At 65.5% G+C, this 223,385-nt stretch carries 228 protein-coding genes, 2 tRNA genes and 2 riboswitches (2 of these 232 only partly in view); of the genes, 116 read left to right on the top strand and 114 right to left on the bottom strand.

Features of this window, described 5'->3' with window-relative positions:
• Nucleotides 1-789 carry the 5' portion of a DODA-type extradiol aromatic ring-opening family dioxygenase gene (locus EAE28_RS07450; RefSeq protein WP_127105194.1) on the bottom strand. The gene continues 6 nt to the left of window position 1, outside the view, so only the first 789 of its 795 coding nucleotides appear in the window; the start codon lies at nt 787-789; the stop codon falls past the left edge of the window.
• 390 nt (nt 790-1,179) lie between these two features.
• Between EAE28_RS07450 and EAE28_RS07445 the strand changes: the two genes are divergently transcribed.
• Nucleotides 1,180-2,157 carry an MrcB family domain-containing protein gene (locus tag EAE28_RS07445; RefSeq protein WP_127105193.1) on the top strand — a complete coding sequence of 326 codons (978 nt, stop codon included), beginning with the start codon at nt 1,180-1,182 and terminating at the stop codon, nt 2,155-2,157.
• Nucleotides 2,158-2,293: 136 nt separating this feature from the next.
• Here EAE28_RS07445 and EAE28_RS07440 read toward each other — a convergent pair whose 3' ends face one another.
• A complete protein-coding gene (locus EAE28_RS07440) occupies nt 2,294-3,415 on the bottom strand; it encodes a cobalamin-independent methionine synthase II family protein (protein WP_127105192.1) in 1,122 nt (373 codons plus the stop codon).
• 323 nt (nt 3,416-3,738) lie between these two features.
• Nucleotides 3,739-4,425, bottom strand: coding sequence for a helix-turn-helix transcriptional regulator (locus EAE28_RS07435; protein WP_127105191.1), 687 nt, complete (start codon nt 4,423-4,425; stop codon nt 3,739-3,741).
• 97 nt (nt 4,426-4,522) lie between these two features.
• Here EAE28_RS07435 and EAE28_RS07430 point away from each other — a divergent pair, with 97 nt between their 5' ends.
• Both EAE28_RS07430 and EAE28_RS07425 read left to right on the top strand, forming a co-directional pair.
• On the top strand, nt 4,523-4,942 hold the full coding sequence (locus EAE28_RS07430; RefSeq protein WP_164736570.1) for a DUF1761 domain-containing protein: 420 nt from the start codon (nt 4,523-4,525) through the stop codon (nt 4,940-4,942).
• 9 nt (nt 4,943-4,951) lie between these two features.
• A complete protein-coding gene (locus tag EAE28_RS07425; protein WP_220443901.1) occupies nt 4,952-5,521 on the top strand; it encodes a YdeI/OmpD-associated family protein in 570 nt (189 codons plus the stop codon).
• A 94-nt stretch (nt 5,522-5,615) separates the two neighbouring features.
• Here EAE28_RS07425 and EAE28_RS07420 read toward each other — a convergent pair whose 3' ends face one another.
• Complete coding sequence (locus EAE28_RS07420; protein WP_127105189.1) at nt 5,616-6,446, bottom strand: GNAT family N-acetyltransferase; 831 nt, start codon at nt 6,444-6,446, stop codon at nt 5,616-5,618.
• A gap of 182 nt (nt 6,447-6,628) precedes the next feature.
• Between EAE28_RS07420 and EAE28_RS07415 the strand changes: the two genes are divergently transcribed.
• The 4 genes from EAE28_RS07415 (at nt 6,629) to EAE28_RS07400 (ending at nt 12,108) form a co-directional block, all read left to right on the top strand.
• The gene (locus EAE28_RS07415) at nt 6,629-7,594 is read left to right on the top strand and encodes an AraC family transcriptional regulator (RefSeq protein ID WP_164736569.1); all 966 of its coding nucleotides are present in this window, start codon (nt 6,629-6,631) and stop codon (nt 7,592-7,594) included.
• Between the two features lie 245 nt (nt 7,595-7,839).
• A complete protein-coding gene (locus tag EAE28_RS07410; RefSeq protein WP_127105187.1) occupies nt 7,840-8,946 on the top strand; it encodes a hypothetical protein in 1,107 nt (368 codons plus the stop codon).
• Nucleotides 8,943-11,348 (top strand): vWA domain-containing protein, encoded by a 2,406-nt coding sequence (locus tag EAE28_RS07405; protein WP_127105186.1) that lies wholly within the window; start codon nt 8,943-8,945, stop codon nt 11,346-11,348. Before EAE28_RS07410 ends, EAE28_RS07405 begins: the two co-directional genes overlap by 4 nt.
• 4 nt (nt 11,349-11,352) lie before the next feature.
• Nucleotides 11,353-12,108: a hypothetical protein gene (locus EAE28_RS07400; protein WP_127105185.1), complete on the top strand. Its 756-nt coding sequence runs from the start codon at nt 11,353-11,355 to the stop codon at nt 12,106-12,108.
• Nucleotides 12,109-12,194: 86 nt separating this feature from the next.
• On the opposite strand, the gene clpB is transcribed toward EAE28_RS07400, so the two are convergent.
• Entirely contained in the window at nt 12,195-14,810 is a 2,616-nt protein-coding gene (clpB, locus tag EAE28_RS07395; RefSeq protein ID WP_127105184.1) for an ATP-dependent chaperone ClpB, read from the bottom strand.
• 174 nt (nt 14,811-14,984) lie between these two features.
• Here clpB and EAE28_RS07390 point away from each other — a divergent pair, with 174 nt between their 5' ends.
• The 10 genes from EAE28_RS07390 (at nt 14,985) to EAE28_RS07345 (ending at nt 23,689) form a co-directional block, all read left to right on the top strand.
• Nucleotides 14,985-15,272, top strand: coding sequence for a hypothetical protein (locus EAE28_RS07390; RefSeq protein ID WP_127105183.1), 288 nt, complete (start codon nt 14,985-14,987; stop codon nt 15,270-15,272).
• Nucleotides 15,273-15,348: 76 nt separating this feature from the next.
• Nucleotides 15,349-15,906 carry a NifU family protein gene (locus EAE28_RS07385; protein WP_127105182.1) on the top strand — a complete coding sequence of 186 codons (558 nt, stop codon included), beginning with the start codon at nt 15,349-15,351 and terminating at the stop codon, nt 15,904-15,906.
• Complete coding sequence (gene tsaB / locus EAE28_RS07380; protein ID WP_127105181.1) at nt 15,896-16,474, top strand: tRNA (adenosine(37)-N6)-threonylcarbamoyltransferase complex dimerization subunit type 1 TsaB; 579 nt, start codon at nt 15,896-15,898, stop codon at nt 16,472-16,474. Before EAE28_RS07385 ends, tsaB begins: the two co-directional genes overlap by 11 nt.
• A gap of 90 nt (nt 16,475-16,564) precedes the next feature.
• Nucleotides 16,565-17,056 (top strand): GNAT family N-acetyltransferase, encoded by a 492-nt coding sequence (locus tag EAE28_RS07375; RefSeq protein ID WP_342773081.1) that lies wholly within the window; start codon nt 16,565-16,567, stop codon nt 17,054-17,056.
• A 174-nt stretch (nt 17,057-17,230) separates the two neighbouring features.
• Nucleotides 17,231-18,226 carry a BMP family lipoprotein gene (locus EAE28_RS07370; RefSeq protein ID WP_127105338.1) on the top strand — a complete coding sequence of 332 codons (996 nt, stop codon included), beginning with the start codon at nt 17,231-17,233 and terminating at the stop codon, nt 18,224-18,226.
• Between the two features lie 12 nt (nt 18,227-18,238).
• The gene (locus EAE28_RS07365; protein WP_127105180.1) at nt 18,239-19,819 is read left to right on the top strand and encodes an ABC transporter ATP-binding protein; all 1,581 of its coding nucleotides are present in this window, start codon (nt 18,239-18,241) and stop codon (nt 19,817-19,819) included.
• The gene (locus EAE28_RS07360; RefSeq protein WP_246022302.1) at nt 19,816-20,913 is read left to right on the top strand and encodes an ABC transporter permease; all 1,098 of its coding nucleotides are present in this window, start codon (nt 19,816-19,818) and stop codon (nt 20,911-20,913) included. Before EAE28_RS07365 ends, EAE28_RS07360 begins: the two co-directional genes overlap by 4 nt.
• Before the next feature lies 1 nt (nt 20,914).
• The gene (locus EAE28_RS07355; RefSeq protein ID WP_127105179.1) at nt 20,915-21,880 is read left to right on the top strand and encodes an ABC transporter permease; all 966 of its coding nucleotides are present in this window, start codon (nt 20,915-20,917) and stop codon (nt 21,878-21,880) included.
• 100 nt (nt 21,881-21,980) lie between these two features.
• Entirely contained in the window at nt 21,981-22,901 is a 921-nt protein-coding gene (locus EAE28_RS07350) for a sulfite exporter TauE/SafE family protein (protein ID WP_127105178.1), read from the top strand.
• Nucleotides 22,901-23,689 carry a TIGR02186 family protein gene (locus EAE28_RS07345; RefSeq protein WP_127105177.1) on the top strand — a complete coding sequence of 263 codons (789 nt, stop codon included), beginning with the start codon at nt 22,901-22,903 and terminating at the stop codon, nt 23,687-23,689. Before EAE28_RS07350 ends, EAE28_RS07345 begins: the two co-directional genes overlap by 1 nt.
• A 22-nt stretch (nt 23,690-23,711) precedes the next feature.
• Here the strand turns inward: EAE28_RS07345 and EAE28_RS07340 are convergent, their stop codons facing one another.
• The 4 genes from EAE28_RS07340 to thpR all read right to left on the bottom strand — a co-directional run bounded on the left by EAE28_RS07340 (nt 23,712) and on the right by thpR (nt 25,488).
• Nucleotides 23,712-23,855, bottom strand: a complete 144-nt coding sequence (locus EAE28_RS07340; RefSeq protein ID WP_127105176.1) for an entericidin A/B family lipoprotein — start codon at nt 23,853-23,855, stop codon at nt 23,712-23,714.
• A gap of 62 nt (nt 23,856-23,917) precedes the next feature.
• Nucleotides 23,918-24,652: an SDR family oxidoreductase gene (locus EAE28_RS07335; RefSeq protein ID WP_127105175.1), complete on the bottom strand. Its 735-nt coding sequence runs from the start codon at nt 24,650-24,652 to the stop codon at nt 23,918-23,920.
• Entirely contained in the window at nt 24,652-24,888 is a 237-nt protein-coding gene (locus EAE28_RS07330; RefSeq protein ID WP_127105174.1) for an Lrp/AsnC family transcriptional regulator, read from the bottom strand. The genes EAE28_RS07335 and EAE28_RS07330 overlap by 1 nt, the downstream gene beginning before the upstream one ends.
• 57 nt (nt 24,889-24,945) lie before the next feature.
• Nucleotides 24,946-25,488 carry an RNA 2',3'-cyclic phosphodiesterase gene (gene thpR / locus EAE28_RS07325; protein ID WP_127105173.1) on the bottom strand — a complete coding sequence of 181 codons (543 nt, stop codon included), beginning with the start codon at nt 25,486-25,488 and terminating at the stop codon, nt 24,946-24,948.
• Between the two features lie 110 nt (nt 25,489-25,598).
• On the opposite strand from thpR, the gene EAE28_RS07320 reads away from it, so the two are divergent.
• Nucleotides 25,599-25,952, top strand: coding sequence for a DUF6455 family protein (locus tag EAE28_RS07320; protein WP_127105172.1), 354 nt, complete (start codon nt 25,599-25,601; stop codon nt 25,950-25,952).
• A gap of 57 nt (nt 25,953-26,009) precedes the next feature.
• Here the strand turns inward: EAE28_RS07320 and EAE28_RS07315 are convergent, their stop codons facing one another.
• The 6 genes from EAE28_RS07315 to ccmI form a co-directional block, all read right to left on the bottom strand.
• Entirely contained in the window at nt 26,010-27,635 is a 1,626-nt protein-coding gene (locus tag EAE28_RS07315) for a BCCT family transporter (protein ID WP_127105171.1), read from the bottom strand.
• A 33-nt stretch (nt 27,636-27,668) separates the two neighbouring features.
• Nucleotides 27,669-28,082 carry a universal stress protein gene (locus EAE28_RS07310; RefSeq protein ID WP_127105170.1) on the bottom strand — a complete coding sequence of 138 codons (414 nt, stop codon included), beginning with the start codon at nt 28,080-28,082 and terminating at the stop codon, nt 27,669-27,671.
• A gap of 158 nt (nt 28,083-28,240) precedes the next feature.
• Nucleotides 28,241-29,776, bottom strand: a complete 1,536-nt coding sequence (locus EAE28_RS07305; RefSeq protein WP_127105169.1) for an ATP-dependent DNA helicase — start codon at nt 29,774-29,776, stop codon at nt 28,241-28,243.
• 311 nt (nt 29,777-30,087) lie between these two features.
• On the bottom strand, nt 30,088-30,333 hold the full coding sequence (locus tag EAE28_RS07300) for a DUF1289 domain-containing protein (protein ID WP_127105168.1): 246 nt from the start codon (nt 30,331-30,333) through the stop codon (nt 30,088-30,090).
• A 58-nt stretch (nt 30,334-30,391) separates the two neighbouring features.
• Nucleotides 30,392-30,865 carry a Holliday junction resolvase RuvX gene (ruvX, locus tag EAE28_RS07295; protein WP_127105167.1) on the bottom strand — a complete coding sequence of 158 codons (474 nt, stop codon included), beginning with the start codon at nt 30,863-30,865 and terminating at the stop codon, nt 30,392-30,394.
• On the bottom strand, nt 30,862-32,106 hold the full coding sequence (ccmI, locus tag EAE28_RS07290; RefSeq protein ID WP_127105166.1) for a c-type cytochrome biogenesis protein CcmI: 1,245 nt from the start codon (nt 32,104-32,106) through the stop codon (nt 30,862-30,864). Before ccmI ends, ruvX begins: the two co-directional genes overlap by 4 nt.
• Nucleotides 32,107-32,340: 234 nt before the next feature.
• On the opposite strand from ccmI, the gene EAE28_RS07285 reads away from it, so the two are divergent.
• The 9 genes from EAE28_RS07285 to EAE28_RS24335 all read left to right on the top strand — a co-directional run bounded on the left by EAE28_RS07285 (nt 32,341) and on the right by EAE28_RS24335 (nt 41,155).
• The gene (locus EAE28_RS07285; RefSeq protein ID WP_127105165.1) at nt 32,341-33,588 is read left to right on the top strand and encodes a sarcosine oxidase subunit beta family protein; all 1,248 of its coding nucleotides are present in this window, start codon (nt 32,341-32,343) and stop codon (nt 33,586-33,588) included.
• 84 nt (nt 33,589-33,672) lie between these two features.
• A complete protein-coding gene (locus EAE28_RS07280) occupies nt 33,673-34,182 on the top strand; it encodes a hypothetical protein (RefSeq protein ID WP_127105164.1) in 510 nt (169 codons plus the stop codon).
• A 73-nt stretch (nt 34,183-34,255) separates the two neighbouring features.
• Nucleotides 34,256-34,681 carry a hypothetical protein gene (locus tag EAE28_RS07275; protein WP_127105163.1) on the top strand — a complete coding sequence of 142 codons (426 nt, stop codon included), beginning with the start codon at nt 34,256-34,258 and terminating at the stop codon, nt 34,679-34,681.
• A gap of 171 nt (nt 34,682-34,852) precedes the next feature.
• On the top strand, nt 34,853-35,056 hold the full coding sequence (locus EAE28_RS07270; RefSeq protein ID WP_127105162.1) for a hypothetical protein: 204 nt from the start codon (nt 34,853-34,855) through the stop codon (nt 35,054-35,056).
• A 384-nt stretch (nt 35,057-35,440) separates the two neighbouring features.
• Nucleotides 35,441-35,761, top strand: a complete 321-nt coding sequence (locus tag EAE28_RS07265; RefSeq protein WP_127105161.1) for a sarcosine oxidase subunit delta — start codon at nt 35,441-35,443, stop codon at nt 35,759-35,761.
• Entirely contained in the window at nt 35,761-38,730 is a 2,970-nt protein-coding gene (locus tag EAE28_RS07260; protein ID WP_127105160.1) for a sarcosine oxidase subunit alpha family protein, read from the top strand. Before EAE28_RS07265 ends, EAE28_RS07260 begins: the two co-directional genes overlap by 1 nt.
• Entirely contained in the window at nt 38,723-39,280 is a 558-nt protein-coding gene (locus EAE28_RS07255; protein WP_127105159.1) for a sarcosine oxidase subunit gamma, read from the top strand. Before EAE28_RS07260 ends, EAE28_RS07255 begins: the two co-directional genes overlap by 8 nt.
• Before the next feature lie 207 nt (nt 39,281-39,487).
• Complete coding sequence (locus tag EAE28_RS07250) at nt 39,488-40,159, top strand: SDR family NAD(P)-dependent oxidoreductase (RefSeq protein WP_127105158.1); 672 nt, start codon at nt 39,488-39,490, stop codon at nt 40,157-40,159.
• A 138-nt stretch (nt 40,160-40,297) separates the two neighbouring features.
• Nucleotides 40,298-41,155: a LysR family transcriptional regulator gene (locus EAE28_RS24335; RefSeq protein ID WP_127105157.1), complete on the top strand. Its 858-nt coding sequence runs from the start codon at nt 40,298-40,300 to the stop codon at nt 41,153-41,155.
• On the opposite strand, the gene EAE28_RS07240 is transcribed toward EAE28_RS24335, so the two are convergent.
• The 13 genes from EAE28_RS07240 to rpmH all read right to left on the bottom strand — a co-directional run bounded on the left by EAE28_RS07240 (nt 41,114) and on the right by rpmH (nt 51,698).
• On the bottom strand, nt 41,114-41,938 hold the full coding sequence (locus EAE28_RS07240) for an alpha/beta hydrolase family protein (RefSeq protein WP_127105156.1): 825 nt from the start codon (nt 41,936-41,938) through the stop codon (nt 41,114-41,116). The two genes, EAE28_RS24335 and EAE28_RS07240, sit on opposite strands and share 42 nt — an antisense overlap.
• Before the next feature lie 13 nt (nt 41,939-41,951).
• Nucleotides 41,952-42,458 (bottom strand): SixA phosphatase family protein, encoded by a 507-nt coding sequence (locus tag EAE28_RS07235; protein ID WP_127105155.1) that lies wholly within the window; start codon nt 42,456-42,458, stop codon nt 41,952-41,954.
• Nucleotides 42,455-43,105: a ferredoxin gene (locus tag EAE28_RS07230; protein ID WP_127105154.1), complete on the bottom strand. Its 651-nt coding sequence runs from the start codon at nt 43,103-43,105 to the stop codon at nt 42,455-42,457. The genes EAE28_RS07235 and EAE28_RS07230 overlap by 4 nt, the downstream gene beginning before the upstream one ends.
• Complete coding sequence (argB, locus tag EAE28_RS07225) at nt 43,089-43,973, bottom strand: acetylglutamate kinase (RefSeq protein WP_127105153.1); 885 nt, start codon at nt 43,971-43,973, stop codon at nt 43,089-43,091. The genes EAE28_RS07230 and argB overlap by 17 nt, the downstream gene beginning before the upstream one ends.
• A 20-nt stretch (nt 43,974-43,993) precedes the next feature.
• Nucleotides 43,994-44,647 (bottom strand): ribosome biogenesis GTP-binding protein YihA/YsxC, encoded by a 654-nt coding sequence (yihA, locus tag EAE28_RS07220; RefSeq protein ID WP_127105152.1) that lies wholly within the window; start codon nt 44,645-44,647, stop codon nt 43,994-43,996.
• Nucleotides 44,644-45,405, bottom strand: coding sequence for an MOSC domain-containing protein (locus EAE28_RS07215; RefSeq protein WP_246022301.1), 762 nt, complete (start codon nt 45,403-45,405; stop codon nt 44,644-44,646). Before EAE28_RS07215 ends, yihA begins: the two co-directional genes overlap by 4 nt.
• Nucleotides 45,402-47,195, bottom strand: a complete 1,794-nt coding sequence (yidC, locus tag EAE28_RS07210; RefSeq protein ID WP_127105151.1) for a membrane protein insertase YidC — start codon at nt 47,193-47,195, stop codon at nt 45,402-45,404. The genes EAE28_RS07215 and yidC overlap by 4 nt, the downstream gene beginning before the upstream one ends.
• A 261-nt stretch (nt 47,196-47,456) precedes the next feature.
• A complete protein-coding gene (locus EAE28_RS07205; protein WP_127105150.1) occupies nt 47,457-49,061 on the bottom strand; it encodes a GGDEF domain-containing phosphodiesterase in 1,605 nt (534 codons plus the stop codon).
• A 78-nt stretch (nt 49,062-49,139) separates the two neighbouring features.
• The gene (ttcA, locus tag EAE28_RS07200) at nt 49,140-50,012 is read right to left on the bottom strand and encodes a tRNA 2-thiocytidine(32) synthetase TtcA (RefSeq protein WP_127105149.1); all 873 of its coding nucleotides are present in this window, start codon (nt 50,010-50,012) and stop codon (nt 49,140-49,142) included.
• A 62-nt stretch (nt 50,013-50,074) separates the two neighbouring features.
• Nucleotides 50,075-50,326, bottom strand: coding sequence for a membrane protein insertion efficiency factor YidD (gene yidD / locus EAE28_RS07195; protein ID WP_220443910.1), 252 nt, complete (start codon nt 50,324-50,326; stop codon nt 50,075-50,077).
• A gap of 77 nt (nt 50,327-50,403) precedes the next feature.
• On the bottom strand, nt 50,404-50,886 hold the full coding sequence (locus EAE28_RS07190) for a 2-thiouracil desulfurase family protein (RefSeq protein WP_127105147.1): 483 nt from the start codon (nt 50,884-50,886) through the stop codon (nt 50,404-50,406).
• Between the two features lie 245 nt (nt 50,887-51,131).
• Nucleotides 51,132-51,539 carry a ribonuclease P protein component gene (gene rnpA, locus EAE28_RS07185; RefSeq protein WP_127105146.1) on the bottom strand — a complete coding sequence of 136 codons (408 nt, stop codon included), beginning with the start codon at nt 51,537-51,539 and terminating at the stop codon, nt 51,132-51,134.
• 24 nt (nt 51,540-51,563) lie between these two features.
• Entirely contained in the window at nt 51,564-51,698 is a 135-nt protein-coding gene (gene rpmH / locus EAE28_RS07180; protein WP_127105145.1) for a 50S ribosomal protein L34, read from the bottom strand.
• Between the two features lie 370 nt (nt 51,699-52,068).
• Here rpmH and EAE28_RS07175 point away from each other — a divergent pair, with 370 nt between their 5' ends.
• The 5 genes from EAE28_RS07175 (at nt 52,069) to EAE28_RS07155 (ending at nt 56,884) form a co-directional block, all read left to right on the top strand.
• Complete coding sequence (locus EAE28_RS07175; RefSeq protein WP_127105144.1) at nt 52,069-52,770, top strand: TVP38/TMEM64 family protein; 702 nt, start codon at nt 52,069-52,071, stop codon at nt 52,768-52,770.
• 1 nt (nt 52,771) lies between these two features.
• Entirely contained in the window at nt 52,772-54,187 is a 1,416-nt protein-coding gene (locus EAE28_RS07170) for a dihydrolipoyl dehydrogenase family protein (RefSeq protein ID WP_127105143.1), read from the top strand.
• Between the two features lie 24 nt (nt 54,188-54,211).
• On the top strand, nt 54,212-55,600 hold the full coding sequence (locus tag EAE28_RS07165; RefSeq protein WP_127105142.1) for a sensor histidine kinase: 1,389 nt from the start codon (nt 54,212-54,214) through the stop codon (nt 55,598-55,600).
• A 74-nt stretch (nt 55,601-55,674) separates the two neighbouring features.
• Nucleotides 55,675-55,751, top strand: a tRNA-Arg gene (locus EAE28_RS07160).
• A 647-nt stretch (nt 55,752-56,398) separates the two neighbouring features.
• The gene (locus EAE28_RS07155; protein ID WP_127105141.1) at nt 56,399-56,884 is read left to right on the top strand and encodes a hypothetical protein; all 486 of its coding nucleotides are present in this window, start codon (nt 56,399-56,401) and stop codon (nt 56,882-56,884) included.
• Between the two features lie 483 nt (nt 56,885-57,367).
• Here EAE28_RS07155 and EAE28_RS07150 read toward each other — a convergent pair whose 3' ends face one another.
• The 5 genes from EAE28_RS07150 to EAE28_RS07130 all read right to left on the bottom strand — a co-directional run bounded on the left by EAE28_RS07150 (nt 57,368) and on the right by EAE28_RS07130 (nt 62,515).
• A complete protein-coding gene (locus EAE28_RS07150; protein WP_127105140.1) occupies nt 57,368-58,120 on the bottom strand; it encodes a hypothetical protein in 753 nt (250 codons plus the stop codon).
• 26 nt (nt 58,121-58,146) lie between these two features.
• Entirely contained in the window at nt 58,147-60,336 is a 2,190-nt protein-coding gene (locus tag EAE28_RS07145) for a polysaccharide biosynthesis tyrosine autokinase (protein WP_127105139.1), read from the bottom strand.
• Between the two features lie 93 nt (nt 60,337-60,429).
• Nucleotides 60,430-60,915 (bottom strand): low molecular weight protein-tyrosine-phosphatase, encoded by a 486-nt coding sequence (locus EAE28_RS07140; RefSeq protein WP_127105138.1) that lies wholly within the window; start codon nt 60,913-60,915, stop codon nt 60,430-60,432.
• Nucleotides 60,916-60,928: 13 nt separating this feature from the next.
• The gene (locus tag EAE28_RS07135; RefSeq protein ID WP_246022300.1) at nt 60,929-62,035 is read right to left on the bottom strand and encodes a polysaccharide biosynthesis/export family protein; all 1,107 of its coding nucleotides are present in this window, start codon (nt 62,033-62,035) and stop codon (nt 60,929-60,931) included.
• Nucleotides 62,036-62,125: 90 nt separating this feature from the next.
• Nucleotides 62,126-62,515, bottom strand: a complete 390-nt coding sequence (locus tag EAE28_RS07130; protein ID WP_127105137.1) for a hypothetical protein — start codon at nt 62,513-62,515, stop codon at nt 62,126-62,128.
• An 807-nt stretch (nt 62,516-63,322) separates the two neighbouring features.
• Here EAE28_RS07130 and EAE28_RS07125 point away from each other — a divergent pair.
• The gene (locus EAE28_RS07125; RefSeq protein WP_164736567.1) at nt 63,323-64,210 is read left to right on the top strand and encodes an MraY family glycosyltransferase; all 888 of its coding nucleotides are present in this window, start codon (nt 63,323-63,325) and stop codon (nt 64,208-64,210) included.
• A 36-nt stretch (nt 64,211-64,246) separates the two neighbouring features.
• Nucleotides 64,247-64,798 (top strand): transcription termination/antitermination protein NusG, encoded by a 552-nt coding sequence (nusG, locus tag EAE28_RS07120; RefSeq protein WP_127105135.1) that lies wholly within the window; start codon nt 64,247-64,249, stop codon nt 64,796-64,798.
• 7 nt (nt 64,799-64,805) lie between these two features.
• Here the strand turns inward: nusG and EAE28_RS07115 are convergent, their stop codons facing one another.
• From EAE28_RS07115 to EAE28_RS07095, 5 genes are all read right to left on the bottom strand, one after another.
• Nucleotides 64,806-65,813, bottom strand: a complete 1,008-nt coding sequence (locus EAE28_RS07115) for a class I SAM-dependent methyltransferase (RefSeq protein WP_127105134.1) — start codon at nt 65,811-65,813, stop codon at nt 64,806-64,808.
• A 129-nt stretch (nt 65,814-65,942) separates the two neighbouring features.
• Nucleotides 65,943-66,128 (bottom strand): hypothetical protein, encoded by a 186-nt coding sequence (locus tag EAE28_RS07110; RefSeq protein WP_127105133.1) that lies wholly within the window; start codon nt 66,126-66,128, stop codon nt 65,943-65,945.
• A gap of 4 nt (nt 66,129-66,132) precedes the next feature.
• Entirely contained in the window at nt 66,133-66,837 is a 705-nt protein-coding gene (locus tag EAE28_RS07105) for a hypothetical protein (protein ID WP_127105132.1), read from the bottom strand.
• A gap of 286 nt (nt 66,838-67,123) precedes the next feature.
• Nucleotides 67,124-67,867, bottom strand: coding sequence for a glycosyltransferase family 2 protein (locus tag EAE28_RS07100; RefSeq protein WP_127105131.1), 744 nt, complete (start codon nt 67,865-67,867; stop codon nt 67,124-67,126).
• Between the two features lie 265 nt (nt 67,868-68,132).
• Entirely contained in the window at nt 68,133-68,888 is a 756-nt protein-coding gene (locus EAE28_RS07095) for an IclR family transcriptional regulator (RefSeq protein WP_127105130.1), read from the bottom strand.
• Nucleotides 68,889-69,177: 289 nt separating this feature from the next.
• On the opposite strand from EAE28_RS07095, the gene EAE28_RS07090 reads away from it, so the two are divergent.
• Nucleotides 69,178-69,900 (top strand): acetyltransferase domain-containing protein, encoded by a 723-nt coding sequence (locus EAE28_RS07090; RefSeq protein WP_127105129.1) that lies wholly within the window; start codon nt 69,178-69,180, stop codon nt 69,898-69,900.
• Here EAE28_RS07090 and modC read toward each other — a convergent pair.
• The 4 genes from modC to EAE28_RS07070 form a co-directional block, all read right to left on the bottom strand.
• Complete coding sequence (modC, locus tag EAE28_RS07085; RefSeq protein WP_127105128.1) at nt 69,880-70,980, bottom strand: molybdenum ABC transporter ATP-binding protein; 1,101 nt, start codon at nt 70,978-70,980, stop codon at nt 69,880-69,882. The two genes, EAE28_RS07090 and modC, sit on opposite strands and share 21 nt — an antisense overlap.
• A complete protein-coding gene (modB, locus tag EAE28_RS07080; protein ID WP_127105127.1) occupies nt 70,977-71,669 on the bottom strand; it encodes a molybdate ABC transporter permease subunit in 693 nt (230 codons plus the stop codon). Before modB ends, modC begins: the two co-directional genes overlap by 4 nt.
• Nucleotides 71,670-72,413 carry a molybdate ABC transporter substrate-binding protein gene (gene modA / locus EAE28_RS07075; RefSeq protein WP_127105126.1) on the bottom strand — a complete coding sequence of 248 codons (744 nt, stop codon included), beginning with the start codon at nt 72,411-72,413 and terminating at the stop codon, nt 71,670-71,672.
• Between the two features lie 64 nt (nt 72,414-72,477).
• Nucleotides 72,478-72,849, bottom strand: coding sequence for a winged helix-turn-helix domain-containing protein (locus EAE28_RS07070; protein WP_246022299.1), 372 nt, complete (start codon nt 72,847-72,849; stop codon nt 72,478-72,480).
• Nucleotides 72,850-73,050: 201 nt separating this feature from the next.
• Between EAE28_RS07070 and EAE28_RS07065 the strand changes: the two genes are divergently transcribed.
• The 18 genes from EAE28_RS07065 to EAE28_RS06980 all read left to right on the top strand — a co-directional run bounded on the left by EAE28_RS07065 (nt 73,051) and on the right by EAE28_RS06980 (nt 94,391).
• Nucleotides 73,051-73,635, top strand: a complete 585-nt coding sequence (locus EAE28_RS07065; protein ID WP_127105125.1) for an ANTAR domain-containing response regulator — start codon at nt 73,051-73,053, stop codon at nt 73,633-73,635.
• On the top strand, nt 73,632-74,804 hold the full coding sequence (locus tag EAE28_RS07060) for an ABC transporter substrate-binding protein (protein WP_127105124.1): 1,173 nt from the start codon (nt 73,632-73,634) through the stop codon (nt 74,802-74,804). The genes EAE28_RS07065 and EAE28_RS07060 overlap by 4 nt, the downstream gene beginning before the upstream one ends.
• Before the next feature lie 282 nt (nt 74,805-75,086).
• Complete coding sequence (locus EAE28_RS07055) at nt 75,087-76,442, top strand: CmpA/NrtA family ABC transporter substrate-binding protein (RefSeq protein WP_127105123.1); 1,356 nt, start codon at nt 75,087-75,089, stop codon at nt 76,440-76,442.
• 91 nt (nt 76,443-76,533) lie between these two features.
• Nucleotides 76,534-77,610, top strand: a complete 1,077-nt coding sequence (locus EAE28_RS07050) for an ABC transporter permease (protein WP_127105122.1) — start codon at nt 76,534-76,536, stop codon at nt 77,608-77,610.
• A 5-nt stretch (nt 77,611-77,615) separates the two neighbouring features.
• Nucleotides 77,616-79,322, top strand: coding sequence for an ABC transporter ATP-binding protein (locus tag EAE28_RS07045; protein ID WP_127105121.1), 1,707 nt, complete (start codon nt 77,616-77,618; stop codon nt 79,320-79,322).
• Nucleotides 79,322-80,254, top strand: a complete 933-nt coding sequence (locus EAE28_RS07040; protein WP_127105120.1) for a GAF domain-containing protein — start codon at nt 79,322-79,324, stop codon at nt 80,252-80,254. Before EAE28_RS07045 ends, EAE28_RS07040 begins: the two co-directional genes overlap by 1 nt.
• Nucleotides 80,255-80,263: 9 nt before the next feature.
• Nucleotides 80,264-82,693, top strand: a complete 2,430-nt coding sequence (nirB, locus tag EAE28_RS07035; RefSeq protein ID WP_127105119.1) for a nitrite reductase large subunit NirB — start codon at nt 80,264-80,266, stop codon at nt 82,691-82,693.
• 23 nt (nt 82,694-82,716) lie between these two features.
• Nucleotides 82,717-83,055 carry a nitrite reductase small subunit NirD gene (gene nirD, locus EAE28_RS07030; RefSeq protein WP_127105118.1) on the top strand — a complete coding sequence of 113 codons (339 nt, stop codon included), beginning with the start codon at nt 82,717-82,719 and terminating at the stop codon, nt 83,053-83,055.
• 3 nt (nt 83,056-83,058) lie between these two features.
• Nucleotides 83,059-85,704 (top strand): nitrate reductase, encoded by a 2,646-nt coding sequence (locus EAE28_RS07025; RefSeq protein ID WP_127105117.1) that lies wholly within the window; start codon nt 83,059-83,061, stop codon nt 85,702-85,704.
• The gene (locus EAE28_RS07020) at nt 85,701-86,678 is read left to right on the top strand and encodes a glycosyl transferase family protein (RefSeq protein ID WP_127105116.1); all 978 of its coding nucleotides are present in this window, start codon (nt 85,701-85,703) and stop codon (nt 86,676-86,678) included. Before EAE28_RS07025 ends, EAE28_RS07020 begins: the two co-directional genes overlap by 4 nt.
• A gap of 14 nt (nt 86,679-86,692) precedes the next feature.
• Nucleotides 86,693-88,084 (top strand): siroheme synthase CysG, encoded by a 1,392-nt coding sequence (gene cysG, locus EAE28_RS07015; RefSeq protein ID WP_127105115.1) that lies wholly within the window; start codon nt 86,693-86,695, stop codon nt 88,082-88,084.
• Between the two features lie 46 nt (nt 88,085-88,130).
• Entirely contained in the window at nt 88,131-90,245 is a 2,115-nt protein-coding gene (locus EAE28_RS07010; protein WP_164736566.1) for an efflux RND transporter permease subunit, read from the top strand.
• Entirely contained in the window at nt 90,242-90,694 is a 453-nt protein-coding gene (locus EAE28_RS07005; protein WP_127105113.1) for a hypothetical protein, read from the top strand. Before EAE28_RS07010 ends, EAE28_RS07005 begins: the two co-directional genes overlap by 4 nt.
• 118 nt (nt 90,695-90,812) lie before the next feature.
• A complete protein-coding gene (gene rnd, locus EAE28_RS07000; RefSeq protein ID WP_127105112.1) occupies nt 90,813-91,970 on the top strand; it encodes a ribonuclease D in 1,158 nt (385 codons plus the stop codon).
• Between the two features lie 81 nt (nt 91,971-92,051).
• The gene (locus tag EAE28_RS06995) at nt 92,052-93,011 is read left to right on the top strand and encodes an acetyl-CoA carboxylase carboxyltransferase subunit alpha (RefSeq protein WP_127105111.1); all 960 of its coding nucleotides are present in this window, start codon (nt 92,052-92,054) and stop codon (nt 93,009-93,011) included.
• Entirely contained in the window at nt 93,011-93,334 is a 324-nt protein-coding gene (locus EAE28_RS06990) for a DMT family transporter (RefSeq protein WP_127105110.1), read from the top strand. Before EAE28_RS06995 ends, EAE28_RS06990 begins: the two co-directional genes overlap by 1 nt.
• On the top strand, nt 93,331-93,816 hold the full coding sequence (locus tag EAE28_RS06985; RefSeq protein ID WP_220443900.1) for a GNAT family N-acetyltransferase: 486 nt from the start codon (nt 93,331-93,333) through the stop codon (nt 93,814-93,816). Before EAE28_RS06990 ends, EAE28_RS06985 begins: the two co-directional genes overlap by 4 nt.
• Before the next feature lie 68 nt (nt 93,817-93,884).
• Nucleotides 93,885-94,391 (top strand): anthrone oxygenase family protein, encoded by a 507-nt coding sequence (locus EAE28_RS06980; RefSeq protein WP_127105109.1) that lies wholly within the window; start codon nt 93,885-93,887, stop codon nt 94,389-94,391.
• A 1-nt stretch (nt 94,392) separates the two neighbouring features.
• Here the strand turns inward: EAE28_RS06980 and EAE28_RS06975 are convergent, their stop codons facing one another.
• From EAE28_RS06975 to EAE28_RS06950, 6 genes are all read right to left on the bottom strand, one after another.
• Nucleotides 94,393-94,995, bottom strand: coding sequence for a pyridoxamine 5'-phosphate oxidase family protein (locus EAE28_RS06975; RefSeq protein ID WP_127105108.1), 603 nt, complete (start codon nt 94,993-94,995; stop codon nt 94,393-94,395).
• 33 nt (nt 94,996-95,028) lie between these two features.
• Entirely contained in the window at nt 95,029-95,460 is a 432-nt protein-coding gene (locus EAE28_RS06970) for a c-type cytochrome (protein ID WP_127105107.1), read from the bottom strand.
• Between the two features lie 65 nt (nt 95,461-95,525).
• Nucleotides 95,526-95,861 carry a TfoX/Sxy family protein gene (locus tag EAE28_RS06965; RefSeq protein ID WP_127105106.1) on the bottom strand — a complete coding sequence of 112 codons (336 nt, stop codon included), beginning with the start codon at nt 95,859-95,861 and terminating at the stop codon, nt 95,526-95,528.
• A 1-nt stretch (nt 95,862) separates the two neighbouring features.
• Nucleotides 95,863-96,600, bottom strand: a complete 738-nt coding sequence (locus EAE28_RS06960; RefSeq protein ID WP_127105105.1) for a lysophospholipid acyltransferase family protein — start codon at nt 96,598-96,600, stop codon at nt 95,863-95,865.
• Nucleotides 96,600-97,505, bottom strand: a complete 906-nt coding sequence (locus EAE28_RS06955) for a cell division protein FtsX (protein ID WP_127105104.1) — start codon at nt 97,503-97,505, stop codon at nt 96,600-96,602. The genes EAE28_RS06960 and EAE28_RS06955 overlap by 1 nt, the downstream gene beginning before the upstream one ends.
• Nucleotides 97,502-98,173 (bottom strand): cell division ATP-binding protein FtsE, encoded by a 672-nt coding sequence (locus EAE28_RS06950; RefSeq protein WP_127105103.1) that lies wholly within the window; start codon nt 98,171-98,173, stop codon nt 97,502-97,504. Before EAE28_RS06950 ends, EAE28_RS06955 begins: the two co-directional genes overlap by 4 nt.
• 133 nt (nt 98,174-98,306) lie before the next feature.
• Here EAE28_RS06950 and EAE28_RS06945 point away from each other — a divergent pair, with 133 nt between their 5' ends.
• Nucleotides 98,307-99,068, top strand: coding sequence for a zinc-ribbon domain-containing protein (locus EAE28_RS06945; protein ID WP_127105102.1), 762 nt, complete (start codon nt 98,307-98,309; stop codon nt 99,066-99,068).
• On the opposite strand, the gene EAE28_RS06940 is transcribed toward EAE28_RS06945, so the two are convergent.
• Nucleotides 99,065-99,442 carry a diacylglycerol kinase gene (locus EAE28_RS06940; protein WP_246022298.1) on the bottom strand — a complete coding sequence of 126 codons (378 nt, stop codon included), beginning with the start codon at nt 99,440-99,442 and terminating at the stop codon, nt 99,065-99,067. The genes EAE28_RS06945 and EAE28_RS06940 overlap by 4 nt on opposite strands.
• A gap of 59 nt (nt 99,443-99,501) precedes the next feature.
• Nucleotides 99,502-99,750, bottom strand: a complete 249-nt coding sequence (locus EAE28_RS06935; protein WP_127105101.1) for an accessory factor UbiK family protein — start codon at nt 99,748-99,750, stop codon at nt 99,502-99,504.
• Between the two features lie 112 nt (nt 99,751-99,862).
• Here EAE28_RS06935 and lgt point away from each other — a divergent pair, with 112 nt between their 5' ends.
• From lgt to EAE28_RS24330, 4 genes are all read left to right on the top strand, one after another.
• The gene (gene lgt, locus EAE28_RS06930; protein ID WP_127105100.1) at nt 99,863-100,753 is read left to right on the top strand and encodes a prolipoprotein diacylglyceryl transferase; all 891 of its coding nucleotides are present in this window, start codon (nt 99,863-99,865) and stop codon (nt 100,751-100,753) included.
• A complete protein-coding gene (locus EAE28_RS06925) occupies nt 100,750-101,835 on the top strand; it encodes a class I SAM-dependent methyltransferase (RefSeq protein ID WP_127105099.1) in 1,086 nt (361 codons plus the stop codon). Before lgt ends, EAE28_RS06925 begins: the two co-directional genes overlap by 4 nt.
• Nucleotides 101,832-102,584: a peptidoglycan editing factor PgeF gene (gene pgeF / locus EAE28_RS06920; RefSeq protein ID WP_127105098.1), complete on the top strand. Its 753-nt coding sequence runs from the start codon at nt 101,832-101,834 to the stop codon at nt 102,582-102,584. The genes EAE28_RS06925 and pgeF overlap by 4 nt, the downstream gene beginning before the upstream one ends.
• 114 nt (nt 102,585-102,698) lie before the next feature.
• Entirely contained in the window at nt 102,699-102,821 is a 123-nt protein-coding gene (locus tag EAE28_RS24330; protein WP_281279584.1) for a hypothetical protein, read from the top strand.
• Nucleotides 102,822-102,827: 6 nt separating this feature from the next.
• Here EAE28_RS24330 and recR read toward each other — a convergent pair whose 3' ends face one another.
• From recR to EAE28_RS06885, 7 genes are all read right to left on the bottom strand, one after another.
• Nucleotides 102,828-103,427 (bottom strand): recombination mediator RecR, encoded by a 600-nt coding sequence (gene recR / locus EAE28_RS06915; RefSeq protein ID WP_127105097.1) that lies wholly within the window; start codon nt 103,425-103,427, stop codon nt 102,828-102,830.
• The gene (locus EAE28_RS06910; protein WP_127105096.1) at nt 103,428-103,784 is read right to left on the bottom strand and encodes a YbaB/EbfC family nucleoid-associated protein; all 357 of its coding nucleotides are present in this window, start codon (nt 103,782-103,784) and stop codon (nt 103,428-103,430) included.
• Nucleotides 103,785-103,851: 67 nt separating this feature from the next.
• On the bottom strand, nt 103,852-105,579 hold the full coding sequence (locus tag EAE28_RS06905) for a DNA polymerase III subunit gamma/tau (RefSeq protein ID WP_246022297.1): 1,728 nt from the start codon (nt 105,577-105,579) through the stop codon (nt 103,852-103,854).
• Between the two features lie 126 nt (nt 105,580-105,705).
• Entirely contained in the window at nt 105,706-106,698 is a 993-nt protein-coding gene (locus EAE28_RS06900; protein ID WP_127105094.1) for an NAD(P)H-quinone oxidoreductase, read from the bottom strand.
• 101 nt (nt 106,699-106,799) lie between these two features.
• On the bottom strand, nt 106,800-107,657 hold the full coding sequence (locus EAE28_RS06895; RefSeq protein ID WP_127105093.1) for a branched-chain amino acid aminotransferase: 858 nt from the start codon (nt 107,655-107,657) through the stop codon (nt 106,800-106,802).
• Between the two features lie 95 nt (nt 107,658-107,752).
• Entirely contained in the window at nt 107,753-108,421 is a 669-nt protein-coding gene (locus tag EAE28_RS06890; RefSeq protein WP_127105092.1) for a COQ9 family protein, read from the bottom strand.
• 75 nt (nt 108,422-108,496) lie between these two features.
• Nucleotides 108,497-109,543, bottom strand: coding sequence for a saccharopine dehydrogenase family protein (locus EAE28_RS06885; RefSeq protein ID WP_127105091.1), 1,047 nt, complete (start codon nt 109,541-109,543; stop codon nt 108,497-108,499).
• A 291-nt stretch (nt 109,544-109,834) separates the two neighbouring features.
• Here EAE28_RS06885 and rpsU point away from each other — a divergent pair, with 291 nt between their 5' ends.
• Together rpsU and EAE28_RS06875 are read left to right on the top strand one after the other, a co-directional pair.
• The gene (gene rpsU, locus EAE28_RS06880; RefSeq protein WP_068305413.1) at nt 109,835-110,041 is read left to right on the top strand and encodes a 30S ribosomal protein S21; all 207 of its coding nucleotides are present in this window, start codon (nt 109,835-109,837) and stop codon (nt 110,039-110,041) included.
• 121 nt (nt 110,042-110,162) lie between these two features.
• Nucleotides 110,163-111,404 carry a glycosyltransferase family 4 protein gene (locus tag EAE28_RS06875; protein WP_127105090.1) on the top strand — a complete coding sequence of 414 codons (1,242 nt, stop codon included), beginning with the start codon at nt 110,163-110,165 and terminating at the stop codon, nt 111,402-111,404.
• Here the strand turns inward: EAE28_RS06875 and EAE28_RS06870 are convergent.
• The 3 genes from EAE28_RS06870 to EAE28_RS06860 form a co-directional block, all read right to left on the bottom strand.
• Nucleotides 111,383-112,051: an aquaporin gene (locus EAE28_RS06870; RefSeq protein WP_127105089.1), complete on the bottom strand. Its 669-nt coding sequence runs from the start codon at nt 112,049-112,051 to the stop codon at nt 111,383-111,385. The genes EAE28_RS06875 and EAE28_RS06870 overlap by 22 nt on opposite strands.
• Nucleotides 112,048-112,524, bottom strand: a complete 477-nt coding sequence (locus EAE28_RS06865) for an arsenate reductase ArsC (protein ID WP_127105088.1) — start codon at nt 112,522-112,524, stop codon at nt 112,048-112,050. The genes EAE28_RS06870 and EAE28_RS06865 overlap by 4 nt, the downstream gene beginning before the upstream one ends.
• Before the next feature lie 65 nt (nt 112,525-112,589).
• Entirely contained in the window at nt 112,590-113,048 is a 459-nt protein-coding gene (locus EAE28_RS06860) for an Lrp/AsnC family transcriptional regulator (protein ID WP_127105087.1), read from the bottom strand.
• A 136-nt stretch (nt 113,049-113,184) separates the two neighbouring features.
• On the opposite strand from EAE28_RS06860, the gene ald reads away from it, so the two are divergent.
• A complete protein-coding gene (ald, locus tag EAE28_RS06855; RefSeq protein ID WP_127105086.1) occupies nt 113,185-114,303 on the top strand; it encodes an alanine dehydrogenase in 1,119 nt (372 codons plus the stop codon).
• Between the two features lie 129 nt (nt 114,304-114,432).
• On the opposite strand, the gene EAE28_RS06850 is transcribed toward ald, so the two are convergent.
• Entirely contained in the window at nt 114,433-115,380 is a 948-nt protein-coding gene (locus EAE28_RS06850) for an L-threonylcarbamoyladenylate synthase (RefSeq protein ID WP_127105085.1), read from the bottom strand.
• Nucleotides 115,381-115,521: 141 nt separating this feature from the next.
• Between EAE28_RS06850 and EAE28_RS06845 the strand changes: the two genes are divergently transcribed.
• Complete coding sequence (locus EAE28_RS06845) at nt 115,522-117,231, top strand: acyl-CoA dehydrogenase (RefSeq protein ID WP_127105084.1); 1,710 nt, start codon at nt 115,522-115,524, stop codon at nt 117,229-117,231.
• Nucleotides 117,228-118,292, top strand: coding sequence for an MBL fold metallo-hydrolase (locus tag EAE28_RS06840; RefSeq protein ID WP_127105083.1), 1,065 nt, complete (start codon nt 117,228-117,230; stop codon nt 118,290-118,292). Before EAE28_RS06845 ends, EAE28_RS06840 begins: the two co-directional genes overlap by 4 nt.
• Here EAE28_RS06840 and EAE28_RS06835 read toward each other — a convergent pair.
• A complete protein-coding gene (locus EAE28_RS06835; protein WP_127105082.1) occupies nt 118,289-118,951 on the bottom strand; it encodes a TetR/AcrR family transcriptional regulator in 663 nt (220 codons plus the stop codon). The genes EAE28_RS06840 and EAE28_RS06835 overlap by 4 nt on opposite strands.
• Before the next feature lie 104 nt (nt 118,952-119,055).
• On the opposite strand from EAE28_RS06835, the gene EAE28_RS06830 reads away from it, so the two are divergent.
• The 3 genes from EAE28_RS06830 (at nt 119,056) to EAE28_RS06820 (ending at nt 121,023) form a co-directional block, all read left to right on the top strand.
• Complete coding sequence (locus EAE28_RS06830) at nt 119,056-120,033, top strand: oxidoreductase (RefSeq protein WP_127105081.1); 978 nt, start codon at nt 119,056-119,058, stop codon at nt 120,031-120,033.
• A gap of 170 nt (nt 120,034-120,203) precedes the next feature.
• On the top strand, nt 120,204-120,335 hold the full coding sequence (locus EAE28_RS06825) for an aa3-type cytochrome c oxidase subunit IV (RefSeq protein ID WP_127105080.1): 132 nt from the start codon (nt 120,204-120,206) through the stop codon (nt 120,333-120,335).
• A 91-nt stretch (nt 120,336-120,426) separates the two neighbouring features.
• Nucleotides 120,427-121,023 (top strand): hypothetical protein, encoded by a 597-nt coding sequence (locus EAE28_RS06820; protein ID WP_127105079.1) that lies wholly within the window; start codon nt 120,427-120,429, stop codon nt 121,021-121,023.
• Between the two features lie 35 nt (nt 121,024-121,058).
• Here EAE28_RS06820 and EAE28_RS06815 read toward each other — a convergent pair whose 3' ends face one another.
• From EAE28_RS06815 to EAE28_RS06795, 5 genes are all read right to left on the bottom strand, one after another.
• Nucleotides 121,059-121,388: an AzlD domain-containing protein gene (locus EAE28_RS06815; protein WP_425466762.1), complete on the bottom strand. Its 330-nt coding sequence runs from the start codon at nt 121,386-121,388 to the stop codon at nt 121,059-121,061.
• Nucleotides 121,385-122,113 carry an AzlC family ABC transporter permease gene (locus EAE28_RS06810; RefSeq protein ID WP_127105077.1) on the bottom strand — a complete coding sequence of 243 codons (729 nt, stop codon included), beginning with the start codon at nt 122,111-122,113 and terminating at the stop codon, nt 121,385-121,387. Before EAE28_RS06810 ends, EAE28_RS06815 begins: the two co-directional genes overlap by 4 nt.
• 4 nt (nt 122,114-122,117) lie before the next feature.
• On the bottom strand, nt 122,118-123,101 hold the full coding sequence (locus tag EAE28_RS06805; protein ID WP_127105076.1) for a hypothetical protein: 984 nt from the start codon (nt 123,099-123,101) through the stop codon (nt 122,118-122,120).
• 11 nt (nt 123,102-123,112) lie between these two features.
• The gene (greA, locus tag EAE28_RS06800) at nt 123,113-123,583 is read right to left on the bottom strand and encodes a transcription elongation factor GreA (RefSeq protein ID WP_127105075.1); all 471 of its coding nucleotides are present in this window, start codon (nt 123,581-123,583) and stop codon (nt 123,113-123,115) included.
• A gap of 143 nt (nt 123,584-123,726) precedes the next feature.
• Nucleotides 123,727-124,110 (bottom strand): VOC family protein, encoded by a 384-nt coding sequence (locus tag EAE28_RS06795; protein ID WP_127105074.1) that lies wholly within the window; start codon nt 124,108-124,110, stop codon nt 123,727-123,729.
• A gap of 84 nt (nt 124,111-124,194) precedes the next feature.
• Here EAE28_RS06795 and soxR point away from each other — a divergent pair, with 84 nt between their 5' ends.
• From soxR to EAE28_RS06775, 4 genes are all read left to right on the top strand, one after another.
• Nucleotides 124,195-124,668 (top strand): redox-sensitive transcriptional activator SoxR, encoded by a 474-nt coding sequence (soxR, locus tag EAE28_RS06790; protein WP_127105073.1) that lies wholly within the window; start codon nt 124,195-124,197, stop codon nt 124,666-124,668.
• Nucleotides 124,669-124,755: 87 nt separating this feature from the next.
• Nucleotides 124,756-126,399 carry an electron transfer flavoprotein-ubiquinone oxidoreductase gene (locus EAE28_RS06785; RefSeq protein WP_127105072.1) on the top strand — a complete coding sequence of 548 codons (1,644 nt, stop codon included), beginning with the start codon at nt 124,756-124,758 and terminating at the stop codon, nt 126,397-126,399.
• 120 nt (nt 126,400-126,519) lie between these two features.
• A complete protein-coding gene (locus EAE28_RS06780; protein WP_127105071.1) occupies nt 126,520-128,238 on the top strand; it encodes a tetratricopeptide repeat protein in 1,719 nt (572 codons plus the stop codon).
• Entirely contained in the window at nt 128,238-129,083 is an 846-nt protein-coding gene (locus EAE28_RS06775) for a 4-(cytidine 5'-diphospho)-2-C-methyl-D-erythritol kinase (RefSeq protein ID WP_127105070.1), read from the top strand. Before EAE28_RS06780 ends, EAE28_RS06775 begins: the two co-directional genes overlap by 1 nt.
• Before the next feature lie 4 nt (nt 129,084-129,087).
• On the opposite strand, the gene EAE28_RS06770 is transcribed toward EAE28_RS06775, so the two are convergent.
• Nucleotides 129,088-130,083 (bottom strand): polyprenyl synthetase family protein, encoded by a 996-nt coding sequence (locus EAE28_RS06770; protein WP_127105069.1) that lies wholly within the window; start codon nt 130,081-130,083, stop codon nt 129,088-129,090.
• 53 nt (nt 130,084-130,136) lie between these two features.
• On the opposite strand from EAE28_RS06770, the gene EAE28_RS06765 reads away from it, so the two are divergent.
• The 3 genes from EAE28_RS06765 to EAE28_RS06755 all read left to right on the top strand — a co-directional run bounded on the left by EAE28_RS06765 (nt 130,137) and on the right by EAE28_RS06755 (nt 131,373).
• On the top strand, nt 130,137-130,340 hold the full coding sequence (locus EAE28_RS06765) for a putative signal transducing protein (RefSeq protein WP_127105068.1): 204 nt from the start codon (nt 130,137-130,139) through the stop codon (nt 130,338-130,340).
• Nucleotides 130,333-131,079, top strand: a complete 747-nt coding sequence (locus EAE28_RS06760; RefSeq protein WP_127105067.1) for a tRNA1(Val) (adenine(37)-N6)-methyltransferase — start codon at nt 130,333-130,335, stop codon at nt 131,077-131,079. The genes EAE28_RS06765 and EAE28_RS06760 overlap by 8 nt, the downstream gene beginning before the upstream one ends.
• Before the next feature lie 126 nt (nt 131,080-131,205).
• Nucleotides 131,206-131,373, top strand: a complete 168-nt coding sequence (locus EAE28_RS06755) for a YdcH family protein (RefSeq protein ID WP_127105066.1) — start codon at nt 131,206-131,208, stop codon at nt 131,371-131,373.
• Here EAE28_RS06755 and yddG read toward each other — a convergent pair.
• The 4 genes from yddG to EAE28_RS06735 all read right to left on the bottom strand — a co-directional run bounded on the left by yddG (nt 131,351) and on the right by EAE28_RS06735 (nt 135,395).
• Nucleotides 131,351-132,229, bottom strand: a complete 879-nt coding sequence (yddG, locus tag EAE28_RS06750) for an aromatic amino acid exporter YddG (protein WP_127105065.1) — start codon at nt 132,227-132,229, stop codon at nt 131,351-131,353. The two genes, EAE28_RS06755 and yddG, sit on opposite strands and share 23 nt — an antisense overlap.
• 171 nt (nt 132,230-132,400) lie before the next feature.
• Nucleotides 132,401-133,123 carry an acetoacetyl-CoA reductase gene (gene phbB, locus EAE28_RS06745; RefSeq protein WP_127105064.1) on the bottom strand — a complete coding sequence of 241 codons (723 nt, stop codon included), beginning with the start codon at nt 133,121-133,123 and terminating at the stop codon, nt 132,401-132,403.
• A gap of 106 nt (nt 133,124-133,229) precedes the next feature.
• Nucleotides 133,230-134,402: an acetyl-CoA C-acetyltransferase gene (locus tag EAE28_RS06740; protein WP_127105063.1), complete on the bottom strand. Its 1,173-nt coding sequence runs from the start codon at nt 134,400-134,402 to the stop codon at nt 133,230-133,232.
• A 159-nt stretch (nt 134,403-134,561) separates the two neighbouring features.
• Entirely contained in the window at nt 134,562-135,395 is an 834-nt protein-coding gene (locus EAE28_RS06735; protein ID WP_127105062.1) for an EAL domain-containing protein, read from the bottom strand.
• A 141-nt stretch (nt 135,396-135,536) separates the two neighbouring features.
• Between EAE28_RS06735 and argH the strand changes: the two genes are divergently transcribed.
• The 5 genes from argH to EAE28_RS06715 all read left to right on the top strand — a co-directional run bounded on the left by argH (nt 135,537) and on the right by EAE28_RS06715 (nt 141,242).
• Nucleotides 135,537-136,925 (top strand): argininosuccinate lyase, encoded by a 1,389-nt coding sequence (gene argH / locus EAE28_RS06730; RefSeq protein ID WP_164736565.1) that lies wholly within the window; start codon nt 135,537-135,539, stop codon nt 136,923-136,925.
• Nucleotides 136,922-137,044, top strand: a complete 123-nt coding sequence (locus tag EAE28_RS24325) for a hypothetical protein (RefSeq protein ID WP_281279580.1) — start codon at nt 136,922-136,924, stop codon at nt 137,042-137,044. The genes argH and EAE28_RS24325 overlap by 4 nt, the downstream gene beginning before the upstream one ends.
• Nucleotides 137,041-137,352, top strand: coding sequence for a DUF2834 domain-containing protein (locus EAE28_RS06725; protein ID WP_127105060.1), 312 nt, complete (start codon nt 137,041-137,043; stop codon nt 137,350-137,352). Before EAE28_RS24325 ends, EAE28_RS06725 begins: the two co-directional genes overlap by 4 nt.
• A 107-nt stretch (nt 137,353-137,459) precedes the next feature.
• A complete protein-coding gene (gene lysA, locus EAE28_RS06720; RefSeq protein ID WP_127105059.1) occupies nt 137,460-138,725 on the top strand; it encodes a diaminopimelate decarboxylase in 1,266 nt (421 codons plus the stop codon).
• 9 nt (nt 138,726-138,734) lie between these two features.
• The gene (locus tag EAE28_RS06715; protein ID WP_127105058.1) at nt 138,735-141,242 is read left to right on the top strand and encodes a DUF4175 domain-containing protein; all 2,508 of its coding nucleotides are present in this window, start codon (nt 138,735-138,737) and stop codon (nt 141,240-141,242) included.
• 131 nt (nt 141,243-141,373) lie between these two features.
• Here the strand turns inward: EAE28_RS06715 and EAE28_RS06710 are convergent, their stop codons facing one another.
• Nucleotides 141,374-141,823 (bottom strand): NUDIX domain-containing protein, encoded by a 450-nt coding sequence (locus EAE28_RS06710; protein ID WP_127105057.1) that lies wholly within the window; start codon nt 141,821-141,823, stop codon nt 141,374-141,376.
• A 95-nt stretch (nt 141,824-141,918) separates the two neighbouring features.
• Between EAE28_RS06710 and EAE28_RS06705 the strand changes: the two genes are divergently transcribed.
• Nucleotides 141,919-142,638 (top strand): alpha/beta fold hydrolase, encoded by a 720-nt coding sequence (locus EAE28_RS06705; RefSeq protein WP_246022296.1) that lies wholly within the window; start codon nt 141,919-141,921, stop codon nt 142,636-142,638.
• 4 nt (nt 142,639-142,642) lie between these two features.
• Here the strand turns inward: EAE28_RS06705 and EAE28_RS06700 are convergent, their stop codons facing one another.
• Both EAE28_RS06700 and EAE28_RS06695 read right to left on the bottom strand, forming a co-directional pair.
• Nucleotides 142,643-143,320, bottom strand: a complete 678-nt coding sequence (locus EAE28_RS06700; protein WP_127105055.1) for a nitroreductase — start codon at nt 143,318-143,320, stop codon at nt 142,643-142,645.
• Between the two features lie 15 nt (nt 143,321-143,335).
• Nucleotides 143,336-144,070 carry a glycosyltransferase family 25 protein gene (locus EAE28_RS06695; protein ID WP_127105054.1) on the bottom strand — a complete coding sequence of 245 codons (735 nt, stop codon included), beginning with the start codon at nt 144,068-144,070 and terminating at the stop codon, nt 143,336-143,338.
• A gap of 136 nt (nt 144,071-144,206) precedes the next feature.
• Between EAE28_RS06695 and EAE28_RS06690 the strand changes: the two genes are divergently transcribed.
• Nucleotides 144,207-144,554: a RidA family protein gene (locus EAE28_RS06690; RefSeq protein ID WP_127105053.1), complete on the top strand. Its 348-nt coding sequence runs from the start codon at nt 144,207-144,209 to the stop codon at nt 144,552-144,554.
• A 9-nt stretch (nt 144,555-144,563) separates the two neighbouring features.
• Here the strand turns inward: EAE28_RS06690 and EAE28_RS06685 are convergent, their stop codons facing one another.
• On the bottom strand, nt 144,564-145,088 hold the full coding sequence (locus tag EAE28_RS06685; RefSeq protein ID WP_127105052.1) for a GNAT family N-acetyltransferase: 525 nt from the start codon (nt 145,086-145,088) through the stop codon (nt 144,564-144,566).
• A gap of 96 nt (nt 145,089-145,184) precedes the next feature.
• On the opposite strand from EAE28_RS06685, the gene EAE28_RS06680 reads away from it, so the two are divergent.
• Nucleotides 145,185-145,700, top strand: coding sequence for a cytochrome b (locus EAE28_RS06680; RefSeq protein WP_164736564.1), 516 nt, complete (start codon nt 145,185-145,187; stop codon nt 145,698-145,700).
• Between the two features lie 38 nt (nt 145,701-145,738).
• Here EAE28_RS06680 and EAE28_RS06675 read toward each other — a convergent pair whose 3' ends face one another.
• On the bottom strand, nt 145,739-146,122 hold the full coding sequence (locus EAE28_RS06675) for a lysozyme inhibitor LprI family protein (protein WP_246022295.1): 384 nt from the start codon (nt 146,120-146,122) through the stop codon (nt 145,739-145,741).
• A 367-nt stretch (nt 146,123-146,489) separates the two neighbouring features.
• On the opposite strand from EAE28_RS06675, the gene EAE28_RS06670 reads away from it, so the two are divergent.
• Nucleotides 146,490-147,092, top strand: coding sequence for an inner membrane-spanning protein YciB (locus EAE28_RS06670; RefSeq protein WP_127105050.1), 603 nt, complete (start codon nt 146,490-146,492; stop codon nt 147,090-147,092).
• A gap of 10 nt (nt 147,093-147,102) precedes the next feature.
• Here EAE28_RS06670 and EAE28_RS06665 read toward each other — a convergent pair whose 3' ends face one another.
• Nucleotides 147,103-147,540: a hypothetical protein gene (locus EAE28_RS06665; RefSeq protein WP_127105049.1), complete on the bottom strand. Its 438-nt coding sequence runs from the start codon at nt 147,538-147,540 to the stop codon at nt 147,103-147,105.
• A gap of 180 nt (nt 147,541-147,720) precedes the next feature.
• Nucleotides 147,721-147,797, top strand: a riboswitch (SAM riboswitch).
• A 61-nt stretch (nt 147,798-147,858) separates the two neighbouring features.
• Between EAE28_RS06665 and metZ the strand changes: the two genes are divergently transcribed.
• The 5 genes from metZ to EAE28_RS06640 all read left to right on the top strand — a co-directional run bounded on the left by metZ (nt 147,859) and on the right by EAE28_RS06640 (nt 153,335).
• Complete coding sequence (gene metZ, locus EAE28_RS06660) at nt 147,859-149,058, top strand: O-succinylhomoserine sulfhydrylase (RefSeq protein WP_127105048.1); 1,200 nt, start codon at nt 147,859-147,861, stop codon at nt 149,056-149,058.
• A 101-nt stretch (nt 149,059-149,159) separates the two neighbouring features.
• Nucleotides 149,160-150,263, top strand: a complete 1,104-nt coding sequence (folE2, locus tag EAE28_RS06655; protein WP_127105047.1) for a GTP cyclohydrolase FolE2 — start codon at nt 149,160-149,162, stop codon at nt 150,261-150,263.
• Between the two features lie 84 nt (nt 150,264-150,347).
• Complete coding sequence (locus EAE28_RS06650; protein WP_127105046.1) at nt 150,348-151,307, top strand: 1-phosphofructokinase family hexose kinase; 960 nt, start codon at nt 150,348-150,350, stop codon at nt 151,305-151,307.
• A gap of 31 nt (nt 151,308-151,338) precedes the next feature.
• Nucleotides 151,339-152,787 carry a TrkH family potassium uptake protein gene (locus EAE28_RS06645; RefSeq protein ID WP_127105045.1) on the top strand — a complete coding sequence of 483 codons (1,449 nt, stop codon included), beginning with the start codon at nt 151,339-151,341 and terminating at the stop codon, nt 152,785-152,787.
• A gap of 71 nt (nt 152,788-152,858) precedes the next feature.
• Entirely contained in the window at nt 152,859-153,335 is a 477-nt protein-coding gene (locus tag EAE28_RS06640; protein ID WP_127105044.1) for a DUF1203 domain-containing protein, read from the top strand.
• A 287-nt stretch (nt 153,336-153,622) separates the two neighbouring features.
• Here EAE28_RS06640 and EAE28_RS06635 read toward each other — a convergent pair whose 3' ends face one another.
• Complete coding sequence (locus tag EAE28_RS06635) at nt 153,623-155,470, bottom strand: serine protease (protein WP_127105043.1); 1,848 nt, start codon at nt 155,468-155,470, stop codon at nt 153,623-153,625.
• A 222-nt stretch (nt 155,471-155,692) separates the two neighbouring features.
• On the opposite strand from EAE28_RS06635, the gene EAE28_RS06630 reads away from it, so the two are divergent.
• The 3 genes from EAE28_RS06630 to glyS are packed head-to-tail and all read left to right on the top strand — an operon-like array spanning nt 155,693 to nt 159,411.
• Nucleotides 155,693-156,634: a glycine--tRNA ligase subunit alpha gene (locus tag EAE28_RS06630; protein ID WP_127105042.1), complete on the top strand. Its 942-nt coding sequence runs from the start codon at nt 155,693-155,695 to the stop codon at nt 156,632-156,634.
• Nucleotides 156,631-157,134: a DUF6446 family protein gene (locus EAE28_RS06625; RefSeq protein WP_246022294.1), complete on the top strand. Its 504-nt coding sequence runs from the start codon at nt 156,631-156,633 to the stop codon at nt 157,132-157,134. Before EAE28_RS06630 ends, EAE28_RS06625 begins: the two co-directional genes overlap by 4 nt.
• A gap of 3 nt (nt 157,135-157,137) precedes the next feature.
• Entirely contained in the window at nt 157,138-159,411 is a 2,274-nt protein-coding gene (gene glyS / locus EAE28_RS06620) for a glycine--tRNA ligase subunit beta (protein WP_127105040.1), read from the top strand.
• A 147-nt stretch (nt 159,412-159,558) separates the two neighbouring features.
• Here glyS and EAE28_RS06615 read toward each other — a convergent pair whose 3' ends face one another.
• Nucleotides 159,559-160,338 (bottom strand): SDR family NAD(P)-dependent oxidoreductase, encoded by a 780-nt coding sequence (locus EAE28_RS06615; protein ID WP_127105039.1) that lies wholly within the window; start codon nt 160,336-160,338, stop codon nt 159,559-159,561.
• A gap of 96 nt (nt 160,339-160,434) precedes the next feature.
• A complete protein-coding gene (locus EAE28_RS06610) occupies nt 160,435-161,703 on the bottom strand; it encodes an acyl-CoA dehydrogenase family protein (protein ID WP_127105038.1) in 1,269 nt (422 codons plus the stop codon).
• Nucleotides 161,704-161,829: 126 nt separating this feature from the next.
• Between EAE28_RS06610 and EAE28_RS06605 the strand changes: the two genes are divergently transcribed.
• The gene (locus EAE28_RS06605) at nt 161,830-162,831 is read left to right on the top strand and encodes a phosphotransferase (protein WP_127105037.1); all 1,002 of its coding nucleotides are present in this window, start codon (nt 161,830-161,832) and stop codon (nt 162,829-162,831) included.
• Nucleotides 162,828-163,466, top strand: coding sequence for a GntR family transcriptional regulator (locus tag EAE28_RS06600; protein ID WP_127105036.1), 639 nt, complete (start codon nt 162,828-162,830; stop codon nt 163,464-163,466). The genes EAE28_RS06605 and EAE28_RS06600 overlap by 4 nt, the downstream gene beginning before the upstream one ends.
• Before the next feature lie 118 nt (nt 163,467-163,584).
• Here the strand turns inward: EAE28_RS06600 and cynS are convergent, their stop codons facing one another.
• The 9 genes from cynS to tldD all read right to left on the bottom strand — a co-directional run bounded on the left by cynS (nt 163,585) and on the right by tldD (nt 173,657).
• Nucleotides 163,585-164,028 (bottom strand): cyanase, encoded by a 444-nt coding sequence (gene cynS / locus EAE28_RS06595; protein WP_127105035.1) that lies wholly within the window; start codon nt 164,026-164,028, stop codon nt 163,585-163,587.
• A gap of 12 nt (nt 164,029-164,040) precedes the next feature.
• Nucleotides 164,041-165,774, bottom strand: a complete 1,734-nt coding sequence (locus EAE28_RS06590; RefSeq protein WP_127105034.1) for a bifunctional protein-serine/threonine kinase/phosphatase — start codon at nt 165,772-165,774, stop codon at nt 164,041-164,043.
• A gap of 56 nt (nt 165,775-165,830) precedes the next feature.
• Nucleotides 165,831-166,667: a formate/nitrite transporter family protein gene (locus EAE28_RS06585; protein ID WP_127105033.1), complete on the bottom strand. Its 837-nt coding sequence runs from the start codon at nt 166,665-166,667 to the stop codon at nt 165,831-165,833.
• A 489-nt stretch (nt 166,668-167,156) separates the two neighbouring features.
• The gene (locus EAE28_RS06580) at nt 167,157-167,609 is read right to left on the bottom strand and encodes an RrF2 family transcriptional regulator (RefSeq protein ID WP_127105032.1); all 453 of its coding nucleotides are present in this window, start codon (nt 167,607-167,609) and stop codon (nt 167,157-167,159) included.
• 81 nt (nt 167,610-167,690) lie between these two features.
• A complete protein-coding gene (locus tag EAE28_RS06575; protein ID WP_127105031.1) occupies nt 167,691-169,064 on the bottom strand; it encodes an NAD(P)/FAD-dependent oxidoreductase in 1,374 nt (457 codons plus the stop codon).
• On the bottom strand, nt 169,061-170,146 hold the full coding sequence (locus EAE28_RS06570; protein WP_127105030.1) for a CaiB/BaiF CoA transferase family protein: 1,086 nt from the start codon (nt 170,144-170,146) through the stop codon (nt 169,061-169,063). The genes EAE28_RS06575 and EAE28_RS06570 overlap by 4 nt, the downstream gene beginning before the upstream one ends.
• On the bottom strand, nt 170,146-170,904 hold the full coding sequence (locus EAE28_RS06565) for a glycerophosphodiester phosphodiesterase family protein (protein WP_127105029.1): 759 nt from the start codon (nt 170,902-170,904) through the stop codon (nt 170,146-170,148). Before EAE28_RS06565 ends, EAE28_RS06570 begins: the two co-directional genes overlap by 1 nt.
• Nucleotides 170,905-170,908: 4 nt before the next feature.
• The gene (locus tag EAE28_RS06560) at nt 170,909-172,132 is read right to left on the bottom strand and encodes a glycosyltransferase family 87 protein (protein ID WP_127105028.1); all 1,224 of its coding nucleotides are present in this window, start codon (nt 172,130-172,132) and stop codon (nt 170,909-170,911) included.
• Between the two features lie 82 nt (nt 172,133-172,214).
• A complete protein-coding gene (gene tldD, locus EAE28_RS06555) occupies nt 172,215-173,657 on the bottom strand; it encodes a metalloprotease TldD (RefSeq protein ID WP_127105027.1) in 1,443 nt (480 codons plus the stop codon).
• Between the two features lie 215 nt (nt 173,658-173,872).
• Between tldD and coxB the strand changes: the two genes are divergently transcribed.
• From coxB to EAE28_RS06500, 11 genes are all read left to right on the top strand, one after another.
• A complete protein-coding gene (gene coxB, locus EAE28_RS06550; protein WP_425466761.1) occupies nt 173,873-174,757 on the top strand; it encodes a cytochrome c oxidase subunit II in 885 nt (294 codons plus the stop codon).
• Between the two features lie 66 nt (nt 174,758-174,823).
• Nucleotides 174,824-175,795 (top strand): heme o synthase, encoded by a 972-nt coding sequence (cyoE, locus tag EAE28_RS06545; protein WP_127105026.1) that lies wholly within the window; start codon nt 174,824-174,826, stop codon nt 175,793-175,795.
• On the top strand, nt 175,786-175,989 hold the full coding sequence (locus EAE28_RS06540) for a hypothetical protein (protein WP_127105025.1): 204 nt from the start codon (nt 175,786-175,788) through the stop codon (nt 175,987-175,989). The genes cyoE and EAE28_RS06540 overlap by 10 nt, the downstream gene beginning before the upstream one ends.
• Complete coding sequence (locus EAE28_RS06535; RefSeq protein WP_127105024.1) at nt 175,986-176,558, top strand: cytochrome c oxidase assembly protein; 573 nt, start codon at nt 175,986-175,988, stop codon at nt 176,556-176,558. Before EAE28_RS06540 ends, EAE28_RS06535 begins: the two co-directional genes overlap by 4 nt.
• A gap of 78 nt (nt 176,559-176,636) precedes the next feature.
• Nucleotides 176,637-177,440, top strand: coding sequence for a cytochrome c oxidase subunit 3 (locus EAE28_RS06530; RefSeq protein ID WP_127105023.1), 804 nt, complete (start codon nt 176,637-176,639; stop codon nt 177,438-177,440).
• Between the two features lie 71 nt (nt 177,441-177,511).
• Entirely contained in the window at nt 177,512-178,192 is a 681-nt protein-coding gene (locus EAE28_RS06525) for an SURF1 family protein (RefSeq protein WP_127105022.1), read from the top strand.
• Between the two features lie 10 nt (nt 178,193-178,202).
• Nucleotides 178,203-179,618, top strand: a complete 1,416-nt coding sequence (gene thrC, locus EAE28_RS06520) for a threonine synthase (RefSeq protein WP_127105021.1) — start codon at nt 178,203-178,205, stop codon at nt 179,616-179,618.
• Nucleotides 179,618-180,877, top strand: coding sequence for a M16 family metallopeptidase (locus EAE28_RS06515; RefSeq protein ID WP_425466760.1), 1,260 nt, complete (start codon nt 179,618-179,620; stop codon nt 180,875-180,877). Before thrC ends, EAE28_RS06515 begins: the two co-directional genes overlap by 1 nt.
• On the top strand, nt 180,877-181,473 hold the full coding sequence (locus tag EAE28_RS06510; RefSeq protein ID WP_425466759.1) for a GNAT family N-acetyltransferase: 597 nt from the start codon (nt 180,877-180,879) through the stop codon (nt 181,471-181,473). Before EAE28_RS06515 ends, EAE28_RS06510 begins: the two co-directional genes overlap by 1 nt.
• Nucleotides 181,463-181,996 carry a DUF1697 domain-containing protein gene (locus EAE28_RS06505; RefSeq protein ID WP_220443899.1) on the top strand — a complete coding sequence of 178 codons (534 nt, stop codon included), beginning with the start codon at nt 181,463-181,465 and terminating at the stop codon, nt 181,994-181,996. The genes EAE28_RS06510 and EAE28_RS06505 overlap by 11 nt, the downstream gene beginning before the upstream one ends.
• A 2-nt stretch (nt 181,997-181,998) precedes the next feature.
• Nucleotides 181,999-183,411 (top strand): FAD-binding oxidoreductase, encoded by a 1,413-nt coding sequence (locus EAE28_RS06500; RefSeq protein WP_127105018.1) that lies wholly within the window; start codon nt 181,999-182,001, stop codon nt 183,409-183,411.
• Between the two features lie 122 nt (nt 183,412-183,533).
• On the opposite strand, the gene EAE28_RS06495 is transcribed toward EAE28_RS06500, so the two are convergent.
• Complete coding sequence (locus EAE28_RS06495) at nt 183,534-184,142, bottom strand: flavin reductase family protein (protein ID WP_127105017.1); 609 nt, start codon at nt 184,140-184,142, stop codon at nt 183,534-183,536.
• Between the two features lie 137 nt (nt 184,143-184,279).
• On the opposite strand from EAE28_RS06495, the gene EAE28_RS06490 reads away from it, so the two are divergent.
• Entirely contained in the window at nt 184,280-184,792 is a 513-nt protein-coding gene (locus EAE28_RS06490) for a GNAT family N-acetyltransferase (protein WP_127105016.1), read from the top strand.
• On the opposite strand, the gene ptsP is transcribed toward EAE28_RS06490, so the two are convergent.
• The 4 genes from ptsP to EAE28_RS06470 all read right to left on the bottom strand — a co-directional run bounded on the left by ptsP (nt 184,765) and on the right by EAE28_RS06470 (nt 189,276).
• Nucleotides 184,765-187,014: a phosphoenolpyruvate--protein phosphotransferase gene (ptsP, locus tag EAE28_RS06485; protein ID WP_127105015.1), complete on the bottom strand. Its 2,250-nt coding sequence runs from the start codon at nt 187,012-187,014 to the stop codon at nt 184,765-184,767. The genes EAE28_RS06490 and ptsP overlap by 28 nt on opposite strands.
• Nucleotides 187,015-187,176: 162 nt before the next feature.
• Nucleotides 187,177-188,439, bottom strand: a complete 1,263-nt coding sequence (locus EAE28_RS06480; protein WP_127105014.1) for an aspartate kinase — start codon at nt 188,437-188,439, stop codon at nt 187,177-187,179.
• A 92-nt stretch (nt 188,440-188,531) separates the two neighbouring features.
• Nucleotides 188,532-188,726, bottom strand: coding sequence for a hypothetical protein (locus EAE28_RS06475; protein ID WP_164736563.1), 195 nt, complete (start codon nt 188,724-188,726; stop codon nt 188,532-188,534).
• A gap of 124 nt (nt 188,727-188,850) precedes the next feature.
• Complete coding sequence (locus tag EAE28_RS06470; protein ID WP_127105012.1) at nt 188,851-189,276, bottom strand: DUF1178 family protein; 426 nt, start codon at nt 189,274-189,276, stop codon at nt 188,851-188,853.
• 142 nt (nt 189,277-189,418) lie between these two features.
• Between EAE28_RS06470 and EAE28_RS06465 the strand changes: the two genes are divergently transcribed.
• Complete coding sequence (locus EAE28_RS06465; RefSeq protein WP_127105011.1) at nt 189,419-190,420, top strand: LLM class flavin-dependent oxidoreductase; 1,002 nt, start codon at nt 189,419-189,421, stop codon at nt 190,418-190,420.
• Here EAE28_RS06465 and EAE28_RS06460 read toward each other — a convergent pair.
• Complete coding sequence (locus tag EAE28_RS06460) at nt 190,417-191,316, bottom strand: EamA family transporter (protein ID WP_127105010.1); 900 nt, start codon at nt 191,314-191,316, stop codon at nt 190,417-190,419. The two genes, EAE28_RS06465 and EAE28_RS06460, sit on opposite strands and share 4 nt — an antisense overlap.
• Before the next feature lie 106 nt (nt 191,317-191,422).
• On the opposite strand from EAE28_RS06460, the gene EAE28_RS06455 reads away from it, so the two are divergent.
• Nucleotides 191,423-191,905 (top strand): MgtC/SapB family protein, encoded by a 483-nt coding sequence (locus EAE28_RS06455; protein WP_127105009.1) that lies wholly within the window; start codon nt 191,423-191,425, stop codon nt 191,903-191,905.
• Nucleotides 191,906-191,910: 5 nt separating this feature from the next.
• On the opposite strand, the gene ftsY is transcribed toward EAE28_RS06455, so the two are convergent.
• Nucleotides 191,911-192,933 (bottom strand): signal recognition particle-docking protein FtsY, encoded by a 1,023-nt coding sequence (gene ftsY, locus EAE28_RS06450; RefSeq protein ID WP_127105008.1) that lies wholly within the window; start codon nt 192,931-192,933, stop codon nt 191,911-191,913.
• 116 nt (nt 192,934-193,049) lie between these two features.
• On the opposite strand from ftsY, the gene EAE28_RS06445 reads away from it, so the two are divergent.
• Complete coding sequence (locus EAE28_RS06445) at nt 193,050-194,057, top strand: alkane 1-monooxygenase (protein ID WP_127105007.1); 1,008 nt, start codon at nt 193,050-193,052, stop codon at nt 194,055-194,057.
• 66 nt (nt 194,058-194,123) lie between these two features.
• A complete protein-coding gene (locus tag EAE28_RS06440; RefSeq protein WP_246022293.1) occupies nt 194,124-194,573 on the top strand; it encodes a hypothetical protein in 450 nt (149 codons plus the stop codon).
• A gap of 90 nt (nt 194,574-194,663) precedes the next feature.
• Here EAE28_RS06440 and doeB read toward each other — a convergent pair whose 3' ends face one another.
• Nucleotides 194,664-195,656 (bottom strand): N(2)-acetyl-L-2,4-diaminobutanoate deacetylase DoeB, encoded by a 993-nt coding sequence (doeB, locus tag EAE28_RS06435; RefSeq protein ID WP_127105006.1) that lies wholly within the window; start codon nt 195,654-195,656, stop codon nt 194,664-194,666.
• A gap of 108 nt (nt 195,657-195,764) precedes the next feature.
• Between doeB and EAE28_RS06430 the strand changes: the two genes are divergently transcribed.
• Nucleotides 195,765-197,135, top strand: a complete 1,371-nt coding sequence (locus tag EAE28_RS06430) for an aminotransferase (protein ID WP_127105005.1) — start codon at nt 195,765-195,767, stop codon at nt 197,133-197,135.
• Between the two features lie 118 nt (nt 197,136-197,253).
• On the opposite strand, the gene EAE28_RS06425 is transcribed toward EAE28_RS06430, so the two are convergent.
• From EAE28_RS06425 to gcvT, 5 genes are all read right to left on the bottom strand, one after another.
• Nucleotides 197,254-200,181 (bottom strand): valine--tRNA ligase, encoded by a 2,928-nt coding sequence (locus EAE28_RS06425; protein ID WP_127105004.1) that lies wholly within the window; start codon nt 200,179-200,181, stop codon nt 197,254-197,256.
• A gap of 288 nt (nt 200,182-200,469) precedes the next feature.
• Nucleotides 200,470-203,310: an aminomethyl-transferring glycine dehydrogenase gene (gene gcvP, locus EAE28_RS06420; RefSeq protein ID WP_127105003.1), complete on the bottom strand. Its 2,841-nt coding sequence runs from the start codon at nt 203,308-203,310 to the stop codon at nt 200,470-200,472.
• 20 nt (nt 203,311-203,330) lie between these two features.
• Complete coding sequence (locus EAE28_RS06415; RefSeq protein ID WP_127105002.1) at nt 203,331-203,690, bottom strand: VOC family protein; 360 nt, start codon at nt 203,688-203,690, stop codon at nt 203,331-203,333.
• A gap of 1 nt (nt 203,691) precedes the next feature.
• Nucleotides 203,692-204,051, bottom strand: a complete 360-nt coding sequence (gene gcvH / locus EAE28_RS06410; protein WP_127105001.1) for a glycine cleavage system protein GcvH — start codon at nt 204,049-204,051, stop codon at nt 203,692-203,694.
• Between the two features lie 10 nt (nt 204,052-204,061).
• A complete protein-coding gene (gene gcvT, locus EAE28_RS06405) occupies nt 204,062-205,150 on the bottom strand; it encodes a glycine cleavage system aminomethyltransferase GcvT (protein ID WP_127105000.1) in 1,089 nt (362 codons plus the stop codon).
• Between the two features lie 146 nt (nt 205,151-205,296).
• Nucleotides 205,297-205,394, bottom strand: a riboswitch (glycine riboswitch).
• Nucleotides 205,395-205,502: 108 nt separating this feature from the next.
• On the opposite strand from gcvT, the gene EAE28_RS06400 reads away from it, so the two are divergent.
• Nucleotides 205,503-206,063 (top strand): gamma-glutamylcyclotransferase, encoded by a 561-nt coding sequence (locus EAE28_RS06400; protein WP_127104999.1) that lies wholly within the window; start codon nt 205,503-205,505, stop codon nt 206,061-206,063.
• Nucleotides 206,063-206,857, top strand: a complete 795-nt coding sequence (locus tag EAE28_RS06395; protein ID WP_127104998.1) for an endonuclease/exonuclease/phosphatase family protein — start codon at nt 206,063-206,065, stop codon at nt 206,855-206,857. Before EAE28_RS06400 ends, EAE28_RS06395 begins: the two co-directional genes overlap by 1 nt.
• 62 nt (nt 206,858-206,919) lie before the next feature.
• Here EAE28_RS06395 and EAE28_RS06390 read toward each other — a convergent pair whose 3' ends face one another.
• Nucleotides 206,920-208,407 (bottom strand): Do family serine endopeptidase, encoded by a 1,488-nt coding sequence (locus EAE28_RS06390; RefSeq protein ID WP_127104997.1) that lies wholly within the window; start codon nt 208,405-208,407, stop codon nt 206,920-206,922.
• Between the two features lie 282 nt (nt 208,408-208,689).
• Between EAE28_RS06390 and EAE28_RS06385 the strand changes: the two genes are divergently transcribed.
• The 3 genes from EAE28_RS06385 to EAE28_RS06375 all read left to right on the top strand — a co-directional run bounded on the left by EAE28_RS06385 (nt 208,690) and on the right by EAE28_RS06375 (nt 210,711).
• Nucleotides 208,690-209,556 (top strand): hypothetical protein, encoded by an 867-nt coding sequence (locus EAE28_RS06385; RefSeq protein ID WP_127104996.1) that lies wholly within the window; start codon nt 208,690-208,692, stop codon nt 209,554-209,556.
• The gene (locus EAE28_RS06380; RefSeq protein ID WP_127104995.1) at nt 209,553-210,392 is read left to right on the top strand and encodes a hypothetical protein; all 840 of its coding nucleotides are present in this window, start codon (nt 209,553-209,555) and stop codon (nt 210,390-210,392) included. The genes EAE28_RS06385 and EAE28_RS06380 overlap by 4 nt, the downstream gene beginning before the upstream one ends.
• A 229-nt stretch (nt 210,393-210,621) precedes the next feature.
• Nucleotides 210,622-210,711: transfer RNA gene (locus tag EAE28_RS06375), tRNA-Ser, on the top strand.
• 139 nt (nt 210,712-210,850) lie between these two features.
• Here the strand turns inward: EAE28_RS06375 and EAE28_RS23695 are convergent.
• From EAE28_RS23695 to EAE28_RS06335, 8 genes are all read right to left on the bottom strand, one after another.
• The gene (locus EAE28_RS23695) at nt 210,851-211,258 is read right to left on the bottom strand and encodes a hypothetical protein (RefSeq protein WP_164736562.1); all 408 of its coding nucleotides are present in this window, start codon (nt 211,256-211,258) and stop codon (nt 210,851-210,853) included.
• Nucleotides 211,259-211,374: 116 nt separating this feature from the next.
• Complete coding sequence (locus tag EAE28_RS06365; protein ID WP_127104993.1) at nt 211,375-212,502, bottom strand: M24 family metallopeptidase; 1,128 nt, start codon at nt 212,500-212,502, stop codon at nt 211,375-211,377.
• A complete protein-coding gene (locus EAE28_RS06360) occupies nt 212,492-213,730 on the bottom strand; it encodes a M20 family metallopeptidase (protein WP_127104992.1) in 1,239 nt (412 codons plus the stop codon). The genes EAE28_RS06365 and EAE28_RS06360 overlap by 11 nt, the downstream gene beginning before the upstream one ends.
• Before the next feature lie 18 nt (nt 213,731-213,748).
• Nucleotides 213,749-215,377 carry a dipeptide ABC transporter ATP-binding protein gene (locus tag EAE28_RS06355; protein WP_127104991.1) on the bottom strand — a complete coding sequence of 543 codons (1,629 nt, stop codon included), beginning with the start codon at nt 215,375-215,377 and terminating at the stop codon, nt 213,749-213,751.
• 10 nt (nt 215,378-215,387) lie between these two features.
• Nucleotides 215,388-216,212 (bottom strand): ABC transporter permease, encoded by an 825-nt coding sequence (locus tag EAE28_RS06350; RefSeq protein ID WP_127104990.1) that lies wholly within the window; start codon nt 216,210-216,212, stop codon nt 215,388-215,390.
• Nucleotides 216,205-217,152, bottom strand: a complete 948-nt coding sequence (locus EAE28_RS06345; protein WP_127104989.1) for an ABC transporter permease — start codon at nt 217,150-217,152, stop codon at nt 216,205-216,207. Before EAE28_RS06345 ends, EAE28_RS06350 begins: the two co-directional genes overlap by 8 nt.
• Before the next feature lie 56 nt (nt 217,153-217,208).
• Entirely contained in the window at nt 217,209-218,765 is a 1,557-nt protein-coding gene (locus EAE28_RS06340) for an ABC transporter substrate-binding protein (protein ID WP_127104988.1), read from the bottom strand.
• 21 nt (nt 218,766-218,786) lie between these two features.
• Nucleotides 218,787-220,076 carry a M20 family metallopeptidase gene (locus EAE28_RS06335; protein ID WP_220443898.1) on the bottom strand — a complete coding sequence of 430 codons (1,290 nt, stop codon included), beginning with the start codon at nt 220,074-220,076 and terminating at the stop codon, nt 218,787-218,789.
• A 128-nt stretch (nt 220,077-220,204) separates the two neighbouring features.
• Here EAE28_RS06335 and EAE28_RS06330 point away from each other — a divergent pair, with 128 nt between their 5' ends.
• Nucleotides 220,205-220,957 carry a UTRA domain-containing protein gene (locus EAE28_RS06330; protein ID WP_127104987.1) on the top strand — a complete coding sequence of 251 codons (753 nt, stop codon included), beginning with the start codon at nt 220,205-220,207 and terminating at the stop codon, nt 220,955-220,957.
• Nucleotides 220,958-221,509: 552 nt separating this feature from the next.
• Here EAE28_RS06330 and EAE28_RS06325 read toward each other — a convergent pair.
• Nucleotides 221,510-222,679 (bottom strand): MFS transporter, encoded by a 1,170-nt coding sequence (locus EAE28_RS06325; protein ID WP_127104986.1) that lies wholly within the window; start codon nt 222,677-222,679, stop codon nt 221,510-221,512.
• Nucleotides 222,680-222,772: 93 nt separating this feature from the next.
• Here EAE28_RS06325 and EAE28_RS06320 point away from each other — a divergent pair, with 93 nt between their 5' ends.
• On the top strand, nt 222,773-223,213 hold the full coding sequence (locus tag EAE28_RS06320; protein ID WP_127104985.1) for a MarR family winged helix-turn-helix transcriptional regulator: 441 nt from the start codon (nt 222,773-222,775) through the stop codon (nt 223,211-223,213).
• A 151-nt stretch (nt 223,214-223,364) separates the two neighbouring features.
• Here the strand turns inward: EAE28_RS06320 and EAE28_RS06315 are convergent, their stop codons facing one another.
• Nucleotides 223,365-223,385, bottom strand: partial view of a type 2 periplasmic-binding domain-containing protein gene (locus tag EAE28_RS06315; RefSeq protein WP_127104984.1) — the 3' portion only. Its footprint extends 348 nt past the window's final position; only the last 21 of its 369 coding nucleotides appear in the window; its start codon lies off the right edge, out of view — the gene reads right to left on this strand; its stop codon occupies nt 223,365-223,367.

Below are 223,385 nucleotides of genomic sequence, written 5' to 3'. Positions count from 1 at the left end.
GAACTGATAGCTCGACGCGGTGACGCCGCCCATCAGGCCGACGTCATGGTAGATCCGCGTCGCGGCCTCCCCCTCAGCCGCGCCGAGTGCCGCGAAGATCGGGATGAAGTGATCCTCATCCTTGTGGCAGACGCGGGCATAGGGCGCGCTTTCCCAGTCGAGCAGGCTTTGCGTGCGGGCCTCGGGCGCTTCTTGCAGGGTCTCGCCCAGCCAGGCATCGAACGCTTCGGACGGCACCTTCGCCCCCGGCCCGAAAAGCCGCAGGTTGTGATAGCTCAGCCCCGAGCCGACGATCATCACCCCCTCATCGCGCAAGGGCGCCAAGGCGCGGCCCATCGCGAGGTGTTCGGCGGGCGAGTAGTTCTTGTTCAGCGAGATCTGGTAGACCGGCACATTCGCCTCGGGGAACATGATGTAGAGCGGCGCGAAGGTGCCGTGATCATAGCCCTGCGTGGTGTCCAGATGGGTCGGCAGACCGGCGGCTGCCAGCAGATCGCGGGTCCGCGCGGCCAGATCGGGCGCGCCGGGGGCGGGGTAGGTGATCTCGTAGGTTTCCTTGGGGAAGCCGTAGTAATCATAGACCATCGGCGGGTTCGGGTTGGCCATCACGGCGAAATCGTCGCCCTCCCAGTGGCCCGAGATCGACAGGACCGCCTTGGGGAGTTCCGGCAGATCGGCGACCATCTTCTTGAGCGAGGCCTCCAGATTGACGAACTGCGCGCGCATCTGCGGGATCCACGGCCAAGGTCCGCCGCCGTGCGAGATGAAATAGGTGGGAAGACGGGTCATGTCGGGGCCTCCTTGAGGGAACTGACCCTTGATATGGCGGACCGGGGCCCCGCTGAGAAGCCACATCGGCGCACAGGGAGTGTGCGGTTGGGGACTGTCCCACGATGGGACATTTGGGTGGGGTGAGGGATTACAGGGGGTTAGGGGGAGGGGTTAGGGTTTTGGTAAGGGGATTTCCCGGACTTGATTAGAGACGAAGTGTTTCGCAAAAAGGACGACCCCGCAAACCAGTAGATTTCGTCACTTGCTATCGGCAGTTATACTTCTGAAACCAATCGCTTCCGCGATCAAGGGCCTTTGAGCTGCACATTTTTCACGTGAAGCCCATTAGAAGCTTGCGCTACGGAAGAAGCCTCGTACAGTCGAAAGTATAGTTAACAGAGGTGATTTATGCTTGCCGCACACCTTTCTCGCCTCGCAAAAGAATATGCCTATGAACGCGCAAAGCCTTTCAACGGCTCGAATTTTGGTGAATTTGTTAGGCGTGATATCGCGGTAGAGGCAAAGAAAACTCTGACGCTTTGGCCTTTCGACCTAAAGGTAAAAGCCAGCGTGGGACAAGGGCTATGGGCATCCGTGCCGTGGCTTGCATTTTTCGACCCCCTGGTCACTGAAACTGCAACGAAGGGTTTCTACGTCGTCTACTTGATCAATCCAGACGCGCAAACCATTACATTGTCGATGAACCAGGGGACTACTGCAATTTACAATGACTTCGGGCAATCTAGGGGTCGAGATGTTCTCAAAAGAAGGGCTCGCGATATGGCAGATCGCGTTCCAGATTTCGCAAAGAATTTTTCTGAAGAATCGATTGATCTTGGTTCGGAGGCCGGGCTCCCAGCCGGGTACGAGGCCGGGCACTCCTTTGGCAAAGTTTACAAATATGGTGAACTTACCGATGAAACGCTAGCTGCGGACTTGTATCAGATGCTGCTTGCATATGAAGCGCTTGTAAATCGTGGCGGCACAACACCTAGTGAAGTGATGCAAGAAGAGGCGAGTGGGAAAGACATCGAGGAGACTCGCCGTTACATTCTCTCGCGTCGTATTGAACGCTCGCCAAAGGTTCGGAAAGATGTCCTCAAAGCGAAGCTGCCGATTTGTGAGAGTTGCGGCCTCGATCCTAAGCGCGACTATGGTTTCAATGGTCCTTCCCATGAGGCGCCGCTAGACGTACATCACGCCGCCCCATTGTACGGATTGGCAGAGGGCGAAACACGCCGTTACAAAATCCCTGATGATTTCATGGTTCTGTGCCCCACTTGCCATCGCATGATTCACAAGCTTGGCGATCCATCTAATCTAACGAAGCTGAAGCAGACCTTGCGTTTCAAAATTGCACGCGAACTGACGTACTTCATTCCTTGAAGGTTGACCGCCTGCGCACGATCAACATAGCTGAAACTCTTCATCAAAGAACTTCGCAGCGATCTATTGTATGCGAAGCACCCGCTGTCGGAATGAAGCTACGGGCGGCGTGAATTGTCCCCGCCGCCCCAAAGAGTTAAACCGACGCCAGATCCGCCCCGATCCGCAGGTTCCTGAGCTTTTTCCACGTCACCTCGGGGTCGATCTTGCCATAGCCTGCAAAGGTGCCGAAGCCGCAGTCGGTGCTGGCGATGACGCGGTCCTGACCGACGATGTCGATAAAGCGTTGCAGGCGTTGGGCGATCAGGCGGGGGTGTTCGACGTAGTTGGAGCAGGTGTCGATCACGCCCGGCGCGAGGATCTTGTCGGCGGGAATGTCGGCGTCGCGCCAGACGGTCCATTCGTGCTCGTGGCAGGGGTTGGCGCTCTCGAACAGCACGGTGTTCGGGCGGGCCGAGAGGACCACGTCGATCACTGCCTCAAGCGGGATGTCGTGGTCATGCGGCCCCTCGTAGTTGCCCCAGCACAGGTGCATGCGCATGCGGTCGGCGGGCAGGCCCTCGGTCGCGGCGTTCAGGGCTTCGACATTGGCGGCGGCGATCTTGACGAACTCGTCCTGCGACAGGTCCTGATAGCCGGTATGGGCGGACATGGCGAGGTCGGGGCAGTCGAACTGGATGTCCAGCCCGGCGTCGAGGATGGCCTCATATTCGGGCCGCATCGCGGTGACGAGGGCGTCGAGATAGGCCTCATGGCTGGGGTAGTAGCGGTTCACCTGAAAGGCGGTGATCAGGCCCGGCGAGGCCGCGTTCATGAAGGCGCGGGTGCCCGAGCCGTCAGCGGCCAGCGCGGTCTTGAAGCGGCGGATGTCGTCGAGGGCGGGTTGCAGGTTGACCAGCTTGACCTCACCGATGCACGAAGCACGGGTGAATTCCTGACTGCCCATGATGGCGCTGAGCTTCTTGGCGAGCGCGGGGTGGGCGGCCATGTCCTTGGCCGGTTTGCGGTCGATATGGCCGCCAAAACCGCTCAGGCGTTCCTGCATGTAGGTGGAATAGCCGACCTTGCCCAGCTCACCATCCGATATGATCGAGACCCCGGCGTCGCGCTGGTGTTTGATCGCGTCGGCGATGGCGGCTTCAACAGCGGCTTCAAAGGCGGCGGGATCGTAGGCGTCGCCCTTGTCCTTGGCGATCAGCAGGGCCGAGAGGGCATCGCCGCGGGGCAGGCTGCCGACATGGGTGGTTTCGATGGTCATGAGGGGGTTCCGGTTGGGTCAAGGGGATGCGTTGGGCGCATTTGATCACCGGGGGGGCGGAAAAACAACTGGGGATTGGTCAGCGCGGGGCGTGTCCCCTGATGGGACACAGGGCCGGGGTAAGCGATTCCAGCGGCTTAGGGGGAGGGGTTAAGGATTTGGTAAGGGGTTGGCGGGGCGAGGGCAAAGCGAGGCGAGCGTGTCAGGATGGGGAGCCGGCACTGATACTGTGCGCCCGCGATGGGCCGCAAGGAGCGCTGGCAAGACACCCGGACAGACAGGGGCCGCACGGAACGCTTCGCGGGCAGCCGCTGACGCGGGTCTTAGCTGCCCGCCGCCCGCCATGCCATCCACCGCTTGTGCAGCTCGCCTTTGCGCAGGCCGTTGGATTCGTCCAGCACTGTGCCCGAAACCAGCCTGTCCGTCAGGAAATAACGGAAATCGTTGCGCAATTCGCACCACGCCACGATCACCCTGCTTGCCTCGCCGTAGCCAAGGACGACCGGCCAGACCGTGCGCTCGGTCTCGCGACCCTCAGCCGACCGGTAGCGCAGATGCAGTTTTCGCCCGTCACGGATCGCCTGACGCAACACCGCAGGGTCGATCGGCTCAACCGGTTGTGCGCGTGGCGGTGGGGTGCCCACCGTCGGCTCGACGATAAAGGGGCGCAGGGTTTCGGGAACCACCATCGTGATCTTGGAGATGAGATCCCGTGCGGCCCTCGCCAGTGTTGGATCGCCTCTGCCGGCCACCCATTGCGCGCCAAGCACGACCGCTTCGATTTCGTCCGGTGTCAGCATCAGGGGGGGCATGTCGTAATCGGCATCGAGCAAGAACCCGTATCCCGCTTCGCCAACGATGGGCACACGCTGGCCGACAAGAACCGCAATGTCCCGGTAGACGGTGCGGCGCGACACTTCGAGTTCCTCGGCCATACGCGCGGCGGTGACCGGCTGGGTCGAGCGGCGCAGGATCTGGATGATCTGAAAGAGGCGGTCGGCGGGGCGCATGGCTGATGACTCCTGTTGCCATGATGCTGGCAACAGGCCTGTGTCACAAGCGGCTGACCGCAGCAATCGCTGCGGACCAACTACAAAGGAAGACACCATGATCTCGACCGCCATCGCAGCCATCAACCTCTGGGGGGTTCTGGCCGCTGCAGCCTTTGCCTTTGTTTTTGGTGGCGTCTACTTCGGGGTGCTGACGCCGAAACACTACGCGGTCGCGATGGGGCGCGCGGGCGAGCCCGCTGCAAGCCTCTCGCCCTTGTTCATCGTCGGGCCGTTTGTGTGCAATGTCGTGATGATCATCGCGACGGCCATTCTGTTGCAGGCGACGGGCATCGAGGCGATTGCCCAGGCGGTCGCTCTGGGGCTCTTGATCGCAATCGGCTTTCTGCTGCCGATGTGCATGATGATCGCGATCAACCCGAACTTTCCCAAGCCGTTCTATTACACGGCGTTGAACGCGCCCTATTTGCTGGTGAGCGGGGTGATGTACGCGGTCATCCTGACGCTGATGGCGTGACGCAGGGTGGTGGAAATTACGTCAGAACCCCGTGCCTTTGCGTCGGCGGCAGAGCTGGACATCTGGTTGGCACAGCACCACGGCACGGCGGCGGAACTCTGGGTTCGCCTTTGGAAGAAAACCAGCGGCATCCACGGGATTACGCGCGAGGCGTGCATCGTCAATGCCCTTGCGTGGGGATGGATCGACGGGATCGGCAAATCCTTTGATGACCAGTCCTACGTCGTCCGGCTGACCCCGAGGCGGCCCAGATCGGACTGGTCGCAGCGAAATTGCCTCTTTGCCGAGCGCCTGATCAGTGAGGGCCACATGCGTCCGCCCGGGCAGGCGCAGGTGGATGCTGCGCGGGCCGACGGCCGGTGGGCGCGTGCCTATGCCGGATCGGCGTCCATGGAGATGCCTGCAGATTTTACCGCAGCACTGGCGGCAAATCCGGCGGCAGCTGAAAGCTTTGGCCCCTTGAGCAGGGCGCGGATGTTCGCAATTTACCTCAGGCTTCAGCGGATCAAACGCCCAGAGAACAGGGCGCGTGCCATCCGGCAGATCATCGCGGATCTGGCGGATCGGCAGGGGGCGTAAGGCACCATGACCGGGGCGCTGGCGACTGCTGTGCGGGACAGCGCATCCCGCCGCCCGTGGCGGGTTTTTGCCTTCCACATCACAGCGCGTCGGATCAGCCTAGCTCCATGGTCGCTATCGCCTGAAACCGGGCCGGATCGGTCGCTGGCAGAGCGCCGCTGAACATTCTGGCGGTTTCAAACGTCGCTTCGAAGCCGAGCGACGTGAGCATCGTTGCAAGGGGTGCGTCGGGGTTCAGGACATCGACAAAGCACGGCTCATCGGCGGTGGCGAAGGGATTGGCGGCCAGGAGCGCGCGCGCGTCGGTGGCGGAGCGTGCGTAAACCGGACCGATCTTGCTGCCCAGCCGGCAGCGGCGGAAGGTGGCGAACCCGGCGATCTCGGCGCCATCCCGCAACACCTGCGTTTGCCGCGTCGGTGACGGGCCAAACCAGCCTGTGGCAAACGCGGTGCGGGTTATGCCGCATGCCAGCGTGTCAAAGGCTACCAAGGCGTCGAGATCGTCCGGTGACGCCGGGTGGATGCGGGGGTCTGCGATCGGGGTTATGTGGCCCTCGTAACGGATGGTGGCGCCCGTTTTGACAAAGCCCGACCGGGCGTAGTTATCCTGCTGGTCCGGCACCCCGTCCAATCCGATACTGCGGGTTCCCGCATGGGCGATACCGGCGCGCCAAACCTCGATCCCATGTCCCCGGCCCCGGAACGCAGGTTTACAAAGATAGAGGCCAAGGAAGGCAAAACCGGGATCGTGATTGACGACCGAGATCGCAGCGACGGGTTCACCGGCGATTTCCTTGATCAGAAAACCCGTCGGATCGGCTGCATGGAACGCCTTCGCGTCGTCCAGTCCGGGGTTCCAGCCCTCATCAGCGGCCCAGGTCAACACAAGGTCCAGATCCTCAGGGGTCATCGCACGGATGGTCATACGAAGAGAGCGTCCTTCACGTTAGCCTTGCCGCGGGGCCCATGACCTCACGGATCGTGGATGCGGTTGGAGTTTTTGAAGATGACGGAGATGCCGGAAAAATTCAATGCCGGTGGCGGCCACGCACTCGCCTTCAGGTTTTGCTGGACAGCGGCTGTTCGCGCAGCCTAATTTTAATCGCGATGCCTCTATTTTCCATCGCAACTTCAGAGCTGGATACACGGTCCCGTGTCGCGGGTTTTCAGGACACGGTGGCCGAGCTGTGCCGTCTCGAATTCACGCCTGACAGTCTTGAAGGGTTTCGATCCGCAACGGCGATCGGCGTCTTGCCTGAGGTGATGCTGGGCTGGGGTCGGCATTCGACTTGCCGGGCTGTTCGCACGGTCGAACTGGCGGCGTCGGGGTCGGACAATGTCATGGTCCACTTCCCCCGCAGCGGTGCGTTCCGCATGCAACAGACCGGCGGCGCAGAGGTGATCTGCGGGCCGGGGCAGATCTATATCGACCCGAACGAAACCGCCGGAGTTTCGCGCTTTCTGGTGGACAGGACGGATGTCTTCTACATCTCGCTGCCGCGCCCTTTGGTGACAGGGCTGCGGGGGATCAACGATCATCTGAGAACCCGCCTTGATCTCACCCCGCAATGGCGGCTGCTTCAACGCTATGGCGAGGCACTGTTTGAAGAGTTGCCAGAGCTGACCCCCGATCAGCTGGCGCAGTCGTCAGCGCATCTGCACGATCTGGCGCTTTCAGCGTTCAGCGCGCGCGATCCGGGGCCCTTGCCCGGAACGATGGCCGCGCGGTTGCGGATGATCAAGGACGATATCGCGGGCCTCTTGCACCACCCTGACCTGTCTCCGGGGCTTGTCGCTGCGCGGCACGGGATCTCGACGCGCTATCTGCGGATGATGTTCGCCGAGGAAAAGTCGAGCTTCCGCGCTCATGTTCTGGAAGAACGGTTGCGTCGGGCTCACGGTGCGCTCTCGGCCTGCGAATCCGCCGGGCAGGCGATTTCCGATATCGCTGGCGCTGCCGGGTTTTCCGACCTGTCGTGGTTCAACCATTGCTATCGGCGCCGTTTCAACCAAACCCCGCGCGAGACCCGCGCCGAAGCGGGTCTGGCCGCGCGGTACCGCCACACGGCCTGACCTGGCCGCGGGCTGTTCACAACTGCGACAGAACCGGCGCGTTGTCGGCGGGTGTTTCCGCCCGACCCTGTTTCCTGCCGTCCAGCCCAAGACGTGCGTCCCTTCGCCCGCTAGCGTTCCGGTTGCACGACAAGGGTCTGGGGTATGTGGTTTTTCTCGATGTTTCCGGCGATTGCATGGTCGCCGGGGCGCGCCATCACTGGCGCAGATGGAAGCGTGGCGCTGTCTAATGGGTGGGACGTGGCATGACTGGCCCTGCGGCTGCGCAGCCACCACGGGGCACGCTGCTCGGTCTGCTCTCCCTGCTTGGCGGGCCGCATCAGCGGGGCCGTCAGTTCGGCTCGCTCGGCCGTCCACGGCAGCCCGGGCCGGTGCTGCCAGAGGGACAGCTGGCGGGGTTGCAGGCGCGCCTTGGCCCTGTGCTGGCCCGTCTCGACGCGGAACGGCAGTCGTGGGTCCGACAGACCGAGCGCGAGTTGCGGCTTGCTGCCGGGGGTGCGGCGCTTGGCGGTCTGGGGCTTGGCTGGAGCATGGGCGGGCTGGTTACGGGCGTGGCGCTGATGCTGGGCGGGGCGGGCTTTGCGCTTTTGCTTCTGATGGGCCGGGCGCAGGGTACGACGCGCGAGGCGGCCAAACAGGCCATCGCCGAGGCACTGGCACCCGAGCTGATCGGTCTATCCCCAGTGCCACCGGGCGCGCGGGCGCAACGGTTCACACCCGAACGGCTGGCGGGGTGGGGGCTGTCCCGCCCTGTCCATACCGTCACGGTGGACGAGTGCCTGACCGGCGAGCGGGGCGGGTTCAAGGTCTCAATCGCGCGGGTCGGGATGTTTTTCGGCAACGAAAACAACCGCACGGCCGAGGTGGGCGGCGGTGCCTGCTTCGTCGTGGCCGAGGTGACAACACCCGGCGCGGCCGAGGGTGACGCGACCGTTGTCGTCCCGCAGGACGCGGCGCTGGCGTTTCGCACTGCCCCTTCCGCCGGTCGCCCGCCCGCTGCGACGACGGGCGATGCGGATTTTGACGCGCGCTACCGGGTCCATGGCGATCCTTCGCTGCTTGGCCCCGAAGCCCGCAAAGCCTTTGCGGCGCTTGAGGCCGTGACCCGCGCCGATCCGACCTGCACCCGTGACGTCACCCCCGGCACAGGCCTGCGCCCCTTTGTGATCCTGCGGCCCGGTCCGGTCACCGTGCTGACACCGCTTGCGCTTTTCGACGGCGCGTTCGAGCCGCCGCCCTTCTTGGTCGCGCTCGACGCCGCTTCCCTTACCCCACGCTTCGCCTCGGACCTGTTGATCCTGAACGATCATCTGGCCGCCGCGATGACCTTGACGAAAGGACTTTTCCGATGATCCGAGCCTCTCGACTTCTGGCCGGGCTTTGCTTTGCCACGGTCCTGTCCACCCCGGCCATCGCCGAACGGGTTTCGGTTCTGGTCTTCGACGCTTCGGGTTCGATGTGGAACCGGGTCGAGGGCGACCAGAGCCGGGTCGAAGTCGCCCGCGACGTCATCAGCGACTATTTCGCCAGCCGGGACGCGGCGGTGCCGTTGTCGGTCACCGCGTATGGCCATAACCGGCGCGGCGATTGTCGCGATATCGAGATCGTGGCCCCGATGGGGCAGGGGACACCGGCCGATCTGGAACGCCGCCTGCGCGGGTTGATGCCACGGGGCATGACACCGCTGACCGACAGTCTGGCGCTGGCGCGCGACCAGATCCCACCGACGGCCGAGGCGGCGGATATCATCCTTGTCACCGACGGGTTGGAAACCTGCGAGGGTGATCCTTGCGCTCTGGCCGCGACGCTGGCCGCCGAGGGGATCGACATCCGCGCGCATGTGGTGGGTTTCGGCCTGAGCCGGGTGGAGCTTGAGGGACTGTCGTGCATCACCGAGCAAACCGGCGGACTGATGTTCGACACCAATTCCGGCGCGGAACTGGCCGAGGCCTTGCGGCAGGTAAGCACGGCTGAGCCCATCCCCGCGCCGGAACCGGAACCCACACCCACACCCGAAGCGGCTTTCGACATCGGCGACCGGGCCGAGGCGGGGTTCGCCTATGTGATCCGCTGGAATGGCGAGGCGACCAACGTCGATTACATGGGCTTCGTGCCGCAAGGCGAGAGCCGCGCCTCGGCGGGCCCGGCCTATGGCACGATCGGCGGCACCTCGCGCCAGCCGCACAACCCGGTCCGTTGCACAGCGCCTTTGGAGCCCGGGTTTTACGACCTGATCCTGCGCACGGCGCGCGACGGGGTCATCGCGCGGCAGGCCATTGAGGTTGTGGCACCTCATATGGGGTTCGAGGCCGTGGGCTCGGTCGAGCCGGGAAGCCGCGTGCGCTTTGCGTTCCGGGGGCCTGAGCGTATCGAGGAACGCATCGTCATCGCCCGGCCCGGCGACCCGCTGGACGCGCAGATCGGCGATTGGGACTATGCGTTGCACAAGAACGGCGTGATCACCCTGACCGTGCCGCAAGAGCCCGGCGCCTATGAGATCCGCTATCTGGCGCGGGGGCGGTCCGAGATCCTGTTTGCGCGCGGGTTCGGCGTGGGCGTGCCTTACGCGGATGACGACCTGACGACCGCCGCAGGGCTCGCTGCCTCGGCGGCGGCGGCCACGCAGGGCGATGCGTCTCAGGATGACATCGGCGCGGTGTCTGCGACCTTCCGCCTGCCAGACGGAGTGCCCGACAGCGCCGTGTCGTGGGACGGGATCCCGCTTGACCCGGACATGGCGCCCGAGGCCTGGGCACCGGAGGAGACCGGGCGCGCCGTTTCGGGCCTGTTCGAGCCGGGCCGCTGGCGCATCACCGCCCGCGCGCCGGGAGAGGTGGTCTATTCGGCCGACGTGGCGATCTTTCCCGGCCAGCCCAATGACATCACGCTGTCCGTGGTGGAGGACGTGCTGGAGGGTGCTCTTGCCGGTGGCTGGACGGTCTGGGCGATTCCACCGCGCGCCGTCGATGATCAGCCGATGACCATGGCGCGGATCATGTTGCGGCTTACCGACGAGCGGCAGGACTACACCGGCCAGATAAAACCCGGCACCGGAATGGGGCCGGACGCGGTGCCGGGCGACCTGCTTTCGGTCGTGATCGAGGGCGACACCCTGTCCATCGCGTTCGCGCAGCCCCGCATCGCGCGTGAGCCTCTGCGCCTTGCGCTCTCGCCTCAGGGTGCGGGGTTCGTGGGTACCCTTTTTGCCGGAGCTGAGCGCCTGCCGGTGGCTTTCTGGCCCGAGGCAGTGGCGCAAGACCTGCCGCTCTGGCGCGGTGCGGCCTTCGGGCCTGATCGGCCTGCGGCACAAGACCCGTCCGACGGGGCCGAGAGTGCCTTTCGCTGCACCGAGGTCCGCTGCGCCGTGACGCTCGACGGGCTGTCGGCGACGCTGGAGCAGGGCTGGTCGATGACACCGCCCGCCTGGGTCAGCGCGACAGCCGGGGCGCATCCGCTTTCAGCGCCCCGGGTCGATTTCTACGGACCGGGCGGGGCAAGTCTGCATCTCAACCCGCATCAATGGCTGGTCAGCAACGGCCCTTGCATCGAGACGGCGGCGGGGCTTCTCTGCCGCTTCCACGACAGCCCCACCGCTGCCGCCGAACCGCTGGCGCAATCGCTTGCCCTTGTGTCGCGCAAGGCGGGCCGTGCGCCTGCGGCAGCGCAGCCGGGACTTGTCCCGGTTCCGCTGCCTGAGGGGCTTGATGCCGATGCGCTCTTTGACCTTCTCCTTCCCGGCCTGACCACGGAGTGATGCCATGACGACCGCTTTTCTTTCCCCTGTCCTGACAGCGCTTGCCGGTCTCTCGCTGATGGCGCTGCCCGGGGTCGCGCAGGATCTGCCCCGGCTCTCGAACGGTGTGACACGGGTCGATGCGGCGGGCCTGATCGTCGCGACCTGCCGGACGGGCGAGGGCTGCCACTGCTACCAGTCCAACCATTCCCTCGCGACGCTGCAGACGCAGACCACGATCGCGCCGCCCGAGGGTCTGGTGAACCCGATCCTTGTGCGAGCCGGAGACGGGGTCTTTTGGAGCGGCGAGAGTGGCCACGCCATCGACCTTGTCTATGGCGGCGACGGGCTTTGCGATCCGCAGGTGTTTCCGGCCGAGGAAACCGGGCTGCCCCGCAACGGCCCGTGGACGATGACGATCACCGGCAACAGCCTGTCCGGCTGTCCGGCGCAGGTAGCCTCGGCCATTTCGGGCGCGGTCGATCTGGGCGGCAGCGAGCGGCGCAGCATCGTCTGGCCGCGCCCGTTCTCGATGGCACCGCTGACCGCCGACAACCCGGCGGCTGGCCCGTGGATCGATCAGGGCGGTGGCGTGTGGCACAATGAGGTGTTCAGCGTGAACGGCGCACTGGGCCGCAATGCTCAAGTGTCGATGACGGCGCGCATTGTCAGTCCGGTCGAGATCGCGCTGACGCAGGTCTTCTCGATGGACGTGCTGGCGATCCTCACCGGCGAGGCCTGCCGCTCGACGACCCAAGCGCGGCTGCGGTTCAGCGGCTGAACTCGCGAGCTGCAGTTTCCGCTTTCCACCCGGCCTTTCCCTATGGCGGATAGAAGAAAGGCGCCGGTTTCCCGGCGCCTTTGGGGTTAGTGGACCACTTTGCCACGCGGCTGGTCGTCATCGTCGGTATGGGTGTGCCCCGCGATGATCAGTCCCTCAGGCCCGGCGGAAACCGGCACCGTCGAGCCGTCGAGCACATCGCCCGACAGCAGCATCTGCGCCAGCGGGTCTTGCAGGTAGCGCTGGATCACCCGCTTGAGCGGACGCGCGCCATAGACCGGGTCGTAGCCCTTGTCGGCCAGCCAGACCCGCGCCGCGTCGTCCAGATCCAGCGCGATCTTGCGCGATTCCAGCCGCTTGAGCAGGCGCTTCATCTGGATCTTGACGATCCCGTCCATATCCACCCGCTTGAGCCGGTCGAAGATGATCGTCTCATCCAGACGGTTCAGGAACTCGGGCCGGAAATGGGCGCGGACGGCCTCCATCACATGCGCCTTGGCTTCGTTCACGTCGGTGCCGTCGGGCAGGTGGCTGAGCGCCTGCGACCCCAAGTTCGAGGTCAGGATGATCAGCGTCTGCTTGAAGTCCACCGTGCGCCCGTGGCTGTCAGTCAGGATGCCGTCATCGAGCACCTGCAACAGTACGTTGAACACGTCGGGGTGGGCTTTTTCCACCTCGTCAAACAGCACCACCTGATAGGGCCGGCGGCGGACGGCTTCGGTCAGCACGCCGCCCTCATCATAGCCGACATAGCCCGGAGGCGCGCCGATCAGCCGGGCGACCGAGTGTTTCTCCATGAACTCGGACATATCGATGCGCACCATGGCGCTGTCGTCGTCAAAGAGGAACTCGGCCACGGCCTTGGTCAGCTCGGTCTTGCCCACGCCGGTTGGCCCCAGGAACAGGAAGCTGCCCAGCGGACGGTTCTCATCATTCAGACCCGCGCGCGCCCGACGCACCGCGTTGGCGACGGCGTGGACGGCGTGGTTCTGGCCGATGACCCGCTTGTGCAGACCCTCTTCCATGCGCAGAAGCTTGTCGCGCTCGCCCTCCAGCATCCGCGTGGTGGGGATGCCGGTCCAGCGCTCGACCACCTCGGCGATCTGCTCGGGGCGCACGGCGTCGCCGACCATCTTCTCGGTCTCGCGCGCTTCGGCCTCGGCCAGCGCGCGCTCCAGCTCGGGGATGCGGCCGTATTGCAGCTCACCGGCCTTGGCGAAGTCGCCGACCCGCTTGGCGGTGTCCAGATCGATGCGGGCTTTCTCAAGCTGCTCCTTGAGACCGCGCGCCGCTTCCAGCATGTCGCGCTCGGCCTGCCATTGGCCGGTCATCTCGGACGATTGCTGCTGCAGCTCGGACAGCTCGACTTCGATCTTGGACAGACGGTCGCGGCTGGCCGCGTCGTCTTCCTTGCGCAGGGCTTCGACCTCGATCTGCTTTTGCAGGATGTCGCGGTCCAGCGCGTCCAGCTCTTCGGGCTTGCTGTCGATCTGCATGCGCAGCCGCGAGGCCGCCTCGTCGATCAGGTCGATCGCCTTGTCGGGGAGGAAACGGTCGGTGATGTAGCGATGCGAGAGCGTCGCCGCCGCCACCAGCGCCGAATCGGCGATGCGCACGCCGTGGTGCAGCTCGTACTTTTCCTTGATGCCGCGCAGTATCGACACGGTATCCTCGACCGTCGGTTCTTCAACCACGATGGGCTGGAACCGGCGGGCCAGAGCCGCGTCCTTTTCGACGTATTTGCGGTATTCATCCAGCGTGGTGGCACCGATGCAATGCAGCTCGCCGCGCGCCAGCGCCGGTTTGATCAGGTTGGCGGCATCCATCGCGCCTTCGGATTTGCCCGCGCCGACCAGCGTGTGCATCTCGTCGATGAACAGGATGATCTCGCCCGCCGCGGCGGTGATCTCGCCAAGCACGCCTTTGAGACGTTCCTCGAACTCGCCGCGGTATTTCGCCCCGGCGATCAGCGCTCCCATGTCCAGCGCCATCAGCGTCTTGTCGCGCAGGGATTCGGGCACATCGCCGTTGATGATGCGCAGCGCCATGCCCTCGGCAATCGCGGTCTTACCCACGCCGGGTTCCCCGATCAGCACCGGGTTGTTCTTGGTCCGGCGGCTGAGCACCTGCATGGCGCGGCGGATTTCCTCGTCGCGGCCGATGATCGGGTCGATCTTGCCATCGCGGGCGGCTTGGGTCAGATCGCGGGCGTATTTCTTCAGCGATTCATAGGTATCCTCGGCGCTGGCGGAATCCGCCGTGCGGCCTTTGCGGATATCGTTGATCGCGCCGTTCAGCGCCTGCGCGGTCACGCCGCCTGCGTCCAGCGCCTCTTTGGCGGCGGATTTCACCATCGACAGCGCCATCAGCACACGTTCGACGGGCACAAAGCTGTCCCCGGCTTTCTGCGCCAGTTTCTCGGCCTCATCCAGCACGCGGACCAGCGCAGAATCGGTATAAACCTGCCCCGCATCGCCCGAGACCTTGGCGTGTTTGCCCACCGCCAGATCGACGGCCTGAATGACCTGTTCGGGCTTGCCGCCCGCGTGGCGGATCAGGTTGGCGGCCATGCCCTGATCGTCATCCATCAGGGCCTTGAGCAGGTGTTCCGGGGTCAGCCGCTGGTGCTGCTCGCGCGCGGCAATCGTGTTGGCGGCCTGCAGGAACCCGCGGGCGCGCTCTGTGAACTTTTCAAGGTTCATCGCATTCTTCCTTTCAAGCGCCCGACTGGCGCGGCACGCCCGACCATCGGCGCGTGCCCCTCGCGGGCCTTGATCCTTATGTGGGGGGCGAAATCCCCCTGATCAAGAGAGCTGTTAACCTGACAGAAACCTCTGGCGCGCAGGATCTGGAAAAAGCCATGCGGGAGAACCACCATGCTAAACCGCGCTCTGCGATTGCCAACGCGGGCGTTTGTTCAGGTCCGCTCGCCCCGCGGGGCGTTCGACGCGACACTCGGGAACCTGACCGAGGCAGGCGCGCGTCTGGTCGGGATACCCGAGCGAACGATCATTGTCGGCGACTGGATCGGCATTCACTGTGTCGGGCAAAATTATTCGGCTGAAGTGCGCTGGCATTTCGATGATACCTGCGGGCTGATGTTCGAAGAGCCGCTCAGCGAGTATCAGATCATGACCATTCTGGGCTCTCGCATGGCGCTGTGACGGCGTGCCGCCCCCGGCTTCCTTGACTTGACCCCCCGGCAGTCTCATATCCGGGGTCAAACCGGAGGCCTGTGCCATGTTCATCCAAACCGAATCCACCCCGAACCCCGCCACGCTGAAATTCCTGCCGGGGCAGGACGTCCTCGGCCAGGGAACGGCCGATTTCCCCGAGGCTGCCGCCGCCAGCGCCTCGCCGCTGGCCCGCGCGATCTTCGCCGCACCCGGCGTGACCGGCGTGTTCCTCGGGGCTGACTTCATCACCGTCACCAAGGCCGAGGCCAACGACTGGTCGCACGTCAAGCCCGCCATCCTTGGCGCGATCCTTGAGCATTTCCAGTCCGGCCGCCCCGCGATCGAGGGTGAGGCCGAAGCGGCTCATGCCGTGCAGGAAGGCCCCGACGGCGAGATCGTCGACCAGATCAAGGAACTGCTCGACACCCGCGTGCGTCCTGCCGTGGCGCAGGACGGCGGCGACATCACCTTCCACGGTTTCGACCGGGGCGTGGTCTATCTGCACATGAAGGGCGCCTGCGCGGGCTGCCCGTCGTCGACGATGACGCTGAAAATGGGCATCGAGAACCTGCTGCGCCACTATATCCCCGAAGTGACCGAGGTCCGGCAGGTTGCCGTCTGATACCGTCCTTGGTTTCGACAGCTCGGGCGGCTGGATCGCCGCGGCCCTGATCCGCGGCGATACCGTGCTGGCCGAGTGTTTCACGCCGCTGCCCAAAGGGCAGGGCGAGGCGCTGATGCCCGCGCTTACCGCCCTTCTGGCCGAGGCGGGCCTCGACTGGTCCGACCTCGCCGCGATTGGTGCGGGCATCGGGCCGGGCAATTTCACCGGCATCCGCATCACCACCGCCGCTGCGCGCGGGCTGGCGCTGGGGCTGGGCGTCCCGGCCATTGGCGTGAACCGGTTCGAGGCGCTCGCGCTCGATGGCCCCGACCTCCCCACCGTAGTCCCCGCCCTGCGCGGCCAGGTCTGGGTCCAGACCCAAGGCCAGCCCCCGGTCCTGACCGACACGCCTCCGGCCACAGGCATCGGCGACGGCCTGACGCCGCCCGTCCATCCCCTCGCCGTCGCCATCGCCCGCCTCGCCGATGCGCGCCGCCACAGCCCGCAGCCGCGCCCCGCACCGCTCTACCTGCGCGACGCCGACGCGGCCCCGCCGTCCGAGCAACCGCCCGCCCTCATCGGCTAAGCCTATCATCTGTCCCTAAATATCCTGGGGGGTGAATTTGGCGAAGCCAAAGAGGGGGGCGACGCCCCCCTTGCCCGGTCGCCCGAAGCCATGACGCTGAAAGCGTCAGGGGCCGAGGGCGAAACCCTTCCCCCGCAGCCCCCGACGCGCTATCCCCGCCGCATGACTCCTGACGCGCTTGCCACTCTGCACGGCCTCTGTTTCACCGCGCCCCCGCCGTGGAGCGTGCGCAGTTTTGCCAATCTGCTCGACAGTCCCTTCACCTTCCTGACCCACGCGGCGCAGGGGCGCGCCTTTGCGCTGGGCCGGGTCATCGCCGGCGAGGCCGAGCTGCTCACCCTCGCCACCGATCCGGATGCGCGCCGACAGGGCCTTGCGCGCGCGCAGCTGGCCGCGTTTGACGCCGGCGCAAAGGCGCGCGGGGCCGGGACCGCGTTTCTTGAGGTCGCCGAGGACAACATCGCCGCCCGCGCGCTGTATGAGGGGGCAGGATGGGTGCAGACCGGGCGCAGACCGGCGTATTACGTCGCTGTCGACGGGCGCAGTGTCGCCGCATTGATCCTTTGCAAGTCGCTCGCCTGACAATTAACCTTGCTGCTGCCAGACGATTCCCCTGACTTGTCCGTTTGGTAAAATTTGCTTGACGGCTCATGCGCGCATGGACCTAGATTACCTATGAACCGAAAGTTCGGATCAGCCGCAAAAGAAGACGCGCTCTGGCGGCCCATGACGACCCAACTGGGAGAAAAAACCAACATGAAACTGACCCGCACCCTCTTCGGCGCGACCGCTGTTCTGGCTCTGATGTCCGGCGCTGCGCTTGCCGATCCGGCCCTGATCTACGATCTTGGCGGTAAGTTCGACAAATCCTTTAACGAGATGGCCTATACAGGCGCGATGCGTTGGGCTGAGGAAACCGGTGGCGAATACCGCGACATCGAATTGCAGTCAGAAACCCAACGTGAGCAGGCCATTCGCCGCTTCGCCGAGGCCGGCTACAACCCGGTCGTGATGACGGGGTTCTCGATGGCGACGCCACTGGAAGTCGTTGCAGCCGACTATCCCGATACCACGTTCGTCATCATTGACGGCGTCGTCGATCTGCCCAACGTCCGCTCGGTACTCTTCGCCGAACACGAAGGGTCGTATTTGGTGGGTATGGCCGCCGCTATGGCGAGCGAAACGAACACCGTCAGTTTTGTCGGTGGTATGGACGTTCCGCTGATCCGGGCATTCGCTTGTGGTTATGCGCAGGGCGCGCAAGCTGCAAATCCAGACGTGAACGTTATCGTTAACTACACCGGCAGCACGCCTGCTGCCTGGAATGACCCTGTTCGCGGAAGCGAAATCACCGCTGCGCAGATCAGCCAGGGGTCGGATGTGGTCTTCGCCGCCGCTGGCGGTACGGGTGTCGGCGTTCTCCAGCGCGCATTGGATGACGGTATTTTGTCGATCGGCGTCGATTCTAACCAGAACTATCTGCACCCTGGCCACGTGTTGACTTCGATGATGAAGCGTGTGGACAACGCCGTTTTTGACGCGTTTTCGGCAGGGCCCGACATGGAAACCGGCGTGCAGATCATGAACCTCGCGTCCGGCGGTGTGGGTTGGGCGGTCGACGAGAACAACGAAGCGCTGATCACCGACGAGATGCGCACTGCCATCGGTGCTGCCGAGACCGCAATTGCGGCAGGCGATCTGGAGGTGCACGATTATCGCACCGACAGCACCTGCCCGATCTCGGTCGAGTAAGGCACGCGCGAGATGATCGCTGACGTGACCGGGGGGGCGGCGGCAGACGCCGCCCCCGCCATCGAGCTTCGCGGGATATCGAAGGCATTCGGCCCGGTCCAGGCGAACAAGGACATCAACATCCGGGTGCGCAAGGGCACCATTCACGGGATCATCGGCGAAAACGGCGCGGGGAAATCCACGCTGATGTCGATCCTGTACGGGTTTTACCGGTCGGATTCAGGCGAGGTTCTGATCGACGGCAAGCCCACGCAGATCACCGATTCACTGGCCGCGATCCGCGCCGGGATCGGCATGGTCTTTCAGCATTTCAAGCTGGTCGAGAATTTTACGGTTCTGGAGAACGTCATTCTGGGGGCCGAGGGCGGCGCGTTGCTGCAGCCCTCGAAGGCGCGGGCGCGCAAGTTGCTCACGCAGCTGGCCGATGACTATGAACTGAGCGTCGATCCCGATGCCGTGGTCGAAGACCTGAACGTCGGTCACCAGCAGAGGGTCGAGATCCTCAAGGCGTTGTACCGTCAGGCCAATATCCTCATTCTGGACGAGCCGACCGGGGTTCTGACCCCGGCCGAGGCCGACCATCTGTTCCGCATCCTGCGCGGGCTCAAAGAGCAGGGCAAGACGATCATCCTGATCACCCACAAGCTGCGCGAGATCATGGAGGTGACCGATGAGGTCAGCGTCATGCGGCGCGGCGAGATGGTGGCGACGGTGAACACGGCGGACACCAACCCGTCCGAACTGGCCGAGCTGATGGTCGGCCGCAAGGTGCTGCTGGACGTGCAAAAGACCCCGGCGCAGCCCGGTGAGGTCGTGGTGTCGGTGCGCAATCTGCAGGTCATCGACCGTCACGGTGTCGAGCGTCTGCGCGGCATTGATCTGGACGTTCGCGCCGGGGAAATTCTGGGCATCGCGGGCGTGGCGGGCAACGGCCAGTCGCAGCTGCTTGAGGTGCTGGCGGGCATGATGCCGGGCACCGGCACGATGACCATGAACGGCAAGGACATGGATCTGAGCCTGCGGCGCGACAACGCGCGCACGCGGCGCGAGGACAGCATTGCGCATGTGCATGAGGATCGCCACCGCTGCGGGCTTATCCTGGACTTCATGGCGTGGGAAAACGTGGCTTTCGGCTATCACGACCGGCCCGAGTACCAGAAGAACGCGCTGCTGATGGATAACGCCGCGATCCTTGAGGATGCCAAGGGCAAGATCGAGCGGTTCGACGTACGCCCGCCCAACCCGATGCTGACCGCCGAGAGCTTCTCGGGCGGGAACCAGCAGAAGATCGTTCTGGCCCGCGAGATCGAGCGCAACCCCGATCTGCTGCTGGTCGGCCAGCCAACACGCGGCGTGGACATCGGCGCGATCGAGTTCATCCACAAGCGGTTGATCGAACTGCGCGATCAAGGCAAGGCGATCCTGCTGGTCTCGGTCGAGCTGGACGAGATCCTGTCGCTGTCGGACCGCATCGTCGTGATGTTTGACGGCAAGATCATGGGCGAGCGCGATCCCGAACAGACCAACGCGCAAGAACTGGGTCTGCTGATGGCCGGTGTGGTCGGAGACTCGGTCACGGGGGATGCCGCATGAGCAGCCGAAACATGCCGAAATGGGCCGATGTCCTGCTGGTCCCGCTGTTCTCGCTGGTGATCGCCTTCGCGATCTCGGCGCTGGTCATTCTGGCGATTGGCGAAGACCCGATCAGGGCGATGGAGCTGATGGTCACCGGCTCGCTGGGGTCGACCTATGGCTGGGGCTATACGCTCTACTACACCACCAACTTCCTGCTGACCGGTCTTGCCGTGTCGATCGCGTTTCAGGCCAAGCTGTTCAATATCGGCGGCGAAGGTCAGGCGCTGATCGGCGGTCTGGGTGTTGCGCTGGTCTGTCTGTTCGTGCCCTGGCCGAACTGGTGGACGGCGATGATCGGGGCGATCCTTGCCTCGGCGGTGTTTGGCGCGCTGTGGGCGGCGATCCCGGCTTATTTGCAGGCCAGACGCGGCAGCCATATCGTCATCACCACGATCATGTTCAACTTCATCGCCGCCTCGGTGCTGAACTACATGCTCAGCCATGTGCTGCGCCCGCCCGCGTCGATGGACCCGGCGACCGCGCGCTTTGCCTCCGAGCTGCGCCTGCCGCGTCTGGCCGATGTGCTTGAACCCTTCGGCATCGCATTTTCGCGGTCAGGTCCGGCCAACGTGATGCTGTTCGTGGCGCTGGCGTTTTGTGTGCTGGCCTATGTGATGATGTCGCGCACCAAGCTGGGGTTCGAGATCCGTGCCTTTGGTCAGTCCGAACCTGCCGCGCATTATGCCGGGATCAGCGCCTTCAGGATCATCATGATCGCGATGCTCATCTCGGGCGCGCTGTCGGGGGTGATGGCGGTCAACTCGGTGATGGGCGGGCCGCAACGGCTGGTGATGAACGCGGTCGAAGGGGCGGGCTTTATCGGCATCGCCGTGGCGCTGATGGGGCGCTCGCATCCCATCGGCATCATCGCCCCGGCGCTGCTGTTCGGCTTCCTGTTTCAGGGCGGCTCGGAACTGGCGATCGAAACCACGATCCCGCGCGAGATGATCGTGATCATTCAGGCACTGGTGATCATGTTCACGGGCGCCTTGGACAATCTGGTCAGGCAGCCGCTTGAAGCGATGTTTGCCCTGGGCCGGAGGAAGAGCTGACATGGATCTTGCAACCATCGTCCAGATTCTGGAATCCACCCTGCGGCTGGCCACGCCCTTGCTGTTCACCTGCCTTGCCGGGCTGTTTTCCGAGCGCGCGGGCATTTTCGACATCGGGCTTGAGGGCAAGCTGCTGGTCGCTGCGTTCTTTTCGGCGGCCTTTGCGTTCTACACCGGTTCGGCATGGCTGGGTTTGCTGGCGGGCATCGCGGCCTCAGTCGTGTTTGCGCTGATCCATGGCTTTGCCTCGATCACCTTCCGGGGCAATCAGCTGATCTCGGGTGTGGCGATCAACTTTCTGGCGGCAGGCATGACGGTGGTCGTGGCGCAGAGCCTGTTCCATCAGGGCGGGCGCACGCCGCCCCTGTCGGGCAATGCCCGGTTCGAGCGGATCGACCTGCCCTTCGCTGATGCGCTGCGCGATGTGCCGGTGATCGGGCCGCTGTACAGCAACGTGCTGTCAGGCAATTCGGTGCTGGTCTATCTGGGCCTGCTGGCCGTGCCGCTGACGTGGTGGGTGCTGTATCGCACGCGCTTTGGCCTGCGGTTGCGTGCCGTGGGTGAGAACCCGGCGGCGGTGGACACGGCGGGCGTGTCGGTGGTGCGGATGCGCTATTACGCGGTGATCATCGCGGGCGTGCTGTGTGGCATTGGCGGGGCGTATCTGTCGACCTCGCTGGCGGCGGGTTTCGTCAAGGATATGTCGGCGGGGCGTGGCTATATCGCGCTGGCCGCGCTGATCTTCGCCAAGTGGCGCCCGTGGCAGAGTCTGGTTGCGGTGCTGCTGTTTGGCATGCTCGAAGCCATCGCCAACCGCTGGCCGAATCTGGATCTGGGCCTGATCACCCTGCCCAACCAGTTCATGGCGGCGCTGCCCTATATCCTGACCGTGGTCATTCTGGCCGGGTTCGTCGGCAAGGCCATTCCGCCGCGCGCGGGCGGCGAGCCTTACGTGAAAGAGCGCTGAAAACAGCCCCGGCCTGCCGTTTTTGGCCGGGGCGTTTCACCGGGCGAAATATTGTCTCAAAGCCCCTGTAAAACGCAGGGGCTTTGTCCTATTCAGACTCATGTTGGTCTATCTTCCCATTGCCGAGATCTCGACGAATCTGTTCACCCTGCTGGGGGTTGGAGCAGGGGTCGGCATGTTGTCGGGCATGTTCGGGGTCGGTGGCGGGTTTCTGATCACGCCCTTGCTGTTCTTCATCGGCATTCCACCCGCTGTGGCCGTGGCGACCGGGGCGAATCAGGTGGTGGCCTCGTCCATCTCGGGCGTGCTGGCGCATCTGCGGCGCAAGACGGTCGATCTGAAGATGGGCACGGTGCTGCTCATCGGCGGCCTCATTGGCTCGTCCATCGGGATCGTGGTGTTCCGCTGGCTGAGCGCGCTGGGGCAGATCGATCTGGCCGTACAGTTGTCGTATGTGCTGTTTCTGGGCGTGGTCGGCACGCTGATGCTGCAGGAAAGCCTGCGCGCGTGGTATCGCACCAAGAAGACCGGCAGCGGGCGGCGCAAGGCGCACAAGCACACCTGGGTGCATTCGCTGCCGTTCAAGATGAAATTCCGCGTGTCGGGCCTGTATATCAGCGTGATCCCGCCCTTGCTGGTCGGCGCGTCGGTGGGCGTTTTGTCGGCTGTGATGGGCGTTGGTGGCGGGTTCATCATGGTGCCCGCGATGATCTACCTGCTGGGCATGCCCACCAAGGTGGTTGTCGGCACCTCGCTGTTCCAGATCATTTTCACCACGGCCTATACCACCGTGATGCATGCGGTGACCGGGCATTCGGTCGACATCATGCTGGCCTTCTTCCTGATTCTGGGCGGCGTGATCGGTGCGCAGTTCGGCACGCAGATCGGCCTGCGGCTGAAGGCCGAGCAGTTGCGCATTCTGCTGGCGCTGCTGGTCATGGCGGTCTGTATCAAGGTCGGTCTGGATCTGTTGATCCAACCCGACGAGCTGTATTCCATCCGCATCGCGGGGGGGCCGTGATGCGGGGGCTGCTGTTGATCGCACTGATCCTGCTGTCGCTGCCTGCGCGCGCCAGTGAGATCGTCGGCGCGCTGAGCCAGAACCGCGTGTCGTTGACGGCGAATTTCTCGGGGTCCGAGATCCTGATCTTTGGTGCGATTCGCCGGACGGCCGACGAGGTCACGATTCAGGAGGCCGACGAGGCTGCCGGGTCCGAGGATTTCGACGTCATCGTGGTGATCGAGGGCCCGCGTCAAGCGGTCGAAGTCTGGCGCAAAGAGCGCCGGGCGGGGATATGGATGAACGTGGATTCGGTCGGCATGGCGTCGGTGCCGTCATTCTACGCCGTGGCGAGCACGCAGCCGCTCAACCAGATCCTGTCGCCCGAGGCGGACGAGGCATTCCGCATCTCGGCGCGTCAGGCCATACGGGCGGAACAGGTCGGTGACGGCTCACCCGAGACGCTGCTGTTCGCCGAGGCGCTGATGCGCATCCGCGAGCGGTCGGCACAATATTTGTCGTTGGAACGGTTCGTTCACATCGACCGCGACATCCTGTTTCGGACCAATGTCCGGCTTCCGTCGAATCTGACCGAGGGTGCTTACACGACGCGGATGTATCTGGTGCAGGACGGGCAGGTGGTCAGCCAGTTCCGCACGGCGATCTTTGTGCGCAAGGACGGGATCGAGCGGTGGCTGCACGAACTGGCGTATGACCAGCCTTTTGTGTACGGCCTGCTCGCTCTCGTCATTGCGCTGATTGCAGGATGGGGGGCGTCAGCGCTGTTCCGGATTATCCGACAGCAGTGACGCTTTAGAGCTGAGCCTGGGCTTACAGCTGGGCCTGGGTCTGGCGGGCTTCCTGGCTCACCGTTTGACCGGCGCTTTGCAGGTCGCGGCCTGCACCTTCGACGGTTTCACAGGCGCTCAGGGTCAGAACGGCAGCAATCAGGCTCAGAATGGCAAAGGGTTTCATCGCGGTCTTCTCCGGGTAGTGGACGTTTCGGAGACAACGCACACCCCCGGGGACTGGTTCCGTCACCCGCGCCCGATAAAGGGCATATTTGTTGCCATCACCGTCAGGAACGGCACATTCGTGCCCGCCGGCTGCGTGGCCATATAGAGCACCGCCTGCGCGACCTCGCCCACGTCCATCATCGGCTCGGCCTTGATCGCGCCATCGGCCTGCGGCACGCCCTTTGAGATGCTGGCGGCCAGATCGGTGCGGGCATTGCCGATGTCGATCTGCCCGGCGGCGATGTCGAAGGGGCGGCCATCCAGTGCCAGCGTCTTGGTCAGCCCGGTGACGGCGTGTTTGGTGGCGGTATAGGCCACCGAGCCGGGGCGCGGTGCATGGGCCGAGATCGAGCCGTTGTTGATGATGCGCCCGCCCTGCGGATCTTGCGCGCGCATCTGTCGGAATGCGGCGCGGGCGCACAGGAACATGCCGGTCAGGTTCACATCGACCATGCCGCGCCAGTCGGCGACCGACATCTCGTCGATCAGCTGGCCGGGCAGCATCTTGCCTGCGTTGTTGAACAGCGCGTCGATGCGGCCAAAGCGGGCCGCGATGGCCGCAAAGGCTGCGTCTACCTGCGCCTCATCGGTCACGTCGCAGGGCAGGGCCAGCGCGTAGGGGTCTTCGCCCGCCACCTCGGCCAGTTTGTCGGCGTTGCGGGCGAGCAGGGCGACCTGCCAGCCTTGGTTAAGGAAGCGCTCGGCGGTGGCGCGGCCGATCCCGGCGCTGGCCCCGGTGATGACGATGACCGGCATCAGAACGCCTTGTAGGTCATGGTGGTCAGTGTGCGCGAGATGCCCGGCACGTCGAACAGCTGTTCGCTGAGGTAGTGGCCGACGTCCTCGCCTTCAGGGATATAGACCTTGGCCATCAGATCCCAGTCGCCCGAAGTCGAGAACAGCTCGGACACGATTTCGCGGTCATAGATGGCGCTGGCGACCTCGTAGGTTTTGCCGGGGATGCAGCGGAACTGGACAAAGACGCATTGCATGCGGGAAGCCTCCTGAATTTGGCTCAGGTTACGGCAGCGCGCGCGGCGGGTGCAAGGTCAGAAGCGGAACGGATAGCGGGCGAGCGGGTCATAGACCGGCCCGTCCGCGCGCAGGGTCGAGCGCATGAGGACCAGCTCGGGCGGGGTCCAGGGCGGGCTGGTGAGGGGCCCCAGCTTGCCGATGGCGCTGGCCAGCGTGTCGGGCTGCATCTCACCCTTGCGGAAGCGGGCAAGGGTGATGTGGGGCACGAATTTGCGCGCCTTGACCGTGATTCCGATGCGCCGCGCCGTCTGCGCCAGCTTGGCCTGCAGGGCGGAGAGCGCGGGGTCAGGGGCAACGCGGGCATAGAGCGCGTCGGGGTCATTGCCGCCGAAGGTTCCCAGCCCGTCGATGCGCAGCGAAGGGGCGGTCAGGGTCAGGCCCTCGATGGCGTAATGAAGCTCTTCCAGCAGCGGCTCGGGCTGGCTGTCCAGAAACACCAGCGTCAGGTGGAAGTTTTCCTCGGGCACCGGGCGCGACAGGGGCAGGCGGTGCTGGGCCACACTCAGCGTGTGGACCAGTGTTTCGGGGACAGGCAGGGCAAGAAAGGCGCGGATCATGGCGTCGGCGTAGCCGCCCGCTTGCGCCAGATCAAGGAAAACGGGCGGGAAGGGCAGCAGATTGGTGCAGAAGCAGGGAAGGGAATCAACGCGTGACCGGAGGATTGACCATGAAGGACCGCTTCCTGAAGATGTTTCGCCGCAGCCGCGATCTGAACACCATTGCCGAGATGAGCGACGCCGATCTGGCCGACATGGGCGTCAGCCGCGCGCAGGCGCTGGCTTTGGCCACGGTCGAGGATTCGGTGCCTGTGCGTCTGGCCGAGATGGCGCGTTCGCAGCACGTACCGGATGCCGTGCTGGCGCGCGACCGCGACAGCTGGCACGAGTTGGTGCACCGCTGCGCCGAGTGTCATGACGTGCCCGCCTGCGAGCGGTATCTGGCGCGCGATGAGGGGATGGATGCCGAGGCCGTGGCCTTTTGCCCCAACATGGCGATGTTCAACGCGCTGGCAGCGCGCTGAGCGCAGCAAAAAGGGCGACGCAGTGCGCCGCCCTTTTCCATTTCCTTGCGTGTCGCGTCAGTCGCGCGGCTCGTCCATCAGCCCGCGCACCAGCGCGTAACAGGCCAGCAGCAGCACGATGGCAAACGGGAAGCCCGTCGAGACCGCCATGGCCTGCAACGCCCCCAGCCCGCCGCCGATCAGCAGCGCGATGGCCACCAACCCTTCGAACGAGGCCCAGAAGACCCGCTGCGCCACCGGCGCATCGACCTTGCCGCCTGCGGTGATCGTGTCGATCACCAGCGAGCCCGAGTCCGACGAGGTGACGAAGAACACGATCACCAGGATGATCGACAGAAGCGAAGCGATCCAGGTGAAGGGCAGTTGGGTCAGCATCTCGAACAGTTTCAGCTCAAGCGACGCGTCCTGTGCGCCGGTGAACCCGTTGACCACCAGCTGATCCAGCGCGGTGCCGCCCAGAATGGTCATCCACAGGATCGACACAGCCGTCGGGATCAGCAGCACGCAGGTGATGAATTCCCGCACGGTACGGCCCCGGCTGACGCGGGCGATGAACATGCCGACGAACGGTGACCAGCTGATCCACCACGCCCAGTAGAACGCGGTCCAGCCTTGCGAGAAGTTGGCATCTTCGCGGCCAAACGGGTTGGACAGCGGGATCAGCTCGGTCGCATAGGCGCTGACGTTGTGGAACAGGTCGGCAAACAGCGTCGTGGTCGGTCCGGCGATGATGATGAACAGCACCAGCAATGCGGCCAGCCCGAGGTTGATCTCGGACAGGATCTTGACCCCGCCGTCGAGTCCCCGGAGCACCGAAATCAGCGCAGCGCCGGTGATCAAAGCGATCAGGATGATCTGCGCGGTCACGCCGATCTCGATACCGAACAGATAGTTCAGTCCGGCATTCGCCTGCTGCGCGCCGATGCCCAGCGAGGTGGCAAGGCCGAACAGCGTGGCAAACACAGCCAGAATGTCGATGACATGGCCCGGCCAGCCCCAGATGCGCTCGCCGAAGATCGGGTAGAACATCGAGCGGACGGTCAGCGGCAGGCCCTTGTTATAGGCAAAAAGAGCCAGCGACAGACCGACGATGGCATAGATCGCCCAAGGGTGCAGACCCCAGTGGAAGATCGTCGCGGCCATGCCCAGTGCTTGCGCAGCTGCGGCGTCGCCCTCGGCCCCGCCCAGCGGTGCCCAGTCGGTGCGCATCCCGTTTTCAAGCGTGACGCCCCCGAACGAGGTGGAGTAGTGGGTGATCGGTTCGCTGACGCCATAGAACATCAGGCCGATGCCCATGCCGGCGGCAAACAGCATCGAGAACCAGCCAGCATAGCCGTAGTCCGGCGTCGCATCGCGCCCGCCGATCCGAACACGGCCCAGCGGGCTGATGATCAGGCCCAGACAGACCAGCACAAAGACGTTGCCGGCCAGCAGGAAGAACCAGTCAAAGTTGCTGGTCAGGAAGTCACGCAGCCCGGTGAAAACCGGACCGATGGTGTTCTGAAAGGCCATGGTGACGATGACAAAGGCCACCACGCTCAGCCCGGAAATGGCGAAGACTGGGTTGTGGATGTCCAGCCCGAACAGCTGGACATTGTTCTGGCCGATCTCGAAATCGGTGTCGATGATATCTGACGGGCCTTCCGGTGCGCGGATGGCCTCGCCGTCTGTGGATTCCGTCATACGGTTTCCTCCTGTGTGTGAGGGGATCGGCGCTTAACGCACCACAAAGACCGAAACTTTAGCATGAGCCGCAAGTCCGCCCCCGTGCGAACCCCAGAAATAATCGGCAAATCCGGGTTTGTGCGATGCCATGACCACCAGATCGGCCCCGGTGTCGTCGATCGCCTTCAAGAGCAGCTTGTCGATGTCGAGGCTGGGATCATGCGCAGTGTAACTGCGCGCCGTGGCTTTCGCGCCGCCCGCGTCCTGCCGTGCCTTGGCGAAGGCGTCGAGCTTTTGCGCGAACTCGGTCGGGTTGTGGGCGATGGCGGTAGGGGTTTCGGCGGTAACCGAGACATAGACGATCTCGGCCCCATGCAGTTTGGCGAGATCCTCACTGATCTGAAGCGCCGTGGAGAGGTGCTCGAGATGCGTCAGATCCACGGGGACCATGAGTTTTGAAAACATACGTTCCCTCCTTTCTGCCGTTTGGGCTTGAAACCGGGTCGATTGCCCGGATGAAAGTAAGGGTTAACAGGTCGTTAAACGACATCGAAGGCCAAAAGCGACATGTTTGCCCCAAAAAGATGCAAAGCGCCTGTCGGTTCGCCCACGCGGCTGTGAGTTTATTCCTCTTGAATCGCCAGTGTGAGCGGTGCCGGGGCCCCGCCCAGATCGTCGATTCTCAGCGGTCCGGTCGGCCGTGCCAGCCGGTTGCGCACCACCCAGTGCAGGCGGTGCTCGGCCCGGGTGATGGCAACATAGGCAAGGCGTTTCCATAAGGGCAGCCCGGCCTCGGTGCGTCCGGCGCGCGCGGCGGCATAGAGGTCGGGTGCGAAGACCTGCACCTCGGGCCACTGGCTGCCCTGCGCTTTGTGGATGGTGACAGCAGCACCGTGCAGGAAGGCCGCGCCCATATGGGCGGCGAAGGGGATGAAGGGCTCTTCCTCGCCCTCGCGCTCGATCTTGACGATCGAGGCCGCCGAGACCTGCGGCTCTTCCGCGCCCATGACATGCAGGCGCGAGAAGCCGGGGCGTTTGCCCGGTCCCAGATAAATGCACTGCGCGCCTTTGATCAGGCCGCGCGCCTCCAGATCGACGCGCTTCTTGCGGTGCTTGAGCGGCAGTTCCAGCCCGTCGCAGATGAGCGGCTCGCCGGGCAGCAATTCGGTTTCCGGCGCACCATGGGCGGCGCGAAAGGCGTGGATCAGGCGGATGCGCGTGGCGTTGCGCCAGACCAGCACGGGCGAGCGCGCCATCAGGTCGCTCTGCACCCGCTGCGCCCAGACCACGCGGTCATCCTTGCGCGCGGCGGCCTCGATCTGCGCCTCGAAGGTTTCAAACGTCAGGTCGGGATCGGCCAGCGAGTGCGCCAGGTCCAGGATCGGGTTGTCCTGACTCTGGCGGTGAATGCGGTGCAGTTCCAGCTTTTGCGGCGCGGGGAGGGTGTCGAACACCATCTCGCCGGACTGGCCGACAGGGGCCAGCTGGGCCGGGTCGCCGAACAGGATCAGGGTCTGGAACAGCTCGTGCAGGTCGGTGAATTGCCGGGCGTCGAGCATCGAGCTTTCGTCAATGAACCCGATGTCCAGAGGATCATCGCGCCGCTTCCAACCCTTGATGAAATCGCTGCCCCTCAGGCCCGCAGCCGCGAGCGCGCCTGGAATGGATTTAACCGTCTCATAGAACGCCTGCGCCCGGTCGAGCGCGGTATCGCCCAGATCGGGCATCTCGGGGCGCGGGCCGTTGCCGGCCAGCCACTCGGCGATCTTTTCGTATTCGGGGTCATAGACCGGGGTATAGAGAATGCGGTGAATGGTTGTCGCGGGCACGCCACGGTTGCGCAGCACCGAGGCGGCCTTGTTGGTCGGTGCCAGGATCGCCAGCGTCCGCCGCTCCTTGCGCCGCCGGCCTTCATAGTCGCCGCTGACGGTTTCCACCCCGGCGGCGATCAGGGCCTTGGTCAGTTCGGACAGCAGCATCGTCTTGCCGGACCCGGCCTTGCCCAGCACGGCCATGACGGTGTTGTCACTGTCCAGATCGGGGGCCGAGATATCCTCGTCGAGAATATCGATCCCGGCCTTGGCGAGCACCTCGGCCATGCGGTCCCAGGCGGCGGCCTGGTCATCGGAAAACGTCACGGGAAGGGGCGCGGCTGTCATGGTGCCACCCTAGGCCAAGGGGCGGGGAGAGGGAAGCGGGGGCGAGCGGCGCTCGGGCCCATCGAGGGCCCTCGCGCCGCGCGGGTTGCCACCCGCACCCGCTTCAAGGGGGACGCACGCGCCCCCGTGAAAATCCCCCCGTGGATATTTGAAGACAGAAAATGAAACAGGGCTAACGAACCCTTATCATCTGTCCTTAAATATCCTGGGGGGTGAATTGGCCGTCAGGCCAAGAGGGGGGCAAGGCCCCCCTGCCCGGTCGCCCGAGGGCGCGGCGGCGACAGCCGACAGGGGCCGAGGGCGAAACCCGCTCAGGCCTCGTTAAGCCGTGCTTCGCGGCCGCCGCGGCGTTTTTTCAGCAAGGTGGCGCGGTCGGGCAGGGCGGCGGTGACGCTTTGGCGCGCCTCGGCGCTCATGGTGGACCATTCGGCGATCTCGTCCAGCGTGCGGTAGCAGCCAGCGCAGATCCCGACCCGGGGGTGGATCACGCAAAGCTTCACGCAGGGGCTGTCGAGTTCGGTGCGCATCCAGATCGTATCGGTGGAGAGTTTGTTCATCGTGATTTTCCAGTGCCGTGCGGCCAAGATACCCCCGGTTCCTGTCGTTTCCAGCCTGTCAGCGACGCATCACGGCGATTCTGTCCAGCACGCCCTGCAGGATGAACCCGGCTGCGACGTGGTCGATCACCTGTGCGCGTTTCGCGCGCGAGGTGTCAAAGGCCAGCAGCGCGCGTTCGGCGGCGACGGTCGACAGGCGCTCGTCCCAGAAGCCGATGGGCAGATCGGTCAGCCGTTCCAGATTGCGCGCAAAGGCGCGGGTGGATTGGCAGCGCGGGCCTTCCGAGCCGTCCATGTTCAGCGGCAGGCCCAGAATGAACCCGGCCAGAGCCTTGGACTTGGCGATGTCCAGCAGGCGGGCGGCGTCCAGCGTGAATTTCGACCGTTTCACCGTTTCCAGTGGCGTGGCGACCGAGCGGCGCAGGTCTGACACGGCTACGCCGATGGTCTTTTCCCCAAGGTCCAGCCCGGCCAGAGCGCCCTGCGCGGGAATCGCGGCGAAGAAGGCGTCGGGATCGGCAAAGACACTCATTCGCCGAACCCCGCGCTGCGGGCGGCGGCGTCGATCTGTGCCAGCCCGTCGGGTTGGTCGGCAAACACCAGCCGTGCTTCGGCCCAGATCGCGCGGGCGCGCTCTTGTTGGCCCAGCACCCCCAGCGCGCCGATCAGCCGCGCCCATTCCTCGGCTGTGCCGCCCTGATTGGCCAGTCGAGAGGCCAGACCGTCAACCATGCCGCCGATCATCTGCTGGCGGTCCTCGTCCGACATGTCCGCTGCTGCCTGCATATCCTCGGCCGAGGGCCCGCGCCCGCCCGTGGTCAGCGGCGGCAGGGTGTAGCGGACACCGGCGATCTGCGAGAGTTCCTCGATGGTGCCGCGGATCGCGGGCACCCAGGGGTCGGTCGGCTGGCTGTCTTCGAGCAACCCGCGCCACAGGCGGAAGGTCAGGTCGGGCCGCCCGGTCTGGGCGAACATCAGCCCGAGGTAATAGCGCGCCGTGCCATTGCGCGCGTCGCGTTGCAGGATGCGGTCGAGCACAACTTCGGCCTGCGCCGAGACCAGCCCGCCGGTGGCCAGCACCATGCTTTCGCCCAGAGCTACCAGATCTTCGACCGGCGCCTCCTCGCCTTCAAGCTCGATCAGGCGTGCCCAGGCGGTGGCCGAGGCGGCGTTGTTGCCGATGTTGCCCTCGTTCACCGCCAGCAGGCGCAGCCCGCGGGGATCATCGGGGCGTTGTTCAATTGCCGTGCGCAGTTGCGCCATCAGGTCGAGGTATTGCTGTTCGACCTCGGGCGCAGGCGGGCGCGTCGGGTCGGCCTGCCACGCGGCCTCCATGGCTTCCTGACTGAGGCGCGCTTCGCGCAGGTCGTTGGCGGCGGCATAACGGGCGCTCATCGGCATGTCGCCATAGAGCGGCGTGCCTTCGCTGAAATAGAGCGCGAAGGCCCCCAGCGGCACGGCGAGCACCAGAACCAGCGCCACCCATTTGGCGCCGCCGGGCGATTCGCGCAGCTCGCTGCTGCCGCGACGGTCGGCATCCAGCAACCGGCGCGCGGTTTCGGCCCGCAGGCGCGCGGCCTCGTCATCGGGGATCACGCCGCGCGCGCTGTCGCGTTCGATTTCCTTGAGCTGGTCGGCATAGATGCGCATCTCGCGCTTCTGGCCCGAGTCTGCCCCCTGCACCCGTGCGCCGTGGCGCAGGCCGAGCACCACCAGAGCCGCCACAAGCACACAAAGGGCCAGGGCCGGGCCAAAGAACCACCAGATCGCCATGCAAACTCCTGTTTCGCGCCCCCTCACATAGCCGGTTGGCGCTCAATAAAAAAGCCAAACCGCCCTCACCTTGCCGCGACAAAGGGCGCGTCGGGGGCTGGCGGGGTGCGACCAGTCGGCGCAGGATTGGGGGCATGTCGGTTTTGTCCGCATTGTGCCGCTTGCAGCCAAGGGTTTGATCGCCTGCGGCCCCATCACCGCACAAAACCGCGGCCCAACGCAGGGAGTGCGCCCATGACTCGGTATTCGGTCTTTGCCATCGCGCGTGAGGCGATGCGCCAGCACAGCGGCTGGACCCGCGCCTGGGCCTCGCCCGAGCCCAAACCGCATTACGATGTGATCATCGTCGGTGCGGGCGGGCATGGCCTGGCCACCGCCTATTACCTGGGCAAGAATTTCGGCATCACCAATGTCGCGATTATCGAAAAGGGCTGGCTGGGGGGCGGCAACACGGGCCGCAACACCACGATCATCCGGTCGAACTATCTGCAGGACCCCTCGGCGGCGATCTATGAAAAGGCGCGCAGCCTTTATGAGGGGCTGAGCCAGGATCTGAACTACAACGTCATGTTCAGCCCGCGCGGCGTGATGATGCTGGCGCAGACCGAGCATGAGATCCGCGGCTACAAGCGCACCGAGATGGCCAACAAGCTGCAAGGCGTGGAAACCCGCTGGATCGGTCCGGCCGAGGTCAAGCGGCTGGTGCCGATCATGAACATCGACGGCCCGCGCTATCCGGTGCTGGGCGCGCTGTGGCAGTCGCGCGGCGGCACCGCGCGGCACGACGCCGTGGCCTGGGGTTATGCGCGGGCGTGCTCGGACATGGGCATGCATGTCATCCAGAACTGCGAAGTGACAGGTATTGAAAGCGTCGGCGGCAAGGTGTCCGCCGTGCAGACCACCAAAGGCACCATCGGCTGCGGCAAGCTGGGGCTGGTTGTGGCCGGGCATTCGGGTCATCTGGCCAACATGGCCGGGTTCCGGTTGCCGATCGAATCGGTGGCCTTGCAGGCGATGGTCAGCGAGCCGATCAAGCCCTGCATGGATGTGGTCGTGATGGCCAACACGGTGCACGGCTACATGAGCCAGTCGGACAAGGGCGAGATGGTGATCGGCGGCGGCGCGGATCATTTTAACAACTACACCCAGCGCGGCTCGTGGCAGCATATCGAGGAAACCGTACGCGCGCTGATCGAGACCTTCCCGATGCTGTCTCGCCTCAAGATGCTGCGGCAATGGGGCGGGATCGTCGACATGACCGGCGACCGCTCGCCGATCATCTCGAAAACCCCCTTGGGCAACACGTTCATCAACTGCGGCTGGGGCACCGGCGGGTTCAAGGCGATCCCCGGCTCGGGCTGGGCCATGGCCGAGATGATTGCCAAGGGCGAGCCGGGGCCGCTGGCCGCCGAATTCTCGATGTACCGGTTCCGCGAAGGCAAGTTCATCGACGAGAGCGTCGCGGCGGGGGTCGCGCACTGATGCACATCGCCCGGGTCCAGAGTGAACCGGACGCGCGTTTGGCGCGACTGACGGGTCAGTGCCAGTCAGTCCCGGAGATCCCTCATGGCCGCGAAAGAAACCCTCAAACCGACCACGGCGCTGCGCGCGGTGGCCGTCACATTGTTGCTGGCAGCGGGCTATGGCGCGTGTTCGGCGCTGGTGCCGCTGATCAAGCTGGATGTGATCATGCTGGCCCTCGCCGTGCTGGCGCCGGTTGCGCTGCACATGGGATTGATGCGCGGGCTGATGCCCAATCTGCTGGTCGGGATGCTGAGCGGCGTGCTGGCCGTGGTGGCGATGTGGGCGGTGTGGTTCGGGTTCGAGCATGGCTGGACCCCACTGTGGCAGACGGTGCAGCAAGGCCCCAAGGCGATCACCACCACGCTGCGGCATCTGGCGGCGACCACCTCGGTCAGCGTGACGATGAGCGGTTCGACCACGACGCACGGGCCCGACACGATGCGGCTGCTCTGGGCGCTGGAAACCGCGCTGATCGGCGGCGCACCGGTGCTGGGCGCGCTGCTGTCGCCGATTGGTCAGGCGCGCATTGCCCGGCGGGTTCCCGCCACCTGAGGGCGAGCATTTGGAACCGCGCACCCCTCGCGGTCGTTTTTTCCCCAAGCTCACAGCACTTGGAGAAAATCAAATGGCTTACACGACCAACGGACCCGCGCCTTACCCCCAGAACACCGGTCAGGCCGCACAGCCGGTCGATCCCCGTCTGGCCCAGCCTGCCTATCAGCCGCCGCAGTACCGCGAAAAGCGTGACGGGGTCGGCATGTTCGGCATCGGCATGGTTGTTGCCGCGCTGGCGCTCATCGTCGGCGCTGTTGTCTGGGGTGCGGCTGAGAACGACGCGGCCCCGGGTACGGCTGGTGGCAACACGACGGTCAACATCGTCCCTGAACCTGCCCCGGCCCCTGCGCCGCCCGCTGACACGGTCGAGCGCACCGCTCCTGTCGAGCCCGCGCCCGCTGTCCCCGAAGCCCAGCCAGCACCGGCTGAGCCCGCTCCGGCTGGCACCAACCTTGGCCCGATTGACCCCGCGCCGGCGCCCGCTCCGGCCAACTGACACCTGTCCCCTGACCGGGCGCCTGCGCGCGCCCGGTTGCTCCCGCCTCCCCCGGGCGGGCCGGATCGTCGGGTCGGCTATGCCGCTCCCGACGCTTCGCGTCGCGGGGAACCCAAAGGCCATGACGCGCGTTCTTCTGGCAACACGTCTTTGCACAGGAATGCACTCATCATGGCTCAGAATTCCAACACCCCGTCCAATGGCAACAGCACCGCTATTGCTCTCATCGTCGGCGCGCTCGTCGCGCTGGTCGCGGTGCTGGGCTGGTATGTTCTTGCGCGTCCCAGCGACGACGTCACGATCACCATCGACGGTGGCGGCTCGGCCCTCGAAGACGCTGCCGGTGCGGTCGAAAACGCCGTCAACGGCAACTAACGCCCTTTCCCATCCCCCCTACGACCAAGCCGGTCGCAGCGCTGCTGCGGCTGGTGTTTTGCCTGCTTGCGGTCCGTCGGTGCCGCGCGCGGGGGCAGCGATGACGGCAGCTTGTCGGCACCCAACACGGCAGCCCCGGCTGACGTGGCCCCCGCTGTCGTCCCGCAACAAGGTGATGCGGCTCCGGCACCGCTGGTCCCGGCCGAATGACCTGACGGGCGGCGTGCTCTCGGACCTCGGGTGCGGTCACGCATCCGGGGTCGCTCTGCCCTCAGCCGCCGCTGCCCTTTCGTCCTTATCCACCGTCCCCCTGACCGACCCGGCTGGTCGCGGCTTTGCCGTGGCCAGCCCCTTTGCATGCCGCGCATGTGCTACGGAGGCTTCATGCTTTTGCTGACCTGTCCCTGCTGCGGTGTTACCGCCGAGGAAACCGAATTCGCCAATGGCGGCGAAGCGCATCTCAAGCGGTTTGGTCCGGGTTCGGATGATGCCGACTATGAGGCCTATATGTTCGCCCGCAAGAACCCGCGCGGCGTCCATTTCGAGCGCTGGCGCCACATCTACGGCTGCGGCAAGTGGTTCTTGATGGCGCGTTGCACGATGACGCTGGAGGTGTTCGGGACATACCGCGCGCAAACCAGCGAACCACCCGCCGAAATTGTTGCCAAGATCAAGGCCCGCCGGCCTGAATGGGAGGGCTTCTGATGAGCCATCGTCTGGGAACCGGGGGCCGGTTGATCGACCGCACCCGTCCGATGGAATTCACCTTCAACGGCAAGGCGATGCGCGGCTATGGCGGCGACACGCTGGCCTCGGCGATGCTGGGGGCCGGACAGGTGCTGGCCGGGCGCTCGTTCAAATACCACCGCCCGCGCGGGGTTGTGGCCTCGGGCGCTGAGGAACCCAACGCGCTGGTGGGCTTGGGCGAGGGGCAGCGGTTCGAGCCGAACCAGCGCACCACCACGACCGAGCTGTTCTCGGGGCTCAAGGCCACCAGCCAGAACCACTGGCCCAGCCTTGAGTTCGACGTGGGCGCGGTCAATTCGAAACTGTGGCGCTTCTTCCCGGCGGGGTTCTATTACAAGACCTTCATCGCGCCGCGCCCGTTCTGGAAGCACGTTTACGAGCCGATCATCCGCCGTTCCGCCGGTCTGGGCAAAGCCCCGGCCGCCGAGAGCCGCGATGCGGATCGGTACGAGCAGATCTACGCGTTCTGCGATGTGCTGGTGATCGGCGGCGGTATTGCCGGTCTGGCGGCGGCGAAAGCCGCGGCTGACAAGGGCCAGCGGGTTGTGCTGGTCGAACAGACGGTGGCGTTCGGTGGCCGGGCTGTGGTCGACGGCGCGGTGATCGACGGGCAAAGCGCCGAGGCCTGGGTCGCGGCGCAACTCGCGGCGCTGCATGGCATGGACAATGTGACGGTGCTGAGCCGCACGATGGCTTCGGGCGTGTACGATCATGGCTATGTGCTGGCCTACCAGCGCGTCGCCGATCACGAACCGGGCGCGGACAAGCCGCGCCACCGGCTGTGGCGCGTCCGCGCGGGGCATGTGGTCACCGCGACGGGGGCGATCGAGCGCCCGCTCAGCTTTGCGGGCAACGATCTGCCGGGCGTGATGCTGGCGGCGGCGGTGCGCGACTACGTGGTCAACTGGGCGGTCAGCCCGGGCAAGCGCGTGGCCGTGGTCACCAACAATGATGACGCCTACCGCACGGCGCTGGCGCTGCACGCGGCGGGTGTAGCCGTCGCGGCGGTGATTGACGCGCGGGCCGAGGCGACGGGCGAACTGCCCGCCAAGGCGCGCGCGGCGGGCATCCGGGTGCTGGAAGACACGGCGATCCGGCATGTCGAGGGCGGCAAAGCCGTCACCGGCGTCGCGCTCTGCCGCTTCGACAGCGACGGCGGCGCGGTGTTCGAGACGCTCGCCTGCGATGCCGTGGCCATGTCGGGCGGCTGGTCGCCGGTGGTGCACCTGTGGTCGCATTGCGGTGGCAAACTGACCTGGGATGAGAGCGGCGCCTTCTTCCGCCCCGATCCTGCGCGCCCGCCGCTGGGCCAGGACGGGCAGGGCTTTGTCACCGCCGTCGGCACCGCCAATGGCGTGCTGGATACGGCAGGCGTGCTGGCCGACGCAGGCAGTAGCGCCGTGGTTGAGGTCGAGGCTGAGGCCCCGATGAAACCCGTCTGGATGATGCCCGCGCAGGCCGATTACCTGCTGCGCGCAAAGATGTGGCTGGACCCGCAGAACGACGTGAAGGTCTCGGACGTGCAGCTGGCGGCGAAGGAGGGCTATGCCTCGGTCGAGCATACCAAGCGCTATACCACGCTGGGCATGGCGACCGATCAGGGAAAGCTGAGCAACATCAACGGTCTGGCGATCCTGTCGGACGCGCTGGGCCAGCCGATCCCGCAGACCGGGACGACGACCTTCCGCCCGCCCTATACGCCCATCTCGCTGGGGGTGATCGCGGGTGAGGCGCGCGGCGGCATCTTCCAGCCCTTGCGCAAGACCGCGATGCACGACTGGCACGAGGCCAAGGGCGCGCATTGGGAGCCGGTCGGCCACTGGCGCCGCCCCTATTGCTATCCGCAGGGCAATGAGAGCCACAAGGACGCGGTGGCACGAGAGATCAATCAGGTGCGCGGCTCGGTCGGGTTGCTGGATGCCTCGACGCTGGGCAAGCTGCTGGTCAAGGGACCGGATGCGGGCCGCTTCGTCGACATGCTCTACACCAACCTGATGAGCACCCTGCCGGTCGGCAAATGCCGCTATGGGCTGATGTGCAACGAGAACGGTTTCCTGTCGGACGACGGTGTGGTCGCGCGTCTGAGCGAGGACAGCTTCCTGTGCCACACGACCTCGGGCGGGGCGGACCGCATCCTTGCGTGGATGGAGGACTGGCTGCAATGCGAATGGTGGGACTGGAAAGTCCATGTGATCAACCTGACCGAACAATTCGCGCAGATCGCCGTGGTCGGCCCGAACGCCCGCAAGGTGCTAGAAAAGCTGGGCGGCATGGATGTGAGCCGCGAGGCGCTGCCGTTCATGGAATGGCGCGAGGGCGCGTTGGGCGGGGTGCAGGCGCGGGTGTTCCGCATCTCGTTCTCGGGCGAGCTGAGCTATGAGATCGCCGTGCCGGCCTCGCAGGGGCAGGCGTTCTGGGAGCAGTTGTTGGCCGCCGGGGCCGAGTTCGGCGTCGCGCCCTATGGAACCGAGGCGCTGCACGTGCTGCGCGCCGAGAAGGGCTTCATCATGATCGGCGACGAGACCGACGGCACGGTGATCCCGCAGGATCTGGGGCTGAGCTGGGCGATCTCGAAGAAAAAGGCCGACTTCCTGGGCAAGCGCGGGATGGAGCGCACGGCGATGGTCTCGGCGGATCGCTGGAAGCTGGTCGGGCTGGAAACGCTCGACGGCTCGGTGCTGCCCGATGGGGCGCTGGCGCCGCTGCCGGGCAAGACGCCGAATGGCCAGCAGGCGACGCAGGGGCGCGTGACCTCGACGTATCACTCGCCGACGCTGGGCAAGGGGATTGCCATGGGTCTGGTGCATCGCGGGCCCGAGCGGATGGGCGAGGTGATCGCCTTCCAGTCGGCCAGCGGTGGTGAGGTCTCGGCGCGGATCGTCGATCCGTGCTTCTATGACAAGGCCGGGGAGAAGCAGGATGTCTGAGGTGGTGAGCGCATTGGCCGGGGCGCGGGCTTCCGGCATGGTCGAGCTGGCGGATGCCGGGGCGACCGGGATGATCACGCTGCGCGGCGACCACGCGCTGCTGGGCGCGGCTGTGCAGGCGGTGTTGGGGCTGGCGATGCCCGAGGTGCGGCGCGTGGTGGCGGGCGAGGGGGCGCAGGTGCTCTGGATGTCGCCGGATGAGCTGCTGGTGATCACGGGCTATGACGTGGCACCGGGGCTAGCGGCTGATTTGCAGTCGGCGCTGGGCGATGCTTTCGCGACGGTCGCCGTAGTCTCGGACGCCCGCGCGTTGATCAGGCTCAGCGGCGCACAGGCGCGCGATGTGCTGGCCAAGCTGTGCCCGGTCGATTTCGCCGACTTTCCGGTCGGCGCGCTGCGCCGCACCCGCGCGGCGCAGGTCGCGGCTGCGGTCTGGCGCACATCGGACAGCGACTGGTCGCTGATCTGCTTCCGCTCGGTGGCGGGCTATGTCTGGGAGGCGCTGGTCACGGTGGCGCAGCCGGGTGGCGAGGTGGCGCTTTACCGCTGAGTTGCACGGGTTGAGGTGTCGGCAAGGGGGGCTTTCTGCCCCCCTCTTTGCTGCGCAAATTCACCCCCCGAGGATATTTGAAGACAGAAAATGCGCGGCAAGGTTTTGTTAACCGTGTCTTCTGTCGACTTCGGATGCTTGCGCGCGTCTGCCGGGTGCAGTGGGTGGGGGTTTCCTTGACCTGCGTTGCCGTTTACCTCGTGCCCTATGACACGCCCTTTACACCCCACCGCCCTCGTCACCGGCGCCAATCGCGGCATCGGTAAAGCCATTGCTGCCGGGCTCAAGGCCCGGGGTTGCCTTGTCACGCTAGGCGCGCGGGATGCTGCCGCGGGGCGGGCTGAGGCGGCGGCGATGGGGGTCGGTTTTGCGCGGATCGATTTGCAGGAGCCCGAGAGTTATTTCGAGGCGGTCACCCAGGCTGGCGGTTTCGATATTCTGGTTAACAACGCCGGGGTTCTCAAGGATGTGTCGTTGCTCGACCGCGGGTCGGATTTCGATGTGGCGATGGAGGTGATGGTGCACGCGCCGCTGGATCTGATCCGGCTGAACACCCCGCATTGGCGGGCCAGCGGGTGGGGGCGGATCGTCAATCTATCGTCGGGGTGGGGGTCGCATGCCGAAGGGCTTCAGGGGCCGGGCGCTTACGGTGTCGCGAAGGCGGCGTTGAATGCGCTGACGCGGGCCTTGGTCCGCGATCTGCCGCCGGGCGTTAAGGTTAATGCGTGCGATCCGGGGTGGGTTGCCACGCGGATGGGCGGTGCTGATGCGCCCTTGAGTGCCGAGGAGGGGGCCGATACCCCGCTTTGGCTGGCGCTTTTGCCCGAGTATGGCCCGACCGGCGGGTTTTACCGCAAACGGCAGCCAGCTGCCTGGTAGCGTCTCCGTCTCTTTCCTGAACGTCTTCCGATCCCGCGCCCGCAAGCGCGGGATTTTTCTTTGTGGGGGCAGATTTTCTTCTTGCTAGATTTAGTAAAATTAGGGTAAGAAAAATTGAGGCAAGAAAATATCAAGCAAATGGCCGCCCAGCCCCCAAGACCGAAATTGCCGCCGCTAACCGCGTTGCGTGCGTTCGAGGCCGCGGGACGGCTGGGCGGTTTTGCTCCCGCCGCCCAGGAATTGGGCGTGACGCCGGGAGCCGTGACCGCTCATCTCAAAAATCTGGAAACCACGCTGGGGGTGACGCTGTTCGAGCGTCTGCATCGGGGTGTTTCGCTGACCAGTGTGGGCGCGCGGGTCTTGCCGGATTTCACCCGCGCCTTTGCCGCGCTGGATGCCGCCGTGCACCGGCTTGAAGATGAGGCAGCGCCCGGGCTGGTGCGCATCGCCACCACAGCGGATCTGGCGCAGCTGTGGTTGTCGCCGCGCCTGCCTGCGTTGCGGGCCGAAGGGTTGCAGGTGGTGCCGCTGCCGATGGACTCGCCCGAGGCCGCGCGGGGGTTGGCGGAGCTGGCGCTCTATCCGCAGGTCGGCGGTGCGATCCCTGCGCCGCTGATCGCAGTGGCGGCGCCCGGGTTTACCGGTGGGCTGGAGCCGGCGACGGCGCTGGTGCTTGCCGGGCCGCTGGGTGACTGGGGGCGTTGGGCGGATGCGGCGGGGCGCGCGGGGTTTGTGCCGCGCGGGCCGGTGCATGGCTCGGCCGCGCTGGCGCTGGAGGAGGCGGCGAATGGGGCGGGGGTGCTGGTCATTGCGCGACCTCTGGCCGAGGCCGCCTTGCGCGCCGGGCGGGTGGTGCAGCTGTGGGGGATCGAGGCGGAGAGCGGTCTGGGACTGGCGCTCTGGCCGTTGCGCGCGGTTGCGCCGGGGTCGGCGACCGAGCGGGTGATGGCGGCGCTAGGCGATCAGCGCGGGCCAGATGGCGGCGTTGCGGGGTGAGAACACCCGGACGTGGCCGAGGCTTTCAAGCCCGGCATCAGTGGACCTGAGCAAGCGGTGCTCCACCTGCGCGCGAGGGAACCACGCGGCCATTTTTGCGACGCAGGGCGGCGGCATCATGATGTCGTCGGCCATGGCGACTAGGGTCATCGGCCCGCTGTAGCCCGGTTGCGCCAACCCGCCCAAGGCCGGATCGGCGGGCAGGCTGCCCCGGCTCAGCAGCCAGCGCCGCCATTGCCGGAAGACGCCCTTGGGCAGGCTCTGCCCCAGTCCGAAGCGCGCAGCGGGGAAGTGGTCGCGCCGCAGGCACGACAGCGGCCCCGCGACGTACCACAGCAGGGTGGCATAGGCGCGGAAGGGCCAGGGATGGGCGCTCAGGTGGCCGTGACCCGCCGCGACGGTGATCACCCGGTCCACGCAGTCCATGCCGGGCTGGAACCCCGCTGACATGCCGCCCAGCGAATGCCCGATCATCCAGAGCGGCAGCGCGGGGAACCGCGCGCGCAGCCAGTCGCGGGCGGCCGTGGCGTCGTCGATGGCCCAGTCGGTCATCGTGGCGCGCGAGCCGCCGGGCTGACCCGAGGCACCGAAGTCGCGATAGTCCCAGCAGAGCACGGCGGCCTGACGCTCGACCGCCAGCCATTGCGCGAAAGGGTAATAGAACTTGGCAGGGACGCCGGTGGCCGCATTGATCACCACCGCCATTTGCGGCTGTGGGACGCTGATCAGCGTCCCACGCAGGGCAGGGGTCAGCGCGACCGGCGCGGCTGTGACGTCGTTCATGGGGCCGGGTGCCTCAGGCAACGATCTCGCGCGGGACGATGAAGTCACGGGTTGCGCCAAGGCCGTAGGCCAGTTGCGCCCAGTCGTCGATCTCGAAGCTGGCGACGAGGGTGGCGCCGGTGGGGAAATGGCGGAATTCGGGCGACATCGGCGGCTGGGCGACGATGCGGGTGGCGAATTCGGCAATACCGGGGTTGTGGCCAATGACCATCACCGTGTCGCTTTGCGCGTGGCGCAGCACGGCCATCATCACGTCAGGCCCGGCGTTGTAGAGCGAGGGCTTGAGCGAGAGGGTCGGCGAGCCGGGCAGCGCGGGCGCAATGCCGGACCAGGTCTTGCGGGTGCGCAGCGCGTCCGAGCACAGCACCTCATCGGGGACATACCCGCGCGAAGCCAGCCAGGTCCCCAGATCCGCAGCCGCGGCCTTGCCACGCTCATTGAGCGGGCGGTCGTGGTCAGACATGGTGGGATCGTCCCAGCTGGACTTGGCGTGGCGCGTCAGAATCAGGCGCTTGGTCATACGTGGAACTGGCTCATGTGATACTGGGATTGGGACTGCATTCTTGCATGGCTTTGTGACGCGGGGCAAGCGCGCCTTGCGCGGCAGCCGTTGCTAAGACACTCGCCTCCGGCGGGCGTGTCGAGATAGGCGTGACATGCAGCGGTGTCGTAGCCGTCCCTGCCCAGCGCGTTGACGGGGCAGGCGGTGCGGCAGGGTTGGGCCGTGCAGGTGTCGCAGGGGTTCGGGGTGGCGGGCAGGGACAGCGGGAAGGGCAGGGCCAGCGCGCCGCGAAACGACACCCACAGGCCCGCGTCGGCGTGGACCAACATGCCGACCGGGCTTTGCCACAGCGCGCCCGAGTCGCGCGCCCAACGCAGGAAGGGCGGATAGGGCGGGCCGTCCGAGGGGAACAGGGCCGCGCCGCCGAATCGCCCGGCCAGCGCGGTCAGCGTGCGGTGGGACCAGCGGTCGACGGGATCGGGCGTGCCGTCTTGCCATTCGGGCGAGGCTTGCAGCCGGTCCCACCAGACCGCGCCGCCTTGCGGGCCGATCAGGACCAGCGCGCAGGCGTCGGGCGGGCAAAAGCCGGGGTCGGGCCGGGTCACGGCGAGCGCGACCAGGCCCTGAGCGTCGAGCGCGCTTAGAAGCTCACTCTTCGTGTCCACGGGGGGTCACGCGCGGTGTGGTCGAGCGGATGATCGACCCGGCACCATGCTCGGTGAACAGCTCCAGCAGGCAGGCGTTGGGCACACGGCCGTCCAGAATGACCACCGCCCGAACGCCCGCTTCCAGCGCGTCCAGCGCGGTTTCGGTCTTGGGGATCATGCCCCCGGCGATGCTGCCATCGGCAATCATCGCGCGGACCTGATCGGGGTGGATCTCGGTCAACACGTTGCCGTCGGCGTCCTTGACGCCGGACACATCGGTCAGGAGCAGCAGGCGATCGGCCTTGAGCGCCCCGGCAATCGCCCCGGCTGCGGTGTCGCCGTTGACGTTGAAGGTTTCGTTCGCGCTCATCCCCGTGGCGACGGGGGCGACGACAGGGATGATCCCGGCGTTGAACAGATCGCGCAGCACCTGCACGTTCATCTCGACGGGGCGTCCGACAAAGCCCAGTTCGGGGTCGTCGGCAACGCAGACCATCAGGTCGTCATCCTTGCCCGACAGACCCACCGCGCGGCCGCCCTCATCCATGATCGCCTGCACGATGCGTTTGTTGACCAGACCGGTCAGCACCATTTCGACCACCTCAACCGTGGCCTTGTCGGTCACGCGCTTGCCGCGCACGAATTCCGACTTGATGCCCAGACGGCCCAGCAGGTCGTTGATCATCGGCCCGCCGCCATGCACGACGACCGGGTTCAGACCGACCTGACGCATGAGCACGATGTCACGGGCGAATTCCGCCATGGCGTCTTCGTCGCCCATCGCGTTGCCGCCAAATTTGACGACCACGACGGCACCCGAAAAGCGCTGAAGATAGGGCAGGGCCTCGGACAGGGTCCGGGCGATGGCTTTCCAGTCGCGATTCATGTTCTGATTTCTCATGGACATTACTGCATGGTGGCGATGAGCGCGCGAAGCGTTTCAACACCCTCACCTTTTTCCGACGAGGTGACAAGCAGCTCGGGAAACGCCGCCGGGTGTTTGGCCAGCGCTGCGCGGACCTGTGCCAGCGTCTGTTCCTGCTGCGCCACGCCGATCTTGTCGGCCTTGGTCAGCACCACCTGAAACGGCACGGCGGATTTGTTCAAAAGGTCGAGGATTTCCTCATCCACCTTCTTCACCCCGTGGCGCATGTCGATCAGCACAAAGGCCCGGCGCAGGGTCGAGCGGCCCGCCAGATAGCTTTTGAGCAGCGCCTGCCATTGGCGCACCACGGCGACGGGGGCTTCGGCAAAGCCGTAGCCCGGCAAGTCGACCAGATAGAGCTTTTCGCCCACATCGAAGAAGTTGATTTCCTGCGTGCGGCCCGGCGTGTTGGATGTCCGCGCCAGCGATTTGCGCCCGGTCAGGGCGTTGATCAGGCTGGACTTGCCGACGTTCGAGCGCCCGGCAAAGCAAATCTCCAGACGGTCGGCAGGGGGCAGCCCCTCCATCGACACGACGCCTTTGACGAAATCCACCGGCCCGGCAAACAGCTTGCGGCCGATTTCGGCGGTTTCCGCGCTCGGGGTTTCGGTCAGGGGAAACGGGAGGGAGGTCATGCGTGAAGCTCCATCTGATCGCCAAGCGTCACAGTGCCCGAGGCAACGACGCTGGCATAAACGCCAAGATCCTGATGGCCCCAGCCAGCGCGCAGCGCGGCGAGCGTGTCGCCGTCGGCTTCGCCGGTTTCAGGGTCATAGGTGGTGGCAACGCAACGCGTAATGCGCTCTTCGACGCGCAGGCGCGCGCTGCCAAGGGTGAATTCGCGGCCGATCAGGTCGAACTCCTGCCAGGCGGGCATCTCGTCCAGCCACAGGTTGCCGCGGAAGCGGTGGATCGACAGATCCTGCCCCATGCTCTCGCCCAGTGCCTTGAGCGAGGCGAGGTTCAGCACCGCGAGCCACGGATCGGGCACATCGGTCATCGTGCCGCCGTCCTGCCGCGCGACCAGCCGGTCGGGGGCAGGGCGGGCCGCGGGCCAGAGCGGGCGCAGCCAGTCGACCAGCGCCGCGCCGTCCTCCGGCAGGGTGCCGGTGAACAGCTCTTGTGCGGGGTGCGACAGGTGGATCACGTTGGTCTCTTCGTCGAACTCGGCACGGATCGCCTGCAGCGTTCCCGCCGCCGCGCCGCGCACGAAGTTCATCTTGGCCATCCAGCCCTGTGGCATGCCATCGAACTTGGCGCTTTGCGTCGCCACCGCCCAGACCCGGTCAAAGGGCATCGGGCGGCCCTGCGAAAGGACCGCCCGGTTGAGCATCTGGAACCCGGCGGATTTCACCGGGTGCCTGACGATATGCGCAAGCCGCGCGCCGCTCACTTGGGTTTACTGCCCTTTGGCAGCCGAACCGAGGCGCGGATATTGCCGAAGATATCCGGCTTGGACCCATGCGCGCGCATGATGAAATACTGCTGCGTGAAGGTGATCACGTTGTTGCCGATCCAGTACATCAACAGGCCCGAGGCAAAGCCGCCCATGACGAACATGAAAATCCACGGCATCCAGTTGAAGATCGTCGCCTGCATCGGATCGGCCGGGGCCGGGTTCAGGCGCATCTGGAACCACATCGAGGCGCCAAACAGAAGCGGCAGCAGACCCAGGAAGGCGGTCGCCATCAGGCTGCCCGTCTCAGGGGCTGCCCAGGGCAGGGCGCCAAACAGGTTGAACAGCGAGGTTGGATCGGGTGCGGACAGGTCGTTGAACACCCAGAACCACGGCGCGTGTCGCAATTCGATGGTGACGAAGATCACCTTGTAGAGCGAGAAGAAGATCGGGATCTGCAGCAGGATCGGCAGACAGCCGGCTGCAGGGTTAACCTTTTTCTCACGGTAAAGCTTCATCATCTCTTGCTGAAGCTTCTGGCGGTCGTCGCCGGCACGCTCTTTGAGGGCGGCCATTTCCGGCTGCAGCTCTTTCATGCGCGCCATCGAGACGTAGGATTTCCATGCCAGCGGCAACAGGATCGCTTTCAGCGTCAGGGTCAGTGCCAGAATGGCCCAGCCCATGTTGCCGATCAGCCCGTGATAGAAGTTCAGCACGCGGAAGATCGGGCGGGTCAGGAAAAAGAACCAGCCCCAGTCGATCGCATCGGTGAAACGCTCGATGTTGTCGTCGTTCTGGTAGTGGTTCAGAACGGCAAATTCCTTGGCGCCGGTGAACAGCATGGACGAGGCACTGGCGGTCTCACCCGGTTGCACGGTCACGGTGGGCTGGCGCAGGCTGGCCTGATAGATGTCAGCGCCGGGCACATACTGGGCCACACTGGTCACGGCCTGACCGGGTGCGCCGACCAGCGTCGCCATGAAGTATTTCGACGTGAAGCCGATCCAGCCGTTGGTGGTGGCGGTGGTTTCATGCGTCGGGATGCGTTCGCTCTGGCTGACCGGATAGTCCACCATGTCGCCGTAATCGGCTTCCAGCAGCGCACCGTCGGTCATCTGCACGAGACCTTCGTGCGAGATATAGTATTTCTGGATGTCCGTCGGGATGCCGTGCTGCGCGATCAGCGAATACGGGTCCAGCGAGACGGCGGTGTCGGTGGTGTTCTCGATCTCTTGCGCGACGGTGAACATGTAATCGGCGTCGACGCTGATCACGCGGGTGAAGATCAGGCCCGCGCCGTTGTCCCATTGCAGCGTCACGGGGGTTTCCAGCGTCAGCGCGTTGTCGCCGACCTGCTGCCACGGCGTTGCCGGACCGGGGACCAGATCGTAATCCAGCGCGCCGCGCGGGCTCCAGCCGAAGAAGGCATAGAACGGGTGGCGGTTGCCGCCGCTGGGGTTCAGCAGGTGAACCAGATCGCTCTCGGGATCGACGGTTTCGGTGTAGTCGCGCAGGCGGATATCGTCAAAGCGACCGCCGGTGACGGCAATCGAGCCGGCCAGACGGGGGGTGTCGATCTCGATCCGGGCGGTTTCGACCAGCGGCTCGGCCACGGCCACGCCATCAGCCCCCAGCGCCGCGGCTGCAGCCGGCGGCGGCAACAATTCGGACTGGGCAACGGTGTCACCGGGCTGCGGTTCGGCCGGCGGGAACAGGGCAAACCAACCCATGATCACCGCGAGGCTGAGGGCGAAAGCAAGGATCAGGTTCTTTGTTTGATCGTCCATCAGGTCTTTCCGGGCACGATTTCAATGTTGCGAGGGTTCAACAGACCTTGCCCGGAAAGGTCAAGCGGATTCCCCGCCCAAGCGCCGCGATGCAGCCATTCGTCGCTGTCGTTTGCGTCAGAGTCGCCGACGATGGACCGCTTGCGCCATTGGCTGCGCCACTGGGCGGGGCAGGGCACGGTCGTGCGTTCACTGCGGGGGGGCGCGGGCCTTGGGTGGCGCTGTTTTCACCCAAGGCGGGCGCGGCGCGAACGACCTGCGCTATTCGGCGGCGGTGCCAAGCGCGGGCGCATCGGTGGTGATGGCGCTGCTTTGTCGGGCGTGGGGCGGTACCGTTTCCTCAACCGCACTGTCCGCAGCGGCTGCGCCGGGCTCGCCCCTGGCAAGTGCCTGATCATAGGCGACGATCCAGTCGACCAGCTCTTCGGCGGGCATCGGGCGCGCGATGCCGAAGCCCTGCAGATGATCGCAGCCCAGTTGCGCCAGTGTCACCTGCTCTTCGGGGTGCTCGACGCCTTCGGCCAGCGTGCTCAGCCCCAGTTGCGCTGCCATCGACAGGATTGCCGCGACCATGCGCTGCTGATCGGGATCGCGGTGCAGGTTGGTCACGAAACTGCGGTCGATCTTGATGCGGCCCACGGCAAACCGGCGGATCGCGGTGATCGAGGCATTGCCGGTGCCGAAGTCGTCCAGATCAATGCCGCAGCCCATGCCCGAAAGCCGGGCGATGGTGCGCACCGCGATGTCATCGTCGTGCCGTGTGACCACGGTTTCCAGAATTTCCAGCGCCAGCCGCTCAGGTTTCAGGTCATGGCGGTCCAGTTCCCAGGCAATTTCGTCGGCCAGTCTGGGATTGCGCAGCTCTTGCGCCGACAGGTTGACCGAGACGCAGGGCACCGACAACCCGGCCTTGTCCAGCGCAGCCAGGGTGTTGAGCGCGTCGCGCAGCATGACCTCGGCCAGCCGGGGCGACAGGCCCGCCGCTTCGATCTGGGGAAGAAAGTCAGCCGGTGAGAGCACGCCTTTTTGCGGATGGTGCCAGCGGGTGAGCGCCTCAAGCCCGCTGATGATGCCGCTGTCGGTGCGGATCTGCGGTTGGAAATGCGCCCGGATCTCACCCGAGTCGAGCGCGCGCCGCAGCGTGGCGATGCTGTCGCCGCTGAGCGACGCGGGGAAATCCACCACGGAATAGCTGCTCAACGCGCCCGGACCGCTGCGCAGCGCCTTGTCCGCCGCCGATTCTGCCGCCTGCAGCATGTCGATTCCGTTAAGCTGCGCCGCGCGCGGTGACAGCGAGAAGCCGATCGAAACGCTGGGCCAGACCGTCACGCCGTTAAGCGTGACCGGCGCCGCCAGTTGCGATTGTGTGCGCTGCGCCACCGCCATGACGGCGCCAAGGTCCAGTCCGCGATGCGGAAAAAGCGCGACGCCGAACCCGTCCGGGTGCAACGCGCAGACCAGATCCTGTGCGCGCAAGGCGTCGGCGAGTCGCGCGGCAAGCGTTTCGGTCAACTGCTGAAACCCGCTGTCGCCATGATGCTGGCGCAGCCGCTCTGCACCGTCCAGCCGAAGCGCCAGCGCTGCGCCGTTGATCCCGGCCCTTGGCAGCAGTTGCGCCTGCACGGCCTCGCGTGTGGTGATCCGGGCAATGCCGGGGCTGTCGCCCACCACCGCCGCGTCGCTAGTGCCCTGCATGGCGGTCCACAGGAACAGGGCCTGCACCGTAACCACCAGACCGACACCCCACCATGGCATCTCAGCGGCCCCGGCCACCAGCATCAAGGTGACGGTCGGGATCAGCGCCACGGCCCAGATGCGTCGCAGGGCGGCAAGGTGCTGCGTGCGTTGGGCCGACTCTCTGCTCATCCTGCGTCCTTCCGATGGCCTTTGCCCGAGCCCGGGCGATTGGCAGCATCAGCTTTCGCGCAAAGGATGAGCCAAAGCTTAACGCAGGTTCGGAATTTCGCTCAAATTGTCCGGGTCAGGCGTACCGGCGTCGGGCCAGAGGTTGGCAAAGTCAAACAAGGCCGGGTCCGCCAGATGGGACGGGCGCACGTTCATCAGCGCGCGGAACATGATGTTGCGGCGGCCCGGCGTGCGGCGCTCCCACTCATCGAGAATACCCTTGACCTGCACCCGTTGCAGCCCGTCCTGCGAGCCGCACAGATCGCAGGGGATCACCGGATAATTCATCGCACGGGCGAATTTCTCGCAATCTGCCTCGGCCACCAGCGCAAGCGGGCGCAGCAAGGTCAGATCGCCATCCTCGTTCACCAGCTTGGGCGGCATGCTCGCCAGCCGTCCGCCGTGGAACAGGTTCATGAAGAAGGTTTCCAGAATATCGTCACGGTGATGGCCCAGCACCACCGCCGTGCAGCCCTCTTCGCGCGCCACGCGGTACAGGTTCCCGCGGCGCAGGCGCGAGCAAAGGCTGCAATAGGTGCGGCCCTGCGGGATCTTGTCGACGACTACGGAATAGGTGTCCTGATACTCGATCCGGTGCGGCACGCCCATTCTGGTCAGGAACTCGGGCAGGACGGTCGCCGGAAAGCCGGGCTGGCCCTGATCCAGATTGCAGGCCAGCAGGTCAACCGGCAGCAAGCCGCGCCATTTCAACTCGTGCAGGATGGCGAGCAGGGTGTAGCTGTCCTTGCCGCCCGACAGACACACCAGCCAGCGGTCGCCCGGGCGGATCATGCCATAGGTCTCGGTCGCCTCGCGCACCTGCTGCACCAGCCGCTTGCGCAGCTTGCGGAACTCGGTCGATTTGGGCGCGCCGTGGAACAGCGGGTGGATGTCGTCTTGATCGTCGAGCATGGGCGGATCTCCTGCCCCGAGGCATAGGGGGATGCGCGGCGCGCCGTCAAGGCGCTGTGGGGTCAGTGTCGATGGGCGTCATGCTCGGGATCAGCGCCCGGCACCGGGTCATACCCATGCCCGCCCCAGGGCTGACAGCGCGCAATGCGTTTGGTCGTTAACCATGTGCCACGCAGCGCGCCGTGGCGCTGCAGGGCCTCCATCGCATACGCTGAGCAGGTGGGCTGGAACCGGCACCCGTGCCCGACCCAGGGACTGAGCAGCAAGCGGTAGGCGCGCACCGGCAGTGAAACGATCCAGGCGGCGGGGGTCATACGGGGCGTGTCACACATCGGGCGGTCCTTGGGGCTGCGCTGGATGTGGGGCGCCTGGCGGCGCAGCGCAAGGGCGATCAGCCCAGCCGCGCCGCGAGGTCGGTGATCTGCGACGGGGCGAAGACGGTGATGCCGTGGCGGATGAGGTGCTCGGCCACCACCCCGCGGCCTGCGATGCGGGTGCCATCATGACGGCCGGCATAGACCTGAAGTGAACCGCACGAGGGGCTGGCGTCGGTCAAAAGCGCGAAGCTGCAGCCCTGGGCAAGGGCTATGCGCAGGGCGATCTCGGCGCCGCGGACAAAGGCGTGGCTGACATCAGCGTCTTGATCGGTGCGGATGCTGCCCGTGCCGTCGAGAACCTGCGCGGCTGTCACGCCGGGGGCAAGTTCTGCGGGTGGGCGCGGGGTTGGCAGACCGGCGGCGACCTCGGGGCAGAGGGGGACGAGCCGACCCTCGGCCTGCCAGCGCGTGAGCAGGGCGTCAGTCAGGGTTTTGGCGCGGCCGTCGTAGCGCACGGGCGCGCCCATCAGGCAGGCGCTGATCAGGATGCGGGACATCGGCTCAGTCTAGGGGGTGAGGGTGGCAGGGTAAAGGCGGGGCGGCGCTCGACCCCATCGAGGGGTCTCGCGCCGCTCGGGGGCGCTGCCCCCGCCGGGCCGTTCCGGCCCGCCCCCGGGATATTTAGGGCATAAAGTTGCAGGTTAACAAAGCGTTAACGCCGCATTTTCTGTCTGAAAATATCCTCGGGGGGTGAATGGCGCGGTACGCGCCAGAGGGGGGCAGAAGGCCCCCCTGCGCCGGTTCAGCCGTGAATGCGGTTGAGGGCGCTGTGCAGGTCGCGTTGCAATGCCGCGTAATCGCTTGCAATCGTGGCCTGAGGTTTGCCGACCAGGACGTAATCCCAGCCGCTCAGCCCGCGATCGGTGAGGATTTCGCGTGCCAAAGCCCGCAAGCGGCGTTTGGCGCGGTTGCGGGCGATGGCGTTGCCGATTTTCTTCGAGCAGGTGAACCCGACGCGCACGCCCTCGCCCGGCTCGCCCGCTGCGCGCTGGCGCGCTTGCAGCAGGAAACCCGCCACGGCAGCGCGACGGGCTCGGGCGGCGGCGAGGAAATCGCTGCGCTTGGTCAGCACCGTCAAGCCTGACAAAACCGCCGGTGCTGCCCGGTCTCCAGCCTCAGGGCTGGTCAGGGGCGCGTCCGGCGGTGTCATACCTGTGACAGGCGCGTGCAGGCCTTAGGCCGACAGGCGCTTGCGGCCTGCCGAACGGCGTGCGTTCAGGATCTTCTGGCCGGCTTTGGTTGCCATGCGCGAACGGAAGCCGTGGCGCTTTTTGCGAACCAGGTTCGAAGGCTGGAAGGTGCGTTTCATTGCGCAAGTCCTTATGTGGTTGCCCGAATCCAACCCGTGGGATTCGAGGGCTTATCATTCTGAAGGCCGGGCAATAGCCAAGGCGGGCGGGCAAGTCAATCGACGCCGGGGCGGATTCGGAAAAAAGACGCGCGGCGCTTGACCTTCCTTAACGCCTTGCGCTGGATAGCGCCATGACCCTGCTGGCCGCAAACCACCCGTTTCGCCTGCTTGTCGTGGCGAATGCGCGGTCGGGCAGTGGTGAAACCCTCGGTTCCGCTTGGCCGTCTATGGCGGGCGGTGGTTGCGGTTCGACGTGGGGACTGCCACCTAGGTGTAACGAAGCGCCGCGCCGGGTCGTCCTGCCCATGGCCCGTACCGGAGATCCAAGATGCCCCCGACCCTGCGCCGCTGGCTCCCGCTGATCATCATCGCAACCGGCGCGGTGCTGGGACTCGTGCTGTTGCGCGACCGGCTGAGTTTTGAGTCGCTGGCCGCGAACCACGACGCGCTGCTGGCCTACCGCGCTGCGAATCCGCTGCTGACCCCGGCGCTGTTCATCGCGGCCTATGTGGTGGTTGTGGCTTTCTCGATCCCCGGCGCGATCTGGGTCACGCTGACCGGCGGGTTCCTGTTCGGGGTGTTTCCGGGCGTGCTCTATAATGTCAGCGGGGCGACGCTGGGCGCGCTGCTTCTGTTCCTCGCTGTCCGCGCCGGGTTTGGCGAGCGGCTGCGGGCGCGGATTGATGCGACGGATGGCGCGGTGCGGCGGCTCAGCGACGGCATCCGTGCCAATGAGGTGCCGGTGCTGTTGTCGATGCGCCTGATCCCGGCGGTGCCGTTTTTCGTCGCCAACCTGATCCCGGCCTTTCTGGGTGTCGCGGTCTGGCGGTTTGTCTGGACCACGCTGCTTGGCATTCTGCCGGGCGCGCTGGTCTATACATGGGTCGGTGCCGGGCTGGGCGAAGTTTTCGCGCGGGGCGAGACGCCTGATCTGGGTGTCATCTTCGAGCCTTATATCCTGGGGCCACTTCTGGGGCTGGCGGCGCTGTCTCTGCTGCCTGTTGTGTTGAAAAAACTGCGGAGGGCCTGAGATGAGCATTCTGGAAACCGATATCTGTGTGATCGGCGCGGGCTCGGGCGGGCTGTCGGTGGCCTCGGGCGCGGCTCAGATGGGCGCGCGGGTGGTGCTGGTCGAGGGGCACAAGATGGGCGGCGACTGCCTGAACTATGGCTGTGTGCCCTCAAAGGCGTTGCTGGCGGCAGGCAAGGCCGCTGCCGCGCACCGCACAAACGGGCCGGGCGTGGCCGCGGATGAGCCCGAGGTGAGCTTTGCCGCCGCCAAGGACCACGTGTCACGGGTAATCGCCGCCATCGCGCCGCATGATTCGCAGGAACGCTTCGAAGGGCTGGGCGTGACGGTCATCCGGGATTGGGCCCGCTTCACCGGCCCGCGCGAGATCGAGGCAGGCGGCAAGCGCATCCGCGCGCGGCGTTTTGTCATTGCCACCGGCTCGCGTCCGCTGATCCCGCCGATCAAGGGTCTGGACGCGGTGCCCTATTTCACCAACGAGACGATCTTCGATCTGCGCCAGCCACCGGGTCATCTGCTGATCATCGGCGGCGGGCCCATTGGGCTGGAAATGGCGCAGGCGCACCGGCGGCTGGGCAGCAAGGTGACGGTGATCGAAGGCGCGCGGGCGATGGGGCGCGATGACCCCGAAGCGGCGGCGATGGTGCTGGCCAAGCTACGCGCCGAGGGTGTCGATATTGTCGAACAGGCCAAGGTCGAGCGGGTCGGCGGACGCTCGGGCGCGCTGGAGGTGCGGGTCGCGGGGGGCACGATCTTTGTCGGCACGCATCTGCTGGTCGCCGTGGGGCGCTCGCCGTCGCTGGAGCGGCTGAACCTTGAGGCGGCAGGCGTGCTGACCAACCGCGCGGGCGTGCAGGTCGACGACCGGCTGCGCAGCTCGAACCGCCGGGTCTATGCGATCGGCGATGCGGCGGGGCGCGGGCAGTTCACGCATCTGGCGGGCTATCACGCCGGGCTGATCATCCGGCCCATGCTGTTCGGCCTGCCCGCCAAGGCGCGCGGCGATCATATCCCGCGCGTGACCTTCACCGATCCCGAGCTGGCGCAGGTCGGCCTGACCGAGGCCGAGGCGCGCGAAAAGCATGGCGACGCGGTGCAGGTCTTGCGGCTGGACTTCGACGCCAGCGACCGCGCGCAGGCTGAGGGCAAGACGGTCGGTCTGATCAAGGTGATGGCCTTCAAAGGCAGGCCCATAGGGGCCACGATTGTCGGTCCCGGCGCGGGTGAGCAGATCGCGCTGTGGTCGCTGATGCTGGCCAATCGCCTCAAGCTGAGCGCCATGGCTGCAACCGTTCTGCCCTATCCGACGATGGCAGAGCTTTCCAAACGCGCATCATCGGCTTATTTTACCCCCAAACTCTTTGATAATCCTTTGATCAAGCGGGTGGTTCGGGCTGTGCAGTATTGGGTGCCCTGACTTTCTCTGCGAACTGGGACGGGTATGTTCTTTCGAACGCTTTCAGGCCGTTTCCTGCTGCTGACACTGCTCTTCGTGCTTCTGGCCGAGGTGCTTATTTTCGTACCCTCCGTTGCCCGGTTCCGAGAAGACTATCTGCTGACCCGTCTTGAACGGGCGCAGATTGCATCGCTGGCTTTGCTGGCGTCCGATGGCAGTATCAGCGACAAGCTGGCCGAAGAGCTGCTCAACACCGCCGGGGTCTATAACGTCGTGCTGCGGCGCGATGCAGTGCGCGAACTGGTGCTGTCCTCGCAGGTGCCGGGGCCGGTGTCGGCGACCTATGATCTGCGCGCGCCGCCGATCTGGACGCTGATGCGTGACGGGCTGGCGGCGATGTTCATCCCTGACAACACGGTCATCCGGCTGATCGGCGACCCGGTGCAGGAAGCGGGGTTGCTGATCGAAGTCACGATGAACGCCGGGCCGTTGCGCGGTTCGCTGCGCGACTACGCGCTGCGCATTCTGTTTTTGTCGCTGATCATCACGCTGGCCACCGCGGCGTTGCTGTTCTTCTCGGTGCAACGCTTGATCGTGACGCCGATCCGGCGCGTCATTGCCTCGATGGCGGCCTATGCCAAGGCGCCCGAGGATGCACGGTCGATCATTGACCCCAACAGCCGCGTGACCGAGTTGCGCGAGGCAGAAGAAGCCTTGCAGCATTTGCAGACCGATCTGGCGCAGGCGCTGCGGCAGAAGGAACGGCTGGCGCAGCTGGGCGGCGCGGTGGCGCGCATCAGTCATGATCTGCGCAACATCCTGTCCACGGCCTCGCTGCTGGCCGACCGGATCGAAAGCTCAAGCGATCCGGCTGTTGCGCGCGCTGCGCCCAAGCTGCTCAATTCGTTGTCGCGCGCGATCAGCCTGTGTGAGAGCACGCTGGCTTTCGGCAAGGCCGAAGAGCCGTCGCCCCGGCTCAGCCAGTTCGCGCTGCGGCCAATGGTTGAGGAACTGATCGAAAGCGAGCGCATGGCGGCGGGTGAGGCCGGCGATGCGGTCGAGTTCCTGGTCGATGTGCCCGCCACCATGATGCTGCGCGCCGACCCCGAGCAGTTGTTCCGCGTGCTGACCAATCTTGTGCGCAACGCGCGTCAGGCGATCGAGGCCACGCGTAAGCCCGGCTCGATCGAGGTGACCGCGCGGGAGACCGACACGAGCACGGCGATTCGGGTGATCGACACGGGGCCAGGCCTGCCGCAGCGTGCCAAGGAGAACCTGTTCGCGGCCTTTCAGGGCGGCGCTCGCAAGGGCGGCACCGGTCTGGGACTGGTCATCGCAGCCGAGCTGGTGCGCGGTCATGGCGGCAAACTGGAGCTGATACGCAGTGATGAAGACGGCACCGAGTTCCGGCTTTCGCTGCCTCTTGGCGGCTGAGAAAAAGGTGTGAAGAAAAGCGCAGATACCCCCTTGCGCTGCCCGGCGGTGGACGCTAAATCACGCCACACAGTGCACCCGTAGCTCAGCTGGATAGAGCATCAGACTACGAATCTGAGGGTCGGGCGTTCGAATCGCTCCGGGTGCACCACTTTCCTTTTTATTAAATTCAGACAGACGGCGTTGCGCCGTCTTTGGCGGTTGTCCTGGCGTTGGCGGGTGATTGCGCGCTTTGGCTTTGGCCGAATTGGCGGGCGGCGTGGGCGCAATCCGTCAGGCGGATTTCGAGGTGTGTCTTCCTCTTGTTTTAATGCCTGCCGTTCTTTGAATACTGATGAGCCGTTGCGGCTATTTACATTTCCGCCCGAAAGCGCGCCTCGGAAGACGGTATAAAAAGCCGATAAAAAATACCCAACAGATGGAGTCAGTGCTGGCGCCGTCGCGCAGGCATGCCCGTTTGTTGAGGGTTTTAGATGTTACGTAACGTAAATTTCTGCGAATCGATCAGATCATCAGGCCCGATCCAAAGGGCGTTACATCCTGAAATGGCGCGCTTTTCTGAGTCGCGGCTTTCGCCCGTGATGGTCTGCCTGCACCCCGCAGATTTTCAGAATGAACGCGGAATCTTCGTCGCTGAAGTAAAAAAGCTACAAAAATATGCGACACGGTTGAGGCGGCCATCTTATTGCCATAGTGAGACTTGTTATTGTCAAATTGGGCCCGGTTTTGCTTGACCGGTGTGGAGCGTTGCACTTACAACTAGTATCAAAAGGATACTTAACTTGGAGCACCTTACAAATGCGGACCGCCACATATCATGAGCCCTCTGCGGAGGCTGATTATGTAGGTTTCCAAGAAGCGCGTCGCATCATCGAGCTTGAACTTGAGTTCGAGCGGGCAGTAGCAAAGAACCGGGATCTGGCCTTGTTCCGCCGAAATGCGGCAACGTGGGAGATGCTTCTGGCCGCGCTCGCTGCCGGCGATGATGACCGGATCGGTGTGTATGATCTGGTTGAATCGGTGACGTCGACGGGTCTTGGCAGCTCAGCCTTGCTGCGTTTCGTGCGCGATCGCCGGGACGATGGACTTTTCATTTTCGGTGCCGATCCGAAAAAGAAAAGCAAGCATCGGATCAGCCTCAATGACGACCTTGCCGAAGCGGCCATGGCGCTGCTCGAGCAACGCAATCAGGCGGTGCGCACTGCGATGCTGGAAACCGCCAACGCGCCGGTCCCTTTCCAGTCTGATAACCGCCTGCTGCGCACTGCGGGCCGCCGTGACTAGACTATGGAACGCTCGCTCAACAGGGCCGGTGCCGCAGCAAGCGACGCCGGCCTTTTTCGTCGGCACGCAGGTCGGCGAACTTGTGCCACGTCAAACGCTAATCGGCGAACAACTCGCAGGGAGCGGTTGCGCAAAGCCGTTTTCTGGGGGTAGCATAAGAACATTGTAGTGATGAGTTTGACTGCGTGAGGCAAAGCATGACACACGGATTGCTTGCACAGCTGAGACGAGCGGTGCGCCAACTGGAACACGATATGGGCCTGGCGCGATATTCTGAGTGTGAGCGCGACATTGTGTGCTTCGGTCAGGATTTCCCGTCAGAGGCAAGCTTCGACGTCCGAAATTTGCTCGCGGACGAATCGATGCGGAACTATTCGCGTCCGACCATCTTTCGCGGCCTCAAGACGCTGGTCGATGACCAGATCATCGAGAAGGTCGGCGGACCGCGAAGCGGGGTCTACCGGGTAGTGCGGCGTTCAGTCCCTAGGGGAGCAGCCGTTGCAGCCGAAAGAATGCCATCAACATCAAGAGCAGGGTAAGCAGCCCGATACTGTCCCCTATGACCTGGGTGACAATCGTTGGTAGCAGCTGATCCGAATACAGCGTCTCGCCCGGCAACAGGATCAACCCTGCCGCGTTCACAAGTGACGCCAGGAACCCGGCTGTGAGCAGGTCGCGGTAGAGCTTGCCGTCCCTGCGCTGTGGAGCGAAGAACGCGCCGCGTCCGCACATGGCCAGAATGGCAAACGCCACATAGGCCGCGAATGCCGACACCAGCAGTTGCGGAATCGCGTCAAAGGACAGGTTCTTGCCGTAAATAAACTGCGTTGTCAGGAGCTGCGCCAGGAACACCGCAGGGACAGCCTTTTCCCGGTAGAACCAGATCGCAATCACCCGGACGCCATGCGGCAGATAGCACAGGCTGCCTTGCGGCGTGACCTCAGGCAGGAGCAACGCCTGTACCGGCGTCAGCACCGCGAACACCACAATGGCGGCTGCGACATAGCACAGCACGATCTCGGAAACGGTTTTCAGCTTCAACACTCGCAAGCCCTTCTGCGCCTCACGCCCTGCCATCCATGATTCAGCGCGCTTTTTTAGCGCGAAAATTGCCCGGTAATTGGCAGTGTTGGTTGCTGGGTCGTGCGAAACGCCTGGCAGAACGACGACAACCGCGCAGCAAATGCGGTCACGTTCGCTTAGGAATGCAACCAGATTTGGCCAGAATCCACCCAAAAGTGACGTTCAGCAGCGCACCTTGCTCAGTCGCGCCGCTGTTTATACTGGTAACGATAGCCGTACCCGTAACCATACCCATAGCCGTAGCCATACCCTGCCTTGGCCTTTTTGGGGTCAAAGCCGTTCAGAATGGCACCGCTCATTTTCGAGCCCGCGGCTTCGAAAGCCTTCAGCGCCGCCGTGATTTCACCGGGCAGCGTGACAACGTGACGCGCCACCAGAATCGTGGTGCCGACCGAATGGCTGACGATAACCGGATCGGTCACGGCAAGGATGGGCGGGCAGTCAAAGACCGACAGGTCAAAGTAGCTGTCCAGTGTCGTCACCAGCGTCGCAAGGTTGTCGCGCATCAGCAGTTCAGACGGGTTGGGCGGGTATTTCCCGGTCGGCAGGAAATACAGGTTCTCCACAGGCCCGCGCACGAGGCAGCTTTCGAGATCGGCATCGCCGGCCAGAATATCCGCCAGTCCCGGCCGGTTGCGCTCGACCCCGAAATAGCGCCGCAGGTTGCCGCGCCGCAGGTCGGCGTCGATCAGACAGATGCGCTGCCCAGCCTGCGCGGCAATGACGGCGAGGTTGACGGCAGTAAAACTTTTACCAGCCTCGGGGTGCGTACTGGTGATCGCCAGGGACCGGCTTTTCGCGTCCAGCATGCCGAAATGCAGGCTGGTGCGCAGCGAGCGGAAGGCCTCGACGGCCAGATCGGTGGGCTCGGTGATGGCAAGAACGCCAAGCGAATCGCGCCGGTTGCCGTGGGTGTCGCCCTTGGCCGAGTAGTTGATGGTGGCAAAGACCGGCAGGCCGAGCTGCTCGATGTCCGAGGCGTCCTGAACGCCCTTGTGCATCCAGTTGCGTACCAGAACGACGCAAATGCCGAGTGCCAGACCCAGAATCAGCGACACAAGCAGCACGCGCGCCTTTCTGGGGGCAGTCGGGAAGCGCCCGGCAGCTGCCGAATCGACAATCCGCACGTTGCCGACCGTGCTGGCGCGAAGAACTTCGACTTCCTGCTGCCGGGTCAGCAGCTCGGTGTAGATCCGCTGCGCCAACTCGACGTTGCGGCTGAGGTTGAGGATCTCGCGCTGGGTTTCGGGCAGATCGCCGGCCTGCGAACGCAGATCTGCCAGACGCAGTTCAAGGCGCTGGCGGTCTTCGAGCAGCTGGCGATAGACCGGGTGGCTGGTGGTATAGCGCTGGCTGACTTCATCTTCCTGACGCTGCAATTCGGCCAGCTGGCTTTCGACCGTGTTGATCTGCGTGAGGATGTTCTGCGTCTCGAAGGTCAGGTCGATGGCGACCTGACGCTGGCGGTAATCGTTGAGAGCCGCCTCAGCCTGACGCAGTGTCGATTCGGCCTGCGGGAGCTGGGTGTTGATGAAATCGAGGCTGCTTTGCGCTTCGGCGGCGCTGCGCGAGATGTTCTGCTGCACATAGGATTGTGTCACCGCGTTCAGGATACGAACGTTCTCGCCGCGGTTGCCGCCCATGAACCGCACTTCAAGGATGCCTGAACCACGGCCTCGTTCCGATACGGCAATCTGGGCGCGGATGCTGTTGATGGCGGTCAGTTCGTCTATCTGCGAGATCACATACTGCCGCCCCGACCGAGCATTGAGGCTTTCGACATGAATGGCGAAATTGTCTGCTTCCAGCGACAAAAGCGTGCCCACGGTGCCGGACACTTCCTGCCCGTCGGGCAGCGTCAGCGCATAGCCGTCGTCGGTTACTTCCAGCTCAATCTCGCGATTGAGCCAGCGCGGAGGGACAGAAAGCAAGGCCAGTGTCAGCGAATCACCAGCGCGCGCGTAGCTCGACAGGAAGCCGATTTCGGGGATCGGCAGCGAATGGCGCGCAAGGATTTCGCCGATCAAGGGCGCTTTCACCGACGTCACGCGCCAATCAAGGTTCAGATCCGCCACCACGCGGCCAAGGACCATACGCGAGCGGAGCACCTCCATTTCGGTGGCGCTTTGGGGCGAGTTGTCCACCAGATCCTGCATCGCCGAGGGCAGTGCCAGCTGTCCCGAGCGCTCTTCGAGCTGAAGCAGAGCGTCAGCCTGAAAGGTTGGGGGCGTGCGCGCGAACTGAAAGGCACCGGCCATCAGCGCCAGCACCGTAAAGGTTGCGATGATGATCTTGCCCTTCCACGCCGTGAGGGCGATCTGCAGAAGGTCAATCTCGTTTTCGTCAATCGCCTGGGGTTCTTTGGCCATTGTCGGGTCTCATTTATGCTGTGGGTGCGCTAATAACACTGCGCTTTATGGGGATATCGATGTAAGCGGTCCGACCCGTCGTCTGGCGTAACGTCAGTTGGTTTGACCGGCTGGGCCAGAAGTTATGACCGACGGTGCCAGTTTGGCGGCCCAGTCTTGGGCACCGTCGTGGATCAAGAGAAAAACGGCTTCGTGGAAGTCTTTGGAGCGGCGATACGGATCAGCGATTCCCTTGGCGCCGCTCCATTGGTCAAAGAGGAATACCTTGCCCGACAACGCCGGAGAGGTTCGGGCAATTTCAATCCTGTGGGCCGGTTCCATGACCAAAATCAGGTCATGGTCGCGACCCATGTCGTTGGTGAACCGCCGTGCCTGATGGCCGTCCAGCGAGACGCCACGCTTCGCGGCGACGGCAAAGGTTTCAGTGTCGGCGGGGTGGCCGACGACGGCATGCAGACCGGCAGAGGTAACACTGATCTGTGCGCCACGCTTGTCGAGTTCAGCCTGCAAGAGCCGTTCGCCCAACGGCGAACGGCAAATATTGCCAACGCAGACCACAAGGACCGACTCGATCTTCATCCCGGCCGACCGATCAGTTCGAGATCGTGTCGATGGCATCGATAGCGCGGACCGACGGCAGCAAGCGGGTGATGGTGTCGTTCCAGCGTTGCAAGGGCGAGCGGACGACATAGACCACATCGCCGGGTTCGAGCACAAAGCGCGTGCCCAGCAACAGCCCGGTGGGCGAACTGGTGTCGAGCTGGAACACCCGCGGGCGGGCCTCGGTCATGCGAAAGACGAAGATCCCGCGCATATCGGCACGCGGCGCGGCAAGACCGCCCAGCCGCGTGACGGCTTGTGTCAGCGTGACCGGCTCAAGCGACAGGTCGATCGCATCGGGGCGCGCGACTTCACCCAGGAAATAGGCTTCCTGCGCCAGTCGGCGCGGCACGCTGACCACGTCGCCATTGCGCAGAACCGGGTTGTTCTGCACGATGCCTGCGCGCAGGAATCCTTGCACATCAACAGGATAAACCTGACCGCTGCGTTGGACGGTCACGGCCCGCAGGTCCGCTGTATCCGACGCGCCGCCAGCGGCGTTGATCGCTTCAATCAGGGTCAGCGGAACGGTCGTCAACGGCTGACGGTTGGGTGCGCTGACTTCGCCGGACACGACGACGCCTTGCGAGTTGAACGCTGCGACGCGGACATCGACCTGCGGATCAGGGATGAAACGGCTCAGTCGCTGGGTGAGATCGTCGCGGATCTGCTCGGGTGGGCGGCCGCGCGCGGTGACTGCACCGACGAAGGGATAGTTGATGGTCCCGTCGCTCTGCACGCGAAAGCCGCTTTCGGCCGAGGACCGGTTCTCGCCCTCGGGCAGGGTCAGTTCCGGGTGATCGAAGACGATCACCGACAGAATGTCGCCGGTCCCAACCAGATAGTTCCAGCTGCGTCCGCTGGGCAGTGCGGTGCCCGCATAGCCGCGCGTCGGCTCTGAGAAAGACGCGATGTTGCTGGCGTTCAGGTGGATGATTTCGACCTGCTCGGTCATCGAGCGCTGCGCATCGGCGGAAACCGGAAAGCGCAGGTAGCCGTCCGAACAGCCGGCAAGGCCAAGCGTTGCGCACAAAAGCACCGCTAGCGCGCGCTTTGCCTCGATCCGGCGGGGTGCCGTCATTGCAGAAGCGATCTGCATGGGCGGGTCATTCGGGAAAAGGTAAGTCACTCGCGGCTGTCCTTCAAACTGTCGATTGCTGCCCATGTGTTTGCGGGACTGATGCCCGTTCTATCGCGCCCATTGAAACGGGGCGTTCTCCTCAGCCGCGGCGCGCAGCAATTGACGATTGCGCGTGTCCAGCAACTCGATGAGTTGCGCGACAAGCTCTTCGTTCAGCTGAAGCGTCCACTTGCTTTTCTTTTCATGTTCAAGGAATTGCACCAGCCCGTCATCACGACGCTCGCGGATGAATTTCAGCAGCGCTGAATTTCCCAGATACCGCGTCCCGACCGAATCTATGGTGTTATAGACGCCTTCGTTGCTGCCATTTTTATATCGCGCGAGCAGAAGTAATAACTCCCATGTGGTGGGATTTCTTCTGAAAAGAGAAAGCCCGCGCGATTGGGCGACTTCGCGCTCGAAGTTGAGCTCGATGTTGACGATTTTTTGGTGTTCCATTTAGAATTGCAACCTGCACTTTGCTGAATAGACCGCAAGCACGAGTCTTCTCTCGCAATTGCAATCGAACACCGGGCTTATTCACGTTTATCGACCCGTAATTTTGCAAGGCGCATCTTGTGCGACTTGCAAGATGACGCGGATCGAAGCGTCTGGTTGCCCTCGATCGCTCTGCGTTCCTCGCATTATTCAAGTGTTCACCTACTGGCGGCACATAAACACAACCGTGAGGAGAAAGTATCAGCAAAATAAGCCGATAATGCCGGCCTTAGCGGCAAAAAAGGGCGACAAAAAGCACCCTCAAAAGATGTAGGTATTAGAAGTGTGCAATCTAGGGTAGTATACTTTTAAGCGAACTAGCGCGACAACCTTATCCAGTGAGGCTTTTAATGGCCGGGCTGTTGTGGCGCACTTGTATTTTGCATCGAGATTAGTCTGCGGGCGAAGTAGTAAGTTTTTATTCTGCCCAGTCTTCAGGCGATTTGCAATTATAAAGCACATACTCACCCGGTTGAGCAAGGGCTGACCCCAAAAACAATACCGCGAGTGAGGTAGTTCGACATGGAAACGTCACATTTGACGATCTCGGCAATCGCAGCATTTGCGCTGTCGCTATTGCTATGCATGGCGCTGGTGGGGCTATCGCGGACGCGGTGGCGCTCATTGGTGCGCCAGGGGGATCTCGGCGCGGTGCAAGCTGCGCATTCCTCCCCGACGCCCCGGGTTGGTGGGGCTGCTATTATCTTCGGTTACTTGCTTGGCTGCGCAATTGCGTATTTCAGCGGTGGCACTTTGTGGCTGCTTTTGATGGTCGCGGTGGTTCCGCTGTTTGTTTCTGGCGGGGCAGAGGATCTGGGTTTCCGGGTCTCACCCGCCGGTCGGCTGGCAGCGGCCGTGCTTTCGTCGGCTCTGGCGGTGATCCTGACCGGGGCCTGGATCGGACACACGGGTCTCTACGTGCTGGACCCGCTGTTCGCCTGGAGCCCGTTCGCCGTGGTGATCACCGTCGTCGCCGCCGCGACCATCTCGCATGCGTTCAACCTGATCGACGGATTGAACGGTCTGTCGGGGTCGACGGCGATTCTGGCCAGCGGTGGTATCGCTGCGACGGCCTTTCTGGTCGGTGATACCGAAATCGCCATGATGGGGGTGTTGCTGGCCGCCGCGACGATGGGCTTTCTGGTGCTGAACTTCCCGTCCGGCAAGATTTTCCTGGGCGACGCCGGTGCGTACACGCTTGGCTTCCTGCTGGCCTGGATGGGGATCGCGCTGATCTCGCGCAACCCTGACGTGGCGCCGATCTCTGTGGTGATGGTCATGTTCTGGCCGCTGGCGGATCTCTCGCTTGCGATCTATCGCCGCTACCGCTGCAACCTGCCTGTGTCTCACCCGGACCGGTTGCACTTTCACCAGATCGTCATGCGTGGGCTCGAGATCTGCGTGCTGGGGCGCGGCCGCCGGTCGGTGGCGAACCCGATGGCAACGCTGGTTCTGCTGCCGCTGATTGCCACGCCGGTGGTTGTGGGTGTCCTGATGCACGATCTGCCGCGTCTTTCCTTCTTGGCGCTGGTGGCCTGCCTTGCGGCGTTCTTCGGGATTTACGGTCTGGGGATGCGCCTTGCGACCAGTCGCGCGCGGTCGTCGCTGATGTCGTCCCTGACGTCCCCGCGTGGCCGTGTCTTGGGCCGAGCTTGATCCGGCGGATTTGACCGGAACGGAAGATGATTTCTCATGTTTGACGATGCCAGCTGGCTTGAGGCTGCAGCGCAACGTGTCGGCGGAGGGGATACCCTCCGCTGGTTTCTGGCGCAGCTGAAGCCGAATTCCCTGTCGATCGCGACGAAGAACCTGAACAGGCAGGGCTTTCGGTCGTTCGCTCCCCAGACAATCGAGACGCGCCGCTTTGGCCATCAGTTCAGAACGCAGCAGCGCCCGCTTTTCCCCGGCTACGTTTTCGTGTCGCTGGATACCACTCAGGGGCACTGGCGGGCTGTAAACAGCACCTATGGTGTCACCAAGCTTGTCGCTTTTGGCGGCAAGCCAAAGCCTGTCCCGCGTGGTCTGGTCGAGCAGCTCGCCTTGCGGTGTGATGCGCAGGGTCAGCTTCTGCCGTCCGAGGCCCTGACACCGGGCGACCGGGTGCTGGTCACACACGGACCCTTCGTCGATGTGGTGGCCGATGTGGAGACGATTGAGCCGGATCGCCGGGTGTGGATCCTGCTGGACCTGATGGGGCAGCAAACCCGCGTTCAGGTTGACCGGGAAACGCTAAAGCGCGCCTGAGCGCGCTTTAGTTCCGGGGTTTTCGGGCGACGATCTTTTGATACCGGACCGCTCCGCGATCCGGGTCGGGCTGCGTGCCGCCGCCAAAGCACACATGGTAGCCCAGCAGCCCGGCGACGGTATTGCGGGCCAGATGCCGCGGCATCACCTTGAGGGCCAGACGCCATTTCAGGTCGGTGAAGGCCTTCATCGAGCGGCGGTGCAACGAGGACAGCCCGGTCAGCGTCTTTGCCGTCAGGTCGTCACTGGCCGTCAGATCCAGCCCGGCTTTGACAAAGGCCCGTTCCCAGGCGCCATCGGTGTGAAAGCCGCGCGTGACGGCGGTGGTGATCTCGTACAGGCGCGTCGCGGTCACGCTGTCGGCGGGAAGGCTGTCGAAATTGTCCCGGCGATGGGCATCAAACAGGATAATCTGCCCGCCGGGCCGCAAATGCTGCGCGATCTGAGCGGCGACACGGTTGAGATTGGTCGCGTAGCACAGGGTTTCCACCGCCAGAATGACGTCAAAGCTGCCCAGATCCCGCGGCAGGTCTTCGAAGCTGGCGCATTGGAAGCGGGCATTGGGCAGGCCTTGTGCCTTGAGCGTTGCGCGTTTGACGTGCTCGGGCATGAGGTCGATGGCGACAAAGTCGACATCCGGGTGGCTCTCGGCCAGATGCAGCGTGTTCGCGCCAAGGCCGCAGCCCAGTTCCAGCACCCGTTGACCCGTCCCGACACCCAGCAGCTTGCTGACCGCGCTCGCTTGCGCGAAAAACGCCTGCTTTTCGGTGTTGGCCGTGTCGTGGAGCGCGACATGCATGCACTGCCACTGGTTATAGAGCGACGCATATCCCGGCAAGGATTGTCGGTAATAAGTGTCGACAATCGGAATGCCGGTGTCGGCCAGAATTCTCTGGATACCAAAGGCGCCGTCAACATATCCCAGCGACGTGGCCAGTGTTTGACGGACCATGCCGTCGGTCGCGTCCGGCTGGGGCGGCGTATAGAGGGCGGTTTGGTTCAGATTGACGTTCATGACTCAGGACAGGTTCACTTGCAAAGAGGGCATGGTTCCCGACCGGTCAGGGTCGAAGCGAAAACGCCACCGCGCCGGGGCGCGATGACAGGCAGGCAAACGCCGTGCGACGTTGGGCGCGGGTTGCGCTTAGCAGCTGCTGACGGCGGTCGACACGCAGGCGCCGATCGGCGTGGTGCCGGGTGCAGCCCCCCCGACCGTCGACACAACCGTCGAGGCTACGGACGTTGCCCCGCTCGACGAGACATCCCCCGCAAGGCTGGCGGTCGGTGCTGCGATCAGGGTTGCGAGGATGAGGGCGATGGTGGTTTTCATGAGCTCAGTTCCCGAACAGGTTGAAGGCATAGCCAAAGTCAAAGCCGATCCCGCGACGGTCGGAATCATCGAGGTTGCGCAGCGACAGCTGGACCACGGCATTGGGCATGAAGGACGGGAAATAGCTGACACCGATCGAGTTGTTGTCGCCATAGACCCCGGCGCTGACCGCCCATTCCTCATTGATCCCGACGCCAAGCCCCAGAATCCCCTGCACGTCCTGCGCCATGTTCAGATCATTCGCCACGCCGACGCTGATCATGTAGGGCCGGGTTTCGCTGCCGGTGACAAAGCTGGCGACCAGTGAACCGCCGATCTCGCGCGCGGATGCGGTGCCGTAGGCTCCGACACCCGACACCGTTGCGTTGATCGAGCCATAGCCGTTGGTCAGTCGGAACTGCCGGTGCGCCGAGAGGTTGAAATAACCCGAATCGCCGAAATCATCGTCGAGCGAGGTGATGTCGGCGCTGATCCCGAAGCCGATGGCGTTAACCGCGTCACCAAAGCCCAGGGCAATGCCGATATCACCATCAACGTCGATGGGCGGGTGATAGGGGCCGTAAAGCCCCGAGAGCGAAACACCAAGGATGCCGTTCGCCATGCCGAAGCCCGAGGGCAACGACGTGATGGCCGCACGGGTTTGCGCTTGGGCGAAGCCGGGGGCGATCACCAGTGCGATCGCGATGAGGGATGCTCTTGTCGCTGACATGGGGCTCTGTTCCTTTGGCGCATTCCGCGCTCATTGCTGCGTCTGCGAGATTTGAATATACGAGGCTTTGTATTGCAATTAACGTTCCGTCACTTTGCGAATTAACGGCGCGTGTGAGGCTATAAATACACTCAGGTAAAATCGGCAAAATAGAGCGATACAGCGCGGTTGTGCCGCGTCGAAGGGTGGGGCGGGGCGGTGGGCCGTCCCGGGGGTGTGACCGGGACCGGCGCGGCGGGGCGTTGCGGGCGTCAGGATCGTCGCTGAATGCCCGAAATTAAGGTGATCAGGTGCGAAACTGGCGGATCTTTGACAGGTTCTTCATCGCAAGAGTCGAGATCCCGCCCACCCGGTTGCGGCGGATCGCGTGGAAATCTTCCCCCATCTTCTGACGGATCTTGGCCAGATTGCGGTTGCTCACACCGCCGAGGCGCATTTTGTAAAGCACCTCGGGGATATAGACCGATTTTTGCATCGTTTGCGAAAAGTACCGCAGGATGAAATCGTAATCAGCAGAGATGCCGAATTTAATATCGTAAGCGCCGTAGTGTTCGTAAACCTCGCGCCGCAGATACAGCGTCGGATGGGCGGGCATCCAGCCGCGTTTCAGGCGCTCGCGATGGAAGGGGCCGGTCGACCAGTGACGAATGACGCGCGAGGTGTCTGCCTGGGAAACATAGTCCAGATCGCTGAAAACGGCCTCGACCGCGGGGTCTTCGAAGGCAGCGGCGATCTGTTCCAGAACGCCGTCATGCGCCAGAAAGTCGTCGCTGTGAATAAAGCCAACCACATCGCCGGTTGCGTTGCGGATGCCCTTGTTCAGCGCGTCATAGATGCCGCCGTCCGGCTCGCTTATCAGCCGCATGCGGTCATGGGATGCGTTCCGGATCGCGGCCAGAGAGCCATCCTTCGAGTTGCCTTCGACGATGACATGCTCAATGTCGCCATGGGTCTGGCGCGCGACACTGGCAATCGCGGCGCCAACGGTCGCCTCGGCGTTATAGACGGCAGTGATGACAGAGATTTTCAAGAGCGGGCCTTTTTAGCAAAGTGCGACGTGGTCATGCGCGGTCGTCCCTGCGCAAAGCACGCAAGGCTGGCCGTATTCCGAGCGGGCACTCCATCCGAGGCACAAGCGCTACGGGCTGTGCTCATCTGGTAAAATGGGAGGCAAAAACGTGGTGGTATCCAGTGCTATAAAAGCCGGATCGCGGTGCGATTTATACCATCCATAATGGGCGACAATTCAGGTTGCCTGCGCTGCCGGGCGCTTGGTCTGGACCCGCGCACGGGCTTCAGGCCGGGTTTGCCAGCTTGTCTGAGATCGCGGCGGCGCCCTGCATGACGGCTTTTGCGACGGCCATGGCGTCGCTTGCGTTGAGGGCGGTGTCGTGCTGCGTCAGGCATAACGCGCCAATAGGCATGCGGCTGCCGTCGATGATCGGGGCCGAGGTGCCGTTGACCCCCGCCGTCACCTCGCCGCGGGAATGGGCGAAGCCCTGGCGTTTGATCTTGCGCAGGTTGGTGAGCACGGCCTCGGTGGTTTCACCAAAGCCCGAGGCGCGAAAATCGCTCAGCAGGCTCTCGACCAGGGGCAGCGCCTTGCGGCGCGGCAGGGCCGCGATGATCGCCCGGGCGGTCGAGCCGTGGCTCATGCCCATCGGCTGGCCGCGCATATAGCCGACCATGGGCGCTTGCGGCGTGGTTTCGTGATGAATGCAGACCATGCGATTGCGATACCAGCGTATCAACATCGCCGTTCCTTTGAATTGCGCGGCCAATTCCGCCGCGACCTGCGTTCCCGCCAGGATAAGCGGATCAGACATGCGCAGCAGGTGGTCCAGTTCAACCACACGCGGGCCCAGCAAATAGCGTCCCGGCGGCAGCGAGCTGACGAGCCCTGCGTCGGTCAGTATTTTAAGGTAGCGATACAGTGTCGGACGGGTGTAGCCGAAAAAATCGATCAGCTCGTCCGCAGTCCATTCGTATTGTTCGTCACTGAAGACGGACAGGATCGATAACATGCGTTCCAGACTGTTGGTGTCGCCCATGACAATAGACACTCCGCCTAAATATGCGGGAACTAGCTAGGCTCTTGACGGGCCGTTGCCAGAGTTGATCATGGTTTTAGTCGGAAAATATAGATATTTTTTACAGCTTTTTTGCCGAGATACAATTCACGCATCGCCAAGTGTCGTTCCCTTGGTCTGAACCAACCTGTCGGCGGTGGTTCCGGCGCTGCAAGCTCTGCGCAAACCTCGGCAGATCGGTGCGCAGTGTTTCCTTTTTGGGCGGTGGCGCGGTAGAGATCAGAGCAACAACGAGCGTGGCAGGGCAGCGATGAACGAACAGACATCTTCAGCACAAACCAGCCGCGCGCCGGCCATCGATCTTGCGCGGGGCATCGCGCTGATCGGCATGGCGGTGTTCCATTTCACCTTTGATCTGGAGTTCTTCCACCTGATCGCGCCGGGCACGATCACCAGCCTGCCGTGGATCGTGTTCGCGCGGACCGTGGCGGGCAGTTTCGTGTTTCTGGCCGGCGTCTCGCTGGTCATGGCCGCGCGCGGCGGGATGCGCTGGCCGTCCTTCTGGCGCTCGACCGCTGTGGTGGCGGTGGCGGCGCTGGGGGTCACGGTGGCGACGTGGTTCGCGATCCGTCCGGCCTTTGTGTTCTTTGGCATCCTGCACATGATCGTTGTGGGGCGGCTGTTGGGGCTGGCTTTCCTGCGCGTGCCGCCGGTGCTGACGGCGGTCATCGGCGTGGCGGTCTGGGCGCTGCCGTATCTGGTGCAATCCCCGATGTTCAATGCGCGCTGGATGGCGTGGATCGGCTTTGCTGAGGTCCAGCCGTTCAGCATGGATCTGGAGCCGGTCTTCCCGTGGTTCGGGCCGTTCCTGCTGGGCATGGCCATGGCCGGGCTGGCGCAGGCTTGGCTGCGGGGCGGGGTGCTAGTGAACCCCGTTTTGCGCGGGCTGGCATGGGCCGGGCGACATAGCCTCGCGATTTACCTCATCCACCAGCCGGTGCTGCTGGGCTCGCTATGGCTGTTCTTCGGCTGAGCGCGGCGCGCCGATGTTTTCGGGCGCGACGGCGACGGTCTTGATCACCGCGTGACAGCGGACACCGGGGCCAAGCCCCAAAGCCGTGGCCGAGCGCCCGGTGATCCGCGCGAGCAGGCGACCGGCGGGCGTATCGAGCGAGACCATCGCGCCCGGCCCGTCGCCCGCGCGGACCTCAACCACCACACCGGGCAGGATGTTGAGCGCGGACAGCCCTTCGGGCCGGGCGCGCGACAGGATGACGTCATGCGCGGCGATCCGCAGGCGCAGGGTGCTGCCGGGGGCTTGCGCGACATGGGGCAGGAAGAGGGGGTGGCCGCCCGCGTCCAGCTCGCTCAACCCGTCATCGTGGTGGTGCCTGACCGTCGCCAGCAGCAGCGCGCCCGCCTCCCGCGCGCCCAAAGGGGTGACCGAGGGGTCGCCCAGCACCTCGGCGGCGGGGCCTTGGCGGATCACGCGGCCGTGGTCCAGCACGACAACCGTTGTTGCCAGCCGTGCCACTTCCGCCGCCGAGTGGCTGACGTAGAGGATCGGCACCTCGCCGCGCAGGCGCTCGAAATAGGGCAGGATCTCGGCCTTGCGGGCCTCGTCCAGTGCCGCAAGGGGTTCGTCGGCAAGGATCAGACCGGGCGAGGCCAGCAGCGCCCGCCCGATCGCGACGCGCTGCTTTTCGCCGCCCGACAGCGCGGCGGGGCGGCGCTCAAGCAGCGGGCCGATGCCCAGCATCTCGACCACGCGGGACAGGTCGGCGCGGGGGGCGGTGCGGGGAGCAAACCAGCGGCCGTAAGCCAAGTTCTGGCGCACGCTCAGATGCGGGAACAGGCGGCCTTCCTGAAACACATAGCCTAGACGGCGTTTATGCGGCGGCAGGCAGACGCCCGCCTTGCTGTCAAACAGCACATGATCGTCCACGGCGATCCGCCCGGCCTGCGGGCGCAGCAGACCGGCGACGGCGTTGATCAGCGTGGTCTTGCCCGAGCCTGAGCGGCCAAAGAGCACGGTGATGCCCGGCGGAGCCTCGAACGCGACATCCAGCGTGAAATCGCCCTGGGCGTGGGTGATCTGAACCGAAACGCTCATGCCCCGTTCACCCGTTTCTGTACCCGCCGCGCCAGCACCTCGGACGCGATCAGCGCGCCCATGGCCAGCACAATGGACACCAGCACCAGCCGCAGGGCCGAGGCTTCACCGCCCGGCACCTGCAGGAAGGCGTAGATGGCTGAGGGCAGCGTCTGCGTCTGGCCGGGGATGTTCGAGACAAAGGTGATCGTCGCGCCGAACTCGCCCATCGCCTTGGCGAAGCCCAGCACCGCCCCGGCCAGCACACCGGGCAGGATCAGTGGCAGCGTGACGGTCAGGAAGACCCACAGACGCGAGGCGCCCAGCGTGGCGGCGGCTTGTTCCAGCTTGGGATCGACCGCCTCGAACGACAGGCGGATGGCGCGGACCATCAGCGGAAAGCCCATGATCGCGGCGGCGAGCGCGGCCCCCGTCCAGCGGAAGGCGAAGACGATGCCGAGGGGTTGGAGCAGTGCGCCAATCGGACCGCGCGTGCCGAACGTCAGCAACAGCAGGTAGCCGGTGACGACGGGGGGCAGGATCAACGGCAGATGGATCAACCCGTTGAGCAGCGATTTCCCCCAGAACTCCCGCCGGGCAAGGGTATGGGCGGCGAGGATGCCAAAAGGCAGCGAGCACAGCGTCGCCCAGATCGCCACCTTGAGCGACAGGGCGACGGCTTGCCATTCCTCAGGGCCCAGCCAGTCCATTCAGCCCCCTGAGGTGAAGCCGTGGCGGGCGAAGATCGCCTGCGCCTCGGGCGTTTGCATCCACGTCAGAAAGGCGGCGGCGGCTTGGGGTTGGGCGGCGTCGGTGGTGACGGCGCCGGGGTAGGTGATCGGCGGGTGGCTGTCCGCGGGGAAGGTCATCACCACGCTGACCTGCGGCTCGGTGGCGGCGTCGGTGGCGTAGACGATGCCGTAAGGGGCCTCGCCAGTGGCGACCAAGGCGAGGGCGGCGCGGACGTTGTCGGTTTGGGCAACCAGCGGCGCGACGGCGTCCCATTGGCCGAGGCTTTCCAGCGCCGCGCGGCCATAGATGCCAGCGGGCACCGCGTCGACCAGCGCCATGGCCAGCCGCCCGTCACCCAGAAGCGCCGGCAGGTCCAGCGTGTCGGGGGACACCGGCGCGGCGATGCCGTGGCCGATAAGCACCAGCGCGTTGCCTAAGACATCGGCACGGGTGGCGGGGTCGATGCGGCCTGCCTGTTCCAGCGTGTCCATCCAGTCGGTGTTGGCCGACACGAACAGATCCGCCGGTGCGCCCGCCTCGATCTGCCGGGCCAGGGCCGACGACCCGGCGAAGACCAGCGTGGCGTGGTCGCCCGAGGTGGCCTCATGCGCGGTCGCTGCCTCGGTCAGGGCATCGCGCAGGCTGGCGGCGGCGAAGATGGTGAAGTCGGTGGCCTGCGCCGGTGAGGCGAGCAGGGCGAGAAGCAGCAGGGCGCGCAGCATGGGGGAGGCTCCAAGTGATATGTTCGGTGAAACATATCGCAAGGAGATGCGGGTCTGGCAAGCGTTATTTCCCATCGGGAATATCGCGCAGCAGCGCGCCGATGGCGGCAATGTCCCCGGCCCCGGCCTGCGCCGCGTGATCCTCGAAACTGCGGAAATGCGCCAGCACCTGCGCGCCCGTCTCGGTCAGCTGCGCGCCGCCGCCCTGCGGACCGCCGCGCGCACTGAGCACCAAGGGCGCGCGAAAGGCTGCGTTCATCTCTTCGACCAGCGACCAGGCCCGCTTGTAACTCATCCCCATCGCCCGCCCGGCGGCCGAGATCGAGCCGAGATCGCGGATCTGCTCAAGCAACTCCGCCTTGCCCGGCCCGAGCATGGCATCCTCGCCAAAGACCAGACGCAGGCGCAAACGGGGAGAGGGGGAGGGCATGGGCATGCCTCTAGATGCCAGCAGGGCAGGGGCGCTGGCAAGCGGGACGTTGGGGTGCCTGAAAAGTGACCGCATGACGGTTCAGGAGGGCAATACTTGTGCATCTGGCAAAACGGCCACCCTAATTGGCCACCGCCTTTTGTCATTGCCGCGCCGCAGCGATATGCCAACAGGCAGAACGCCCAAACTCGCGGCGCCTGGATGATGATGTCCGACCGTCTCTCGATCGTTGTTGTTGAAAAAGACCGCGACCGCGCGATTCAGATCGTCGATGCGCTCAAGGTCACCGATGATTACGACATCTTCGTCATCGCGGATGAGCGCGGGCTGGCCCGCCAGATTGCCGCGCGTGCGCCCGATATTGTGCTGATCGACATCGACAACCCCTCGCGCGATACGCTGGAAGAACTGACGCTGGCCTCAGGCCCGCTGGAACGGCCGGTGGCGATGTTCGTCGGCGGGCAGGCCGGGGGACTGGCGACTGCGGCGATTGAGGCGGGCGTGTCGGCCTATGTGGTGGACGGGCTGTTGCCTGACCGGATCAAGCCGGTGCTCGACACCGCGATTGCCCGGTTTCAGGTGTTCCGCCGGATGCGCACCGAACTTGCTGAGACCCGCAAGGCGCTGGAGGAACGCAAGGTCATCGACCGCGCCAAGGGCATGTTGATGAAGGCGCGTAACCTGAGCGAAGAGCAGGCCTATGCCCTGCTGCGCAAGGCGGCGATGGATCAGGGCAAGAAGGTGGTTGAGGTGGCCGAGGCGCTGGTCACGGCGGCGAGGCTGCTGGGATGAAGACCGTCACGCTGTCTGCCGCCTATATCCCGCTGGTCGATGCGGCGCCGCTGATCGTGGCGCAGGAGATGGGCTTTGCCGAGGCCGAGGGGCTGACGCTGGACCTGATCCGCGCGCCGTCATGGTCGTCGGTGCGCGATATGCTGGCCTTCGGGCGGGTCGATGCGGCGCATCTGCTCTCGCCGGTGCCGGTCGCCATGGCGCTGGGGCTGGGCGGGGTCACGACGCGGCTGGCAGCGGTGTCGGTGCTGTCGGTCAACGGCGATGTCATCTGCGTCAGCACGGCACTGGCCGACAAGCTGCGCGAGACGGGGTTTGCCTTCGACTTTGCCGATGCAACGGCGGCGGGCGAAGCGCTGAGCCGCGTCGTTACCGACACGCTGCGCATCGGCGTGCCCTTCCCGTTTTCGATGCAGGTCGAGCTCTTGATGTACTGGCTGACCGCGCTGGGCATGCCGCGCTCGCGGCTCGATGTGCGCACCATCCCGCCGCCGCTGATGGCGCAGGCGCTGGCTGCCGGTGAGATCGACGCGTTTTGCGTCGGCGAGCCCTGGGGCTCGATCGCGGTCGAGCAGGGGTTCGGGGCGCTGCTGTTGCCCGGCTCGGCGATCTGGGCGTTCTCGCCGGAAAAAGTGCTGGCCGTGCGCGAGGACTGGGCCGAGACCGAGCCGCATCTGACCGACCGGTTGATCCGCGCCGTCTGGCGGGCGGGGCAATGGTTGAGCCGTCCCGACAGCCGCATCACCGCGTCCGAGATCCTGTCGCGGCGTCACTATCTGGATGTCCCCGCCGAGGTCATCGATCGCAGCTTTGAGGGCCGTCTGGTCCTCTCGCCGCGCGGTGAGCAGCGCGCGGTGCCGCAGTTTCAGGTGTTCCACGACGGGCTTGCCACCTTCCCGTGGCGCAGTCAGGCCGCGTGGATCGCGCGGCAGCTGGCGCTGCGCGCGGGTCTGAACCCGCAATCGGCCATGCACGCCGGGCGCGGGGTCTATCGCTCGGATCTGTACCGCCGCGCCGTGCGCTCGCTGGGTGCCGATCTGCCCGGCGCGTCGGAAAAGCTGGAGGGCGCGATTGCCGCCCCGGTGACGCAGGCCGCCGTCGAGGGCAGCGTGCATCTGATGAAGGATCTGTTCTTCGATGGCCGCATCTTTGATCCCGGCCAGCCCTGACGCCTAAATTTCGGGCAGAGGCACAGGGTTTTTCTGCGTCGCAGCGATACCGGTGTGAGCGCAGCAAAACACGGATTGCGAATCATGCCCGGCTGAGGAATCGTTAAAGAGTGGAGGCAAAGGCGTCTCCGAAAGAACCTCTTCCCATTGATTGGGACCCTGAGCACAGCCGCTCGACACCCTTGCCCCTCCCGCAAGGTCTGTCAGCGGCTGTTTTTCTTTTTCTCGCTCTCATTCCGTATCCGAGCCCCGCTTCTGGATGCCAGGAAAGGACACGACTCCATGAACCGTCTTTTTGCCGCCCTCATCGCCACCACGGCCCTGACCGGCACGGCCTGTGCCCAGGATCTTGAGATCGACGAGCTGACATTTGGCTTCATCAAGCTGACCGACATGGCCCCCCTCGCCATCGCCTATGAGCGCGGATATTTCGAGGACGAGGGCCTGTATGTGACGCTGGAAGCGCAGGCCAACTGGCGGGTTTTGCTGGATGGTGTGATCTCGGGCACCCTGCAGGGCGCGCATATGCTGGCCGGTCAGCCGCTGGCCGCGACCATCGGCTACGGGACCGAGGCGCATATCGTCACGCCCTTCTCGATGGACCTGAACGGCAACGGCATCACCGTGTCGAACGAGGTCTGGGAGATGATGCTACCCAGCCTGCCCCTGATGGAAAACGGCCTGCCGCAGCACCCGATCAGCGCCTCGGCTTTGGTGCCGGTGGTCGAGGACTTCCGCGATCAGGGACGCCGGTTCGACATGGGCATGGTCTATCCCGTCTCGACCCATAATTACGAGCTGCGCTACTGGCTGGCCGCTGGCGGTCTGAACCCGGGGCTGTACAGCCCTGAGGATAGCTCGGGCCAGATCGGCGCGGATGTGTTCCTATCGGTGACCCCGCCGCCGCAGATGCCCGCCACGCTCGAGGCCGGCACGATCAGCGGCTATTGCGTCGGTGAGCCGTGGAACCAAGCCGCCGTGCAGCGCGGTATCGGCGTGCCGGTGATCACCGATTACGAGATCTGGCCGAACAACCCCGAGAAAGTCTTTGGCCTGCGCGCCGATTTCGTCGAGGACTACCCCAACACCACGCGCGCCATCGTGCGCGCTCTGATCCGCGCCGCGATCTGGCTGGATGCCGACGACAACGCCAACCGGATGGAGGCGGTCGAGATCCTCAGCCGTCCGACCTATGTTGGTGCGGATGCGGCGGTGATCGCGGCGTCGATGACCGGCACGTTTGAATACGCCCCGGGCGACGTGCGCGATGTGCCTGATTTCAACGTGTTCTTCCGCTATAACGCAACCTATCCCTATTATTCCGACGCCATCTGGTACCTGACCCAGATGCGCCGCTGGGGCCAGATCGCCGAAGCGCACCCGGATCAGTGGTACACCGACGTCGCCGCCAGCGTGTACCGTCCCGACATCTATCTGGACGCTGCGCGCAGCCTCGTGGATGAGGGTCTGGCCAATGCCGCCGACTTCCCCTGGGATACCGACGGGTTCCGCGAACCGGTCAACACGCTGATCGACGCAGTGCCCTACGACGGCCGGACCCCCAACGCCTATATCGACAGCTTTTCCATCGGTCTGACCGGCGAACAGCAGCTCGTTGACGGCGCGGTTCAGGGCTGAGCCCCGGCCTTGAAGGGCGCGCCCGACCTGCGCCCTTCGACACCCCTCGAAAATCCCGTGCCTGCCCCGGCCCTGATCGAAAGGACCCCCGATGACGACGATAGATCCGCAATTCGCCGCCGACGCTGCCCGCGAAGCCCGTCGCGCCCGGCTCTTTACCCGCATCAATACGCTCGACAGCTGGTTGAAAGTCTTCGGGCTGGCCTGGATCACGCCGATCCTGCGGGCCGTCGCCGGGGACAACCCGCGCGGCCAGATGAAAGAGGTCTGGCGCCTGCTGGGCGTGCCCTTGCTGGCCATCGCGGTCTTCCTGATGCTGTGGTCCGCTCTGGCGCCGCGTGTGCAAACCTCGCTGGGCGCGATCCCCGGCCCGATGCAGGTCTGGGAGCAGGTCGAGAACCTGCACGCCGACCACGTCCGCACGATGGCCGACGCCGACGCGTTCTATGCCCGGCAAGACGAGCGCAACGCCACCCGCATCGCCAATGGCGACGAGCCGCGCTATCGGACGTTTACCGGCGCACCGACCTATTACCAGCAAATCTGGACCTCGATCAAAACCGTGTTCTTCGGCTTTGTGCTGGGCACCGTGATTGCCGTGCCGATGGGCATCGCTGCCGGTCTGTCGCCGACCGCCAATTCGGCGATGAACCCGCTGATCCAGATCTTCAAACCCGTCTCGCCGCTGGCCTGGCTGCCCATCGTGTCGATTGTGGTTTCCGCGCTCTACACCGCCGATGACGGCTGGTTTTCCAAGAGCTTCCTGATTTCCGCGATCACCGTGACGCTGTGTTCGCTGTGGCCGACGATCATCAACACCGCGCTGGGCGTGGCATCCATCGACAAGGATCTGGTGAATGTCTCCAAGGTGCTCAAGATGAGCACCTGGACCAAGATCACCAAGCTGGTCCTGCCCTCGTCCCTGCCGCTGATCTTCACCGGGCTGCGCCTGTCGCTGGGCGTGGGCTGGATGGTGCTGATCGCCGCCGAGATGCTGGCGCAGAACCCGGGCTTGGGCAAATTCGTCTGGGACGAGTTCCAGAACGGCTCGTCGCAGTCGCTGGCCAAGATCATGGTCGCGGTCTTCACCATCGGCATCATCGGCTTCCTGCTGGATCGGCTGATGTTCGCGATCCAGTCGATGTTCACGTTCTCGAACAATCGGTGATCCCCATGAACATTCTTGAATTGCGCAATGTGTCCAAGGGTTTCGGTGAGGGTACTCACCGGGCTGAGGTGCTGCCGAACATTGATCTGGCCATCGCGGATGGCGAATTCGTGGCGATCCTGGGTTTTTCGGGCACCGGCAAATCGACCTTGATGAACCTGATGGCCGGGCTGACCTTGCCCGACAAGGGCGAGGTTCTGTTCAAGGGCAAGCCGGTCGACGGGCCGGGGCCGGAGCGCGGGCTGGTGTTTCAAAGCTATTCGCTGATGCCCTGGCTGACCGTGCGCGGCAACGTGGCGCTGGCGGTGGATGCGGTGAACCCCAAGCTGTCAAAGGCCGAGCGGGCCGCGAAGGTCGCGCATTACGTCAAGATGGTGGGCCTTGGTCACGCGATGGAGCGCCGCCCGGCCGAGCTGTCGGGTGGCATGCGCCAGCGCGTCGCCGTCGCTCGCGCCTTGGCGCTGAACCCCGAGATCCTGCTGCTGGACGAGCCGCTCTCGGCGCTGGATGCGCTGACCCGCGCCAAGCTGGCGGATGAGATCGAGCGGATCTGGGAGCAGGACAAGAAAACCTGCGTGCTGATCACCAACGATGTGGATGAGGCCATTCTACTGGCCGACCGCATCATCCCGCTGAACCCCGATGGCACGCTGGGCACCGAATTTGCCGTCACCTTGCCGCGCCCGCGCGACCGGGGCGCGATGAACCACGACGCTGGTTTCAAACGCCTGCGCGCGCAGATCACCACCTATCTGATGGACGTCGGGATCGAGAGCAAGATCGAGGGTTCGCGCATCCTGCCGAACGTGACGCCGATTCATGGCATGGCCGGGGACGTGCCGCAGTTGGTGGCCGATGCTGCGGCCTCGCCGCTCACCGACCGCTATCTGGAGTTCTGGAACCTGCACAAGGTCTACCCGACCGCCAAGGGCCCGCTCACCGTGGTCGAAGACTTCAACCTCAAGGTCAACAAGGGCGAGTTCATCAGCCTGATCGGCCATTCGGGCTGCGGCAAATCCACTGTGCTGACCATGGCGGCGGGGCTGAATGCGATCTCGAAGGGCGTGATCACGCTGGACAACCGCACGGTTGAAGGGGCCGACCCCGAGCGCGCCGTGGTCTTCCAGTCGCCCAGCCTGTTCCCGTGGCTGACCGCCAAGGAAAACGTCGCTGTGGGCGTGGACCGGGTCTATCCCCGCGCCAGCACCGCCGAGCGGCAGGAGGTGGTGGAATACTATCTTGAGCGCGTGGGTCTGGGTGACAGCATGGACCGCGCCGCCAGCGAGATGTCGAACGGCATGCGCCAACGCGTCGGCATCGCCCGCGCCTTTGCGCTCAGCCCCAAGCTGCTGCTGCTCGATGAGCCCTTCGGCATGCTCGACAGCCTGACCCGGTGGGAGCTGCAAGAGGTTCTGATGGAGGTCTGGTCGCGCACCAAGGTCACTGCCATCTGCGTCACGCATGACGTCGATGAGGCGATCATGCTGGCCGACCGGGTGGTGATGATGACCAACGGCCCGCAGGCGACCATCGGCAAGGTGATGAGCGTCGATCTGCCCCGCCCGCGCACCCGCAAGGCGCTGCTCGAGCACGCGGATTACTACCTGTATCGCGAGCAGGTGTTGAGCTTCCTTGAAGACTACGAGGGCGGCGCGCGCCCGATTGAAAAACCGGCGGCGCAAGCGGCACCTAAATCCCAGGAGGCCGCGTGATGGATGTGACGCTCGACCCGCAGGCGCGGACCTTTATCGAGGTCGCCGAAGTCTGGGTGCCGCAAGAGGGCCGTCTGGTCCACGCGCAGGGCAGCTATGGCGCGCTCGACGGCTTCGCCGAAGCCTCAGCCCGCGAGAGCTTTGCCAAGGGCGAAGGTCTGCCCGGCAAGGCCTGGGCCGAGGCGCGGCCCGTGGTGCTCAAGGCTTTCGACGGCTCGTATTTCAAGCGGGCCGAGGCCGCGAAAGAGGCGGGCCTGACCGCCGCCGTCGCCATCCCGGTCTTTGCCGGTGCCGAGCTGAAAGCGGTGCTGGTGGTGCTCTGCGCCGATGACGCCGAGCGGATCGGCGCGATCGAGGTCTGGGCCGAGACTGACGGCCTTCTGATGCTGGAAGACGGCTATTTCGGTGCCGCCAAGCATTTCGAATGGGTTAGCCAGCACACGCATTTCCCCATCGGGCAGGGTCTGCCCGGCGGCGTCTGGGCGGCGCGCACGCCGATGCTGATGCGCGATCTGGGCTCGGGCTATCGCTTTGTGCGCGCCGAAAGCGCCGGCAAAGCAGGGCTGACCACCGGGCTGGGCCTGCCGGTCCCGGTGCCCGGCAGCAAGACCTATGTGCTGACGCTGCTGTCGGCGCGCGGCACGCCGCTGGCCCGCCGGTTCGAGATCTGGGACGCCCGCAGCGCCCGGGTCGGCAAGACCGGTGCGGCGCTGCTGGTCGATGGCACCTGCGCGCGCGACGGCAGGCTGTGGGACGCCGACAACCCCCGCCGCGCCGCCGCGTGGGAGGGCCCCATCGGCACCGTTCTGGGTAACGGTCTGCCGTTGGTTCTGGCGGGCAATCCGGCGCAGACCGCGGGTTACGACTCGCTGGTGGCGCTTCCCATCCATCAGGCAGGCGAACTGGCGTTCGTCATCGCCTGGTATTGCTGAGGGCTGAACATGAAAAAACTGGTCGTTATCGGTGCTGGCATGGCCTCGGGCCGGATGCTGGAAGAGCTGTTCGACACCGCGCCCGGTGCCTATGCGGTGACGCTGTTCAACGCCGAGCCGCGCGGCAACTACAACCGCATCATGCTGTCGCCGGTGTTGTCGGGCGAGAAAAGCTATGCCGAGATCGTCACCCATGACGATGCCTGGTACGCGGCGAACGCGGTGACCTGTCGCTTTGGCGAGGCGGTCACCCGCATCGACCGAGCGCGCAAGGTGGTGGTCGGCGCGCAGGGCGAGGTGCCTTATGACCAGCTGGTGATCGCCACCGGCTCGGCCCCGTTCATCATTCCGGTGCCGGGGCGTGATCTGCCCGGCGTGATCACCTACCGCGATCTCGACGATACCAACGCGATGATCGAGGCCTCGGGCAAGGGCGGCAGCGCGGTGGTGATCGGCGGCGGGCTCTTGGGGCTTGAGGCTGCCGCGGGCCTGCGCTTGCGCGGGATGGAGGTGACCGTGCTGCACCTCAGCGGGCATCTGATGGAGCGCCAGCTGGACGAGGCCGCAGGCTTCCTTTTGCGCCGCGATCTGGAGCACCGGGGCATCAAGGTGATGACCAAGGCCTCGACCACCGCGATCCTGGGCGACGACCGGGTCGAGGCGGTTCTGCTCGAGGATGGCACGACCTTGCCCGCCGATCTGGTGGTGATGGCCGTCGGCATCCGACCCGAAACCCGGCTTGCCACGGATGCCGGGCTTGAGGTGGCGCGCGGTATCGCCATCGACGCGCAGATGCGGACCTCGGACCCGGACATCTTTGCGGTCGGTGAGTGCGTTGATTTCAATGGGCAATTGTTCGGTCTGGTCGCCCCGCTCTATGATCAGGCCAAAGTTTTGGCGCAGACGCTGCTGGGGGCCGAGGCGGTCTTTGTGCCCAAAGAGCTGTCCACCAAGCTCAAGGTCACCGGCTGCGATCTGTTCAGCGCCGGGGATTTCGCCGAAGGCCCCAACCGCGAGGACATCGTGTTCCGCGATCCGGGGCGCGGCGTCTACAAGCGGCTGGTGATCGAGGACGACGCGATCATCGGCGCGGTGATGTATGGCGACACCGCCGACAGCAACTGGTTCTTCGGCCAGATCCGCGACGGCGCCGACATCAGCACCCTGCGCGACACGCTGATCTTTGGCCCGGCGTTTCAGGGGGGTGCTCCGGTGGACCCTATGGCGGCCGTTGCAGCCTTACCGCCTGAGGCGGAGATTTGCGGCTGCAACGGCGTCTGCAAGGGCACCATCGTCGCCGCGATCAACGGCGGGGCCAGCGATCTGGCCGCCGTCAAGGCGCAGACCAAGGCCAGCGCGTCCTGTGGCACCTGCACCGGGCTGGTCGAGCAGGTTCTGGCCTCGACCCTGGGCGACAGATTCACCCGCAAGGCCGTGCAGCCGGTCTGTGGCTGCACCGAGTTGACGCATGAGGATCTGCGCCGCCTGATCAAGTCGCAATCGCTCAAATCCATGCCCGCTGTCTGGCAGGCCGGGGCGTGGAAGACGCCCGACGGCTGCCACGTCTGCCGCCCGGCGCTCAACTTCTACCTGCTGGCCGACTGGCCGCTGGAGTATCGCGACGACCTGCAAAGCCGCTTCATCAACGAGCGCAAACACGCGAATATCCAGAAGGACGGTACCTTCAGCGTGATGCCGCGCATGTGGGGCGGGATCACCACGCCGGATGAGCTGCGCGCGATTGCCGACGCCGCCGATAAATTCGCTGTGCCGACGGTCAAGGTAACGGGCGGTCAGCGCATCGACCTGCTGGGCGTGAAATCCGAGGATCTGCCGGCGATCTGGGCTGATCTGAACGCGGCCGGGATGGTCTCGGGGCATGCGTATTCCAAGGGCCTGAGGACGGTGAAAACCTGTGTAGGGACCGATCATTGCCGGTTTGGCACGCAGGATTCGACCGGGTTGGGGATCAAGCTGGAAAAGGCGCTGTGGGGGTCGTGGACGCCGCACAAGGTCAAGCTGGCGGTCTCGGGCTGCCCGCGCAACTGCGCCGAGGCGACCTGCAAGGATGTTGGCATCATCTGCGTCGACAGCGGGTTCCAGATCGGTGTCGCGGGGGCCGCGGGGATGGATCTGAAAGAGACCGAGCGTCTGGGGCAGGTCGAAACCGAGGAAGAGGCGATTGCGCTGACCATCGCCTTTGTCCAGCTTTATCGGGAAAACGCGAAATATCTGGACCGGCCCTATAAATGGGTCGCCAAGGTGGGGCTGGACTGGGTGAAAGAGCGGGTCGTGGACGATCTGGCCGAACGCCAGCGCCTGATCGACGCCTTCGCCGTCTCGCAATCGGTCTATCAGAAAGACCCGTGGGCCGAGCACGTCCGCGAGCGGTCCGAGCAGTACAAACCCGTCAACTTGTCCGGCTTCGCCGCCGAATGATCCTTTTGCCGCAGGAGAAACCCATGACCACCTGGATCGACATCGGCCCCCTCGACGCCATCCCGCCGCGCGGCGCGCGCAAGGTGACGACGCCGCTGGGTTGCGTCGCCGTGTTCCGCACCGGCGCGGATGAGGTCTACGCGCTCGAAAACCGCTGCCCGCATAAGGGCGGGCCGCTGGCGGACGGCATCGTGCACGGGCATGCGGTGACCTGCCCGCTGCACAACTGGGTCTTCGACTTCACCACCGGCGAGGCCCAAGGCGCCGACACTGGCCGCGTCGCCACTTATCCGGCGCGGGTTGAGGGCGGGCGCGTGTTGCTGGACGCCGCGCGCCTGCAAGCCCGTTCACAGGCCGCCTGACCCATGGCGCGCCCGGACAGCCCTCCCGCAATCCGCACCACCTGCCCCTATTGCGGGGTCGGTTGCGGGGTGATCGCCCGGCCAGACGGGCAGGGGGCTGTCCGCATCACGGGCGATCCGAACCACCCCGCCAACGCGGGACGGCTGTGTTCAAAAGGCTCCGCCCTGGGCGAAACCCTGTCGCTGGAGGACCGCCTGCTGGCCCCCCGCGTTGGTGGTCAGAACACGGACTGGGACACCGCGCTGCAAACGGTGGCGGACCGTTTTCGCGCGGTGATCGACACCCACGGGCCGGACGCGGTGGCGTTCTATGTCTCAGGCCAGTTGCTGACCGAGGACTATTATGTCGCCAACAAGTTGATGAAAGGTTTCGTCGGCTCGGGCAATATCGACACCAACTCGCGGCTCTGCATGGCCTCGTCGGTGGCCGGTCACCGGCGCGCTTTTGGCACCGACACGGTGCCCGGCCTCTATGATGATGTCGAGCAGGCCGATACCGTCGTGCTGGTCGGCTCGAACCTCGCGTGGTGCCATCCGGTCCTGTATCAGCGCCTCGCCGCTGCCAAGGCCGCGCGGCCCGAGATGGTGGTCATCACCGTCGATCCGCGCCGCACCGCGACCTCGGATCTGGCCGATCTGCATCTGTCGATCCGCCCCGGTAGCGATGTGGCGCTGTTCAACGCGCTGCTGGTGGCGATTGCCGATCACGGCGCGCTGGATGCCGGTTTCATAGCTAACCACGTTGACGGCTTCCCCGAGGCCCTGCGCGCTGCCCGCTCGGATGACGCTTCGGCCACCGGCCTCACCCCCGCCCAGATTGCCGCCTTTTGCGATCACTGGATGCGCAGCGACAAGGTGGTGACGCTGTATTCGCAAGGCGTTAACCAATCCAGCAGCGGCACCGACAAGGTTAACGCGATCCTCAACTGCCATGTGGCGACGGGCCGCATCGGTCATCCGGGCATGGGGCCGTTCAGCATCACCGGCCAGCCCAATGCGATGGGCGGGCGTGAGGTGGGCGGGCTGGCCAACATGCTCGCCTGCCATCTCGACATCGAAAACGCCCAGCACCGCGCCGCCGTGCAGACCTTCTGGAACGCGCCGGTGATCGCGGATCAGCCGGGGCTGAAGGCGGTCGAGATGTTCAGGGCGGTGGGCGACGGGCGGATCAAGGCGATCTGGATCATCCACACCAACCCCGCCGTCACCATGCCCGACGCCGATGCGGTACGCGAGGCGCTCAAGGGCTGCGATTTCGTCGTGGTCAGCGATGTGACCGACCGGACTGACACCGCGCGTCTGGCGCATGTATTGCTGCCCGCGACGGGCTGGGGCGAGAAGGACGGCACCGTCACCAATTCCGAGCGCTGCATCAGCCGCCAGCGCGCTTTTCTGCCCGCGCCGGGTCAGGCGCGGCCCGATTGGGCGATGCTGGCTGAGGTGGGGCAGCGCATGGGGCACACTCAAGCGTTTGACTTTGCCGCGCCCGCCGAGATCTTCCGCGAATACGCCGCACTGAGCGGGGTGGCGGGCGGGCTCGGGCTCGACTTTGACATTTCGGGCCTCGCGAACTGCTCGGACGCCGAGTATGACGCGCTGGAGCCTTTCCGCTGGCCCTTGAGCGGCACCCGTACGGGTGGGCGGTTCTTTGGCGACGGGCGCTTTTTTACCCCCTCGGGCAAGGGTCGGATGCTGCCGCTGACCAGCCGCGCGCCGGTTGCCGTGCCCTCGGCGGAATTCCCGCTTGTCCTGAACACCGGCCGGGTGCGCGACCAGTGGCACACGATGACCCGCACCGCCAAAGCCTCGCGCCTGAACGCGCATATGGCCGAGCCGTATCTGGAAATTCATCCGCAGGATGCCGAGGCTTTGGGCCTTGCCCCGGCCACGCTGGCACGGGTGCAAAGCCCGGTCGGTCACGCAATTCTGCGGGTGCTGGTCAGCGACAAGGTGCAGCCGGGGCAGGTGTTCGCGCCAATGCACTGGACGGGCGAGATGGCCAGCGCCGGGCGCATTGATGCGCTGGTGGCGGGGGTGACCGATCCGGTCTCGGGCCAGCCCGAGAGCAAGGCGGCGATCTGCCGGGCGGAACCGTTCAAGGCGCTGTCCTACGGGTTCGGGCTGTCAGTGGCCGAGCCACAGCCGGACGCCGCCTATTGGGCCAAGGCCCGCGCGAAGGACGGCTGGCGGGTGGAGCTGGGCTATGATGTGCCGGTGACAGATTGGGTGGCCCAGGCGCGCGTGCTCTTTGCGCTGCCGGACGATGCCGAGCCGGTTGTCGTCTCTGACCCCGCGCGCGGTGTGCACCGGCTGGCATTTCTGGAACAGGGCCGCCTGATCGCGGCGCTGTTCATCGCACCCCAGCCGGTCGCCGTCTCGCGTCAGCATCTGTTGGGGTTGCTGGGTCAGGTGCAGGGTGTCTCCGTGCTGGCCGGGCAACCCGGTGCCGACCGGCCTGACCCCGGTGCGACGCTCTGTGCCTGTTTCGACATCGGCGTGAACACCCTTCGCGCGGCAATCAGCGACCAGCGGCTGACCAGCGTCGAGGCGATCGGCGAGGCCTTGCGGGCGGGCACCAACTGTGGATCGTGCAAGCCAGAGCTGCGTGCGCTTTTGCAGGCAGCAACCCCAAGGATGGCTGCCGAATGAGCCTTGCTCCCTTTGTTCAGATTTTGGGCCGCGGCCCCGGACGCTCGCGCAACATGACGCAGGACGAGGCGCGCGCGGCGATGGCGCTGATCCTGTCGGGCCAGGCTGCGCCCGAGGCGGTCGGCGCGGTGCTGATGCTGATGCGCTTTCGCGGCGAGAATGCCGACGAGATCGCCGGTTTCGTGCAGGCGATCCGGGCGCAGGCTTCGCCGTGGCAAGGGCCTGCGCCTGCGCTTGACTGGCCCAGCTACGCCGCCGGTCGGTCGCGCGGGTCGCCGTGGTTTTTGCTGGCGGCAAAGCTGGTGGCGCAGGCGGGGTATCCGGTGTTGCTGCACGGCTGGAATACAGCGGATGGCGCGGACCGCGTGCGTGGGGCGCTGGCCGGGGTGGGGATCGCCGCGGCGCAATCCACGCCGGGGGCGGGGAGCCTGCTGACGCGCGACGGGATCGCCTATCTGCCGCTGGAAGCGGCCTCGCCCGAGGCGCTGCGCGTGTTGCGGTTGCGCGATGTGCTGGGGTTGCGCTCGCCGATGAACACGGCGTTGCGGCTGTTCAATCCGGGGATGGCGGCGGCCAGCGTTCAGGGGGTGTTTCATCCGCCCTATCGCGGATTGCAGAGCGATGCCTCGGCGCTGCTGGGGCAGCCGAGCCAGATGGTGCTCAAGGGCGCGGGCGGCGAGTTCGAGCGCGCGCCGTCCAAGGCCATCGCGCTGATGGGCCTGCGCGCAGGCGTGCCGTTTGAAGACACTGCCCCCGCGCTGATTGCCGCGACCGGGCGGCTGGCCGACGGGCCGGAACTGATCGAACCGGACGCGCTGGCCGCACTCTGGCAGGGCCGCGCGACCGACGCTTATGCCGAGGCCATCGTCACCGGCACCGCCGCCGTCGCCCTGCTGACACTGGGTGCGGCGGATACCATCGCGCAGGCGCAGGACGCCGCGCAGCATTTGTGGACCACCCGCCCGCTGGGCTGAAATCGGAGAGCGCCATGAAGACCTTCCCCATGTTCCTGCAGATGGCCGGACGCCTTGTGGTGATCGCCGGGGGCGGCGAGCAGGCAGCGCAAAAGGCGCGGCTGATGCTGAAGACCGAGGCGCGGTTACGGGTGGTTGCTGCTCAGTTGGAGCCGGAGCTGGCGGGGCTGGTGGCCTCGGGCCGTGCCGAGCAGGTGCGCGAGGCGACGGTTGAGGCCTTTGCCGGGGCCGCTCTGGTGTTCATCGCCACGGGGGACGCCGGGCGCGACACGGCGCTGCACGCGATGGCCAAGGCGGCGGGCTGTCTGGTCAATGTGGTGGACCGGCCCGATCTGTGCGACGCCGTGACCCCCTCGATCGTGGACCGTGACCCGGTCGTGGTGGCCATCGGGACCGAGGGCAACGCCCCGGTGCTGGGCCGCCAGATAAAGACGCAGATCGAGCAGTTGCTGGAGCCCAATCTGGGCGGGCTGGCTGCGCTGGCCGGTCGGATGCGCAGCGCGGTGGCGGGGGCGGTGCCGCATGCGCAGCGGCGGGCGTTGTGGGACTGGGTGTTCGCGGGGCCGGTGCGCGCCGCCCATGCGCGCGGCGGCGAGCGTGAAGCGGCGCGGATGCTCAAGGAGGCTATCGCACAGGGGCAGGCACCCGACGAAACGGGTCAGGGCCATATCGCACTGGTCGGCGCGGGGCCGGGTGCGCGCGATCTTCTGACCCTGCGCGCGGTGCAGCGGTTGCAGCAGGCGGATGTGATCTTCTACGACCGGCTGGTGGACCCCGAGGTGATGGAACTCGCCCGCCGCGATGCGCAGCGGATTTACGTGGGCAAGACGCTGGGTGCGCATGAATGGCCGCAAGAGCGGATCGACGCGGTGATCATCGCCGCCGCCCGGCAGGGCCAGCGCGTGGTGCGGCTGAAATCCGGTGACCCCTCGCTCTTTGGTCGCGCCGAGGAAGAACTGCGCGCCGCCCACGCAGCGGGCATCCCGGTCGAGATCATCCCCGGCGTCACCGCCGCCAGCGCGGCGGCGGCCAGCCTTGGCCGCGCGATGACCGAGCGGGGCGCGACGGATCACCTGATCCTTGCCACGGCGACGGCGCGCGATGGTGTCGCCGCGCCCGACATCGCCGCCATGGCCCGCCCCGGCGCGACGCTGGCGCTGTACATGGCGGTGCGCCAGCTGCCGCGCATCCGCGCCGACCTGTTGGCCGCGGGCTGGCCCGAGACGACCGAGGTGGAGGCCGTCGCCAGCGCCTCGACCGCGCATGAAGTGCAGTGTCGCTGCACCTTGGGCGATATGGACCGCGCGCTGGCCGATGTTGCCAACCCGGCGATCATCTTCCTGCGCTTTGCCAAGGACGCGGTGGCGATGCCGCAGGCCCCGCAATTGCACGTCGTCAGCGCCTGACGCCCCTGCGCCTTGCCGCGCCCCGCGCGCGTGCTACTGTCCGCGCATGACACACGCCGCCGCGCCCCAATCTCCCGCCCTCGTGCGCTTTTTCGGGCTGCTGCTGGCGCGTCCGCTCTGGCCGGGGCTGGCACTGGCGCTGATCACGCTGCTGTCGGTCTGGCAGATCACCAACCTGCGGGTGGCGGTGGATCTGTCGGGCCTGATCGGCCCGCAGACGGACGGCGCGCAGGCGCTGGTGCGGTATGAGGAAACCTTTGCGCCGTTCCGGGCGGAAGAGGTGCTCTTGGTCCGCGCGCCCAGTTTCGCCGATGACGACGCGCTGGCGGCGCTCGACGATCTGGTGCTTGAGCTGCAATTCGTCGACGGGGTCGAGACGGTCATCTCGCTGGCTGCCTTGCCCGCGCCCGGTCGCACGGGGTCATGGCTGAACGGGCCTGAGCTGGCCGCGATGCCACCGGCTGAGCGCCTGCGCTTCATGCGCGTGCAAAACCCGCTGGCGGCGCAGCTGATGTCGGCGGATCTGACCGATACGGTGATCGCCGTCGGGGCCGAGCGCGGGCGGGCCGGCGACGGGTTTTCGCAGCGGGTGCTGGCGGCGGCGCAAGAGATCGACGGGCTGTCGGTCGAGCTGGTCGGGCTGCTGGAAGTGCAGCGCTCGATTGCCGAAGAGCTGATCCACGACCTTGTGCTGCTGGTCCCGGCGGCGGTTCTGCTGTGTCTGATCGTGTCGATGATCCTTTTTCGCAGCGTCCGTGCCGTGGCGGTGATCGCGCTGCCGCCGATTGCCGGGCTGGTCTGGTTCATGGGATTTCTGGGGTGGAGCGGTACGCCGATTGATCCGGTGATGGGCTCGCTGCCGGTGGTGCTGATCGTGCTGGCGTTCTCGGATGCGATCCACGTTTACCATGCCGCGATTCATGCGCTGGACACGCCGGGCGACCGCCGCGCGGCGCTGGCGCTGGCGTTGGGCCAGACCGCGCCTGCGGCGGCGCTGACCTCGCTGACCACGGTGATCGCCTTTGCCTCGCTGGCGCTGCCGGATTCGCCCTCGCTGAACGCGATGGCGTGGACCGGGGGCGTGGGGATGGCGTTGTGTCTGGCCTCGGTCTTGTTGATGACGCCGGTGCTGATGTGGGCGCTGGGCGTGCCGCGCGCGGGCGGGCGGGTGCCCCGGCTGTTCGACGCGGTGGTGCCGCCGGCGCAGGCCATATCGCGCCATACCCGTCTGGTGCCGCTGGCGGCGGCGCTGGTGTTGGTGGGGGTCTGGGCGTTGCAGAGCCAGTCGACGCTGGGCTTTCGCTATTCCGATTACCTGCCGCGCGGCGCCGCCGTCACGCAGGCGCTGGGCGAGATGGAGGCGGCAGGGCTTGGCTCGGACCGGATGCTGGTGATCGTGCAGGACGATCCCGCCGACCCGCTGGCACGGGTCGAGGCGGCGGCGGGCGCGCTCTGGGGCCCTGAGGGCGCGGCATGGGTCGCGTCTGATGCGGGGCAGGGGATGCTGGCGCGCATGGCTTCACGCGATGGCACGGCGCATGCGCTGCCGGTGCAGCTGCCCATTGCTGCAAGGGATGTGCGCGCGGATGAGGCGTTGGCGCAGCTGTCGGACCGGCTGGAGGCGGCGGGCGTCGGCGATGAGACGCAGGTCATCGGGCCGGGCTATGCGCTGCTGACCGAGGGGCCGAAGATCGTGCAAAGCCTGCGGTTGGGGCTTTACACGACCATTCTGGCGATCACGCTGCTGGTGGCCCTGGTGCATCGCTCGATACGGTTGGCGCTGGTGGCGCTGGTGGTCAACCTGATCCCGATTCTGGGGGTCGAAGCGTGGCTGGTGCTGCTGGGGCGTGAGGTCACGATCATGAACATGATCGCTCTGACCGTGGCGTTTGGCATCGCCGTGGATGACACGCTGCATTTCCTCAACCGCTACAAGCTGGCGGTGGGCAGCACCGAGGCCCGCGTGCGGCAGGCGGTGGCACAGGCCGGTCCGCCGATGGCGGCGACAACGGCGATCCTGCTGGCCGGGCTGATCGTCACGCTGTTCTCTGCGCTGCCGGGGCTGTCGATCTATGGCGGGCTGATCGCGCTCGCTGTGGCGCTGGCGCTGGCGGCGGACCTGTTCTTGTTGCCCGGCCTGATCCGATGGAGCGTGAAATGATCCGAGTGCTGCTGTTTCTGGCCATTGCCAGCCCCGCCGTGGCGCAGAACCTGCCTGCCTTTGAAGGGCGCTGGCGCGGAGAGGGGGATCTGGCACTGGGCACCGAACCCTTGCAGCGCTTTCGCTGCCAGCTGCGGCTGGAACCCTTGCGCACGGGCGAAACATTTCTGGTCGGGCGCTGTGCGACGGCGCAGGCGCATCAGAGCTTTGCCTATCTCTTGAGCGAAGACGCCGATGGCACGCTGCACGCGCGACAGTCGGATACTGAGAACGACAGCCTGCCGGTCGAGCTTCTGGGCACCGCTGCGCCCGGCGTCTTGCGGCTTGAGGGGTCGCATGACGCGCTGCTGGAGCTGCGGCGCGCGGACGAGACGCTGCATTTCACCATCGCCGGGCATGATTCGCGCGGTCCGGCGCGCGGCGAGGCGGTGCTCGAACGCCGCGAATGACGGCGCAAACCCCGTTTTCGCCCCGTAAACGCAGGGCTTGTGGTCTTTCCATTCGCCGTCTCGGCGCTTATAGCCGAAAAGACGATCCGCGGGACGACCCCGCGCCTTGCGAGGCTGTATGAACATCATCACCACGACCGAGGCTTTGGCTGCGCTCTGCGCCGAAGCGGCGCACGAGCCGTTTGTCACCCTCGACACCGAATTTCTCAGAGAACGCACCTATTACGCCAAGCTGTGTCTGGTGCAGATGGCGCTGCCCGGCAAAGGCCCGGATCGCGCCTATCTGATCGACCCGCTGGCCGAGGGGATCTCGCTCGATCCGCTGCTGGAGCTGATGCGCAACACCGATGTGGTCAAGGTGTTCCACGCCGCCCGGCAGGATCTGGAAATCTTCTTCATCGACGGCGGGGTAATCCCCGAGCCGCTGTTCGACACCCAGATCGCCGCGATGGTCTGCGGTTTTGGCGAGCAGGTCGGCTATGAGACGCTGGTCAAAAAGATCGCCAAGGCGCCGCTGGACAAGACCTCGCGCTTTACCGACTGGTCGCAGCGCCCGCTGACCGACGCGCAGATGCGCTATGCGCTGGATGATGTGACCCATCTGCGCCAGATCTACGAATATCTGAAAGCCGATATCGAGAAAAGCGGCCGTGCCGCCTGGGTGGCCGAGGAAATGGGCATCCTGACCTCGCCCGATACCTATGTGACCCACCCTGAGGACGCCTGGCAGAAGATCCGCACGCGCGGCCAGTCAGGCAAGTTCATGGCGATGGTGCGCGAACTGGCACGCTTCCGCGAAGATTACGCCCAGACCCGCAACGTGCCCCGCTCGCGGGTCTACAAGGACGACGCCCTGCTGGAACTGGCCTCGACCAAGCCCGAGAGCCTCGAGGCGCTGGGCCGCTCACGCCTGCTGCTGCGCGAAGCGCGGCGTGGCGAGATTGCTGACGGGATTCTGGAATCGGTGCAGGTTGCGCTGACCATGGACCCCAAGAACTGGCCGCGTGTCGCCGATGAGGGCGCGCCGTTGCAGGTGAACCCGGCGCTGGCGGATCTGCTGCGCGTGCTGCTCAAGGCCAAGGCCGACACGGCTGGCGTCGCGCAAAAGCTGATCGCGCCGACCAGCGATCTGGATGCGATCGCCGCCGGCAAGCGCGACGTGGCCTGCCTGAAGGGCTGGCGCGGCGAGCTGTTCGGCAACGATGCGATCCGTCTGTGCAAGGGTGAGCTGGCGCTGGCGACCAAGGGCCAACAAGTCATCGTCATCGAAATCTGACGCCTCTGTGTGCACCGTCCCGCGCGGTTGCAACACCGGCGCAGGATGGGCATATAGGGCACGTCCTATGGGGTGTTGCCAATGAACTATCTGGAATTCGAAAAACCGCTGGCCGAGATCGAAGGCAAAGCCGCCGAGCTGCGCGCGATGGCCCGCAATACCCCCGAGATGGACGTCGACAAAGAGGCCGAAGCGCTCGACAAGAAAGCCGAGCAGCTGCTGGGCGACCTCTACAAGAACCTCGCGCCCTGGCGCAAATGTCAGGTGGCCCGTCACCCCGACCGGCCGCATTGCAAAGACTATATCGACGCGCTGTTTACCCAATACACGCCCTTGGCCGGGGATCGGAATTTCGCCGATGACCACGCCATCATGGGCGGTCTGGCGCGGCTCAATGACCGTCCGGTGATGGTGATTGGTCAGGAAAAGGGCTCGGACACCAAATCGCGCATCGAGCGCAATTTCGGCATGGCCCGACCCGAAGGCTATCGCAAGGCGATCCGCCTGATGGATCTGGCGGCGCGTTTTGGCCTGCCGGTGATCACGCTGGTCGACACCCCTGGTGCCTATCCCGGCAAGGGCGCGGAAGAGCGCGGTCAGGCCGAGGCCATCGCCCGCTCAACCGAGAAATGCCTTGCAGTGGGCGTGCCGGTGATCTCGGCGATCATCGGTGAGGGTGGCTCGGGCGGGGCTGTGGCGCTGGCGACGGCGGACAAGATCCTGATGCTGGAGCATTCGGTGTATTCGGTCATCACGCCCGAAGGCTGCGCGTCGATCCTGTGGAAAGACAGCGACAAGATGCGCGAAGCCGCCGAGGCGATGCGCCTGACAGCGCAGGATCTGCTGAAGCTGGGCGTCATCGACCAGATCATCGCGGAACCCCGTGGCGGCGCGCAGCGCGACCGCGACGCGGCGATCGCGTCGGTCGGCAAGGCGCTGGAGTCGGTCCTGGCCACGTTCGACGGCAAATCGCCCGCCGATTTGATCGCCGCGCGTCGCCGCAAGTTTCTGGACATGGGGCGCAAAGGGCTGGCCGCGTGATGCTGCCCGGCGGTCCCTGGGCCCTGCTTTTTGCCGCCGGTCTGCTCGAGATCGTCTGGGCCGTTGCGCTGAAAGCCTCGGACGGGTTCACCCGCAAGGGCCCGACGGCGCTGACCGTCGTGGCGGCTGCGGCCTCGTTCTATCTGCTGGCCCGCGCGATGCGCGATCTGCCCGCTGGCACCGCCTATGCGGTCTGGACGGGGATCGGCGCGCTGGGCGTGGCGATTCTGGGCATGATCTGGTTCGGGGACGCGGCAACCCCGCTGCGCATCGGGGGGATCGTGCTGATTGTCGCCGGGATCATGGCGCTGAAACTGGCATGAACCTGACCATCCGCCCCAGTGTTGAAGCAGACGCCCCGGCCTTGGCCGAGGTGCTCAACGACATCATCGCGGCGGGCGGCACCACGGCCTATGAGACGCCTTTCACGCCGCAGGCGCTGTGGCAGTCCAGTCTGGGCGGCGCCAAGGTTCTGTGCTGCCATACCGTGCTTGAGGGCGACACGCCGGTCGGCTTTCAGACGCTGGCCAAGCATCCCGATCTGCCCGCAGGCTGGGGTTCCATCGCCAGCTTTACCCGCCGCAACCCGCCGGTGCGTGGGGCGGGCACGGCCCTGTTCGAAGCGACCAAGGCCCGCGCAAGGGCGCTGGGGCTGGTCGCCATCGACGCTACGATCCGCGCTGATAACGTGCCGGGCTTGGGGTATTATGGCAAGATGGGCTTTGTCGATTACAACGTGATCCGCGCGGTGCCGCTGTCGGATGGCACGCTGGTCGACCGCATCCAGCGCAAATTCACCCTCTGAACGCCGCTTTCGCGCGACGGAACCCGGCAGTGACCGCGTAAAACCTGTTCACGGTTTTGAGAGGTCTTATGTCTTTTCCCGCACGCGCGACGCTTCCGCTGGCTTTTCTCTCGCTCCTGTTCACTGGCGCGATCTTTGGCTTTTTCTATGCCTGGATCGTCTCGACCATGTGGGGCCTCGACGCGGCGGACCCGCGCCTCGCCATCGGTGCGATGCAGGCGATGAACGCTTCGGTCCGCAACGCCGCCTTTGCGCCGGTGTTCTTTGCCACGCCCTTTATCCTGCTCGCCACCGCAGCGGCGGCGATGGCCGTCAACCGGGGCACTGCCTGGGTCTTCGCGCTGGCAGGGGTGGTGTATCTGGTCGGCGGGCTGATCCTGACCGCGACCGTCAACGTGCCGATGAACGAGGCGCTGGGCGCTCTGGCCGTGCCCGATGATATCGAACAAGCCCGCGCGATCTGGACCGACTATTCCCCCCGCTGGCAGACCTACAACCAGCTGCGCACGCTGTTCAGCGGGCTGACGCTGCTGCTGACCGGCTACGGGCTGTGGCGTTTGGGCCGGGCGCGCTAACTCACCACATCGTCTGCGCGGCGCGGGCGGGCCAGACCTGATCATATTCCGCGCCGTCAAACGCGCCTTGAGTGATCTCGGTCAGAATCTCGCCCACGGTGGGCAGGCCCGCGCTGTCATCGCGCGCCCAGATCCCGGCGCGCAGCAGGGCGCGGGCGCATTGGGCGTAAACCTCGCCCACCGCGATCACGATCACCAGATGCGGATGCTTGCCCGCCTGCTCGAAGCGCTCACAGAGAGCCGGGTCGGTGCTGAGCCGGGCCGAGCCATTCACGCGGATCACGGTGTTCGATCCCGGTATCAGGAAGCTCAGCGACACGCGACCGTCGCGCACGATATTGCGCAGCGAATCCACGCGGTTGTTGCCGCGCCAGTCGGGCATCAGCAGCGTGCCGGGGTCCATCTGCTGTACCACCGGGCCGTTGTCGCCGCGCGGCGTGCAGTCGGTGCCTTCGGGGCCGACCGTGGCCAGCATGCAAAAGCGCGAGGCCTCGATCCAGCGGGCATAAGCGGGCGTCAGGCGGCGGGTAACCTTGACGATGGCAGCCTCGGGCGGGGCGCCGAACATCGGTTCGAGTTGGTCGAGGCTGGTGATCCAGGTCATCGGACGATCCTTGCGGCTGGGGTTGCCGTCACCCTAGTTGATGCCATTCGCCCGCTGCAAGGTACGAACATACGCAATCACCGCCGCAACATCGCCGCGCGTCAGGCCTTCGATCCGCGGCATGTTGCCAAACGTCCAGTGATGCGCCCGCACGCCTTGAGCGACGGCGATCTGGAACGCCTCATCCGCGTGATGCGAGGGTTCATAGATCCTGTGCACCAGCGGCGGGCCGATCCCGTCGCGCCCCACCGCCGCCTCGCCATGACAGGCGGCGCAGGTCTGCGCGAAGATGCCTTGCCCCAGTTGAGCCTGCGCATCGAGCGTCTGCGGCAAGGTGATCTGCACCAGCGCATCCGAACCGGCCCGAGAGGGCGGCGGCGGGGGAGCGGCTGGTTCCGGGCGGGTGGTCCACCACAGCCCGCCAGCGAGGGCGAGGATGGCAAGAGCAGCAAGGGGTTTGAGCATGAAGGCCTCCTGCGCCGGGTTCCTAGGGGTTCCAGCGACAGGAAGGTCAAGCCGGATTTTCCGGCTCAGGCCTTGGGTTTGCGCTGTTTTTTGGGTTTGGGCACGGGCAGGTCGGCCCAGATGGCAAGCGCCACGGCGATCAGGGTGTCGGGCTCGTCCAGCAACGTATCACCGATCAGATACGGCTTTGAACCGGGATAAGGATGCCCGGTATCCGGCGCGTCCAGCAGCGCGCGGGCACCCGGCGTATCCTTGAGATAGAGCGTGTCGTCGCAGATCAGGGCAATCGCCTTGCCATCCAGATACAGCGCGTATTCCCCGAACATCGCGCGGGTGCTGACCACCCCTGCGGGGTCCATCTGTTCACGAATAAACTCGACGGTTTCGCGGGTCGAGGACATCTCAGCGCTCCAGTGCGGGAAAACCTGCCTCAGCCATCAACGCGTCCGAGCGGGTCTCGACGACCTCTTCGACCGTCGCTAGAAACTCGCGGATCGGCAGGCCCGGCTCAATCGCGGGCAGGAACTCGATCACCGCCGTGCCGGGCTTGCGATAGACCGCGTGCCGGGGCCAGAACACGCCGACATTGCAGGCGACGGGGACCACGGGGGCTTTCAGCTCGTTATACAGCACGCCGACGCCGACTTTGTAGGGCATCGACACGCCCGCAGCGACGCGGGTGCCCTGCGGGAAGATGATCAGCTGCCCCGGCTCCACGGCATTGGCGCGGACCTTTTCCACCATGCCCTTGATCGCGGCACCGCGCCGACCTCGGTCCACCGGTACGCAGCCGATGCGCAGGGCGTACCAGCCGACGATGGGGGCCCAGAGCAGCTGCTTTTTCATGATGAACTTGGGGCGCGGCAAGGCGCTGCAGATCAGGATGATGTCGAAAAAGCTCTGATGTTTGGCGGCGATCATCACCTCGCCCTCGGGGATCGGCCCGCGGATTTCGGACTTCAGGCCAACCATCCAGCTGGCCGTCCAGCGAATCCAGCCGGTCCATGCGTGCACCGCGCCAAAGGCCCCGCGCCGGTCGATCAGCGCCCAGGGCAGGAAGATCAGCGCGATGGGGACCATCGCGAAATAGGCCTGCGCCGAAAAGATCAGCGAACGCAGCCATTGGATCGCGTAGCGCATTATCCCTCCTGCCTCAGTACCCGCATCGCCGCCGTGCGGGTCGCGGCCCAAGCGATGACCCCGGCCAGCGGCGGGATCGCCAGCGGCATGAACCAGCCTGCGCCCGAAAAGCCCAGACCCGTCAGGAAACCCGAATCCCCCGCCACCGGCAAGAGCGCAAAGGCGGCAACGCCGAGCACCATGCCGGCCACCGCGCCGATCACTGCCAGCACGGTGAAGCGGTTGGTAAAGGCGCGGGCGATGAACGCATCGCGCGCCCCGACCAGCCGCAACACCCGGATCACCTGTGCATTGGCGGCCAGTGAAAAGCCCGCAGCCAGCGTGATCATCGCGGCCATCATCACCCCGATCAGCGCCACCGACAGCCACGCCAGCGCGCGCAGACTTGCCGCCGCCTGCACCAGCGGGCGGCGCCAGCGGGTGTGGTCATCGAGCATCGCGCCCGGCGCTTCCGACGCCAGTCGCAGGCGTAGCCCGACCGAGTCGAACCCCTCAGGCGCTTCGATAATCTCGATCAGACGGGGCAGGGCGAGGCTCTCGATCGGCAGATCGGGCCCGAACCACGGTTCCAGCAGCGCGCGCTGTTCGTCGATATCCAGTACGCGGGTCGAGGCGATGCCGGGCGTGGTGCGCAGCACCTCCAGCACGGCAGCGGTCTGCGCGGCGATTTCCGACGGCGGGGCCGAGATCCGCAGCGTGGCGCTTTGCGACAGGGTCGAGGACCAGCGCTGCGCCAGTTGCCCTGCCGACATCGACAGCGCCAGCGCGAAGACGGCCAGAAACGCCATCGCCCCCGCCGTGATCGCGGTCAACAGCGTGGCAATGCCGGACGAGGGCACGATCCGGGCGGGATCGCCGAAACCGGGCGTAGGGCGGGCGCCGCCGAGGGCGCGCAACGCGTTCATAGCTCGGCCCCGGCAGTTTGCAGCGTGCGGTCGGCAATGCGCAGCACGCGGGCCGAAACCATCGACTTGGCGCTGCGGATCATCGGCAGGTCATGCGTGGCGATCATCACGGCGGTGCCCATGCGGTTCAGCTCGACCAGCAGGGACAGCAGGCGCTGCGACATCTCGGGATCGACGTTGCCGGTGGGTTCGTCGGCCAGCACCACCTCGGGCGACAGAATCACGGCACGGGCGAGGGCGGCGCGCTGACGTTCACCGCCCGACAGGGTGGGCGGCAGCGACTCGGCCTGACCGGCCAGACCGACCCAGCTGAGCAGTTCGCGCAGATCCGCCTCGGGCACCGGACGTCCGGTGGCCACGAAGGGCAGTGCGACGTTTTCGGCCAGCGTCAGGTGGTCCAGAAACTGGCAGTCTTGGTGAATCACCCCGACCCGGCGGCGCATGTCAGCCAGCGCATCGCGGCTGAGGCCGCGCAGCGGTTGGCCGAACAGTTCGATCTCACCCGCACTGGGGCGCAGTTCACCATAACACAGCTTGAGCAACGTGCTTTTTCCGGCACCCGAAGGCCCGGTCAGGAAATGGAACGCACCCGGCGCGATATGCAGGTCGATTCCGTTCAGCAGGGCGCGTCCGCCATAATCGTGCGATACGTTTGCCAGTCGGATCAACAGTAACCCCTTTACCTCTGGTCGAAACTGGGCTCTGCCCTTGGAAGTTGGTTTTGGGATTGCTACAACGTTGAGACACCGTAGCCAATGGCCGAGGCGGGCAACGGGCGGATTTCGTCCTGTAGGAGAGCCGATGCGACTGACCTGTCCGAACTGCAATGCGCAGTACGAGGTAGATGAGAGCGTCATTCCCAAAGCTGGGCGCGACGTTCAGTGCTCTGCCTGTGGAAATACCTGGTTTCAATACCCCATGGAGGTCGCGCTGCAGATGCGCGCAGCCGAGATGGAGGAAGACGACGACGAGGATGGCCCCGACGACGAAGACAACGCGCGCCCGGTCGGCTCGACCATGGGCGAGCGCGCCGCGCCGCGCATCGACAAGACGGTGCTCGACGTGCTGCGCGAAGAGGCTGACCGCGAGATGGGCGAGCGCAAGCGCGCTCAGGGAGCCATCGAAACGCAGGGCGATCTGGGGCTGACACGGCCGACCCGCTCGAAAGCCGCGCCGTCGCGGGTGTTTGGCGAGGATGATCCAGCCCCCGCGACGACGGTGGCACCCGCCGGCGAAGAAGGGCCGGTCGAAGAAGAGAACATCAGCCGCCGCAACCTGCTGCCCGATATCGAAGAGCTGACCTCGACACTTGAGCCGGGCAGCGATCGTCGCAATGCCGATACGGCGTCTGATTCTGGCGTTTCCAGTGAAAGGCGCAGCTTTCGGCAGGGCGTGTCGCTGATTTCGCTGCTCGCGATTGCGTTGGTGGTCGTGTATCTGCTGGCACCGCTGATCGCCACAACCGTGCCTGCGCTGCGCGACCCCCTGGCAAGCTATGTCGGTGCGATTGACAGCGCCCGCATCGCAGTTGCCACCATGATGCGCGGGCTTTTCGGCGGCTAACGCCCCCATTGCCCCCAGAGCAGCACGACCCAAGCAACGCCCGCCGCCAGAGCGGTCAGCGCCACGGCGGCGCTGCCGCAGTCCTTGGCTTTGGCGGCGAGGGGGTGTCGGTCGGGTGAGACCATGTTCACCACGGTCTCGACAGCGGTGTTCATCAGTTCGACCGCCAGCAGCAAGATCCCCAGCGACAGGATCAGTGCGCGCTCAGCCGGGGTGAGCGGCAGCCAGAACGCCAGCGCCGCCGAGGCGATGTTGGCAAGGCTCCATTGTCGAAGCGATTTTTCGCTGGTCCAGGCCGCGGTCCAGCCGCGCCATGTCCACAGGCAGGTCCGCCCGATACGCAGCCCTTCGGCTGCCAGCCACGCCAACATCATCGCCCCCCGCTTCCTGACGCAAGCAGCCTAGGCTTAGTTGACAATACTGTGAAGCGGCCTCAGCCGTTCTGGCGGGCTTCCATCGCGTCGAGCCGGGCTTTGAGCGCCTCGTTCTCTTCGCGGGCCTTTTGCGCCATGGCGCGCACCGCGTCGAATTCTTCGCGCGTGACAAAGTCGCGGTCCGCAAGCCAGCGGTCCATCAGGCTTTTGACGGCGGTTTCGGCCTCGGTCCGGGCACCTTGGGCGACGCCCATGGCGTTGGTCATCAGCTTGGACAGGTCATCGAAAATTCGGTTGCCGGGCTGCATCGCGGGCTCCTCAACTGGGTTGTGACCTATATGGGATGGGCGTGCCCGATGCGCAAGGTTGACTTCCCCCGGCCCTCACGGGAAACCCAAGGGATCACAGCCAAGGGTTGCCATGCCGTTCGTCATCGAATTCCCGTCCTTTCTGCGCCCCGAGATCTTTTCGCTGGATCTGGGCGGGTTCCATCTGGCGCTGCGCTGGTACGCGCTGGCCTATATCGCCGGGTTTGTCATTGGCTGGCGGCTGATCGTCGCCGCCATGCGCCGCCCGGCGCTGTGGCCGGGCGACCGCGCGCCGATGACCGCCGAGCTGGTCGAGTCGCTGCTGACCTGGATCATTCTGGGCGTGATTCTGGGCGGGCGGCTGGGCTTTGTGCTGTTCTATCAGCCCGAATATTACCTCTCGCATCCGCTTGAGATCCTGAAGGTCTGGGAGGGCGGGATGTCCTTCCACGGCGGTCTGATTGGCGCCACGCTGGCCGGGTTCATCTTTGCGCGCCGCAACGGCGTGCCGGCCTCGGCGGTGGGGGATTCCATGGCGATGGTGATCCCGGTCGGGCTGGGGCTGGGGCGCTTGTCCAACTTCGCCAATGCCGAACTGTGGGGCCATCCCACCACCCTGCCGTGGGGTGTGATGTTCCCCGGTTCGGGCGGTGTCTGCCCGACCGACTGGATGCATGAATGCGCCCGCCATCCCACGCAACTGTATGAGGCGGGGATGGAAGGGTTGCTGCTGGGGCTGGTGCTGTGGTTCCTCGTCACCCGCCTGCACGCGCTGAAAAAGCCGTGGCTGGTTACGGGCGTATTTCTGGCGGGCTATGGTCTGGCGCGGATCATTGTCGAGTTCTGGCGCATGCCGGACGACCAGTTTCTTGCGGCGGACCCGGCGGGATATGTGGTGCGGCTGGGTGATTTCGGCCTGACCATGGGCCAGACGCTCAGCCTGCCGATGGTGCTGGCAGGGCTTGCGCTGATCGGAGTCGCGCAACGTCGGCGGGTGCCATGACCGCACTCGCGGACATCCTGACGCGCCGGATCGCGGCGACCGGGCCGATCACGCTGGCCGAGTATATGGCCGAGTGCCTGCTCAACCCGCAGCACGGCTATTACGCAACCCGCGACCCGCTGGGTGCCGCCGGTGATTTCACCACCGCGCCCGAGGTCAGCCAGATGTTCGGCGAGCTGATCGGGCTGTGTCTGGCGCAGTCGTGGCTGGATCAGGGCGCGCCTGAGGGCGTGCTGGTCGAGGCCGGACCGGGACGCGGCACGCTGATGGCCGACATCTGGCGCGCGACGCGCGGCGTGCCCGGCTTTCATCAGCGCATGACGGTGCATCTGGTCGAGGCCTCGCCCGTGCTGCGCGCGATGCAGGCGCAAGCGCTGGCCGGTGTGCCGGTCGAATGGCATGAGACGCTGGCCACCTTGCCCGACGCGCCGCTGTGGTTCGTCGCCAACGAATTCTTCGACGCCCTGCCAATCCGCCAGTTTCAGCGTTCAGGTGACGGCTGGCGTGAGGTGGTCGTGGGGGTGCAAGACGGCGCATTGACGGCGGGTCTGACCCCGGCTGCGCCACTGGCCGATCTGGCGCACCGGCTGGCCGATACGCAGGACGGCGACGTGGTGGAAACCCGCCCTTCGGCCCGCGCGTCGGTTGAGGCCGTGGTGCAGGTGATCGCCGCGCGCGGCGGGGCGGCGCTGATCATCGACTACGGCGACTGGCGCAGCACCGGCGACACGTTTCAGGCGCTGCGCGGGCACGCCTTTACCGACCCGTTCGCAGAGCCCGGCCTTGCCGACCTGACCGCCCATGTGGATTTCGAGGCGCTGGCGTTGGCCGCTGCCCCTCTCCAGCGCAGCGCGCTGACCGGGCAGGGGGCTTTGCTCTCGACGCTGGGAATTGAGGCACGCGCCGCCCGACTGGCCCAAGGTCTGACGGACGAGGCTCTGCGCCAGCACCTTGCCGCGCTTCGCCGCTTGACCGATGCCGCAGAAATGGGAACGTTGTTCAAAGCGCTCGCGCTGGTTGCGCCGGGCGCACCGATGCCGCCGGGATTTTCCCCGGCACAGGATACCGAGGCCGTAACATGACCATGGAGATCCTCACCTCAGATGCGCTGAGCGACGCGCGCCACGGGTTTTTCACCCGGCGCGGCGGCGCGTCGTCGGGGATTTTCTCGGGCCTCAATTGTGGCGCCGGATCGTCGGATCAGTCCGAGATCGTCGCCATCAACCGCAACCGGGTGGCCAGTGCCATGGCGGTGATGCCCTCGGCTCTGCTGGGTGTGCATCAGGTGCATTCCGCCAAGGTGGTCACCGTCACCACGGGCGGCCCGCAGGGCAAGGCCGACGCGATGGTCACCGATGTGCCGGGGTTGGCGCTGTCGATCCTGACCGCCGATTGCATGCCGGTTCTGCTGCTGGACACCACCGCGCAGGTGATCGGCGCGGTACATGCCGGGTGGCGCGGCGCGCTTGAGGGCGTGCTGGAAGCGACTCTCGATGCGATGGAAGCACTGGGCGCGGACCGGGGCGAGACCTCGGCCATCATCGGCCCCTGCATCAGCCAGCGCGCGTATGAGGTGGGGCCAGAATTCCTGCAGGCTTTCCTTGACGAAGATCCTGATAACGAATGGTTTTTCGCCAACGGCGAAGGGGATCGCTATCTTTTCGATCTGCCCGGTTTCGGCCTGAAACGCCTGCGCGACGCGGGCGTCGGTCATGCCGAATGGACCCGGCACTGCACCTATTCCGACCCGCGCCTGTTCTATTCCTATCGGCGCTCGGTCCATGCCGGTGAGGCGGACTATGGCCGCCTGATCTCGGCCATCCGGCTTTAGTCTCGGAAATTCCCGCCCCCAGCCGCGCGCGGGCCGCGATCGTGCCCCATTCCGCCGCCAGAGTCAGCGCTGGAACGACGCGCCTAAGAGCGTCGACAGGCAAGGATATGCACGATGGTCAAGACCCCCTCCCGCTGGACCCAATGGGTCATTTCCGAGAGCGCCAATCCGCGCATCCCGATGCCCTGGGCACTGCGCCGTCAACGCCGCAAGGTCGCGAAACCGGTCTTCGCCTGAGCGGTGTCAGACCTGCCGCCGCGCTGCAAGGGCGGCGGAAATCGTCCCGTCATCGAGATAGTCCAGCTCGCCCCCCATCGGCAGACCCCGCGCCAGCGCGCTGACGGTCACGCCGCTGGGGGCCAGCGCCTCGGCGATATAATGCGCCGTGGTCTGGCCCTCAACCGTGGCGTTGAGCGCCAGAATCACCTCACGCAGGTCTTCGCTCTCGATCCGGGCGACCAACTGCGGGATGCGCAGAACGTCCGGCCCCACCGATTCCAGCGCTGACAGTGTCCCGCCGAGCACATGGTACCGGCCCTTGAAACCGCCTGCGCGCTCCAGCGCCCACAGATCGCTGACATCCTCGACCACGCAAACCACGCCCGTTGCCCGCCGGTTGTCGGCGCAGATCGGGCAGATGTCATAGTCCGAGATATTGCCGCAGCTCCGGCAATCGCGCGCCGTCGCGGCGACCCGCGCCAACGCCTGCGCCAGCGGGTCCATCACCACGGCACGCTTCTTGAGCATATGCAGCACCGCCCGGCGGGCCGAGCGCGGCCCAAGCCCGGGCAACCGCGCCATCAGCGCGATCAGCGCCTCGATCTCGCCGGGCGCCTGCGCCATTTACAGACCCGGCAGGTTCATGTCGCGGGGCAGGCCCATCGATTCCGCCAGATTGCCCATCTCGTATTTGCTGCGCTCCTGCGCGCGGCTCTGCGCATCCTTGATCGCGGCAAGGATCAGATCCTCGACCACTTCCTTGTCCTCGGCATTGAAGATCGACGGATCAATGGTGAGGCCGCTCAGCACGCCCTTGCCATTCGCGGTCGCCTTGACCAGCCCGGCCCCGGATTCGCCGGTCACCTCGATGGTGTCCAGCTTCGTCTGGAGATCGGCCATCTTCTCCTGCATTTCCTGCGCGGCTTTCATCATCTTGCCCATATCACCAAGACCGCCGAGTCCGCCCAACCCTTTCAGCATCGTTCTTCTCCTGCATTCTGAAGTTGCCCGAAAGATAGGGACGCGCGGGCAGAGCCGCAAGGCGGGGTCAGTCCTCGAACGGATCCCATTCGTCCTCGACCTCGGGCAGGGCGGCCTCGGCCACCTCCAATGCGGTCTCGACGGGGGGCAGGAAGGCGGCGATCTGGGCCTTGGGGAAGGCGGCGAAGATCGCCTGCACCAGCGGGTCGTGGCGGGCCTGCGCCTCGCGCTCGGCCTTTTCGGCGTCCTGCACTTCGGAGATGGTCTTGCCGCCGCCCTGCGCGATGCTCACCCCCCAGCGCGCGCCGGTCCAGCCCTGCAACCGCCCGGCAAGGCGCGAGGCAAAATCGCGTGAGGCGTTGCCGGTCGGCTCGAACTCGATCCGGCCGGGCGAGTAGCGCACCAGCCGCAGATTTGTTTCCACCTCATGCAGCAGGTGGATGTCGCGGCGCTCCTCGATCAGCGCGACGACGCTGTCAAACGTCGCATAGCGCACCAGCGGGGACACATCGCCCGCCAGCGCCGCCTGCGCGCCGCCACTACCGCCACCCGAGGGCATCGCACTGCGGCCCATCGCCTGCGCGCCGCCACCGTCACCGCGCCCCATCGGCGCACCGCCACCCGTCGGCGCGGGCGGTGGCGGGCTGTCTTGCAGCCGCTTGATCAACTCATCGGGCGTCGGCAGTTCGGCCACATGGGTCATGCGGATCACCGCCATCTCGGCGGCCATCATGCTGTTGGGGGCCTGCCCGACCTCTTCCAGCGCCTTGAGCAGCATCTGCCACATCCGCGCCAGCACCCGCAGATCCATCCGCGCCGCCAGATCGACGCCGCGCGTGCGCTCGTCGGGGCTGACGGTGGGGTCTTCGGCGGCGGCGGGGGTAACCTTGATGACCGAAACCCAATGCGTGATCTCGGCCAGATCGCGCAGCACGGCGACCGGGTCGGCCCCGTCGGCGTATTGCGCGGCAAGTTCCTCAAGCGCCGAGGCTGCATCCCCGCGCAGGATCGCCTCGAACAGGTCCATCACCCGGCCCCGGTCGGCCAGCCCGAGCATCGCGCGCACCTGATCCGCGCCAGTCTCGCCCGCGCCATGGCTGATCGCCTGATCCAGCAGCGACATCGCGTCACGTACCGATCCCTCGGCCGCCCGCGCGATCAGCGCCAGCGCGTCCTCGGCGACGGAAGCACCCTCTTTGCCCGCGATCTTCTGCAGATGGGCGATCATCACCTCGGGCTCGATTCGCCGCAGATCGAAGCGCTGGCAGCGGCTCAGAACCGTCACCGGCACCTTGCGGATCTCGGTCGTGGCGAAGATGAATTTTACATGGGGCGGCGGCTCTTCCAGCGTTTTCAACAGCGCGTTGAACGCGCTGTTGGACAGCATGTGCACTTCGTCGATGATGTAGATCTTGTAGCGCGCCGAGGCGGCGCGGTAGGCCACCGAGTCGATCAGCTCGCGGATGTCGCCCACGCCGGTGCGGCTGGCGGCGTCCATCTCCATCACGTCAACATGCCGCCCTTCGGCAATCGCCTTGCACGAATCGCACACCCCGCACGGCTCGGTCGTCGGCCCGCCGTTGCCATCCGGCCCGGTGCAGTTCAGCCCCTTGGCGATGATCCGCGCCGTCGTCGTCTTGCCGGTGCCCCGGATGCCCGTCATCACGAACGCATGGTGAATGCGGTCCGCCGCGAAGGCGTTCTTGAGCGTGCGCACCATCGCCTCTTGCCCGATCAGATCGGCAAAGGTCTCGGGGCGGTATTTGCGGGCAAGAACCTGATAGGTCTGGGTCATCGGCATCCTTTCGCGCAGAGACTAGGCAGCGCAAAGGGCGAGGTCCAGCCCCGCCCCCTCTTTGCTCTTCAAATATCCTCGGGGGGTGAATTGGCCGTCAGGCCAAGAGGGGGGCGGAAAGCCCCCTTACCCGCTCACCTTCATCACGATCTTGCCGATATGCTCCGAGGTTTCCATCCGCGCATGCGCCAGCGCCGCGTCTTCCATGGCGAATTCGCTGTCGATGATCGGGGCGATCCGCCCGGTCGCCAGCAGCGGCCAGACCTCGCGCTCCAGCGATTCCGCGATCCGGGCCTTGGCGACGACGGATTGGGGCCGCAGGGTCGAGCCGGTGATGGTCAGCCGCCGCATCATCAGCTGCGCGAAGTTCAGCTCGACCTTGGGGCCGGTCAGAAAGGCGATCTGCACCAGACGCCCGTCGTCGGCCAGCGCGTTGACGTTGCGCGGCAGATAGCTGCCGCCGACCATGTCGAGGATCAGGTTCGCGCCACCCTCGGCCTTCAGCACCTCGACGAAATTAGCCTCGCGGTAGTTGATCGCGACCTCTGCCCCCAGCTCGGTGCACGCCGCGCATTTCTCGGCATTACCCGCCGTCGCGAAGACCCGCGCCCCGCGGGCTGCGGCCAGCTGGATCGCCGTCGTGCCAATGCCCGAGCTGCCGCCATGCACCAGAAACCGCTCACCCGCCTGCAACCGGCCGCGGTCGAAGACGTTGGTCCAGACGGTGAAATACGTCTCGGGCAGACAGGCCGCCGCGCGCAGGTCCATGCCCTCGGGCACCGGCAGCGCATGGGCGGCGGGGGTGGTGACGTATTCGGCATAGCCGCCGCCCGGCAGCAAGGCGCAGACCTTGTCGCCGATGTGCCAGCGGCTGACGCCCGGCCCGATCTCGGCCACCACGCCCGAGCATTCCAGCCCCGGCAGATCAGACGCGCCCGGCGGCGGGGCATAAGAGCCCGCGCGTTGCAGCGTGTCGGGGCGGTTCACGCCAGCATAGGCGACACGGATGACGATTTCGCCTTCGCCCGGCACCGGTACGGCGCGCTCGGCGGTGACCAGAACTTCGGGCCCGCCGGGCTTGGAAATCTCGATCACGCGCATGGTGTGGGATTGGGGCATGGCTCTCTCCGGCTGATTCGGGCGCAGCATAGCCAAGGCAGGCGGTGGCGGAAATAGCCGGGGTAGGGTGTGCGCTTGCGCGCACCATCCGTCGGCTGTGGTCAGCGCGACAGCGCCCAGTCCCAATACATCTGCCGCACGCGCGACCCCACCGGCGTCTGCGCAAACACCCGGTCGTCCAGCGCCGCGACCGGCATCACCTTGGCGATATTGCCGGTGACAAAGATCTCGTCGGCACTCTGGAAATCCTCAACCCGCAGCGCGCATTCCACCACCTCGACGCCATTGTCGCGCATCAGCCCGATCACCCGCTGCCGGGTCAGCCCGTTCAGGAACATGCCGTTCGGCACCGGGGTAAACACCACCCCGTCGCGCACCAGAAACACGTTGGTCGAGGCCGTCTCGGCCACATTCCCCTCAACGTCCTTCGACAGCGCATTCGAGAAGCCGCGCTTGCGCGCTTCGGCCATGATCCGCCCATTATTGGCATAGAGCGACGCGGCCTTGGCCTCGGTCAGTGCCATGTCCGGGCGGGGGCGGGTGTAGGGTGAGACGGTCAGGGTAAACGCGCCCGGCTGGGGCATCGGCATCGATTCGATACACAGCGCGAATCCCGTCGATTCTGGCACCAGATCAATCACCCCGGGCGTGCTTTCGCAGGCCCACATCATCGGGCGCAGATAGAGCGCGGCGTCGGGCCGGAACATCTTGCAGCCCTCTTCCAGCAGCCCCTGCACCGTCTCTGCGGTGACCGGCGCGATCATCCCCATGGCTTGCGCCGAGCGGATGATGCGGGCGCTATGCAGGTCCAGATCCGGGCGCACGCCCTCGAACTGCCTTGCGCCGTCGAACACGCCCGAACCCAGCCAAGCCGCGTGATCGCCCGCGCGGATCACCGGCACGTTGCCCGCGTGCCATTTGCCTTCAAACCAGGTTGCGAGTTCGGTTCCGACTGCCATGTTCAGGCCCTCCCAGAGCGTGCAAGGGATTTACCCTTGGGGCAGGGCAGGCGTCAACTGGGCGCGTAACAAAGTTGCGCGATTGCGCAATATTATTACTGTGTGCCGCCCGGCATCGGCCCCGTTGCTTGCGGCTTTTTCAGGCTTTCCAGCAGCCGGAAGGGCAGGCCAACGGTCGCATTCAGCACCGGCGAGGCTTTGATCTTTGCCTTGGTCTGCTCGAACTGCATCACATTCTCGATCCGCCGGTCAAGGAAACTCCACGTTTCCTGCTGCCCCTCGCTGTCATCGCCCAGCCAGAACAGCACGGTCGAGGAATGCACTGCCGACAGGATCGCGCGCTTGGAATACCAGTTGCCGTCTTCGCTGGTGTCACCCAGCGCGGTCCAGATCGCGTCCGCGGTGGCCCAGACGGCGCGGGCGGCTTGAGGGGCGTTTTGCGGCAGCGACAGCAGCGTGGCCGCGCGGCGCACGGCTTCGCGGTCGGCGTTCTCCAGCCGCAGGCGGATCGCCAGCGCGATCTTTTCGCGGAAACGCAGGGCGGTCAGATCCTGCTCGGCCAATGCCGCCAGCATCTGCACATCGCCCCGGCGGTGATAGGCCAGCGCCAGATCGACCCCGGCGCGCGGGAAAAGCGCCTTGGCCAGCGCCGGGTCGAGCCCGGTATCGCGCGCGGCGGCGGCGAGCGTGGCCTCGGACCAGCCGTCAAAGGCAACATGCACGAGGGCTGCATCAAGCAGGCGGTCGGCTGCGGACTGGGTCATCGGGGCCTCGCTTTCTGGGGTTGCCCGGAATGTAGGCCGAAACCCCAAGGCGTCCAAGCCCGAAGGGCCGCAAGGTCAGCGGATCATGGCCGATCCGGGCAGGGTGAGCACAAACTCGGCACCATAGGCCGTCGACGGTGTCTGATAGCCAATCGGTGCATCGCCCTGCATCACCCGCGCGCCGATCTCGGCCATGCTGAGCGCGGTCAGCTGATAGGCCTCGGCGGTGCGCAGGCGCAGCTCGACCACCATACCCTCGGCATTCACCACCCGGCCGTAAACCAGCGCATGACCTTCGGCCCGCGCATGAGCGTCGGGGCCGTCGGGCAGGTTGGCCAGCGCCTTCTCGACCCGGCCCTTGCCCCAGGACGAGGTCAGGAACTTGCGCAGCAGCCACGGCGCGGTGACCAGTTTGCGGGAGTCGGGCGGCAGGACCATGAAGGCCTCGATCTCGGCAATGCCGGTCGAATGCCACGCCGTCACGATGTCGCCCCAGCTGACCGCGCGGGCCTTGACCGGGCCGTCGCCGAAATCGATCCGCGCCTCACGCCGGCCGCGCCGGGGGGCCAGTTCGCCCTTGCGCCGCACCAGGGGCGCATCGGCAAGGTAGGCCGCCGAGGTCCGCATCGTCCCGCGCGACGCCCCTCCTGTGGTCGAGAACGCCAGCGTCAGCTTTGTCGCATCCGGCAACCGGGCCTTGAGCATGGCGGCGATGCAATCGGTCGGCACCACATCGAACCCGCCGCCCGACATCAGCATGATCCCAGTCGCGCGCGCTGCGGCGTCCGCCTCGGCGCTGGCTTGCAACACCTCAACTTCGCCGGTGATGTCGATGTAATGCGTCCCCGTCGCCAGACAGGCCGCGCGCATCGGCGCTGCCGTGTCGCGGAACGGACCAGCGCAATGCAGCACCGCCGCCGCGCGCTTGGTCAGCCCGCGCAGCCCGGCGGCATCGCCCAGAGCCACCGCGACCCGATGACAATTCATCGATTCCGCCACCGATTGCAGCCGCGCGCCGTTGCGCCCGGCAAGGATCGGGTGCAGTCCGCGGGCCACCAGCGCCTCGGCCACCAGCTTGCCGGTGTAGCCATACGCCCCGTACACCACCAGTTCCCGCGCCATAAATAGGGCTCCCTGCGATCAGGCGTTCCGTCTTTCAGGGGCGGGGTGCCACAAAGCTTCGGTGCCGACCCTTGGTGCCTCCCGGTCGGTGCGCAGCGTCGTGGCCGATCCCCCCACCGTCAGCCAGTAGCAAATCTTTGCCGCGGGCCTGACGGCTGTCAAGCAAAGCCACTCAGCCCCGGCGATCCCCCGCCGCGCAGAGAATCAGCGTGGACAAACGCTGCGGCCCTTGTTAAGGCAGCGCGTCCTGCACTTTACGAAACTCAAACCTAGAAAGGTGGTGAAAACCACATGCAGGTATCGGTTCGCGACAACAACGTCGAACAGGCTCTCCGCGCCCTGAAGAAAAAACTTCAGCGTGAAGGTGTGTTTCGGGAAATGAAGCTCAAGCAGCATTTCGAGAAACCCTCCGTCAAGAAAGCCCGTGAGCAAGCTGAAGCTATCCGTCGTGCGCGCAAACTCGCGCGCAAGAAGGCACAGCGCGAAGGCATGCTCTGAACTGCTTCGCCCCTTTGGGGGTGATGGACATAGAGAACCCCCAGACCCTTGCGGTCCGGGGGTTTTTCTTTGACCCAAGCGCCGGGCTGGCCGACAAAGGCCCAAACCAGCCGGAAGTCCTATGACCGACCCTTCACACCCGCGCGTTCTGATCGTTGCCGACAATGCCTCGGCCCGGTTCGGCGGCGAAGCCATCTTGCCGCTCAAGTATTTCACCCTGCTGGCCCGGCGCGGGCGCGATGTGCGGCTGATCACGCATGAGCGCAACCGCGCAGGGCTTGAGGATCTGGCCCCCGATCTGGCCGACCGTATCACCTATTCCCCCGACACCGCCCTGCACCGCTGGCTCTGGCGCATCGGCGCGCGGTTTCCCGGCGCGATCCGCGACCATCTGTTCGGCAATCTGATGGGTTTGGCGACGGGGCTGCAGCAGCGGCGGCTGGCGCGCGGGCTGATCGCGGCGGGGCAGGTGGATCTGGTGCATCAGCCGATCCCGGTGTCCCCCGCCGCGCCGTCGCTGTTGCACCGGCTGGGGGTGCCGGTGGTGATCGGGCCGATGAACGGAGGGATGTCGTATCCGCCGGGGTATGAGGATTTCGAGGGCCGCGCCTCGCGCCTGTTCGTGGTGGTGGGGCGACCTCTGGCCGGGCTGGTGAACCGGCTGATCCCCGGCAAACGCCGCGCGGCGCTGCTCTTGGTGGCGAATCAGCGGACGGCGCAGGCGCTGCCGTTGTCGGGACCGCCGGTGGTCGAACTGGTCGAGAACGCTGTGGATTTCAGCCTGTGGCCGCAGCCCGTGGATGCCCCGCGCGGTGAGGGCCCGCTGAGGCTGGTGTTCATGGGGCGGCTGATCCGGTTGAAGGCGCTGGACAGTGTCCTGACGGCGCTGATCCAGACGGCCAAGCCGGTGACACTGGATGTTCTGGGCGACGGACCCGAGCGCGCCGCGCTCGAGGCGCAGACCCGCGCCCTTGGCCTGGCCGGGCGCGTCACCTTCCACGGCTTCCTGCCGCAAACCGCCTGTGCGGCGCATCTGGCCGCAGCAGACGCGCTGATCCTGCCCAGCCTGCGCGAATGCGGCGGGGCGGTGGTGCTGGAAGCGATGGCAATGGGCCGCGCGGTGATCGCCAGCGACTGGGGCGGGCCGGCGGATTATCTGGATCCGACCTGCGGCATCCTTGTGCCGCCCGCGCCGCGTGAGGGGTTTGCGCAGCGGCTCACCATGGCCATCGACATTCTGGCCTCTGACCCCGCGCAGGCCCGTGCCATGGGGCAAGCGGGCGAGGCCAAGGTGCGCAGCGATTACGACTGGCAGAAAAAGATCGACACGATCGAGGCGCTCTACATCCGCGCGCTGTCCTGATCGTCGTTGCGAAACAGCCAGCCGCCCATCACCATTCCGGCCAAGGCGCCGATCACCTGCGCCGCCCAGAACCCCGGCAGATCAACCGGACGGATGCCCGCGAATGTATCCGAGAACCCGCGCGCCAGAGCCACGGCAGGGTTGGCAAAACTGGTCGAGGCGGTGAACCAATAGGCCGCCGTGATCCACAGCGCGACGACAATCGCCACATTCGCCTGCGCCCTGATCGCCCCCAGGATCGACAGGATCAGACCAAAGGTCGCCACGCCTTCGGCCAGCCATTGCGCGCCGCCGGTGCGGATATGGGTCGAGGCTTGCAGCACCGGCTGTTCGAACATCAGATGCGCCAGCCAGCTGCCCGCTACCCCGCCCACGCACTGCGCGGCGACCATGGCGACGGCGGTGGTCACGGCCACCTCGCCACGCAGGGTGAAAACCAGCGTCACCGCAGGGTTGAAATGCGCGCCTGAGATGGGCCCGAGCACCGTGATCAACATCACCAGCGCCGCTGCCGTGGCGATGGTATTGGCCAACAGCGCCAGCGCGACGTCGCCGGTCAGCGTTTCGGCCATGATGCCCGAGCCGACAACGGCAGCGACCAGAAGCAGGGTGCCGAGCGCCTCGGCGGTCAGCATCCGCGCGTTCATTGCAGCGCGCCGATGGCTTTGAGCTGCGCGTCATAGTCGGCTGCTGCGGGGTCCAGCGCCACCAGCGCCGCCATCCGCCGGGCGATCACGCCATACGCATCCGCGAAGGCCGCCGCCTTCTCGGCGTCCGATCCGCTGACGGCGGCCGGGTCTGGCAGGCCCCAATGCGCCCGCTTGGGCGCGCCGGGCCAGTAGGGGCATTCCTCAGCCGCGGCGGAATCGCAGACGGTAATCACCAGATCCAGCGCGGGCGCGCCCTCAACCGCGAACTCGTCCCAGCTTTTCGAGCGGGCAAAGCCGGGGTCGATGCCCTCGGCCCTCAGCTGCGCCAGGGCAAACGGGTTGGGGGCGCCCGTCGGCTTTGACCCCGCAGAATAGGCAGTGAAGCGCCCGCCGCCCAGCGCGTTCAACGCGCCCTCGGCCATGATCGAGCGGGCCGAATTGCCGGTGCAAAGGATCAGAACATGGGTCATCGCAAGCTCCTGCTGTGTCGCTCGCGCTTAGGCCCGCTGCGTGACGGTTTCATGACAATCCGGCGTTACAGGTCCAACGCCGTCGTCTTGACCACCGTGCGCAGCGCAAAAGACGACTGCATCTGCGCCACGCCGGGCAGGCGGGCCAGATACTGCCGGTGAATGCGCGCGAAATCCTCGGTATCCTCGACCACCAGTTTCAGTAAGTAATCCGCGCTGCCCGCCATCAGGTGACATTCCAGCACATCGGGGATCTTGGCCACGGCCTTTTCGAATCCGTCGAGCAGTTCGTCCGACTGGCCGTTAAGCGTGATCTCGACAAACACCGTCGTCGGCTTGCCGATCTTGCGCGGATCGACCAGCGCGACATAGCCCGCAATGAAGCCGTCGGTTTCCAGCCGCTGCACACGCCTGTGGCAGGCCGAGGGCGACAACACGATCTGCTCGGCCAGCTCGGCGTTGGACATGCGCCCTTCACGCTGAAGCGTTCTCAGGATGCGGCGGTCTGTAGCGTCTAGCTGCATTGCAGCGCAACTTTCATCGAAGGGTTGGTGTAAATGTCGAAGCTTCTTGCGCGATCTTTCCTTGTCTCGCCGAAAAAATCAAGCACCTGTCAGTCCCGATGCGCGACCCTGAGCGCACAAGCAACAGGAGAGCACGATGCTGATCGGATGCCCCCGGGAAATCAAGCCACAGGAATTTCGCGTCGGGATCACCCCCGCCGCCGCGCATGAGGCCGTCGCAGCGGGCCACCGTGTGATCATCGAGACCGGCGCGGGGCTGGGGTCTGGCTATAGCGACGACGACTACCGCGCCGCCGGGGCCGGGATCGTCGACACCGCCGCCGAGATCTTCGCCACGGCGGAAATGGTGGTCAAGGTCAAGGAACCGCAGCCTGTCGAGCGCAAGCAGTTGCGCGAAGGCCAGCTATTGTTCACCTACCTGCACCTCGCGCCCGACGCCGCGCAGACCCGCGACCTGCTCGACAGCGGCGTCACCGCCATCGCTTATGAGACGGTCACCGACCGCAACGGCGGGCTGCCGCTTCTGGCGCCGATGTCCGAGGTCGCGGGCCGTCTGGCCCCGCAGGTCGGCGCTTGGTCGCTGCAAAAGGCCAATGGCGGGCGCGGCGTGCTGTTGGGCGGCGTGCCGGGTGTGCGTCCGGCCAATGTGGTCATCGTCGGCGGCGGGGTCGTCGGCACGGCGGCGGCGCGGGTCGCGGTGGGGATGGGGGCGAATGTGACGGTGCTCGACCGCTCGATCCCGCGGATGTCCTATCTCGATGACATCTTTCAGGGCCGCCTGACCACGCAATACTCCAGCGCCGCCGGTCTGGCCGATCTGCTGCCCGTCGCGGATATGATCATCGGCGCGGTGCTGATCCCCGGTGCCGCCGCGCCCAAACTGGTCAGCCGTGCGCAGCTCTCAGCCATGAAGCCCGGCGCGGTGCTGGTCGATGTGGCGATTGATCAGGGCGGCTGCTTTGAGACCTCGCATGCCACCACCCACGCCGACCCGATTTATGAGGTGGACGGCGTGCTGCACTATTGCGTCGCCAACATGCCGGGCGCCGTCGCGCGCACCTCGACGCAGGCGCTGGGCAACGCGACGCTGCCGTTCCTGATGGCGCTGGCCAACAAGGGCTGGCGTCTGGCCTGCTCAGAGGATGCGCATCTGATGGCAGGCCTCAACACCCACGCGGGGCACCTGACCTACGCCGCTGTCGGCAAGGCGCTCGACCTGCCGGTCATGGACCCGCGCGAGGCGCTCCGGGTCTGAAGCGCAGTCAGCGCGGACCCTTCTCACGCCAGCCCGTTCATCTTGCCCCAAATACGCACGGGGGTTTCCAAAGGGGGCGCGTGCGCCCCCTTTGGCGCGGGGAGCGCGAGGGGGCGCGCAGCCCCCTCGCTACCTCGGTGCCGCCGCGCGCCGCAGCCGGTCGTTCACCGCGCGGCCCAAGCCCACCTCAGGCAGCGGCGCAAAAGCGATGCGCCCGCCGGGTCCGGCCAGTGCATCGGCCTCGTGCAGGGCGTGGAACAGGCGGGCGGCGGCTTCCGTCGTGTCGCCTGCCTCACTCAGCGTCAGCGATGCGCCTGGGCAGGGGCCAAAGCCGACCCAGACCTCACCGGCCTCCGGCGATACGACCCCCAGCCGCACCCGCCCGCGCGGCGCGTAATGGGAGGCCAGCTGCCCCGGCGCGGTGATCGCGCCACCCGTCACCGTCCCCACACGCAGCCCCAGCGCCTCGACCGCCTCCACCGCCAGCCCGCCCGCGCGCAGCAGCACCGGGGCATCGCCGGTGGCATCCAGAATCGTCGACTCCAGCCCCACCGCGCAGGCCCCGCCATCGACTACCCCATCGATCCGACCGCTCAATCCGTCCAGCACATGCTGCGCCGTTACCGGGCTGATCCGCCCCGACGGGTTGGCCGAAGGCGCGGCCAGCGGCCCGCCGAAGGCTTCCAGCAACGCGCGCGCCACCGGGTGCGCGGGCACGCGCACTGCCACGGTCTCCAACCCCGCCGTCACCAGCGGTGAAAGCCCGCCATCCAATCGCAGCGGTAACACCAGCGTCAAAGGGCCGGGCCAGAACGCTGCCGCCAGCTGTTCAGCCAGCGGCGTCAGTACCGCATAGCGCGACACCAGCGCCACATCCGGTACATGCACGATCAGCGGATTGAACCGCGGCCGCCCCTTGGCGGCAAAGATCCCGGCAACCGCATGGTCCTGCGTCGCGTCGCCGCCCAGCCCGTAAACCGTCTCGGTCGGAAAGGCGACCAGCCCGCCCGCGCGCAGCAGCGCGGCGGCCCGGGTCAGGCCCGGCGCATCGGCGGTCAGAAGGCGGGTCTCGGGCATGGCGGGGCGGCCTCGGGTGACGCTGCGTTTTGATTTCTGCGGGTAGCGAAAGGCGCTGAACTGGGGCAATACAACCCTCGACCGGGCTTGCCAAGCAGCCCTTCTTTCACTGGTCCCGCGCGTCAGCCACGGAGATAGCCAATGCCCTACACCTCACCCGTCGCCGAAACCCGTTTCCTGCTCGACAAGGTTCTGGGCTACGACCGTCTCGCCCAGACCGACCTCTTTGCCGAGGCTGGTGCCGACGTGACCGATGCCATTCTGACCGAAGTCGGCCGTCTGTGTGACGAGGTGCTGGCCCCCCTGAACCGTGGCGGCGATCTGACGCCTGCCAAGCTGGAAAACGGCGTCGTGCGCAGCTCGCCGGGTTTCAAGGACGGCTACAAGGCGATTGCCGAGGGCGGCTGGGTCGGCCTCTCTGCCTCGCCCGAGCATGGCGGCATGGGGCTGCCGCTGACGCTGAACACCGCCGTGTTCGAGATGATGGCCGGGGCCTGCCTGTCGCTGCAACTCTGCCCGCTGCTGAGCCAAGGCCAGATCGAAGCGCTGGATCACCATGCCAGCGACACCCTCAAGGCGCTGTATCTGCCCAAGCTGATCTCGGGCGAATGGACCGGCACGATGAACCTGACCGAGCCGCAGGCCGGTTCCGACGTCGGCGCGCTGCGCACCAAGGCCGAGGATAACGGCGACGGCAGCTATGCGATCACCGGGCAGAAAATCTTCATCACCTGGGGCGATCATGACGTGGCCGAGAACGTCTGCCATCTGGTGCTGGCCCGTCTGCCCGATGGCGCGCCCGGCACGCGGGGCATCAGCCTGTTCATGGTGCCCAAGCTGATCCCCGACGCCGCCGGCAACCCCGGCGAGCGCAACAGCCTGCGCGTGGTCTCGCTGGAGCACAAGCTGGGCATCCACGGCTCGCCCACCTGCGTGATGAGCTTTGAAGGCGCGCAGGGCTGGATGGTCGGCAAGCCGAATGGCGGCATGGCAGCGATGTTCACCATGATGAACAACGCCCGTCTGGGCGTCGGCGCGCAGGGCATCGGTGTGGCCGAAGCCGCCTATCAGCACGCGCTGGCCTATGCCAAGGACCGCAAGCAGGGCCGCACGCCGCTGGGCGACGGCGCGATCATCGATCACGCCGACGTGCGCCGCATGCTGGCGGTGATGAAGGCCGAGATCTTCGCCGCCCGTGCCATTGCATTGGATTGCGGCATGGCTATCGACATGGCCAAAGCCACCGGCAAGGACAGCTGGAACGCCCGCGCCGCGCTGCTGACCCCGATTGCCAAGGCGCAAGGCACGGATATTGGCTGCGAAGTCGCCTCGCTGGGCGTGCAGATCCACGGCGGCATGGGCTTTATTGAGGAAACGGGGGCGGCGCAGTACCTGCGCGATGCCCGGATCACGCCGATCTATGAGGGCACCAACGGCATTCAGGCGATGGATCTGGTGGGCCGCAAGATGATGGACGGCGGCGAAGCGGCCTTCCGGCTGCTGCAAGAGGTCGAGGATACCGCCGAGGCTGCGCGCGCCAAAGCGCCCGAACTGGCCCACAAGGTCTGGGATGCGGCTGAAACCCTGCGCGAGGCGACCGAATGGCTGGTTGCGCAGGATCCGGGCGACCGCAACGCCGGGGCGACCGCCTTCCTGCGCGCCTTTGCCCGCATTCTGGGCGCGCATTACCACCTCAAGGCCGCGCTGGCCGATCCTGACGGGCCGCGCGCCCGGCTTGCCACCGTCTTCATCGACCGTATTCTGCCCGAGCACGAATCGCTCCTGGTGCAGGCCCGCGCCGGGGCCGAGCAGCTCTATGCTCTGAGTGCCGAAGATCTGGAAAGCGCATGACCCAAACCACTGCCCCGCGTCCACAAGACCCCGGTATCCGCTTTCCGCATGAAGAGCCGCCCTCGCCGGGTGAGGCGATCACGGTGGCGCCGGGCGTGCTGTGGATGCGGTTGCCGCTGCCGATGCAGCTCGACCACGTCAACGTCTATGCGCTGGATGATGGCGACGGCTGGACGGTGATCGACACCGGCTTTGGTGGTGGGAAATCGAAAGAGGCATGGCTGGGGCTGATCGCTGGTCCGCTGCAGGGCCGACCGATCCGTCGCGTGGTGGTAACGCATCACCACCCCGACCACATCGGGCTGGCAGGCTGGATGCAGACCGACCACGGGGCCGAGTTGGTGACCACCCGCACCTCATGGCTGTTCGCGCGCATGCTGCTTCTGGATGTGCACGACCGCCCGGTGCCCGAGACCGTTGCCTATTGGCGCAGTGCGGGTGTGGACGAGGCCGAGATCGCGCGGCGGATGGAAGAAAACCCCTTCAATTTCAAGGATGTCGTGTCCTATCTGCCGCTGGGCTACACCCGCGTGGCTGAGGGTGATGAGATCACGATGGGCGGCCGCCGCTGGCGTGTGCGTTGCGACAACGGCCACGCGCCGGAACATGCGACCTTCTGGAGTCTGGACGACGATCTGGTGATCGGTGGCGATCAGTTGCTGCCCGGGATCAGCGCCAATCTGGGTGTTTACGCGACCGAGCCCGACGCCGATCCGGTCGGCGAATGGATGGAAAGCTGCACCCGTCTGGCGCAATTCGCCGAGGAGCGGCATTTCGTGCTGCCGGGCCACAAGCTGCCCTTCACCGGCCTGCCGCTGCGCCTGCGCCAGATGGTCGAGAACCATGTCGGTGCGCTGAACCGGCTGGAAGATTTCCTGACCGAGCCCAAAACCGCCGCGCAATGCTTTCTGCCGCTCTTCAAGCGCGAGATCACCGGTGCGTCGGCGGGCATGGCGCTGGTCGAGGCGGTCGCGCACCTGAACCACTTGCTGCGCCATGGCCGCGTGCGCCGCTGGCGTGATGACCCGCAGGGCGCGTGGTTGTGGCAGGCGGTAGGCTAAGCCTCGGGCTTCAGGCGCAAATAGCGCCGGGCCAGCGTTAGCACCTCTTCCATAAATGCCGCATCGTCCAGCCGCGCAATCGACGCGACACGCTGGCTGGCGTCCGAGCGCGCAAAGAGCATCGCGCCCAACTGGTCGATGAAGAACCCCACCGCCTGCTCGGGCTCAGGGTGGCCGATGTCGTCGCGGCGCGTCAGGATACGGTCGCGCAAGGCACGGCGTCCGTCCGCCTGCAGTTCCGCCACATGGGCGCGCAGGTCTGGCTGATCGGCGATGACCGCTGTCACGGCGGCCTTGGCGTTGCCCGCCTGCACCTTCACGCTGAGCATGATCTCGACATAGCCGCGCAGCAGTTCGAGCACCGTTGCCCCCTCCCACAACGCCGGGTCCGAGGCGCGGCGGGTGAAATCGGCATACTCCTGCGTCATGCGGTGAAAGAGCGCGTAGTAGAGCGCCTTCTTGTCCTTGAAGTGGTGATAGACCGTCCCGACCGAGCACTGCGCGCGCTGGGCTATATCGGCGATCGAGGTCGCGTCGGGCCCTTTTTCCACGATCAGGGCCTCAGCCGCGTCCATCAACGCGGTCTGTGTCCGCTCGCTGCGGGTCTGCTGGCTGGGGCGGCGCCAGTGCAGGTCTGAAAGCCATCGATCTTTGGTCATGGGGCCCTGAAACTGAATTTCTATTCGGCTTTCTTGACAGATTGCGATTCATCTGTCAAAACCGAACCTGAATTCAGTTTCTGGTTTCCGCGAAAGGACACAGCATGAGCGTTGCAGATCAAGTCCCGGTCAACTCCGGCTTTCCCGCCAAATCGACCGGCGCCGAGGTGCTGGCCAAGATCGACCTGACCGGCAAGACCGCGATCGTCACCGGCGGCTACAGCGGGATCGGGTTGGAAGCGGTGCGTGCGTTGGCGGCCAAAGGCGCGCGCGTGGTGGTGCCGGTGCGCAGCCCGGCCAAGGCGGCCGAGGCGCTGGCAGGCGTCGACGGTGACGTGGTCAGCGTGCCGATGGATCTGGCCGATCTGCGCTCGGTGCGTGCCTTTGCCGACAGTTTTCTGGCCGAAAACAAGCAATTGAACCTGCTGATCAACAACGCGGGCATCATGGCCTGTCCGCTGGAGCGCGTCGGACCGGGCTGGGAATCGCAGTTCGGCGTCAACCACATGGGCCATTTCGCGCTGGCACAAGCGCTGTTCAGCCTGCTGGAAACCACGCCCGAGGCGCGGGTGGTTGCACTGTCCTCGACCGGGCACAAGATTTCCGACGTGCTGTGGGACGACATCAATTTCGAGACGACCGAGTACAACAAATGGGTCGCCTATGGTCAGGCCAAGACCGCCGACGCGCTCTTCGCCAACGCCCTGTCGCGGCGGCTGAAGCCAAGCGGCGGGCATGCGTTTGCCGTGCATCCGGGCGGCATCTTCACCCCGCTGCAACGCCATCTGCCGCAAGAAGAGATGGTCGCGCTGGGTTGGCTGGGTGAGGACGGGCAGCCGTCCGAACTGGCCAGGGCCGGGTTCAAGACGCCCGAGCAGGGGTGCTCGACAACGCTCTGGGCGGCAACCTCGCCGCTGCTGGTGGGCAAGCCGGGCGTCTATTGCGAGGATTGCGATATCGCGCTGCCGACCGATCCCGACAGCCCGACGGCGCGCTTTGCCGGGGTCAACGCCCACGCGGCCAATGACGAGTCGGCGGAACGGCTGTGGGAGATCAGCACCAAGATGCTGGCTGCTGCCTGAGCCGAGTCCCCAAAGCGCTGAAATCGTACGAGAAGAGCGGGCCGCGGCCCGGGTGTGGCATCCCTGCCGTGCCCGCGCTGCTGTGCCATAGCGACACAGTCCAATGCAGGTGACAGGGGTTTCTCAATCCGCTAAGGAAGGGGAAATCCACGCTTACGGGAGTTCCGACAATGGCGCATGAACACGGCTCGATGGACACCACCTCGCAGGAAAAAACCTTCAACGGTTTCATCCGTGCGTCGATCATCGTTGCAGCATTTTCAATCGGCTGCCTGATTTTCATGGCGCTGGTCAACGCCTGACGCGCCGGGCCGGGCGACCGGCCGACGCGGACACCTCTGTGCGGCGGCGCGCGCCCAGCGGGCGCGCCAGCCCTTCGGTGAAGGACATCTCATGCCCCTGCTGACGCGCCTTGTGGCCCTTGTGGCGCTGGCCTTGCTGGCCGCCTGTACCAAACCCGTCGTCTGGGCGCCCGAAGCCGATGTGATCGCCGCCCGCTATCAGCATGACGGCCCGACCGAGATCGTTGTGTTCAACGTGATCAACAATGAAACCGGGCGCGGCGAGCATTCGGCGATGATGATCAACGCGCCCAGCCAACGGGTTCTGTTTGACCCGGCGGGCACCTGGACGCATCCCGATGCGCCGGAACGCCACGACGTGCATTACGGTTTCGATGAGCGGCAGCTCTATCGCTACACCTATTACCACGCGCGCCGGACGCATCATGTGCTGATCCAGCACCTGCAAGTCCCACCCGAGACCGCCGAATACATCCTGCGGCTGGCCGAGCAGGAAGGCCCGGTGCCCGACGCCTATTGCGCGAAATCCATCGTGCATATCCTCAATCAGGTGCCCGGCTACGAATGGATCCGCTCGGGCTTTCAGCCCAACCGCCTGTCCGAGCAGTTTGGCACTATCGCAGGTGTTGTCGAAGAACGGATCTATTCCGACGCCGAACCGACTGAGCGACAGCAATACACCGAGTAAGATACGAACAAGGGGCCGCGAGGCCCCTTTTTTTCTTATGCGCCGATCAGGGTGAGGGTGGTCAAGACCACCGCGCCGCCGACCATCGCCCAGATTGCGTTCTTGGTCCAAAGCCCCACAACCAAAGTGACGCCGACGGTCGTCAGCAGCACGGGGTCCGGCAGGCCGGTGTCCGGCTGCAGGCGAAAGATCTGCGGGGCCATCAGGCCGGGGATCACCGCCACCGGGGTATAGCGCAGCAGACGCAGGGCCCAGGCGGGCAGGGGGCGGTTGCCGATCAGGCCCAGAAACGACAGGCGCAGCGCGAAGGTGCCCAGCCCCAGCAAGACGATCACCAGCCAGATTGTTCCGTTGGACATGATCATGCGCTGTTCCCCCGTCGGCGTGTGGCCCAGATCTCGACCAGGGCGCCGGTTGCCATCGCTGCCAGCGCGGCCAGCAAAAGGCCCAGATTATACGGCAGCGCGGCCAGCAGCAGCGCGCCCGCGACCGACACAAACGCCGCCGCCACATGCGCCAGCGTGCGCAGCATCGGGCCGATCAGCGCGATGAAAGCGATGGGCACTGCCGCGCTGAGCGGGATGCTGGCGGGGATCTGATTGCCCAGCACCGCACCGGCCAGCGTTGACAGATACCAGACCGGGCAGATCAGCGCGACAGCACCGAAATAATAGGCGATCTTCACCGCCGTGCTGAGTTCGGGCTCTTGCTCGAAGCGCAGGATCGACAGCGCATAGGCTTGGTCGACCATCGAATACGCCACCAGCGCCCGCTGCCAGAAGGGCGCATCGCCCAGATGCGGGGCCAAGGACGCCGAGTACATCGCCATCCGCATGTTCACCGCAATCGCGGTGATCAGCACGATGATCAGCGGTGCCTGGTCGGTCATCAGTTGCAGGGCGGTCAGCTGCGCGGCACCGGCGATGACCACCACCGAAAACGACAGCGCCTGCAGCACGTTGAGGCCGGTTTCCATGGCGACGACACCGAACACCAGACCGAAAGGTCCGACGATCAGCACAAAGGGCCCGCCGTGGCGCATGCCCTGAAAGAAGGCCCCGCGAGGGGTGAGAATTGGCGCTGTGGTCATTGCTTTATCCGAATATGCCGGTGACGCGGCCCAGCAGCATGAACGCGCGGGCCGAGCGGGTCTCGGCGAACTGGGCGATCTCGCCGTCCGAGGCCAGCGCCTCGAACACGGTAAACCGCCGGTCGAAGGCGCGCAGGAAACGGTGCGCGGCATCGCGGAACTCGGGGTCCGAGCGCATCCGGGCCGTGGTCAGCGCCAGACACGAGCGGTCGCGAATGCCGCCCAGCCCCGCCACTTCGGCACCGCGCACCCCCATGGCGAAAGCGCGCCAGACCTCGGGGCGGGCGCGGTCGGGGTGCAGGTCATCCATGAAGATGCCCTCTTCCGACAGGGTGGTCAGCACGTCCTGTGCGGCCCGCACCAGAATCGCCGCGCCATGATCGGCCAGTGCCCGGCGCAGGGCGGCAAAGCCGGCCTCGTCGGTTTCGGTCTCGGGGAAATTCAGGGCGCGGATGAAATCGGCGGGTGGCAGCGGCTCGGGCGCGGGGGCCGGGTTTTCCAGCGCCAGCAGCGGTTGGGTGCCGTCGCTGTCGCCCTCGATCAACAGGCTGCGCGGCAGGCTGCGGCGGGTGGTAAAGCTGACCAGACGGTCCTCGGTCGCCTTTTGCGCCGCCGCGATCTCGTCGAGCTTTTCCTCGACCGTCGGCTTCAGCGACAGGCCTGCCGCCTGCTGTTCGCGAATCCAGCCGCGGCGCATCGCCTCGACCGTGGCGTGCAGCCGCACAGATTCGTCGCGCATGTCACGGGCGGCGCGCAGGACGAGCACGGCCAGCCAGATCAGCGCGATCGGCAGGAACACCGCCAGTGCCAGCACCACCAGCCCCAGCGTGTCGGCAATCTGCATGCCCTGCTGGCCCAGAACACCAAACGCCGCGACCAGCAAGACAAGCCAGGCAAGCGAGAGCACAAAGGCCAGCATCTCGGGCGAGATGCGGGGCTTATGCGCCTTGCGGCTCTTGCGTGCGCGGTGTTTCGAGTCCTCGGGCATACCCGGGGCCGTCAGCGAAAGTCGACGGAGATCACTTCGTAGCTGCGCTCGCCACCCGGCGTGCGGACTTCGACCGAATCGCCCGGCTCTTTCCCGATCAAGGCCCGCGCGAGCGGCGACTTGATGTTGAGCAGGTTGTTCTCGATGTCGGCCTCGGACTCGCCCACGATCTGATAGGTGCGCTCTTCGTCGGTGTCTTCGTCAACGATCTTCACCGTCGCGCCGAATTTGATCGACCCGCTCAGTTTCGAGGTGTCGATGACTTCGGCGCGGCCGAGAAGGCCTTCGACCTCTTTGATCCGGCCTTCGATGAAGCTCTGCTTCTCGCGGGCCGCGTGATACTCGGCATTTTCAGACAAATCGCCATGCTCGCGCGCCTCGGCAATTGCGCGGATCACAGCGGGGCGCTCCACGCTTTTCAGCTGGCGCAGTTCCTCGTCCAGGGCGTCAAAGCCGCGGCGGGTCATGAGGATCTTTTCCATGGGGTCTCACATACAAATGAAAACGCCCACGGCCATAGGCCGGGGCAATTCGGATCAACCCGTGTACCTGACAACATGGGGCCGAGGAATGCAAGCCCCGCCACGACAGCGGGCGGGGCGTGGGCGTTCGCGCGCCGGTTGTCTCAGGAATAGCTGACGACTTCGTATTCCACGCCGTCACTATCGTTGAAATAGAACCGGCGTCCGGGTTCGTAATCGGCGTGGCTATGCGTGGTGAAACCCTGGGCGCGCACCCGCGTTTCGGTGGCGTCGAGGTCGGACACGGTCACGGCGATATGGTTAAGCCCGCCGATCGTGGCATAGCTGCCTGCCGCGTTCGGGGTGGGCGGGGTCTTGGGCTGATAGAGCGCCAGATAGCTGTCGTCGGACCCGACGTGGACCGAGAATCCGTTGTGAATGGACGGTCCCTGCCAGCGGGTGTGCCAGCCAAAGACCGATGCCATCCATGCCGCGGTGGCCAAGGCGTCGGTGACGGTGAGGTTGGTGTGTTCCAGCGTGGTAACCATGCGTGGGTTCCTTGTGATTCGGCTTGCAGGGATCAGCGTAATTGCTAAACTTAACTTTAGGTCAAGCCTTTCAGGAGCCCGCCCATGCCCCCCGAACGCGGCCTCGCGATCGGCGCTTTGGCCGAGCGCACCGGCCTCGCCGTTTCGGCGATCCGCTATTATGAGGCACAGGGCCTCATCACCGCCGACCGCAACGCGGGCGGTCAGCGCAGATTCGCCCGTGCCGCGATCCGGCGGTTGAGCTTTGTGATGATCGCCCAGCAATTCGGCGTCTCGCTGGCCGACATCCGCGCGCTGCTGAGCGAATTGCCGGGAAACCGCACGCCCACCCCCGCCGACTGGGCGCGCATCAGCCTGCGGTTTCGCGCGCAGATTGACCAGCGCATCGCCACGCTGGAGCGGTTGCGCGACGATCTGGACGGCTGCATCGGCTGCGGCTGTCTGAGCTTGCCCAAGTGCCGGCTTTATAACCCCGATGACCGCGCGCATGCCAAAGGCAGCGGCCCGCGCTATCTGATGGGGGATAGTGCGGCCTCGGTGTTGAATTCTGACGTGTAGTCCTGATTGACCGGGGCAGGGTGCGAGGGTATCCACCACGAAACAAAATTGCGCCAAACGGCAGCCAACCCGACGCGAGGAGCCACCATGTCCGATATCGAACGCGAATCCATGGAGTATGATGTCGTCATCGTTGGTGCAGGCCCGGCTGGCCTGTCCGCAGCGATCCGCCTGAAGCAACTGGATGCCGATCTGAGCGTCGTGGTGCTGGAAAAAGGGTCCGAGGTTGGCGCGCATATCCTGTCGGGCGCGGTGCTGGACCCGTCGGGCCTGAACCGCCTGATGCCCGACTGGAAGGAAAAAGGCGCGCCGCTGAACGTGCCGGTCAAGCATGACAATTTCCTGCTGCTGGGTGAGGCGGGCAAGATCCGCATTCCCAACTGGCCGATGCCGCCGCTGATGAACAACCACGGCAACTATATCGTGTCGATGGGCAACGTCTGCCGCTGGATGGCCGAACAGGCCGAGGCTCTGGGCGTCGAGATTTTCCCGGGCATGTCGGCCTCGGCGCTGGTCTATGACGGCGACCGGGTCAAAGGCGTGGTTGCCGGTGAATTCGGCAAGGAAAGCGACGGCTCGATGGGGCCGAACTATGAGCCGGGCATGGAGTTGCACGGCAAATACGTCTTCATCGCCGAGGGTGTGCGCGGTTCGCTGGCCAAGCAACTCATCGCGAAATACGAGCTGAGCAAAGACAAATGCCCGCAGAAATTCGGTCTGGGCATGAAAGAGATCTGGGAGATCGACCCCGACAAGCACCGCGAGGGCACCGTCACCCACACGATGGGCTGGCCGCTGGGCGGCAACGCGGGCGGCGGGTCGTTCATCTATCACTTCGAGAACAATCAGGTGCTGATCGGTTTCGTGGTGCACCTGAACTACGCCAACCCGCATGTCTATCCCTACATGGAATTCCAGCGCTTCAAGCATCACCCGGTGATCGCCGAGCTGCTCAAGGGCGGCAAGCGCGTGGCTTACGGCGCACGCGCGATCTCGGAAGGCGGCTATCAGTCCGTGCCGAAAGTCACCTTCCCCGGCGGCGTGCTGCTGGGTTGCTCGGCCGGTCTGGTCAACGTGCCGCGCATCAAGGGCAACCATAACGCGATGCACTCGGGCATCGAGGCCGCCGAGGCCGCCTATGCCGCGCTGCAGGCCGGGCGTGAGGGCGACGAGCTGACCGCCTATGAAGACACGCTGCGCAGCGGCGTGATCGGCAAGGATCTCAAGAAGGTCCGCAACGTCAAGCCGCTGTGGTCCAAGCTGGGCCTCTTCCCGTCGCTGGCCTTTGGCGGGTTCGACATGTGGACCAACACGCTGGGCTTCTCGGTCTTCGGCACGATGAAGCACAGCAAGAACGACGCCAAGGCAACCGGCGAGTCGGCCAAGTTCAAGCCGATCGACTACCCGCGCCCCGATGGCAAGCTGTCGTTCGACCGGCTGACCAACGTCGCCTTCAGTTTCACCAACCATGAGGAATCGCAGCCCGCGCACCTCAAGCTGACGGACCCGACGATCCCGATCAAGGTGAACCTGCCGATTTACGACGAACCGGCGCAGCGCTATTGCCCGGCGGGGGTGTATGAAGTGGTCGAGAAGGACGGCAAGAAAGAGTTCGTTATCAACTTCCAGAACTGCGTCCACTGCAAGACCTGCGACATCAAGGATCCGTCCGAAAACATCACCTGGACCACGCCGCAGGGCGGGGACGGGCCGAATTACCCGAATATGTGACCGATCTCGCGCGTGCGTGATGCGTCACGCACGCGCGACGGCGCCCTGCGCATTGCCCTTGGGCAACCGGGTCGCTACACCTTGAGGTCTGACAATCCCTCAGCACCGCTGGAGTGACCTTTGCCCTTTCCCCAACAGTTTCGTCCGGCCCTACTGGCCCTGCTGATGTCCACCGCCGCTGTGCTGGCACCGGACTCGGGGCAGGCCCAGAATGCGGCGGGGGCCTTTCTGGCCGCACGTGAAGCGGGGGTGCTGAACGACTTCGCGGGCTCGCTGCCGTATCTTGAGCGGCTGCACGCGGATGACCCGCAGAACGTCAACACACTTGAAGGGCTGGTGGTCAGCGCGCTGTCAGTGGGCGAGCGGGAAATCGCAATCCGCAACGCGCAGGCGCTGAACGTGCTGGATCCGACCAGCCGTTCGGCGGCCATTGTGCTGCTGACCAAGGCTTTCGACGAGCAGGACTACGCGGCCGCGCTGGATATCATCAGCGGCGACACTGTCCGCGTTCACCCGCTGATCGACGGGCTGGCCCGGGCCTGGGCGCATCTGGGCGCGGGCCGCATGTCCGAGGCGCTGGACACGCTGGATCAGGTCGGCGGCATGGACGGCATGCAGGACTTCTCGCTCTACTGCCGCGCCCTGGCGCTGGCCCTTGCCGGTGATGTCGAGGGCGCGGTCGAGATCATCGAAGACCCCGACGCTGGTGTGGCCGCCGCGCTGAACCGGCGCGGCTATATCGCCTATGCCCAGTTGTTGGGACTGACCGAGCGGTTTGACGACGCGATTGCGCTGATTGACTCGGTGTTCCCCGGCGCAAGCGATCCGGCCCTTGTCCACATGCGCGAGTCCTACGCGGCCGGGCAGGCACTGCCGTTCAACGTGATCTCGTCACCGGCGCAGGGGATGGCCGAGGTCTACGGCGTCATGGCCAGCGCGATGCAAAGCTCGGACAACGCGCTCGAGGCACTGCTCTATGCGCAGGCCGCCGTCTGGGTGAACCCGGCGCTGAGCGATGCCCAGCTGATGATCGGTCAGGTCTTTGAGTTCCTCGACCAGCCGCAAGCCGCCGCCGCCGCCTATGACGCGATCCCGGACGGCGATGTGTTCGGTACCGCCGCGCGCATGGGGCGCGCGCAGGTGCTGGAGACTCTGGACCGGCGCGATGAGGCCATTGCCGACCTGACCGCCATGGCACAAGAGAACCCGCAGAGCTTTGCCGCGCAAAGCGTGCTGGGCGATTTCCTGCGCCGCAACGACCAGTTCGCCGAGTCCGCGCAGGCCTATACCCGCGCGATTGATCTGCTGACCGCTGCTGGCGGGCGGCCTGACTGGCAGTTGCTGTTTGCCCGCGCCGTGGCCTATTCGCGCGCCGATGACTGGCCAGCTGCCGAGGCGGACTTCCGCGCGGCGCTGGCGCTTCAACCCGATCAGCCGACCGTGCTGAACTATCTGGGCTATTCGCTGATCGAGCGTGGCGAGAATTATGACGAGGCGCTGGACATGATCGAACGCGCCGTCGCGGGCGATCCGACCAGCGGCTATGTGCTCGACAGCCTCGCCTGGGCGCTGTTCAAACTGGGCCGTTATGACGAGGCGTTGCCGCATATGGAACGCTCGGTCGAGATGGAGCCGACGGATGCCATCCTCAACGACCATCTGGGCGATGTGTACTGGGCGGTCGGCCGTCAGCGCGAGGCACGGTTCCAGTGGCGTCGCGCGATCTCGTTTTTGCCTGCCGAGAACCTGGACGAAGAGCAGCTGCGCCGCAAGCTTGAGGTCGGTCTGGACGTCGTGCGGGCCGAGGCGGGCGAGCCGCCCCTTCACCCGGCCAACTGATGCGCGCGGCGGTTTCACGCCTCGCCCCGGCCAAGATCAACCTCACGCTGCACGTCACCGGCCAGCGTGAGGATGGCTATCATCTGCTGGATTCGCTTGTCGTCTTTGCCGAAGCTGGCGATCTGCTCACCCTGCGCACCGGCCCTGGCCTGTCACTGGACCTGACCGGCCCCTGTGCCGCTGCCCTTGCCCCTGAGCCTGACAATCTGGTCCTGCGCGCCGCGCGTTTGACCGGCGCGCAAGGCGTGGCGTTCACGCTGGATAAGCAGCTCCCTGTGGCCTCGGGCATGGGCGGAGGCTCGTCTGACGCCGCTGCCGCGCTGCATCTGCTGGCCGAGGAGCGCGACCTGCCGCTGCCCGGCACGCAGGCGCTGATGCGGCTGGGGGCGGATATGCCGGTCTGCATGGCCGCGCCAGCACCGATGCGGATGCGGGGCTTGGGCGAGCGGGTTGATCCGGTGGCGGGCATACCCGCGCTGTGGCTCTTGCTGGTCAATCCGGGGCAGGGGCTGTCCACACCGGCGGTCTTCAAGGCCATGACCCTGCGCCAGAACCCAGCGATGCCTGACGCGCTGCCACGCTTCGATGATGCGAAGACGCTCTGCGACTGGCTGGCAGGGATGCGCAACGATCTGCAAGCGCCTGCGATTGCCCTGATGCCGCAGATCAAGGCGTTGCTTGCGGACATCGGCGCTCAGGATGGCTGCCTGCTGGCCCGGATGACTGGCTCGGGCGCGACGTGTTTCGGGATCTTTACCAACGAAGCCGCGATGCGCGCCGCCGCCACGGCGCTGAGCGCGCCGGGCCGCTACATTCTGCCGACCCGCAGCCTGCCGTCGCCGTAAGGACTCAGTTCACCCGTTCGACCACAAAGCCCGCCAGATCGCTCAGCAGCGCCTTGAGCGGGTGGTCGGGCAGCGGGGCCAGCGCCTGACGCGCGCGCTCTGCCCAGTCCAGCGCCGTCTGGCGGGTGCTCTCAAGCGTGCCATGCCGGGACATCAGCGCCATCGCCTGCTCCAGATCACCCGCCTGCTGTTTGCCGCGCCCGATGGTGCGGTCCCAGAAGACGCGCTCATCGGCATCCGAGGCGGCAATCGCGCGGATCACCGGCAGGGTCAGCTTGCGCTCGCGGAAATCGTCGCCAAGGTTCTTGCCCAGCCCATCGCCTGCGCCGCCGTAATCCAGATAGTCATCGACGATCTGAAAGCAGATCCCCAGCGCGTCACCGTAGTCATAAAGCGCCTGCACCTGTGCCTCAGGTGCGCCCGCGATCACCGGCCCGACCTGCGTCGCCGCTGAAAACAGCGCCGCCGTTTTGCCCCGGATCACCGTCATATACGTCGCTTCATCGGTGGCGACGTTCTGCGCGGCGGTCAGCTGCAGCACCTCACCCTCGGCGATCACGGCCGAAGCATTGGACAGGATGGTCAGCGCGCGCAGATTGCCCGGTTCGACCATCAACTGAAACGCCCGCGCGAACAGGTAATCGCCGACCAGCACGCTGGATTGGTTGTCCCACAAAAGGTTGGCCGTCGGACGCCCGCGCCGCTGTTCGCTCTCATCGACCACGTCGTCGTGCAGCAGCGTGGCGGTATGGATGAACTCGACCGTCGCGGCCAGCTTGATATGCGCGTCACCCTCGTATCCACACAGACGTGCCGCAGCCAACGTCATCATCGGGCGGATGCGCTTGCCGCCAGCCTCGATCAGATGCGCCGTGACTTCTGGAATGCGCGGTGCATGGTCCGAAGCCATGCGCTCGCGGATCAGCACGTTCACGCGCTCCATGTCATCGGTCAGAACGCGCGACAGGGCCTCAAGCGGGCTGATTTCGGTGACGCTCATCGGGCATTCGCCTCTGCTTTGACAAGCGCGAAGGCTTGCCGTCTACTGTCTGGATGAAAGAACTGCTACGCACGTCAGACCCGACGGTCATCCCTTTTGCAACGGCCCTTCTCGCGGCGGAAGGTATAGAGACGTTTGCCGTTGACGTCCATATGAGCGCGCTGTCTATCGTGCCGCAGCGGCTGATGGTACGCGACGAAAATCTCTTTTTGGCCAAGGCCATCCTGCGCGACAACGGCGTGGAATTGAATGGATGAACCCCTGACGCGCGATGTCTTCCTGGGCGGGCGCTTGTCTATCTGGCAGCCGCGCGCAGGATACCGCGCCGCAACGGACCCGGTGCTGCTGGCGGCCAGCGTCGGCGCGCGGCCCGGCGACAGCGTGCTTGAACTGGGGTGCGGCGCGGGTGTGGCGCTGCTGGCGCTGGGGCAACGGTTGCCCGGACTGGCGCTGAGCGGGGTCGAGCGGCAAGAGAATTATGCCCAGCTGGCACGGCGCAATGCTCAGGAAAACGGGCTGGACGCGCGGATCGTAACTGCCGATCTGACCGATCTGCCAGCCGATCTGCGCGTCACCTTCGATCATGTGATGGCAAATCCACCGTATTATCGCCCCAGCTCACCGGCGGCGCGGGACGCAGGCCGCGCTGCGGCGTTGCGCGAAGAGACGCCGCTGGCTGACTGGATCGGTTGCGGCTTGCGGCGGCTGAAAAGCGGCGGCACCCTGACGCTGATCCATCTGGCCGAACGCCTGCCCGCGATCCTTGCAGCGCTTGACGGACCCGCAGGATCGATTGCCGTGCGACCGGTTGCTTCACGCGTCGGGCGGCCCGCTGGACGGGTGATTGTGCAGGCGCGTAAAGGCGCGCGCGGTGTCTTCCGGTTGCTGGCACCGCTCACCATGCACGCAGGCGCTGAGCACCTGGAAGACCGCGATGATGCCTCGGATGATGCGCGGGCACTGTTGCGCGATGCGCAGGCACTCGACTGGCGCTGAGTCCGGGAATCGGCTTGTTCCTGCCGGCAAGTCCAAATTGACGCAAATTCGGTCCGGGTTTTGTGTGACAAAACGATGAATCTGTGGTGCACTCTGAGGACGGACACCCGTTACAGGAGGATATCCATGTCGTTGACGTCTCATCTTCAGGAACTGCGCCGTCGCCACCAGACCCTTGCTGATCAGGTCGAGGACGCGCAGCGCGCGCCCGGCGTGGACGATCTTGCAGTCGCCGACATGAAAAAGCAGAAATTGCGCCTCAAGGAGCAGATTACCCGGCTTTCGGCCGAGTAACGCGCGTCCCGGCGCGCGCGGCCAAGGCCGCGCCGCCGGTGATCAGCACCGCCGCGAAGGCCAGCGTGACGCTTCCCGCCGCCATCCCGGCAACGACCAGCACCAAGGTAGACAGCAGCGGCGCCGCGTAAGATGCCGTGCCGAGCAGCTGGATGTCACCGCTCTTGACCCCCACGTCCCACGTATAGAATGCCAGCCCCACCGGGCCCAGACCAAGGCCGAGAACAGCCAGCCACCCCAGCGGGCCAACTGGCCAGGCCGTTGTTTCCAAAGCCAGATGTGCGGCGATGGACAAGAGGGCGGTCATCAGGCAGGTGACGGCTACGGCGGCTGTGGGCACGGATTTCAGCCGCCGAGAACCCAGCGAATAGCCCGCCCATGTCAGCGCGGCCAAAAACGCCACGCCATACCCTGTCAACGCGCCCGAGACGGTGCCAATTCCCCCCGCCACAATCAGCGCCGCGCCTGCAAAGGCAAGCAGCGCCCCGGCGATGTGGCCTGCGCGCAGTGTTTCGCCTGGTAACAGGCCTGAAAACAGCACGATGAACAGCGGCCACAGATAGCAGATCAGCCCGGCCTCGGCGGCGGGGGCCATGCGCAGGGCGGTGAAATACAGAAAATGGTAGCCAAAGAGCCCAAGAGTGCCAAAGGCATAGGCCGACAGCGGCACTGACTTCAACTGCGCCAACCCGCCAGTTGCGATCACCCAGATCAGCCCCACGCCGCCGCCAATGGCAAAGGTCAGCGCGTTCAGCAGAAGCGGGGGAACGGGGGAAGAGGCGACGGTGAACAGCGCCAGCAGCGACCACAGCGCCACGGCTGAAAATCCGATTGCGGTGGCTTTGCTGCGTTCCATGGTGCCGTCCGTTCTGCCCGCTATCCGGGGCAGGGCCCGGCGCCACAGACAACCGCACCCCGGTCAAAAGAACAAGACGATGTTCGGGATTACAGGCGTTGGCCCGCGTGGTGCACGCGCGACCGGGCAGAGAGGCGGCAGAGCGGAAGTGACCGCTCTGCCGCGTTGTTTTTACACGAAGAACTGGCCGCCGTTGGCGCTGATCGTCGAGCCGTTGATGAAAGCGGCGTCATCCGAGACCAGGAAGGCGACGCAGCGCGCGATCTCTTCGGGCTCGCCCAGACGCCCCGTCGGGATGCCCGCGATGATCGACTCGCGCACTTTTTCCGGCACAGCCATCACCATTTCGGTGGCGATGTAACCCGGGCAGATCGCGTTGGCAGTGATGCCGAAACGCGCGCCTTCCTGCGCCAAAGATTTCACGATGCCCAGATCGCCCGCTTTGGTCGCGGCATAGTTCACCTGACCGAACTGGCCTTTCTGACCATTGATCGAGCTGATCACCACCACGCGGCCAAACTTGCGCTCGCGCATCCCCGGCCACAGCGGGTGAACGGTGTTGAAAACACCGGTCAGGTTGGTGTCGATCACCTGTTTCCACTGGTCGGGGGTCATCTTGTGAAACGGGGCGTCGCGGGTGATGCCCGCGTTGGCGACGACCACGTCGACCGGGCCCAGATCGGCCTCGACCTGCGCGATCCCGGCTTTCGACGCCTCATAGTCGGCCACATCCCATTTATAGGTCTTGATGCCGGTGTCGGCGGTGAAGCTTTTCGCCGCTTCGTCATTGCCCGCATAGCTGGCGGCAACCGAATAACCCGCGTTTTTCAGGGCAATCGCAATCGCTGCGCCAATACCGCGCGATCCCCCCGTAACCAATGCAACCCGTCCCATGTCGTCCTCCTCACGATTTCCCTTGAAATTCTGTTACCCAATAGAAAGGGCGGACGCAATATTCTTGCGCCCGCCCATCCGCGTCTTAAGCGAAATTTTGCGGTGTTTACCGCTCAAGGCACATGGCAACGCCCATGCCGCCGCCGATGCACAGCGTGGCCAGACCTTTTTTAGCGCCCCGACGCTGCATTTCAAACAGCAGCGTGTTCAGGATGCGCGCGCCCGAGGCACCGATCGGGTGACCGATGGCGATTGCGCCGCCGTTGACGTTCACCACGTCGGGGTTCCAGCCCATGTCCTTGTTCACGGCGCAGGCCTGCGCGGCGAAGGCTTCGTTCGCCTCGACCAGATCCAGATCGGCGGCGTCCCAGCCGGCTTTGGCCAGCGCCTTGCGCGAGGCATGGATCGGGCCGACGCCCATGATCGACGGGTCGACACCAGCGGTGGCGTAGGACGCGATGCGGGCCAGCGGGGTCAGGCCGCGCTTTTCGGCTTCCTCGGCGCTCATCACCATCACGGCGGCAGCACCGTCGTTCAGGCCCGAGGCGTTGGCCGCGGTGACCGAGCCGTCCTTGGTGAAGGCCGGGCGCAGTTTTTGCATGGCCTCGATGGTGGCGCCGTGGCGGATGTATTCGTCGGCATCCATGCTGGTCTCGCCCTTGCGGGTCTTGATCAGGAAGGGGACGATCTCGTCGACGAATTTACCGGCTTTCTGCGCGGCCTCAGCCTTGTTCTGGCTGGCGACGGCGAAGATGTCCTGCTGTTCGCGGCTGATCTGCCACTGTTCGGCGACGTTCTCAGCGGTCTGGCCCATGTGGTAGCCGTTGAAAGCGTCCCACAGACCGTCCTTGATCATCGAGTCGATGAACTTGAAATCGCCCATCTTGTGGCCCGCGCGCAGGTTCGCGACATGGGGCGACATGGACATGTTTTCCTGACCACCGGCGATGACGATGGACGCATCACCAAGCTGGACATGTTGCGCGGCCAGCGCGACGGCGCGCAGACCCGAACCGCAGACCTGGTTGATGCCCCAGGCGGCGGCTTCGATGGGCAGGCCCGCCATGATGGCAGCCTGACGGGCGGGGTTCTGGCCCTGACCGGCGGTCAGCACCTGACCCAGGATGGTTTCCGAGACCTCGGCCTTGTCGATACCGGCGCGGGCAACGACCGCCTCAATCACCGCGGCGCCGAGTTCATGGGCCGGCGTATTGGCAAAGCTGCCATTGAATGAGCCCACGGCAGTGCGTGCAGCGGATACGATCACGACGTTGGTCATTGGGGATCCTCTCGCGTTGGGCGTGGCCAACGGGGCCCCGCAACTGGGCGAAGGTTTACGCCTGCCCCCTATTCAAATCAATGCCGCAGTGCGGAAATGAGAGGCAAGCCGCCATATTTTGCGACGTTAGCGACACCGGGTAGCGCAACCGACAGCGGATCATCCCTGTTTCGCCAGACGCGATGTGAGCCACGGTGCCTCGGTCGTGGGGACGCCGTAAAAATAGCCCTGAAGGCAGTCGAAGCCAATATCGACCAGATATCGCGCGTCCTCTTCGGTTTCGACCGATTCGGCGACGGTGAACATGTCGAAGTGGCGGGCAATCGACACCAGCGCCTGCGCCAGCACCTGATTGTCAGGGTCATGGGCAATCCCGCGGATGAACTGGCCGTCGATCTTGATGATGTCGAAATAGAAGTCCTTCAGGTAGCGGAACGCCGTATAGCCCGCGCCGAAATCATCGAGCGCAAAGCAGATGCCGCGCGCCTGCATGTCGGACATGAAAACCGTCACCAGATCCGGCATCAGCATGGCCGAGCTTTCCGTGATCTCCAGTATCAACCGCTCGGCCACATCGGGTGCGGCCCTGAGCCCCCGCTCCAGCACCGCCAGCCATTGCGCATAGCCGATAGAGCGGGCGGACATGTTTACGCTGAGGCGGATCGACGGTTCCTGCGCCAGCGCCGCCAGCGCCATTTCCAGCGCAAGGCAGTCGATGCGGCGACCCAGTTCATGCGTTTCAACCGCGCCGACAAAATCGCGCGCGGGGATGACCCGACCCTGCTCATCCAGAATGCGGATGAACGCCTCATAGAAGGCGGCGCGGTTGGTCATGCGCGCCTGCACCACGGGCTGAAAGGCCAGCCGCCCGCGCCGCTCATCCAGCGCGCGGCGCACCATGGTGATGGTCTCTTCCCGCCTGAGCCGGTCGGCAACGGAAAGCGGGCTTTCCATGCCGTCGACGGGCAGGTCTGTGGGCGGTCTGAGGGTCATTGCGCGCGTCCTTGCTCCAACAGTCCTGATCCTGACGCCCAGCCGTTAACAGCCGGTGAACCGCCGCAGCAAAGCCCCAGCCGATTGCACCGCAGGCCCCCCGCGCGTATACCGGCGCCGCAACACTTCAGGGGACAGATGATGAGCGACGGCGCGAACAGCATGTGGGGCGGGCGGTTTGCCGGGGGCGTGGACGCGATCATGGAGGCCATCAACGCCTCGATCGGGTACGACAAACGTCTTTATGGCCAGGACATCGCCGGGTCGCGCGCGCATGCCGCGATGCTGGCTGCGCAGGGCATCATCACCGCCGAGGACCGCGCGGCCATCGACGCAGGTCTGGTGCAGGTTCAGGGCGAGATCGAGGCGGGCACCTTCACCTTCCGCCCGGCGCTGGAAGATATTCACATGAATATCGAAGCCCGGCTGAAAGAGATCATCGGCGAGCCTGCGGGCCGTTTGCACACGGCGCGCTCGCGCAACGATCAGGTGGCGGTCGATTTCCGCCTGTGGGTGCGCGATCAGGCCGATGCCGTGGTCACCGGGCTGGACAGCCTGATGCGCGCCTTTCTGGCGCAGGCCGAGGCCGGGGCGGATTGGGTCATGCCCGGCTTCACCCATCTGCAGACCGCGCAGCCGGTGACCTGGGGCCATCACATGCTGGCCTATGTCGAGATGCTGGGCCGCGACAAATCGCGCTTTGAAGACGCGCGCCGCCGGATGAACGAATGCCCGCTGGGCGCGGCGGCGCTGGCTGGCACCTCGTTCCCAATCGACCGCCATGCGACCGCCGCCGCGCTGGGCTTTGACCGGCCGACGGCGAACAGCCTCGACAGCGTGTCGGACCGTGATTTCGCGCTGGAGTTCCTGAGTGCGGCGTCGATCTGCGCCATGCACCTGTCGCGCTTTGCCGAAGAGCTGGTGATCTGGTCCTCGGCCCAGTTCCGTTTCGTGCGGCTGTCGGATGCCTTCACCACCGGCTCGTCGATCATGCCGCAGAAAAAGAACCCGGATGCGGCCGAGCTGATCCGCGCCAAGCTGGGGCGGATTCTGGGGGCGACGGTGGCGTTGTTCACCATCATGAAGGGTCTGGCGCTGACCTATTCCAAGGACATGCAGGAAGACAAAGAGCAGGTCTTTGATGCTGCCGACAACCTGATGCTGGGCATCGCCGCGATGGAAGGCATGGTCAAGGACATGACCGCCAATCAGGACGCGCTGGCCGTGGCCGCCGCCAGCGGCTTTTCCACCGCGACCGATCTTGCCGACTGGCTGGTGCGCAGCCTGAACCTGCCGTTCCGCGAGGCGCATCACGTCACCGGCTCACTGGTCGCCATGGCCGAGAAAAAGGGCTGCGATCTGCCCGATCTGGGGCTGGCCGAGATGCAATCGGCGCATTCGGGCATCACCGAAGAGGTGTATTCCGTGCTGGGCGTAGACAACTCGGTGCGCTCTCGTGTCTCCTATGGGGGGACCGCGCCCGCGAATGTCCGCGCGCAGGTCGCCCGCTGGAAGGAGATCCTGGGATGAAACGCTCTCTCTTTGCGGCGCTGGCCGGGCTTGCCCTGCTCAGCGCCTGCGGCGCGGGTGATCCACCCGAGGCCGAAGGCGGCATCGACCTGACAGCGTTCTGGCAGGCTGGTTCGTGAGGCTGGTCTGGCTGGCGCTGGCGGTATGGGGCACGGTGCATCCGATGGTCTGGTTCGTGACGTGGTTCTCGCAGAATGGCGTGTCGATCAGCGGGATGATCGAAGCCTGGCATGCCAATGCCGCCTCGTCCGGGCTGGTCTGGGATCTGACCATTGCCGCGATCACGCTGAGCGTCTGGGTGGTGTGGGAGAGTATCCGCACCCGCAACTGGATCGGGTTTCTGGCGATCCCGGCGTGTTTTATGATCGGCGTCAGCTGCGGTTTGCCGCTGTACCTATTTTTGCGTGGGCAGCCGCGTACCTCTTGATTTAGGACCTGCGCGTTTGCGCGCGCATTTCTTGACTTAGTGCCTGCGCGCGGACGCGCGCAATTCTTGACTTAGTGAAAGCGCCGAGCGCGCATTCGGGGGCGAAGTTGGACCATTTTCTCTATCGTGACGGGCAGCTCTATGCCGAAGATGTTGCAATGTCGGACATTGCAGCCGCTGTGGGCACGCCGTTTTATTGCTATTCCAGCGCCACGCTGACCCGGCATTACCAGCTGTTCAAGGACGCGCTGGACCCGCTGCCCTCGCTGGTCTGCTTTGCCGTCAAGTCGAACTCGAACGTCGCCGTGCTCAAGCTCTTGGGTGATCTGGGCGCGGGCATGGATGTGGTGAGCATCGGTGAATATCTGCGCGCCAAGGCGGCGGGTGTTCCGGGCGAGCGGATCGTGTTTTCCGGCGTTGGCAAGACCGCGTCCGAGATGCGGCAGGCGCTTGAGGGCGGCATCCGGCAGTTCAACGTGGAAAGCGAGCCCGAGCTTGAGGTGCTGTCCGCCGTTGCAGCCTCGCTGGGGGTTGAAGCCCCGATCGCGCTGCGCGTGAACCCCGATGTTGATGCAAAGACGCATGAAAAGATCTCGACCGGGCGCAAGGAAGACAAGTTCGGCGTGCCGATCAGCCGCGCGCGCGAGATCTATGCGCGCGCCGCCGCACTGCCCGGCATCAAGGTTATCGGCATCGACATGCATATCGGCAGCCAGCTGACCGATCTGGCCCCGTTCGAGGCCGCCTATACCAAAATGGCCGAGCTGACCCGCGTCCTGCGTGCCGACGGGCACACCATCGAGCGGCTGGATCTGGGCGGGGGTCTGGGCATTCCCTATACCCGCTCGAACGAGGCACCGCCGCTGCCCACCGACTACGGCGCGATGGTCAAGCGGGTGCTGGGCGATCTGGACTGCGAGATCGAGATCGAGCCGGGGCGCCTGATTTCGGGCAACGCGGGGATGATGGTCTCGCAGGTGATCTACCGCAAAGAGGCGGAAGAGCGCGCCTTCCTGATCATCGACGCGGCGATGAACGATCTTGTGCGCCCGGCGATGTACGGGGCGCATCATGATATCCTGCCGGTGAATGAAGCCGAAGCGGGCGTCACGCTGGCCGCTGCCGACGTGGTCGGTCCGATCTGCGAATCCGGCGATACCTTTGCCAAGCAGCGCGCCCTGCCGCCGCTGGCAGCGGGCGATCTGGTCGCGTTCCGCTCGGCGGGCGCTTACGGGGCGGTGATGTCGTCGGAATACAACTCGCGGCCGCTGATCCCTGAGGTGCTGGTGCACGGCGATCATTTCGCCGTTATCCGCCCGCGTCCCTCCTATGACGAGATGATTGCCCGCGATACGATACCGGCCTGGCTGTAAGGGGTTTTCATGGCGGCACCGACCGATCCGCTGGCGTCTGTCGCGCGTGCGCTCTGGCTCACGCGGGCCGGAATGGTGGCGGAACGGGTGGTGCGGGCGTTGTGGCTGCCGGTCTCGCTGGCGCTGATCGCAGCGACGCTTTGGGCCTTTGGACTGCATGGCAAGCTGCCGGGCGATGCGGCGCTGTGGGTGGCGGGCGCGTTCGCTGTGGCCATCGTGGTGACGCTGGGCTTTGGTCTGTGGCGCTTTCGCTGGCCTGCGCGGGCCGAGGCGATTGCCCGACTGGACCGTACCTTGCCGGGGCGTCCGCTGGCCGCGCTCACCGATTCTCAGGCGATCAACGGTGGCGATCCGGCTTCTGCAGCGTTGTGGACGGCGCACCGCGGGCGGATGGAGCAGCGCGCGGCCAAGGCCCGCCCGATTGGTCCCAAGCCGGACCTCGTCAAGCGCGACCGCTACGCGCTGCGGCTGGTCGCCCTGACCGCCGCGCTGGTCGCGCTGCTGTTTGCGGTGCCGGGGCAGCAGGGGCCGCTCAGGGGCGCTGGTTCAGCTGGCGCGGCGATCGGGCCTAGCTGGGAGGGGTGGATCATGCCCCCGGCTTACACCGGGCGGCCCGGCCTGTACCTGAACGAAATCGACCGCGACGGGTTCGAGGTGCCGCAGGGCAGCCGCGTTGTGCTGCGCTTTTACGGCCCGCCGGGCGCGCTGACGCTCGAGCAGTCGCTCGATGCAGGCGTGCAGTCCGATGACACCGGGCAAGCGCTGGAATTCGACGCGCGCCACAGCGGGCGGCTGGCCATCGACGGGCCGAACGGGCGCGAATGGCAGATCACCGTCGCCCCCGACGCCCTGCCGGAAATCAGCGCTACCGGCGCGATGACCCGCGCGCGGGGCGGGGTGCTGGAACAGGAATTCACCGCCAGCGACGATTACGGCGTGCAGGCGGGCGAGGCCGAGATCACCCTCGATCTGGCCGCCATAGACCGCCGCCACGGGCTGAGCATCGACCCGGAAGCCCGCGAGCCGCTGCGACTGCAACTGCCGATGCCGATGAGCGGCAACCGTGCCGAGATCACCGAGATGCTGCGCGAGGATATGTCGCAGCATCCTTGGGCCAACCTGCCGGTGCAGGTCGTCCTGCACGCAACGGATGCGGCGGGCCAGACCGGCTCCAGCCCCGCCGAGGTTGTGGTACTGCCCGGTCGGCGGTTCTTTGAACCCTCGGCCAAGGCGCTGATCGAAATCCGCCGTGACCTGCTGTGGAGCCGGGACAATGCCCGCCGCGCCGCCGGGCTTATGCGCGCGATGCTGCACCGCTCGGAAGGCGCGTTCCTGTACGAAGGCGCGCCGGTCCTGATCCGGGGCGCGGTCGAGTTCATCGAATCGCGCCTGACCACCGATGACGGCTTCACGCCCGAGGCCCGTGATCAGCTGGCCAGCCGGCTGTGGGAACTGGCGCTGCTGATCGAAGAAGGCGAGCTGGCCAACGCCCGTGAACGGCTGCAACGCGCCCGCGAGCGGCTGGACGAGGCAATGCAGAACGGCGCCGATCCCGCGGAAGTGCAGGAACTGATGGACGAGCTGCGCGACGCGACGCGCGACTACATGGAAATGCTGGCCGAACAGGCCGAACCCGCCGATCAGGGCGGCGACCAGCGCGATCAGGGGGGCGACCAGGAGCGGCAGGCGGTCTCGCAAAGTCAGATTCAGGAGATGATGGACCAGATCCAGCAGCTCATGGAAGAGGGCCGCATGGACGAGGCGGCGGCGCTGATGGCGCAGCTGAACGCCCTGCTCGATAACCTGCAGATGCAGCGCGGCGAGGGCGGCGATCCGATGCCCGGTGGCGAGGCGATGGAGGGGCTGGGCGACACGCTGGGTGACCAGCAGGGGCTGGCGGACGAGACCTTCCAGCAGCTGCAGGACCAGTTCGGGCAAGAGACCAAGCCGGGACAAGAGGGTGACAACGGCCAGCAAGATCAGCAGCAAGGCCAGCAGCCGGGGCAGGAAGAGGCGATGCGGCAATTGGCCGAGCGCCAGCGCCAGCTGCGCGAACAGCTGCGCGAGCAACAGCTGAGCGAGCTGCCGGGCGAAGGCACGGCCGAGGGCGAGGCCGGGCTGCAGGCGCTCGAGGATGCCGACCGTGCGATGGAAGGCGCGGCGCAGGCGCTGGAAGACGGCGACATGCGCGGCGCGCTGGAACGGCAGGCTGAGGCGCTGGAAGCGCTGCGCGAAGGCCTGCGCGAGTTCCGCGACGCCACCGCCGCCGATCAGCGCGAGCAGCAGGGCGTCGAGGGCGAGGCGGACACCGCGCAGGGCCAGGGGCAGGGCCGCGACCCGCTGGGCCGCGAGATGGGGCCGAACGGCGAGAACGGGCAGTTCGGTCAGGGCTTGCCGGGCCTCGATCCGCGCGAGCGTGCGCGCGAACTGATGGACGAGATCCGCCGCCGCTCGGCCGAGCGGGAGCGGCCCGAGACCGAGCGGGATTATCTGAACCGGCTGATCGAGCCCTATTGAGGCGGCGAGAGCGGGGGGGCGGCGCTCAGGCCCATCGAGGGCCTTCGCGCCGCGCAGGGGGCGCTGCCCCCTACGGCCTGACGGCCTACCCCCGGGATATTTAGGGCATAAAGTTGAGGCGCGTCTGATTATTAGCGCACGATCAGTTCGAGCGGGTCGTAAAGGGGGGCAGTTTGGGGCTGGAAGGCGACGTCGATCAGGCTGTCGGGCTTGAAGCGCAGGCTGCGCAGCTCGTCTGGCGTGACCCAGCGGCGGCGGTTGACGACGCCTTCGGGGTCGGTCCAGTCGGCGCTGGTGGGCGTGCCGATGACCTGTCCGCGGAAGTAGAGGTCGACCTGATGAAAGCCGCTGTCGGGGTCGTGGAATTCGTTGATCAGGCAGGGCGCTCCGACGCGGATGGCAAGGCCGGTTTCCTCATACACCTCGCGCTTCAGATTGTCGGGGAGCGAGGCGCCTTTTTCGACGCCGCCGCCGGGCGCGCACCACAGGTCGCTTTGATCGCCGGGATAGGCGTTGACGATCAACAGCCGCCCCGCGCGCAGGATCACCGCCCGGGCGGCCAATCTGGGGCCTCGCGTCATCGTGTCCCTCGTGAATTGCCGCATCTGCACTCTGTCGCTTTTGCAAACGCATGGCGAGGGTTATACTGCCCCGCATGCGCGCTCTTGCCCTTCTCATGATGCTGCTTCCCGCCACGGCCCGCGCCGAGTGCGTCGTGCTGTTGCACGGGCTGGCGCGGTCGGAAGCGTCGATGCTGGTATTGCAGGAAGTGCTGGAGTTTCACGGCTACCGCGTGATCAACGAGGGTTACCCGTCCGAGGATGCGCCCATTGAAGATCTGGTGCGCTATGTCGGCGAATCGGCGGCGCTGTGCGGCGCCGAGCGGATGCATTTCGTCACCCATTCGCTGGGCGGCATCCTTGTGCGGGCCTGGCTGGCGCAGGCGCATCCCGAGAACCTGGGTCACGTGGTCATGCTGGCCCCGCCGAACCACGGGTCCGAGATCGTCGATACGCTGGACAGCAACAGCGTGTTGCGCGACATCGCCACCTTCTTCAACGGTCCGGCGACGCATGAGCTGGGCACGGGTGCGCAATCGGTGCCCAACCAGCTGCCTCCGGTGGATTTCGATCTGGGCGTGATCGCCGGGAACGTGCCGATCAACCCTTTGGGCGCGGCGGTGATCAACGGGCCGAGCGATGGCACGGTGTCAGTGGAAAGCACGCGGGTGGAGGGGATGCGCGATCATATCGTCATCAATGCCTCGCACACGCTGATCATGATGAACCCGGTCGCCATGGCCGAAGTGCTGGAATACCTGCGCAACGGGGTGTTCGACCACAACATCACCCTGCCCAGCGCATTGCGCAAGCTGTCGCAGCGTCAGGCAGGCTGAAAAGTCAGGTGTGGCGGGTAACCATGCCCGCCAGCGAAACGCGGTCGGTGCGGGCGGTGTTGGCCGGGTGATCGGGGTCTTCATAGCCAAAGGCGATGCCGCACATCAGCTGCGGACCGGGGGTCAGGCCAAGCTCGGCGCGGATCACATCGGGATAGAGCGACAGTGCGCCCTGAGCGCAGCTGCCCAGTCCCTGTGCCGTCAGCGCCAGCATCAGGGTTTGCACAAAGCCGCCCAGATCCGCCGCCTCGCGCGTGCCGAAGCCTTCGGGCAGGAAGACAAAGGCTGCGTGCGGCGCGCCAAAAGCATCGAGGTTGCGCAGAAACGCTGCCGTGCGCCCGGCGTGATCGTCACGCGCGATGCCCATGGCCCCGTAAAGTGCCACGGCTGAGCCGATCTGGCGTTTGCGAAACTCATCGCGGTACGCGGTGTCCATCGGCACATCCGGCGCGGGCTTGCCGCTTTGCGCCTGCGCGATCATCGCCTCACCCAATCGGCGCAGCCGCGTGCCTGAGACCAGATGCACCGACCACGGCTGCACGTTGCAGTTGGACGGCGCCCAGAGTGCGGTCTGGAAGGCGGCGTCGATCACGGCGTCTGCAACTGGCTCGGGCCGGTAGCCGCGCACCGAGTGGCGGGCACGGACCACGGCGTCAAAAGCGGTGGGGTCAAGCGAAGTCATGGAAGTCTCCGGTTTTCAAGCGCGCATCTGGCGGAGCAGGCCCGTCAGGGTGCGGATGACGGGCAGGCGGTCAAACCAGCGCGCGGCGGCGATGTCCGAGCGCGACGAGCGCTGAATGGCGACGGCGGGTGAGACGGCGAGCGCGATCAGGTCAGGAGTTGTGCGGCGGATCCAGTTGAGCGCGCCGTCGACATGCATTGGTCCGCCGTCGGCGCTGCCGGGTTCCCGGGTCAGCATCGCTTGCAGCTGTGGCACCATCTGCGCGGCGGCCATACGGGTCAGGCCCAGAAAATGCAGCTGGATAAGGGCCAGATCGGCGGGCAGGGTGATCAGGCCCTGTGCGTCCGCGGCGGGTGTGTGCTGGGGGCGGTCACCGGGATGACCGTACAGGATGCCCCAGTCGCGCGTGCTCAGCGCCGCCGCCACGATCGGCAGGCGGGTCAGCGCGCCGGGGGCGAAGGCCATGTCGTCTTCAAGCACCAGAACGCGGTCCCAGCCCTTTGCCAGCATCATCTCCATCACGCCAAGATGGCTGAGAAACGCGCCGCGCACCCCGATTGCCGGGAAGCCGCCGGGTTCTTCGGGGCGGATCGCGCGGAAGAATGTCACGGCCGGATGGCCGGGAGCGATGCCCGCTTTGCTCAGCTCAGCTTCGATGGCGCGGCGACGGTCCTGACGCTCGGGCAGGTTGATGATGACGATGTGGCCGAAGGTCTCAAGCAAGGCCTTCGCGGCAGGAGAATCGCTCATGGACGCCTTCCGTTGCGCAGTTGGCCCTTTTTGCCGCGCGCCCGAGGCGGATACAACCGGCGATCCGGGCAGGCTCTTGCAGCGGCGCGGGCGGCGTGGAACACAGGCGCGGCATCTGTCAGCTTTGGAGACACCCATGACAAGCCCGATCACCCGCCACGAACCCGGCACCCGCATGAGCCAAGCCGTTGTCCACGGCGACATGGTCTACCTTGCCGGTCAGGTCGGCGAAGGCGACGACGTGACCGCTCAGGCAAAATACGCATTGGCCGAGGTTGACCGCCTGCTGGCGCTGGCCGGAACCGACAAGTCACGCATCCTGACGACGACGATCTGGCTGGCCGACATCGCCGATTTCGGCGCGATGAACGCGGTCTGGGATAGCTGGGTCGATCCGGCCAACCCGCCGGCCCGCGCCACGGGTGAAGCGAAACTGGCGACGCCGTATTACCGCGTCGAGTTCATCGTCACCGCCGCGCGCTGAACGGGCAGCTTAGTCCCAGGCGATCAGGATCATATCCGAGCGCCACAGCGGGCCGGGATCGGTGAAGCTGCCGATCTCTCGCCCGCCCTGGGCGGCATAAAACGCCCGTGCGCGGGCGTTTTCGCGCACCACGCCAAGGGCCGCGCCGGGAAATCCGGCCCGCGCCAGCGCCTTGCGGCCCTCGGCCAGCAGCATGGCGCCCAGACTGAGCCGTCGTGCATCGGGGCTAACATAGAGATGCTTGATCTCGCCGCGCCCGGCATAGAGTGGTGCCTGCGTTGGACCGACACTCACCAACCCCATAATCTGCCCGTTCTGCTCTGCGATCACCGTCACCCGGCGGGGATCGGGATCAGCAAGCGACTCACGCCAGGCAGTGAGCCGCCGTTCGAAGCCGAGCTGCGCGACAGCCTCGGGCGGGGCCATGTCGCGATAGGTCTCGTGCCAGACGGCGACATGAAAGCGTGCGACGGGCTCGGCATCGGCCAGTGTGGCTTTGCGACAGACAAGACTGGCGGTGGATTTGGCGGTCATTAACGCGTCTCAAACTCGGGTGGGATAGGCGTTCGCTGTGGGCGAGGCTACCGCAAGCACGACGGAATGCTGCAGCTGCACCGTAGGACAGCCAGCGTGGATTTTACAACACAGGGAATGATGATGTCTGCTTTGGTCTCGAAATACAGTCTCACCCAGCGGGCCCTTCATTGGCTGACGCTGCTCTTGCTCTTTGTGAGCTTCTTCAGCCATGAGTCGATGGTTGCCGTCTGGGATGCGCTTACCGAAGGCGGTGGTGACGCGGTGACCCCAGCGTTGGGGTCTCAGATCCACGTGTATACCGGCATCGCGATTCTGGTGCTGACGGTTCTGCGCCTGATCGTTCGGGTAACGCAGGGGGCTCCGGCCCCTGTTGTGGGCATGCACCCGCTTCTGGCCAAGGCATCCTCGGCGGTGCACGGGCTGCTCTACCTGGTGCTGCTGGCGATCCCGCTGAGCGGCATGGCGGCGTGGTTCGCGGGTTTCACCGAACTGGGGGACGTGCATGGCGTGCTGTTCAACATCGCCCTTGGGCTGGTTGCGATCCATATCGCGGCGGCGCTCTACCACCAGTTCGTGCTGCGCGACAACCTGATCGCGCGGATGCGCTGACGGGGGGGAGCCCGGCGTATTGCGCCGGGCGTTCCCTCTTAGCGCACCATCTCCATCAGCTGATCGACCCGGTCCCGGCCCAGCGTGATCTTGCACGCCGTGATCGCGATCCCGGTGCCCGAGCCGCCGCTGTAGGTCGTGCCGACATAGTCGCATTGAGCATCCCGCCACGCGCTCCACGCCGCCTGTGCGGTATCGAGCGCAGGGACGGTGACGGGGCGACCCGTGGCGCTGTCGAGTTCCTGCGCCGAGGCCTGCGCGAAGCCGAGCGCGCTGTCGATCGCAAGATCCACGGCAGCGAGCGTATCGGTGACACAGGCCCCGATCTCGATCTGGCTGGCGCCCGGGCATTCCATCGTCGGATCGGCCAGTGCGGCGGCCGGGACAGCAAAGGCAATCAGGGTAAGGCTGAGAAGGCGCATCACGCGGTCCTTTGGTGGCTGAGCGGTGCGTTGCAGTGTACCCTGCCTCGGCGCCGAGGCCTATACTCTTGGCCGCTTGCGCCGCTCGAAACGCTCACGTGGGTGTGACGGGGTAGGGGGGCCTTGCCCCCCTCTTCGGCTGGCGCCGAATTCACCCCCCAGGATATTTGGAGACAGATGATAAGGGTTCGTTAACCTTGTTTCATTTTCTGTCTGAAAATATCCACGGGGGAAGTCCAGAAGGGGGAGCGTGCTCCCTCTTCTAGCGAGGGGGCGAGCAGCCCCCCGACGTACCCGTGATCCGGCCAGCCTTGCATTGGGGGCCTCTCTCGGGTCACATGGCGCCGAAATCTCAGCTGGAGTCCCCATGTCCGAACCCCGCAAGCAACCCTCGGCGCTGGTCAAGCAGCTGTTGGAATTCGGACCGCTGCTGGTGTTCCTGGGCGTCTATCTGTGGATGCGCGATGCGACCGTGGTCTTGGCCGGGCGCGAGTATGCCGGTTTCGTTGTGGCGGTCATCGCTTTCGTGCCGCTGCAGATTGCCTCGACCATCACCATGCGGTTGCTGACCGGGCGGCTCAGCCGGATGCAGGTGGTCACGCTGATTTTGGTGATTGTGCTGGGCCTGGGTACGGTGCTGTTCAACGACGAGCGGGTGTTCAAGATGAAGAGTACCTTCATCTTTGGCCTGTTCGGCATCCTGCTGTTCATCGGCCTGTGGCGCGGCCAGTCGTGGCTGGCGTTTGTGCTCGATCAGGCGTTGCCGCTGGACCGCGAGGGCTGGATGATCCTCACCCGCCGGATGGCGTGGTTCTTCATTGCCTTCGCCGCGATGAACGAAGTCGTCTGGCGCAATTTTTCGACAGATACCTATGTGTTGTGGGACACGTTCGGCCAGATGGCGGTGATGTTCGTCTTCCTGATGGCCAACTACAAGCTGATCGAAAAGCATTGGATCGGCGAGCGTTGAGCCCGCCGGATCACAAAACCAGCTCGTAGGTCGTCAGCATCTCGCGCGCGCTTTCGGTGCCCGAAGGGCGCAGGATGTTGCGGCTGACGAGCTCGGCCTCGGCCAGCACGGCATAGTCCACCAGCGCTCGGGCGACGGACAGGTCATCCTGACCGATATAGTCGCGGAACGTGGCGGCGATCCGGGCGTAGGTCAGGCTGAGATCGGTCGCGCTCATCGCGCGCAGGGCAGATTGCACTTCGGCGCGGGCCGGGTCGGTCATGCGCAGGTCGGCCAGCGGCAGGGTCAGCGCGACCTCGGTCTGCATGGCGGTTTGGGCCTGCGCATTGTCGATCACCCGCCCAAAGCCGAACACAGCCGCCGCAAACACCGACGCCGACAGCGCGATTGCGTTGACCGACGTGCCCCCGAACTCGTCTCGAAAGAAGGGGTGTTGTGTGGTTTTCATAGCCATCTATTCCCGCTGTTCTTTTCTCGTCTCTCTGTTTAACGGGCCAAAACGGGCGATTCGGGGGCAGGTCGCGGGTGATTGCAGGGCGATGTCGGGTCAGGCTTTTGGCGCAAAAGGACCGAAATGCGGCGCGGGAGCGCCGCCAGCATTGACCTGAACCGGGTTTTGGGCTTATGCGATCCCCCATGTGGGGCTTTGTGCCGGCTTGCGGCCCACAATAAAGAAACCGCTAAAGAGGCAGGGCCGCGTCGCATGCGACAGGCCCCCTCGTGCCGGTTTCGGACAGCGCGGCGTGACCGCAGAGGGGCAGAGCTCATGAACCCGCAGAGCAAATGGAACAAGCGCACCATCGCGGTGCATGGTGGCGTCCGGCGCAGCCAGTATGGCGAAATGGCCGAGGCGATTTATCTCACTCAGGGCTTTGCCTATCCCGACGCCGAAACCGCCGAGGCGCGGTTCATCAAGTCGGGCGCGGATGAGTTCATCTACGCGCGCTATGGCAACCCGACCACCGCCGCCTTTGAGGACCGTATCGCCGCCATCGAGGGCACTGAAGACGCCTTTGCCACCGCCAGCGGCATGGCGGCGGTGTCGGGCGCGCTGACCGCCTTGCTGAAATCCGGGGACCGGGTCGTGGCGAGCCGGGCGCTGTTTGGCTCGTGCCTTTATGTTCTGGAGGAAGTGCTGGGCCGCTACGGCGTCAAGGTCGAGTTCGTCGATGGGCGCGATCTGGCGCAATGGCAGGCCGCGTTGGCCACGCCCGCGCAGGTGGTCTTTCTGGAAAGCGTGTCAAATCCGACGCTTGAGGTCATCGACCTGCCGAAAGTCTGCGCACTGGCCCACAAAGCCGGGGCGCTGGTGGTGGTCGATAACGCTTTCGCCACGCCGACCTTCAGCCAAGCGGTTCAGCACGGCGCCGACATCGTGGTCTATTCGGCGACCAAGCATATCGACGGGCAGGGCCGCTGTCTGGGCGGGGTGATCTGCGGCACGCGTGAGGTGATCCGCGGCCGGATCGAGCCCTACATGAAGCACACCGGCGGCGCGATGAGCCCGTTCAACGCCTGGGTCTTGCTCAACGGCCTGACCACGCTGGACCTGCGGGTCAAGGCGCAGGCCGCCACGGCGCAGACGCTGGCCGAAAAGCTCGAAGGCCATCCCGCGATTGCCTCGGTCCTGTTCCCCGGCCTGCCCAGCCATCCGCAGCACGCGACCGCGGTGGCGACCATGTCGGGGCCGGGCACGGTGCTTGCCTTTGACCTCAAAGGTGGCAAGGACGCGGCCTTTGTATTCATGAACGCCCTGCAGGTTGTCCTGATCTCGAACAACCTTGGCGATGCGCGTTCGATCGCCACGCACCCGGCCACCACCACCCACCAGCGTCTGCCCGCCGATCAAAAGGTGCTTCTGGGCATCACGCCGGGCCTGATTCGCCTTTCCGTGGGGCTGGAAGACGCCGACGACCTGCTGAACGATCTGATCGCATCGTTGAATGCGACGCTGTCGCAGGGGTAATCGTCGGTCTGGATGATCCATGGCGGCGCTCGCGGCGTATACACGTTGAAATTCCGCGTTTTGCTCTTAGGTTACGCGGGCGCCAGTCGTGGGGGGCTAGGATGAATATTCAAACGCCAGTCGAGGACCGTGAGCCGGGCCGGATCGAGGTTGAGGCCGCGCTCGACGTGTTGCGCGCCTATGCTCAACATGCGTCGGACAGCGATATGGCCGGTCTGGACCCGCGTCTGCGCGCCATGCTGACGGGTTCGAACGAGTCGATCTATCCTGACTTCAACAGGGTTTATCCGGCCAGCTTCCGCCCCGATGCGGCCTATAAAGACACGATGCCCGATTTGCAGAACGGGCCGTCCAGCCTGATCAAGGGCGCGAAAACGCAGATCCAGCATGTCGGGATCTCGAACTTCCGTCTGCCCGTGCAGTTCCGCACCCGTGACAAGACCGGGCCTGTGACCCTGCAAGCTTCGGTCACCGGGACGGTCAGCCTTGAGGCGGACAAGAAGGGCATCAACATGTCGCGCATCATGCGCAGCTTTTACCGCCACGCGGAAAAGCTGTTCAGCGCCGAGGTGATTGCCGCCGCGCTGGACGACTATCGCAACGATCTGGAGACGGTCGATGCCCGTATCCAGATGCGCTTTTCCTTCCCGATGAAGATGAACAGCCTGCGCTCGGGTCTTTCGGGCTGGCAGTATTACGACATTGCGCTGGAGCTGGTCGATCAAGCGGGCGTCCGTCGGCAGTTCCTGCATCTGGACTACGTCTACTCCTCGACCTGCCCCTGCTCGCTGGAACTGAGCGAGCACGCCCGCTACGGGCGCGGGCAACTGGCCACGCCGCATTCGCAACGCTCGGTCGCGCGCGTCTCGGTCGAGGTGCTGCCGGGCGACGTGCTGTGGTTCGAGGATCTGATCGACCTGTGTCGCAAGGCCGTGCCGACAGAAACGCAGGTCATGGTCAAGCGCGAGGACGAGCAGGCCTTTGCCGAACTCAACGCTGCCAACCCGATCTTCGTTGAAGACGCGGCGCGTTTGTTCTGCGAGGCGATGGACGGCGATGCGCGCATTGGGGATTTCCGCGTGGTTGCCAGCCATCAGGAAAGCCTGCACAGCCATGACGCGGTCAGCGTGCTGACCCGTGGCCCGACGTTTGACAGCGAAAGTCTGGACCCGCGTCTGTTTTCGACGCTGATCCACGTCGGTTAATCGCATGACTGCCCGCCCGGGCTTTCGGGCGGGCGCGCAGAAGGGTAGGATGGCGGCAACGTCTCCTGACTGGCGCTGCCCGCGATGACCCATCTTCTCACCGTGACCCTGAACCCGGCGCTGGATGTCAGCGGCGCGGTTGATCATGTCCTGCCCGGCCCCAAGCTGCGCATGGGCGCGCCGCGCTACGAGCCCGGCGGCGGTGGGCTGAACGTCGCCCGCGCGGCGGCCAAGCTGGGCGGCGAGCCGCGCGCGCTGGCGGCGCTGGGCGGTAGGGCGGGGGCGCAGATCGCGGCGCTACTGACGGGCAGCGGTGTGTCACTGCGCACTGTCGCTGTGGACGGCGAAACACGGCAGAGCCTTGCGGTGAATGATCTGCAAACCGGCGAACAATACCGCTTTCAGATGCCCGGCCCTGACTGGAACGCCGCAATGGAAGCCGCGATGCTGGCGGCGATCGTGCAAGAGGCGGCGCTGATTGGCCCTGGCGCGGTGGTCGTGCTCAGCGGCAGCCAGCCGCCCGGCATGCGCGACAGCTTCCCGCAGGCGCTGGCGCGGCAGATGGGCGCAGGGGCGCGGCTTATCATCGACACGTCCGGCCCCGCCCTGCAGCGCCTCGTCGCTGCGCCCGAGAGCGACGCGATGCCCGCCGTCCTGCGCATGGATCAGGCGGAATCCGAGGCCCTCACCGGGCATCCGCTGCCCGATGTCTCGGCCAGCCTCGACTTCGCCGCCTCACTGGTCGCGGCGGGTGTTGCGGGCTGCGTCGTTGTCGCACGTGGGGCCGAAGGCTCGGTTCTTGCTGCTGCCGACACCCGCCTGCACTGCCAGCCGCCCGACGTTGCTGTGGTCTCCAGGATCGGCGCAGGCGACAGTTTCACCGCCGGTTTCGGCCTGTCGCTGGCGCGGGGTGAAGACTGGGCCACGGCCCTGCGAGCAGGCACCGCCGCGGCGGCTGCAGCGGTGATGACGCCGGGCACCGAACTGTGTCGCGCCGAAGACGCAGCCACCCTGACACCCCGCTGTACCCTGCGGCGCGCTTGACAGTTTCCGGGCTCCCGGCCAAGGGTTTCTCATGATCGATATCCGCCCCGTTGCGAACATCATTGGCTGGCTGCTCGCGGCACTGGGAATGATCATGATCGTCCCCGCCATCGTCGATTTCTGGGCGGGCAACCCGGATTGGCGGGTGTTCATGATTTCCGCCTTTATTACCGTGGTCGCGGGCGGGTTGCTTATTCTGGCGACCTCCAATGCCCAGGGCTCGGGGCTCACGCTGCGCCAGTCGTTTCTGGTCACCACGCTCAGCTGGACGGTGCTGCCCGTTTTTGGTGCCATCCCTTTCGAGATGGCGCTCGACCACATCCACTGGACCGATGCGATTTTCGAGGCGATGTCGGGCATCACCACGACTGGCTCAACGGTGTTTACGGGGCTGGACGCGATGCCGCCGGGGATTTTGCTCTGGCGCTCGACCCTGCAATGGCTGGGCGGGTTGGGCATCGTGCTGGTCGCGCTGATCTTTCTGCCGGTGATGAAGGTCGGCGGGATGCAGCACTTCCGGTCCGAGGGCTTTGACACCATGGGCAAGGTGCTGCCGCGCGCTGCCGATATCAGCTGGATGCTGCTCCAGATCTACGCGGGTCTGACCATCCTGTGCGCGGCGGCTTATGTGCTCACCGGGATGAGCGTCTTTGACGCGGTCAACCACGCGCTCACCACGCTGTCGACCGGCGGCTTTTCCACCCGTGATACCTCGTTTGCGCTTTATGACAGTGCCGCGCACTGGGTCTGCGTGATCTTCATGTGGCTGGCCGGGTTGCCCTTTATCCGCTACCTGCAATTCATCAATGGCTCGTACCGGCCCCTGTTCAACGACATCCAGATCCGCGCCTATTTCCGCTGGACGCTCTATGCGATCGGCGCGGTTTTCGCCTTCCGGCTGCTGCGCGAGGATACGGCTGTCGAGGGCATGTTCCGCGAGTCTGCGTTCAACGTGGTGTCGATGTTCTCGGGGACTGGATTTGGCAGCGCCGATGTGTCCGCCTGGGGCGATTTTCCGATCCTTGTGCTGGTGGTGGCCGGGTTTATCGGCGCCTGCACGGCCTCGACCGGATGCTCGATCAAGGTCTTCCGCTATCTGGTGCTGTTCGAGGCGATCAAGGCGCAGCTCAAACAGCTGGTCTATCCCAACCGGGTGATCCCGCTGCATCTGGACGGGCGCCGGCTGGATGAAGAAGTCGTTGTGTCGGTGGTGGTCATGTTCACTGCCTTTGTCGTCGGATTCGGTGTGCTGACGGTTCTTCTGTCGCTTGCCGGGCTGGACATGCGCACGGCGTTTACGGCTGCCTGGACCTCGATCTGCAACGTCGGCCCGGCCTGGGGCAGTGAAGTGGGTCCGACGGGCGCGATGAACGAGTTTCCCGTCTTCGCCAAATGGCTGATGATCGGGGCGATGATGATGGGGCGGCTTGAGATGGTCGCGGTGCTGGTGCTGGTGCTGCCGCGCTTCTGGCGCGGCTGAATGCGCAACTTCCGGGTCGCTGGAGAGGGAGGTGAGCGGCACAAGAAGGGCGTCGCAACCTTGAGGCTCTCATGCACCCGATCTTCCTTCCGCTCTCCGATGCCATCGTCGCGCATTACCGCCGGGGTGGGCTCGATTCCAACGGGCAGCCGCCCGAACGCCGTGTCGTCCAACCCGGCGATGGCGTTCCGTGCCGCCATACGCTTGAGCGCCTGCCCGAGGGCAGCGCCTATCTGGTCGTTGGCCACCGCCCGTTCGAGGGGCTGAACCCCTATACCGAAACCGGCCCGCTTTTTCTGGCCGCGGATGAGGTGCCCGGCGCTGCACCGTCGCGCAGCCTGCCGCCGTTCCTGACAGCGCCCGCGTATATCGTGCGCGGCTACTCAGCCGATGAGCGGATCGTTTATGGCACGGGGGCCGTAACCCCGACCGACCGGATCATCGAGCGTTGCGCCGACTTGCTTGCGCGTGACGATATTGCGTTTGTGCATGTCCGCTCGGCCAGCAACAACTGTTACCACGTGCGCGTCGAGCGCGGCGACGGGTGAGGGGTTTCGCCCTTGGCCGAGACGGCTGTCGCCGCCGCGCCCTCGGGCGACCGGGCAGGGGGGCGTTGCCCCCCTCTTTGGCTTCGCCAAATTCACCCCCCAGGATATTTGAAGCATAAAGTTGTCAGGTTCATGAAAGAGGCGCGGCCCTTGCGGACCGCGCCTTTTCATCTTGTCTCAAATACTCACCCCGGCCTCTCGCTCCGCGATGCCCTGACCAAGAAAGCGAGGGCGCGCGAGCGGGGGGTGGGTGGGAGCGACGCGCGCGCGCTGCTCCCGTTGCCCGGTCAGTTCCAGCAGGACACCAGCACCGTCAGGTCCGCCGACATGCGCGTCAGCATTTCGGCTGACATCGGCGAGGTCGTGCGGCTCACGCTGGGGGTGGCCCCGCCGGCGGTCAGCGCGGACTGGATGGCAGCGCCGTCGACGGCGAAGTTGACGTCGTCGGGCAGCATGCGCCCCGGGGTTTCGGTGCGCGGCAGCAGCATGCCGATCACCGCGCCGTTGCTGTCGAACACCGGGCCGCCCGAGTCGCCGGGTTGGGCGCTGAGCGTCAGGCGGCGCAGGTTGGCTTCGCCGTCGAGGCCGGTCATCTCGCTGAGCTGGCCGAAGGTGACGATGGGCCGGGTCAGCGTGTCCTGATAGCTGAAGCCCGACACGCGGATCTCGCTGCCCAGCGACGCCGGGTTCGGTGCGAACTGGGCAAAGGCCAGCGGGACCAGCGGGTCTTGCGGCGTCAGCACGGTGATGCCGGTGGCCGGGTCGACCGAGCGGACGGTGGCGCGGTACGCCTCGTCAATCGTCACCCGGTCGCACATCGCAACGGCTTCGGCGGTGGTCACCACGGTGCCGACGCTGTCCACGAAGAAGCCCGAGCGCGAGCGATCCGGGCGGCGGACCTCAAGCCCGGCGATCAGGTCGCGGCGCGACACGGTCGAAGCCGTCGCGCCCAGCGTCGAGGGCAGCACGCCGTCGATCGGGCGGAAGCTGTCGCGCATGGTCGACATGATCACTTCGGCGTCGTCGTCCGTCTCGGGGCCCCAAAGCAGGATCCAGCCCTTGATCTGGCCGTTCTGCAGCCGGGCCTCAACCTGCGCGCGCGCCGTGGCGCTTCGGCCGGTGATGGTGAAGCGATCGCGCGAGCGGTCACGTTCGCCGTCCAGCGGGATGATTTCCAGCGTTTGCAGGATTTCATACAGACCATAGAACGTGCTTTGCGAGCCTTCCTGGCTGATCAGCAACACGCGCATGCCCGACCCGTTGATCGCGTTGAAATGCGAGAAGGGCGCTTCATGGCGGTCAAAGGCGACCATGCCCAGCGGCAGGGTCAGTTCGATCCCGGCGGCTTCATCGCGGAAAGGACCGAAGGAATAGCGGGCAACGGCGCTTTCATAGCCGGTCAGCAGCACGGCGCGCTGGCGGGTGGTCAGGTAGCCCGTCGGCTCGAAGTCGCGCGCGCTCTGCCAGTTGCCGATCGCGTTGCGGGTGCCGGGGCCGAAATCGGCGTCGATGAGGCTGCGGTAGAAACCGAACCATTGCAGGGCGGTCTGGATCTCCATCCGGTCTTCGCGCGACCAGTCGCGTTCCAGCTGGCGCGCCTGAGCCAGCGGTTCGTTTGGCAATTCGTCAATCGTCGGCTCACGGGGCGTGACCGGGGCTTGGACGACCGGCTCCGGCGTGACGGGCGTCTCGGCTTGCGCAACGACGGGCTCTTGCGGTGCCTCGGCGACCGGCTCTTGCGCTGCGGGTGCCGTCGGCTGCGTCACGTCACGCGACGGTGCCACCACGGGCGGCTGGCCGCCAACCGGCCAGAACTGCTGGCCGTAGATGGCGTTGTCGGTGACATAGCTGTCTTCGCGGATCTCTCGCGTGGCGATCAGCTCGGCGCGGCGGGCCTCAGCCTCGGCGGCGGTGGCGAAAGGGCCGACAGCCAGCGCGTACCAGCCCCCCGCGATGCGGAACCCGGCGATGCCGCCGATGCGCGTCTGATACCGCGTGGCGAAATCCTCGGCGGTGCGCAGGGTGGCATGGGCTTCGATTTGGACCCAATGGGTCGCCTGAGCCAGTGCCGCAACGGGCACAAGGATAAGGGCAAAGAGAGCGGCGAAAATAACTTTGACGATACGGTCTGTCACGGCGGTTCCACGAATTATTGAACGGCTTGATTCCTGGCGACCCTATCAGGGTCGTCAAGGAGATACCGATAAAAAGTAAGTCAAGTCGGTGGACTGTCCACAAGGCGTGTCATTTTTTCCCCGGCCGGGGGCGGCCAAGTGATTCCTGCCCCCGGCGCTGACGTTGACCCCGCGCGGCGGCACGCCTATTGAGGCGCTAAACCGCACAGGCCGAGGCCCCCGATGTCCGTCAGCACCGACAAGCCACGCAGCTTTCAAGAGATCATCTTGCGTCTTCAGGCCTATTGGGCCGCCCAAGGCTGCGCGATCCTGCAACCCTATGACATGGAGGTCGGTGCAGGCACGTTCCACCCGGCCACCACGTTGCGCAGCCTCGGCAGTCAGCCCTGGGCTGCCGCCTATGTGCAGCCCTCGCGCCGCCCCACCGACGGGCGCTACGGCGAGAACCCCAACCGCATGCAGCACTACTACCAATATCAGGTGCTGATCAAACCAAGCCCCCCCGCGATGCAGGATCTGTATCTCGGATCGCTCGACGCCATCGGCATCGACACCGCGCTACATGATGTCCGCTTTGTCGAGGATGACTGGGAATCCCCCACCCTTGGCGCCTGGGGGCTGGGCTGGGAGGTCTGGTGCGACGGCATGGAAGTCAGCCAGTTCACCTATTTCCAGCAGGTCGGCGGGCATGACTGCCGCCCCGTCTCGGGCGAGCTGACCTATGGGCTGGAACGGCTGGCGATGTATGTGCTGGGCATCGATCACGTCATGGACATGCCGTTCAACGACCCGCAAGCGCCGATCCCGCTGACCTATGGCGATATCTTCCGCCAGACCGAGCAGGAATACTCGCGCCACAACTTCGACGCTGCCACCACCGAGATGCTGCTGCGTCATTTCGAGGATGCCGAGGCCGAATGCAGCCGCCTGCTGGCGTTCGAGCCTGCCGACCCCAACAGCGGCAAGCGCATCATCATGGTCCACCCGGCCTATGACCAGTGCATCAAGGCCAGCCACCTGTTCAACCTGCTTGACGCGCGCGGCGTGATCTCGGTCACCGAGCGGCAGGCCTATATCGGCCGTGTCCGCGCCTTGGCCAAAGCCTGCGCCGACGCCTTCGTGCAAACCGAGGCCGGCGGTTGGCGCGCCGAGGTCACCGCGTGACCGGCCGGATCGCGGCCATCGCCATCGTCGTCTGCGCCGCCGTTGCAGGCATCGCGATGTATTACCTGCAGGTCTACGGCTATTACACCACGCTGGAACCGCAGATCGGCTATCAGGTCGCCGCGCCCGGTGGCGGCACGGCCCGTCTGGATATCGCGGATTTCGAGGGCATCGACAGCGACTCGTCCCCGCTGCGTTACCGCGCCTGTTTTGACGTGATCGGCACCCTGCCTGACATGGTCGATTATGCCGAGCCGACGCCTCTCACCGGCCCCAGCTGGTTCAGCTGCTTTGACTCTGAAACCATCGGCAGTGACCTTGAGGCCGGACAGGCCCGCGCCGTGCTGGTCGACGGCGATTTCCGCTATGGTTTCGACCATGTGATGGCTCTCTACCCCGATGGTCGCGCCTATGTCTGGCCGCAGGTCAACACCTGCGGCGAAGCCCATTTCGACGGACGCCCCCTGCCGCAGGGCTGTCCGCCCCCGTCCGAGAGATAAGCCATGCCCGATGTCCTGATCGAACTCTTCTCCGAGGAAATCCCCGCCCGCATGCAGACCCGCGCCGCCGAGGATCTGCGCAAGCTGGTGACCGATGGTCTGGTTGAAGGCGGGCTGCACTACGCCCACGCCCGCGCCTTCTCGACCCCGCGCCGGCTGGTGCTGGCCATCGAAGGGCTGAGCCTTGAGAGCCCCACCCAGCGTGAAGAGCGCAAGGGGCCGAAGGTCGGCGCACCGGAAAAGGCGCTGGAAGGCTTCCTGCGCTCGACCGGGCTGAGCATGGATCAGCTGCACACGCATGAGGACAAGAAGGGCGCGTTCTACGTCGCCCATCTGACCAAACCGGGCCGCCCCGCGCCTCAGATCCTGTCCGAGGTTCTGGACAAAACCATCCGCAATTTCCCCTGGCCCAAGGCGATGCGCTGGGGCTCGGGCAGCCTGCGCTGGGTCCGTCCGCTGCATTCGATCATCGCCCTGATGGTTACCGAAGCGGGGGCCGAGGTGGTGCCGCTCGACATCGACGGCATCGTCGCCGGCAACACCACGCGCGGGCACCGTTTCATGGCGCCGGGGGCGTTCGAGGTCAGCAATTTCGACGATTACGCCGCCAAGCTGAAACGCGCCTTCGTGGTGCTGGACGCGACTGAGCGCGCCGACATCATCGAGCACGAGATCCGCAATCAGGCCTTCGCGCTGGGGCTGGAACTGGTCGAGGACAAGGGCTTGCTGGCCGAGGTCGCCGGTCTGGTCGAATGGCCCGTGGTGCTGGTTGGCGAGATCGGGGCCGACTTTCTGTCCCTGCCGCCCGAGGTGCTGCAAACCTCGATGCGCGAGCACCAGAAATTCTTCTCGCTGCGCAAACCCGGCAACGGGCAGATTGTCCGTTTTGTGACGGTGGCAAACCGCGAGACCGCCGATAACGGCGCGACCATCCTGCAGGGCAATCAGAAGGTGCTCGCCGCCCGGTTGTCGGATGCGAAATTCTTCTGGGAGAACGACTTGCGCGAGGTGGCGAATGTCGGGCTTTCGGGCATGGCCGAAGGTCTGGCCAATGTCACCTTCCACAACAAACTCGGCAGCCAGAAAGCGCGGATAGATCGCATTTGTGCCCTCGCACGCGAAATCGCCCCGCTGGTCGGCGCCGATCCCGACCCCGCCGAAACAGCCGCCCGCATCGCCAAAGCCGATCTGCAATCCGCCATGGTCGGCGAGTTCCCCGAGCTGCAGGGCACGATGGGCGTCTATTACGCCAAGGCCGACGGCCAGCCCGACGCCGTGGCCAACGCCTGCAAGGCGCATTACCAGCCGCTGGGTCCGTCCGATGACGTGCCCTCCGAGCCAATTTCCGTCGCCGTCGCGCTGGCCGACAAGATCGACACGCTGACCGGATTCTGGGCGATTGACGAGAAACCCACCGGCTCGAAAGACCCGTTTGCGCTGCGTCGGGCGGCACTGGGGGTTATTCGGTTGGTGGTGGGGAATGGGGTGCGCGGCTCGCTCAATTCATTGGCTGAGGTAGCTTCCGTCATTGCTTTGAAGCAGCTCGCATACCAGAAACGTCTATACGCCGAATTTCGGGGGGAGGGCGCTGGCGATGGAGCCGCTGGCGGTTTCAATTTCGATCACAAATATCTGGAAGATAGCACCTTTCAGTTGCATGTCCTTCGCGTCCCATATCGTGAAGAGGAAGTGCTAGCTTCGACTGACGAGGCCGCTTGGCTTTGCTCCTACGAAAAACCAGCAATCGTTAGCGCCGACCTCCTCGCCTTCTTCCACGACCGCCTCAAAGTCTACCTACGCGACCAAGGCATCCGCCATGACGTCATCGACGCCTGCCTCGCCATGCCCGGCAACGATGACCTCACGTTGCTGGTCAACCGGGCGACGGCGCTCAGCGATGTGCTGAAAACCGACGACGGCGAGAACCTGATCCAGGGCTACAAGCGCGCCAACAACATCCTGTCCCAGGCCGAGGCCAAGGACGGTGTCGAATACTCCTTCGGTGCCGATCCCAAATTCGCCGAGACCGATGAGGAGCGTGCGCTCTTCACCGCCCTTGATGAGGCCGAAGCCGCCATCGCGCCCGCCATGGCCAAAGAAGACTTCGCGACCGCCATGGCCGCCATGGCCACCCTGCGCGCCCCGATTGATGCGTTCTTCACCGCGACGCAGATTAACACCGACAACGCCATCGTCCGCCGCAACCGGCTGAACCTGCTCCACCGCATCCGCGCCATCTGCGCGGGTGTCGCAGACCTCACGCGGCTGGATGGCTGACCGGGCGGATAGGCGTATTTAGAGCAAGATGAAGCGCAAGGTTAACAGCCCGTTAACCGCGCCCCTCTTTGCTCTTCAAATATCCTCGGGGGGTGAATTCGCTGAAAGCGAAGAGGGGGGCAGAAGGCCCCCCTTTCTGTTTCCCGCTCAGATCGACCATTTCGGCGTGAACGGCAACTGCGACGACAGCCCGCCGTCCACCGCCAGCACCTGCCCGTTCACATAGCGCGCCGCGTCCGAGGCGAGCCAGACGACCGCCTCGGCGATCTCCTGCGCCTCTCCGCCGCGCCGCAGCGGGTTAAGCTGGCCGATCCGGTCCTCGCGTCCCCGCGCACGGGCGTCGTCGAACAAGGGCGCGGTCATCGGCGTGTCGATCAGCCCGGGGGCGACACCGTTCACCCGGATGCCGCGCCCGGTCAGCGCCATCGCCGTGCTCTGTACTAGATTGACCACCCCGGCCTTGGACGCCGAGTAGGGGATCGGCCCCGCCCCGGCGCGCAACCCCGCGACCGAGGCGGTGCAGATGATCGCCCCGCCCGCCTGCATCTGCGGCAGGGCGGTGCGGATCGCGATCCAGGGCCCCAGCAGGTTGATGCGCAGCACCTCCATGAAATCCGCGCTGGAGGTGTCGAGGCGCGGCAGCAGCCCGCCGGTAATCCCTGCATTGGCGTGCAGGATGTCCAGGCTGCCGAAACGCTCCATCGCCCGCGCGACGATCGCCTCGACGCCCTCATCCGTCGCGCAATCGGTAACGAGGGCCTCGGCCTGACCACCCGCTGCCTTGATCATCGCAGCGGTTTCGAGCACCGCTTCATTTAGGTCGGCGACAACGACCGCTGCCCCCTGCTGCGCCATCAGCCGCGCCGTGGCGCGCCCGATACCGCCTGCGGCGCCGGTGATGAGGGCGGTTTTACCGGTGAGATCCATGGCGGGGCTCCTGTGGTTGGGGCGGGGGAGGGGGCCTTGCCCCCTCGGCGTGTGCCGCGCCTTCACCCCCAGAGTATTTGCGACAAGATGATGGAATCAGGACAGCGCGGGGTTGCGGCCGCGGCTGGTGACCATCGGCTCCCAGCCCGGGTGGTTCAGGCCCTTGCGCTTCTTGATCTCCATCCGCGCCAGCTGGTCGCGGTGGACCTCGTCGGGCCCATCGGCCAGCCGCAGCGTACGCAGCCCGGCATAAGCCAGCGCGGTGCCGAAATCATTGCCAGTGCCGCCGCCGCCGCAGGCCTGAATGGCCCAGTCGGCAATCTGGCAGGCCATGGTGGGGGCGGCGATTTTGATCATGGCGATCTCGGCGCGGGCTTCCTTGTTGCCGACGGTGTCCATCTTGTGCGCGGCGTGCAGCGTCAGCAGGCGGCACTGGTCGATCATGATCCGCGCCTCGGCGATGCGTTCGCGGGTGACGCCCTGTTCGGACACCGGTTTGCCGAAGGCGACGCGCTGGAGTGTACGGTCGATCATGATTTCCAGCAGGCGCTCGGCCATGCCGATGGTGCGCATGCAATGGTGGATACGCCCCGGCCCGAGGCGGCCTTGCGCGATCTCGAACCCTCGGCCTTCGCCCAGCAGCAGGTTGGCGGCGGGGACGCGGACATTCTCGAACAGCACTTCCGACGCTCGGTCGGGCACGCCGTAATAGCCGAACACCGGCAGCGAGCGGGTCACGGTGATACCGGGCGTGTCCATCGGCACCAGAATCATCGACTGTTGCTTATGGCGGTCGGGGTTCGACGCATCCGTCTTGCCCATGAAGATGCAGATCTTGGTCTTGGGGTTCGACGCGCCGGTGGTGTACCATTTATGCGCGTTGATGACGTAGTCATCGCCGTCGCGCCTGATCTCGGCCTGAATATTCGTCGCATCCGACGACGCCACGGCGGGTTCGGTCATCGCAAAGCACGAGCGGATCTCGCCGTTGAGCAGAGGCTTCAGCCAGCGTTCCTTGTCGGCCTCGGAGCCGTAGCGCTCGATGACCTCCATATTGCCGGTGTCGGGGGCGTTGCAGTTGAACACCTCGGGCGCAAGGAAGCTGCGCCCCATGATCTCGCACAGATAGCCGTATTCGACATTCGACAGACCCGCGCCCCGGTCGCTGTCGGGCAGGAAGAGGTTCCACAGGCCCGCCGCGCGCGCCAGCGGTTTGAGTTCGTCGAACAGCGGATAGACGGCGAAGGGGCCGAGTTCCTCGGCGTCGCGGAAAAACCGCGCCTCGTTGGGGTAGATGTGCTCGTCCATGAACGCCGTGAGGCGGGCTTCGTAGTCAAGCACACGGGCGGATTTGTCGGGAACCATGCTATCCTCCTCCTGAGTTCGGGTGAGCCTAGCGGGCACATTGGCATCTGACAAGATCGTCTGACGATCTACCTTGACGGCCCGGCGACCGCCCGCCATCCTTACGCCAAACGGGGAGGGTGCCACATGGCCGAAGCAGAACTGAGCGCGTGGATGCAGGCGCATGTCGCGGGGTTTCAGGGGCCGCTGACCATGACGCGGCTGGCGGGCGGGCAATCCAACCCGACCTGGCGGGTCGAGGCGGCGTCGGGCCGCTATGTGTTGCGGCAAAAGCCGGTGGGCAAGGTGCTGCCTTCGGCGCATCAGGTGGACCGTGAATACCGCGTGATGAAGGCGCTGGGGGCCACCGATGTGCCGGTCCCGCGCATGCTGGCGCTGTGCGAGGACGAGAGCGTCATGGGCTCGATGTTCTTCGTCATGGAGTATCTGGAGGGCCGCACGCTGTGGGATCCGCGCCTGCCCGCCATGACCCCGGCAGAGCGCGGGGCGGTATTCGAGGCGATGAATGACGCCATCGCAAAGATTTCACTGGTCGATCCCGTCGCCGTGGGTCTGGGCGATTACGGGCGGCAGGGCGGCTATGTCGAGCGGCAGATCTCGCGCTGGTCCAAACAGTACCGCGCCAGCGAGACGGTTTCGATCCCCTCGATGGATGCGCTCATCGACTGGCTGCCACAGGCGATGCCGACCACGCCCGAAGAGGTGCGCATCGCGCATGGCGACTTCCGGCTGGACAACCTGCTGTTCCACCCGACCGAACCGCGCGTGCTGGGGGTGCTGGACTGGGAGTTGTCGACGCTGGGCGATCCCTATGCCGATTTCGCCTATAACGTGATGGTCTGGCGCATCGTGCCGGGGATCTTCCGCGGGCTGGGGGGCGTCGATCTCGCGGCGTTGGGCATCCCCACGGAAAGTGACTATATCGACCTGTGGTGCGCCAAGACCGGGCGCGAACGGCCCGAAAACTTCGACTTTTACATCATTCTCAGCCTTTTCCGTATTGCCGCCATCGTGCAGGGCATCGCCAAGCGCGCGCAGGATGGCACGGCGAATGACCCCAAGGCGGCCGAAATGGGCAAGGTCGCCGGACCGCTGGCCGACATCGCCTGGGGCATGGTGAAACGGTGAACGCCGACGCGCCGTCCGGTCCCGAGGCGCTGGTGCGCGATGTGCTGCAAGGACTGGCCGAGGGGCGCTTTGTCCCCGGTCAGCGGCTGGCTGAACCGGATCTGATGGCGCGCTACGGGCTGGGGCGCTCGACCGTGCGCGAAGGGCTGGGGCGGTTGGCGGCAAGCGGGATCGTGGTGCAGGCGCCCCATCGCGGCGCGCAGATCCGCCTGCTCGGCCGCCGGGCGGCGCAAGATGTGCTGCGGGTGACGGATCTGTTGCTGGGCCTCGCGGCGCGGCAGGCCGCCGAGGCGGTGGCGGCGGGGGCCGATCCCGCGCCGCTGATCGCGGCAGCGCGAGACTATGACGCCGCGGTTCCGGGCGAACGGGCGCGCATCCGCGCGCGCTACTACCGGGCGTTAACCACGTTGGCGGGCAATGCCGAGCTCGACCGGCTGTTGCCCCTGCTACAGGTCCACCTGATCCGCGCACAGCTGCGCCTGAACCGCCCACCCGGCCGCCCGGCGCGCACTGCGCTTGTGGCCGCCGTCGCCGCAGGCCGACCCGATGCCGCCGAAGACGCCGCCCGCAGCCATATCCGCGCCCTCATCGCCGCGCTGCCAAACCTCCCCGACAACGCTTTCGCGCCCGACTGACCATCCGATTAACCTTAACACCCCCTTAACCCTCATTTTCTGTCTGAAAATATCCTCCGGGGGGTCCGGGGGGTGGAAAACCCCCCGGGTCTCGGGCACCGGCGCGCCGCCGCCAGTCTTACCAGACGTTGTACTGCAGATACTTGCCCGACATCTCGACCTTCACGCGGTCGCCCTTGGGATTGGCCTGCCGTGTCACCGACATCTCGAAATCAATCGCCGACATGATTCCGTCGCCGAATTCCTCATGGATCAGCGCCTTCAGTGTCGGGCCATAGACGCCGACAATCTCGTAAAACCGATAGATGCAGGGATCGGTCGGCACCGTCTGGGCGAAGACCTTGCTGGGACTTTCCGCCAGCACGCCCACGGCCTCGTCCGGCAGGCCCAGCAGGGCAACCAAAGCCTCGGCCTTCGCTTGCGGAAAGGCGTTCATGCCGACGCAGGCGGAATGGGTGAACACCGGCGACAGGCTGAGGCTGTCGGCGATGCCGGTCCAGGTCAGGCCGGCGGCTTTCTTGGCGGTCAGGATCAGCAGGGCAACATCGTCTTTGGTCATCATCGCAAGGCTCCTTCAGGGGGTGTTGAGCAGGGTTATCAGCAGGGACGCGCAGGCCAGCGCCAGCAGGGCCGAGGTGGTTTTCCAGAACCGCTCGGGGTTGCGCTCGATCAGCGGCGGTTTGGTGCGGGCGCGGTAGGTCAGCGAGGGCGCGCGCAACTCGGCGGCGAAGGCGGACAGCGCCTCGGGCCGGCGCGCCGGGTCGGGGTGCACGGCGCGGGCCAGCGCGGCATCCAGCCAGTCAGGCAGCGGGTTCTTTTCCGTTCTGGCCGAGCGATACCGCAGCCGCATTCGGTCGCGCGGGCTGCGCACCTTGGCGACCTGCGTGCCATAGGGCAGGGTGCCGGTGAGCATCTCGTAGGTGATCACCCCCAACGCATAGAGATCGGCGCGCCAGCTGACCGGCTCGTTGGCGAAATACTCGGGTGCGGTGTATTGGTAGGTGCCCAGAATGCCGTCCTCCTCGCGCGACGGGGCGGCTTCCTGCACGCCCGCCACATACGCCGCGCCAAAGTCGATCAGTTTCACCGTGCCGTTGGTGTCGATCATGATGTTCTCGGGGCGCAGATCCTGATGCAGCATCTCGCGCCGGTGCAGGGCGCGCAGGCCCTTGATCACCTGCTCGACGATGTCGCGGACCTGTTCGATCTGCGGTTTTGGATGATCGGTCATCCATTGCCTCAGGGTCTGGCCGTCGATGTAATCGGTCACCGCGTAGAACGCGTTGCGCGGGGTCAGATCCTCGGGCGCGCTCATCAGATGGGGCGAGGACAGCCGGCGCGCGATCCATTCCTCCATTGCAAAGCGGCGCAGGGCGTCCGGGTCGTCGCGCATCTCGCTGGCCGGGATTTTCAGCGCCACCTTGCGGCCATCCGGGGCGAGGGCGAGGAACAGATGCGAGCGGTGGTTGCCGTGCAGGCTGCGCAGGATGGTGTAGCCGTCCATCCTTCCGCCGTTGGCCGGCAGCGCGGGGATCGGGAGCGGGCTGGGTTCCAGCCCGGTGGCATCACCGGGCGGCAGCGCGTCGATGCGCAGGATCTGGACCGTCAGATTGTCCGTGCTGCCTGCGGCCAGTGCGGCATCGACGATGTGGCGGGCGGTGGCCGCAAGATCGTCCGACACGGCCAGCAGCTTGGCAACCTGACGCGCGTCCCAATGGTCGTGCACCCCGTCGGTGGTCAGCAGATAGACGTCGCCCACACGCAGGGCCTCGACCCGATGGTCGATCTCGACCCGGTCCTGCGCTCCCATGGCGCGCGACAGGACACTCTCGCCACCCAGCGCCAGCCGGTGATCCTGCGTCAGCGGCTCCAGCGAGCCGCCTGCCAGCCGCCAGATCCGGCTGTCCCCGACATGAAACAGATGCGCGCTGCGGGCTTTCAGGATGAGGCAGGCCAGCGTGCAGACATAGCCGTGATCCGCGTCGCTGGTCCCGGCATAGCCGCTTTGGGCATGCAGCCAGGCGTTGGTTGCGTCGATCACCCGGCTGGCAGCGGTGCGCACGGTCCAACTGTCGGGTGTCGCGTAATAGTCGGTCAGCAGCGCGGTAACGGCCGTCTGCGCGGCTGCTGCGCTATGGGTCGAGGTCGAAATCCCGTCCGCCAGCGCGATCACCGCACCTTTGAGGGCCAGAACCGGCCCCGAGGGGATCAGCGCGCCGTGGAAATCCTGGTTAACCGGCTTCACCCCCGCCGAGGATGCCTGTCCGAGCGACAGCGCAAGCGCGGGGCTGGTGGTATCTTTGGGCATGCCGGTGATCCCTGTCGTGAAAGCCCCGGCCCACTGAAGGGCCGGGGCAGGCGCGTTCATTCGGCCGGGACGCCGACGCTGCTGCCCGCGTTGCGCTTGGGCGAGGTTTTGTAATGCGTGGAATAGATCATCGCGCCGACAAAGGTCAGGCCGCCGACAAGGTTACCGATCACGGTGGGGATCTCGTTATAGAGGAAGTAATCCGCCCAGGTGAACTGCCCGCCCAGCATGATGCCCGAGGGGAACAGGAACATGTTGACGATCGAATGCTCGAACCCAAGGTAGAAGAACACCAGGATCGGCATCCACATCGCCATGATCTTGCCCGAGACCGAGGTCGACATCATTGCCGCGACAACGCCGGTCGAGACCATCCAGTTGCACATCACCGCGCGGACAAAGAGCGTCAGCATGCCGCCAAACCCGGCAGCGGCGTAGCCCAGCGTGCGGCCTTCGCCGATATGGCCGATGCGCACGCCGACGTCATTGGGCTCCTGTGTGAAACCCATGGTGAAGATGATCGCCATGAACAGCGCCACCGTCAGCGCGCCGCCAAAGTTGCCGACAAACACCAGCCCCCAGTTGCGCAGCACGCCACTCCAGGTGGCGCCGGGTCGCTTGGCGATCACCGCCAGCGGGGCCAGCGTGAAGACGCCGGTCAGCAGATCAAAGCCCAGCAGATAGAGCATGCAGAACCCGACCGGAAACAGCAGCGAGGCCACAAGGAAATTGCCGGTGTTCACCGCGATGGTGACGGCAAAGGCCGCCGCCAGCGCAAGGATAGCGCCCGCCATATACGAGCGGATCAGGGTGTCTTTGGTCGACATGAAGATCTTGGATTCACCGGCGTCGATCATCTTCGCCGCGAATTCAGCAGGTTGTACATATGACATGCAGGGGGCCCTTTGTTGAGAATGTCGGCGGTCCGTCAGAACCACGTTTGAAGGGGGGAAATCACCGAGCCGAACCGCACGCAGGCCGCTGCCGCGAGCAACAGCTTTGGATGGTTGGCCGGGATGTGTCGGAAAACAGGGGCATCGGGCGATCCATCTTTGCCAAGGCCCCGGAGTGGAGCCGTCGTATTGGAAAGATGCAGCGCCGTTGCTGCGTGCCCCGGTGGGGCGATAAGCGCGGACCGCGCCCTTGCGATCCCTCGACGCGTGAAAAGCGCCTGTGGTGATGCTGTCGCGGCGCGCGTTCTCAGGCAAGTCCCGGCGCGGCACGACAGGGGGTTTTGCGGGCAAACGGACGCAGCCCGACGCATAGCGCCCAAGCTTTCAGCGACCGCACGGCCCGCGTGGCACTGGCTGCCCGGTTCCTTGGCGCGTTGTAAACAGGCGCGTCTGTAGCGCGCGTCCCACCAGCGGCGAATCGCGGGGCGATCAGGCCTCGGCGGCGTCGCCGCGCGCGGTGGCGCTTGCGTCCAGCAGGATCGGCAGGGTGCGGGAATGCGATGCCAGCACATCCGTCAGCGTTGTCTGGTCCAGCATTTGATAAAACGTCTCTTTTGCATGCCGCAACGCGCCGACCAGTCCGCACGAGCCCTTGAGAATGCAGGTTGAGCAATCCACCAACTGATCATGTCCCTGCATGTGCCGCACGATCGCGCCGACGCTGGTTGCCGTTGCGGGTTGCGACAGGCGCACACCGCCAGCCCGTCCGCGCGTGCTGCTGAGAAAGCCGCCGTCGACAAGCCGGTTGACGACTTTCATCACGCTGCTTTGCGGGATCCTGTGCGAGCGGGCCAGTTCCGAGATCGGGACGACCCGCTCATTATGTGCCGCCAGATACAGGCAAACGCGCAGCGAATAGTCCGTAAACTTTGACAGATTCATCAGCGATACACTCGATGCAACGGCGCCGAAGGTACAATGCGGGGCGCAAGGCGTGCAGGCAAGGGTTGTGACGCCGTGCGCTTACCCGCGTCCGGTCAGCCGGTTGCCCCATGCGGCAAGGCGCGACGGCGGTCCGCCCGCCGCCTCGGCCCGGTCGGCCATGGCGTAGAGCCGGTACATCGCCCGCACGCCCATCCAGCGCAGCGGCTCGGGCTCCCAGGCTTTCGGGCGGCGGTTGACCCAGGGCAGCGTGGTCAGTGGCCCGCCCGTTCCCAGCGCCAGCGCCGCCAGCGTGCGCCCCGCAAGGTTCGAGGTGGACACCCCGACGCCCACGTAACCGCCCGCCCAGCCGATCCCATCCGCGCCCAGGCCCACCGTTGCGCACCAGTCACGCGGCACGCCCAGTACGCCGCACCATGCGTGGTCGATTTTGGCCTGCCGCGCGGCGGGGAAATGGCGGTGCAGGATCGCGGTCAGGCGGCGCACGGTTTCCGCATCGGGCGTGCCGTCCCGGTCGATGGCCGAGCCGAAACGATAGGGGATACCGCGCGCACCCACCGTGATGCGCCCCTCGCGGGTGCGCTGGCAGTAGCAATAGGTGTGGTCGAAATCGCCGAGGATCTCATGCCCGTCCCAGCCGATCTGCGCCCAGATCTCGGGCGAAAGCGGTTCGGTGACGATCTGCGCCGAGTTCATCGGCAGCCATTCGCGGTCCAGACCGGGCAGGGTGGCGGTGAAACCCTCGGTACAGCGCAGGATGATTGGCGCGCGGACGGTGCCACGGTTGGTGGTGACATGGCCTGCGGCGATGCCCGTCACCTCGGTTTCTTCATGGATCGTCACGCCCAGCCGTTCGACCGCCTGCGCCAGACCGCGCACCAGTTTGGCGGGCTGGATGCGGGCGACGCCGCTGATCCCCATGGCCCCCAGCGCGCCGGGGATATTGATGCGGGCGCGCGTCGCCTCGGCGTCCAGTTCAAATACCCGCTCGCCTTCGCCCCACTGCGTCCTGTGCGCGGCCTCGGCGCGCAGGCGCTCCAGTTGGGCGGGGTTGGTGGCGACCATCAGCTCGTCGCAGCGGCGGATGTCGGCGTCGATGCCCTCATGCTCGGCCACGCGGATCACCTCGTCCACGGTGCCCATCATCGCCGCGACCATGCGGCGCACGGCCTCGGGGCTGCTGGTTTGCGCGTAGCGCTCCTGGTTCCACGCGAAGCCGCCCGACAGCCAGCCACCGTTGCGGCCAGACGCGCCGTAACCCGCGAAGTGCTTTTCCAGCACGGTGACGCGCAGGCCGGGGTCTTGCTGCTTGAGGTAATAGGCGGCCCAAAGCCCGGTATAGCCCGCCCCGATGATCGCGACGTCGCAGTCAGTGTCGCCGGGCAGGGGCGCGCGGCGGTCGGTCGGAAGGCCGATATCGGCGTACCAGAATGACAGCTTGCCGAGCGTTGTCATGCCATCCCCAGCGTCTTGAGGATCTCGGTGCGGTGCTGGTCGCGGGCCGGGGCCGGGCCGGGGTCGCGCGCAATGCCGTCAAAGCGCGGGGCCGGGCGCGGTTGCAGCGCGCCGCCTGTGTCCGTCCATGTGCCGCGCGCCACCAGATGCGGATCGGCGGCTGCCTCGGCCGGGGTCAGAACGGGCGCGACGCAGGCATCCGAGCCCGCAAACAAAGCCGTCCAGTGATCGCGGGGTTGGCTGGCAAACAGCGCCGCCAGTTGGCCGGTGGCTGCAGGCCAGCTGGCCGGATCGTTCTGGCGGGCGAAGGCGGGGTCGTCGGACAGGGACAAAAGCGACAGGAACTGGGCGTAGAACTGCGGCTCGAGGCATTGGACCGAGACAAATCCGCCATCTGCACAGACGTAGCTGCGCGACCAGTGCGGGCCGTCCAGCATCGACGCGCCGCGCTGGGCCTGAAAGCGCCCGCCGGCCTGCATCAGCATGATCAGCGACATCATATGCGCCGAGCCGTCGACGATTGCCGCGTCCACCACCGTGCCCATGCCGCTGCGTCCGGCGTGAAGAAGCCCGGCCAGGATCCCGCTGACCAGATAGAGCGCGCCACCGCCGATATCGCCGACCAGCGTCGGCGGGGTGACCGGCGGCTGGCCGGGGAGCGAGGCGTACCACAGAGCGCCCGACAGCGCGATGTAGTTCAGGTCGTGCCCGGCCTCCAGCGCGCGGGGGCCGTCCTGCCCCCAGCCGGTCATGCGCCCGTACACCAGACGCGGGTTCCAGCCGTGACATTCCGCCGGGCCAAGGCCAAGGCGCTCCATCACGCCGGGGCGAAAGCCTTCGATCAGCGCGTCGGCGCGTCGGATCAGGGCTTGCAGAATGACGCGGTCGGCCTCGGATTTCAGGTCCAGCGCGATGGTTTTCTTGCCGCGGTCCAGCAGCGAGGTTTCCGGCGCGCCGGGCAGGGGCGCGGCTCCGGGGCGCTGCACGCAGATCACCTCGGCCCCCAGATCGGCCAGCATCATCGCGGCAAACGGGCCAGGGCCCAGCCCCTCGATCTCGACGATCCGTATCCCTTCCAGCATCAGTCCCTCCATTCGCCGCGCGCGATCAGCACGTCCTTCAGAACCGACGGTCGGTCGGTCATGATGCCATCGACGCCCAGATCCAGCAGCCTGCGCATCTCGGCGGCGTCATTGACCGTCCAGACCTGCACCTGCACACCCCGTTTGTGCGCGGCGCGCACAAAGCGCCGCGTCACGATGTCGATGCCGCGATATTTCAGCGGCACCTGCACCACCGGGAAATCGGCGCGTGGCAGCGGCAGGCCCCAGCCGCCCAGCCACACTCCCAGCACGCCGCGATACGAGGGTGACCAGCACAGTGGCGCGCCCAGTTGTGCGCGCAGCCGGGTGGTGCGCGACCCGGTGAAGCTGGCCGCGCCGCAGCGGGTCATTGCCCCCGAGCGCTGCAGCAGGCTGGCCAGCGGGTCGATGACCGCGTCGGACTTGGCCTCGATATTCACCAAAAGCTCGGGATGCTCTTCCAGCAGATCGCTCAGCCGGGGGATCGAGGCGCCGCCGGGCGTGCGCACGCGCGACAGTTCGGCCCAGCTCATCGTCGCAATCGCACGCGGATCGCCGGTCATGCGGGCCAGCGTCGGATCGTGGTGAATGACCACCTCGCCGTCGCGGGTCAGGTGGACATCGGTTTCGACATGGCGATAGCCCATCGCCACGGCGCGGGCAAAGGCGGGGAGGGTGTTTTCCTCGGCCTCGAGCGAACCGCCGCGATGGGCGATGGGAACGGGGCGCGCATGCGCAAGATAACCGTGCGGGGACATCGGCTCAGGCCTCAACAGGGCGGCGCAGGATGCGCGCGGTCAGGGCCAGCACCAGCAGATAGGCGACCGCGCCGTAAGAGATCAGATCGCGGGCGACGGCTGTGCGCTGCTCCCACGGCATCCCGGCCATGATATGCGCGTGAACCAGACCCCAGCCACAGGCCAGCCAGACCAGCACCAGCAACAGGGTCTTCTCAACCGTGGTGGCCCGAGCCAGCAGGTCGCGGGCGATCAGGGCCAGCCCGACCCCGGCAATCGTCATGTCATAGGCGTAAAGATAGGGGCTGACCAAGGCCGAGCCAAAACACGCGATGGCCAGTGTCTGGTGCAAAGGCAGGCGTGCGCGCACCGCCAGCGCGATCAGCGCGCAGGCGGTCAGGCCGATGCCAATCTGCACCCACAGCGCGATCTGCGGCGGCACGCCCAGCGAATGCAGCAGCGCATAGACCGACGTCATCAGGAACAACGGGTAGAAATCGGTGGACAGGGCGTGGCTTGCCGCCGCGACGCCGCTGCGGAAGGCGGTCCAGATATCGGGGCCAAAGGCCAGCGTGGCCAGAGCCGCGAAGGCGAGCGCGACGGTGCAGGCCACCGCAAGAACCCGCCAGCGCCCCGCGATGAGCGCATGCACACCCAGTCCGACCGCCAGATGCGGCTTGATGACCATCAGCCCCAGCGGCAAGCCCGCAGAGGTCTTGCCGCGCAAGCTGAGGGCGACAAACACCGCCACCAGCCCGCCGGTCAAAAAGGCGTTCTGGCCGACGTTAACGTTAATGTAGATGAGCGGGGTCATCGTCAAAAGGACAGCCAGAAAGGCCGTGCCCGACAGGCGCGCGATCATTGCCAGATAGAAAGCGAGCGTCACGCCGGTGAACAGCGCATAAGCGATGCCGCGCGGCAGCAGGGGCAGCGGCGCGACGACCAGATCGAACATCGGCGGATAGGTCCAGGGCATGAAGCTGTTGTGCCCCAGCAGCGCCGACTGGATTTCCGCCATGACCGCAGGATCATAGGCCTGTGCCGCGCGCCCCTCGGCGATCAATTGCCCGACGATGTAGAACGCGTCGAAATCGACCAGCGAATTGCCTGCGCCAAGGGTCGGTCGCATCTGGGCGGCCAGATAGATCGCCAAATAAAAGAAACCGATCAGCACAAGCGCCAGAACGCGGTTGCGCAACAGCCGCGATGGCGGTGCGGTCTGTGGCGCAATGTCTTGCGATGCTGTCATGCCATGCCCCTGTGCCCGGTTTATCCGGGTTTGGGGCAGAGCCTAACCCTGACCGCGCAGGGGCGCAACGCGGGTAGCGGGGTCAGGCGACCCCGCCCACCGTCAATCCGCCGATCAGCAGCGACGGTTGCCCCACGCCCACCGGCACCCATTGCCCGGCCTTGCCGCAATTGCCGATGCCGGGATCCAGCGCCATGTCGTTGCCGATCCCGCGCACATTGCGCAGCGAGGTCGGCCCGTCGCCGATCAGCGTTGCGCCCTGCACCGGCTCGCCGATCTTGCCGTTGCGCACGCGGTACGCTTCGGTGCACGAGAACACGAACTTGCCCGAGGTAATATCCACCTGCCCGCCGCCAAAGCCCACGGCCCAGATCCCGTCCTTCATGCTTGAGACAAGATCCGCCGGATCGTCGGTGCCACCCAGCATATAGGTGTTGGTCATGCGCGGCATCGGGGCATGGGCATAGCTTTCGCGTCGGCCGTTGCCGGTGGCCAGAACACCCATCAGCCGGGCGTTCTGGCGGTCCTGCATGTAGCCGACCAGCACACCGTCCTCGATCAGCACGTTTCTGGCCGATGGCGTGCCCTCGTCATCCACGGTGATCGAGCCGCGGCGGTCAGGGATGGTGCCGTCGTCCAGAACCGTCACGCCCTTGGACGCGACCTGCTGGCCCATCAGCCCGGCAAAGGCCGAGGTCTTCTTGCGGTTGAAATCGCCTTCCAGCCCATGACCGACAGCCTCGTGCAGAAGGATGCCGGGCCAGCCGGGGCCAAGCACCACATCCATCATCCCGGCAGGGGCGGGCACGGCGTCGAGGTTGACCAGCGCGACGCGCAGCGCCTCGCGGGCGATGGGTTGCCAGTGGTCGGCTTCCATCAGCCCATGCAGGCCAATGCGCCCGCCGCCGCCGTAATGGCCCGATTCGCGCCGCCCGTCGCGTTCGACGATCACCGCGATCGAGATCCGTGCCATGGGGCGGATGTCGGTGGTCAGGCCGCCCTCGGGGCGCAGGATCGCGACCTCTTGCAGCGAAGCCGCAAGGCTGGCCGTCACCTGCACGACCCGGGCGTCCAGAGCGCGGACGAAATCGTCGATGGCGCGCAGGGTTTCAAGCTTGGCGGCAAAGCTGGCGTCGGTGATCGGGTCGAAATCGCCATACAGGTGACGGTTGGTGCCGAGCGGCGCCTCGGCCAGCGTGCCGCCGCCGCTGCCCACGGCCAGCCGGGCCGTCGCTGCGGCGCGGCGCAGGGCGGATTCTGTCACTTGCGTCGAATGCGCGTAGCCTGCGACATCACCGCGCACCGCGCGCAGGCCGAATCCCTCGGCCGCGTCATAGGTGGCGTTGCGGATGCGTCCATCGTCCAGGACGAGTGATTCGGAGCGGCGACGCTCAAGGAACAACTCTCCGTCGTCAGCACCGGCGACGGCCTCGCGCAGGACGACAAGCGCCGAGTCGCGGTCAAGAAGGGTCTCAAAGGGCCGAAAACGGCTGGCCTCGGGCAGGGATTGGGCGGGCGCGGGCATCGGGTTCCTTTCGCGGCAGTGCAGCATGTCTTTGACACAGGTCAAATGGCGGCAACCTGACGCATTGGTTTGGCTTGTTCTGACGATGCTAATATGATTTTAGGTGAGAGGGAAACCGCCCCCGATTTCGTGAGGCCGGTCAAGGTTGATCGGACGCTCTGTGGCGGGGCGGCGGAGAATGACGGTCGAAGGGCCGCGTAAAACGGGAACATACAATGCATCTTTTCAAGGACCTCACCCGTCGTGCTGCCGGCCTGGGCGGTCTTGTGGGCGGTGCGGCGCTGTCGATGACGGTGGCCGGTCAAGCACTGGCGCAGGAGCTGAACTTTATCGGCGAACCGCATGCCGGCGGCATCGCGCTGCAAGAAGCGCATTCGCCGGTCTCGGTGACCAGCCACGCCATCGACCACATGCTTCTCTATATTATCATCGCGATCTCGGTGTTCGTGACGGGTCTGATGGTCTGGGTGGTCATCCGCTACAACCGTCGCTCGAACCCGACGCCCTCGCGTTTTACGCATAACTCGCCGCTGGAAGTGGCGTGGACGATCCTGCCGATCTTCATCCTGATCTTCATCGGTGCGTTCAGCGTTCCGGCGCTGTTCAAGGACCAGACCATGCCTGAGGCTGACGTGACCATCAAAGTCACCGGCTATCAGTGGTTCTGGGGCTATGAATACGTCGATCACGGCGTCGAATTCTCCAGCTACCGTCTTGAGCGCGACGAGCTTGAGGCCGCAGGCTACGAGCCGCGCCATTACCTGCTGGCCACCGACACGCAGGTTGTCGTGCCGATCAACCGCAACGTTGTCCTGCAGATCACCGGCGGTGACGTGATCCACTCGTGGGCGATGCCTGCGTTCGGCATCAAGCAGGATGGCGTCCCGGGCCGTCTGGCCGAAGCCTGGTTCAACGTTGACGAGCCGGGGATCTATTTCGGCCAGTGTTCCGAGCTGTGCGGTCAAGAGCACGCCTATATGCCGATCACGGTCCACGCTGTGACCGAAGAGGAATACATCGCCTGGCTGCAAGAGCAGGGCGCGACCAACCTCGCTGCTGCGCCGGGGTACACCCCTGCGGTCGAGCTGGCCTCGAACTGATCTGACCAAGCGGGCGCCGCGTGAGGGCACTGACCCACGCGGCGCCTGACCTATTTTGAGGATACCATGACAGACATGCGCGCAGAGATCTCAGGGCAGGGCGGAACCGGCGAAGCCGGTTTCAACGACTATGTCCAGCTGCTCAAGCCCCGCGTTATGTCGCTGGTGGTGTTCACGGCGATGGTCGGCCTGTTCGTCGCCCCCGTCCCTTTGCACCCGATCGAAGCGCTGGCGGCGATCATCTTCATCGCGCTGGGGGCCGGGGCCTCGGGCGCGCTGAACATGTGGTGGGACGCCGATATTGACCGCGTCATGCGCCGCACGGCCAAGCGCCCGGTCCCGTCGGGCCTGGTCGAGCCGGGCGAGGCGCTGGGTCTGGGTCTGGCGCTGTCGGGTCTGTCGGTGGTGATGCTCGGCCTTGCGACCAATCTGCTGGCCGCCGGTCTGCTGGCCTTCACCATCTTCTTCTATGCCGTTGTTTATACAATGTGGCTGAAGCGCTCGACGCCGCAGAACATCGTCATCGGCGGCGCGGCCGGCGCATTCCCTCCGATGATCGGCTGGGTCGCGGCGACCGGGCACGTCGGTCTGGAAGCGGTGCTGATGTTCGCGCTGATCTTCATGTGGACCCCGCCGCATTTCTGGGCCATGGCGCTGTTCATCAACAGTGATTACGAAAAGGCCAAGGTGCCGATGCTGACCGTGACCCACGGCCGCAAATCCACGCGCACGCATATTCTGGTCTATACGATCCTGCTGGCCCCCGTTGCTCTGGGCGCGGCCTTCACCGCGATCGGTGGACCGATCTATTTCGCTGTCTCCCTTGTGCTGAACGCTCTTTTCCTGTTCGGCGCGGTCCGCATCTGGCGCCGCCGCGAAGAGGCCGCCGAGGCGGACTCTTACGCCGTAGAAAAGCGCTTCTTTGCGCTGTCGCTGGCCTATCTGTTCTTGCATTTCGCGGCGTTTCTGGTCGAAGCAACGCCTTGGGCCAACGCCTTGTCGACCACATTGGGCTGGGAGTCACTGATATGGCGCTGAACCAAGAACACGAGCTGCACCAGCGCCGCCGGGGCCGCAATCTGGGTGTCGGGCTGACGCTGATGGCGTTTGTCCTGCTGGTTTTCGGCCTGAGCATTGCCAAGGTGCAACGCGGCGAGCCGATGCAGGGCTATGACCACGTGTACCAGCCTGAATCCGACCCGACCTTGCGTCGCGCGGGAGCCAGCGAATGAGAAACTGGTGGGCAGGACTTGATGGCAAAAGCCGCACGGCAGCGGCTTCGGTCTGCGTTGTGGTTGTCATGGCCTCGCTCGCCTGGGCAGCGGTGCCGCTCTACAACCTGTTTTGCCGCGTGACCGGCTTTGGCGGCACCACGCAGGTGGCCGAGGTTGCCTCGGATGAGATCCTCGACCAGACGATCAACATCCGCTTTGATGCCTCGGTCGAGCGCGGCTTCCCGTGGGAATTCCGCCCGGTCGAACGCACCATGACCCTGCGCATCGGTGAAACCGGCATCGCCTTCTATGAAGCGTATAACCCGACCGATCACGTTGTGGCGGGGACGGCCAGCTACAACGTCACGCCTTACGCGGCGGGTGGCTATTTCACCAAAATCGCCTGCTTCTGCTTCACCATGCAGGTCTTGCAGCCCGGCGAGCGGGTGCAGATGCCCGTGACGTTCTACGTTGACCCCGATCTGGTCAACGATATGGATGCGCGCGACATTAACACGATTACGCTAAGCTATACTTTCCATCCGGCCGAGCTGCCCGAAAGCGCAGCCCCGGTCGCTACGAACTGACTGACCGCACCCGGGGAGGGTGCGACGAACGCAGGACCGCGCCAGCGGCAAGAAACGGGAACGTCTGAGGGAATCCACATGGCCCACGCAAAGAACCACGATTACCACATCCTTCCGCCGTCGATCTGGCCCTTCCTCGGTGCCGTCTCGGCCTTCGCCATGCTGACCGGCGCGATCCTGTGGATGCACGGCTCCGGGCCGTGGATCTTCCTGATCGGCCTTGTCGGTGTGCTTTACATCATGTTCGCCTGGTGGTCGGACGTGGTGACGGAAAGCCAGTCGGGCGACCACACGCCGGTCGTCGTGATCGGCCTGCGCTATGGCTTTATCCTGTTCATCATGTCCGAAGTCATGTTCTTCGCGGCATGGTTCTGGAGCTTCTTCAAGCACGCGATGTACCCGATGGGTCCGCAATCGCCTGCCGTGGACGGTCCCTGGCCGCCCGTCGGCATCACCACGTTCGACCCCTGGCACCTGCCGCTGATCAACACGCTGATCCTGCTGCTGTCGGGCTGCGCGGCGACCTGGGCGCACCACGCGCTGGTGCATGAGAACAACCGCAACGATGTGAAAACCGGCCTGATCATCTCGGTCGTGCTGGGGATGATCTTCACCGTGTTGCAGGCCTACGAGTACAGCCACGCGGGCTTTGGCTTTGCCGGCAACATCTATGGCGCCAACTTCTTCATGGCGACCGGCTTCCACGGTTTCCACGTGGTGATCGGCACGATCTTCCTGTTCATCTGCTACCTGCGCGTCCGTGCCGGGCACTTCACGCCCGAACGCCACGTCGGCTTTGAAGCTGCTGCGTGGTACTGGCACTTTGTGGACGTGGTCTGGCTGTTCCTGTTCGCCGCCGTCTATGTCTGGGGCCAAGGCTGACACCAGCGCATCTTGCTGAACGCTTAACGGGGGGCTATCTGCCCCCCGTCTCTATTCGACGGAGTGGTATCGTGAACACACGAATGATCGGCGCGGGTATTTTCGGGATCGTGGGCATCGCGATCCTGTTGTCGCTGGGCACGTGGCAGATCAAGCGGCTGGCGTGGAAAGAGTCGCTGATCGCCCAGATCGAAGCGCGCATCCACAACGAGCCTGTCGCCGTGCCCGAGGCGCCCGTCGAATCGCGCGACCGCTACACCCCCGTTCTGGCGCATGGTCGCTTTACCGGCGAGTCGGTCGATGTCCTGTCCAGCCAACGCGAAGCCGGGCCGGGCATGCAGGTGATCGAGGTGCTGGAAACCGACACCGGACGCCGCCTTCTGGTCGACCGGGGCTATGTACCCGAGGCACAGCGCGACGGGCTGATGCTGGTCTCGCAAGACGTGACCGTAACCGGCAACCTCGACTGGCCTGACGAGACCGACAGCTTCACCCCCGCGCCGGACATGGGCCGTGGCCTGTGGTTCGCCCGCGATCCGGCCCCGATCGCCGCCGTTCTGAACGCCGAGCCGTTCCTGATCATCGCCAGCAGTGACAGCGCCGCCGTCTCGCCGCTGATGACGATGCCGATGAACACCGTGTCGATCAAGAACGACCATCTGGAATACGCGATGACCTGGTTTATGCTGGCCGCCGTCTGGGCAGTGATGACATTCGCGCTGGTCTGGCGTATGAGGCGCAGCACGGTCTAAGGATATCTCCATGCAGTACATTTCGACCCGGGGCGCTGCGCCCGTTCTGACGTTTGAACAGGCGATGCTGACAGGCCTCGCACGGGACGGGGGCCTTTATGTGCCCGAAAGCATTCCAACCCTGACCGAGGCCGAGATCACGGCGATGGCCGGGTTGCCCTATGAAGAGATCGCCTTTCGGGTGATGAACCCCTTCATCGGCGAGACCTTCACCGACGCAGAATTCAAGACCCTGATTGCGCAGGCCTACGCCGGTTTCGGCCATGCCGCGCGCGCGCCGCTCAAGCAACTCGCGCCCAACCACTTCCTGCTGGAACTGTTCCACGGCCCGACGCTGGCGTTCAAGGACTTCGCCATGCAGCTGATCGGTCAGCTGTTTCAGGCCTCGCTCACCCGGTCGGGCGACCGGGTGACCATCGTCGGCGCGACCTCGGGCGATACCGGGTCTGCCGCGATCGAGGCCTTCAAGGGCCTGAGCAACGTCGATGTGTTCATCCTGTTCCCGCATGGCCGCGTGTCCGAGGTTCAGCGCCGTCAGATGACGACGCCGGCCGAGTCGAACGTCCATGCGCTGGCGGTCGATGGCGATTTCGACACCTGCCAAGGCCTGCTGAAGGACATGTTCAACGATTTCGACTTCCGCGACCGGGTGCGGTTGGCGGGGGTCAACAGCATCAACTGGGCGCGCGTTCTGGCGCAGGTAGTCTATTACTTCAGCGCCGCCACCAGTCTGGGCGCGCCGCTGCGCCCGGTCGATTTCACCGTGCCCACCGGCAATTTCGGTGACATCTTCGCGGGCTATATCGCGCGCAAGATGGGCCTGCCGATCGGCAAGCTGGTGATCGCGACGAACCAGAACGACATCCTGCACCGGTGCCTGACCACCGGCGTGTACCAGACCGAAGGCGTCACGCCGTCGATCTCGCCGTCGATGGACATTCAGGTCAGCTCGAACTTCGAGCGGGCGCTGTTTGACGCCTATGGGCGCGATGGTAACGCCGTGGCGCAGCTGATGGATGAGCTGAAGACGACCGGCCAGTTCACCGTAAGCCAGGGCGCGCTGCAGGCCCTGCGCGAGGTCTTCGCCTCGGGCCGGGTGAGCGAGGCTGAAACCTCGGCCACCATCAAGGCGACGCTGGCCAATTCGGCCGAACTGCTCTGCCCGCATTCGGCGGTCGGTGTGGCCGTGGCTGAGGAGCATCTCGGCACCAACCCGATGATCACGCTGGCCACCGCCCATCCCGCCAAATTCCCCGACGCCGTCGAGGCCGCAAGCGGCATCCGCCCGCCGCTGCCGCCGCGCATGGCTGATCTGTTCGAGCGCGAGGAGCGCGTTACCCGTATGCCCAACGACCGCGCCGCCCTGCAGGCGCTGATCCTGCAACGTATTTCCAACGTGACGACTTCTAACGCGGCGGGGGTTTGATGCATCGCATCACGACGCTGTCCAACGGTTTCCGCATCGTTACTGAACCCATGCCCGGACTTGCCAGCGCGGCGGTCGGGATCTGGGTCACCGCCGGTGCGCGCCACGAAAAAGCCGACCAGAACGGCATCGCGCATTTTCTCGAACATATGGCGTTCAAGGGCACGGCCAAGCGCACGGCCCTGCAGATCGCCGAGGAAATCGAGGATGTTGGCGGCTATATCAACGCCTATACCAGCCGCGAGATGACCGCCTATTACGCCCGCGTGCTTGAGGCCGACGTGCCCCTCGCGCTGGACGTGATCGCCGACATCGTGCTGAATCCGGCCTTTGACCAGCGCGAGATCGAGGTCGAGCGCCATGTCATCCTGCAGGAAATCGGTCAGGCGGCGGATACGCCCGACGACGTGATTTTCGACTGGCTGCAAGAGGCGACCTACCCGGATCAGCCGATTGGTCGCCCGATCCTCGGGCCGGCTGAGCGTATCGCCAACTACGGTGCCGCCGATCTGCGTCGCTTTGTCGGCGGACACTACGGGCCGGGGCAGATGATCCTCGCCGCCTCGGGTGCAGTGCATCATGACACGCTGGTCAAGCTGGCCGAGGCGCTGTTCGGCAGCCTGCCCGCCGTGGCCCTGCCGGTCATCGAACCTGCACGATTCGAGATGAACGAGCGGCGCGAGATCAAGGACCTTGAACAGGCCCATTTCGCGCTGGCGTTCGAGGCCCCCTCGTTCCGCGACGCCGATCTGTTCACGGCGCAGGTGTACTCGGGCGTGATGGGCGGCGGCATGTCCTCGCGCTTGTTCCAGAAACTGCGCGAGGAACGCGGCCTGTGCTATACCACCTTCGCGCAGGCGGGGGCGCATGAGGATACTGGCTCAATCACGCTCTATTCGGGCACCGGGGCCAAGGACGTGCACGATCTGGCCAACCTGACCATCGACGAGCTGCGCCGCGCGACCACTGACCTGACCGAAGCCGAGGTCGCCCGCGCCCGCACGCAGATGAAAGCCGGGCTGCTGATGGGGCTGGAAAGCCCGTCCAGCCGGGCCGAACGTCTGGCGCGGCTGCTGGCGATCTGGGACCGCGTGCCCAGCCTTGAAGAGACCGTCGAGCGGATCGACGCCGTGGACCTGACCGCGCTCAAGACCTATGCCGAAAAGCTGGTCAGCGAAGGCCGCCTGTCGATGGCGCTCTATGGTCCGGTCGACACCGCGCCATCGCTGGAGGCGCTGCGCGAAAGGTTGGTGGCGTAATGTCCGGCTTCCTGCTGGCATCGAAGCGACGATTCCGGCTGGACACCGAACGGCTGAGCCTGCGCCTGCCCGAACACGCCGACTTTCGCATGTGGTCGGCGGTGCGCGAGGCCTCGGCCAGTTTTCTGGTCCCGTGGGAGCCAACATGGGCCGATGACCATCTGACGCGGCGCGCGTTTACCGGCCGGGTGCAATGGGCGGCGCGGGTGCGCAAACAGGGCACGGCGCTGCCGCTGTTCCTGATCCGGCGCAGCGACGAGCAGCTGTTGGGCGCGATCACGCTGGACAACATCCGGCGCGGCCCGGCGCTGTCGGGGACGGTGGGCTACTGGATCGGCCAGCCCTTTGCGCGCCACGGCTACATGCGCGAGGCATTGCGCGCCGTGGTGCATCACGCCTTCACCCAGCTCGACATCAGCCGGATCGAGGCCGCCTGCCTGCCCGAAAACGCCGCCTCGCGCGCGGTGCTGGAGAAGTCGGGCTTCAAATACGAGGGCGTGGCGCAGAGCTATCTGCAGATCAACGGTCGCTGGCGCAACCATGTGCTCTACTCCAACCTGCGGGGCGACCGGCGCGGGCGCACCGATGTCGCCTGACCCGCGCATCCTGCTGTTGCGCGGCGTCAATGTCGGCGCGCACCGCAAACTGCCGATGGCGGATCTGCGCGAGATTCTGGCGGGGCTGGGGCTGGTCGACGTGCGCACACATATCCAGAGCGGCAACGCGGTGTTCCGTGACCCACAGGGGCGCGAGGAGCTGGGTACGCTTATTTCGCAAGCCATCGGCGCGCGGTTTGCCTTTACGCCCGAATCGCTGGTGCTGGACCTGCCAGCCTTCGAGACTGTGCTGGAAGCGAATCCGTTTGCCGGGGAAGATCCGGGCAAGGTGTCGATCGGGTTTCTGGCCAGCCCCAGCACCGTTAGTGTGGACGTCTTGGAAGAACTCGCCGTCGGTGACGAGCGCTGCGCCCTGACCCCGGCGGCCTTCTACCTGCACGCGCCTGCCGGGATTGGCCGCTCGAAACTGGCGGCGCAGGCCGAGCGCAAGCTGGCCGTGGCGATGACCGTCCGCAACGCGCGCGTGGCTCAGGCCATCGCGACCCTGGCTCAGGAGCTGTGAGCATGCTGAACCCCTGCGATTCCGGTTTTCTGGACGCTCTGGAAGCGGCGCTGCCCGCCCGCACCCTGCGCCCGGTCGAGGACCGCTACCTGCGCGAGCCGCGCGGGCGGTATCTGGGGCAGGCGGGGGCGGTGGCCTGCCCCGCGTCAACCGCTGAGGTCGCCACCATCGTCAAGGCTGCGCAGGTGGCACGGGTCGGTGTGGTGCCCTATGGCGGCGGCACCGGGTTGGTCGGCGGGCAGGTGATGACCGCAGGACCCGCGCCGCTGATCCTGTCGCTGGAGCGGATGAACCGGGTTCGGGCGGTCGAGCCTGCGGGCAATGTCATGGTGGCCGAGGCGGGCTGCATTCTGGCCGATGTGCAGAATGCTGCGGCCGATGTGGACCGGCTGTTCCCGTTGTCGCTGGGCTCGGAAGGATCGGCGCGGATCGGCGGGCTGCTGGGCACCAACGCGGGCGGCACGGGCGTGCTGCGCTGGGGCAATATGCGCGAGCTGACGCTGGGGCTGGAAGTGGTGCTGGCCGATGGCTCGGTGCTCAACGGCCTCAAACGCCTGCGCAAGAACAACATGGGTTATGATCTGCGGCACCTGATGATCGGCTCGGAAGGCACGCTGGGGGTGATCACGGCAGCCTCGTTGCGGCTGTTCCAGCGGCCCGCGCGCACGGGTGCTGCGATGCTGGTGGTGCCGTCGCCCGAGGCGGCGCTGAAACTGCTGGCCTTGGCGCAGGCGCGGCTGGGCGAGGGGATCTCGGGCTTTGAGCTGATGGCCGGGCAGGGGCCGCGTTTCGTGGCCGAGGTGCTGCCGCAGGTGCGCCAACCTTTTGCCGACGTGCCCGACTGGATGGTGCTGATCGACCTGGGCCTGATCGCCGCGCTGGACCCGGTGGTCGAGCTGGAAGCGCTGTTCGAGGCCGCCGCCGAGGACGGGCTGGTCAGCGACGGGGTGATTGCGTCGAACGAGGCACAGCGCGCGCAGTTCTGGGCGCTGCGCGAGGCGATCCCGGAAGCCAACCGGCTGATCGGGGCGGTAGCCAGCCATGATGTGTCGGTGCCGCTGGCGGCGATCCCGGACTTCATCGAGCGCGCCACGGCGGCGCTGACGGCATTGGGGGATATGCGGATCAACTGCTTTGGCCATGTCGGCGACGGCAATCTGCATTTCAACGTCTTCCCGGCCCAAGGCCGTGACCGCGCCGAGTATGAACCGATCCGCGCCCAGGTGATCGAAACGGTGCATGATCTGGTGGCCGATTTCGACGGGTCGGTCAGCGCCGAGCATGGCATCGGGCGGCTGAAGACCGACGATCTGGAGCGCTATGGCGATCAGGTCGGGTTGGCGGTGATGCGGCAGATCAAGGCCGCGCTCGACCCGCACGGCATCCTGAACCCCGGCGTGGTGCTCAGGGACTAGGCGCGCGCGCGTCGCTCCCACCCACCCCCCCGCTCGTGCGCGCGCCCGTGCCTTTCGGGCGAGGCGCGCGCGGGTTGAGAACGGGTGGGCGTATTTGCGGCAAGATGAAAGCGCTGGTCGTCTCAGCTTTCGCCGGGGCGGGAGAGTTCGAACGGGTCGTCGACATAAGCGTAGTCGCGGTAGCCGAGGCGGCCGACGGGGGTGAAGGTTTCATAGGCGAAGCGGCCGTCGATCAGGCAATCGGGGTGCAGGTGGATGCCGGTGACTTCGCCCAGCACCAGCGTGTTGGCCTTGCCCTTCAGCGGGATGATCTGGGTCACGCGGCATTCCAGCGAGGCGGGCGCGGCGGTGACGCGCGAACAGGCGATGGTGTCGCAGTCGGTGCGCTCAAGCCCTGCCATGCTGAACTCGTCCACCTCTTTGGGCCACGGGCCGGAGGTGGTGTTCATCGCGTGCAGCAGCGTCTTGGAGACCACATTCACGCAGAAGACACCGGTTTCGCGGATGTTGGCGATGCTGTCCTTGGTGTTGTCGCGGTCAGGTTTGGCACCGGTCGAGGCGAACATCACTTGCGGCGGCACATAGGCGACAGCGTTGAAGAACGAGTAGGGCGCGAGGTTTTCGCTGCCATCCGCGCCTCCGGTCGAGATCCAGCCGATGGGCCGGGGCGAGACGAGGGCGTTGAACGGGTTGTGGGGCAGGCCGTGGCCATCGGCGGGGCGATAAAACATGGGTATCCTTGGGGCAGGTCTTGGGGTGCGGCGGGGATTTGATCTTGGATTTAACGCGTGTTAGGGGCGAGTCCAGCCTTTCCGCATCCCCCACGGGTGCCGCGGCAGGGATAATCCGGGCAGAGGTGGAGGGGCGGTTGGATCTGGAGCGGGAAGAGCCTGCCGATTGGTGGGAAGTCGAGGCGCTGTATGACCTGTGCTTTGCGCCCGGGCGCACGGCGCTGTCTTCGTACCGGCTGCGCGACGACGTGCCGCCGGTCGCCGATCTGTGTCTGGCGCTCTGGGATGAAACCGAGGCATTGGCGGGCGTGATCCGCTACTGGCCGGTGCGGGTCGGTGGTGTGGCGGCGTTGCTGCTGGGGCCGGTGGCCGTGCACCCGACGCGGCAGGGCGAGGGGCTGGCGGGCCTGTTGATCCGCGAAAGCCTGCGCCGGGCGCGGCGGCTGGGCTGGGAGCGGGTGATGCTGGTCGGCGACGCGCCCTATTACCAGCGCTTCGGCTTTACGCGGCTGCCCGGCGTGCTCATGCCACCGCCGACGAACCCGGACCGGGTTCTGGGGCTGGAACTGGCCGAGGGCGCGTGGGCCGGGATCACCGGAGCCGTGACGCGCTGGGAGGCCGGTCAGAGCGATGACAGGCTGCGCACGTAATCGTTGATCAGCGGGCGCAGGCGCTCTTCGCCGCGCGCCTTGGCCTCTTCGATGATCGACGACACCACCGAGCAATCGGCGCGGCGGATCAGATCCTTGACCGGGCCAATCGACGCCGGACGCATCGACAGCGAGCGCACACCGGCACCGATCAGCGTCAAGGCCTCGACCGGGCGACCGGCATCCTCACCGCAGAAACTGAGGGCGGTGCCGTTTTCGGCGCAGCGCTGGACGATTTTCTGGATGAAGGTGATGAAGGACGTCGACAGCGTGTCGTAGCGACGGCGCACCAGTTCATTTTCGCGGTCAGCCGCGTAGAAGAACTGTTTGAGGTCATTGCCACCGATCGAGATGAAATCGGCCATCTTGAAGAACGCATCCGGCGCAAAGGCGAGGCTGGGGGTTTCCAGCATCGCGCCGACTTCCAGTTTTTCGGGCAGCAGGTGTCCCAGATGGGCCTCGCGCTCGATCTCGCGCAGGAGCAGCTCACGCGCCTGCACAAACTCTGACATTTCGGCGACCAGCGGGAACATCACGGTCAGCGGTCGCCCGGCCGAGGCGCGGATCAGCGCCTGCAGCTGCATGCGCATCACGCCCTTTTTGTCCAGGCCGACCCGCACCGCCCGCCAGCCCATCGCGGGGTTTGGCTCCTCGGGCCGGTTCATGTAGGGCATCACCTTGTCCGAGCCGATGTCGAGCGTGCGGAACACCACGCGCTTGCCGTCGGCGGCCTTGAGCACGCGGGCATAGAGCGCGGCCAGATCCGAGCGGCGCGGCATCGAATTGCGCAGCAGGAACTGCAGCTCGGTGCGGAACAGCCCGACGCCTTCGGCACCAGAGCCACTGAGCGAGGGCAGGTCAGCCATGATGCCCGCGTTCATGTGCAGCCCCACCAGTGAGCCACAGGTCGCTTGTGCGGGCAAATCGCGCAGCGCGGCAAAGCGGGCGGCGGCCTGCGTCTGCATGATGATCTTGTCGCGGTAGGCCGAGGCCACGCTTTCATCGGGGCGCAGATGCACCACGCCTTCGTCGCCATCGACGATGATCGTGTCGCCGTTCAGCGCCTCGGTTGTGACACCGTCGCAATGCACGACCAGCGGGATCGCCAGCGCGCGGGCGACCACGGCGGCATGCGAGCCGACCGAGCCTTCCTCCAGCACGACGCCCTTGAGCAGCTTGCCGTATTCCAGCAGCTCGCCCGGCCCGATGTTGCGCGCCACAAGGATCGGGCGGTCGGGCATGGTAGCGCCGGTGTCGCGGCCTTGCCCGGTCAGGATGCGCAGCAGACGGTTGGACAGGTCGTCCAGATCGTGCAACCGGTCGCGCAGATAGGGGTCGGGCACCTGTTGCAGGCGGGCGCGGGCGTCGGATTGTTCTTTTTCGACCGCCGCTTCCGCTGACAGGCCGTTCTCAATGCTCTGTTCCATCCGCCGCAGCCAGCCGCGCGAGTTGGCGAACATGCGGTAGGCTTCGAGAATATCGGCGTGTTCCTTGTCGCCCGTCGCGGCGGCCTGCATCAGGTCATTGACCGAAACGCGCAGCCGCTCGACCCCGACACGCAGGCGCTCGCTTTCGGCCACCGGGTCGTCGTTGACCAGATTGGTGACCACGACTCGCGGCTCGTGCAGCCAGACGTTGCCTTCGGTCGTGCCCTCTTGGCCTGAGCCGCCGCGCAGCATTACCGGGTGCTTGTGCGGGCGGGCGATGGTGGTGTCTTCGCTGGTGAAGGCACCCAGTTCGGTCATCTCGGCCAGAACCATGGCCACGACGTCCAACGCGTAGACTTCATCCTCAGAGAACGCGCGGGCTTCGTTCGATTGCACGACCAGAACGCCCAGCTTCTCGCCCAGCCGCTGGATGGGGACGCCCAGAAAGCTGGAGTAAATTTCTTCGCCGGTTTCGGGCATGTAGCGGAAACCGCGTTCGCTGGGGGCGTCGGCGGTGTTCACGGCGGTGGCGGTGCGCGCGACGCGGCCGACCAGACCCTCACCCAGACGCAGCCGGGTGCGGTGGACGGCTTCCGCCTTGAGCCCGCGCGTGGCGCAGAGTTCCATCGTCTCGCGGTCGCGAAACAGATAGATCGAGCACACGTCGGTATTCATCGACTCGGCGATCAGGCCGACGATGCGGTCGAGCCGCTCTTGCCCCTGCCCGGGTTCGGCCAGAGTGTCGCGAAGGCGCTGCAGAAGGCGGCGGCTATCGCTTTCGCTACGGTCCTGCATCGGTGCGAATGTCCTGTCCATCTTATCGGGTGGCGCGACTGGACCTTAGATCAACTTAAGGCCGAAAGGAAACGCCTTTGCGACGCCGCAGCGCGGCGACGCCGGGCCGCATTCCATCTGCCGGAATAGCAGGCGTCGGCAGAGCCGACTGCCTGCACACCGTCACGCCGCAGAATCCAGAGCGAAGGCGTCGTGCAGAATCTGCACGGCAAGCTCCATATAGCGCCGGTCGATCAGCACCGAGATCTTGATTTCCGAGGTCGCGATCACCTTGATGTTGATGTTCTCGGCCGAGAGGGCTTTGAACATCCGCGCGGCAACCCCGGCGTGGCTCCGCATGCCGATGCCGACGACCGAGACCTTGCTGACATCGGTGTCGATGATCAGCTCGTCATATTTGATCTTGCCCTCGGCGCGGGCTTCTTCCATCGCCTTCTTGGCGCGGGCGACCTGATCGACGGGGCAGGAAAAGGTCATGTCGGTGACAGCGCCCGCATGGGCCGCGTCATAGTCCTTTTCGCTGATGTTCTGCACGATCATATCGACATTCACCCCCGCATCGGCCAGCGGGCCAAAGATCGCGGCGGCGATGCCGGGGCGGTCCTCGATGGTGAAAAGGGTGATCTTGGCCTCATCGCGCGAATGGGCGACGCCGGACACGACTTTCGATTCCATGATTTCCTCCTCGTCACAGACCAAGGTGCCGGACGTTTCATCGGTTTCGTCAAACGAAGACAGCACCCGCAGGCGCACTTTATAGCGCATCGCCAGCTCGACCGAGCGGGTTTGCAGAACCTTCGCGCCCAGAGACGCCAGTTCGAGCATTTCCTCGAAGCTGATCTTGTCAAGCTTGCGCGCTTTGGAGGTGATGCGCGGATCGGTGGTATAGATCCCGTCGACATCGGTATAGATATCGCAGCGCTCGGCATCGAAGGCGGCGGCGAAGGCGACGGCGGTGGTGTCCGAGCCGCCCCGGCCCAGCGTGGTGATGCGGCCTTCGGGGCTGACGCCCTGAAAACCGGCCACGACCGCGACCTTGAAGCCTTCGGCGAATTTCGCGTCGATGTTGTCGCGCGGGATGCTTTCAAACCGCGCCGCGCTATGGGCCGAGGTGGTGTTGATCGGCACCTGCCAGCCCTGCCAGCTGCGGGCCGAGATGCCCATCTCTTGCAGGCGCAGCGCCATCAGGCCAGCGGTGACATTCTCACCCGACGAAACAACGGCGTCATATTCGCGCGCGTCGTAAAAGCCCGAGGTGTCATTGACCCATTTGACCAGCTCATTGGTCTTGCCCGACATGGCCGAGACAATGACGATCACGTCATAGCCACGCTCGACTTCGCGTTTCACCTTTTCAGCGGCGTTGGCGATCCGACCCAGGTCAGCCACCGACGTTCCGCCGAATTTCATAACCAGGATCGGCATAGACCCCCCCGCAACAGGTGCGCGGCACCCCTTGTGCGACGCGCGCTTCTCTTACGCGCGGGTTGCGGGCGGTGCAAGGGTCGCGAAACCGCTTACAGAGCGCTGGCGTGCAGCAGGGTTTGCGGGCGCTGGTTGGTGTCGAAACCATCGCTGCCGGCAACGCCAGAGGCGATCGAGATCGTGGCGGCAACGGCGATACAGGCAGCAGCGGCCCCCATCGTGACCCAGTCGATGCGACCTTCGGTCGACACGGGACGAGACGGGGCGGTCATGGACATACGCGACATTGTTGATCCTCTCTCCATGGCTGGCTTGTTGACAAGCAAGACACAGAGACAATGCGCCCAAATCGTGAAAAGTTCCTGACCAAGCCAAGAATGCGCGGTTTACTGCGCGGTTTGTCGCCGGATCTCAGTTCGTGCGGGCCTTGGGGATAAACGGCAGCGGGGCGACGGGAACGCCTTCCTCTGCCAGCGCGCGGGCCTCTTCAAAGCGCGCTTCGCCCCAGATCGGACGCTCGGGTGCGTCGCCCAGATGCATGGCGCGGGCCTGTTTGACGAAATCGGTGCCGACGTAATCCGAGTTTTCCTCAACATGACGCCGCAAGGCCGCGAGCTTTTCCTCGGGTCCGCCTGCGACGGGCGTCAGCGCTTTCGCGGTGCTTTCACCGTCGGCATTGGCGACCGAGGGGGCCATCAGCGCCTTTTCGACCTGCGTGCTGCCGCAGTGCGCACAGCTCAGATGCCCCGCTTTCTTCAACGTGTCAAAACCCGACGCCGAGGCAAACCAGCTCTCGAACGCGTGTCCCTGATCGCATTTCAGGCTGTATCGGATCATTGTCTCTCCATAGAGCCACTCAATCGTTAAAATAGTCTTTGCGCCAGCCCCTGCAAGCGTCTCGCTGCGCCGCCGCGTCATTGGCATGGCGGGCTTGTACGCCGCCCATAGCGGTTTACCTTTTGCCCAAAGGAGACTTGCCGTGCATCACTATTCCATCCTCGATCTGTCCACCGTGCCCGAGGGCGGCACCCCCGCCGATGCGTTGCGGGGCTCTGTCGCGCTGGCGCAGGCGGGCGAGCGGCTGGGTTTCAACCGTTTCTGGCTGGCCGAGCACCACAACATGACCGGCATCGCCAGCGCCGCGACTGCTGTCGTCATCGGCCATGTCGCGGGCCACACCAAGACGATCCGCGTTGGCGCGGGTGGCATCATGCTGCCCAACCATGCCCCTCTGACCGTGGCCGAGTCCTTTGGCACGCTCGAAACCCTCTATCCGGGCCGCATTGACCTTGGGTTGGGCCGTGCACCGGGTACCGATGGCGCGACGATGCAGGCGCTGCGGCGTTACATGCAGGGCGAGGATACTTTCCCGCAGGATGTCGTCGAACTGCTGCACTATCTGGGCGACGAAGACCCCAAGGCGCAGGTCCGCGCCGTGCCGGGGACGGGGACGCATGTGCCGATCTGGATCCTCGGCTCCAGCCTGTACGGCGCGCAGCTGGCAGCCTATCTGGGTCTGCCGTATGCCTTCGCCTCGCATTTCGCCCCTGCTGCGCTGGATGACGCACTGGCGATCTATCGGTCGCGCTTCAAACCCTCGCAATGGCTGCAAAAGCCCTACGCGATGGTCGCCGCCGGGCTGTTTGCCGCCGACACCGATGACGAGGCGCATTACCTGCGGTCGTCGCAGATGCTGTCCTTTGCCCGGTTGCGCAGCGGCCAGCCCGGCAAACTGCCGCGCCCGGTCAAGGACATCCGCGAGCATATCTCGGCCCCGCTGCTGGCGCAGGTGTCGGGGGCGTTTTCGGTGTCTGCTGTGGGATCGCCGGCAACGCTGGAAACCGAGCTGAAAGCGATTATCGAGCGCACCCGGCCCGACGAGATGATCTTCACCGGCGCGATCCATGATCCGGCCAAGCGCATCCGTTCGTTCGAGATTGCGTCGGACGTGCTCAAAGGGCTGGTGAAGACCCCGGCCTAAGCCGCCAGCTGCACGATCACCGCCCCCGCCGCAATCATCGCCATCAGCGCGACGCGGCGGGGGCCGGTGCTTTCGCCCAGCATCACCCAGCCGATCAGCGCGGCGAACACCGTCGAGGTTTCGCGCAACACCGCGGCCTGACCGACCGGCCCCAGCCGCGTGGCCAGCATGATGCCGCCAAAGCTGCAAAAGGCGACCAGCGCGCCAAAGAACCCGCGCTTGAGCAGGTTGCGCAGATCCTCGCGCGGCATCGCCATCATGCGCCGGGCGCAAACCACCGGCATGAACACGCTGTCGATCAGGAAGAACCACGCCAGGAAGGTGAACGGGTCCGCCGTCGCCCGAATGCCGTAAGCGTCATAGGTGGTGTAAAGCGCCACCATCGCCCCGGTCGCCACGGCAAAGCCCAAGGCGGGCACCAGCGTTTCACGGTTCACGGTGATCTTGCGCAGATTATACAGCGCCAGCCCGTAAATCCCGCCCAACAGTACCCCGACGCCCAGCCATTGCACGGCGTTGAAATGCTCGCCAAAGATCAGCCCCGCGCCGATCACCGCGAACAGCGGGCCGGTGCCGCGCACCACGGGATAGACCACCGTGTAAGCCCCGCGCGTGTAGGTCATCGCCTGCAGGATCTTGTAAATCACATGGATCACCCATGCCCCGGCGAAGATCGGCCACATATGCGGCTCGGGCCAAGGCACGACGAACAGCACCAAAGGCACTGACAGCGAGAAGGTGAAGACGTCGATCCCGGCGCGCGAGATCCACGGGTCATGACGCCCCTTCTGCAATGCGCCGAAGACCGCGTGCAGTACGGCGGCAGCAAGGGCGAAGGCCATCGACAGGTAAAGACCCGTCTGCGTACCTTCCTGCGCGATCAGCCAGTTGCTCAATTGGGGAAACCTTTGGCGGCGGTCCTCGTGCTTGTGCACACAAGGGCAGGCGGGGGCAAGACCGGCACGCACTGGACGCCGATCCGCGCCGCCCTACAACAAGGGCATGTGGGACATTATCTCAAGCGAATTCGCCCCGGCCAGCACCGTCGTCTCCACCCCGGCGGCGTTGCTGCGGCTGTTGAGTGCGTTGGTGCTGGGGGCCGCCATCGGTATCGAACGCGAGTGGCGCCAGAAGGCCGCAGGGCTCAGGACGCATATTCTGGTCTCGGTCGCCGCCTGCCTTTTTGTCATTCTGGGGCTGGAAATCAGCGCGCTGGATTTCGGCGCCGCCGGCGAGCAGCGCAACGATCCCTTGCGCATGATCGAGGCGGTGACGGCGGGTGTGGCGTTTCTGGCAGCGGGGATGATCTTCACCTCAAAGGGCGAAGTGCGCAACGTCACCACCGGCGCCTCCCTGTGGCTGGCGGGCGCCGTCGGGCTGGGCTGTGGCACCGGGCGCGAATCACTGGCGTTGATGGCCACGCTGATCGTGGTCGCTGTTCTGGCCATGCTGCGGCTGGTCGAAAAGGACAAACACCAGGAGTGAGTCGCTCAGTCCGCGCTTCCCGTCAGCGCCACGGCGAAATCGCGCGCATCGAAGGCGTCGAGATCGTCGATCTGCTCGCCCACCCCGATGGCATGGATCGGCAGGCCGAAGCGGTCGGCCAGCGCCACCAGCACACCACCGCGCGCGGTGCCGTCGAGCTTGGTCATGATCAGACCCGAAACATTGGCCATCTGGCGGAAGACCTCGACCTGAGTGACGGCGTTCTGGCCGGTGGTGGCGTCGAGCACCAGAAGCGTGTTGTGCGGCGCTGAGGGGTCTTTCTTGCGGATGACGCGGACGATCTTGGCCAGTTCCTCCATCAGATCGGCGCGGTTTTGCAGCCGCCCGGCAGTGTCGATCATCAACAGGTCTGCCCCTTCGGCCTGCGCGCGGGTCAGCGCGTCGAAGGCGAGCGAGGCGGGGTCCGAGCCTTCGGGCGCGGTCATCACCGGCACGCCCGCGCGCTCGCCCCAGACCTGCAGTTGCTCGACAGCGGCGGCGCGGAACGTGTCCCCGGCGGCGATGATCACCGACTTGCCCGCCGCGCGGAACTGCGAGGCCAGCTTGCCGATCGTCGTGGTCTTGCCCGCGCCGTTGACGCCGACCACCAGCACCACCTGCGGGCGCTTGGGGTAAAGCGGCATGGGCCGGGCGACGGGTTCCATGATGCGGGTGATCTCGTCGGCGAGAGCTTCCTTGATCTCGGCCGTGCTGACCCGGCGGCCAAAGCGGCCCGCCGCGATGTTGGCCGTCACCTTGAGCGCGGTTTCCACGCCCAGATCGGCCTGCACCAGAAGGTCTTCAAGCTCCTCGACAAACGCATCATCCAGCACCCGGCGCGGCGCGTCGCTGCGCCCGGTCAGGCGCGAGAGCAGACCGGGTTTGGTGATCTCGACGGGAGCGGCGGGACTGGCGGGCGGAATGTCCGGCGCAGACGTGGCATCCGCCGCGACGAGCGCATCAAGCCCCTCATCGAGTTTCGAGGAGGAGCGGAACATCCGTTCCTTGAGTTTGCCGAAAAAAGACATGGGGCCTCCGTGCCGGTTGGGCCTTTGTTTACATCTTGCAGTTAGCCTTTGCGGGCCGCAGATGGAAGGGGCCTCACCCTCTTCTGTGTGGCGCATCGGCGGTCTATGATGCCTGCATGCAGCTGATCGCCTATGCCATCGCCACCCTGACCCCGGCCGTCTTGCTGTTGCTGGGCGCGTTGTGGGGCGGTTGGTTTATCTGGGCGGCGCCAATGTCGGTCGGGCTGTTGTGGCTGGCGATGGACCGGCTGCCGGGCCCCTCTGAGGGGGGCGAGCTGCCCACCGGGGACGGGTTGCTGGCGGTGCTGGGTCTGGTGCAGCTGGCCTATCTGCCGCTGGCGCTCTGGGCGCTGACCGGCCGGTTGCATGGGGTGGACTGGGTGGCGGGGCTGATCGGGTTCGGGCTTTTCTTTGGCCAGATCGGCAACCCGGCGGCGCATGAGCTGATCCACCGCTCGAACCGCGGGCTCAGGCGACTGGGTACGGCGGTCTATGTGGCGCTGCTCTTCGGGCACCATGTCTCGGCCCACCGGCTGGTGCATCACACCCATGTGGCGACACCCGCAGACCCCAACTCGGCGCGGCGCGGGCTGGGGTTCTGGCGGTTCCTGCCGCGCGCGTGGATCGGCAGCTTCCGCGCCGGTTACGCGGCGGAAGAGGCGCTGCGGCGGCGCGGGGCAGGGCGGCGCAATCCCTATACGCTCTATGTCGGCGGGGCGGTGCTGCTGATGCTGGCGGCGCTCGCGGTGTTCGGGGTCAGGGGGCCGCTGGTTTATGTGCTGCTCTGCGCACATGCGCAGTCCCAGCTACTGGTGTCGGATTACGTGCAGCACTATGGCCTGCGCCGGGCGCAGCGGCCCGATGGCCGGTTCGAGCCGGTCGGCCCGGCGCATAGCTGGAACGCGGCGGGGTGGTACTCGGCGGCGGTGACGCTGAACGCGCCGCGCCATTCCGACCATCACGCGCATCCCGCCCGGCCTTATCCGCAGCTTGAGATGCCAGCGGGCGCGGCCATGCTGCCCGCGCCCTTGCCCGCCATGGCGCTTGTCGCGCTGGTGCCGCCGCTCTGGCGCCGCGTGATGAACCCGCGTCTGGAGGCGGTGCAGCGTCTCGCGGCATCGTGACGGCGGGGTGCTGGCCCTTTGGCGAACCCTCTGGCACAGTGCAGCAGTCCTGCGACCGAGGTGCCCATGACCCTGCCGTTCCCGATGCCTAACCGTGGCCCGTCAGCGCTGCGCCTTGCCGGTGCGCTGCTGCTGGCCCTCAGCTTTCCTGCCCTTGCGCAAGAGATGAGCCGGCCCATCGGGGCCGACGAATTCCAAGCCTATACCGAGGGGCGGACGCTGAGCTACAACTTCTCAGGCACCCCCTACGGGACCGAAGAATACCTGCCCGACCGCCGCGTCCGCTGGGCGTTCCGCGATCAGGAATGTCAGGACGGCGTCTGGTACGAGCGCAACGGCAACATTTGTTTCCTCTACGACAATGACCCGACCGACGAGCAATGCTGGTCCTTCTATGCCACCGGCGACGGCCTGCGCGGTGTGTTTCAGGGGCCGGATGGACCGACGACCGAACTCTACGAGGTCGAGCAATCCAGCGCCCCGCTCAGCTGTATGGGGCCAGAGGTTGGCGTCTAACGTCTGACCAATCGCAGATGTGGGGAATGTGACAGGGCGCAGGGGAAACCCCACGCCCGTCCTGCATTACAGGGTCAGAAAAATGACAACTCAACGCTGCGGCACGGCCAGAACCGCCAGCGTATCCCCGCGCTGCACCAGCCCCGGAAAGTGCCGCGCCGCCAGCACGCCGTCGCGCTGGGCAAACACCGTCACCGGCTGCGCGCCGGTGCAATCCGTAGCCCAGATCCGCGCCAGCGGCTGATCCGGCACGATGGGATCGCCCAGATCGGCCAAAGGCTCGATCAGGCCCGAGGCCGGGGCGGTGTGGTAACAGGCGTCATCCGGCATCTCCAGCATCACCGACGGCTCTACCTCAGGCGCGCCACTCAGCATCCCGCCGTGGATCAGCACATTCCGCAGCCCCCGCCGCGCGATCCGCGCCGTGCGTGCCGAGGCCGTTCCACCGCCGCCCAGTTCCGTGGTCACGAACACCTTGCCCTGCGCCTCGACGGCGGTGTCATACATCCCCACCGCATCAATCTCGCGCAGCATCAGCGACCAGGGCGCGTTGAACGCCTCGACCGCGGCGACGCAGGCGGCCTGCTGCACGGGGTCATCAAGGTAATGCGCACAGGCGAAGGGCAGGAAATCCAGCGTCTTGCCGCCCGAGTGGAAATCGACCACCAGATCGGCCAGCGGCACCAGCGTGTCGTTGAAGTAGTTGGCGATCTTCTGCGTCACGCTGCCATCAGGCACACCGGGAAAGGCGCGGTTAAGGTTAACCTGATCAATCGGCGAGACCCGGCTGGCCGCCGTGAACGCCGGGAAATTGAAATAGGGCACGATGATCAGCCGACCCGTGACCTCCTCGGCCTCAACCTCATGCGCCAGCGCCTGCAGCGCAATCGGCCCCTCGTATTCATCGCCATGATTGGCCCCGGTCAGCAGCGCTGTCGGTCCCGGCGCGCCCACGATCACCGTCAGCGGTATCATCACCGAGCCCCAGGCGCTGTCGTTGCGCGAATAGGGCAGCTTGAGGAAGCCGTGTCGTTTGCCGGGTTCGTCCAGCGAGACGGTCGGGCGGATCGGATTGGCGGGCATCAAACCTCCTGATTTGCGCCCATCCTGCCGCGCCCGCGCGCTCAAGGCCAGAGGGTTCACGCCAGCGGCTGAACGCGTTAGCCTGCCCGCAACAACAGGAGGCCTGCCATGCTGACCAACGACCAACTCGCCCACTGGGACCGCGAGAGCTTTTTCCACCCCTCGACCCATCTGAGCCAGTTCGCCCGCGGCGAGGCCCCGCAGCGCATCATCACCGGCGGCGAAGGCGTGTTCATCACCGACCGCGACGGCAACCGGCTGCTCGACGGGTTCGCGGGGCTCTATTGCGTCAACGCGGGCTACGGGCGGCGGCAGATCACCGATGCCATCGCCAAACAGGCGCAGGAACTGGCCTATTATCACTCCTACGCCGGTCACGGGACCGAGGCGTCGATCACGCTGTCGAAGATGGTCATGGACCGCGCGCCCGAGGGCATGGCGCGGGTGTATTTCGGCCTCGGCGGGTCGGATGCGAATGAGACGAACATCAAGCTGGTCTGGTTTTACAACAACATCCGTGGCCTGCCGCAGAAGAAGAAAATCATCTCGCGCTGGCGGGGTTACCATGGCTCGGGGCTGGTTTCCGGCTCGCTGACCGGGCTTGAGCTGTTCCACAAGAAATTCGACCTGCCGCTGTCGCAGGTCGTCCATACCGAAGCCCCTTTCTATTACCGCCGCCCCGATCCGGCGATGAGTGAGGCCGATTTCACCGCCTGGCTGCTGGCCAAGCTGGAAGAGACCATCGAGCGCGAGGGCGCCGACACCATCGCCGCCTTCATCGGCGAGCCGGTGCTGGGCACGGGCGGCATCGTCCCGCCGCCGGTCGGTTACTGGCAGGGCGTGCAGGAGATCCTCAAACGCCATGACATCCTGCTGATCGTCGACGAGGTGATCACCGGTTTTGGCCGTCTGGGCACCATGTTCGGCTCGCAGCACTACGGGCTGCAGCCCGACCTGATCACCATCGCCAAGGGCCTGACCTCGGCCTATGCGCCACTGTCGGGCTCCATCGTCGGCACCAAGATGTGGGACGTGCTCTGCCAGGGCACGGATGAGAACGGCGTGTTCGGCCATGGCTGGACCTATTCCGCCCACCCGATCGGTGCCGCCGCCGGGGTCGCCAACCTCAAGCTGATCGACGAGATGGGACTGGTCGAGAACGCAGGCAAAGTCGGTGCCTATTTGCGCCGCGCCATGACCGATGCCGTCGGCGACCACCCCAATGTCGGCGAGATCCGCGGCGAAGGGATGCTCTGCGCGGTCGAGCTGACCTCGGACCGCGCCAGCCGCGCCAGCTTCGACCCGATGGGCAGCGTTGCGCCCAAGGTCGTAGCCGAGATGCTCAAACGCGGTGTCATCGCCCGCGCCATGCCGCAAGCCGACATGCTCGGCTTCGCGCCGCCGCTCTGCCTGACCACGGACGAGGCCGACCAGATCGCCCGTGTCACCGGCGAAGCCCTGCGCGCCACCCTCGGCTGACAAACCGAGGGCGCGGTTAACACCCCGTTAACCGCGCCCCTATCATCTGTCTGAAAATATCCTCGGGGGGTGAATTCGCTGCAAGCGAAGAGGGGGGCTGAAGGCCCCCCTGACCCGCTCACCCCATCGCGCGCAGCTTGGCCAGCACGTCGCGCAGCCGCTCGGCCTCGTCACTCTTCTCGGCCAGTTGCCCGCGCGTTTCCTCGACCACTTCCTCCGAGGCATTGGCGACAAAGCGCGGGTTGTTCAGCCGACCGGACAATCCGTGGATGTCCTTGTCCAGCTTTTCCAACCCCTTGGCCAGACGCTCGGCCTCGGCCGCGATGTCGATCACGCCCTCCAGCGGCAGCGCATAGGTCGCGCCCTCGACGGCAACGGTCAGCGCAGCCTTGGGCACCACGCGCCCCGCGTGCAGCCCGTCGATCCGCGCCAGCCGCTCGATCAGCGTGGCGTTGCGGGCATAGGCCCCCTCGGCCGCCGCGTCCTGATCCACCACCAGCATCGGCAGTTTCAGCCCGGCCGGAACGCGCATCTGGCTGCGGGTCGAGCGCACCTGTTCAATCAGATTGATCACCCAGCCCATTTCGCGGTCCGCCTCGGCATCGGCGATCTCAGGCCCATAGGTCGGCCAGTCACCATGCACCAGCAGCTTGGCGCGGGTGCCGGTCTGGCCCCAGAGCTCCTCGGTGATGAAGGGCATGATCGGGTGCAGCAGCAGCAGACACTGATCAAGCACCCAGCGCATCGTCTCGCGCGTCTCGCCCGCCGCCTCGCCGTCGAACAGCGGCTTGGAGAACTCGACATACCAGTCGCAGACCTTGCCCCAGACAAAGCCATAAAGCGCCTGCGCCGCGTCGTTGAAGCGGAAGGCCGCCATCGCCTCATCCACCGCCACGCGGGTGCGGGCGGTTTCGCCGATGATCCAGCGGTTGACCGTCGCGGCGGCGGCGGGCGGCGTGGCAGATTGCGCCACGCCCGGTTCGAACACGCCGTTCATCTCGGCAAAACGGGTCGCGTTCCACAGCTTGGTCGTGAAGTTGCGATACCCGGTGATGCGCTGCATATCGAGTTTCAGCACCCCGCCAAGACTGGCCATCGCCGCATTGGTGAAGCGCAGCGCATCGGCACCGAATTCGTCAATGATTTCCAGCGGGTCGATGACGTTGCCGACCGATTTGGACATCTTCTTGCCCTTGGCGTCGCGCACCAGCCCGTGCAGATAAACCGTGTGGAACGGCACCTGATCCACCACGGCCAGCTGCATCATCATCATGCGGGCGACCCAGAAAAACAGGATATCCTGCCCGGTCACCAGCACATCGGTGGGAAAATATTTGCCCAGTTCCGGCGTCTGCTCGGGCCAGCCCAGCGTCCCGATCGGCCACAGGCCCGAGGAGAACCAGGTGTCGAGCACATCGGGATCTTGCGTCAGGGTCTTGCCCTGCGCCATCGCCTGCGCCTCGGCAGCCGAGGCCGCACAATATTGCTGGCCGTCCTCGTCATACCAAACCGGGATCTGGTGCCCCCACCACAATTGGCGCGAAATGCACCACGGCTCGATATTCTCAAGCCAGTGGTAATAGGTCTTCTCGCCCGATTCCGGCAGGATGCGGGTGTAGCCTGCGTCGATGTCAAACGTCCCGTTGCGGTCGGCCTCGCAGCCCTTGCGCACGGCGTCGAGCGCCGGTTCGACGATTTTCGACGTGTCGACGAACCACTGATCGGTCAGGAACGGCTCGATCACCACTTTCGAGCGGTCGCCGAAGGGCTGCATGATCAGCTTGTCCTCGACCACCGGCAGCAGTTCGAGGTGCTCTGCGTTGGTCTCGGGGTCGATGGATTTTTTCAAATAGGTGACCGCCAGCCCCTCAGCCGTGACCGCCGCGATCACCGCCTTGCGCGCCTCGAAGCGGTCCAGCCCGCGGTATTCCTCGGGGACGAGGTTGATCTGCGTGACATCGCCCGCCTCACGCTCACCGCGGGCGATCTCACCGGCCAACGTAGCGCTTTCGGCGTAGGACAGACCATCGGCGCGCATCTGCGCCTTGGTGTCCATCAGGTTATACAGCGGGATCCCGTTGCGCTGGGCGACGGCGTAGTCGTTGAAATCATGCGCGCCGGTGATCTTCACTGCGCCCGAACCGAAGGTGGGGTCGGGGTAGGGGTCGGTGATGATCGGGATCAGGCGGCGGTGCTCCTTGGGGCCGACCGGGATCTCGCAGAGCAGGCCGACGATGGGCTTGTAACGCTCGTCATCCGGGTTCACCGCAACCGCGCCATCGCCGAGCATGGTCTCGGGGCGGGTCGTGGCGATCGAGATATAGTTGCGGGTCTCGCGCAGGGTGACATTCCCGTCCTCGTCGCGCTCGACGTATTCATAGGTCGCACCCCCGGCGAGCGGGTATTTGAAGTGCCACATATGGCCCTGCACTTCGGTGCTCTCGACCTCAAGGTCCGAGATGGCGGTCTCGAAATGCGGGTCCCAGTTCACCAGCCGCTTGCCGCGGTAGATGATGCCCTTGTTGTAGAGGTCGACGAAGACCTTGATGACGGCGTCGTGGAAGTTGCCGTCCTCGCCCGCCGGGGCACCGGGGGCACCGGACATGGTGAAGGCGTTGCGCGACCAGTCGAGCGAACAGCCCAGACGCTTGAGCTGCCCGATGATCGTGCCACCGGACTTGGCCTTCTGCTCCCAGACCTTGGCGGTGAAGGCCTCTCGCCCCAGTTCGCGGCGTCCGGGTTGCTGGGAAAGGGCCAGCTCACGCTCGACCACCATCTGCGTGGCGATGCCCGCGTGGTCCTGACCGGGCTGCCATAGCGTGTCGAAGCCGCGCATGCGGTGCCAGCGGACCAGAATGTCCTGCAGGGTGTTGTTGAACGCATGGCCCATGTGCAGGCTGCCCGTTACGTTGGGCGGCGGGATCATGATGCTGAAGGTCTCGTCGCGGCTGGCATTCGCGCCCGCCTTGAAAGCGCCGGTCTCTTCCCAGAGCGCCGCGATGCGGGCTTCGGCCTCGGCGGCGTTGAAGGTCTTGTCCATGCTCATCTGATCGTTCCCTCGAGGCTTTGGCCGGGTTTTATCCAAGCGCGGGGCAAAGGGGAAGGGGAGGGGCGCGGCAACGGGGGCATTGAGCCCCCGCCGCCGCGCGCGGGGGCGCTGCCCCCACGGCCTTGCGGCCTCCCCCGGGATATTTGAAGCATAAAGTTGGGCATGGTTAACGAACGGTTAAGTGCCAACTTTATGCGTCAAATATCCACGGGGGGTTCCCCAAGGGGGGCGCGTGCGCCCCCCTTGGGCGAGGGGGTCCGGGGGGCGAGCAGCCCCCCGGTTGGCTCACTCGGCCGCGTCGAGATAGTCGCTGAGCGGCGGGCAGACGCAGCTGAGGTTGCGGTCGCCCCAGACGTTGTCGACCCGGCCCACCGGCGGCCAGTATTTATCGACCCTGAACGCGCCCGGCGGGAAGCAGCCCTGCTCGCGCGAATAGGCGCGGGTCCAGTCGGCGACCAGATCTTCGACGGTGTGGGGGGCGTGGCGGAGGGGAGAGTCCTCGGCGGTTATCTCGCCCGCTTCGACCGCGGCGATCTCGGTGCGGATCGCCAGCAGGGCGGAGATGAAGCGGTCGATTTCGGCTTTGGTCTCGGACTCGGTCGGTTCGACCATCAGCGTGCCCGAGACCGGCCAGCTCATCGTTGGCGCGTGAAAGCCGTTGTCGATCAGGCGCTTGGCGATGTCTTCGACCGTCACGCCCGCCTCGGCGAAGGGTCGGGTGTCAAGGATGCACTCATGCGCCACGCGCCCCCGGTTGCCCATGAACAGCACCTTATAGGCCCCGCGCAGCCGGGCCGCGATGTAGTTGGCGTTCAGGATTGCCACCCGCGTCGCCTGCGTCAGCCCCGGTCCGCCCATCATCAGGCAATAGGCCCAGCTGATCAGCAGGATGGAGGCCGAGCCGAAAGGCGCGGCGGACACTGGGCCTGCGTCGCCGCCGGTTTCGGGGTGGCCGGGCAGGTGCGGCGCCAAGTGGGCTTTCACGCCGATTGGCCCCATGCCCGGCCCGCCGCCGCCATGCGGGATGGCGAAGGTCTTGTGCAGGTTGAGGTGGGACACGTCGCCGCCGATCTCACCGGGTTTCACCAGCCCGACCATGGCGTTCATGTTCGCGCCGTCGATATAGACCTGCCCGCCGAACTGATGGGTGATCGCGCAGACCTCTTTCACCATTTCCTCGAACACCCCGTGGGTGGACGGATAGGTGATCATGCAGGCCGCCAGCCGGTCACCCGCCGCCGCCGCCTTGTCGCGGAAATCGTCGAGGTCGATGTCGCCGTTGGGGGCCGATTGCACCACCACCACCGCCATCCCCGCCATATGAGCTGAGGCCGGGTTGGTGCCATGGGCCGACATGGGAATCAGGCAGATGTTGCGCTCGGGCTGTCCCTGCGCGCGGTGGTAGGCCTGAATGGTCAGCAGCCCCGCGTATTCCCCCTGCGCGCCCGAGTTGGGTTGCATCGACATCGCGTCATAGCCGGTGATCTCGCAGAGTTTGGCCGAGAGGTCGTTGATTACCTCGGCATAGCCCTGCGCCTGATCGGCGGGGCAGAACGGGTGCAGGGCGCTGAAGTCGGGCCAGGTGATCGGCATCATCTCGGCTGCCGCGTTCAGCTTCATCGTGCACGAGCCCAGCGGGATCATTGCCCGGTCCAGTGCCAGATCACGGTCCGACAGACGGCGCATGTAGCGCATCATCTCGGATTCGGCGCGGTTCATGTGGAAGATCGGGTGGGTGAGATAGGGGGTTTCGCGGGCCAATTCGGGCGGAAAGCCCAGCTGGGCGTTATTCGGCGGCAGGGCGTCGATGCCGAAGGCCTTGAGCACGCGGGTCAGCACCTCTTCATCGCTGGTTTCATCCAGCGCGATGCCGACATGCCGGGTGCCGATCTTGCGGAAGTTCAGCCCCTCGTGCCGGGCGGCGGCCAGAATACCCGCCTGACCCACGCCCACCTCGACGGTGATCGTGTCAAAGAAAGCGTCCGGCTTGACCACCGCGCCCGCTGCCTTGAGCGCGCGGGCCAGACGCTCGGTCCGGAAATGCACGCGTTCGGCGATGGCGCGCAGCCCGTCGGGGCCATGGAAAACGGCGTACATCGAGGCCATGACGGCCAGCAGCGCCTGCGCGGTGCAGACGTTCGAGGTCGCCTTCTCGCGCCGGATATGCTGCTCGCGGGTTTGCAGGGCCAGCCGGTAGGCCTTGTTGCCGCGCGCATCGACCGAGACGCCGACCAGCCGTCCGGGCATCTGGCGTTTATGCGCATCGGCGCAGCTGAGGAAGGCGGCATGGGGCCCGCCATAGCCCATCGGCACGCCAAAGCGCTGCGAGGAACCGACGGCGATATCAGCGCCCATCGCGCCGGGTTCCTTGATCAGGCAGAGCGCCAGCAGGTCGGTCGCCAGGATCGCGATGGCTTTGGCGGCGTGCAGGGCGGCAATCGTCTCGGAATAGTCGCGCAGGCGGCCATGGGTGCCGGGATACTGGAAGATCGCGCCGAAGACGGCGGCGGGGTCCAGCGTGTCCGGCTCGCCCACGATCACCTCGATGCCCAAAGGGGCGGCGCGGGTTTGCATGACGGCGATGTTCTGCGGGTGGCAGTTGGCGTCGATGAAAAAGCCCTTGGCCTTCGATTTGGCGACCCGCTGCGCCATCACCATCGCCTCGGCGCAGGCGGTGGATTCGTCGAGCAGCGAGGCGTTGGCGATGGGCAGGCCGGTCAGGTCCGCCACCATCGTCTGAAAGTTCAGCAGCGCCTCAAGCCGGCCTTGGGCGATTTCGGGCTGATAGGGGGTATAGGCGGTGTACCACGCCGGGTTTTCCAGAATATTGCGCTGGATCGCGGGCGGGGTGATCGTGCCGTAATAGCCCTGCCCGATGAGCGAGGTCATCACCGTGTTGCGCTTGCCCACCTCGCGCATTTTCGCCAGCAGCGCACCCTCGGACAACGGTTCCCAGCCCAGCGGCGTGTCCTGCCGGATGGCGGGCGGGACGGTTTCGTCGATCAATTGGTCGAGCGTGTCGCAGCCGACAGCGGCCAGCATCTCGGCCATTTCGGCCGGAGAGGGGCCGATATGGCGGCGGTTGGCGAAATCATAGGGGTCATAGGCGGAGGGCGTGAAGGACATGGGAGCCTCAGGGCTAAGGGTCAGCGCGCTTCGGAATGGGCGGCGACATTCACAAGATTGCCGTCGGGGTCGCGCAGGTAGAACCGGCGCACGCCCCAGGGTTCGGTGACGGGGCCGTAGACCGGCTCGGCCCCGGTGGCGCGCAGGCGGGCGAGGGCGTCGTCCAGATCATCGACCGCGATGGTCAGCGCGGGCAGCGCGGTGCCCGAGCCACCCTCGGTCGCCATTTGCAGCTGGGCGCGGGGTTGCGGGGGACCGCCGAGAAAGGCGATCCACCCCATGTCGAACTCGACCTCAAGATCGAAGATCTGCGCATAGAACCGCGCCAGGGCAGCGGGGTCGCGCGTGGGCAGGTTGGGAACGATGCGCAGGACGGTCATGTCAGCCGATGAAATCCTTGTATTCGTCTTCGGTCATCAGGTCGTCCAGAACGCTCAGATCCTCGATCTGCATCTTGAAGAACCAGCCCTCGCCCATCGGGTCTTCGTTCACCAGACCGGGGTTGGTGACGATGGCGTCGTTGATCTCGACGATCTCGCCGTCCAGCGGGGCCAGAATGTCCGAGGCGGCCTTGACCGATTCGATGACGCTGACCTCGTCGCCCTTGGCGACCTTGGTTTCCAGTTCGGGCAGTTCGACAAAGACGATGTCGCCCAGCTGCTCGGCGGCGTGGTCGGTGATGCCGACGATCACAACATCGCCGTCAACCAGAAGCCATTCATGTTCTTCGGTGAATTTCATCGCTGAGACCTCATGTGCGATAAGAGGAGGGACGGAAGGGAAGCGTGCACACCCGGGCGGGCAGGCGTTTGCCGCGCAGCTCGGCCCAGATCAGGGTGTCGGGGGTGGCCAGATCGGCGGGCAGATAGCCCATGGCTATGGGGGCCTGCAGCGAGGGGCCAAAGCCGCCCGAGGTGATGGTGCCGACGGGGTCGGTTGCCGTTTCGGACGCGAAAAGCGGCGTGCCTTCGCGCATCGGCGCGCGGCCTTCGGGGCGCAGGCCGACGCGTTTGCGCGCGGGGCCTTGGGTCAGCTCTTGCAGGATGCGGTCGGCACCGGGGAAGCCGCCATTGGCGCGGCGGGATTTCTGGATGGCCCAGCTCAAGCCCGCCTCGACCGGCGAGGTGGTCGTGTCGATGTCATGGCCATAGAGGCAAAGACCGGCTTCAAGCCTGAGCGAGTCGCGCGCACCCAACCCAATCGGCGCGACCTCTCCCATCGCCAGCAGGGCGCGGGCGAAAGCCTCGGCGCGGGCCTCGGGCAGGGAAATCTCGAACCCGTCCTCGCCGGTGTAGCCCGAGCGCGAGATCCACAGCGCGGTGCCGTCCCAGTCCAGCGTCGCGACGTCCATGAAGCGCAGCGCGGTCACACCGGGCACCAGCCGGGCCAGCGCCTGCTCGGCCAGCGGCCCTTGCAGCGCCAGTAACGCGCGGTCGGTGACCGGCTCGACGCCGGGCAGATGGGCTTGCAGATGGGCGATGTCGGCGTCCTTGCAGGCGGCGTTGACGACCAGAAACAGATGGTCGCCCCGGTTGGCCACCATCAGATCGTCCAGAATGCCGCCGTCCGCGTTGGTGAACAGCGCATAGCGCTGTCGCCCCACGGCCAGCCCCTGCACATCGACCGGCACCAGCGTCTCAAGCGCCCGCGCAGGCGCGCGCAGGATCACCTGACCCATGTGGCTGACGTCAAACAGACCGGCCTTTTCGCGGGTGTGCAGGTGCTCGCCCATCACCCCCAGCGGATATTGCACGGGCATCGCATAGCCCGCGAAAGGGACCATCTTTGCCCCCAGTTCGACATGAAGATCATGAAGGCACGTCTGCCGCAGTTCGGTCATTCCGATCACTCCCCGACCGGTCGAATGACCGGCACCAAGCCCGGCGCAATATGCGCCCGTATGGTGCCCCCTCTGTCCTTGCCCGCTCGGGGCGCCTGAGATCGTTATCCCTTCGGCGGGCGCGAACGCCACTCTCCAGAGTTCCAGATGTGAACGCGGTCCTTTGCGCCTGAGAGTTTACCGGGGCGGTTGCTCCTTCGGCACCGGCGGGGTGGAGACCGCCGGGTTCTCCCGTGTTCACGACGCTTTCGATAGCAGCAGCGACACGGGGCTGGCAAGCCCCTCGCGATGCCGGGCTTGCGCCGGGGGCAGGGTTTGGGCATCCCTTGGGCACACGACAGGAGAATGCCCTTTGTCCGAACCGTTTTTCTTTGGCTATGGCTCGCTGGTGAACCGCGCGACGCATATCTACACCCCCGCCTACCGTGCCCGGCTGACCGGCTGGCGGCGCGCGTGGAAACACACCGATGGCCGGGGCGCGCCGTTCCTGACGGGTGTGCCCGATGAGGGCTCAACCATCGACGGGCTGGTCGCGCATGTGCCGGGCGGCGACTGGGCGGCGCTGGATCTGCGCGAGGAAGGCTACACGCGCCACCTGATCGGTGCGGGGCTCAGCGTGGAGGGCGACGAGCCGGTTGCCGCGCAGGTCTATGCGGTGCCACCGCTGAGCATGATCACGCAAGCCGATCCCGCGCCGATCCTGCTGAGCTATCTCGACGTGGTGGTGCAGGGCTATCTGCGCGAATTTGGCGAGGCGGGCGCGCATGATTTCTTTGCCACGACGGACGGCTGGGACACGCCGGTAGTCGATGACCGCGCCGCGCCGATCTATCCGCGGCATCAGGCTTTGACGCCGGCCGAACGCTGGTTCGTCGATGCGCGGCTGGTGGATTATGGGGTGAGGGTGGTGTGATGCGGCTGGTCTGCCTGAACGGCTGGGGCGGCACGCTGCACGAGGCGCTGATGCCGTGGCTGGCGCAGGCGGACCCGGATGTGCTGTGCCTGCAAGAGGTGGTGCACACGCCCTTGTCGGGCAAGGACTGGCTGGAATACCGCGACGGCGACCATATCCTGCCGCAACGCGCCCGGATGTTCGACGAGGTGAAAGCGGCGCTGCCCGGTCACGCCGCCTGTTTCTGTCCGGCGGCGACGGGGGTGCTGTGGGATGGCGCGCGTCCGGTGCCGTCGCATTGGGGGCTGGCGACCTTCGTGCGCGGCACGATCCCGGTGATCGGGCAGGCGCAGGGCTTTGTGCACAAAGGCTACTCCGCCGATGGTTACGGCGAGCATCCCCGCTCGCGCAGCGCGCATGCGGTGCGGATCTGGGACAACGGGCCGGTGGTTATTGCGCAGATGCACGGGCTGCGCGATCCGGCGGCGGGCAAGGCCGATACGGTTGAGCGCGCCGCACAGGCCGAGCGCTTCGCCGGTCTGATCTCGGGGCTGGCGCAACCCGGTGACGGGGTGATCGCTTGTGGGGATTTCAACGTCCTGCCGGGCAGCGAGACCCTGACGCGGCTGGCGGCGCTGGGTCTGCGCGAGCTGGTCACCGAGGGCGGCTTTCCCGGCACCCGGACGGCGCGCTACACCAAGCCCGGGCGCTTTGCCGACTACCTTCTGGTGAACGACGCTGTCGGGGTCCAGCATTTCGACGTTCTGCAGACGCCCGAAGTCAGCGACCACTGCCCGCTGATCCTGCAGACATAAAAAAACCGGGCGCTGGGCGCCCGGTTTCGAGGTGTACGAGGTAACGCCTCTTCTGGGTCGTCTTAGTCGACCGACAGCGCCACGAACCGCGGATCGCCGCCCGAGCGGATCATCAGCAGCAGGGTGCGGCGTCCGGCCTCGCGGGCTGCATCCAGCCGCGCGTGGAAGTCTTCAACCGAGGTCACGGGCTGCTGCCCGGCTTCGGTGATGATGTCCCCGGCGCGCAGGCCTTTGGATTCGGCATCCGAACCCGGTTCAACCGCGCCGATCACGACGCCGGTGGTGCCCGGTGCCAGACCCATCTGCTCGCGCATCTGGTCGGTCAGAGCGGTCAGCTCCAGACCCAGAACCTGCGACACGTCTGGTGACTGCGGTTGCGCGCCGGCGGCGGTCTGCGTCAGCTGCTCTTCATCGCGCTGGGCAAGGGTCACTTGCAGCGTCTGCTCGGCCCCGTCGCGGAACACCACAACATCAACCTCACGGCCCACGCCCGCATCGGCCACACGGCGGACCAGCTCACGGGTATCGGCAACTTCCACGCCATCGAAGCTGAGGATGACGTCACCCGATTCCACACCAGCGGCTTTCGACGGACCATCCATCACCTCGGTCACCAGCGCGCCACGGGCGGCGGTCAGACCCAGTGCCTCGGCGACATCGCCCGACACGTCCTGAATGCGCACACCCAGCCAGCCACGGCGGGTTTCGCCGAACTCTTGCAGCTGGAACACCACGCGTTCAACCACATGCGAGGACATCGCGAAACCGATGCCGATCGAGCCCCCGTTGGGCGACAGGATGGCGGTGTTCACACCGATAACCTCGCCATTCATGTTGAACAGCGGCCCACCCGAGTTGCCGCGGTTGATCGCCGCGTCGGTCTGAATGTAGTCGTCATAGTTGCCCTGCAGCGCACGGCCACGGGCCGACACGATCCCGGCAGAAACCGAGAAGCCCTGACCCAGCGGGTTGCCGACAGCCAGCACCCAGTCGCCGACACGGGCGGATTCGCTGTCGCCAAAGCTGACGAAGGGCAGGTCGTGATCGGCCTCGACCTTCAGCAGCGCGATGTCAGTGGCGCTATCGGTGCCGACCAGCGTCGCGTCCAGGCGGGTGCCGTCGCGAAATTCGATCTCGATCTCGTCGGCACCTTCGATGACGTGGTTGTTCGTCACGATATAGCCATCAGCCGAGATGACAAAGCCCGAACCCAGCGCCTGGCTTTGACGCGGGCGTGGCTGTTGGCGGCCATCCTGATTGAAGAAATCGTTGAAAAAGTCCTGAAACGGTGCGCCGTCCGGCAGCTGTGGCCGCGTCCGGTCGAGGCTGGCGGCAACGGTCGTCGAGGTGGTGATGTTGACCACCGCCGGGCTGACCAGATCGGCCAGATCGGCAAAGCTGACCGGACGGTCCTGCGCGTGCAGCGGCAGAGCCATGGCGGCCACGAGCAACACCATTCCCAGGAGGTTGAACCAGCGCAAGGCAACCCATCCCGGGGTTGGTCGCGCAAGGGCCAGAGCGCTTGCCGCGCCCGCCTGGTGATGCGTCATGATTGTATCCCCTTGGTCGTTCGATACGCGCCTGGATCCCCGCCCTGGCGCAGTCCTGAACTTAGGAGCATTCGCCAAGAGTGCAAACAGACATTGAGGGTTTCAAGCGAAGGTGAAGGTTCGGTGAATATCCGTGTTCAAAAGCGGTGATGCCGGTTTGAACAGTGTCTTGGCGCTGTGCCCAAGGCCGCCGACAGGCCTGCCCGAACCATTGTGGACTAAACGTTGACCAAGGGTTTTCGCTGTGGCAGTGACGATCTGCAACATAAGGCGGGGCTCGTGATGACCAGCGCTATCGCACTTCAGGTGTTCAATAAGCCGGATCTGACGTTAGAGCTTTTGACCTCTCTTTCCAATGCTTTCGGGGTTGAGACGTATCGCGTGTACGTGCTGCAGGACTCGTTGAGCGGTGCCTTGTCTTCCAAGCGGTATGCACCGGATCACGCGCGCACCAAAGCCGTCGTCGAGGCTTGGCTCCAGCAGAATGCAACGCGGTTCGTAGCGGCAAGTTTTCGCGAAAACGACACAAACCTGGGCACCTGCAAAACGACCCAGGCGGTTATCGACTGGGCGCTGACCGACTGCGACGATGTCATCTTTTCCGAAGATGACACCACGTTCGAGCCTGATGCCTTGATGTGGTTTCGGGCGATGTTGGCGCATGAAGCCTTTGCCGCCGGTGACGTCTGGGCGGTCGCGGGGGAATCCAAGATCTTTGACTCCGGCGGAGCGCCCGTGACGCAAGAGCAACTGGCCGAGGGACATGCCGCCGTTACGAACGAAGGGCTGTTGGCCGAATTCATCCGTCTCAGCTTCCTCCCGTCGACCTGTTTTGCCACCAATCGGCAGAAATGGTCCGAGTTCGGAGCCACGCGGGGCCATCCCAATGGGGATCGGGATGTGAATATCCGTTGCAAGGAAGAGGGCCGGTTCTCGCTCTGGCCCGTTGTTGCCCGCGTTTCTGACAACGGGATGCACCACCCCAACGGGTTCTCAGTCCTGGTGCACAAGAGCCCTGAGCGTGTTTCAAACAAGAAGCAAAACATCGCTTCCGGGCAGTTCGGGGTGTGCGAGCATGGCTTTGTCGAGAAAACCAGAAATGTCGGTGGCCTGTTCAGTCGGTTCTCGACAGGCTGGAGGAACACGTGACGCTTGAAGCGGTCTACGATGATGCAAACATAGCAGTTCTGCATGTCGATCGCGGCAACACGGGGCCGCTTTTCGTGACCTTCTCTGATCTTGCTTTCCACCCGGTTCCGGGACGCTTTTCAGCCGACACCGTTGCCGAGGCTCTTGGATACTCGGTCATTGGCATCGTGGCCAAGTCACCCGCCTGGTACCCGGCTGCAAGCCTCCGTGCCGCAGCCGGGTCGCTCGGGGGTCTCCTGCAGCGCGATGGCGCGCGTGTCCTCTACGGGGGCTCGATGGGCGGCTATGCCGCGCTCAAATTCTCGCGCCTCTTTCACGCCACGCATGTATTGGCGATGTGTCCGCAGGTGACGATTGACCCCGCGACGTGCCCCGCATTCGACCGCAGGTTTTCGCGCTACTGGAACGAGGAAAGCGGCGGAGAGCTGGTGACGGCTGACGACCTATCAGGCCGCGCTTACGTCTTCTACGATCCTTTTCATCCCATCGATTCGTGGCACGCTACTCAGATTTTTGCCCTCGACCCAGACGCTGCCGAGGTCAGGATGCCGTTTACCGGACATCACACCACAAGCGTTCTTGCGGGAACAGGGCGCGTGAAACGGCTCCTCGACTGCGCGCTCTCGGGCCGCGACGCTGCGTTGAGGGCCGAAGTGGCGGAAATGCGACGCGGACATGACCTGCGGGCGCGGGTGCTCCTTGAGGCCGCCTTGGCTCGTCACCCTCACCTCTGCCACCGGGTCCTGAAGGGATTGAAAGCCAAGGGCGGCACTCTGCCGTTCAACGAGAGGTTCTGGACATGGGCAGATCCGCTGCTTGAGGCCGCGTCGTCGTAACGGGAAATCGCGCGCGTAGGGAGGAGCCTGAGAGGGCATCCAGAGGGCACGAGATCGGTGGGGCCGGGGTGTGACGAATCGGAATTATCCCGCTACGGGCTCCTCGAAAAATAGGGCACCTGTTCACGTAAGTACCTGTAAATGCGCTGAACACAGGTGGCGAACGTGGTTCAGCGCTTCATCGAAAAAGCCCTTGTTCTCCCGCCACATGGCCAATATACGGGTCGACGGAGATGTGGCCGAGTGGTCGAAGGCACACCCCTGCTAAGGGTGCAGGCCCGGAAGGGTCTCGAGGGTTCGAATCCCTTCGTCTCCGCCACTTTCCCCTGAATTTTCTGGACTTTATTAAGTTCGAACAGCGTTGGTCTGCGCGGTTGGGGCGTGCTCTCGTTGCCGGGCTGTAAAGGCCTATCAGGGTCTTGTTCGATCAGGACGCGTTGGCGAGTATACTCCAACCTCTACTCAGGTAGCCACGCCATTGCTGCGACCGCAGCAGCGGAATCTGGTCGCGCGGCGGTATAGGCCTCGTCTTGAAGGACTTCGATGAACGCCATCTGCGGCGCGGCGGTTTTCGTGATGCCGAGATGCGCCTCTGTCGCGCCGAGCGTCCACAGCCAGATACCGTGTCCATCGGGTACGCGTGCCGTCTCACCGCGCAGAAACCGCGTTGTTTCCTTGGGTTGACTTATGCGGGGTTGGCCAGCCTCAACGGCGGCGCAAACCGGGTCGGCAAGAAAAGCGTGTGGGCCTTCGAAGCGACGACGGGCGAGGACAAGCTTGTTGTGCTCTTCGGGGGCGTGGCTGATTGGATAATTTCTCGCAGGATCGTAAAAGTTGCGGCCGCCCGGAAGGTCTTCTTGCGACACCTCCGGGCTGATGGGCTGATCGGCTGATCGGCTGATCGGCTGATGGGCCGCGCGGCAGCCCCAAATGGCCTGAGCAGAGGCGTTCGACGGCCCCGGAAATCCGCGGCCCTCGATCCTCAGCCCGCTGTCAGAATCCGGCGCGGGGTTTGTGTCAGACGCCGCCCGCCGGCGGGCGTGACGACCACGGTTTCGGAAAACCCAAGCCCCTCGGCCGTTGTGTAGACATGGAACACCATGTTTTCCTCCAGCGCCCAATGTTGGTCCGGAAGGAACACGCGCGAGAAATCGCTGCTGCGCGGGGTGCGTATGTACAGGCCCAGCGTGTAGGCGGTGACGTTGGTGTACTCGCCGCGCAGTCCAGCCTTCAGCGCGCCGTTCCGCACGATGCGGTCCACGTCTGAGGCGATCGCGCCGGGTCGCATGGCAGCGATCTGTTCGTCCTGCAGGGCAATCAGGGCCTGCGCAACCTCCTGCTGCCGAGGCGACGGCGTACCGATGACGATCGGCCGCATGATCCGCGCGCCATAGCGGCCGACATAGGGGATGAGTTCGACATGCAGCACGTCGCCCGTCGCCAGAGTGTGAGGGCGGAACAGGCCGTGCAGGAATTCGTGATTTCCGCGACCCAGAACGATCGGCCCCGTCTCGCCAGTATCCGCGCCGTGGCGCAGGAAACAGGCGGCTGCCGTGATGGCGGCTTCGTTCGTGGTGAGGCCGGGCAGGGCCTTGGCAGCGATCTCTGCCAGAGCGCGGTCGGCAATGGCCGAGGCTTCGGCCAGCTTGCCGATCTCATGAGCCGACTTCACCCAGCGCAGGGATTCGGTCACCCCTTCGAGGTTGACGAACGTGAGGTCCGGCAACAGGGCCGCGATCGTCGCCTGTCGCGCCGGACTCCAGCTGATCGAGTTGAAATCAACACCGACCCGACCCGCGCCGAAACCCCGCTGCGCGATCTGTTCGGCCATCACCCGCTCAGGTTCGTGGCTGTCCGGGTAGCCCACGATATCCGCGATCCAGCCGCCCTGACGGCAGGGCTCGGCATCGAGATGGCGCAGTACGAACCACGGCTCGCCTTCGCGCGGCAGGAACACGGCCCGGTACATGGTTTCCGACACGCTGTAGCCAGACAGCCAGGCCAGAGCCTCGCCGCTGTCGAGCAGCAGCAAGTCGCAGCCCGCCCCGGCCATGACGGCGCGGGCCTTGTCGACCCGCCAGCGGTATTCGGCCGGGATCTCAGACGCCATCGTCCATGCCGCAGATGGCGATGATTGTCAGCATGTAAACCTTGATCAGGTCGAGGTAATCGACGATGTCCACGCGCTCGTCGGGCATGGTGTTGTAACGCCCGCCGCTGCCGCAGACGATGCCTTCCATCCCGCCCAGTTCATAGAGGTGCCCGGCGTCCGAGCCGTAAAAGCGGGTGGGGGTGATGGCACCGGTCGGCTGCTCCTCGCCGCGCACCTGACGGTAGGCGGCGTTGATCGCGGTGACGATCGGGCTGTCGCGGCGGACCTCATAGGGCGGCATCAGCGACAGGCCCTTCTCCTCCATCGTGTCCATCGAGATGAGCTTCGTCTGCAGCCCCGGATAGCGGGCGCGCAGGGCCGTCAGCTCGACTTCCATATCGGCCAGAACGCCGTCGCGCGTCTGGCCCGGTGCATAGCGCGACGAGCCCTTGAGCACGCAGAAATCCGCGACCTGCGGAGGGCGCCATTCCTCAAGCTCGCGACCCAGCGCCGCCTTGATCACGCCGACATGGCAGCGGTTGACGGAGGCATGTTCTGGCGTCGCCGCGCCCGAGAAGGTCATGGCATTGAGGCGCCCGACCAGATCGCAGCCTGCGACCAGCGCATCCACGGCTTCCTCACGCTTCGACAGATGGCGGGTGTCGCCGGTCAGCTCGATCTGGAATTTCAGCGCGGCGGCGTGCATCGTCACGGCAACGAGATCACTGGGCTCGCCATTGATGAAGTAGTCGGCACGGTAGCCGTCGTGCATCAGCGCCTCGGTGCCGACGCCGCCCTGTAGCTCGCCCACCACATAGGTCAGGACCACGTCGCCCTTCAGCTTCACGCCCGCGTCCTGCAAGGCCTTGATCGCGCAGAAGAACGCCGCGTTCGACGATTTCATGTTCGACACGCCGATCCCGTAGATGAAACTGTCATCCACCAGCCCGCCCCACGGGTCCACCGTCCAGCCCTCGGTTACCGGGTTGGTATCGAGATGGCCGTTGTACATCAGGCTCGCGCCCCCGCCGGTGCCCTTCAGCGTGCCGATCGCGTTCGCGCGGCCCTTGTCACCGAAGCCGTGGACATGGGCGTCGATGCCAATCGCACCCATTTCCTGCACCATCCGGCGGACCAGAACGGTTTCGCCCTCGGTTTCGGAATAGGTCTTGTGCCGGACCATCATCGACACGAAGTCGAGGGCGGCTTTCGCATCGACAGTGTCGAGCAGGGAGTTGAGGTCCATCGAAATAAGTCCTTGAAGTCAGGCGCTATGCGTCGAGGCAGGGGGCGTGACCGCCTCCAGCAGCTTGCGCGTGTAGGGGGCACGGTCGGCGTCGGCGATGCGTTCGGCATCGGCGATCTCGACCAGATCGCCGCGGTACATCACGGCGATGCGGTGCGCGATCTGCCGCACGAGGTTGATGTCATGGGTGATGAAGACATAGGCGGCGCCGGTGTCGCGATGCAGCTCCATCAGAAGCTCGATCACCGAGGCCTGCACCGAGACATCCAGCGCCGAGGTGATCTCGTCGCAGATCACCAGACGCGGGTTTGACAGGAAGGCGCGGGCGATGGCGATGCGCTGCTTCTCGCCGCCCGACAGCTCGTGCGGGTAGCGGTCGATATAGCTGGCGGGCAGGCGCACGCGTTCCAGCATCGCCACGATCCGCTCGCGCACTGAACCGTCGCCCTTGCCATACAGCTTGACCGGCCGGGCGAGGATTTCCGAAATCCGCTGCCGCGGGTTCAGCGAGGCGTCGGGGTGCTGGAAGATGATCTGCACGTCGCGGCGATAGTTGGCGTCCATATCCGACAGGCCCCGCACAGGCTTGCCGTCGAACTCGATCAACCCTTCGAAGCGGTTGAGCCCGGTCATCGCCTTGGCCAGCGTCGATTTGCCCGAGCCGCTTTCACCGACGATGCCCAGAACCTCGCCGGGGCGCAGGTCGAGCGTCACCGCGCGGCTGCCGACCACAGGCGCGAAATCGCGCCGCAGGAGGCTGTCGAGCAGCGATTTTCGACCGTAATTCACCGTCACGTCGCGCACCGACACGAGCGGCTTCGCGGCGCGGTCCAGCGGTTGCACCAGACGGCGTTCGGGCTGCGGCGCGGCGGCGATCAGCGTCTGGGTGTAGGCATGCTGGGGCGCGCGGAACAGGGTGCCGGTCTCGCCTTCCTCGACGATCATGCCCTTTTGCAGCACGGCCACCCGGTCGGCGGTCTGCGACAGAAGCGCGAGGTCGTGCGAGATATACAGCGACGCCACGCCCGTCTCCTGCTGCAGCGCCGCGAACAGGTCGAGGATCTGGCGCGCGGTGATCACATCCAGCGCAGTCGTCGGTTCGTCGAAGATGATCAGTTCGGGGTTGCAGGCAAAGGCGGTGGCGATGACCACGCGCTGCTTCTCGCCGCCGGAAACCTCATGCGGCATCCGCTGCATCATCTCGCGCGGGGTCTTCAGGCCCACATGCGCAAGCCGCGCCTCGCCCTCGGCCCAGGCCTGCGCCATGGTCAAGTTCTGGTGGCGGATCAGCACCTCGGCCAGCTGCTCGCCCAGACGCAGGGTCGGGTTCAGCGAGGTCGCCGGATCCTGAAACACCATCGACACGCGGCGGCCACGGATCGCGGACATCTGGTGTTCGGACTGCGTGCGCAGGTCGGTTTCGCCCAGCCAGATGCTCCCGTCGTTCTCGCGCGCATTACCGGCAAGATGGCGCATGATGGCGCTGGCCATGCTCGACTTGCCCGAGCCGCTTTCGCCGACCAGCCCGAGGATCTCGCCCCGACGGATCATCAGATCGATGCCGTTCAGCACCTGCACCGCGCCGCCCTTGACGTCATAGGCCAGCGAATAGTTTTCGACCTGAAGAACCGTGTTCGTTTTCACCATGGTCCGGTCCTCAGGTGCGGGGGTTCAGGGCGTCGCGCAGCCCGTCGCCCAGAAGGTTGAAGCCAATGGCGGTCAGCGCGATGGCGGCGCTCGGCCACAGCAGGATCCAATAGGACCGGTGCAGATACTGCCGTGCCTCGGACACCATGAGCCCCCAGTCCGTCGCCGGTGGCTGCGCGCCGAGACCAAGGAAGGACAGGGTCGCGAACAGCATCACCGCAAAGGATACGCGGATCGTCATCTCGACGACGATGGGCGCGATCACATTGGGCAGCATCTCGCGCAGGACGATATAGGTGGCGCCTTCACCGCGTGCGATGGCGGCACTGACGTAGTCCTGCTTGCGTACCGTCAGCGCGACCGAGCGCGAGATGCGGGCCATCGACGGCATGAAGGCGATGGCGATGGCCAGAAGCGCGTTGAGCGAGTTCGACCCCAGCAGCGACACCACCATCAAAGCCATCAACAGCGAGGGGATCGCCATCACCGCGTCGTTGGTGCGCATGATGAATTCATCCGCGCGCCCGCCCAGATAGGCGGACCCCGTGCCGATGATCGCCCCGCCGAGTGTGCCGATCACGGTGGCAACCACGGCCAGCAGCACCGTCGAGCGCGCGCCGTCCAGAAGCCTGCTGAAGATGTCGCGGCCGTATTGGTCGGTGCCCAGCCAATGCTCGGCCGAGGGGCTCTTGTAGCGGGCGAGCGGGGACATGTGCTCGGGCCCGTAATGGGTAAGGTAGGGGCCGAAGATCACCGCGATCAGGATCAACCCGACGACGAGGCAACCCAGTGCTCCCTGAGGGCTCCGCAACAGGCGGCCCAGAAAATCAGTCATACTGGATCCTCTTGTCGAGCCACGCATACATGAGGTCGGCGGCGAAGTTCACGATGGAATAGGTGGCCGCCATAATCATCACGCCGGCCTGAATAACCGGCAGGTCACGCGCCTGAATGGCCGACATGAGCGAACGGCCGATGCCGGGGATCGAGAAGATCTCCTCGACGACGATGATCCCGCCCAGAAGATACCCCACATCCAGCGCGACGATGGTGATCGTCGGCAGCAGGGCATTGCGCAGGCCGTGGCGGAACAGCACCCGGCGCCGCGTCAGACCCTTGAGGCGCGCGGCGCGGATGTAATCGGTGTGCATCACGTCCACGAGTTCCGAGCGCACCATGCGCGAGACATGGGCGATCATCATCACCGAGGCTACGCAGACCGGCAGGATCAGCCGCTGCATCCCGCCCCAGAAATCCTCGGACAGCGGGATGTAGCCGGCGGGAGGCAGCAGGCCCCAGAGATCCGCGACCAGCACCACGGCCAGCGTAGCGGTGACGAATTCCGGCAGCGACACGCCAATATACGAAAGGAAGCCTACGACCAGATCCGACAGCTTGCCCCGACGCACAGCCGCAAGGATGCCCATCGGCACGGCCAGTATCAGCATCAGCGCCAGCGCGAGGACAGCAAGCGTCAGCGAGGTTCCCAGCGCCGAGAACAGCGCAGGTCCGACCGTCTGGCCGGTGCGCAGCGAGGTGCCGAAATCTCCCTGCACGACGCCGCCGGCCCAGTGCAGATATTGCAACCAGATCGGATCGTTGAGGCCCATCTGATCGCGCAGCGCCGCCAGCGCACCCTGCGTGGCGTTCTCGCCCAACATCATCACCGCCGCATCGGCCGGCAGGATCTGGGTGATGCCGAACACGAGGATCGAGACGACGAACAGCGTATAGAAGATCAGGGCGATACGCTTGAGGATATAGCTCGCTGACACGGAAATTCCCTGTGGCTTGGCCTGCCCCGCAAGGGGACAGGCCCTCTGTCAGTGGATCAGCCCCGGGTGGGCGCGGAGGCTTCGAGCCAGGCGTGGTCCAGACGGAACACCGAGGCGCGCGGGTGGATGTCATAGCCCTGCATCCAGCTGCGTTTCGCGCCCAGCACGTCGAAGAACGCCGGGATGATCGACGGCACCTCGTCGTTCATCAGCACCTGAGCCTGCGTATAGAGCTCGGTACGGGCGGCGGGCTCAACGGTGCCGCGGGCGCGGGCGACCAGATCGTCGAACACGGTGTTGTTCCAGCGCGTCTCGTTCCAGGCGGCGTCCGAGGTGAACAGCAGCTTCAGGATGCCGTCCGGCGTCGGCTGCATGTTGTAAAAGCCCACGTAGAAGGCGCCCTTGGTCCAGACCTGATCCAGATAGGTGGCGTGGGGCATGGTCGTGACGTTGATGGTAATCCCGGCGGCACGGGCCATTTCGCGCAGGGCAACAGCCAGCTGCACGCGGATCGCCGGACGGTCGGATGCGATCAGCTCGGCCTCGAACCCATCGGGGAAGCCGGCCTCGGCCAGCAGGGCGCGCGCTTCTTCGATATTCTGTTCGCGCTGGGGCAGGGCCTCGAAGAACGGATAGGATTCGTTCAGCGGCGTGTCGTTGCCCTTTACGCCGAAGCCCTCGGTCATGAAGCCGACCATGGCCTCGCGGTCCACGGTCAGCGCCAGCGCGCGGCGCACGCGCGGGTCGTTGAACGGCTCGATGTCGGTGCCGAAGTTCACGTTGCAGAACTGGCCCGAGGCCGAGCGCAGCACGTCGATGCCGTCCTGACCTTCCAGACGCAGGTAGTCGTTCGGCCCGACGGTGGCGATCATGTCGATGTCACCGGCCATCAGCGACGAGACCTGCGCGCCCAGATCCGGGAACACATGCATTTCGATCCGGTCGAGGTAGGGGCGCGCCGGGTCGTAGTAGTCGGGGTTCTTCTCGACGACGATCAGGCGGTCAGGCTCGTAGGACACCAGTTTGAACGGGCCGGTGCCATTGGCTTCCGAGCGCAGGCTCTCGAACGAGCCGTCGATGACCGAGGCCGGGATGATGCGAGCGTTGTTATAGGCCAGCGCCACCGGAAGGTCGGCATAGGATGAGGTCAGCGTGAAGCGGACGGTCACGTCGTCGACCGCTTCGATCGAGTCGATCGGGCCCACGTTGTTGCGGGCGGGCGAGGCGAAGTCGGGGTTCAGGATAGCTTCGAACGAGGCCACGACATCAGCGGCAGTGCAGCTCGCGCCATCGTGGAAGGTCACGCCCGGACGCAGCGAGAAGGTCCAGACGGTCAGGTCGTCGTTGGCGCTCCATTCGGTGGCGAGGTCGGCCTCGGCCTGCATGTCGCGGCCCAGTCTGGTCAGGCCTGAATACAAAAGCTCGGCCGCCATGTATTCGGGGTTCACGCGGGTCATCAGCGGGTGGAGGACGCTCACGGCCTGATCGACCGCGACGCGCAGCGTGCCGCCTGCCTCGGGGGTGGCCTGCGCCATAACGGCGCGGGGCAGGACGGTCGCCAGCGCGGCAAGCGCAACGCTGCTGGAAAGGAAGGCACGGCGATTAAGGGACATCGGGGGACTCCTGTTGGGGATTTAGCGGTCGGGATTGAGGTCAGGGTTCAGCTCAGGGGCGAAATCCGACGCCAGATAGCTGAGGATCGTCTTCGCCAAGGCGGCCAGATCGGCGCGCGTGGTATGTTCTTGTGCGCCATGCGCATTCGATTCCGGGCGGATCAGACCGCCGAGGTTGATCTCCTGCAAGACGCCGGCGCGCTGCACGTAGCCGGAATCGGACGCGCTGGCGGCGGCGTACTTGACGAAGTCACCCGGGGCATAGCCGAAGCCCTCCTGTACGGCACGGATCCAGCGGGCGGTATGCGGGCCCTCGGGGTCGGCGGTCGGGATCAGATGGCCGATAAGGTCGAATTCCAGCGTCGCGCCGGCAGGGCAGGCGGCGCGGATCACGGCCTCGATCTCGGCGCGGGCAGTGGCGAAATCCTCCTCGGGCGCATAGCGCCGCGACACAAGGAAAGTGAAGCGGTCCGGCACCTGTCCACCGCAGGTCCCGCCTTCGGCCACGGTGACGGCGATCTGCGCGGCCAGCGGTGCCGCGCCCGGCGGCACGGGCAGGGCAGAGGTGCGGGTCGTGACCACGGGGCGCAGGACCTGAATGGCCTGCATCATCGGCAAGGCGGCCTCGATCGCGTTGACACCCTGCTTTGAGCGGTCGGCGGCATGGGCGGCGAAGCCGGTCACGGTGACCTGCAGGTTGAAGCTGCCAAAGCAACCGCCCCAGATGCGCGGCCCGGCCGAGCCGTTGAAATTCAGAAGATGCCCGCCGATCAGCCCCTGTTCCGCCAGATAGCGGATGCCGGGATAGAGACCGCCTTCCTCATCGGTGCACAGCAACAGTTGCGGGCGATAAGTCAGCGGCACATCCAGCTTTTGCGCCACGCGCAGGGCATGGACCGCCGCCGCGACCGCGCCTTTCATGTCCGCAGCCCCCAACCCGACCAATTTGCCATCGGTCTCGGTCAGGGTGAAGGGATCGGTCGTCCAGCCCAAGGCCGCGCAGACCGTGTCGACGTGGAAATAGAGGCTGCAGACCGGGCCGGAGCCCGCGGTGTCAGCGATCAAGTTGACCCGCTCGCCCCGTGCCGGGCCTCGGGCGACGCGCCACAGCTCCTCGGGGACCGAGACGCGCGCGGTGGTCATCGGCAGGTCCGCTAGCAACCCTTCCATCAGCGCGGCGAAATCGGCATAGCCGGCGCCGGGTGGAAAGGTCGTGTCGACAGCCACCATCCGCGACAGGTCCGCCACGGCGTGGTCCAGCTCGGCGTCGATCATCGCCATGGCGGCGCGGCGCAGTTCGGTTCCGGTCATTGCGAGGCCTCGTGCTCGGTCACTTGGCGTCCTTATCTGTAAACTATATAGAAATAAGCGCAGGGCCGGGCTTGACGTCAATGCTGAATCAGCGAAGGTCTTGGTAACGGCGCCCGCTTGCGGCCTGAATGCGTTGGAGTGGTCAAATTTCAATCAATATTCCACTCGGCATGCCTATTTATAGGGCAATTGCTGAGCAGTTGACCGCCAGAATCGAGTCCGGCGCCTGGCCGGCGGGTACCGTGCTGCCTTCCGAAACGGCACTTGCCCAGGAATTCCGCGTCTCGGTCGGGACGATCCGCCGCGCTCTGGGGGAATTGACTGCCGGCGGTGCCTTGTCGCGTCGCCGCAAGACCGGCACCGTCGTCACCGGCCGCACGCCGCGCCATTCGCTGCGAATCGTCTATAATTACTTCCGCCTGCATTCACGGGGCGGCGAGCTGCAGAACTCGAAGGCCCGCGTCCTGAGCATATGCCAGCGCCTTTCGACACCCGCCGAGACCGAGCGCCTCGCGCTGCCCGAGCCGATGATGATACACCAGATCCACCGCCTGCGCCTCGTCGGCGGGCGGCCGGTGATGCACGAGACGGTGATCCTGCCGATGCATCTGGTGCCGGATTTCCCGACCGAGGCCGACGAGGTGCCCGAGCTCATGTATCTCTGCCTGTGGTCGGATTACGGTCTCAAGATCTCGGCGATCCGCGAGCAGATCGAGGCGGAACTCGCCAACGAGACCGATGTGGCACTTCTCGGCCTGTCCGCGCCAGCCGCCGTGCTGGTGCTGTCCGAAGTCGCCTATGACGAGCAGGCACAGCCGATCCTGTTGAACGACCACCGCGCTTGCACCCGCGATGACGTCTATATCAATGAGATTCAATAACACCCGGTATTTGCGCGAAAGCCCCGACGATCGCCTGTTCGGTGCGTTTCGGATCGGCGTCCAGCGGGGCCAGCGCATTGCAGGGCCTCGCCTGCGTCGCCGCTACGCATCAAATACTTCCAAGACCCGGCACTGCATGACGGTCAGGAGAGGAACTTCCCGTAACCGCACGAAGAAAGGTTGAGGCGGCATTAGCAGTTGTCCGAGACCCGGGAGACAGTGGAAAACCTGAAGCGGCAGCCGCAGAAGGTAAGGGCGGTAGCTAGGCTCAACTGTCGTTCGGTATTGCGAGGCTGGGGCTTAAGGGGGCCGACAGGATGTCGCTGACAGCTGCCGTGCAGACGATCATTGCGGATCATCAATGATCGGCCCCGCACAGTGTTGGTTTGCAACAACGCTGAATGACGAGAATGAGAACCGAAAGCTCATGGCACAAAGGGACGACTACCGCCATCCCGTCTGTGTTTCCAGAATTCCGACACCGCTCTCGCCACATTTTCTGGAGTGCTTCGGTATCCTGTCCTGTCAGCTTTTCCGACGGCTTTTTTAGCGTCACTTTGTCGATCCGCTGAGAAGGGACTTGGCGACAAGGAAAATCGCGGTCATGCCAAAGAGCGCCGCAACCGACCAGAACAGGATGCGGAAATTCCCCCCTTCGATGATCGGTTGCGAGAAGAAGGGCGACGCGAATTGCCCCAGAAAGAGCGCGGTTGTCATAATGCCCGAGGCGATGCCGCGCCGGGACGACGGCACCACATCGAACATCCAGGCCATGATCGACGGGATTACCGCCGCAAACCCGGCGCCGATGAAAGCCGCGCCGATGAACTGGAACGGCAACGCCTGGTTCGCCGCGATGATGACAAATCCAAAGGCCAGGATCGCCTGACCTGCAACCAATGACCAAAGGTGCCCGGCGCGCTTGCGCCACCCGCCGGATGCCAGCGCCGCGATGCCCCCGGCAAGCGTCAGAAGGCCGAGCAGGAACCCGACCGTCGAAGGGGGGACGCCGACGACCTCTTGCAGGTAAAAGGGAAACTGGGTTGGCATCACATAGAATGCAGAGATCGACAAAAAGGCGACAAGGCACAGTCCGAGCAGGGGCACTCCCCATGCTCCCGATCCGTTGACCGCGACGGTCCCGTCCTGCGCGCGCGTGGGGCGGGCGTTGTCGAAGGCCTGCCAGAAATACGGCAGCATTATCAGCGCCATACCGTAGATTGCAAAGGGGTAGCGGAACGAAATCGCCGCGAGCAGTCCCGCCAGCGTTATCGCCAGAAAGCCGCCGAAATTCGTCGCGGCTATCTGGTAACCGAGGAAAGTCCCCCGGTCGGGACCGGCAAAAAGGTCACCGATAAGCGCCGATTGGGCTGTCATCGCAAAGGCCACGCCCGCCCCGAGGAAGAGCCGACTGACGAAGATGGCCTCGAGGCTTGGCAGGTAGAGCCCGGCCGTCCCCGCGACGCCGAAGATCGCCGTGCCGATCAGCAGCACGGGCTTACGCGCGATCCTGTCGACGAGAATGCCAGCCAGAGGAGAGAGCATGGCGACCAGAAGGGCCGGTGCCGTGACCAGCAGGCGCGTCAGAAGCTGGGCGTTCGGGTTGGTGTCAAAGGCTATGGCGATCTGCGGAAGGGCAGGGCTGATTGTCGCATTGGACAGGATCGTCAAACAGGCAGCCATGAGCAGGGCAACTGTCGTTGACGTGAATTTAATGGCCATGTCAGGCTCCGGAGATTGCGCAGAGTGGTTGAATCAGTTAGTTGGTAAGACCAACATATATTGTTGGTTAAGCCAACAAATGCGAGGCTGTCAATGTCCGAGTTCGAACAGACGACCCCCTACCTGAAATCGCTGCCCACGCGCCTTCTGGCGCTTGCGGGAACGCGCGGCTCCGCAATCAGCCGGGCCGCGCTGATGCTTCAAGGGGCCACGCATTTCGACTTCGCGGTGATGGCGACCCTCGTTGGCGAAGGATCCATAAGCCAGGCGGAACTGTGTCGGCGCACCGGCCTCGACCGCAAGGACATCGCAACCGTCGTCACGGCTCTCGAGGGGAGGGGGGATGTCGAACGATCTGCCGACGCAGGCGATGCACGCAGGAAGATCGTGACGATAACGCCTCAGGGCAGCGTCCGCTTCGAGACCCTCAAGCGGGCCATGGCAGGCAGTCAGGACGAAGCCACAGCGATGCTGTCGGAGGAAGAGACGGCGACCCTCGTTGCCATCCTCAACAAGATGTTGACCAGCGCATAGGTCTGGAACCGTCCCCGAAGTGCGGCTTTGGCCAGCCTGCGCGCGGGCTATCAATCGGCGTCTAACATTGACCCCTCGCGTTGCCGCGAAGAGGGTCTGATGTACTGCTTTCAAAACGCGCTTGCCACCCCCTCGTGCGCTAGGGTTTTTGTCAATGACACAGGGGGGAGCT

Origin of the sequence: Pararhodobacter zhoushanensis, from assembly GCF_003990445.1 — a bacterium.
GTDB classification, from domain to species: Bacteria; Pseudomonadota; Alphaproteobacteria; order Rhodobacterales; family Rhodobacteraceae; genus Pararhodobacter; species Pararhodobacter zhoushanensis.
This window is presented reverse-complemented; position numbering and strand designations above follow the sequence as displayed.

Coding starts and splice junctions, on each gene's coding strand:
- EAE28_RS07445 (WP_127105193.1), top strand. CDS start 1,180: ATGCTTGCCGCACACCTTTCTCGCCTCGCAAAAGAATATGCCTATGAA.
- EAE28_RS07440 (WP_127105192.1), bottom strand. CDS start 3,415: ATGACCATCGAAACCACCCATGTCGGCAGCCTGCCCCGCGGCGATGCC.
- EAE28_RS07435 (WP_127105191.1), bottom strand. CDS start 4,425: ATGCGCCCCGCCGACCGCCTCTTTCAGATCATCCAGATCCTGCGCCGC.
- EAE28_RS07430 (WP_164736570.1), top strand. CDS start 4,523: ATGATCTCGACCGCCATCGCAGCCATCAACCTCTGGGGGGTTCTGGCC.
- EAE28_RS07420 (WP_127105189.1), bottom strand. CDS start 6,446: ATGACCATCCGTGCGATGACCCCTGAGGATCTGGACCTTGTGTTGACC.
- EAE28_RS07415 (WP_164736569.1), top strand. CDS start 6,629: ATGCCTCTATTTTCCATCGCAACTTCAGAGCTGGATACACGGTCCCGT.
- EAE28_RS07410 (WP_127105187.1), top strand. CDS start 7,840: ATGACTGGCCCTGCGGCTGCGCAGCCACCACGGGGCACGCTGCTCGGT.
- EAE28_RS07405 (WP_127105186.1), top strand. CDS start 8,943: ATGATCCGAGCCTCTCGACTTCTGGCCGGGCTTTGCTTTGCCACGGTC.
- EAE28_RS07400 (WP_127105185.1), top strand. CDS start 11,353: ATGACGACCGCTTTTCTTTCCCCTGTCCTGACAGCGCTTGCCGGTCTC.
- clpB (WP_127105184.1), bottom strand. CDS start 14,810: ATGAACCTTGAAAAGTTCACAGAGCGCGCCCGCGGGTTCCTGCAGGCC.
- EAE28_RS07390 (WP_127105183.1), top strand. CDS start 14,985: ATGCTAAACCGCGCTCTGCGATTGCCAACGCGGGCGTTTGTTCAGGTC.
- EAE28_RS07385 (WP_127105182.1), top strand. CDS start 15,349: ATGTTCATCCAAACCGAATCCACCCCGAACCCCGCCACGCTGAAATTC.
- EAE28_RS07375 (WP_342773081.1), top strand. CDS start 16,565: ATGACGCTGAAAGCGTCAGGGGCCGAGGGCGAAACCCTTCCCCCGCAG.
- EAE28_RS07370 (WP_127105338.1), top strand. CDS start 17,231: ATGAAACTGACCCGCACCCTCTTCGGCGCGACCGCTGTTCTGGCTCTG.
- EAE28_RS07365 (WP_127105180.1), top strand. CDS start 18,239: ATGATCGCTGACGTGACCGGGGGGGCGGCGGCAGACGCCGCCCCCGCC.
- EAE28_RS07360 (WP_246022302.1), top strand. CDS start 19,816: ATGAGCAGCCGAAACATGCCGAAATGGGCCGATGTCCTGCTGGTCCCG.
- EAE28_RS07355 (WP_127105179.1), top strand. CDS start 20,915: ATGGATCTTGCAACCATCGTCCAGATTCTGGAATCCACCCTGCGGCTG.
- EAE28_RS07350 (WP_127105178.1), top strand. CDS start 21,981: ATGTTGGTCTATCTTCCCATTGCCGAGATCTCGACGAATCTGTTCACC.
- EAE28_RS07345 (WP_127105177.1), top strand. CDS start 22,901: ATGCGGGGGCTGCTGTTGATCGCACTGATCCTGCTGTCGCTGCCTGCG.
- EAE28_RS07340 (WP_127105176.1), bottom strand. CDS start 23,855: ATGAAACCCTTTGCCATTCTGAGCCTGATTGCTGCCGTTCTGACCCTG.
- EAE28_RS07335 (WP_127105175.1), bottom strand. CDS start 24,652: ATGCCGGTCATCGTCATCACCGGGGCCAGCGCCGGGATCGGCCGCGCC.
- EAE28_RS07330 (WP_127105174.1), bottom strand. CDS start 24,888: ATGCAATGCGTCTTTGTCCAGTTCCGCTGCATCCCCGGCAAAACCTAC.
- thpR (WP_127105173.1), bottom strand. CDS start 25,488: ATGATCCGCGCCTTTCTTGCCCTGCCTGTCCCCGAAACACTGGTCCAC.
- EAE28_RS07320 (WP_127105172.1), top strand. CDS start 25,599: ATGAAGGACCGCTTCCTGAAGATGTTTCGCCGCAGCCGCGATCTGAAC.
- EAE28_RS07315 (WP_127105171.1), bottom strand. CDS start 27,635: ATGACGGAATCCACAGACGGCGAGGCCATCCGCGCACCGGAAGGCCCG.
- EAE28_RS07310 (WP_127105170.1), bottom strand. CDS start 28,082: ATGTTTTCAAAACTCATGGTCCCCGTGGATCTGACGCATCTCGAGCAC.
- EAE28_RS07305 (WP_127105169.1), bottom strand. CDS start 29,776: ATGACAGCCGCGCCCCTTCCCGTGACGTTTTCCGATGACCAGGCCGCC.
- EAE28_RS07300 (WP_127105168.1), bottom strand. CDS start 30,333: ATGAACAAACTCTCCACCGATACGATCTGGATGCGCACCGAACTCGAC.
- ruvX (WP_127105167.1), bottom strand. CDS start 30,865: ATGAGTGTCTTTGCCGATCCCGACGCCTTCTTCGCCGCGATTCCCGCG.
- ccmI (WP_127105166.1), bottom strand. CDS start 32,106: ATGGCGATCTGGTGGTTCTTTGGCCCGGCCCTGGCCCTTTGTGTGCTT.
- EAE28_RS07285 (WP_127105165.1), top strand. CDS start 32,341: ATGACTCGGTATTCGGTCTTTGCCATCGCGCGTGAGGCGATGCGCCAG.
- EAE28_RS07280 (WP_127105164.1), top strand. CDS start 33,673: ATGGCCGCGAAAGAAACCCTCAAACCGACCACGGCGCTGCGCGCGGTG.
- EAE28_RS07275 (WP_127105163.1), top strand. CDS start 34,256: ATGGCTTACACGACCAACGGACCCGCGCCTTACCCCCAGAACACCGGT.
- EAE28_RS07270 (WP_127105162.1), top strand. CDS start 34,853: ATGGCTCAGAATTCCAACACCCCGTCCAATGGCAACAGCACCGCTATT.
- EAE28_RS07265 (WP_127105161.1), top strand. CDS start 35,441: ATGCTTTTGCTGACCTGTCCCTGCTGCGGTGTTACCGCCGAGGAAACC.
- EAE28_RS07260 (WP_127105160.1), top strand. CDS start 35,761: ATGAGCCATCGTCTGGGAACCGGGGGCCGGTTGATCGACCGCACCCGT.
- EAE28_RS07255 (WP_127105159.1), top strand. CDS start 38,723: ATGTCTGAGGTGGTGAGCGCATTGGCCGGGGCGCGGGCTTCCGGCATG.
- EAE28_RS07250 (WP_127105158.1), top strand. CDS start 39,488: ATGACACGCCCTTTACACCCCACCGCCCTCGTCACCGGCGCCAATCGC.
- EAE28_RS24335 (WP_127105157.1), top strand. CDS start 40,298: ATGGCCGCCCAGCCCCCAAGACCGAAATTGCCGCCGCTAACCGCGTTG.
- EAE28_RS07240 (WP_127105156.1), bottom strand. CDS start 41,938: ATGAACGACGTCACAGCCGCGCCGGTCGCGCTGACCCCTGCCCTGCGT.
- EAE28_RS07235 (WP_127105155.1), bottom strand. CDS start 42,458: ATGACCAAGCGCCTGATTCTGACGCGCCACGCCAAGTCCAGCTGGGAC.
- argB (WP_127105153.1), bottom strand. CDS start 43,973: ATGAATCGCGACTGGAAAGCCATCGCCCGGACCCTGTCCGAGGCCCTG.
- yihA (WP_127105152.1), bottom strand. CDS start 44,647: ATGACCTCCCTCCCGTTTCCCCTGACCGAAACCCCGAGCGCGGAAACC.
- yidC (WP_127105151.1), bottom strand. CDS start 47,195: ATGGACGATCAAACAAAGAACCTGATCCTTGCTTTCGCCCTCAGCCTC.
- EAE28_RS07205 (WP_127105150.1), bottom strand. CDS start 49,061: ATGAGCAGAGAGTCGGCCCAACGCACGCAGCACCTTGCCGCCCTGCGA.
- ttcA (WP_127105149.1), bottom strand. CDS start 50,012: ATGCTCGACGATCAAGACGACATCCACCCGCTGTTCCACGGCGCGCCC.
- yidD (WP_220443910.1), bottom strand. CDS start 50,326: ATGACCCCCGCCGCCTGGATCGTTTCACTGCCGGTGCGCGCCTACCGC.
- EAE28_RS07190 (WP_127105147.1), bottom strand. CDS start 50,886: ATGTCCCGCATCCTGATCAGCGCCTGCCTGATGGGCGCGCCCGTGCGC.
- rnpA (WP_127105146.1), bottom strand. CDS start 51,539: ATGACACCGCCGGACGCGCCCCTGACCAGCCCTGAGGCTGGAGACCGG.
- rpmH (WP_127105145.1), bottom strand. CDS start 51,698: ATGAAACGCACCTTCCAGCCTTCGAACCTGGTTCGCAAAAAGCGCCAC.
- EAE28_RS07175 (WP_127105144.1), top strand. CDS start 52,069: ATGCCCCCGACCCTGCGCCGCTGGCTCCCGCTGATCATCATCGCAACC.
- EAE28_RS07170 (WP_127105143.1), top strand. CDS start 52,772: ATGAGCATTCTGGAAACCGATATCTGTGTGATCGGCGCGGGCTCGGGC.
- EAE28_RS07165 (WP_127105142.1), top strand. CDS start 54,212: ATGTTCTTTCGAACGCTTTCAGGCCGTTTCCTGCTGCTGACACTGCTC.
- EAE28_RS07155 (WP_127105141.1), top strand. CDS start 56,399: ATGCGGACCGCCACATATCATGAGCCCTCTGCGGAGGCTGATTATGTA.
- EAE28_RS07145 (WP_127105139.1), bottom strand. CDS start 60,336: ATGGCCAAAGAACCCCAGGCGATTGACGAAAACGAGATTGACCTTCTG.
- EAE28_RS07140 (WP_127105138.1), bottom strand. CDS start 60,915: ATGAAGATCGAGTCGGTCCTTGTGGTCTGCGTTGGCAATATTTGCCGT.
- EAE28_RS07135 (WP_246022300.1), bottom strand. CDS start 62,035: ATGCAGATCGCTTCTGCAATGACGGCACCCCGCCGGATCGAGGCAAAG.
- EAE28_RS07130 (WP_127105137.1), bottom strand. CDS start 62,515: ATGGAACACCAAAAAATCGTCAACATCGAGCTCAACTTCGAGCGCGAA.
- EAE28_RS07125 (WP_164736567.1), top strand. CDS start 63,323: ATGGTCGCGGTGGTTCCGCTGTTTGTTTCTGGCGGGGCAGAGGATCTG.
- nusG (WP_127105135.1), top strand. CDS start 64,247: ATGTTTGACGATGCCAGCTGGCTTGAGGCTGCAGCGCAACGTGTCGGC.
- EAE28_RS07115 (WP_127105134.1), bottom strand. CDS start 65,813: ATGAACGTCAATCTGAACCAAACCGCCCTCTATACGCCGCCCCAGCCG.
- EAE28_RS07110 (WP_127105133.1), bottom strand. CDS start 66,128: ATGAAAACCACCATCGCCCTCATCCTCGCAACCCTGATCGCAGCACCG.
- EAE28_RS07105 (WP_127105132.1), bottom strand. CDS start 66,837: ATGTCAGCGACAAGAGCATCCCTCATCGCGATCGCACTGGTGATCGCC.
- EAE28_RS07095 (WP_127105130.1), bottom strand. CDS start 68,888: ATGGGCGACACCAACAGTCTGGAACGCATGTTATCGATCCTGTCCGTC.
- EAE28_RS07090 (WP_127105129.1), top strand. CDS start 69,178: ATGAACGAACAGACATCTTCAGCACAAACCAGCCGCGCGCCGGCCATC.
- modC (WP_127105128.1), bottom strand. CDS start 70,980: ATGAGCGTTTCGGTTCAGATCACCCACGCCCAGGGCGATTTCACGCTG.
- modB (WP_127105127.1), bottom strand. CDS start 71,669: ATGGACTGGCTGGGCCCTGAGGAATGGCAAGCCGTCGCCCTGTCGCTC.
- modA (WP_127105126.1), bottom strand. CDS start 72,413: ATGCTGCGCGCCCTGCTGCTTCTCGCCCTGCTCGCCTCACCGGCGCAG.
- EAE28_RS07070 (WP_246022299.1), bottom strand. CDS start 72,849: ATGCCCATGCCCTCCCCCTCTCCCCGTTTGCGCCTGCGTCTGGTCTTT.
- EAE28_RS07065 (WP_127105125.1), top strand. CDS start 73,051: ATGTCCGACCGTCTCTCGATCGTTGTTGTTGAAAAAGACCGCGACCGC.
- EAE28_RS07060 (WP_127105124.1), top strand. CDS start 73,632: ATGAAGACCGTCACGCTGTCTGCCGCCTATATCCCGCTGGTCGATGCG.
- EAE28_RS07055 (WP_127105123.1), top strand. CDS start 75,087: ATGAACCGTCTTTTTGCCGCCCTCATCGCCACCACGGCCCTGACCGGC.
- EAE28_RS07050 (WP_127105122.1), top strand. CDS start 76,534: ATGACGACGATAGATCCGCAATTCGCCGCCGACGCTGCCCGCGAAGCC.
- EAE28_RS07045 (WP_127105121.1), top strand. CDS start 77,616: ATGAACATTCTTGAATTGCGCAATGTGTCCAAGGGTTTCGGTGAGGGT.
- EAE28_RS07040 (WP_127105120.1), top strand. CDS start 79,322: ATGGATGTGACGCTCGACCCGCAGGCGCGGACCTTTATCGAGGTCGCC.
- nirB (WP_127105119.1), top strand. CDS start 80,264: ATGAAAAAACTGGTCGTTATCGGTGCTGGCATGGCCTCGGGCCGGATG.
- nirD (WP_127105118.1), top strand. CDS start 82,717: ATGACCACCTGGATCGACATCGGCCCCCTCGACGCCATCCCGCCGCGC.
- EAE28_RS07025 (WP_127105117.1), top strand. CDS start 83,059: ATGGCGCGCCCGGACAGCCCTCCCGCAATCCGCACCACCTGCCCCTAT.
- EAE28_RS07020 (WP_127105116.1), top strand. CDS start 85,701: ATGAGCCTTGCTCCCTTTGTTCAGATTTTGGGCCGCGGCCCCGGACGC.
- cysG (WP_127105115.1), top strand. CDS start 86,693: ATGAAGACCTTCCCCATGTTCCTGCAGATGGCCGGACGCCTTGTGGTG.
- EAE28_RS07010 (WP_164736566.1), top strand. CDS start 88,131: ATGACACACGCCGCCGCGCCCCAATCTCCCGCCCTCGTGCGCTTTTTC.
- EAE28_RS07005 (WP_127105113.1), top strand. CDS start 90,242: ATGATCCGAGTGCTGCTGTTTCTGGCCATTGCCAGCCCCGCCGTGGCG.
- rnd (WP_127105112.1), top strand. CDS start 90,813: ATGAACATCATCACCACGACCGAGGCTTTGGCTGCGCTCTGCGCCGAA.
- EAE28_RS06995 (WP_127105111.1), top strand. CDS start 92,052: ATGAACTATCTGGAATTCGAAAAACCGCTGGCCGAGATCGAAGGCAAA.
- EAE28_RS06990 (WP_127105110.1), top strand. CDS start 93,011: ATGCTGCCCGGCGGTCCCTGGGCCCTGCTTTTTGCCGCCGGTCTGCTC.
- EAE28_RS06985 (WP_220443900.1), top strand. CDS start 93,331: ATGAACCTGACCATCCGCCCCAGTGTTGAAGCAGACGCCCCGGCCTTG.
- EAE28_RS06980 (WP_127105109.1), top strand. CDS start 93,885: ATGTCTTTTCCCGCACGCGCGACGCTTCCGCTGGCTTTTCTCTCGCTC.
- EAE28_RS06975 (WP_127105108.1), bottom strand. CDS start 94,995: ATGACCTGGATCACCAGCCTCGACCAACTCGAACCGATGTTCGGCGCC.
- EAE28_RS06970 (WP_127105107.1), bottom strand. CDS start 95,460: ATGCTCAAACCCCTTGCTGCTCTTGCCATCCTCGCCCTCGCTGGCGGG.
- EAE28_RS06965 (WP_127105106.1), bottom strand. CDS start 95,861: ATGTCCTCGACCCGCGAAACCGTCGAGTTTATTCGTGAACAGATGGAC.
- EAE28_RS06960 (WP_127105105.1), bottom strand. CDS start 96,600: ATGCGCTACGCGATCCAATGGCTGCGTTCGCTGATCTTTTCGGCGCAG.
- EAE28_RS06955 (WP_127105104.1), bottom strand. CDS start 97,505: ATGAACGCGTTGCGCGCCCTCGGCGGCGCCCGCCCTACGCCCGGTTTC.
- EAE28_RS06945 (WP_127105102.1), top strand. CDS start 98,307: ATGCGACTGACCTGTCCGAACTGCAATGCGCAGTACGAGGTAGATGAG.
- EAE28_RS06940 (WP_246022298.1), bottom strand. CDS start 99,442: ATGATGTTGGCGTGGCTGGCAGCCGAAGGGCTGCGTATCGGGCGGACC.
- EAE28_RS06935 (WP_127105101.1), bottom strand. CDS start 99,750: ATGCAGCCCGGCAACCGAATTTTCGATGACCTGTCCAAGCTGATGACC.
- lgt (WP_127105100.1), top strand. CDS start 99,863: ATGCCGTTCGTCATCGAATTCCCGTCCTTTCTGCGCCCCGAGATCTTT.
- EAE28_RS06925 (WP_127105099.1), top strand. CDS start 100,750: ATGACCGCACTCGCGGACATCCTGACGCGCCGGATCGCGGCGACCGGG.
- pgeF (WP_127105098.1), top strand. CDS start 101,832: ATGACCATGGAGATCCTCACCTCAGATGCGCTGAGCGACGCGCGCCAC.
- EAE28_RS24330 (WP_281279584.1), top strand. CDS start 102,699: ATGGTCAAGACCCCCTCCCGCTGGACCCAATGGGTCATTTCCGAGAGC.
- recR (WP_127105097.1), bottom strand. CDS start 103,427: ATGGCGCAGGCGCCCGGCGAGATCGAGGCGCTGATCGCGCTGATGGCG.
- EAE28_RS06910 (WP_127105096.1), bottom strand. CDS start 103,784: ATGCTGAAAGGGTTGGGCGGACTCGGCGGTCTTGGTGATATGGGCAAG.
- EAE28_RS06905 (WP_246022297.1), bottom strand. CDS start 105,579: ATGACCCAGACCTATCAGGTTCTTGCCCGCAAATACCGCCCCGAGACC.
- EAE28_RS06900 (WP_127105094.1), bottom strand. CDS start 106,698: ATGCCCCAATCCCACACCATGCGCGTGATCGAGATTTCCAAGCCCGGC.
- EAE28_RS06895 (WP_127105093.1), bottom strand. CDS start 107,657: ATGGCAGTCGGAACCGAACTCGCAACCTGGTTTGAAGGCAAATGGCAC.
- EAE28_RS06890 (WP_127105092.1), bottom strand. CDS start 108,421: ATGACCCAGTCCGCAGCCGACCGCCTGCTTGATGCAGCCCTCGTGCAT.
- EAE28_RS06885 (WP_127105091.1), bottom strand. CDS start 109,543: ATGGCGCGGGAACTGGTGGTGTACGGGGCGTATGGCTACACCGGCAAG.
- rpsU (WP_068305413.1), top strand. CDS start 109,835: ATGCAGGTATCGGTTCGCGACAACAACGTCGAACAGGCTCTCCGCGCC.
- EAE28_RS06875 (WP_127105090.1), top strand. CDS start 110,163: ATGACCGACCCTTCACACCCGCGCGTTCTGATCGTTGCCGACAATGCC.
- EAE28_RS06870 (WP_127105089.1), bottom strand. CDS start 112,051: ATGAACGCGCGGATGCTGACCGCCGAGGCGCTCGGCACCCTGCTTCTG.
- EAE28_RS06865 (WP_127105088.1), bottom strand. CDS start 112,524: ATGACCCATGTTCTGATCCTTTGCACCGGCAATTCGGCCCGCTCGATC.
- EAE28_RS06860 (WP_127105087.1), bottom strand. CDS start 113,048: ATGCAGCTAGACGCTACAGACCGCCGCATCCTGAGAACGCTTCAGCGT.
- ald (WP_127105086.1), top strand. CDS start 113,185: ATGCTGATCGGATGCCCCCGGGAAATCAAGCCACAGGAATTTCGCGTC.
- EAE28_RS06850 (WP_127105085.1), bottom strand. CDS start 115,380: ATGCCCGAGACCCGCCTTCTGACCGCCGATGCGCCGGGCCTGACCCGG.
- EAE28_RS06845 (WP_127105084.1), top strand. CDS start 115,522: ATGCCCTACACCTCACCCGTCGCCGAAACCCGTTTCCTGCTCGACAAG.
- EAE28_RS06840 (WP_127105083.1), top strand. CDS start 117,228: ATGACCCAAACCACTGCCCCGCGTCCACAAGACCCCGGTATCCGCTTT.
- EAE28_RS06835 (WP_127105082.1), bottom strand. CDS start 118,951: ATGACCAAAGATCGATGGCTTTCAGACCTGCACTGGCGCCGCCCCAGC.
- EAE28_RS06830 (WP_127105081.1), top strand. CDS start 119,056: ATGAGCGTTGCAGATCAAGTCCCGGTCAACTCCGGCTTTCCCGCCAAA.
- EAE28_RS06825 (WP_127105080.1), top strand. CDS start 120,204: ATGGCGCATGAACACGGCTCGATGGACACCACCTCGCAGGAAAAAACC.
- EAE28_RS06820 (WP_127105079.1), top strand. CDS start 120,427: ATGCCCCTGCTGACGCGCCTTGTGGCCCTTGTGGCGCTGGCCTTGCTG.
- EAE28_RS06815 (WP_425466762.1), bottom strand. CDS start 121,388: ATGATCATGTCCAACGGAACAATCTGGCTGGTGATCGTCTTGCTGGGG.
- EAE28_RS06810 (WP_127105077.1), bottom strand. CDS start 122,113: ATGACCACAGCGCCAATTCTCACCCCTCGCGGGGCCTTCTTTCAGGGC.
- EAE28_RS06805 (WP_127105076.1), bottom strand. CDS start 123,101: ATGCCCGAGGACTCGAAACACCGCGCACGCAAGAGCCGCAAGGCGCAT.
- greA (WP_127105075.1), bottom strand. CDS start 123,583: ATGGAAAAGATCCTCATGACCCGCCGCGGCTTTGACGCCCTGGACGAG.
- EAE28_RS06795 (WP_127105074.1), bottom strand. CDS start 124,110: ATGGTTACCACGCTGGAACACACCAACCTCACCGTCACCGACGCCTTG.
- soxR (WP_127105073.1), top strand. CDS start 124,195: ATGCCCCCCGAACGCGGCCTCGCGATCGGCGCTTTGGCCGAGCGCACC.
- EAE28_RS06785 (WP_127105072.1), top strand. CDS start 124,756: ATGTCCGATATCGAACGCGAATCCATGGAGTATGATGTCGTCATCGTT.
- EAE28_RS06775 (WP_127105070.1), top strand. CDS start 128,238: ATGCGCGCGGCGGTTTCACGCCTCGCCCCGGCCAAGATCAACCTCACG.
- EAE28_RS06770 (WP_127105069.1), bottom strand. CDS start 130,083: ATGAGCGTCACCGAAATCAGCCCGCTTGAGGCCCTGTCGCGCGTTCTG.
- EAE28_RS06765 (WP_127105068.1), top strand. CDS start 130,137: ATGAAAGAACTGCTACGCACGTCAGACCCGACGGTCATCCCTTTTGCA.
- EAE28_RS06760 (WP_127105067.1), top strand. CDS start 130,333: ATGGATGAACCCCTGACGCGCGATGTCTTCCTGGGCGGGCGCTTGTCT.
- EAE28_RS06755 (WP_127105066.1), top strand. CDS start 131,206: ATGTCGTTGACGTCTCATCTTCAGGAACTGCGCCGTCGCCACCAGACC.
- yddG (WP_127105065.1), bottom strand. CDS start 132,229: ATGGAACGCAGCAAAGCCACCGCAATCGGATTTTCAGCCGTGGCGCTG.
- phbB (WP_127105064.1), bottom strand. CDS start 133,123: ATGGGACGGGTTGCATTGGTTACGGGGGGATCGCGCGGTATTGGCGCA.
- EAE28_RS06740 (WP_127105063.1), bottom strand. CDS start 134,402: ATGACCAACGTCGTGATCGTATCCGCTGCACGCACTGCCGTGGGCTCA.
- EAE28_RS06735 (WP_127105062.1), bottom strand. CDS start 135,395: ATGACCCTCAGACCGCCCACAGACCTGCCCGTCGACGGCATGGAAAGC.
- argH (WP_164736565.1), top strand. CDS start 135,537: ATGAGCGACGGCGCGAACAGCATGTGGGGCGGGCGGTTTGCCGGGGGC.
- EAE28_RS24325 (WP_281279580.1), top strand. CDS start 136,922: ATGAAACGCTCTCTCTTTGCGGCGCTGGCCGGGCTTGCCCTGCTCAGC.
- EAE28_RS06715 (WP_127105058.1), top strand. CDS start 138,735: ATGGCGGCACCGACCGATCCGCTGGCGTCTGTCGCGCGTGCGCTCTGG.
- EAE28_RS06710 (WP_127105057.1), bottom strand. CDS start 141,823: ATGACGCGAGGCCCCAGATTGGCCGCCCGGGCGGTGATCCTGCGCGCG.
- EAE28_RS06705 (WP_246022296.1), top strand. CDS start 141,919: ATGATGCTGCTTCCCGCCACGGCCCGCGCCGAGTGCGTCGTGCTGTTG.
- EAE28_RS06700 (WP_127105055.1), bottom strand. CDS start 143,320: ATGACTTCGCTTGACCCCACCGCTTTTGACGCCGTGGTCCGTGCCCGC.
- EAE28_RS06695 (WP_127105054.1), bottom strand. CDS start 144,070: ATGAGCGATTCTCCTGCCGCGAAGGCCTTGCTTGAGACCTTCGGCCAC.
- EAE28_RS06690 (WP_127105053.1), top strand. CDS start 144,207: ATGACAAGCCCGATCACCCGCCACGAACCCGGCACCCGCATGAGCCAA.
- EAE28_RS06685 (WP_127105052.1), bottom strand. CDS start 145,088: ATGACCGCCAAATCCACCGCCAGTCTTGTCTGTCGCAAAGCCACACTG.
- EAE28_RS06675 (WP_246022295.1), bottom strand. CDS start 146,122: ATGCGCCTTCTCAGCCTTACCCTGATTGCCTTTGCTGTCCCGGCCGCC.
- EAE28_RS06670 (WP_127105050.1), top strand. CDS start 146,490: ATGTCCGAACCCCGCAAGCAACCCTCGGCGCTGGTCAAGCAGCTGTTG.
- EAE28_RS06665 (WP_127105049.1), bottom strand. CDS start 147,540: ATGAAAACCACACAACACCCCTTCTTTCGAGACGAGTTCGGGGGCACG.
- metZ (WP_127105048.1), top strand. CDS start 147,859: ATGAACCCGCAGAGCAAATGGAACAAGCGCACCATCGCGGTGCATGGT.
- folE2 (WP_127105047.1), top strand. CDS start 149,160: ATGAATATTCAAACGCCAGTCGAGGACCGTGAGCCGGGCCGGATCGAG.
- EAE28_RS06650 (WP_127105046.1), top strand. CDS start 150,348: ATGACCCATCTTCTCACCGTGACCCTGAACCCGGCGCTGGATGTCAGC.
- EAE28_RS06645 (WP_127105045.1), top strand. CDS start 151,339: ATGATCGATATCCGCCCCGTTGCGAACATCATTGGCTGGCTGCTCGCG.
- EAE28_RS06640 (WP_127105044.1), top strand. CDS start 152,859: ATGCACCCGATCTTCCTTCCGCTCTCCGATGCCATCGTCGCGCATTAC.
- EAE28_RS06630 (WP_127105042.1), top strand. CDS start 155,693: ATGTCCGTCAGCACCGACAAGCCACGCAGCTTTCAAGAGATCATCTTG.
- glyS (WP_127105040.1), top strand. CDS start 157,138: ATGCCCGATGTCCTGATCGAACTCTTCTCCGAGGAAATCCCCGCCCGC.
- EAE28_RS06615 (WP_127105039.1), bottom strand. CDS start 160,338: ATGGATCTCACCGGTAAAACCGCCCTCATCACCGGCGCCGCAGGCGGT.
- EAE28_RS06610 (WP_127105038.1), bottom strand. CDS start 161,703: ATGGTTCCCGACAAATCCGCCCGTGTGCTTGACTACGAAGCCCGCCTC.
- EAE28_RS06605 (WP_127105037.1), top strand. CDS start 161,830: ATGGCCGAAGCAGAACTGAGCGCGTGGATGCAGGCGCATGTCGCGGGG.
- cynS (WP_127105035.1), bottom strand. CDS start 164,028: ATGATGACCAAAGACGATGTTGCCCTGCTGATCCTGACCGCCAAGAAA.
- EAE28_RS06590 (WP_127105034.1), bottom strand. CDS start 165,774: ATGCCCAAAGATACCACCAGCCCCGCGCTTGCGCTGTCGCTCGGACAG.
- EAE28_RS06585 (WP_127105033.1), bottom strand. CDS start 166,667: ATGTCATATGTACAACCTGCTGAATTCGCGGCGAAGATGATCGACGCC.
- EAE28_RS06580 (WP_127105032.1), bottom strand. CDS start 167,609: ATGAATCTGTCAAAGTTTACGGACTATTCGCTGCGCGTTTGCCTGTAT.
- EAE28_RS06575 (WP_127105031.1), bottom strand. CDS start 169,064: ATGACAACGCTCGGCAAGCTGTCATTCTGGTACGCCGATATCGGCCTT.
- EAE28_RS06570 (WP_127105030.1), bottom strand. CDS start 170,146: ATGCTGGAAGGGATACGGATCGTCGAGATCGAGGGGCTGGGCCCTGGC.
- EAE28_RS06565 (WP_127105029.1), bottom strand. CDS start 170,904: ATGTCCCCGCACGGTTATCTTGCGCATGCGCGCCCCGTTCCCATCGCC.
- EAE28_RS06560 (WP_127105028.1), bottom strand. CDS start 172,132: ATGACAGCATCGCAAGACATTGCGCCACAGACCGCACCGCCATCGCGG.
- tldD (WP_127105027.1), bottom strand. CDS start 173,657: ATGCCCGCGCCCGCCCAATCCCTGCCCGAGGCCAGCCGTTTTCGGCCC.
- coxB (WP_425466761.1), top strand. CDS start 173,873: ATGCATCTTTTCAAGGACCTCACCCGTCGTGCTGCCGGCCTGGGCGGT.
- cyoE (WP_127105026.1), top strand. CDS start 174,824: ATGACAGACATGCGCGCAGAGATCTCAGGGCAGGGCGGAACCGGCGAA.
- EAE28_RS06540 (WP_127105025.1), top strand. CDS start 175,786: ATGGCGCTGAACCAAGAACACGAGCTGCACCAGCGCCGCCGGGGCCGC.
- EAE28_RS06535 (WP_127105024.1), top strand. CDS start 175,986: ATGAGAAACTGGTGGGCAGGACTTGATGGCAAAAGCCGCACGGCAGCG.
- EAE28_RS06530 (WP_127105023.1), top strand. CDS start 176,637: ATGGCCCACGCAAAGAACCACGATTACCACATCCTTCCGCCGTCGATC.
- thrC (WP_127105021.1), top strand. CDS start 178,203: ATGCAGTACATTTCGACCCGGGGCGCTGCGCCCGTTCTGACGTTTGAA.
- EAE28_RS06515 (WP_425466760.1), top strand. CDS start 179,618: ATGCATCGCATCACGACGCTGTCCAACGGTTTCCGCATCGTTACTGAA.
- EAE28_RS06510 (WP_425466759.1), top strand. CDS start 180,877: ATGTCCGGCTTCCTGCTGGCATCGAAGCGACGATTCCGGCTGGACACC.
- EAE28_RS06505 (WP_220443899.1), top strand. CDS start 181,463: ATGTCGCCTGACCCGCGCATCCTGCTGTTGCGCGGCGTCAATGTCGGC.
- EAE28_RS06500 (WP_127105018.1), top strand. CDS start 181,999: ATGCTGAACCCCTGCGATTCCGGTTTTCTGGACGCTCTGGAAGCGGCG.
- EAE28_RS06495 (WP_127105017.1), bottom strand. CDS start 184,142: ATGTTTTATCGCCCCGCCGATGGCCACGGCCTGCCCCACAACCCGTTC.
- ptsP (WP_127105015.1), bottom strand. CDS start 187,014: ATGCAGGACCGTAGCGAAAGCGATAGCCGCCGCCTTCTGCAGCGCCTT.
- EAE28_RS06480 (WP_127105014.1), bottom strand. CDS start 188,439: ATGCCGATCCTGGTTATGAAATTCGGCGGAACGTCGGTGGCTGACCTG.
- EAE28_RS06475 (WP_164736563.1), bottom strand. CDS start 188,726: ATGTCGCGTATGTCCATGACCGCCCCGTCTCGTCCCGTGTCGACCGAA.
- EAE28_RS06470 (WP_127105012.1), bottom strand. CDS start 189,276: ATGATCCGATACAGCCTGAAATGCGATCAGGGACACGCGTTCGAGAGC.
- EAE28_RS06455 (WP_127105009.1), top strand. CDS start 191,423: ATGTGGGACATTATCTCAAGCGAATTCGCCCCGGCCAGCACCGTCGTC.
- ftsY (WP_127105008.1), bottom strand. CDS start 192,933: ATGTCTTTTTTCGGCAAACTCAAGGAACGGATGTTCCGCTCCTCCTCG.
- EAE28_RS06445 (WP_127105007.1), top strand. CDS start 193,050: ATGCAGCTGATCGCCTATGCCATCGCCACCCTGACCCCGGCCGTCTTG.
- EAE28_RS06440 (WP_246022293.1), top strand. CDS start 194,124: ATGACCCTGCCGTTCCCGATGCCTAACCGTGGCCCGTCAGCGCTGCGC.
- doeB (WP_127105006.1), bottom strand. CDS start 195,656: ATGCCCGCCAATCCGATCCGCCCGACCGTCTCGCTGGACGAACCCGGC.
- EAE28_RS06430 (WP_127105005.1), top strand. CDS start 195,765: ATGCTGACCAACGACCAACTCGCCCACTGGGACCGCGAGAGCTTTTTC.
- EAE28_RS06425 (WP_127105004.1), bottom strand. CDS start 200,181: ATGAGCATGGACAAGACCTTCAACGCCGCCGAGGCCGAAGCCCGCATC.
- gcvP (WP_127105003.1), bottom strand. CDS start 203,310: ATGTCCTTCACGCCCTCCGCCTATGACCCCTATGATTTCGCCAACCGC.
- EAE28_RS06415 (WP_127105002.1), bottom strand. CDS start 203,690: ATGACCGTCCTGCGCATCGTTCCCAACCTGCCCACGCGCGACCCCGCT.
- gcvH (WP_127105001.1), bottom strand. CDS start 204,051: ATGAAATTCACCGAAGAACATGAATGGCTTCTGGTTGACGGCGATGTT.
- gcvT (WP_127105000.1), bottom strand. CDS start 205,150: ATGACCGAACTGCGGCAGACGTGCCTTCATGATCTTCATGTCGAACTG.
- EAE28_RS06395 (WP_127104998.1), top strand. CDS start 206,063: ATGCGGCTGGTCTGCCTGAACGGCTGGGGCGGCACGCTGCACGAGGCG.
- EAE28_RS06390 (WP_127104997.1), bottom strand. CDS start 208,407: ATGACGCATCACCAGGCGGGCGCGGCAAGCGCTCTGGCCCTTGCGCGA.
- EAE28_RS06385 (WP_127104996.1), top strand. CDS start 208,690: ATGACCAGCGCTATCGCACTTCAGGTGTTCAATAAGCCGGATCTGACG.
- EAE28_RS06365 (WP_127104993.1), bottom strand. CDS start 212,502: ATGGCGTCTGAGATCCCGGCCGAATACCGCTGGCGGGTCGACAAGGCC.
- EAE28_RS06360 (WP_127104992.1), bottom strand. CDS start 213,730: ATGGACCTCAACTCCCTGCTCGACACTGTCGATGCGAAAGCCGCCCTC.
- EAE28_RS06355 (WP_127104991.1), bottom strand. CDS start 215,377: ATGGTGAAAACGAACACGGTTCTTCAGGTCGAAAACTATTCGCTGGCC.
- EAE28_RS06350 (WP_127104990.1), bottom strand. CDS start 216,212: ATGACTGATTTTCTGGGCCGCCTGTTGCGGAGCCCTCAGGGAGCACTG.
- EAE28_RS06340 (WP_127104988.1), bottom strand. CDS start 218,765: ATGTCCCTTAATCGCCGTGCCTTCCTTTCCAGCAGCGTTGCGCTTGCC.
- EAE28_RS06335 (WP_220443898.1), bottom strand. CDS start 220,076: ATGACCGGAACCGAACTGCGCCGCGCCGCCATGGCGATGATCGACGCC.
- EAE28_RS06330 (WP_127104987.1), top strand. CDS start 220,205: ATGCGTTGGAGTGGTCAAATTTCAATCAATATTCCACTCGGCATGCCT.
- EAE28_RS06325 (WP_127104986.1), bottom strand. CDS start 222,679: ATGGCCATTAAATTCACGTCAACGACAGTTGCCCTGCTCATGGCTGCC.
- EAE28_RS06320 (WP_127104985.1), top strand. CDS start 222,773: ATGTCCGAGTTCGAACAGACGACCCCCTACCTGAAATCGCTGCCCACG.